The following is a 230,686-nucleotide window of genomic DNA, read 5'->3' on the forward strand; positions in this document are numbered from 1 at the left end:
TCACTGCCCACCCTGTGCCCGATCGGTGCTGCGTCCCATCGGACAGGCCCTAGGCCCGTTCCAGGACCGCCATGGCCGCGTTGTGGCCGGGGACCCCGCTGACCCCGCCGCCGCGGACCGCGCCCGCCCCGCACAGCAGCACGTTCGGGTGGGTCGTCTCCACTCCCCACCGGGACCCGTCCGCCCCGTCCCCGTACGGCCAGGACAGGTCCCGGTGGAAGATGTGGCCGCCGGGCAGCCGCAGTTCGCGCTCCAGGTCCAGCGGGGTCTTGGCCTCGATGCAGGGCCGGCCGTCGGCGTCGAGCGCGAGGCATTCGGTGATCGGCTCGGCGAGGTGCGCGTCGAGCTGCGCGAGCGTGCCGGTGAGCAGCACCTCGCGCACCCCCTGGTTGTCCTTCTCGAACAGCCGGGCCGGGGTGTGCAGGCCGAACAGCGTGAGCGTCTGGTAGCCCCGCTCCACCAGATCCGGCCCGAGGATCGACGGGTCGGTCAGCGAGTGGCAGTAGATCTCCGAGGGCGGTACGGAGGGCAGCTCGCCGGAGGCCGCCTCGGCGTGGGCCCGGCGCAGTTCCTCGTACCCCTCGGCGATGTGGAAGGTGCCGCCGAAGGCCTCGCGCGGGTCCACCGAGGTGTCCCGCAGCCGGGGCAGCCGCCGCAGCAGCATGTTGACCTTGAGCTGCGCGCCCTCGGCCGGGGTCGGGGCGCTCTCGCCGAGCAGTCCGGCCAGGGCCTGAGGCGAGGCGTTGACCAGTACGTTCCGTCCGACGACCCGGCCCTCCCCGGTAGCGGTGCGGAAGGTCACCTCGGCCGGAGCCGTCCCGTCCGTGTCGATCCGGAGCACCTCGTGCCCGGTGACGATCTCCGCTCCGGCGGCCCGCGCGGCCGTGGCCAGGGCGTCGGTGAGGGCGCCCATCCCGCCGACCGGGACGTCCCAGTCGCCGGTGCCGCCGCCGATGACGTGGTAGAGGAAGCAGCGGTTCTGCGCGAGCGAGGGGTCGTGGGCGTCCGCGAAGGTGCCGATCAGCCCGTCCGTGAGGACCACGCCGCGGACCAGGTCGTCGGTGAAGTTCCGCTCCACGGCCCGCCCGAGCGGTTCCTCGAAGAGCATCCGCCAGGCGGCCTCGTCGTCGACGCGGGCCCGCAGCTCCGCCCGGGTCGGCAGCGGTTCGGTCAGCGTCGGGAACACCTTCCGGGCGACCTGCCCGGTCGTCCCGTAGAAGGCGCGCCAGCTCTCGTACTCCCGGTCCGAACCGGTCAGCCGGGCGAAGGACTCCCTGGTGCGCGACTCGTCGCCGCCGACGAGCAGCCCGCCGGGCCGTCCGTCGCGCTCGGTGGGGGTGTACGAGGAGACCGAGCGCCGGCGTACCTCGAAGCGGAGTCCGAGCTCGCGGACGATCTTCGGCGGGAGCAGCGAGACCAGGTAGGAGTAGCGCGACAGCCGGGCGTCCAGGCCGGCGAACGGGCGGGTGGAGACCGCGGCCCCGCCGGTGTGACCGAGGCGTTCCAGGACCAGGACGGACTTCCCCGCCCGGGCCAGGTAGGCGGCGGCGACCAGGCCGTTGTGCCCGCCCCCCACGATCACCGCGTCGTATACGTCAGATCCGAACACGTCCGTCGTCATGGCTCTTGGTAACACACCTGGCCCAGTCGCTCCAGACAGTGTGCCTCGTCGGCGTGGGCCGCGACGGTCTCGGGATGTTCGTCGCCGAGGGATCGTTCGCGGATACCGGAGAGTTCCCGGTACACGGGGAGCGCCTCGTGCCAGCGGCCGAGCCGGCCGAGCCCGACGGCCAGTTCACGGCGGCTGACCAGGGTGTCCGGGTGCTCGGCGCCGAGCTCCGCCGCGCGCGCCGCGGCGACCTGGCGTGCCTCGGCCACCGCTTCCTCCCAGCGCTCCAGGCGGCCCAGGTTGACTCCGAGGACGTGCCGGGCGCGGAGCGTCTCGGGGTCGGTGGCGCCGTAGGCACGGGTGCGGTCGCGGACCAGGCCCCGGAACAGGTCGAGGGCCTCGGCGGCGCGGCCGGTGCGGCCGAGGGCGATGCCGATCTCGTAGCGGGCGGCGAGGGCGTCGGGGTGGTCCCGGCCGAGCACCCGCTCCCGTACGGCGGCCACCTCGCGGAACGCGGCCAGCGCCTCGTCCCAGCGGCCGAGCCGGCCCAGGGCGTAGGCCACCTCGTACCGGGTCAGCAGGGTGTCGGCGTGCTCGGGGCCCAGGACGGCGGCCCGGTCGCCGGCCACGTCGGCGGCGGTGCGCAGGGCGTCCTCGTACCGGCCGAGGGCGCCCATGGCGCAGGCCAGGTTGTGGCGGCAGCGCAGGGTGTCGGGGTGGCGCGGGCCCATGGTCCGGGCGCGGGCGGCCAGTACCGCGCCGTAGATCTCGTACGCCTCGCGGTGGCGGCCGAGCCGGCCCTGCTCGTACGCCTCCTCCTGGCGGGCGGCGAGGGTGTCCGGGTGGTCGGGGCCGAGCACGCGGGCGCGCCCGGCGGCCACCGTCGCGTAGAGGGCGAGGGCTTCCTCGGGGCGGCCGGCGCGGCTGAGGGTGAACGCGCGGGTGTGCCCGGCGGCGAGCGCGTCGGGGTGGTCGGGGTCGGCGGGGCCGGGGCCGACGGGCCGCGGCAGCCCGTAGGCGGCGGTCAGCCGCGGGTCCTCGGCGGCCGCGGGCCGCAGGATCCGCTGGGCACCGCTGACGCGCGGCGCGCCGTCGGCCGGGGCGGCGGCGGTGCGGGCGGCGGTCCAGGAGCCGGTGAGGACGGCCCATTCGCCGCTGGCGGGGCGGGCGTCGATGCCCGCCTTGCGGCCCGCGGTCATGCCCTGGGCCCACACGGGCAGCGGGGCGTGGTGGACGGTGTGCGGGCCGCCGGGCGGGCCGCCGGGGCCGAGGCGGGCCTCGACGAGCGTGCGGTGCAGGTGGCGGGCGTCGCCGGGGCGGTCCTCGGGGCGCTTGGCGAGCAGGTCGAGGACGGCCCGCTCGATGTACTCGGGCAGTTCGGGGCGGTGTTCGCGCAGCGGTACGGGGATGTTGTCGCGGTGCCCGACCAGCACGGACCAGGAGTCGCCGAGGTCGAAGGGCGGGGCGCCGGTGGCGATCTCGTACAGCACGCAGCCGAGGGAGTAGAGGTCGCTGCGGTGGTCGACCTCGCCGCCGGCGATCTGCTCGGGCGACATGTAGTGCGGGGTGCCCATGGCCATGCCGCCGCCGGTGAGCTTGGCGGTGAAGCCGATGTCGTGGGCGAGGCGGGCGATGCCGAAGTCGCAGATCTTCACGGTGCCGTCGGTGAGCCGCATGATGTTGGCGGGCTTCAGGTCGCGGTGGACGACGCCCTGGTCATGGGTGTAGCCGAGGGCGGCGGCCAGCTGCTCGGCGATGTCGACGACTACGTCCACGGGCAGCGGGCGCGCCTCGTTCTCCTCCATGAGCTGGCTGAGGTTGCGGCCTTCGAGGAGTTCCATGACGAGGTAGAGGGGGCCGCCCGCGGCACTGTCGTCGCCGAAGTCGTGGACGACGGTCACGCCCCGGTGCTGGAGGGACGCGGCGACGCGCGCCTCGCGGCGGAACCGCTCGCGCAGCACCTGGGTGAAGTGGGCGTCCTGCTCGGGCCCGATCGGCTTGAGGCACTTCACGGCGACCTGCCGGCCCAGCGATTCGTCCCGGGCCCGCCACACCTCGCCCATGCCGCCGCGCCCGATCAGATCGAGCGACCGGTACCGGCCCTGGATCAGTCTGGACTCCGCCATGTCTTGAAGCCGCCCCCGTTGTCTGCCGCGTCCTGTGCGCCCTGTGCGTCCTGTGCCCTCCCCGGCCGGTCCAGTATGGAGGCTGATGTACGCAGTGTGTACGGGGAGGGGCGACTGCCGGGGCCCATGCGGCGCATCGCCTTCAAGATGTGACCTGGAGGCAGCTGCCAGCGCAGACCTGCGGGAACGGAGCGCAGCAGGTGGCCCGTGAGGCGCAGGCGCCGGGTGATGGTGCGCGGGGGCGGCGCGGGTCTCCCGTACAGCTCGTGCGCCCAGCCGGGGAGGGATCCGTACGCGAGGCCGGCGAGCGGCCGCCACAGCAGGTTTCGGCCAGGGACGAGCAGCGGGTGGACGGGCGGGGCACTCAGGAAGTCGTCCACCTCGCGGGCGTCGGCGCCGGCGGCGAGCTCGGGCCGGACCTTCTCGAAGTAGGCGGCCAGCTGGGCGGTGTCGGCGGGGACCCCGTCCGGGTCGAGCCCGACGAGGCGGGCGTTGACCCGGTTCTCGTCGACGTAGCGGTCGGCCTGGGCGGGGGTGAGGGGCACGCCGGAGCGGCGCAGGACGTGGAGGAAGCTGTCGATCTGCGCGCAGTGCACCCAGAGCAGGAGCGCGGGATCGTCGACGGGGAAGCGCTCCTCGGTGACGGGGTCGGTGGCGGACAGCGTCCGGTGGATCCGCCGGACGCGGGCCCCGGCCCGCTCGGCGGCGTCGGTGGTGCCGTAGGTGAGCGTGCCGACGAAGTCGGCGGTCCGCAGCAGCCGCCCCCAGGCGTCCGCCCGGAAGTCGGAGTTCTCCATGACCCCCCGGACGGCGCGCGGATGCAGGGCCTGGAGGTACAGCGCCCGTACGCCGGCGATCCACATCACCGGATCCCCGTGGCACTGCCAGGTCACGGACCCCGGCCCGTACAGCCCGGGATCGCCCCCGGCCGCCGGTCGCACCGCAGCCGTGCTGTGCCGCATGACGCACCTCCCGCGACGAGGCATCGCCCCTCGCGACGCGATCGTTTCGCGGCCTCGGCCGGCTGTCGGTCGCCGCCCGTATCCTCACCGCCATGACGTCTCCTTCCCCGGACGCGGGTGATCCGATCCTCCGGTCCTTACGCCCGCTGCCACCTTCGACGTCCACGGCATGGTGTACGCGGCCTTCCTCGGCATCCGCCGACGCCCCGGCTGCACGAGGCGTTGGCGGGCCGCACCCCCCTGACCCGGAGCCGGGGCGCGCGGTCAGCGGCGGACGCGGGGCATGCCTAGGCCGATCCAGGAGATGATCTCGCGCTGGATCTCGTTGTTGCCGCCGCCGAAGGTGAAGATGACCGCGCTGCGGTAGCCGCGTTCGAGTTCGCCGTGCAGGACCGCGCCGGCGGAGCCGTCCTTGAGGGAGCCGGCCGCGCCGACCACTTCCATGAGCCAGGCGTACGCGTCGCGGCGGGCCTCCGAGCCGTAGACCTTGACCGCGGAGGCGTCCTGCGGGGTGAGGGAGCCGGCCTGGACGGCGCCCACCATCTGCCAGTTGAGGAGCTTCATCGCGTCGAGGCGGGCGTGGGTGCGGGCGAGGCGGCCGCGGACCCAGGAGAGGTCGATGACGCGGCGGCCGTCGGCGAGCTTGGTGTCGGCGGCCCAGCGCTGGACGTCGTGCAGGGCGCGGATGGCCATGGTGCCGTGGGCGGCGAGGGTGACGCGCTCGTGGTTGAGCTGGTTGGTGATCAGGCGCCAGCCCTTGTTCTCCTGGCCCACGCGGCGGTTCGCCGGGACGCGGATGTTCTCGTAGTAGCTGGCGGTGGTGTCGTGCGAGGCGAGGGTGTTGATGAGGGTGCAGGAGTATCCGGGGTCCGAGGTCGGGACCAGGAGCATGGTGATGCCCTTGTGGGCGGGGGCGTCCGGGTCGGTGCGGACGGCGAGCCAGACCCAGTCGGCGGTGTCGCCGTTGGTGGTCCAGATCTTCTGCCCGTTGACGACGTAGGTGCCGCTCTCCTCGTCGCCCTCGCGGACGGCCTTGCACTTGAGCGCGGCGAGGTCGGTGCCGGCGTCGGGCTCGCTGTAGCCGATGGCGAAGTCGATCTCGCCGGCGAGGATGCGCGGGAGGAAGTACGCCTTCTGCTCGTCGGTGCCGAACTGCATGATCGTCGGGCCGACGGTGTTCAGGGCCATCAGCGGCAGCGGGACGACCGCCTGCGCGGCCTCGTCGAAGAAGATGAACTGGTCCATGGGCGACATGCCGCGCCCGCCGTACTCCTCGGGCCAGCCGACCCCGAGCCAGCCGTCGGCGCCGAGGCGGCGGATGGTCTCGCGGTAGAAGCGTTTCTGGGCGGCCGGGTCCTCGTAGCGGGCGTAGACGTCCTCGGGCACCAGCTCGGCGAAGTAGGCGCGCAGCTCGGCGCGCAACCGCTGCTGCTCAGGCGTGTATTCGAGGTGCACGGCCCCTCCGGGAGTCTCGCGGTCCGTCGTCGCTGGCGGAGGGCAGAGTAGAACCTGTTACAAGAATCCGGAAGTCCTTCGTGTCGGATCGGGGATCGGGGGATCGGGGGATCGGCGCATCGGGAGGGGCGCGCCGCGTCCGGCTCGTGGACGCGGCGCGGCCGGCGGTCAGTTCAGGGCGCCGATCATCGCCTCGGCCGTCGCCGCCATGGCCGTGCGGGCCGCGGTCAGGTACGGGCGCGGGTCCGCCGGGGTGAGGTGCGCGCGGATGGCGCCGGTCATGGCCACGTTCAGGGCCGTGCCGATGTTGACCTTGCGGATGCCGCCCGCGACGGCCGCCGCGAGTTCCCCGTCCGGCAGCCCCGACGAGCCGTGCAGGACCAGCGGGACGTCCACGGCCTTGGCCAGCCGGGCCAGCAGGGCGTGGTCCAGCGAGGCCGTGCGGCTGGTCATGGCGTGGCTGCTGCCGACGGCCACGGCCAGCGCGTCCACGCCGGAGTCGGCGACGAACCGCCGCGCCTCGTCCGGATCGGTACGGGCGCCGGGCGCGTGCGGATCCAGCGGCGCGGCGCCGCCCTTGCCGCCGACCTCCCCCAACTCGGCTTCGATCCAGAGCCCGTTGGCGTGTGCCCAGTCGGCCGCGGAGCGGGTCGCCTCCAGGTTCTCGGCGTAGGGCAGCTGCGCGGCGTCGTACATCACCGAGCTGAATCCCGCGTCGACCGCCTGCCGGAGCAGTTCGGAGCTCTTGACGTGGTCCAGGTGCAGCCCGACCGGGACGGCGGCCGCCTCGGCGCAGGCGGCGGCCGCGCGGGAGATGGGCAGCAGCTGTCCGCCCCTGAACTTCACGGCGTTCTCGCTCAGTTGCAGGATGACGGGCAGCCCGGCGGCCTCCGCTCCCGCGACGACGGCCTCGGCGTGCTCCAGGGTGATGATGTTGAACGCGGCGACGGCGCGGCCCGCGGCGGCCGCCTCCAGGACGAGCGCTCCGGCGGGGGCGATGCTCATCGGACCGCCCCCTCGCCCGAGTTGAGGATCACCGACCGGGTCAGATGGCGCGGCGCGTCCGGGTCCAGCCCCTGGTGGGCGGCGACGGCCACGGCCAGCCGGTGCACCCGTACCAGCTCGGCGAGCGGGTCGAGCCGCCCGGCCACCCACCGGGCGCCGGTCGCGAGCACCTGCTCGGCGATCCCCTCGGGCGCCTCGCCGAGGGACCAGGTGACGGTGCCGGGCCCGGTGACGCTGACGGGCCCGTGCCGGTACTCCATCGCCGGGTAGGACTCGGCCCACGACAGCGAGGCCTCCCGCATCTTCAGCGCGGCCTCGTGCGCGAGCCCCACGCTCCAGCCGCGCCCCAGGAAGGTGAACTGCCCCCGGCTGACGAGCTCTTCGGACACCGGCTCCGCGAGGGCGGTCCGGGCGTCGGCGACCGCGCCCGGGGTGTGGCGGCCGACATGGGCGCGCAGCAGGGTCAGCGCGGTGGTGGCGAACCGGGTCTGGACGACGGACCGCTCGTCGGCGAAGTCCAGTACGACGAGCCCGTCCGCGAGCGTCATCACCGGGGTCGCCGGGTCGCCGGTGACGGCCGTGGTGGGCACGCCCGACTCCCGCAGCGCGGCCAGCAGGTCCAGCACCTCGGTGGTGGTCCCCGACCGGGTGAGCGCGACGACCCGGTCGTAGCGGCGGTGGCGCGGGAACTCGGAGGCGGGGAAGGCGTCGGTCTCGCCGTGACCGGCCTCCTCGCGCAGCGCGGCGGCCGCCTGGGCCATGTAGTAGGAGGTCCCGCATCCGACGATCGCGGTCCGCTCCCCCGGCCGCGGCAGCACCGCCCGGTGGGCCGGGGCCAGTTCGGCGGCCCGTTCCCAGCACTCGGGTTGCGTGCCCAACTCGTACGCGACGTGGCTCATGGCGGCTCCCTAGCGCGTTGGCTGCGATGGCTGCGTTTTCCTGCAAGGTATCGGCCTGTTTCGCGCAACTTCAAGCATTTGCCCCTTGAGCGCCTGGGTTAGTGTCGGCGGGTAGGCCGAGAGAGCACCCGGAGCAGCCGGGAAGACACCGAAGGGGGCGGGCCCGGATGACCCGCAAGGAGCGCTGGCAGACGCTGCTGGATCTGCTGGTGGAGCGGGGCGAGCTGGAGGTGGAGCCCGCCGCGGAGGCCCTCGGGGTGTCCGCCGCGACCGTGCGCCGCGACCTCGACCAGCTGGCCGAGCAGCAGCTGCTGGTCCGCACGCGCGGCGGGGCGGTGCCGCACGGGGTCTCGTACGAACTCCCCCTGCGCTACCGGACCTCGCGCCGGGCCGCCGAGAAGCGGCGGATCAGCGAGGCGGTGGCGGCGCTGATCGTGCCGGGCGAGGTGATCGGCCTGACGGGCGGCACCACCACGACGGAGGTCGCGCGCACCCTCGCCGGCCGGGCCGACCTGGCGGCCCCGGCCGGACCGGCCGCCGGCTCGCCCGCGCTGACGGTGGTCACCAATGCCCTCAACATCGCGGGCGAGCTCGTCATCAGACCGCAGTTCAAGATCGTGCTGACGGGTGGGGTGGCCCGCCCCCAGTCGTACGAGCTGACCGGCCCGCTGGCCCAGGGCGTCCTCGGGCAGCTCACCGTGGACACGGCGGTGGTCGGCGTCGACGCCTTCGACCCGGCCGACGGGGCGGCCACCCGCCACGAGGACGAGGCGGCGATGAACCGCCTACTCTGCGAGCGCGCCCGCCGCGTGATCATCGCGGCCGACTCCAGCAAGCTCGGCGTCCGCGCCTTCGCCCGGATCTGCGCGACCTCCGCGGTGGACGTCCTGGTCACGGACACGGGACTCTCGGACGCAGGCGCGGAGCCGTTCGAGTCGGCGGGCGTGGAGGTCGTACGGGTGTAGCCGCGGCCCGCCGTCGTACGGGTGTAGCCCGCGGCCCCCGTCGTACGGGTGTAGCCGCGGCCCGCCGTCAGTGCTCCGGCAGGCGTTCCGCCTCGCGGGACAGGGCGGCCAGGACCGGGGCGATCAGCGGGTGGGACTCGGCGCCCCGGCGGACCGCGGCGAAGACGCGGCGGGTGGCCGCCGGACCGGCGACGGGGCGCACCTGGACCTCCTTGAGGTCCATGCCGCGCAGCGCGGACCGCGGTACCAGGGCCACCCCGGCCCCCGCGCCCACCAGCGCCGTCACGGCCCGGAAGTCATCGGAGGAGTGCGCGAACCGGGGCTGGAACCCGGCGAGTTCGCACGCCAGCAGGGTCACGTCGTGGCACGGGTTCCCCGGGTACTGGCCCACCCAGTCGGAGTCCGACAGGTCCCCCAGCGCCACCGCCGGGAGGTCGGCGAGCGGGTGCCCCGAGGGCAGCACCGCGTCGAAGGGCTCCGCGTACAGCGGCAGGACGGACAGCCGGCCGTCGTCGGCGCCCGGTGCGCCCCGGTACTCGACCGCGAGCGCGACGTCGGCCTCGCCGTCCAGCAGCAGCGGCAGGCTCTGGTCGCCCTCCGCGTCGCGCACGCGCAGCCGGATCCCCGGGTGCTCCCGGCCGAGCCGGGAGATGGCCGGGGCGAGCACCTCGGCGATACCGGTCGCGAAGGCGGCCACCGTCACCTCGCCCGCCGAGCCGCCCGCGTACGCCGCGAGTTCCGCCTCCGCGCGCTCCAGCTGGGCCAGCACCTCGTGGGCGTGCCCAAGCAGGATCTCGCCGGCGGCGGTGAGCCGCACCCCCCGCCCGCTGCGGGTCAGCAGCGCGTGCCCCGTCTCCTGCTCCAGCGCGGCGAGCTGCTGGGAGACGGCGGAGGGGGTGAGGTACAGGGCTGCGGCCGCGGCGGTCACCGTACGGTGATCCGCCACGGCCCGCAGGATGCGCAGCCGGCGGGGGTCGATCACACCGCCATTGTCTCAGGGCTCAGGGGTCTCCCCCGTCCCTCAGGCCCCAGCGGTCGCGAGCGCCGCGCGGGCGTCCACGAAGGCCGCCACGGCGCGCTCCACGTCGGCCGTGGAGTGGGCCGCCGAGAGCTGGACCCGGATCCGGGCCGCGCCCATCGGAACCACCGGGTACGAGAACCCGATCACGTACACGCCGCGCTCCAGCAGCAGCTCGGCCATCCGGGCCGCCTCGGCCGCGTCGCCGATCATCACCGGGGCGATGGCGTGGTCGCCGGGCAGGATCTCGAAGCCGGCCTCGGTCATCTTCGAGCGGAACAGCGCCGTGTTCGCGGCGAGCTGCTCGCGCAGGTCACCGGCGGACTCCAGCAGGTCGAGGACCTTCAGCGAGGCGGCCGCGATCACCGGGGCGAGCGAGTTCGAGAAGAGGTACGGGCGCGAGCGCTGGCGCAGCAGCGCCACGATCTCGGCACGGGCCGCGACGTAGCCGCCGGAGGCGCCGCCGAGCGCCTTGCCGAGGGTGCCGGTGATGATGTCGACGCGGTCCATGACCCCGTGCAGCTCCGGGGTGCCGCGGCCGCCGGGGCCGACGAAGCCGACGGCGTGGGAGTCGTCGACCATGACCATCGCGTCGTAGCGGTCGGCGAGGTCGCAGATCTCCTGGAGGGGGGCGACGTAGCCGTCCATGGAGAAGACGCCGTCGGTGACGATCAGCTTGCGGCGGGCGCCGCCGGCGGCCGCCTCCTTGAGCTGGTGCTCCAGGTCGGACATGTCGCGGTTGGCGTAGCGGAAGCGGCGGGCCTTGGAGAGGCGGATGCCGTCGATGATCGAGGCGTGGTTGAGGGCGTCGGAGATCACCGCGTCTTCGGCGCCGAGGAGGGTCTCGAAGACGCCGCCGTTGGCGTCGAAGCAGGAGGAGTAGAGGATCGTGTCCTCCTGGCCGAGGAAGGCCGAGAGCCGCGCCTCCAGCTCCTTGTGCACCTCCTGCGTGCCGCAGATGAAACGGACCGAGGCCATGCCGTAGCCCCAGCGGTCCAGGGCGTCCTTGGCGGCGGCGACCACCTCGGGGTGGTCGGCCAGGCCCAGGTAGTTGTTGGCGCAGAAGTTGAGGACCTCGCCGGGGGCACCGCCGGAGGTGACGGCGACGGAGGCGCTCTGCGGGGTGCCGATGACGCGCTCGGGCTTGTGCAGACCGGCGGAACGGATCTCGTCGAGGGTGGTACGGAGGTCCTCGCGGACGGTCTCGAACATGTGCGGTGCTCTCTTTCTCCTGTGTGCGGCGGCGGAGGGAGGGGGCCGGGCCCCGCCGGAGGGGGGAGGGTGGGCGGGGCCCGGCCGGAGGGAAATGGTCTGTGGGAGCTGCTGGTACGGAACCGGTGGGTACGGAACGGGGCGCCGGGAGCGCCACCGCCCGCGCGGGGCTGTGAACGACCAGGGACCCGCGAGCGGCGCCCCAGGGCCGTTGCCGGCTCGACGCTACCGGCAGCCGGGGCAGCCTCTACGGCCCCGGCCACCGACGGCGTGGGGCCGCTGCCGGCCTGACGCTGCCGACGGCCCGGGGCAGTCTCGGTGACCCCGGCCACCGGCTGCCCCGGCGCCACCGGCGGCCCGGCGCCTTTGCCGGCCCGGCGCCGTTGCCGGCCCGGCGGCCCGGCGCCGACGGGCTCGGGGCACTGCGCACGGGGCGTGAGTACCCCCGGCCCCATCGGCAGCCCGGGCGGTCCCGGGCCATCGGCCGTTGCCGACGGGCGGGCCCGGGCCCAGGGGCGCGGGGCGTCCTGCCCGGGTCACCGGCGGCCCGGTGCCTTCGGCGGCCTGCGGCCGTCGGCACCCGGCTCCGGGGCCGCCGTCTCGCCGGGCGGCGTGCCGCCCGGGGCGGACCGGGCTGCGCTGGCCGGGCCGTACGGCGCGGCCAGCGCGGCGGCGGTCCGGTTACGCGGTCCAGTCGAGGATGATCTTGCCGCTGCGGGCGGTCGACGCCTCGTCGAAGGCGGCCTCGAACTCCGTGTGCGCGTACCGGCCGGTGATGACGGGGCTGAGGTCCAGCCCGCCCTCCAGCAGCACCGTCATCGCGTACCAGGTCTCGAACATCTCGCGCCCGTAGATGCCCTTGATGGTGAGCATCGAGGTGACGACCTTGGCCCAGTCGACCGGGAAGTCCTGCGCGGGCAGGCCCAGCATCGCGATGCGGCCGCCGTGCGTCATGTTCGCGATCATGTCCTGCATCGCCTCGGCGCGGCCCGACATCTCCAGGCCGATGTCGAAGCCCTCGCGCAGCCCCAGCCGCGCCTGCGCGTCGGCGATCGTGGTGTTGCGGACGTCCACCGCGAGCGTGGCGCCCGCCTTGCGGGCGATCTCCAGCCGCTCGGGGCTGACGTCGGTGATGACGACGTTGCGCGCACCGGCGTGCTTGGCCACGGCCGCCGCCATGATCCCGATCGGGCCCGCGCCGGTGATCAGCACGTCCTCGCCGACCAGCGGGAACGACAGCGCGGTGTGCACGGCGTTGCCGAAGGGGTCGAAGATCGCCGCCACGTCCAGGTCCACGGCGGTCCGGTGCACCCACACGTTCTGCGCGGGCAGGACCACGTACTCGGCGAAGGCGCCGTCGCGCCCGACGCCGAGCCCGATCGTGCTGCGGCACAGGTGGCGGCGTCCGGCCAGGCAGTTGCGGCACTTGCCGCACACCAGGTGACCCTCGCCGCTGACCAGCGCGCCGATCTCGATGTCCTGGACGTCCGCGCCGAGCGCCGCGACCTCGCCGACGAACTCGTGGCCGAGGACGAGCGGGGTCTTGACCGCGCCCTGCGCCCAGCCGTCCCAGGCGCGGATGTGGAGGTCGGTTCCGCAGATGCCGGTGCGGAGCACCTTGATCAGCACGTCGCCGGGGCCGTACTCGGGCTCGGGGACGTCCATGAGCCACAGCCCGGGCTCGGCCTTGTGCTTGACGAGTGCCTTCATGGGGGTGGCTCCAGGCATGCGGAAGGGTGCACCGCGGGCGTCGTGCGCGAGCGGTACCGGTGACGGGCACCAATCTGCCGACCGGGCCCTTGATCAGTCCATCGAGACTTTCTTAAGCGGGTCGACAGCGCAGCTTCACGCCTATGCTCCTCAGGTGACGGGGCGGGGGTCCCGGCAGTGTCCGGGGCAGGGGAACGGGGAGGTGGGGGGCGTGCCGAGTCTGCGCGCAAGGGCGCTTTCGGCCGCGCTGAAGGCGGCGGGACGGCGAAGACGGTTCGCGAGCGCGGAGGCGGTCCGGGCCCGGGTGGCGCGGTCGGCGCGCCGGCCCGCTTCGCACCTGCCGCCGCGCTCGCTGGGCCGGGTCGCCGAGGTGTCGCGGACGTTCGTCGGGGCCTGGCCGGTGTACGACTTCTCCCCGCTCGGCGGCGAACCCGCCGCGCAGGTGCTGTACGTGCACGGCGGCGGGTACGTCAACGAGCTGGAGCGGCCGCACTGGGCGCTGGTCCGGACCCTGGTGACCCGGGCCCGGGCGCAGGTCGTCGTACCGGCGTACATCCTGGCCCCGCGCGGCAGCGCCGACCGGACGGTGCCGGTCGCCGCCGATCTGCTGAGCGGCATGATCGCGAGCGCCGGCGCGGGCGGGACGGTGCTCGTCGGGGACTGCGCCGGGGCCGGGCTGGCGCTGGCCGCCGCGCAGCGGCTGCGGGAGCGCACCGGGGCGCAGCCGTCCCGGATCGTGCTGATCTCGCCCTGGCTGGACGTGAGCATGAGCCACCCGGACCAGCCGGCGATCGAGGCGGCGGATCCGGTGCTGGCCCGGCCGGGACTGCTGGAGGCCGGCCGGCTGTACGCGGGCAACCTCGCCGCCGACGACCCCCGGGTGAGTCCGCTGCACGGGTCGTTCGCGGGTCTGGCGCCCCTGACCGTGTTCACGGGCAGCCGGGACGTGCTGAGCACCGACAGCCGGGAGCTGCTGCGCAGGGCCGGGGAGGCCGGCACCGAGGTGGAGTTCCACGAGGAGCCGGGGATGCCGCACGGCTACCCGCTGCTGCCGGTGCCGGAGGGGCGGGCGGCCCTCGACCGGATCGTGGAGCTGGTCAGGACGGCGGCCGGCCCGTGACGGCCCGCCCCGCGCCCCTCTCCGCCGGCGCACCGGCCCGCGCACCAGCCTGAACGCCCGCCCGGGCCCCGGCCCGTGGCCCCGCCGCGCTACGCCGTGCACGTCATCAGCGAGCTGACCGGCCAGGCGCGGTACGCCGTCCAGTACGCCTCGTCCCGCACCGCGTCGGCCGGCGGGGGCCGGCCCGGCTGCCAGCCGACGGTGGAGAAGCCCGCCTCCACGGCCGCTTCGGCGAAGTCGGAGTGCGTCCATTCCCGGTACTCGAAGTGCTGCGGCGGTTCGGTGAGGAACTGCGCCTTCAGCAGCGGTGCGTCCCCGTCCGCCACCCGGTCCAGGATCCGCACCCCGTACGGCGACCAGTCCACCTGCGGGAACGCCCCGGCGTTGGGGACGATGGCCAGCAGCCGGCCGCCGGCCCGCAGGTTGGCGCGGATCGAGCGGAACATGGCGTGCAGCGCCGTCCGGTCGGGCGCGTGGTTGAAGAGGTACACGGCGGTGGCCAGGTCGAAGGGGCCCAGCTGTGGCATGCCGACCGCGTCGGCGACGACGTACTCGACGGCGGATGACCCCTCGGGGTGCTCCGCCCGCGCCCGGCGGATGCGTTCGGGGCAGCTGTCGACGCCGACGGTGCGCCGGGCGCCGCCGCTCGCCAGCAGCCGGACGATGCCGCCGTGGCCGCAGGCAAGGTCGAGGGTGTCGAGGCCGTGGACCCCGCCGAGGGCGTCGAGCGCGGTGCACAGGGTGAAACCGTCCGCCACCGAGAAAGCCGTCGGGGTCGTTGACGTGTCATACGGCTGTTGCATGTCCGCAAGCCTCCCCGGGCCCGGCGAGGGGGACCGCCCCCGCACCGGGACCTCCCCCGGACGGGGGAGGCGTTCGGGTCAGTGCGTACGGCGTACGGGGCGCCGCGCGTCCCGAGTCAGCGCGCCGCCGGGCGCGCGCTGAGCAGCTCCCGGGCGCAGCCGCGCAGCCAGGCGTGCGCCGGGTCGGCGTCGTGGCGGGGGTGCCAGGCCATGCCGAAGGGCAGGGCCGGCAGGTCGAGCGGGATCCGGAAGGTCTCCAGTCCGAGGCCGGCGGCGAGCGGCGCGGCCTGGGTGGTGAGCAGCCCGACGAGGTCGCTCTCGCGCAGGACGAACAGGGAGGCGGGGAAGGTTCCGACGCTGCCGACCACCCGCCGGGTCAGGCCGAGTTCGGCGAGCGCGGTGTCGACGGGGCCTTCGAGGCGGCCGCGCCGGGAGGCGATCAGGTGGTCGGCGGCGGCGAACCGGCGGGCGGTGAGCCGCCCCTCCAGCAGCGGGTGCCCGGGGCGTACGACGCCCACCATGAGCTCGTCGGAGAGGTGCTCGACGCGCACCTCGGGGGAGCGGGTGTCGACGACGCCGAGTTCGAGGTCGGCCATGCCCTCGCGCAGGGCGGGCACGTCGACGTGGCTCTCCGACAGGAAGCGCAGCCGCACCCCGGGGGCCTCGCGCGCGATCCGGGTGAACAGGGTGGCCCCGGACACGGCGGTGAAGGCCTCGTTGGCCAGCACGGTGAAGGTGCGGGTCAAGGTGGCCAGGTCCACCTGTCCCCCGGTCAGGAAGAGCGCGCGGGCCCGCTCGACGACGGCCTTGACCTCGCACTGGACGGCGAGGGCGTGCGGGGTGGGGACCATGGTCCGGCCGGCGCGGACCAGCACGGGGTCACCGAGGGCCTTGCGGATGCGGCCGAGGGTGCGGCTCATGGCGGGCTCGGACAGGTGCAGGCGGGCCGCCGCCCTGGAGACGCTCGACTCCTCCAGGAGGACGTCCAGGGCGACCAGCAGGTTCAGGTCCATCCCGGATTGCGTCACGCGCATTCATCCCTTGCAGAACTTGCACTGGAAAGCAGGTCAGCCCAACCCTACGGTGAGCGGCGGGACATGAGTCCCCGCCCGAGCCCGATCCTGACTCCGAGGAGGAGCCTTGCTCCGCCATGCCGACATACAGGACCGGGCCGTGCCCGGGCCGGCTCCCACGCTGACCCGCGCCACCCTGCTCGTGCTGTGTGCCTGCGTCCTCGTCGCGCAGGCGATGGTGGCCGCCGTCAACCTGCTGATCCCGCAGCTCGCCGCCTCCACCCTGCACCCCACGCCCGGCCAGCTGCTCTGGGCCGTCGACGCGTACGTCATCGTCTTCGCCGCGCTGCTGATCCCGGCCGGGGCGCTCGGCGACCGCTACGGCCGCAAGGGCGCCCTTATGTCCGGGCTCGGCCTGTTCGCGGCGGGCGGCGCGGTCAGCGCGCTCGCCACCACCCCGGCCGTACTGATCGCCGGGCGCGGCCTGTGCGGGGCCGGGGCGGCGCTGATCATGCCGGCCACGATGTCGATCCTGGTCCACCTGAGCCCGCCCGAGCGGCGCGCCCAGGCCCTGGCCACCTGGACGCTGACCATCGGCCTCGGGGGCCTGACGGGCAACATCGGCGGCGGCCTGGCCGGCCAGTACCTGACCTGGCGGGCGCTGTTCTGGGCCGTCGTCCCGCTCGGCGGGCTGCTCGCGCTGATCGTGGCCCGCACGGTCCCCCGTACTCCCTCGCGGTCCGACGCGTCCGTCGACCCCGTGGGCGCGGCGCTGCTCGCGGGCGCGTTGCTCGCCGTGGTCTACGGGATCATCGAGGGCCCGGGCTTCGGCTGGGGTTCGGTGCGCGTGCTGAGCGCCTTCGGCGCCGGTGCGGCGCTGCTCGCCGCCTTCACCCTGTACGCGCTGCGCGCCGCGGCCCCGCTGCTGGACCCGCGGATCTTCCGGTCCCCGAAGCTGCGGGCCGGGACGCTCGGCATCGGTACGGGCTTCTTCGGGCTGTTCGCGCTGTTCTACGTGAACCCCCAGTACCTCCAGTACGCCAAGGGCTTCTCCCCCGCGATGGCCGGGCTGGCGATCATCCCGGTGACGACGGGCCTGGCCGTGATGCCCAAGCTGGGCGCCCGGCTGGCGCAGCGGACCGGGCCGAGGCTGCCGGTCGGCGCCGGGCTCGCCATGGTCGGCGCGGGGCTGCTGCTGCTGTCCACGGTCGACAAGGACACCCCGTACCTCGTGTACGCCGTCTACCTGCTGGTGATGTCCGCCGGGGCCGGGCTGAGCGCGCCCTCGCTGACCCTGACGGTGGTCGCCGAGCTGCCGGCCCACCAGGCGGGCCTGGGCTCCGGGCTGAACACCGCCGCCCGCGAGATCGGCGCCGCGCTGGGGGTGGCGGTGTTCGGCACGGTGCTGGCCTCCCGCTTCCACGGTGACCCGCGGGACCCTGCGCAGGTCACCGCGTTCACCGATGCCATGGGGGTGGCGCTGGGCACGGTGGGCGTAGTGGCCCTGCTGGCCGCGGCCACCGTGACGCTGGGCTACCGAGAGCGACCCGCCGCAAGCTGACCCCCGGGCCCGGGGCCTCGCAGGCGCCCGGGGCCTCGCAGAGGCACGGGGGCCTCGTAGGGGCTCCCACGGCCTTCCGCGGCCTTCCGGTGGCCGCGCCGCCGGCGCCCGGCGTGCGGGTGCGCCGCGCGGGCCCCAGGGCGCATCCTGGCTGTGTGACGGCGAGACCGGACAGCGGCGGCGGCCCCGCCCCCGACCCCACGGCCCAGGTGCTCGTACGGGCCGTGGTGGATGCGGTGGAAGCCGTCGGCGGGTACGCGGGCGGGTTGTACCTGCGCTCCGGCACCCAGGGGCTGCTGCGGATCGCCGTGATCGCGGGGCTGCCCGGGCGGCTGTTCCGGCCGTGGTGGCGGCTCCACGTGAACCGCCCGTACCCGGCCGGCGAGGCGTACCGGTCGGGCCAGTCGGTGCTGCTGCCCGACGCGGAGACGTCCATGCGGAGGTTCCCGCAGCTGGTGGCCGGGCTGCCGTTCCCGTTCGCCTCGCTGTACGAGCCGGTGAGCGCCGGGCCGGAGCGGCTGGGGGTGCTGTTCGTCCTGCGCGACGCGACCCCGGGCGTCGCCATCTCGGCCCACGACCGGGAGGCCTTGCGGGCCATCGCCGAGCGCCTGGCCGGGGAGCTTTCGGCGCTCGCCGGGGACGGGGCGCCGCCGGTGTGGGAAGGCGACCCGGTGTACGCCCCGTCGCCGCCCCGGGACAACGACGCCCGAGAGGCCGTGGACCGGCTCACGCAGGCGGTGCTGTCCCTGGACCGGCAGGGCAGGATCCGCTACGTCAGCGCCCCCGCGCACGAACTCCTCGGCCCCGACGGCGAGGGGCTGCACGGGCGGCTCGTGTGGGAGGCGCTCCCCTGGCTCGGCCACCCCGCCTACGAGGACCACTTCCGGGCCGTGTTCCTGGCCCACGCGCCCGTGCTCTTCCCGGCCCGGCGCGGCCGGCTGCCCTCCGGGGAGTGGCTCTCGATCGGCCTGTACCCCGGGCGGGACGGGGTGACCGTGACCATAGCGTCCACCGATCCGCCCGCCTACGCGCCCTCGTCGATGGTCCGGCCTGGCGCCGGGCTGGGTTCGCCGGCCGACCGGGCGTCCGCCATGTACCGCCCGGTGGCCCTCGCCATCGCGCTCACCGAGGCGGTGACGGCCCGTCAGGTCTCGGCGGTGGTCACGGAGGAGCTGCTGCCGGCCTTCGGCGGACGCCAGTTGGCGATCTACCTCCTCAACGAGCGCCATCTGTACCTGGCGTGGGAGACCGGGTTCCCGCAGGGCTTCCTCGACCGGTTCGACGGGGTGGCGCTCGACGTGCGGCTGCCGGGGGTGGAGACCCTCACCACCGGCCGGCCGATGTTCTTCGAGTCGATGCAGCACCTGGCCGCGGCCTATCCGGGGATCCCGCTGGACTCCCACGTCGGGGCGCGCGCCTTCCTTCCGCTGATCGCCTCGGGCCGGCCGGTCGGCTCGTGCATCCTCGGCTTCGACTCACCGCGCGGCTTCAGCCCCGAGGAACGTACGGTGCTGACCGCGCTGGCCGGCCTGATCGCACAGGCCCTGGAGCGGGCCCAGCGCTACGACACCGAGGCCGCGCTGGCCCGGGGGCTCCAGGCGGCGCTGCTGCCGAACCGGCTGCCGGTGTTCGAGGACGTGGTCACGGTGGGCCGGTACCTGCCCGGCACCGTCGGCATGGACGTGGGCGGCGACTGGTACGACGTCATCGAGACGGGCCCGGGCATGCTGGCCCTGGTCATCGGGGACGTCCAGGGGCACGGCGTCGCGGCCGCCGCGACCATGGGCCAACTGCGCAGCGCGGTACGGGCCTTCGCGCTCAGCGGCAACACCCCCGAGCAGATCGTGCGCGGCACCAACCGGCTGCTGATCGACCTGGACCCCGGCCAGTTCGCGAGCTGCTGCTACGTGTCGCTCGACCGGGAGTCGGGCCGCGCGTGCGCCGTCCGGGCCGGGCACCCCCAGCCGCTGCTGCGGCACCCCGACGGGCGGACGCAGGTACTGGACCTGCCGGGCGGGGTGGTGCTCGGCGTCGACGCGGATGCCGCGTACCCGGTGACGGAGCTGATGCTGGAGCCGGGTGCGGTGCTCGCCCTGTACACCGACGGGCTGGTGGAGATGCCGGGCACGGACATCGACGACGGGGTGGAGCGGCTGCGGGCCTCGCTGGCCGCGGCCGCTCCCGTCCCGCTCACGGAGACGGCCGACCGGCTGATCAGCGAGGTGGGAGACTCCGCCGACCGGCCGGACGACACCGCGCTGCTGCTGGCCGCCCGCATCCCCGATCCGCCGTAGGGACCGGCGGCGCGGGGGCTAACGCGGGGCCGTCAGCCGCGCGTCCAGGGACACGGGCAGCTCCTGCGGAGCGGCCTGGCGGCCGGTCGCCGGGGCGCTCGTACCGCACAGGGCCTGTTCGCGCAGGCGGTTCACGGCCGCGTCGATCGGGTGCGGCACCGGCGCGCCGTTCGCGTCGGCGCGCTGGTAGCCCGACAGGTTGAACCCGGCGGCGAACTGCCGCTTGCCGTCCGCGCTGGACATGGCCTGGGTGCTCGCGCCGAAGACACCGCCGTCATGGCCCCAGGCGGGTCCGCACGGCGTGTCCATGCTGTAGATGCCGAGGCCGTAGCGGATCACCACGGCTCCGTCCGGGCCCTTGACCGGCACCGTGGTGCGCATCTCGCGCAGCAGGTCGGCGGGCAGCAGGTCTCCCTGGAGCAGCGCCCGGTAGAAGGTGTTGAGGTCCTGGGTGGTCGCGACCAGGGCCCCGGCGGTGCCGGCCATGGTCATGTTGTATTCGCTGTAGTCGCGCGCCGGGTCGATCAGCCCGCCCAGGTTCTCGTACATCCGGGAGTGCGGTCCCCTGATGACCGGGTCCGACCCCGGGAAGTACGTGTGGCGCAGCCCCGCCGCGCGGATCACGTCGCGGGTGATGACGCGCTCGGGGTCCTCGCCGGTGACCTTCCGCAGCAGTTCGCCGAGCAGCAGGTAGTTGGTGTTGGAGTAGGACCAGTCCGTGCCGGGTTCGAAGAGCTGCGGCCGGTTCACCCCGTACCCGATCAGGGTGGCGGGCCGCAGGGTGCGGTGACGGAAGTCGTCCAGGCTCTTCGGGGAGTTCTCCTTCAGCGACGGGAACGCCTCGATGACGTAGTCGTCGATGCCGCTGGTGTGGTTCAGCAGCATCCGCACGGTGATCTTGCGGCCGCGCTCCCCCGGGACGAGGCCGGGCAGGTAGTCGCCGACCGGCCGGTCGAGCCCGATGCGGCCGCGGGCGCTCTGCTGGAGCACGGCCGTGGCGGTGAAGGTCTTGGTGATGCTGCCGACCCGGTGGCGCATGTCGGGGGTGGCGGGCCGCCGCGTGTCGACGTCGGCGAAGCCGGTGGCCCCGGTCCACTGGGCGCGGCCGTCGCGGACGCTGCCGTACGCCCCGTACATGCCGGCCTCGTGGACGGCGTCCAGCCGCCGCTGGAGGGCCTCGCGGTCCAGCCCCCTGGCCGTCGCGGACGGGGTGGCGGTCCCGGAGCCGGTGGCGGCGCTCGCGGCCGGGGCGGCCCCGGCCAGCAGGGCCAGTACGACGGCGGCCGCCGCCCCGGTGGTGCGTAAAGCGGGTCCTCGGCCTCGGCGCGTGGAGCGCATGGGTGTCTCCCCCTGGTCGACGCCCCGTGCGGGGCGCTCGGACGATCTTCGGTCGCCTCCGATTCTTGTCCCGGGCGGCCGCGCCCCCATCGGCCGCCGGGACGATCCCGGCGCGCGCCGCCTCAGCCCCGGGTAGCAGACGCGCCTCCCCCGTTCGGGTCTCTTGACACCATCGAGTCGGCAAAGCGGAAGGAAATTTACCCGCGGGCAGCTGCGGTTCCCGCACCCCGCATCGGTGCAGCGTTTACACGGCCTTAACACCGAAAACAGGGGTCTCGCGGCGGGCAGAGCGATGGAATCCGCACATGAACAGCTATTGACCTGCGGATCTCGCGGAGATTCCATGTCGGCCCGGGAGCCGCTCACACCCTTGCTCACCACCGCCTCGGAGGCGATACCGCTCCCGCGCTCATTCACCGCATCTGCCGATCGGAACCGCGTACCGATGTCTGACACGATCAGCGCACCACAGGCCCTCGCTCCCGCCACCGGGCCCACCCCGCAGAAGCTCAAGCGTTCCATCGGGGTCGTCGGCGGAACACTGCTCACGCTCTCGTGCGTGACGCCCGCCTCCACCCTCTTCGTCGTCGTGCCCGACCTGTTCGCCAGTCTCGGCACGTGGACCGCCCTCACCATCGCGATCGGCTCGCTGCTCTGCGTCGGCGTGGCGTTCTGCTACTCCGAGCTCGGGACGCTGATCCCCAGCGCGGGCGGCGAGTACGCGATCGTCTCCACCCTGGCGGGCCGGCTCGCCGGCTGGCTGGTGTTCGTGCTGTCCCTGCTGGTCGTGATGATCGTGCCGCCCGTGATCGCCATGGGTACGGCCGACTACCTGGCTCCGATCATCGAGATACCGGCTCCGGTCGCGGGCGGCGGCGTGATGCTGCTCGCCACCCTCGCCGGCCTGCTGGACCTGCGGGCCAACGCCTGGATCACCGGCATCTTCCTGGTGCTGGAAGTGGTCGCGGCGGCTCTCGTCGCCGTCCTCGGGTTCGCGCACAGCGAGCGCGGGGCCGATGCCCTCGTGCACGGCACGGTCGCGGCGGAGGGCGGGGGCACCTCCACCGTCACCGCGATGATGGTCGTCTCCGGCCTGGCGATCGCCCTGTTCATCACCCAGGGGTTCTCCACCGCCGTCTACCTCTCCGAGGAACTGGAGAACCCCCGGCGCAACGTGGCCCGGACGGTGCTCGCCACCCTCGCCATCTCCACCGCCGTCATCCTGGTCCCGGTCATCGCCATCACGGCGGGCGCCCCCGACCTGGACGCGCTGGCCGCGGGCGACCTCGGCGGGATGGTCACCGCCTGGTCCAACTCGGCCGTCGGCACCTTCGTCAGCCTCTGCGTCGCCCTCGCCATCGTCAACGCCGGCATCGTCATGGTGATCCAGAACTCGCGCGTGCTGTTCGCCTCCGCCCGCGACAAGGCCTGGCCCGAGCCCGTCAACAACGCTCTGTCGCGGCTCGGCCGGTTCGGCTCGCCGTGGGTGGCCACGCTGCTGGTCGGCGTGCCGGGCGCGGCGCTGTGCTTCGTCAACCTCGACACCCTGTACGGGGTCACCGGTGTCTCGGTGACCGGCATGTACCTGCTGGTCGCGGTGGCCGCGCTGTTCAGCCGGCGCGGGGCGCACCGCGAGGCGGCCGCCTGGCGGATGCCGCTGTGGCCGGCCGTGCCGGTGGTGCTGAGCGCCGTACTCGCCTACATCCTGACGCAGCAGGAGACCCAGTACCTGCTGTGGACGGGCGGGATCACCGCCGTGGCCACCCTGTACTGGGCCCTGTACCTGCGGCCGCGGCAGGACAGCCGCTGGCTGGTCAGCATCCCGGAGGACGGCCAGGACACCGCCTCGGCGTGAGCGACGGCACCGGCGGGGCCGGCGGGGGTCAGCTCCCGTCGGCCCCGCCGATGCCGATCACGACCTTCCCGAAGGCGCCGCCCGCCGCGTACTCCCGGTAGGCCCGGTGGGCCTCCTCGAAGGGGAGCACCCGGTCGATGACCGGGCGCAGTCCGTGGGCGGAGACCGCCCGGTTCATGTCCTCGAACCGGCTGCGGCTGCCGACGAAGACGCGGCGGATCGTGGCGAGGCTCGACGCGTACGCCGCGTGCGAGATCTCGATGCCGGGCCGCTCCGCGGTGCCGGTGGTCAGCAGGGCGATCTGGCCGTACAGGGCGCTCGCCCGGACCGACTGCTCGATGGTGTCGGGGCCGCCCGTCTCCACCACCAGGTCGGCGCCGAGGCCGTCGGTGAGTTCCCGTACGGAGCGGCTCCAGTGCGGGGTGCGCCGGTAGTTGACGACCGCGTCGGCCCCGAGCGCCTTCAGCCGGTCCTCCTTCCGCTCGTCGGAGGTGGTCGCCACGACCCGGCAGCCCAGCAGCTTGGCGAACTGCACGGCGAACAGGGCGACGGGCCCGGTGCCCAGGGTCAGTACGCTCTGCCCGGGCCCGACCGCCTCGCCACCGGTCAGCGCGTGCCAGGCGGTGACCCCGGCGCACGGCAGGGTGGCCGCCTCCTCCCAGGTCAGGTGGTCCGGAACGCGGACCGCCCACTCCTCGTCGAGCGAGGCGTACTCCGCGAGCATCCCGTCGAGCGTGCAGCCGGGCTGGTCCACCGCGTCGGGCGTGATCCGGCCGCCCCGCCAGCGCGGGAAGTACGTACAGGAGACGCGGTCGCCGACCGCGAACCGGGTCACGGCCTCCCCCACGGCGACCACCTCGCCCGCGCCGTCGCTGAGCGGCACCACGCCCGGCGCGGCGGGCAGCGGATAGCGCCGCTCCAGGATGAGCAGGTCCCGCTTGTTGAGGGAGGCGGCGCGCAGCGCGACGACGATGCCGGTGGGACCGGCCGGCTCCGGGCGCGGGCCGCCGCGGTCGCGCAGCACGATGCCTTCGACGGCGCCGAACGATTCCAGGTGGTACGAGCGCATGACGTCCTCCAGGGCTGTGACCGTTCGCCGCGGCGGCGGTGTGCGCGGCGGGCCGGCCGCTCCAGGGTCGGGGGCGGGGCGACGCGCGGCAATTCCCTCCGGGGAATCGCGCGGTGCGCCCGGAGGCGGTTAGAAAGGGGGACATGGCCCCCACCACAGCCGCCGCTGCCGCGCACCGGCCCTCCCCGTTCTCCCGCGAGGTCCGCCGGTGGCGGGCGCTGCGCCGGATGAGCCAGCTCGAACTGGCCGCGCTCGCCGGGACCACGCAGCGGCACCTCAGCTTCATCGAGAGCGGCCGCTCCGCGCCGGGGCGGGCGATGGTGGTGCGGCTGGCCGAGTCCCTCGCCCTGAGCCTGCGGGAGCGCAACGCGCTGCTGCTGACGGCGGGTTACGCGCCCGCCTACGAGGAGTCGCCGCGCGACGGCGCCGCGATCGAACCGGCGATGAACGCGCTGCGGTCCATCCTGACCGGGCACCTGCCGCACCCGGCGGTGGTGGCCGGTCCGCGCGGCGAACTGGTCCTGGCCAACGACGCGTTCGAGGTGCTCACCGAGGGCGCGGCCGCGCGGCTGCTGGAGCCGCCGGTGAACGTGCTGCGGCTCGCCCTGCACCCCGAGGGGATGGGCCCGCGCGTGGTGAACCTGGCGGCGTGGGGGCGGCACGTCACGGAGAGCCTGCGGGCCCGCGCCGCCGCCCATCCGGACGGCGGGCTCGACGCCCTGGCCGCGGAGCTCGCCGGGTACCTGCCGCCGGCCGGGGCGCCGCCGGGCCCCGACCACCTCGGCTTCGCGGTTCCGCTGCGGCTGCGCACCGCCGGGGGCGAGCTGCGGCTGCTGACGACGCTGACCTCCTTCGCCACGGCCGTGGACGTCACCCTGGCCGAACTGCACCTGGAGGCCTTCCTCCCCGCCGACCCCGAGACCGCGGAGCTGCTGCGCCGCCGCGCGGCGGCCCGGGGCGCGGCCCCCGCCGGCTGACGCTCCCGGGCAGCGGCGCGGGGGTCAGCCGGCGGCCGGGTGGCCGGGGACCTCGGCGCTCAGGGTGAGCGCCGTGTTCACCAGGCCGATGTGGCTGAACGCCTGCGGGAAGTTGCCCAGTTGGCGTCCGGCGACGGCGTCGTACTCCTCGGCGAGCAGCCCGAGGTCGTTGCGTACCGACAGGAGGCGCTCGAACAGTTCCCGCGCCTCCTTCTCGCGGCCGGTCAGATGCAGGGCGTCGGCCAGCCAGAACGAGCAGGCCAGGAAGGCCCCTTCGTCGCCGGGCAGTCCGTCCACGGACGGGCCCTCGGTGCTGTAGCGGCGGACCAGGCCGCTGCGGCCGAGTTCCAGGCGCACCGCGTCGACCGTGCCGATGACGCGCGGGTCGTCGGGCGGCAGGAACCCGACCCGCGGGATGAGCAGGGTGGCCGCGTCGAGCTCGCTGGAGCCGTAGTACTGGGTGAAGGTGTTGCGCTCGGCGTCGAAGCCCTTCTCGCAGACCTCGCGGTGCACCTCCTCCCGCATGGTCCGCCAGCGCTCCACGTCGCCCGGGAGCGTGGGGTCGGCCTCCAGGGTCCGCACCGCCCGGTCGGCGGCGACCCAGGCCATCACCTTGGAATGCACGAAGTGGCGGCGCGGGCCGCGCACTTCCCACAGTCCCTCGTCGGGCCGGCGCCAGTTGTCCCCGAGGAAGTCCAGGAGCGCGAGCTGGATCCGCCAGGCGTGCTTCTCCATCGGGATCCCGGCGCACCTGGCCAGGTACAGCGAGTCGAGGACCTCCCCGTACACGTCGAGCTGGAGCTGGTCCACGGCGGCGTTGCCGACCCGGACGGGCGCGGAGGAGGCGTACCCGCGCAGCCACGGCAGTTCGGCCTCGGGGATCCGCCGCTCGCCCGCGATCCCGTACATGATCTGCAGGTCGGCGGGGTCTCCGGCGATCGCCCGCAGCAGCCACCGGCGCCAGGCGCGGGCCTCGTCCTGGAAGCCGGTGGCGAGGAGCGATCCGAGGGTGAGGGTGGAGTCGCGCAGCCAGCAGTAGCGGTAGTCCCAGTTCCGGACGCCGCCGAGTTCCTCGGGCAGGGAGGTGGTCGCGGCCGCGGCGATCCCGCCGGTCGGGGCGTAGGTGAGTGCCTTGAGGGTGATCAGGGAGCGGGTCACGGCCTCCCGGTAGGGGCCCTCGTAGGTGCACTGGGCGCTCCACTCGCTCCAGTCGGAGACGGTCTGCTCCAGCGCGGCGTACGGGTCGACGGGCTCGGGGCGCGGCTCGTGCGAGGGGTGCCAGGTCAGGACGAAGGCGACCCGCTCCCCGGCGGTGACGGTGAACTCGGAGCGGGTGCTGTTGGCCTCGCCCCAGGTGCGCACGGGCGGCTGGCTGCGGAACCAGGCGGAGTCCGGGCCGGCGACGGCGACCCGGTCGTCGCCGGAGCGGCGGACCCAGGGGACGACGTGCCCGTAGTCGAAGCGCAGGCGCAGCACGCTCAGTACGGTGACCTCGCCGGAGATCCCCTCGACGATCCGCATCACATCGGGTGCGCTGTCGCGCTGCGGCATGAAGTCGATGACCTTGAACGCGCCGCCGTCCGGGGTCTCCCAGTACGACTCCAGGACCAGCGTGCCGTCCACGTAGGACCGCCGGGTGCAGCGCTCGCCCTCGGCGGCCCCGGCCGGGGCGATGCGCCAGTGGCCGTTCTCCTTGTCGCCGAGGAGCGCGGTGAAGCAGGCGGAGGAGTCGAAGCGCGGCAGGCACAGCCAGTCGATGGACCCGTCGCAGCCGACGAGTCCGCTGGTCATGAGGTCGCCGATGAGTGCGTAGTCTTCGATGGGTTGGGTCATCTGTGCGCTTTTCCCGCGAATGCCCGGGCCCAATCAGCGCGGGACCCGGGCACCTTCCGACGCGGAGGAACTAGCTCCGGACGAGGACCATGACGAAGCCGAGGACGATGCCGAGGGCGAGGGCGGCGGCTCCGTGGGTGAGACGGTGGCCGCGCAGTACGGGCAGGAAGCGGTCGACCGCGTACCGGCCGGGGCCGGTGAGGGTGAGGGCCGCGGCGCCGGTGGTGAGCAGCAGCTCGTACTCGATGCCCTCCGGCGCGAAGAACGAGCCGGTGCCGCGGACGGCGATGGCGTTGATCATGGTGCCGACGATCGCGGCGCCGGCGAGCGGGGTGAGCAGCCCCAGGGCGAGGCCGAGGCCGCCGAGGGTTTCGGTGAGCCCGGCGACGGCCGCCATGGCCTCGCCGGCGGGGTAGCCGGAGGCTTCGAAGAACTTGCCGGTGCCGCTGATGCCGCCGCCGCCGAACCAGCCGAAGAGCTTCTGACTGCCGTGGGCGGCCATGGTGAGGCCGAGGACGAGGCGGAGGAGGAGCAGGCCGACGTCGTGGCCGGGGGTGGAGAGGGTGGTCAGGGCGGATACGGCCGGTGCGTTGGCCTGCGACTTCGTCGGGGTGACGGAGGGGCTGGTCATGGTGGGGGCCTTCCGGACGGGGTGGGAGTTGTTCAAATTCAAACCGTTGGGGCGACCCTAACCAGTCGGGCCGAGTGATTCAAATTGGAACAACCCATGTAGTCTGGGTCCATGGCTGAGACGAGATGGCTGAACGAGCGCGAGATGCGCGCCTGGAGCGGATTCCTGGCCGCTTCCGCGCTGGTGAACCGCCGCCTCGACCAGCAGCTCAAGGATGACTCAGGACTCTCGCACCCGCAGTACGAGATCCTCGTCCGGCTGGCCGCCGCCCCGGAGCGCGAGCTGCGGATGACCGAGCTGGCCAACGGGCTGATCAACTCCAAGAGCGGGCTGACCTACCAGATCACCCAGATGGAGAAGGCGGGCCTGGTCCGCCGCCGCAGCTGCCCCTCCGACGTCCGCGGGGTGTTCGCCGTCCTCACCGAGGCCGGGCGCGCCCGCCTGGACGAGGCCGCGCCCGGGCACGTGGCGACGGTGCGGGAGATCCTCGTGGACGTGCTCACGCCGGAGCAGTTGGACGCGCTGGCGGACGGGCTGGGCGAGGTCGGCCGGCGCCTGCGGGAACAGGGCGCCTGAGGACGGACGGGTCGCCCGTGGGGGTAGCGGCCCCCGACGGGGTATAGGGACGTTATGGATGGCAAGGCCTGGTTCACCGTCGCCGTGATCGTCGCCCTCGGGCTGGCGATCGCGGCGGCCGTGCTGTTCGTACGGGTCCTCAAGACGCGCCGGCTGCTGGTGGACTCGGGGATCCCCCTGCGGGACAAGGCGCTGTTCTGGGTGGCGGTGATCTACACGGTCTCGCCCGCGGACCTGATCCCCGACCCGGTGTACCTCGATGACATCGGGGTCCTGCTGCTGGCCCTGCGCTCCCTCCAGGCCGCCGCGGCGGCGGCCCGGCCCGCGAAGGGGCCGGACGGGGTCTGACGCGCGGCTGCGGCGGCCGCGGGATCGGCCGCGGAACACCGGATCGGGGCCCTTGGGCCGATCAGGTGGCCGCGGCCGAACGGGGCCCGCCGCGAACGGGGCCCGCCGGGCGCCCTAGGGGCGGGGGGCGGGACACACCTGCCAGGCGAGGTGGTAGAGGGTGCTGACGCTGGCGTCCGTGGAGTCCATCGCCATGAAGCTCGTGACGGCCTGCGGGTTCGAGGTGCCGGCATTCACCCGCAGCTCGGTATTGATGTTGAAGTTTCGTTTCTCACCGCACGGCGCCCAGACCAGATCGGCGTATTCCGTCTTGTCGGAGGTCTGCCAGTTGTCGTTGAGCGGTCCGGTGAACTGGTGCGTCCGCTGCGAGGTCTGCGGCATTCCCTGGAAGTAGTAGTTCGCCCTTTCCTGGCCCCAGGCCCCCGGCTGGAGAAATGCGAATCCCCGGTAGTCCGCCTGGACGATCGCGTAGGTGAATCCCGAGGGGACGTGCACGCGGAGATTGAGCTGGCAGTTCTTGCGGAAGGCCGTGGGCGGGGCGCCGGGGCCGACCTGCGCGAGGTACTCGCTGTACGTGACGGTGAAGGCGGTGTTGTCCGGCGCGACGGCGACCTCGGCGGTGCCCTCACGGCAGCCGGAGCCGTTCACCGTGGCGAGTTCGATCACGATCTTGTCCGGCGGGACCGTGATGGGCGGCCGGTGGCCGGCGGCTCCGGCCGGCGCCGCGGCCGTGGCGGCCAGGACGGCCGCCGCCGCGGCGGCGAGGAGGGTGCGGGACAGGGAATGGGACATCGTTGTCGCTCCTGACCATGAGTCGGGGTCCGTGCGCTCGCACCGCGTCAGACCGCGGGGCATTCCTTCCACGCGAAGTGGTAGACCGTGCTGACGCTGCCGTCCGTCGAGTCCATGCTCATGAAGCTCAGGGCCTGCGGGTTCGAAGTCCCCGCGTAGACGCGGAGTTCGGTGTTGACGTTGAGGTTGCGCTCCTCGCCACAGGGGGCCCAGACCAGGTCCGCGTACTCCGTCTGGTCGCTCGCCTGCCAGTTGTCGGTGTACGGGCCGGTGAACTGGTGGCTGACGCGGGCCGACTGAGCCATCCCCTGGAAGTAGTAGTTGGCGCGCTCCTGGCCGAAGGCCCCGCGCTGGAGGTGCGCGAAGCCGCGGTAGTCGGCGCGGGCGATGGCGTACGTAAACCCCTGGGGCACGTGGACCTGGAGGGCGAGCTGGCAGTTCTTGCGGAACTCGGTGCCGCCGGAGCCGGCGCCCGCCTGGGCCAGGTAGTCGCTGTACGTGACGGTGAACGCGGTGTTGTCGGAGGCCGTGGCCACGCTCGCGGTCCCCTGCGGGCACCCCGATCCGTTGACCCCGACCACGTCGACGGTGATTCTTCCGGGCGGGTTGTAGGCCGTTTCGGCCTGGGCGGGCAGGGCGACGGCGGAAAGCACCGCGACCGCCGCGCCGATGGTGATCCTGCGCAGCAACATCGCTGTTTCTCCATTCATCCGGACCGGCCTGAATTTGGCGTGGTCATGCCACCACGGATGAAGTCCGGCCGGGAAGGGTCCGAAATGGACAACACCTTCCCGGCCGCCGCCGCTGGCCGAATTCCGCGAGGCTCCAAAAACCGCCGGGCCCGGCCGTTATCGGCCCGGGCCTCGGCGGCGAACCGACCCCCGGCCTCCGCCCGGCCCGCCGGCGGTCCGCGCCGGGGCCGGAGCGAAGGCGCGATCGCGCCGCCGCCCGCCCTCCGGCCGAGGCCGTCCCGCGGACCGTAGGGTGGGGTGAGACCGGCCAGGCGATGTGAGGCGAGGAGATCCGGTGCGTGACACAGACTTCTTCCGACGCTGGATGACGGCCACGGCGGCCGCCGTGGAACGGGAAGCGGACCGGCTGACCGAACTCGACTCCCCCATCGGCGACGCCGACCACGGGAGCAACCTGATGCGCGGGTTCACGGCGGTACGGGCGGCCCTGGAGGCGGAACCGCCGCAGACACCGGGCGCGGTGCTCCAGCTGGCGGGGCGGACCCTGATCTCCACGGTCGGCGGGGCGTCCGGACCGCTGTACGGGACGCTGCTGCGGCGCACCGGCAAGGAACTCGGCGAGGCCGCGGAGGTCTCCGACGAGGCGGTGCGGCAGGCGCTGTACGCGGGCGTGGGAGCGGTGGCCCAGCTGGGCGGCGCGGCGCCGGGCGACAAGACGATGCTGGACGCGCTGGTACCGGGGGTGGCGGCGCTCAGCACCTCGTACCGGGCCGCCGCGGACGCGGCGGAGAACGGCGCGCTGGCGACGGTGCCGATGCTGGCCCGCAAGGGCCGTGCCAGCTACCTGGGCGAACGGAGCATCGGCCACCAGGACCCGGGGGCGACCTCGTCGGCCCTGCTGCTGGGCGCGCTGGCGGAGGTGGCCGGATGACGGCGGCGGCAGCGGTGGTCGGGATCGTGCTGGTGTCGCACAGCGCGGCGGTGGCGGAGTCGGTGGCCGCGCTGGCCGCCGGCCTGGCGGCGGGGGGCGCGGTGGCCCCGATCGCGGCGGCGGGCGGCACCGCCGACGGCGGCCTCGGCACGAACGCGGACCGCGTCGTGGCGGCGGCGCGGGAGGTGGACCGGGGAGCCGGGGTCGTCCTGCTGGTGGACCTGGGCAGTTCGGTGCTGACGGTGAGGGCGCTGCTGGTGGAGGGCGAACTGCCGGAGGGCGCCCGCCTGGTGGACGCCCCGTTCCTGGAGGGCGCGGTGGCCGCGGTCGTCGCGGCCTCCACCGGCGCCCCCCTCGACGCGGTCGCCGCCGCAGCCACGGAAGCCTACGACTACCGCAAGTCCTGACCCCGCCCCGAGCACCCACAAAGCCGGGCCCGCCGCGCCCCGGCGCCCGCAAGGCCTGACCCGGCCCCGGGCGTCCGCAAAGCCCGGTACGCCGTGCCCCGGGCGCCCACGTAGCCCGGTACGCCGCGCCTGGGCGCCCGCGAAGCCCGGCCCGCCATGCCCGGGCGCCCGCTAAGCCGGGTCCGACCTCCGGGCGAGCCGCCCCGCGAGGGGCCGGGCTACGCCCCGGCGGGGTGAAGCCGGCCCGCCGCGCCCAGGACGCCCGCGAAGCCGGGCCCGCCGTGCCCCGGGCGTCCGCGAAGCGGGGTCCGGCCTCCGGGCGGGCCGGGCTTCGCTCTGGCGGGCGGCGGGGCGAAGGCCGCGCGCGGCCTTCGGCATCGAGACGTGGCCGGCCCCCAACCCAGCCCCGCTGGGGCCCGGCTAGCGGGCTCGCAGGGAGTCGATTTCGCGGCGTTCGCGCTTGGTCGGGCGCCCGGCCCCGCGGTCGCGCGTACCGACCACCGCGGCCTCGACGGGAGTCGGCGGCGGCGGGCTGTTGTCGATCAGGCATTCGGCCGCCACCGGCGGACCCACCCGCTTCGACACCGGCCGCTTCACGACCACGATCCGCTCGCGCCCCGCGTGGTACAGCCGGACCTCGTCCCCGGCCCGCACCGACTGCGCCGGCTTCGCGCGTTCCCCGTTGACCCTCACATGGCCCGCCCGGCAGGCGGTCGCCGCGATCGCGCGCGTCTTCGTCAGGCGCACCGACCAGATCCACGCGTCCACCCGCGCCGAACCGGATTCCGATCCCGTCCCTGTTGATTCGTCAGCCATGCCTCGACTTTAGCGAGCCGGACCCCCGGAACCGGAACGAGTTTTGGCAGATTCGACAATCCGCATCGCATCTGCCATGTGGATTATCCCAATCGAATTGCAAATGCGGCACACGTGCCCCTACCTTGTCGCACATGCAGTCCTACACCATCGGACAGGCGGCGCGCCTGCTGGGCGTCAGCCCGGACACCGCCCGCCGCTGGGCCGACGCCGGCCGGGTCGTGACCCATCGCGACGACGCCGGCCGGCGCTTGATCAACGGCCGCGACCTGGCCGCTTTCTCCGTCGAGGTGGGCCAGGGCGCCCACAACGACGACGGAGAGCCGTACACCTCGGCCCGCAACGCCTTCCCCGGCATCGTCACCGCCGTCAAGCTCGGTGACGTCGCCGCCCAGGTCGAGATCCAGGCCGGTCCCCACCGTCTGGTCTCCCTGCTCACCCGTGAGGCCGTCGAGGAGCTCGGGCTGGAGGTCGGCATGCGGGCCACCGCCCGCGTGAAGTCCACCAGCGTGCACATCGACCGCACCTGACCCGAAATCCGAATTCAGAATTCCGGATATCGGATCCGCGCCCGCGCTCCGCGGCCCGCGATACCGCTCGGCACCACCCCGCGTCTCCACCCGCTCCGCCCGTCACCGGCGCGGGTCACCACCGCGCGGCCCGGCATCCGGCCGGCCGCCGACCCCGACCGAGGAGCACCAGCCCATGTCCCCGACCCTGACCGGCCGCCGCGCCGCCGTCGCCGCCCTCTCCGCCGCCCTGCTCGTCCCCGTCCTCGCCGCGTGCGGCGGCGAGGACAAGAAGACCGACGCCGCCGCCTCCCCGAGCGCCGCCGCGTCCGCCTCCGGCGGGGCCAAGGCCGCGAACCTCACCGTCCTCGCCGCCTCCTCCCTCACCGACGTCTTCAAGACGGCGGGCGCCGCCTACGAGAAGGCCCACCCGGGCACCAAGGTCACCTTCTCCTTCGCCGGTTCGCAGGAGCTCGCCGCCCAGGTCAAGCAGGGCGCCCCCGCCGACGCGCTGGTCACCGCCGACACCAAGACGATGGACGGTCTGAAGACCGAGGTGAACGACCCGACGGTCATCGCCAAGAACCGCCTGGTCATCGCCACCGCCAAGGGCAACCCGTTCAAGGTCGACGAGCTGAAGGACCTGGCCGACAGCAAGATCAAGGTCGTGCTCGCCGCGCCCGAGGTGCCGGTCGGCCGCTACAGCAAGCAGATCCTCGACGCCCAGAAGATCGAGGTGAAGCCGGTCTCCCAGGAGCCCAACGTGCGCGCCGTGCTGAGCAAGGTCGAGCTCGGTGAGGCCGACGCCGGTCTCGTCTACAAGACCGACTCCGCCAAGTCCGGCGACAAGGTCGTCACGGTCGACATCCCGGACGCCCAGAACGCCGTGGCCTCCTACCCGGCCGCCACGCTCAAGCAGTCCAAGAACACCGAGGCCGCGGCCGCGTTCGTGGCGTGGCTGAGCACCCCGGAGGCGCAGAAGATCCTCGCCGACGCCGGTTTCCAGAAGCCGTAACCGCCACGACCGGCACCGCGATCCGGTAAGCGTGTGGAGGGGGGCCGCCCGGTCCGGGGGGACGGGCGGTCCCCCCGCGCGTGTACCGTCCGGCTGTCGCCGCAGGTTTCCCCGCCAGGAACGCACCCCCAGCCAGGAACCCCACATGAGCAGATTCCGTACCCGTACCCGGCCCCCCGTGGCCCTTGCGCTCCCCGCGCTGCTCGCCGTCGCGTTCCTGCTGCTGCCGCTGATCGGGATCCTGACCCGGACCCAGTGGAGCGAGCTCGGCGAGCACCTGACCAGCCCCGGTGTGGTCGAGGCGCTGCGGCTCTCGGCGGTCGTCTCGCTGTGGGCCCTCGGCCTCTCCCTCGTCCTCGGTGTGCCGCTCGCCTGGCTGCTGGCCCGTGTCCCGTTCAAGGGCAAGGCGCTCGTCCGCTCGCTCGTCCTGCTGCCGATGGTGCTGCCGCCGACCGTCGGCGGTGTGGCGCTGCTGCTCGGCTTCGGCCGGCGCGGGCTGCTCGGGCCCTGGCTGGAGGGCACGTTCGGGATCACACTGCCCTTCCACACGTCGGGCGCCGTCGTGGCGGCGACCTTCGTGGCAATGCCGTTCCTCGTCATCAGCCTGGAGGGCGCACTCGGCGGTCTCAAGCAGAGCTACGAGGAGACCGCGGCCTCCCTCGGCGCCTCGCCGGTCCGCGTGTTCTTCACCGTGACGCTGCCGATGGTGGCCCCCGGCCTCATCGCCGGCGCGGCGCTCACCTGGGCCCGCGCGCTCGGGGAGTTCGGGGCGACCATCACCTTCGCCGGGAACCTGCCCGGCACCACCCAGACCCTCCCGCTCCAGGTCTACCTGCTGCTTCAGGACCAGCCCGAGGCAGCGACCTCCGTATCGCTGCTGCTGCTCGCGGTCGCGATGGGCGTACTGATCGCCCTGCGCGGCCGCTGGACCGGAACTCCCGCCGACCGCAAGGCCGCCGAGCTCCCGCCGGTGGCGGAGGAACCCGCGCCGACCGCCGCGGCCGAGCCCTCCGCGCCCGCCAAGCCCGCCGAGCCGGCCGAGCCCGCCGAGCCGACGGCCCCCGACGCGTCCGGGGCGGCGCCGCGTGACGGCGGCCGCTGGCCGCTGCACGCCACCGTCACCGGCTTCAACCGGCTCACCCTCGACGCCGAGCCGGGTACGACGATCGCCGTCGTCGGGGAGAACGGCGCCGGGAAGACCACCCTGCTGCGGGCCCTGCTCGGCCTCACCCCGCGCGCCCACGCCGAACTGCGGCTCGGTGACACCGACGTCACCGCGCTGCCCCCGCACAAGCGGCAGGTGGCCTGGGTCCCGCAGGACGGCGCCCTGTTCCCGCACCTGAGCGCGCTCGCCAACACCGCGTACGGGCTGCGCGCCCGCCGGGTCCCGCGCGCCGAGGCCCGCGCGCGGGCCCAGGCCTGGCTGGACCGGCTCGGCGTCGGCCACCTCGCCCACCGCAAGCCCGCCCAGCTCTCCGGAGGCCAGGCGCAGCGCGTCGCCCTGGCCCGCGCCCTCGCCGCCCGGCCCCGGCTGCTGCTCCTGGACGAGCCCCTCGCCGCCCTCGACCAGACCACCCGGGCCCGTGTGCGGCACACCCTGCGCACCCACCTCGCCGAGTTCGGCGGCGTCTGCCTCATCGTCACCCACGACCCCGTCGAGGCCGTTTCGCTCGCCGACCGGGTCCTCGTACTGGCCGACGGGCAGACCCTCCAGGACGCCCCGCCCGTCGAGGTCACCCGCCACCCGCGCTCCCCCTGGGTCGCCCGGATGCTCGGCCGCAACGCCTGGCAGGGCACCGCCTCGGAAGGCGGGCTCGCACTGGCCTCCGGGGGCCGTCTGGTGCTCGCCGAGGAACTGCCCGACGGGGTGCCGGCCCTCGCGATCATCGCGCCCGAGGCGGTCTCCGTACACCGCGAGCGCCCGGCGGGCAGCCCGCGCAACGTCTGGCCCGGCACCGTACGGGAGATCACGGCGCTCGGCAGCAGGCTGCGGGTGCTGATCGGCTCGGCCGAGGCGCCCGACCTGGTCGCGGAGATCACCCCGGACGCCGCCGCCGAACTGGGCCTGGCGGACGGGGTGCGCGTGTGGACCAGCGTGAAGGCGACCGAGATCACCCTCGTACGCCTCTAGGGCCTGTCGGGCCGGGGCGGCGCCGGTCAGCCGGGCCGTACGGAGAGCCAGTCGCCCGCGGCGAAGGCGTCGGCCCCGAAGAGGGTCCGGCCGCCGCGCCGGGCCGAGACCTCCAGCACTCCCTCGGAGCGGCCGGCCGTGAACCGGGGCGCGCCGACGGTGATGACGGCGGCCCGTTTCCCGGTGGTGCGCCGGAACTCCCCGAGGTACCGCGTCAGCAGGGCCGCTTCCTTGCGGTCCACGGCGCGCGGCGCGTACTGCCGTACGACGGCCAGCGCGCCCGTGCCCGGCTCCCGGGCGGCGGCCGCCAGGGCCGCGCGCAGGCTCCGCATCCGGCCGAGGCCACCGCCGTCCAGGGTGGCGCGGCCGGTGTCGAGCGGGAGGAACCGTACGCCCCGGTGCGTGAACGCCGGACGCTCCATGGCACCGGTGAACACGAAGTCGGCGTCCGGGTTCCGGGCGGACGCCGGGACGGCCGGGCCGACCGCGAACCTCCAGGGCCGGGCCCGCACCCCGGCGGCGCCGGCCACGACCGGGTCCGGGCGGGTCCGGTACGCGGGGGCCGGGCCGGTGGGCGGGGTCTCGGCGGCGACGGCGTCCAGCACCAGCCGGCCGCGCGCGCCGGAGGCCGAGAGCCCGGTCAGGGTCAACGGCCGCTCCGGCAGGGGCGGCAGCGGGAGGGTGATCCGGCGCCAGCCGGTCCAGTCCGCGGCGGGCCCGCGCAGGGTGAGGGCGGCTCCGCCGGCATCGGCCAGCCGTACGTCGGGCCGGGCGCCCGAGCCGTCCCCGGCCACCCAGAGCGAGACCGACCGGGCCAGTTCCGGCAGCGGAACCGGCCGGGGCGGCGCGGCGGAGGCGGCGGAGCCGGGAAGCGGGGCCGGGGCCGGGGCCGGGGCGGGTACGGAGAGGGCCAGTCCCCGGCCGGCACGGCCCTCCGCCGCGGCCGCGCCCGGGCCGGTCCACCGCTCGGCGTCCTCCAGGGCGGCCACCGGCAGCGCCTCCAGGCCGACCCCGAGGGCCAGTTCGGCGCTCGCGCCGGTGGCGTTGACGGTAGCGCGCAGCATCCCGGTGGCCCGTGCCGTTCGGGCGGAGACGGTGAAGCCGCCCCGGCCGTCGCCGGTGACGTTCCAGCGGGAGCGGTCGAACCGCAGGGTCACGTCGCGGGGTTCGACGGCCGCGGCCGCGCCCTGGGCGTCGTATCCGACGAGCCCGAACCCGGCGCTCTCGCCCCGCTCCGCGAGGCCGATCCGGTCGCGCGTCGGCCGCAGCCGGACCGGCGGGCCGAGTACATCGAGGGGGAGCGCGCCCTCCACTCCCGCGCGCCGGGCGTACGCCGTCGCGCTGCCAGGGCGCAGGGCGTGGAACACCCCGGCCGGGTCGACGCTTCCGCCGCCCGCCGCGGACCAGGAGGGCGCCCCCGGGGCCGGGCCGAGCGCGGCGTCGTGGCCGGTGGCGGTGAGGGTACGGGTGAGGCCGCGCAGCACCCGGCCGAAGTCCGGGCCGACGCCGCCCAGGGGCTCGACCCGGTAGCCCGCGAGCCGCCCCGATCCGGCCGGGGCGGTGAGGACCAGGCCGTTCGGCACCGGCCGGGGCGTCCCGTCCGACGGGGTGTTCTCCAGCGTCGGGGCCGTCGCCCCGGCGGCTCCGGCGAGCAGGGTCGTCGAGCCGCCGCCGTCCAGGTTGAGGGCCTCGTAGGCGCCGAGCCGGTGCATCATCCGGCCGAGCCCGGTCAGGGTGAGGCCGCCGCTGTCGCGCTGGCGGCCGTCCACGGCGACGAGCCGGACCTGCCGCCCGTCGCGGGAGAAGCCGACGGCGGTGCGGGGCGCGGCGGTGTCGTTCGGTTCGCCGTCGTGGTCCTGCGGGACCCCGGCCACGACGAGGGCCTCGCGCCCGCCGACGGCCGCCCACGGGACCGGCCCGGCCCCGGTGACCGGGCGGGCCGCGACGGCCACGGCGTCCCCGGGCCGCAGCGCGGCGAGTTCGGCGGTGGCGGTGGCGCCGCGCGCGAGCAGCAGGGTGGTGCCGGGCGCGGGGCGGGCGCGCCGCGCGGGTTCCCGTACCGGCGGGGCGGCGACCCGGCCGCCGCGCAGCTCGACGGCCGGGCCGCCCGGGGCCGGGAGCGCGGCGCCCGGCCAGTCCGCCGTGTACGCGGCGAAGCCCTCCGCGGGCGGCCGGGCGGCGTTGAACCCGGCCAGCGGGCGGACCCGGCCGCCGGGCAGGGTGACGCTCCCGGCGAGGCCGAGGCGCAGGATCCGGCCCCTGCCGTCGGGGCCGAAGCCGACGGCAGGGGCGGAGGCGCTCCCGGGGGCCGGGGAGTGCAGCAGCCGGCCGTCGCGCAGGCCGGGGCCGAGCGGGGCGCCGCTGCCCCGGATGTCGAAGAAGTCCCCGTTCACGGCGCCGAGCACGCGCCGCCCGGGCCCGGCGCGGTGGCGGGCGGCGGCCTCGGCGACGGTCTCGGGGCCGTCGCCGCCCAGGTATTCGACCCGTACGCCACCGGTGCCCCCGGCGGTGTCGACGACGAGTTCGTCGATGCGGAGCCAGCGGTCGCTCTCCAGCCGGTCGTACGACTCCAGGCGGACCCCGGGGGCGATCTGCCGGGCGGTGCGGGCGGTTTCGATGCCGGTGTCATCGGCGGCGGCCGCGGCCGCGGGGGACGAGAGGGCCAGGGCCCAGGCGAGCAGGACGGGCAGCAGCGGACGCGGAGTCGGCACCCCGGCAGGATCCCCCGGCCCGTGCGGCGCCCGGGCCGCGACCGGCCGGCGACCTGGGGGTTCAGCCATTCGCCCCCGCGCCACGGCGGGGGCGCGGATCTGTTTGGACGCCGGGTGACGGGCTGACATATGTTCAGCGGGACCCGCACGTCGGCGGGATCCGCTCGCATGTCACATGTTCCCGTGGGGGGTACCGTCATGTCCTTCAGCGCGCCCGGCTCACCGCCGCCCAACACCCCGGACCAGCCGCCGTCCGCCGTGCCGCCGATGCCTCCGGTACCGCCGCAGGCGCAGCCGTACCCCCAGCACGCGTACCCGGCGCAGCCGGCGTACCCTGGCCAGCCGCCGTACCCGGGCCAGCCGGCGTACCCGTACCCGCACCCGTATCCGTATCCGGCGCCGCCGTCCCCGGGCATCATGCTCCGCTCGCCGCACGGCCTGGCGACGGCCCTGACCGTACTGCTCTCGATAGCCGGCGTGGCCGCCCTGCTCCTGACCGGCATCCGGGTCTACCTGTGGTCGCTCATGGACGGCCTGGTCAAGGACCCGCTCAAGGTCAAGGACATCGCGCTCGCCCGCGTCGACAACGTCACCGCCGTCGCCGACGGCCTCCAGGGCATGCTCTGGATCGCCACGGCGATCGTCTTCGTCATGTGGTTCCACCGCGTCCGCCAGAACGGCCAGGTCTTCCGCCCCGACGCCTTCACCCTCGCCCCGGGCTGGGCCATCGGTGCCTGGTTCGTCCCGCTGGCCAACCTCGTGATGCCGTTCACGATCGCGCGGCAGACCTGGACCGCCAGCACCCAGCTCGCGCCTGACGGCTCGTTCCGCAAGGTCTCCTCGGCGCCCGTGACGGCCTGGTGGCTGGCGTTCGCCGGCTCGCAGCTCACCGACAGCGTCTTCAGCGTCCTGTACTCCGCGGCCGATACGCCGGAACAGCTGCGCGGCGCCGCCGTGGTGGGCGCCGTCAGCGGCCTGCTCACCGTAGCCGCCGCCGTGCTCGCCGTCCTCTTCGTCCGCAAGCTGACGGCCCTGCAGAGCGCCAAGGCCGCGCACGGCCCGTACGCCGCCGCCTGACGCGGCCGTGCGGCGGGGGTTCGGTCAGGCCGGGGGCGCGGGGACGGCGAACTCGCACCAGACGGACTTGCCGCCGCCGCGCGGCTCCACGCCCCAGGCGACCGCGAGCCGGTCCACGAGCAGCAGGCCTCGCCCCGAGACCGCCCAGTCCCCCGCCTCCCGGCGCTGCGGCAGCGCGCTGCTCCCGTCCTCGACCTCGATCCGGATCCGGCCGTCCGCGGTCAGCCGCAGGCTGATCTGGGCCCCTCCGTCGGTGTGCACGAGGGCGTTGGTCATCAGCTCGTCCGCCGCCAGCACCACCTCGTCCGCCTGTTCCCGCGCGCCCCACGCGGCCACCGCCGCCCGGATCAGGTGGCGGGCCATCGCGGGGCCGTCCGGATCCCCGGGGCTGAGCCGCACGCGCAGCGGGCCGCCGCCGCGCGGGGCGGGGGTGCCTCGGCGGCGCAGCAGGAGCAGGGCCATGTCGTCGCCGCCACCGGCGTCCCCGACCATGTCGCAGAGCAGGTCGGCGAGTTCCTCGACGTCGACCGGCCCGGTCCGCACCGACTCCATGAGCTCGCGCATGCCCGTCTCGGGGTCGCCGCCGGGGCGTTCGATGAGGCCGTCCGTGCAGAGCACCAGGGTGTCGCCGGGGTGCATTTCGAGGCTGGTGACGGGGTATCCGGAGCCGCCCACCGACTGCTCGCCCTGCGGCAGCCCGAGCGGCAGTCCGCCCGCCACCTGGATGCGGTGGCAGCTGCCGTCGCCACGGCGGACCACCGGGTCGAGATGACCGGCGCGGACGATGTGCAGCATGCCGGTGCCCAGGTCGATCTCCGCGTAGGTGCAGGTGGCGAACCGTTCCGTCTCCAGCTCGCGCAGGAAGCCGGCGGCCCGCGCCATGGCCGTCCCGGGGGTGTGGCCCTCGGCGACGTACGCGCGCAGGGCGATGCGGAGCTGGCCCATGACGGCGGTGGCGTCCGTGTCGTGGCCCTCCACGTCGCCGATCATCACCCCGACGCGGCCGTCGCCGAGCGGGATCACGTCGTACCAGTCGCCGCCGATGTCCCGCCCCATCCGGGCGGCCCGGTACCGGACGGCGATCAGCGCGCCCGGGATCTCCGGGATCCGGCGGGGCAGCATCGCCCGCTGGAGGCCCTCGGCGAGGTCGTGCTCCTGCTCGAACAGCATGGCCCGCTGGAGGCTCTGCGCGATGCCGCTGCCGAGCGCCACCAGCAGGTTCCGTTCCTCGGCGGTGAAGTCGCCCTCGCGGGCGTAGAGCAGCCCGAGCGCGCCGACGGGCCGGCCCTGGGCGATCAGGGGCAGGTAGACGCCGCTGCGTACGGAGAGCGGCTCGATGTACGGCCACAGCTGCGGGTAGCGCAGCTGGAACTCCTCGCGCGAGGCGAGGTAGACGGCCTGCATGGTCCGTACGGCCTCGCTCATCGGGAAGGCCGCGTCGATCCGGGTGTACTCGATCTCCGGGACGTACGAACCGAGCTGGCCCTCGGCGACCAGGTGGACCCGGGCGCCGTCGACGATGCCGAGCATGACGCTGATGGCACCGAGGTGGCCGAGTGCCCCGGGGTCCTTGAGGGTGTCGGTGACGTCGCTGACGGTGCGGGCGTGGGCGAGGATCGCGGCGGTCCGCTCGACGACCCCGGTCATCCGGCGCCGCCCCTCCGCCTCCTCGCCGCCGGCGCCGGGCTCGGCGGGGTCGTGGGCGGCGTCGCGGACGATCCCGATGATCCGGTACGGGCGGCCGTCCGGGCCCCGCAGGATGTGGCCCTGGATGTGGGTCCAGGTGGGGGTGCCGTCGCGGAGGCGGCTGCGGAAGTACGCCCCGTAGTGGCTGCGGCCGTCCTTGAGCGCCTGCGCGACGCGGGCGTCGAGCCGGGCCCCTTCGCCGGGCGCGATCCGGGGACCGAGGCCGGAGGCGGTCCCGGAGAACTCGTCCGGGCGCAGGTCGAGGACCTCGAGAGCGGTGTCGTCCAGATGCATCTGCCCGCTGTCGAGGTCCCAGTCGAAGGTGCCGAGGCGGTTGAGCGCGAGGCTCGTATCGGGCCTCGCGGGCCAGTCGACCTCGGGGGTTTCTCCCCAGTCGGCCATGCAGCAAGGGTCTCACCGAACCCCCACCCCCGGCACGCCGATCGCCTCGGGCCGGGCACGGGCTCCTGGCCACGGCGGGGCCGCGGCCCCGCCCGGCCCCCCGGGCAACGAGGGCGTACGCGTTCGTCCGTACGGGGCACCTAGTCGGTCGGGTCGGCCTCCGGAAGGGACGGAGGTTCCTCCTGCGCGGCCGCGCTCTTCGGAGGGGTCTGCGGCTGCGAGGCCGCCGGACTCACCGGGCTCACGGGGCTCACCGGGCTCACCGGGGCGGACGCGCTGCTCGGCGGAGGCGGCGGCGGAGCCGCGGGCGAGGACGGCGGCGGGGCCGAGGACGGCGGCGGAGGCGAAGAGGGCGGCGAGGACGGCGGCGGGGGCGGCTCGGAGCGGGGCCCGCCGTCCGGCGAGCGGCTCGGCGTTCCCTCGGAGGAGGTCTTCCCCGACGGCGGTTCCCCGGTGCGTGGAGCCTTCGTCGGCGGGCTCGTCCGCGGCTGCGGCGGGGGCGGCTGCGAGGTCTTGTCCCCCGGGTTCCAGGTACGGGTCGGCGTACCGGGCGGCCACGGCGGCTTCGGCACCACCCGCGGCGGTGGCACGGGCTTGTCGTGCTGGGCGTTCTCGCGGAAGCCCCGGCCGCGCTCGTACCACTGCTTCGAGCGGTGGTCGTAGATCACGAACTTGTCCACGGTCTTCGCGGCCGGCGCGATGGCGACCGCCTTCGCCGGCTGGTACGAGCTCCACGGCCGGCCGTGCCGCTCCGGGTTCGCCGTCAGCGGCACCGGCGGCCCGAGCGGGTTCCCGCACGCGCAGCGCACCCGCGGCACGCCCCGGTCGTCCACCATGACGGCGGTGCCGGCCTGGAGGACGGCCTGGTACTCGGTGCCCTTGCCGCTGCGGTAGCCGTGGTTCGTGACCCGGGTGTCGAGCGCCAGCTGGACCGGGGTGAGGGAGCGCAGGTAGCCCGGTACGGTCTCCGGCCGGATGCCGAGGGCCTGCGCGAAGGCGCCGTTCTTGGAGGGCTGGGCGGACAGCACGGTGATCTGCTTCTCCACGTCGCAGCTGGCTATGTCCCTGGTGCCCCCGAACACCCCGGCCGCGTCCCCGCTGACGCTGCGGGTGACCGTCGCCCCGGTCTCGCGCGCGGCCGTCGGCGTGCCCAAGCCCTCGGGCGGCGGGGTCTGCGGTGGCGGTGCGACGCCCTTGGCCGCCGTGGACTCGGTGAACGGGTCGGGGCCGGTCGCGGCGGCGGGCTGGAGGAACACCTCGCCGCGCGCGGTGTCGCCGCCGTCGCCCTTGCCGCTCGGCCGGGTCAGGACCACGACGAGGGCCACGACGGCGGCCAGCGCGACGAGCACGGTCGCGAGCCGGGGTCCGGACCGCCACCAGGGCCTGCCGCCCGGCTCCTCCGGAGTTCCGGACGGTCCCGGAGAACCGGGCGGCCCCCCTGGAGGCGCGGGCGGCGGAGGCGGAGGCGGGACTCCCTGACCGGCGCTCTGACCGGCTCCCTGGCCACCCGAGAGCGGACCGGAGGGAGGGCCCGTGGGAGCCGTGGTGGGCCGTTCGGACCGCGGCTGCGACGAGTGCGACGGCGATGTCCGCCGTGGCGGCTCTTGGCCGGAGGGTTCCATGGTCACGGGCCCTTCTTCCCGACCCGATGGGCGGGAACATCCGTATTCCTGACACTCCTGCGGACCATTGTGTGCGTCGTTCCGGTGGTGGCCGCAAGCCGGGGGTGCCTACGGTGGCGGGGTGAGCACGGCACGGTCCGGGCGGCGCCCGGAGACTTCCGGGGGCTCCGCGAGGGCTTGGCGGGACGCCCTCGTCGCGGTCGTCGCGGGCTTCGTGGTGATGATCGCCCTCGCCTCGGCGGGGCTGGCGTACGCGGGTGCGGCCGGGCTCCCCGACGGCGCGTTCCCCCGGGTGGTGGCGGCCGTCGTGGTGATGGCGGCGGGCGGCTCGATGGAGGTGTCCGGCGGGGCCGGGTTCCTGGCCGGGGCCGACGCGAGCCTGTCCGTACTGCCGCTGTCGGTGAGCCTGGGCGGCGCGCTCACGGCCGGGTCCCTCTTCCTGCGGCCGCTGCACAACCGGGCGGTGGCCGGGCCGCGCGAACTGCTGGCCCGGGCCGGGCCGCTGGTGCTGCTGTGGCTGCTCGCGCTGACCGGGGCCGCGCTCTTCGCCCGCAAGACGTTCGGCGTGTCGACCGGCGACTCCCCGCTCGGCCGGATCGGCGAACTCCTCGATGCGGGCCCGACGGTGGGTTTCCGGGCCGCGCTGCCCGCCACGGTGTTCTTCGGACTGCTGTGGATCCTGGGGCTGCTGGTGATCTCCCTGCTGGTCTCCCGCCGCGCGCCGCTGCCGGCGCGTCTGGTCCGCTTCCACGCGGCGGTACGGCCGGTCGCGCACGCCACCGTCGTCCTGCTCCTCGCGTACGTGGTCCTCGGCGTCGCGGTCGGCCTGGTGGTGGCCGCGACCCAGGGGCATACGGCGCGGACGCTGGCGGTGATCCTGCTCGGCCTGCCGAACCTGGCCTGGCTCGCGTTCACGCTGGGCTTCGGCGGGGCGTGGCAGGGCAAGGTCGAGGGGCCGTTCGGGCTGCCGATGCCGCAGCTGCTGGACGAGGTGCTGCGGGGCCCGGAGCTGTCCACGGTGGACGTGGGCTCCCTCGCCGAGCAGGACGCCCGGGCGTGGTGGCTGGTGGTGATCGCGGCCGTCCTGCTGCTGGGCACCGGCTTCCTGGCGGCCGCCCGGTCCCCCGCCTCCGTCCGCCCGTGGCAGCACGCCGTCCACTTGGGCGCGGCACTGGCCGTGGCGACCCTGACCGTGTGCCTGCTGGGGCGGGTCCAGGCCCAGTTCGGACTGTCCGTGCTGGGCCTGGGCGACGTGACCGGCCTGGGCGGCGAGGTCCGGCTGACGGCGGTGCTCTGGCGCACGGTGGGCCTGGCCCTGCTCTGGGGCGCCCTCGCGGGCTTCCTCGGCGCGCTCCTGGCTCGCCCGGTCCACCGCCGGGGCCGCGTGGGCTGACCCGCCGGCGGACCGGGCGGTCAGTGGAGTCGGTGGCGGGCCCGCCAGGCCGTCAGGGACCGGGCGATCAGGGCGGGCTGGTCCTCCGGGGTGTGGTGGCCGGCGGGTACGGGGTGGTGGTCGATCTCCAGGGCGGCCATGTTCCCCGCGCACCAGTCGACCAGTTCCGGGCCCATCATCACGCCGGGGCCGGGGGCGAAGGTCAGCAGCAGCTTCGGCACGTCGGCGCTCGCCGCCAGCCAGGCGCCGTACGCCTCGACGCGGGCCACCACCTCGGCGGGTTCCCCGCCCAGCGGCATGGAGCGGGCCCACCGCAGCAGCGGGCGGCGGCTGTCCCGGGTCGGGTACGGGGCGCGGTAGGCGGACAGGTCCGCCGGGGCGAGGGGGGTGGCGACGGTCCCGGGGAGCGCCTCCTCGATGAAGGCGTTCCCGTCGAGGACCATCGCCTCGCCCACCCCCTCCGCCTTGAGGGCCCGGAACAGCTCCTGTCCGCCGGGCGGGAACTCCTCCCATTCCATGGGCTTGACGATGGTCTCGGTGAAGGCGATGCCCCGCACCCGCCCGGGGTGGCGCGCGGCCCAGTCGAAGGCGAGGGCGCCGCCCCAGTCGTGCCCGACCAGGACCACCTCGTCGAGGCCGGCCGCCTCGAACCAGGCGTCCAGATAGCGGGCTTGGTCGGCGAAGGTGTAGTCGATGTCCGGCTTGCCCGAGCGGCCCATGCCGATCAGGTCGGGGGCCAGCCGGCGGCCCCCGCCGCCCACCGCAGGGAGGACGTCGCGCCACAGGTGCGAGGAGGTCGGGTTGCCGTGCAGGAACACCATCGGCGTGCCGGCCCCGGAGCCGAGGTCGAGGTGGTGCATCGTCGAGTCGAGGACGGGGTGGACGGGCACGGTGGCGCCTTTCCGTTCGGGGAGGGTCGGGGAGGAACGTCGGGGTCAGGTCAGGTCAGCGGAACGCGACGGCCGCACCCGCGGCCCACTCGGCGAAGGTGCGGGGCGCCCGGCCCAGGACGTACTCGACGTCGGGGCTGACCCTCCGCTCGGCGGGCAGCGGCGCGCCGAGGATGCCGAGGGTGCCCTCCACCACGGGTTCGGGCATGAACCGCAGCATCCGCTCCCGGGCCTGTGCGCGCGTCAGCTCCGTGAACCGCACCGGGGTCCCGATCGCCGCGCCGATCGCCTCGGCCTGCTCCCTCGGGGTCACCGGGGCGGGGCCGGTGAGTTCGTACGTACGGCCCGTGTGGCCGCCCCCCGTCAGCACCGCCGCCGCCACGGCCGCGACGTCCGCCGGGTCGACGACCGGCAGCCCGACATCGCCGAACGGCGCCTGCGCCTCGCCCCCCGTACGGACCGACTCGGCCCAGGCGTAGGCGTTGGAGTCCAGGCCCCCGGACCGCAGGATGGTCCAGTCGAGGCCGGACGCCCGGACGGCCTCCTCGAAGGCCACCGGGTGGCCGTAGACGTCCGGTCGGGTCCCGGCGCCCTGGGAAGAGAGCAGGACCACGCGCCGGACCCCGCCGGCCGCCGCGTGGGCGAGGACGGCCCCCGGGTCCTCGCCCGCCACCAGCAGGAACAGCGCGTCGGCCCCGTCGAGGGCGGTGCGCAGGGTCTGCGGCTCGGCGAGGTCGGCCCGTACGTGCCGCACCCCGTGGGGCAGCTCGCCCGGCTGCCGGGAGACGGCCGTCACCGACTCCCCCGCGGCGACCAGCAGGCGTACGAGTTCCCGGCCGACGTTCCCGGTCGCACCCGTCACAACGATCATGAGAAATCCCCCGATAAGAAATTAGTCAGTCGGCTGACTGACTTGCTCGTGACATGAACATAGCCCCCGACGCCCCGCGCGTCTATAGTTAGTCAGGTGACTCACTCAAAAACTTCCGGGAAGGCCGCGAGCAAGCGCGAGCGGCTCGCGAACGCCGCGGCCCAGGTGCTCCACGAACAGGGCGTCGCCACGACCACGCTCGCCGACATCGCCCGCGCGGCCGACGTCCCGGTGGGCAACGTGTACTACTACTTCAAGACCAAGGACCAGCTGGTCGAGGCCGCGATCGACGCCCACGCGCAGCACCTCCGGCAGCTGATCAGCGTCCTCGACGCGCTCCCGACCCCCCAGGACCGGCTCAAGGCCCTCCTCGGCGGCTGGGTCGAGCAGCGCGAGGTCACGGCCCGGTACGGCTGCCCCACCGGCACCCTCGCCTCCGAGCTGGACAAGCGCGCCGACGGCCTCGACGCGAACATCGCCGAGGTGATGCGGGTGCTCCTCGACTGGGCCGAGGCGCAGTTCCGGGCCATGGGCCGCGCGGACGCCCGGGAACTCGCGGTCGCCCTGATCGCCGCCTACCAGGGGATCTCCCTGCTCACCAACACCTTCCGCGACCCCGGGCTGATGGCCTCCGAGGGGCGTCGTCTGGAGCGCTGGATCGACTCCCTGGGCTCCGCGGCCTCCCCCGCCTGAGGCGGCGGCGCTACGGCTCCCGGAACACCGGCGCCGCCCAGCGCGGCGGCGGGGGCGGGGGCCCCGGGTCGGCGGCCGGCTCCGGCCCGGGCCGCGGCGCGAGGGGCGGCCGCGCCTCCGCCGCCCCGCCGGGCGGCCCCGCTGCCGGCCCCGGCCCTGACTCCGGCCCCGACCCCGCCCGGCGCAGCGCCGAGGTGAACTCCAGGCAGCTCCCCCACCGGTCGTCCGGTGACTTGGCCAGCGCCTTCGCCAGCACCTCGTCCACCGCCGCCGGCACCTCCGGCCGCCGCGAGCTCAGCGGGGGCGCCGGGTCGTACTGGTGCGCCCACAGCAGGGCCATGTCGTCCTCGCGCTCGAAGGGCGGCCCGCCGGCCAGCATCTCGTAGACGACGCACCCGAGGCTGTAGACGTCGCACCGCCCGTCCACCGGCTTCCCGGCGATCTGCTCCGGCGCGACGTAGTCGAGCGTCCCGACGAACTGCCCGACGCTCGTGAACCCGGTCAGTGACAGGGACTTCTTCGTCAGCCCGAAGTCCGTCAGGTACACGTGCTCGGGGTGCTCGCTGTCGGTCCCCCGCGCGACCAGGATGTTGCCCGGCTTCACGTCGCGGTGCACGAGGTCGTGGTCGTGGGCCGCGTCCAGCGCCGAGGCCACCTGCCCGGCGATCCGCACCGCCGCCTCGACCGGCATCGGCCCCGTCCGGTCCAGCAGCGCCCGCAGGTCCTGCCCGGGCACGTACCGCATCGCGATGTACAGCAGCCCCTCCGCCTCCCCGGCCTCGAACACCGGGACGATGTGCGGGTGGTCGATGGCGGCCGCGACCCTCGACTCGAACGCGAAGCGCTTTCGGAAGGTGTCGTTGCGCGCCAGCTCGGGCGCCAGCAGCTTCAGCGCCACCGTCCGGTCCAGGTTCAGGTCCCGCGCCCGGTAGACGACCGCCATCCCGCCGCGCCCGATCTCGCTCTCCACCTGGTAACCGGCGATCCGCTTCCCCCGCAGGTCGCCGGGGCCGCCGCCCGCTGACTCGTACGGCCCGGAAGCCCCGGTGGCCCCGTCGGACGTCACGGCTGCCCCTCCCCGGCCGGCGCCTGCGCCACCGCGTACGTCGTCAGGCGGATCCCGTCGCCGAACAGCCAGCCCCCGGAGGCCTCGTCGTACAGCCAGACCGCCTCCCCGTCGAGCACCATCCCGGCCCGCACCCCCCGCGTCGCGCTCCGGAAGCCCTCCGCGTCCAGCTGCCCGGAGCCGAGGGCCTCGGCGGCCCTCCGGTAGCGGTCCAGGGCCTCCGCCGTGCGGGAGAGCAGCGGTCGCGGGTCCTCGGTGCGCGCGAGCGGCCGTCCGCCGGTGGGCGGCGGCTGCGGTACGGCGACCAGGAGCCGGCCGTCCACCCAGGCGGACCACCCGTTGGCGCACAGGATCTCGGCCCATTCCCCGCGCCGGGAGCGCAGTTGTACGGGCAGGAACGCGTCGAGCGGGGTGGTCGGGCGGGAGGTGTCGGGCTCCTCCCAGGCGGGCAGCCCCTCCTGGGGGACGACGTGCGTGGGCCGGAAGTCCGCGAACTCGCCGGGGTTCGTCATCTGGCCTACTTCCGCATGACCGCGGGCTCGTGCCGCCGCAGCAGCCGGGCGACCAGCACCCCGAACAGGACGGACAGGGCCACCAGCATTCCCATGTTCAGCAGCCACACCCCGCCCTGGTGGGCGAACAGCGGGTCGTCGGTGAGGGTCCCGGGCACGATCGCGCCGAGGTCGATGGTGCCCGCCATCGCCCCGAGCGCCCAGCGCGAGGGCACCAGCCAGGCCAGCTGCTCGATCACCGGGACCCCGTCGAGCTGGAGGAGCGCCCCGCAGAACACCACTTGCACGATGGCGAGGAGGACCAGCAGCGGCATGGTGACCTCCTCCTTCTTGACCAGGGCGGATACCAGCAGGCCCAGCATCATCGCGGTGAACGACAGCAGGGCGACGGCGAGGGTGATCTCGACGAGCGGCGGGAGGAACACCCCCTCGCCGTCCGGGGCGTTCAGCTGTACGCCGAGCAGCGCGACCAGGGTGAGGACGACCGCCTGGGCGACGGTGACGGCGCCGAGCACCACCACCTTCGACATCAGGTAGGCCGATCTCGACAGTCCGACCGCTCGTTCGCGCTGGTAGATGACGCGCTCCTTGACCAGCTCGCGCACCGCGTTGGCGGCGCCGGTCAGCACGCCTCCGACGCACAGGATGAGCAGGGCGTTGATCGCCGTCTCCTGGGTCAGGCCACTGCCGGCGAGGGCGCGCGCCATGGCGCCCATCACGAACGGCAGCGCGATCATGATGGCGAGGAAGGTGCGGTCGGCGCCGAGCGCGGCCGCGTACCGCCGGATCAGGGTGCCCAGCTGGGAGCCCCAGCTCTGGGCGGTGGGCGGCGGCGCCACGGCGGCCTGCCCGGCGGGCCGGCCGGGGGCACCGCCGCCGAGGCGGGGCTGGTGGGCGGTGATGTCCACGTACTTGCGGTGCGGCGGCGAGCTCCGGTACTCGGCGGCCCAGTCCCGGCCCCGGTCGTTCTCGAAGGCCTCGAAGGCCTCGGGCCACTGCGCGTAGCCGAAGAACCCGAGGGTCTCCTCGGGCGGCCCGTAGTACGCGACGCGCCCGCCCGGCGCGAGGACGAGCAGCCGGTCGCAGACGTCGAGGCTGAGGACGCTGTGGGTGACCACGATGACGGTGCGGCCGTCGTCGGCGAGGCCGCGCAGCATGTGCATCACCGAGCGGTCCATGCCGGGGTCGAGCCCGGAGGTGGGCTCGTCGAGGAAGAGCAGGGAGGGCTTGGTCAGCAGTTCCAGGGCGACGGAGACGCGTTTGCGCTGGCCGCCGGAGAGGCTGTGGATGGGCTGGCCGGCCCGCTGCTCCAGGCCGAGTTCTCCGATCACCTCGTCCACCCGGGCCCGGCGTTCCGCCTTGGCGGTGTCCTGCGGGAAGCGGAGTTCGGCGGCGTATCCGAGGGCGCGGCGGACGGTGAGCTGGGCGTGCAGGATGTCGTCCTGCGGGACCAGGCCGATGCGGCTGCGGAGTTCGGCGTAGTCGCGGTAGAGATCGCGGCCGTCGTAGAGGACGGTGCCCTGGTCGGCGGGGCGCAGCCCGGTCAGCGCGCCGAGGAGGGTGGACTTGCCGGCTCCGCTGGGGCCGACGACGGCGAGCAGGCATTTCGCGCCGACGGGGAAGGAGACGTGGTCGAGGAGGGTCTTGCGGTCCCGGCCGCGGCCCACGGCGACCGAGAGGTCCTGTACGTCGAGGGACACCTCGCCCGTGTCCACGTACTCCTGGAGCTGGTCGCCGGCGAGGCAGAAGGCCGAGTGGCCGATGCCGATGATGTCGCCCTCGGTGATGCGGGCGGCCCCTTCGACGGGGGCGCCGCCCAGGTAGGTGCCGTTGTGGCTGCCGAGGTCGGCGATCTCGTACGTGCCGTCGTCGAGGGCGCGCAGTTCGGCGTGTCGGCGGGAAACGGCGAGGTCGTCGATGACGAGGTCGTTGTCGAGGGCGCGGCCGATGCGGACGGTGGTGCGGGCGGCGGTCCGGTCGGGCAGCGGGCGGACGCCGCTGGGCTGGCGGAAGGTGTGGCTCAGGGCGGGCCGCGCGACCGATGAGGGCCGGTCGCGGGCGGGCGCGCGGGCCGGTTCGGGGCCGAGGAGCAGGACGCGGGGGGCGTCGCGCTCGCCGCCGCCGAAGCGGAGTTCGCTGCCGGCGCCGACGGCCCACTCGTGGACGCGGTGGCCGTCGGCCCAGGTGCCGTTGGTGCTGTCCTCGTCCTCGACGGTCCAGTGGTCGCCGTCGGGGCGCAGGAGCGCGTGGTGCCAGGAGACACGGGCGTCGTCGAGGCAGATCTCGCACAGGGGGTCCCGGCCGACGTGGTACGTCCGGCCCGGGCTCATCGGCGTGGAGCCCGTGTCGGTTCGCAGGACGAGCTCGGGCGCGGTCGGCACACCGGGGCGCTGGACCATGAGCAGATTTTCCCACGATCCGACCGGCGCGGCATAACCGCAGGTCAGAGGCCTCTTATGGGTAATGACAACGGTCCCCGTTGCAGCCTTTGCCCAACGCGTCGCAGTGCGCTTCACTTCACGCGTCGGAACCGATTCAACGGGGGATCCCATGACTGGGCACGACCACGCGCACGATCGTCACGAGGGCCAGGGTGGCCACGACGGCCACGGCCACGACGGCCACGACGGCCACGGGCACGGCCACGGCGGGCCCGGCGGCCACAGCCACGGCGTCGACCCGAACGCCGACCGCCGCTGGCTGGCGATCGCGCTCGGCCTGATCGGCACGTTCATGGCGGTCGAGGTGACCATCGGCGTCATGGCCCACTCCCTGGCCCTGATCTCGGACGCGGCGCACATGCTGACCGACGCCGTCTCGATCGTCCTCGCGCTGATCGCGATGCGGCTCGCGGCCCGCCCGGCGCGCGGCGGGTTCACGTACGGCCTCAAGCGCGCGGAGATACTCTCCGCCCAGGCCAACGGGCTCACCCTGCTGCTGCTCGCGGTCTGGCTCGCGTACGAGGCGGTGCGCCGGCTGCTCGATCCGCCGCCGGTGGCGGGTGGGCTGGTCCTGGTGACGGCGCTCGCGGGCATCGTCGTCAATGTCGCGGCGGCCTGGTGCATCTCCCGGGCGAACCGTTCCTCCCTGGCCGTCGAGGGCGCCTACCAGCACATCCTGAACGACCTGTTCGCCTTCATCGGGACCGCGGTGGCCGGTCTGATCGTGCTCACCACCGGCTTCGTGCAGGCCGACGCCATCGCCACGCTCGTGGTGGTGGTGCTGATGGTCAGGGCGGGCTACGGGCTGGTCCGCGAGTCCGGCCGGATCTTCCTGGAGGCCGCCCCGGCCCACATGGACCCCGACGCGGTCGGCGACCGGCTGGTGGGGCATCCGCCGGTCACCGAGGTGCACGACCTGCACATCTGGACCATCACCTCCGGGCAGGCGGCGCTGTCGGCGCACGTGCTGGTGGAGCCGGAGGGCGACTGCCACGCCGTGCGGCGCGACCTGGAGCGGCTGCTCGCCAAGGAGTACGGCGTCACCCACACCACGCTCCAGGTGGACCACGTCCAGGAAGAGCTGCTCTCGGTCGGCCGCGCGGGCGACCCCCCGGCGGACCCGCACTGCGCCGACGCCCACGGCCCGGTGCACCGCGAGGGCCCGCACGCCCACTGAGGCCGCCGGTGCCAGACTGACTGTGTGTACCAAGGGCGCCGGGTCCTGGTGACCGTCGCGGCGTGCTGCGCGCTCGCCGCCGGTGGCGGCCCGGCCCTGGCCGCGGCCGGCGGGGGCGCGGGAGCGGGCGCGGGGGGCGCGAGCGGTGGACCGACCCCCGATCCCACCGGTTCCGCCGGGCGCGTGGTGGACGTCGGTGAGGGCCGCGGCATCCGCCTGGAGTGCCGGGGCTCCGGCTCCCCGACGGTGGTCCTCGTGTCCGGTACGGGCGGAGCCGCCGACGAGTGGACCTCGCTCGCGGACCCCGCCCGTCCCACGATCGCGCCGAGGCCCGGCGCCGGGGCGGTGCTGCCGGCGGTCGCCTCCTTCACCCGGGTCTGCGCCTACGACCGCCCCGGCACCACCCGCTTCGACGGCGGGCCCGCCTCCTCGACCCCGGTCGCGCAGCCCACGACGGCGGCGGCCGGTGTCCGGGACCTGCGGGCGGCGCTCGCGGCGGGCGGCGAGCGGCCCCCGTACGTCCTGGTCGGCGCCTCCTGGGGCGCGATGATCGCCGAGCTGTTCGCCCGTACGGACTTCTCCCGGGTGGCCGGTCTGGTCACGGTCGACGGCGCCTCCCCCTACCTGCGGGACACCCTCACCGCGGCCCAGTGGTCGGACTGGATGAAGAAGATCGCGGCGACGGACACCGGGAAGGGCGCGGAAGTGCCCGACTACGAGACCTCCGTAGCGGAGATCCGGCGCGCGCCCGCGCTGCCGCGCCCGCTGCCCGCCGTCGTCCTCACCTCCGACCGGCCGTGGGACCTGGGGGTCGGGAACAGCGGATCGACCTGGCCGGCGTGGCTGGCCGCGCAGGACCGGCTGGCCCGTGAACTGCGCGCCCGGCACGTCACGGAGACCGGCAGCGGGCACGGCATCGCGGTCGAGCGGCCCCGGCTGGTCGTGGACGCCGTGCGCGAGGTCGTCGAACGGGCGCGCGACGGTGGCTGACCGGCGCCGGGGCGGGGCAAGGATGGATCCATGACGAAGAAGGTGAAGAAGCGGAGTGCCGGGCTGCTCCTGTTCCGCGGGGCGGGCGACGGGAACGGGGCCGACCAGGGCGTCGAGGTGCTGCTCGGTCACATGGGCGGCCCGCTGTGGGAGCGCCGCGACGAGGGCGGGTGGGCGATCCCCAAGGGCGAGTACGGCCCGGAGGAGGCCCCGATGGCCGCGGCCCGCCGGGAGTTCACCGAGGAGATCGGGCTGCCGCCGCCGGAGGGCCCGTACCTTCCGCTCGGCGACGTCCTTCTTTCGAGTGGAAAGCTGGTGACGATCTGGGCGGTACGGGCGGATCTGGACCCTGCGTTGATGGTGCCCGGGACCTTCACGATGGAGTGGCCGCCGGGCTCGGGCCGGGTCGGGGAGTTCCCGGAACTGGACCGGGTGGCCTGGTTCACTCCAGAGGTGGCCGGAACCAAGCTGGCGAAGGGTCAAATCCCGTTTCTGGAGCGGCTGTTGGGGCTGCTGGAGGGTTGACCGCACCTTGACTTGCCAGCCGGCCGCATCTGCATTGACATTACACATATGACGAGCGTCGTGCTGTTGGGAACCCTGGACACCAAGGGTGTGGAATACGGCTGGTTACGCGAGCGGCTGCTGCGTGCCGGCGTCGAGGTGGTCCTGGTCGACACGGGGATCATGGACGAGCCCCGGGTACCCGCGGACATACCGCGCGAAGCGGTCGCCCGGGCCGCCGGAGCGGAACTGTCGGAGCTGCGGGCGGCCGCCGACCGGGGCGCGGCCGTCACCACGATGGCGCGGGGGGCCGAGGCGACCCTGATGCGACTGCACGCCGAGGGCCGACTGGACGGGGTCCTCGCCATAGGCGGCAGCGGCGGAACCTCCATCGCCAGCCGGGCGATGCGCGCACTCCCGCTGGGCGTTCCGAAGCTGATGGTCTCGTCCATGGCGTCCGGGAACGTGGCCCCGTACGTCGGATCCTCGGACATCACGATGATGTACAGCGTGGTGGACATCGCGGGCATCAACAGCGTGTCGGCGCCGGTCCTGACGAACGCGGTGGCGGCGATCGCGGGGATGGCGAAGGCCTTCGCCCGCTCCTCGTCGGCGCACGGCCCGGCCCGGCTGGGCGCGGGCGGCCGGCCGCTGATCGCCGCGAGCATGGCGGGGGTGACCACGGTCGGCGTGGACGCCGCCCGCGAGCGGCTGACCGAACTCGGCTACGAGGTGCTGGTGTTCCACGTCAGCGGCACGGGCGGCCGGACCCTGGAGACCCTGGCCGGTCAGGGGATCTTCGCGGGGGTCCTGGACCTCACCCTCAGCGAGCTCGCCGACGATCTGTGCGGGGGCGTCCTCAGCGCCGGTCCCGACCGGCTCAGCGCGGCCGGACGGGCCGGGATACCGCAGGTGGTGAGCCTGGGGGCGCTGGACATGGTGAAGTTCGGCCCGCTGGAGACCCTGCCCGAACACGCCCGCTACCGGCGGGTCCGCGTCCACAACCCCTCGATCACGGTCATCCGTACGACCGAGTCCGAATGCGCCGAACTCGGCCGCCGGGTCGCCGCCAAACTCCGGGCGGCGACCGGGCCGACGGCGGTCTGCCTCCCGCTGCGCGGACTGTCCACGCTCGGCGCGCCGGGCGGCCCGTATCACGACCGGCGCGCGGACCAGGCCCTGTTCTCGGCGCTCCGCGAAGGCCTGCGGGGCAGCGCCGCCCGGCTCTACGACTACGACACCCACATCAACGACCCCGCCTTCGGGCGGGCGGCGGCGGACCGGCTGCACGACATGATCGGGGCGCTGCGCGCCGCCGCCTGATCACGGTCCCACCACGGCCCGGCCACGGTTCGGGACACCCGGCGTGGTCGGGAACCGGCCGTGGCGTATTCCGTGTCCCAGGGGGTGGCCGGTCGGATCGGGACCGGTACCTTGGGCGCGGCGTCGCCACGGCGGGGGGCAGATCGATGAGCAGCACCTGGGCGGTGCCCGGATACACCGAGGTCCGGGATCTCGGTTCGGGCGGGAGCGGTCGCGTCGTGCTCGCCGTCCACGACGGCACGGGCACGGCGGTCGCGGTCAAGTACCTCAGCGACCGGCTCCGGGAGGACCCGGCGTTCGTCCGGGAGTTCCGGGCGGAGGCCCGGCTGCTGGGCGGGCTCCGGTCGCCGTACGTGGTGGGGCTCTACGAGTACGTGGAGTCGCCGTCCGGCGCCGCCATCGTGATGGAGCTGGTGGACGGCATCTCGCTGCGCGCGCTGCTGAAGCGGTCCGGGCGGGCCGACGCCGAGGCCGCGCTGGTGGTGCTGAAGGGCTCCCTGCTGGGGCTGGCGGCGGCGCACCGGGCGGGTGTGGTGCACCGGGACTACAAGCCGGAGAACGTACTGGTCGCGGCGGACGGCTCGTCGAAGCTGGTGGACTTCGGGATCGCGGCGGGCCGCGGCACCACCCCGGGGGTGGCGGGCACGCCCGCCTACATGGCTCCCGAGCAGTGGCAGGGGCAGCCGGCCTCGCCCGCCGCGGACGTGTACGCGGCGACGGCCACGTTCTTCGAGTGCCTGACGGGGCGCAAGCCGTTCGACGGGGAGAACTTCGCGGAGCTCGCGGTCCAGCACATCGAGGCCCCGGTGCCGGAGACGGAGGCGCCGGAGCCGGTGCGTCCGCTGATCCGGCGCGGGCTGGCCAAGCGGCCGGAGCAGCGGCCGGAGAACGCCGAGGCGTTCGTGGCGGAGCTGGAGGGCGTGGCCCTGGCGGCGTACGGGCCGCAGTGGGAGGAGCGCGGACAGCGCAAGCTGGCGGCGCTGGCCGCGTTGCTGCCGCTGCTGTTCCCCTCGGCGGGCGGCTCGGCCTCGGGGACGACGGCGGTGGCCACGACGGTGCTGAAACCGCCGCCGCCGAGCTGGGCGCCGGGGCGGCGCGGGCTGGCCGCCGCCGGGGTGGCGCTGGTGGTGGGGGCCGTCCTGGTGTTCACGTACGACGCGGCCGGCGGTGAGCCGGGGGGCGCGGCGGCGCTGAGCGCCTTCGCGACGACGAGCCCGTCCGCCGGGAGCGGCGGCCCGGGCTCCGGCGCCGGGGCGGGCCCGGGCGCGAGCGGGAGCCCGTCCGGGACGCCGGGCGCGAGCCCGAGTACGGGCGCGAGCCCGAGCGCGAGCCCCTCCGCGTCCACTTCGGCGTCCGGGACTCCGACGGCGAGCCCGTCGCCGACGCCCACGGTGACACCCACCGCGACGGTGACCAAGCCGACCCCGACACCGACACCGACTCCGACGCCGACTCCGACGCCGACCCCCACCCCGACGACGGTGGTGGGCGGCGTGAAGGTCTCCCTGCTGACCAGCCCCAGCGCCGGGCAGGCGACGGTGTCGCTCGACGTCAAGGGCGGCCCGGCGACGGTGCTGCTCGAATGGTTCCTCGGCGACAGCCCGAACGACCTGCGCTACGCCGACGGTTCGGACTCCGCGCAGGTCCGGTCCGGCTCCTCCACGCTGGGGCCCGTCAGGCACGGCGTGACGCGCCGCGGCGGCTGCTACCTGAGCGTGCGCGTCACCACCAAGCCGGCCGCGAAGGCGCCCGCGATCGCCTCGCGGCTCATCCCCCGGTGCGAGACGCCGGAGGTTCCGCGATGACCGATTCCCGCGCCCCGGAGGACGACGACTACAGCGCCACCGTGCTCGGCAGCCACTGGATCAGCGGCCCGCCGGAGCAGCCCGCGCAGACGAAACGGTTCGACACGCCCCAGGACGCGTCCGGGGCGGTGCCCGACCGGGTCGAGGGGTCGCTGCTGCGGTTCGGGCCCGGGGTGACGGCGCGGCCGCCGGGCACGCCGTTCCCGGTGGCCGTCGCGCCCGCCCCGCGCCGGCGGCGGGGTGCGGCGCTGCGCCGGTACGCCCTGGCGGCCGTGGTGCTGGCGGCGGTCCTCGCGTACCTGGGCTGGCAGCGCCTCGGCCCGGCGCTGGCGGTCACCGCGGTGTCGGTGAGCACCGATCCGAAGGGTCCCGCCTGCGATTCCGCGGCCGACGTGGTGGCCCTCGTACGGACGAACGGGCGCCCGGGGACCCTCCGGTACCGGTGGGTGCGCAGTGACGGCACGCGCTCGGATCCGCTCACGGAGCGGGTGCCGAGCGGGCGGAAGGAGGCCACGCTGCACCTGCTGTGGACCTTCCAGGGCAAGGGCACCTATCCCGCCGAGGCCGAGCTCGAACTGATCTCGCCCGTGCACCGCACGGCGGCGGTGGGGTTCACGTACGGCTGCCGCGCCTAGACTCCCGCCGCCGTCCGTGGCCGACGGTCAGGAGCGGGCGTGCGCCGTGATGTCCGCCTCGAACTCCCCCGTCATCGCCGGGGTCACCGTCGGCCGGCACTGCGCCACCGCCGCCAGGTAGTCCGCGGTGTTCGCGCCCGGCGGTGCGGCCGCCGCGCCCCGGGCGCCGACCGCCTCCAGGTCCCGTTCGAACGACACCTGCGCCGCGATCCGCGCCGCGTGCTCGATGTCGGCCGGGGTGAACAGCTCGCTCGCCGCCACCAGCGCCGCCACGTCGACATCGGCGCGCCCGGCCGTGTAGCGGCCCCAGATCGCGGCGCGGGCCCCGGCGTCCGGGGTGCCGATCGGGATCAGGTAGTCGAAGCGCCCGGGCCGCAGGAAGGCCGGGTCCAGCGAGCGGATGGAGTTGGTGGCGCAGACCAGCAGCCGCTCGCCGCCCTCCCGGAAGCCGGGTATCAGCTTGAGCAGCTCGTTGGTGACGCCGTGGATCCCGCCGGGCTGCGCGGGCTCGGTGCGTACGGGCGCGATCTCCTCGACCTCGTCGATGAAGACGAGCACCCGCTCCAGCTCGGCGATCCGGGCGAACGCGGTGCGCAGCGCGGCGGCCAGGTTGCCCTCGTCGGCGAGCCGGGACGGCAGCAGTTCCACGAAGGGCCAGCCCAGCCGGGAGGCGATGGCGCGGGCGAAGGTGGTCTTCCCGGTGCCGGGCGGTCCGAAGAGGGTGATGGCGCGCGGCGGCCGCACACCGTGCGCGGCGGCCCGTTCGGGCTCGGCGAGCGGCAGCACCACGCGCCGCTCGATGAGGTCCTTCTCGGTCTCCATGCCGGCGACCTTGGTCCAGAGGTCGTTCGCGAGGAAACGTCCGCCGAGGTCGTCGAGGAGTCCGGCGGCCGGCCCGTGGAGGGGTTCGGTCTTCTCGAAGTAGGCGACGGCGGGCTGCCGGGTGTACCCGGCGTTGAGGAGGCCCTCGCCGAGCAGGTCCTCCTCGGGCAGCACGTACGCGATCCGCCCGACGCGGGCGGCGATCAGCCGTCGCTCCAGCTCGACGAGCAGGGCGCTGGCGAGGCCGCGGCCGCGCCAGCCGGCGGCGATCGCGATGCGCATCACCCAGGCCCGTTCGCCGGTGACGCAGGCGAGCGCGGCGCCGATCGGGACGCCCTGGTGGACGGCGACCACACAGGGCTGCCGACCGGTCAGCGCGCTGATGCACTCGGCCAGCGAGAACACGGATTCCTGGCCGAGTTCGGCCGTGGTGTCTATCAGGTGGACCACCGCGGCGAGATCGCTCTCGCGGTAGTCGTGGATGAGCCAGTTCACCGGGTACCGCCCCTCGTTCGTGCTCCTGCGGCGAGGCTAGGGCGGGCGGGCCGGGCGCTCACGCGCCGCGGCGCACAACACCTGTGCGATCAACCTTCCGCGGCGTCCATAGACCGCTCCCGGGCAGGGTCCACGAAACGCCACTAGACTTTCGATTTCGTAAGACTTCCGGCTTTTTCAGACCTTTCCAGTCAGCGGCGAAACGGTTCCCAGGATTCACAGCGGATTCATATGGAATATCGTGCTCCGGACACAGATTCGGGGGGAAGGCTCGGGTGCATGATCCAGCACCTGCTCCCCCGTGCCTGTGACTTCGCCCGCGCCCGCTCGCGGCGGGCGCTGCGGATCCTGCCCGCGCTCGTGGCGGTGTCCACGCTGCTCAGCGTGCCCGACGCGGCCGCGGCGTCGGGCTTCGGCGTGACCTCGCGGGCCGTGCCCGACGCGGTCGCCGCCCGGGTGGGCCCGCTGTTCGAGGGGAGTCTCGACGACGGTCACTTCTGCACCGCCTCCGTGGTGCGCAGCGACTACGGCGATGTGATCGCGACGGCCGCGCACTGCCTGGACGGCCTCGACGGCGAGGACGCGGTCTTCGCCCCGGGCTACCGGGACGGCGTGGCCCCGTACGGGCTGTGGCGACTCACCGGCAGCTACATCGCCCCGGAGTGGACCGACTCCGAGGACCCGGACGACGACATCGCCTTCGCCACGGTCGCCCCGCTGGGCGGCGCCGAGGGCCAGAACGTCCAGGACGTGGTGGGCGGCTTCCGCGTCGCCGTCGCCCGCCCGGACCGCCCCACCGTCACGGTGCTCGGCTACCCGAGCAACCGGGAGGCCCCGCTGCGCTGCGCCAACGTCACGACCCTGCTGTCCGGCACGCAGCGCCGGATCGACTGCCCGGACCTCAGCGGCGGCACCAGCGGCAGCCCGTGGCTGGTGGACGGCGCGCTGGCCGGGGTGCTCGGCGGCTACGAGGCGGGCGGCACGGACCCGGACGTCTCGTACAGCGCGGTGCTGGGCGAGCAGGCCCTGAAGCTCTACCGCGAGGCAGCCGTCTCCACGGAGTGACCCCCGCCGGGCCTGCCGGGGCCCTACTCCGCGCTCTCGGCCGGCGCCTCGAACCAGGTCGGTTCGTCGCGCAGGGCCCGGTGGATGCGGTCCAGGGCGAACGGTTCCAGCGCCGGCAGGGCGTCCGGCTCGAACCAGCCCACCTCCAGCGACTCGTGGTCGTTGACCCGGGCCTCGCCGCCCGTGGCCCGGCAGCGGAAGGTGATGTCCTGGAACTGGCAGAGGTCCCCGTTGGCATAGGTGACCGGCTGGAGCATCTGTACGAGGACCACCCGCTCGGGGACGCAGCGCACCGCCGTCTCCTCGTACACCTCGCGCACCGCGGTCTGCGCGGGCTGCTCCCCCGGCTCGGCGATGCCGCCGACCACCGACCAGCGCCCGGTGTCGGAGCGCCGCCCGAGCAGCACCCGGCCCCGGTCGTCGAAGACGACGGCGGTGACGCCGGGCAGCAGGAGCAGCCGGTGCCCGGCGGAGGCCCGGATCGCGCGGATGTACTCGGGTGTGCTCATGCCCCGAACCCTACGAGGCCTCCGGCGTCCCCGCGCCGGCCGCCCGCCGGGCCCGGATCCGCCGGGTCAGGACCCAGCCGAAGCCACCGGCGGCGACCGCGAGCAGGACGTACTCGGGCAGCGGTCCGAAGCGGGTGGCCGGGGTCTCGGTGGAGCGCAGCGGGATCTCGGCGACCAGGGCGTCCGCGGTGAACATCCGCGTCTGCTGGACGATCGTGCCGTCCGGGCGGATGACGGCGCTGACCCCGCTGGTGACGGGGACGAGGACGGACCGGCTGTGCTCGACGGCCCGGATCCGGTCCATGGCGAGCTGCTGGTAGGTCATCTGGGACCGGCCGAAGGTGGCGTTGTTGCTGGGGACGGCGATGACCTGGGCGCCCGCCCGGACGGTGGAGCGGACGGCGTCGTCGAAGGCGGCCTCGTAGCAGGTGACCATGCCGACGCCGCTGCCGGCCATGTCGAAGACGCCGGGCTCCTTGCCGGGGCCGAAGTCGCGGCGCACCCGGTCCACGTCGGCGCTGAAGATCCGGACGAAGGAGCGCATCGGCATGCGCTCCCCGAAGGGCTGGATCTTGCGCTTGTCGTAGGTGTCCGTGGGGCCCTTGACCGGGTCCCACAGGATCATCGTGTTGCGCAGCGGGCCGCTCTCCGGGACGAGGACGGAGCCGATCGCGACGGGCACGCCGATCGCCTTGACCGCCTTGTCGATGACGTCGTAGGCGTCGGGCTGGGTGAACGGGTCGATGTCGGAGGAGTTCTCCGGCCAGACCACGAAGTCGGGCTTGGGGACGCGGCCGGCCTTCACGTCCTCGGCGAGCTGGACCGTGCGCTTGGCGTGGTTGTCGAGCACCGCGCGGCGCTGGGCGTTGAAGTCGAATCCGGCGCGCGGGACGTTGCCCTGGATGACGGCGGCCACAGCGGTGCCGTCCTCGGCTGCGTCCGACACCAGCGGCCGGGCGGCGAGGGCCGCGCCGATGGGGGCCGCGACGGTGAGGGCGGCGAGGGCGGCGGCCGTCCGGCGGGGGTGGGCGCGGGCGACGCGCAAGGCCTCGTACAGCCCGAAGCCGCACAGGGCGACGGCGAAGGAAAGCAGCGGGGTGCCGCCGAGGGCGGCGAGCGGCAGGAAGAGGCCGTCGGCCTGGCCGAAGGCGAGCTTGCCCCAGGGGAAGCCGCCGAAGGGCGCGCGGGCGCGCAGGGCCTCGCCCGCGACCCAGACGGCGGCGGCCCACAGCGGCCAGGCGGGGAGCCGGCTGACGAGGGCGATGCCGAGGCCGGTGAGGCCGATCAGGAGCGCTTCGAGGGTGGCGAGGGCCAGCCACGGGACGGGGCCGACGCCCTCGCTGGTCCAGACGAGCAGCGGCAGCAGGTAGCCGAGGCCGAAGAGGAAGCCGAGCCCGAATCCGGCGCGGGCGCGGCGGCCGTGGAGGCAGCCGGCGAGCAGGGCGAGGGCGAAGGGGGCCAGCCACCACAGCGGGCGGGGCGGGAAGCTGGCGTACAGCAGCGCGCCGGCGAGAACGGCGAGGACGGGCCGCGCGAACCGGGCGGCGCCGCGGCGCAGGGGGCTCGCGGGGGCTCCGTCGGCTCCGGCCTCGGCCGGGGTTCCGGCGGCCGGGGTTCCGGACCCGGCCCCGGCGCTGGTCACGGCCCCGGTCCCGGGCGCGTTGCCGGGCGCCTGGCCGGTGCCGGTCGCGGCGGTCCCTTCGCTGGTCACGGCCCCGTTCGCGGCTTCGGTACTGGCTGCCGCGGAGGGCTGCGGGGGCTCGTTCCCGGCCGCGCGGGTGACACTGCTGCTCATCTGGCGGAGTGTACGTCCCCGCGCGCCGGAGACCGGTAAACGCCTCAGCGGGCGAGGGCGCGCAGATGGGTACGGATGACGCGGACCCCGTTCTCCGCGTCGTCGACGGTGACCGTGAACAGCTTTCCGTCGCCGAGCCGCAGCTCCAGCCCCTCGCCGCGTCGGACGATGACGGCTGTGCCCTTCTCGGGGCGCCAGCGGTAGCCCCAGCCGCCCCACTGCTGGGGGGTGATCCGGGGCAGGAACTCGGCGGAGGTCACCTCGGTCAGCGAGATCCGGCGGCGCGGCAGCCCCATGTGGCCGCAGCGCACCACCATGGCCTCCGCGTCGACGGTGACGGCCACGTGGACGAAGGCGAGGGTCCCGTAGAGGATCAGCAGTCCCGCGGCGAGGCAGCCGATCACGGACATCAGCAGCGGGACGACGCCCGAGGTCCACGGGGCGTCGACGGCCAGCTCGATGCCGAGCGCCAGACAGGCGGCGCCGGCTGCGGCGAGCAGCCACTGCGCGCGGTTGGAGGCCCGGCCCGTCCACAGCGGACCCGGGGGGTGCACCGTCATGTGTAGCAGCGTACCCACGTTCCCCAGGGGCGCCACCGCCTCTGCGCCAGTCGGATCAGCGCGTGTTCCGGGCCGGGTCCGCCACCCTTGACCTCAAGGAAGCTTGAGGTCCTACGGTCGCGGACATGACCACTCACGAGGCAGTGCATATGACCTTCCCCGAGCGCTACCGCACCTCCGTGGTGCCGCACATCATGGTGTCCGACGCGGCCGCCGCGATCTCCTTCTACACCGAGGCCTTCGGCGCGGTCGAGGAATTCCGGCTCAGCCACCCGGCGGGCGGCGTCATGCACGCCGAGATCCGGATCGGCGGGGCCGTCATGATGCTCGGCGACGTCTCCGAGGGACCGTTCACCGCGCCCCCGTCGCTGGGCGGGACCTCGGTGGCCCTGCACGTGTTCGTCCCCGACGTGGACGCGCTCACCCGCACCGCCGCGGCCGCGGGCGCCGAGGTGGTGCGCGAGCCGGAGGACCAGTTCCACGGCGACCGCAACGTCATCCTCCGCGACCCGTTCGGGCACCTGTGGGTGTTCCTGACCCACCTGGAGGACGTCTCCGCCGAGGAACTGGCGCGCCGGCTCGCCGAGGCGTAGCCCGCGCCCACCGGGGCACACTGACCAGGGCGGACCGGACGGCCCCGGCGAAGCGGCGAACGGCGACTCCGTACGGTGGGTACCGGCCGCCGTACGCCCGCAACCGCCCCCGGAGGCACCGTGATTCCCCGACTCGACCGCGCCGTGGGCGCCGTACTGGGCTCGGCCGTCGGTGACGCGCTGGGCGCGCCCTACGAGTTCGGTCCGGCCGGGGAGTTGACGGCGCGCGGCGCCGAGATGCGCGGGGGCGGCGGCTGGGATCCGGGCGAGGCCACGGACGATACGCAGATGGCGGTGCTGCTCGGCGAGTCCCTGCTGGAGTGCGGCGACCTCGAACTCCCGGACGTCTTCGAGCGGTTCCGGCGCTGGGCGGCCGGTGCGCCCAAGGACATCGGGCTCCAGACCGAGGACGTGCTGACCAGCGGGCAGCCCTGGGACCTCGCGGCCGCACTGCACTTCCAGGTCAACGCCCGGGCGGCGGGCAACGGTTCGCTGATGCGGGCCTCCACCTCGGCGGTGTACTTCGCCGCCGCCGGGCGCGAGGAGTCGATGGACGCCGCCCGGCGGATCGCGGCGCTGACCCACGGCGACCGGGCCGCCTGGGAAGGGACCGCGATCCTGCACGAGCTGGTACGGGTCTGCCTGGACGGAGCCGATCCGCTGGCCGCCCTCCCCGCGACGCTCGCCGAGGTCCACCCGGACCACCGCGAGCGGTACGGCCACGTGCTCGGCCCCGACTGGCACCCGGGCCTGGCCACCGAGTTCAACGGGGCGGTGTGGCCCTGCCTCGGCTCGGCGGTGTGGGCGCTGCGTACCACCTCCGGGTTCGCGGAGGCGGTCCGGGCCGCCGTGGACCTGGGCGGGGACACCGACACGGTGGCGGCGGTCACCGGCACCCTGGCCGGCGCCCTGTACGGCCAGGACGCGGTCCCGGCGCGGTGGACGGACCCGCTGCACGTACCGCTGCCGGGGTTCGGGGACCGCGTGCTGGACGCGGCGGCGCTGCGGGACCTGGCTCGGCGCCTGGCGACCGCCGGCGTGCCGGCCGCGGGCTGACGAGCGGGCTCCGGCCGCGGGCCGTTTCGTCCCGTCAGCGCGTACGGATCACGCGACGGGCGTGTTCTCCCCGACGAGCATCCGGCCCTCGGCGTATCCGAGGGCGGTGGCGGGGAGCTGCGAGGGGCGCCCGCTGAGCAGCACGGTCAGGCCGCCGGTCCGCGGCAGGCCGGGCTCCGGCCGGGCGCCGATGCGGCGCAGCGCCTGGACGGCGACGGGTTCGGCGGAACCGTGGAAGACCGGCTCGGCGCCGCCGGTCCGCTCGGCCAGGGCGGCCCGGATGACCTCGTCGACCAGCTCGTAGTGCGTGCAGCCGAGCACCACGTCCGTGACGTCCGGCGGGGTCAGCGCTGCGGCCGCGGCGACGGCCCGTACGACCTCTTCCTCGTTCCCGTGCTCGACGGCGTCCGCGAGACCGGGGCACGGCACCTCGGTCACCCGGACCCCGGCGGCGAAGTCCCGGATCAGCCCGCGCTGGTAGGGGCTGCCGGTGGTGGCGGGGGTGGCCCAGATGGCCACCCGGCCGCCGGCGGCCGCGGCGGGCTTGATCGCCGGCACGGTCCCGATGACGGGGATCGCGGGCTCCAGCTCGGCGCGCAGGTTCGGCAGGCTGTGCACGGAAGCGGTGTTGCAGGCCACGATCAGCGCGTCGGGGCGGTGCGCGGCGGCGGCCCGGGCGACGGCGACGGCCCGCTCGGTGAGGTCGGCGGGGGTACGGGGCCCCCACGGCATGCCGTCGGGGTCGGAGGAGATGACCAGATCGGCGTCCGGCCGCAGCCGCCGCATTGCGGCGGCCGCCGCGAGGAGGCCGATCCCGGAGTCCATGAGCGCGATCTTCACCTGGTCACCTTAATCGACCGCACCCGAATCCCCGCCTTTCCGCGCCCCCGGGCACCCCGTCCGCGAGGCACGGCGGGGATTCGCCGCAGGGACACCCCCGAGGAGCGAGACACGCGCCCCGCGCTTCGGCACACTGCCGCAATGGGCCTCCTCACCGCCGCCGCCTACGCCTCCCTCGCCGCCTGGCTCTGGCTCACCCTCGCCCAGGGCATGTTCTGGCGCACCGACGTCCGTCTCCCCCCTCGCACCGCCCCCGCCCGCTGGCCCTCCGTCGCCATCGTCGTCCCGGCCAGGGACGAGGCCGGGGTGCTGGCCCGCAGCCTGCCGTCGCTCCTCGTCCAGGACTATCCCGGCGCCGCCGAGGTCATCCTGGTCGACGACGGCAGTACGGACGGCACCGCCGGCCTCGCCCTGCGCCTCGCCGCCGCGCACCCCGGCCTCCCCCTCACCGTCGTGTCCCCCGGCGACCCCGGACCCGGCTGGACCGGCAAGCTGTGGGCCCTGCGGCACGGCATCGCCCACGCCCGGGACACCGGCGCCGCGGGGACCGCCGCCGGGACCGGCCCCGAGTTCCTCCTCCTCACCGACGCCGACATCGCCCACGAACCCGACAGCCTCCGCGAGCTCGTCGCCGCCGCGACGTCCGCCGGCCTCGACCTCGTCTCGCAGATGGCCCGGCTGCGCGTCGTGACGTTCTGGGAGCGCCTCGTCGTCCCCGCCTTCGTCTACTTCTTCGCCCAGCTCTACCCCTTCCGCCGGATCAACCGCCCCACTGGCCGCACCGCCGCGGCCGCGGGCGGCTGCGTCCTGCTGCGCACCGAGGCCGCCGTCCGGGCCGGCGTCCCCGACTCCATCCGGCAGGCCGTCATCGACGACGTCTCCCTCGCCCGCGCGGTCCGCCGCTCCGGCGGGCGGATCTGGCTGGGGCTCGCGGAGCGGGTGGACAGCGTGCGCCCGTACCCCGCCCTGGGGGACCTGTGGCGGATGGTCTCGCGCAGCGCCTACGCGCAGCTGCGGCACCACCCGCTGCTGCTGGCCGCGACGGTGGCCGGCCTGGTCCTGGTCTACCTCGTCCCGCCGGCCGCCCTGCTCGCCGGGCTGGCGACCGGCCGGCCGGCGGCCGCCTGGGCCGGGGGCCTGGCGTGGCTGCTGATGTCCGGGACGTATCTGCCGATGCTGCGCTACTACCGCCAGCCCGCCGCGCTCGCGCCGCTGCTGCCGTTCACCGCGCTGCTCTACCTGCTGATGACCCTCGACTCCGCTTCGCTCCACTACCGCGGACGTGGGGCCGCCTGGAAGGGGCGCACCTATGCCCGGCCCAGCGATGCCTGAAACCGTGTCACAGCCCCTGAAACACCGTCATTCGGGGCCGCCGGATCGTGACGTTCCGTCAACAGCAAGTCGGTGCAACACACAACCGGTGAGCACGAGAAGTATCAAGACGGGACGCACGTGACGAATCGTGCACGTGAACGTGAAGTGAAAGCTGAGGCCCTGACCTGCGAATATGCAGGTCAGGGCGGTGTTGACGAACCCTCGCTATGGACCCCGTGAAGTCGTGGGCTTAACTTAGGTCCCATGACCTCCCCCCGCTCCACTTATGGCGGCGGTTACTACTCCGCGCCCTCCTTCACGGACACCCCCATCTACGACTCCCTCGTCGCCGAACGCGGCACGCCGCAGATCGCCCCGATCCGCGTCCCCGCCGCCTACGACTCCCCGAGCGCCGGATATTCGAGCGGTGGTTATCTGCCGGCCCTCGCCTCCGCCCTGCCGGCCCTGCCCCCGGCAGCGCCCCAGCAGCAGGCTCCCGCCTACGGCTACCCCCAGTACCAGCAGCAGGCCGCGCCGCAGCCGATGCCGCTGCAGAGCGCGCCGGCCCCGTACATCCCGCAGCAGCAGCCGGTGGCGGCCCGCGCGGGCTACGCCCAGCAGCCGCAGCAGCCCCGGCCGGTCGCGACCGGCACCGGGTACGAGGCCATGCGCCCGGCCGCGGCGGCCCCGCGCCCGATGCAGCAGGCACCGGTCCAGGGCTCGTACGAGGATCCGTACGGCCGCCCGTACCAGGGGCGCGGCTACTGACGGGCGGGGCAATACTCCCTCGGCCCGCACGGCGGTCGCCTGGCAAGATGCCCTCATGGCGAACTTGTATGTCCAGGCCCTCCACGTCCACCCCGTCAAGTCGGTAGCGGGGACTGCTCCCGACGAGGTGGCCGTGGAGCCCTGGGGGCTGTCCGGGGACCGCCGCTGGGCGGTGGTCGACAGCGAGGGTGCGGTGATCACCCAACGCCAGCAGGCGCGGCTGGCCTTGGCCTCGGCCCGTCCGCTGGAGGGCGGCCGGGTCGCGCTGTCCGGTCCGGGGATGGCGGAGCTGGTCGTGGAGGTGCCGGAGCCCGGGCCGCTGGAGCCCGTGATGCTGTTCGGCAAGAAGGTCGAGACCGTCGTGGCGGCGACCACCGCCGCCGACTGGTTCTCCGCGTTCCTCGGGCTACCGGCGCGGCTGGTGCACATGGACGAACCCGCCGTCCGCCGGCCCGTGGACCCGGACTACGCCCTGCCCGGCGAGACCGTGAGCCTGGCCGACGGCTACCCGCTGCTCCTCACCACCCTCGCCTCGCTGGACGCGCTCAACGGCCTGATCGCCGAGGGGGACCATCCCGAGGAGGGCCCGCTTCCGATGAACCGTTTCCGCCCGAACGTGGTGGTCTCGGGCGCCGAGGCGTGGGCCGAGGACGACTGGCGGCGAATCGCGATCGGCGACGCCGTCTTCCGCGGCGTGCGCGAGTGCGGGCGGTGCATCGTCACCACCACCGACCAAACGACGGCGGAGCGCGGCAAGGAGCCGCTGAAGACGCTGGCGCGGCACCGGCGCATCGGGAAGTCCCTGGCCTTCGGGCGGATGCTGGTCCCGGTCCGGCTGGGCACCGTACGCGTGGGCGACGAGGTCCGCGTGCTGGAATAACACCTTCGAGGGGCTCCGCACGCCTTCCGGAACCAACGTGCCCGACCACGCCGTTGGAGCTTTCAGGACGTGTGGACACCCGCGTGGAATCTCACGCGAGCCGGTGCGGGGGAACGTGCACCGGATCGGGTGACACATGTCCCGCGCGTCCCGGAATGCGCGTCCGCCGGGCGTGCGGGAGGCTGGGACGCGCAGGCAGGCGGAGACTGGCGGAGTAGGGGGAGCCGGACCGTGCGAACAGCAATGGGTGTCTGGCGTTGGCGGCGCAATCCGCTGCGCCGGCCGACCGATCTCTTCGAGGCGTGGGTGGCGTTCGCCGCGCTGGTGTGCTTCCTGGTGGTGGCTCCGGCCATCGGCTGGGCAGCGGGCCTGCAGGTGGACGGGACCCTTCAGCGGGCCGCGCGCGAACAGCGGCAGGAGCGGTACCTCGTCCCGGCGGTGGTGGTCCGGCCGGGCCCGGCGCCGCTCGCCGAGGCGTCCGCCGAACCGGCGGCGCCGCGGCAGAACCCGCAGCGGACCCGGATCGTGGCCGCGTGGACCGCGCCCGACGGCAGCAGCCACCAGGGCACCGTGCCGGCCGCGGAGGAGCCGCCGCAGACGGGCGACCGGTTCCGGATATGGACCGATACGCGGGGCGAGGTGGTGGGGCGGCCGCTCGACCCGTCCTCCGCCTCGTTCCACGCGGGCACGGCCGGCCTGGCCGCCGCCCTCGCGGCGGCCGCACTGGCGGAGACGGTCCGTCGGATCGTCGTACGAAGGCTCATGCATCGGCGGTACATACGGCTGGACCGCGCCTGGGCCGCGACCGGGCCGGACTGGGGCCGGGCGGGTGCGGGCAGCTGACCTGGCAACTCCCGGGCCCGACGCGCGCTACGGTGGAGAGCCAGTTCGGTCGCTTCAGTCGCTTCGGCAGCTTTGAGCTGCTTCCGACGCTTCGGCAGCGCGAGTACGAGGGCGGGGGCACGACAGCACCATGGCTCAGGGCACGGTCCAGGTGACGCACGGCGGGGCTTCTCGGTGGCGGCGCCGCTCCGGTGAGTATCCGACTCTGGCGGCCGCGCTCGCCGTCGCGGGCGACGGGGACGTCCTGTCGATCGCCCCCGGCACCTACCGGGAGAACCTGGTGCTGGAGCACGCCGTCACCCTGCGCGGGCCCGAGGGCTCGGTGGGCTCGGTGCGGATCGCCCCGCTGGACGGGGTCGCGCTGACGCTGCGCGCCTCGGCCGTGGTCCAGGACCTGCACGTGGAGGGCCAGGACCGGGCGGCGCCCGCCGTGCTCGTGGAGGACGGCACCCCCGAGCTCACGGACCTGCGGGTGAGCACCCGGTCGGCGGCCGGCATCGAGGTCCGCGGCGGCGCCCGGCCCCTGGTGCGGCGGTGCACCGTCGAGAACCCGACGGGCGTCGGGATCTCCGTCCTGGACGGCGGCGGCGGGGTGTTCGAGGAGTGCGAGGTCGTGGCCGCCGGGCAGACCGGGGTCTCGGTGCGCGGCGGCGGCCATCCGCGGCTGGAGCGCTGCCGCATCCACCACGCGACCGGCGCGGGCATCGGCGTGACCGGCGAGGGCTCCGGCCTGGAGGCGCTGGGCTGCGAGGTGTACGAGATCAAGGGCGCCGGGGTGCAGATCGCCGCGCGCGCCGCCGCCCGGCTCACGGACTGCTCGGTGCACCGCACCTCCGCCGACGGGGTCACCCTCGACACGGACGCGGTGCTCACGCTCGCGGGGTGCGACATCCACGACATCCCGGAGAACGCGGTGGACCTGCGCTCCCGTTCGGTGCTCACGCTCAGCCGCACCACCGTCCGCCGGTTCGGCCGCAACGGGCTGTCCGTGTGGGACCCGGGCACCCGGGTGGATGCCGAGTCCTGCGAGATCCACGACAGCACGGGCGACTATCCGGCGGTGTGGATCAGCGACGGGGCCACCGCCTCGCTGGACTCCTGCCGGGTGCACGACGTGCCGGACGCGGTGTTCGTGCTCGACCGGGGCTCGCGGATCGACGTCGTGGACAGCGACCTGTCCCAGGTGCGGAACACGGCCGTCTCCGTGACCGACGGGGCCACCGCCCGGCTGGAGGACTGCCGGATCCGGGAGGCCGCGACCGGCGCGTGGTTCCGCGACCACGGCAGCGGCGGCACCCTCGCCGACTGCACCATCGACGCGGTGCAGACGGGCGTGATCGTCACCAAGGGCGCCGATCCGGTCCTGGAGCGGTGCACGGTCGGCTCCCCCGCCGAGGCCGGTTTCTACGTCTCGGCGCGCGGCCGGGGCACCTTCACCGCCTGCCGGGTGACGGGCAGCTCGGGCTTCGGTTTCCACGTCCTCGACGGCTGCCGCACCACGCTGACCGGCTGCCACACCGAGCGCTGCGCGCGCGGGGGTTACGAGTTCGCCGAGGACGGGCCCGTCGCCGAGCAGTGCACCAGCGACGAGTCCGGGCCGAGGATCACCGCCCAGTCGGCGCTTCCCGGCGGGCCCGCCGGGGAGCGCGCGGGCATCCGTACGGCCACGGCGGCGCCGGGCGGCGGCGGACCCGCGGCGGAGGTCCCCGCGCCGCGCCCCACCCTCCGCGCGGACCCCTCTGCGGCCGCCGCCGGGGCGGCAGCCGCCGCGCGGGACTCCGGGGCCGCCCTGGGGCAGCTGGACGGGCTCGTCGGGCTGGACAGCGTCAAGCGGGAGGTCCGCGCCCTCACGGACATGATCGAGGTGGGCCGGCGGCGGCAGCAGGCGGGCCTCAAGGCGGCCTCGGTGCGCCGGCACCTGGTCTTCACCGGCTCCCCCGGCACCGGCAAGACCACGGTGGCCCGGCTGTACGGGGAGATCCTCGCCTCCCTCGGGGTGCTGGAGCACGGCCACCTGGTCGAGGTGTCCCGGGTGGACCTGGTCGGCGAGCACATCGGCTCCACCGCGATCCGTACGCAGGAGGCCTTCGACCGGGCGCGCGGCGGGGTGCTGTTCATCGACGAGGCGTACGCGCTGGCCCCGGAGGACTCGGGCCGGGACTTCGGGCGCGAGGCGATCGACACCCTGGTGAAGCTGATGGAGGACCACCGGGACGCGGTGGTGGTGATCGTCGCCGGGTACACGGCGGAGATGGACCGGTTCCTGACCGTCAACCCGGGGGTGGCCTCGCGGTTCTCCCGGACCATCACCTTCGGCGACTACGGGCCGCAGGACCTGCTGCGGATCGTGGAGCAGCAGGCGGAGGAGCACGAGTACCGGCTGGGCGAGGGCACCTCCGCGGCGCTGCTGGCGTACTTCACGGAGCTGCCCAAGGGGCCGGCCTTCGGCAACGGCCGCACCGCGCGCCAGACCTTCGAGTCGATGGTCGAGCGGCACGCGGGGCGGGTGGCGCAGCTGTCGGAGCCGACCACGGACGAGCTCACCCTGCTGTTCCCGGCGGACCTTCCGGTGCCGGCGGCCGGGGTGCACTGACGCCGGGGCGCGGACGCTGCGCCGCGCGCTCCGCGGCGTGCTCCGCGGCGCCGGGTGGGCCCCCGCGCTGGTGCGGTACGTCGGCCCGCGCGGCGGCGGCGAGCCGTACGAGCAGCCGGTCGCGTTCGACGGCGAAGGCCGGGTCCGCCTGGTAGGCGGAGTGGCCCAGGATCGGCGCGGGCAGCGGGTGGCGGGCGCTGCGCCCGTAGGCGACGGGATCGGCGAGCGGCCCCCGGTCCACTTCCCCGGCGCCGCCGGAAGCGGTGCCCGTGGCCGGGGCGAGCCGTACCGGGCCGCCGATCGGGTCGGTGGCCCGCCAGAGGTTGCGCCAGCAGTCGACCTCGCCGTGCAGCGCGGTCAGCGGGCCGCGCCCGAAGTACGCCGGGAACCAGCGCCCGTAGAGCCGGCCGAGCGGCGAGCCGTACGTCAGCAGCGCGACGCGGCGGCGGGCCCCCGGCGGCAGCTGCCAGACGGCGGCGGCCGCGAGCACGCTGCCCTGCGAGTGGCCGGAGATCACCAGGCGGCCGCCGGTGCGCCCGGTCCAGCCGGTCATCCGCCAGGTCAGGTCGGGGACGGCCCGCTCGGCGTAGCAGGGCGGGGCGAACGGGTGGGCGGCGCGCGGCCAGAAGGTGCCGACGTCCCACAGGATGCCGATGGTGCGGCGGGCGGCCGGGTCCCGGTAGGCGCGGCGGCCCCAGGCGACGAAGAGGAGGAAGCCGAACCCTATGAGCCAGGACCCGGTGTCCTGCGCGGCGCGGGCGGCGCTCTCCAGCAGCGGGTGGGTGCCCCGGGCGGCCTCGCCCGGGACCTGCCCGCTGAACCAGGCTCCGGCGAGCGCGCCCGCGCCGAGCAGCAGGGTGACCCCGGAGACGGCGCCCACGAACCAGGGCGCGGAGTCGGTCAGCGCGGCGGCGGCCCGGGCCCCGGCGATCTGCCGGCTGCGCGCGCGGTCCGGCGGCTCGCCGGGGTACTCGGCGGCGACGGTCGCGGCGAGCCGGCGCCGCTCACGGGCCCCGCGGATGGCGAACCAGGCGGCGAGCAGGGCCAGTACGAGGAGCAGCGGGGGCAGTACGGCGGCCTGCCAGGACAGCAGCACGGGCGGCCCGGGCAGCGGGGCGTCGGCCATCCCGGGGGTGGCCCCGCCGTCGAGCCAGTCGGCCACGCTCCGCGCGACGCCGCCGGACATCACCCCGCCGAGCGCGCAGCCCAGCATGGCGACGGCCGGCCCGCCGAGGCCGCGCAGGGCGGCGTCCGGGTCGGGCGCCGCGCGGTGGAGGCGGCGGGCGACGACGGCCAGGGCCAGTACGCCGCAGCCCTGGGCAAGCATGAGCGCGCCGAAGGCGAAGTCACCCGGGAGCCCCCCGGTGGACTGCCAGCCGGGCCGCGACCAGCAGGCGTAGCCGAGGACGGCGACGAGCAGGGCGAGGGCGCCGCCCGGCAGCAGGGTGATCGCGGCCCGGTCGAGGCGGTGGTCGGGCCGGGCCTCGGTGCGGCCGCGCCGGCAGACGACCCAGGCCACCGTGACGGCCCCGGCGACGAGCAGCGCTTCGACGGCCCAGCCGAACGCCGCCGGCCCGGGGGCGCCGGCGCGGCGGTCGTGGCGGGCGACGGGTGCGGCGACGGCCGCCGCGACGGTGAGCAGCCCGGCGGCGGTGTGCGCCGCGCGCAGCCGGGCCACGAGGCGGCGTCCGTACCAGAACCCGGGCCGGCCGAGGGCGGGCGCGGTGTCGTCCAGGGCGTCCGGGTCGCCGGTTCCGGCGGGCGGCGACTGGGATTCGTAGGCGCTCCAGGTGCGGTTCGACAGGTACCAGAGCAGCCCCGTCAGGGCGGCGGGGACCAGTGCGCACAGGGCGAGCCGGCGTCCGGGCTGGCCCCACCAGCCGCCGTCGGCGGCGAGGAACGCGAGCCGGGAGCGGGAGCCGGTGCAGGTGGCGGTGCCGGCGCACTGCCAGGCGAGGAGATCGAGCGCGACCTCGCAGGCGGCGGCGATCAGCAGGACGGTGAGGCTGAGCGCGAGTATCCGCACGAGCAGGCCGTACGTGCTGACCGTGCGCGGGGATTTCGTGGTGGCGGGCGCGGCCGGGCGGGCCCAGTGGGCGAGGTTGGCCACCATGAACGGCAGGAGCAGCAGCCACAGGGCGCGGGTGCCGTTGCCGGAGGTCAGGCGGGACCAGCAGTAGGCCTCGGGCACGGGCCGGCCCGCGTAGCGCTCGGGGTGTTCCTCGGCGTCGGCGTCCTCGGTGCGGCGGAAGACGGCGGCGGTGGAGTCTCCGGTGATCCGGACGGTACGGGGATCGCCGAGCAACTCGTCGGGCGCGGCTCCGGCGACCCCGTGGACGAGGAGCTCCAGGGCGAGCGGAGCCGCCCCCGGGGGCGCGGGGGCATCGGCTGAGGGGGTATCGGGTGAGGAGACCTCAGATGAAGGGTTCTCAGGTGAAGGGGCCTCAGGTGAGGGTGCATCGGGTGAGGGGATGTCGGGCGTGGGGGTGTCCGGCATTGCGGCCTCCGCTCGCGGGGCGTTGTCCAGCATCCCGCCCGCCGGCCGGCCGAGGAGCCGGAGTCTTCTCCAGGGCTCTGGCCGGTACGGACTTCTGACGGGAGCTCGGCTATGGTGCCCGCACACCCGGCGCGCCACACTCGGCACACCGCACCCGGCGCGCCACACTCGGCGTGTCACACCCGCCGCGTCACACCTCAGGGGGAATCTCCATGGCTCGCCGACTCCGCCCCGTGGGGCTCGACTTCGCCGAGGTCGCCCCCGTCCGGCACGTCTTCACGGCCGAGGTCGCCGCCGCGCCGGACGCGGTGTACCGGGCCCTGGCGGAGCAGGTAGAGGGCTGGCCTCGGTGGTTCAAGGCGATCACCCTGGCCCGGCCGACCGACGGGGGCGCGGGCCGCGAGATCAGGCTGGCGGGCGGGGTCCGCTTCCACGAGACCGTCATGGCCAAGGACCCGGGGCAGCGCTACGCCTACCGGGTCGACGAGACCAACGCCCCCGGGATGCGGGCCCTGCTGGAGGAGTGGCTGCTCACCCCGTCGGGCACCGGAACGCGGGTCCGCTGGACCTTCGCGACGGACGGCCCGGCCCCCTTCCGCCTCGCCCTGGCCGCCGCCCGCCCCGCCCTCGGCCGCTCGTTCCGCTCGGCGGTCCGCGCCCTCGACGCCCGCCTCGCCACCGACCGCCCGGCGGGCAACTGCTAGGGCGGGGCCGGCCGGCCCGGCGGGATCAGGCGGTCGGCTCGCGCCAGACGCCCGTGGTCATGAGGGTGTCGAGCGTCTTCGCGTACGGGGCGATGTCGAGGCCCTGTGCCGCCAGCCAGTCGTCGGAGTAGTACTTGTCGAGGTAGCGGTCGCCCGGGTCGCACAGCAGGGTGACCACACTGCCGGTGCGGCCCTCCGCCACCATCTCCGAGATGATCTTCAGGGCGCTCCACAGTCCGGTGCCGGTCGAGCCGCCCGCCTTGCGGCCTATGGCGTGTTCCAGCGCGCGGCACGCGGCCACGCTCGCCGCGTCCGGCACCTTCATCATCCGGTCGATGGCGCCCGGCACGAAGCTCGGCTCCATGCGCGGCCGGCCGATGCCCTCGATGCGCGAGCCGCAGTCGCTGCTCGCGTGCGGGTCGCCCAGCGTCCAGCCGTCGAAGAAGCAGGAGTTCTCCGGGTCCGGGACGCAGATGCGGGTGTCGTGCTGCATGTAGTGCACGTACCGCGCGATGGTCGCGGAGGTGCCGCCGGTGCCGGCCGTCGCCACGATCCAGGCGGGTTCGGGGTACCGCTCCAGGCGCAGTTGCTGGTACATGGATTCCGCGATGTTGTTGTTCCCGCGCCAGTCCGTCGCGCGCTCCGCGTAGGTGAACTGGTCCATGTAGTGGCCGCCGGTCCGGGCCGCGAGTTCCGCCGACGCCTCGTACATCTTCATCGGGTCGTCGACGAAGTGGCATTCGCCGCCGTGGAATTCGATGAGGCGGCACTTCTCCGGGCTGGTCGTCCTCGGCATGACCGCGATGAACGGCACGCCGATCAGCTTGGCGAAGTACGCCTCGGAGACGGCGGTCGAGCCGCTGGACGCCTCGATGACGGGGCGGCCGGGGCGGACCCAGCCGTTGCAGAGGGCGTAGAGGAAGAGCGACCGGGCGAGGCGGTGCTTGAGGGAGCCCGTGGGGTGCGTGGACTCGTCCTTGAGGTAGAGGTCGATGCCCCAGGCCTCGGGGAGCGGGAAGCGCAGCAGGTGGGTGTCGGCGGAGCGGTTGGCGTCGGCCTGGACCTTGCGGACGGCTTCCTTCAGCCAGGCGCGGTAGTCCGCGTCGCTGCGGTCGACGTCGACGGTGGTGACCGTCGCGCCGGTTCTGCCGGTGTTGCCGGTGGTGCTCATTCGCCGTGCTCCTTCGTGCGTGCGTTCGCCCCCTGCTTTCGCAATGTACCCCCCTCACCTGCACAAACGGTCACTTTGGGTATCTATGCGAATTGCTTTAGGGCTTCGCGAACGCGGTTGTCTCGCGCGTTCGGTTGCACACCGGGGCACCGTGGGTGACCCTGGTGGAGCATTACTGAGGGTGCAGCACCCGTAACACTCATGTCGGGGAGTCGCAGCCGTGATCAGTCATTCCCGCAGGCACTGCGTCGTCGAACTGCAAGCCCTGCCGTCGCGGATCGGTCAGATCCGAAGAATCGTTTCTGCGCAGTTGCGCCACTGGCAGCTCGATCCACTCATAGACCGGGCTGCGCTCGGCGTGACGGAGCTGCTCAGCAACGTCCACCGCCACGCGCAGCCGAACAAGGTGTGCACCGTCGAGATCGAGTTCCGGCTGGGCCGCCTCACGGTGTCGGTGTACGACAGCGATCCGCGGCTGCCGGTCCTGCGCGAGACACGGGCGGACGCCCTGGACGCGCCGGACGCCCTCGGTGCGCTGGAGACCTGCGGGCGCGGCCTCGCGCTCGTCGAGGCGGTCAGCGAGGCCTGGGGGGCGCGGCCGCACGGCGACGGTCCGGGCAAGATCGTGTGGTTCTCGCTCCGCGCCACCCCGGCCCACGTCGCGCCGAAGGGCACGGTCATCATCGACACGGCCATGCCCGTACGAGAGCCCGCCCCGGCGGCGTTCGTGGCCGTGGACGCGGAGGCCGTCGCCGTCAGCGTGCCGGTGACGGTGTCGGTCGGCACTCGGCCCGGGTAGCTCGGGGCCGGCCGGCCCCGCAGGACCGGCCGGACCGGTTCAGGCCGCCGCCCCCAGGGCCCCCAGCGGGTCGTCCAGCACCGGCTGCCACGCCAGCTCCGCCGCGCCGACCAGGCTGTTGTGGTCCAGGGTGCACGGCAGGATCGGCACTCCCCCGCTGCGCCCCCACAGGCTCCGGTCCGCGACGACCGCGCGCAGCCGCTCCGGGTCCGCGTGCAGCAGCTCCCGGTGCAGCCCGCCCAGGATGATCCGGTCCGGGTTGAGGATGTTCACCAGGCCCGCGAGGCCGAGGCCCAGCCGGTCGATGAGCTCCTGCGCCGCCGCCCGTACGGCGGGCTCGGCGTACTCCTCGCGCAGCAGGTCCCGGGCCTGCTGGAGCAGCGACACCTCCGGGCCGGGGGTGCGGCCCGCCGCCGTCAGGAAGGCCAGCGGGTCCGCCTCGACGTCGAGGCAGCCCCGGCTGCCGCAGTGGCAGGGGCGCCCCTCCGGGTTCACGGTGAGGTGGCCGACCTCCAGGGCCAGCCCGGAACTCCCGCTGTGCAGCCGCCCGTCGAGCACCAGCGCGCCGCCGACCCCGCGGTGGCCGGTGGCCACGCAGAGCAGGTGCTGCGCGCTGCGCCCCGCTCCGTGGCGGTGCTCGGCGAGCGCGGCCAGGTTGACGTCGTTGCCGGTCAGGGCGGGGCCGTCGATCCCGGCGGCCTTCACGCACTGGGCGAAGATGGCCCGTACGGGGGCGCCGGCCGGCCAGGCCAGGTGCAGCGGGTTCAGCGCCGTGCCCTCCGGCTCGGCGACGGCCGACGGGACGGCGAGGCCCGCGCCGACGCAGCGGCGGCCGCTGCGCGCGAGCAGCTCGGCGCCCGCCGAGACCACCGCGCCGAGCACCTGCGCCGGGTCCGCGGAGACGGTGACCTTGCCGGGGGAGGTCGCCACGATCCGGCCGCCGAGGCCGACGAGCGCGGCCCTGAACCCGTCCGGGTGCACCTGCGCGGCGAGCGCGACGGGGCCGTTCTCGTCCACGGAGAGCCGGTGCGAGGGCCGGCCCTGGGCGCCGCCGGCGCCGCCGGGGCGGGAGTCGACGCGGATCAGGCCGAGGGCCTCCAGCTCGGCGGCGACGGCTCCCGCGGTGGCCCGGGTGACACCGAGCTCGGCCGTCAGCACCGCCCGGGTCGGGGCCCGGCCGGTGTGGACGAGTTCCAGCGCCGGACCGAGCGCGCCGCGGCCCCGCTCCAGCTTGGTCCTCGCGGATGCCGTGGACACCGTGGTCGCGTCCCCCACCCCCGGCGGGGCCCCGTTGCCGTTCATGACAGCGATCCTCGCATGATCGGCGCCCCTCCCGCTCCGCCGGTCACGGCACTAGTGCCCGTCGGGCGTTGCCGGGGCGGGCGGCTGCCCGAGGCCGCCGACGCGGAGGGTGATGTTCAGCCGGCCGGTGAGGCCCAGCGTCGGCGGTGCGGTGCCGGGCAGCACCCTCGGCACCCCGTGATAGGCCCGCCGGCTCGGGCCGCCGAAGACGAACAGGTCCCCGCTGCGCAGCTCGACGTCCCGGTACGGGTGGCCGCGCGAGGCGGTGTTGCCGAACCGGAAGACGCAGGCGTCGCCGAGGCTGAGGGAGACCACCGGCGCCGCGGACCTCTCCTCGGCGTCGCGGTGCATGCCCATGCGGGCGTCGCCGTCGTAGAAGTTGATCAGCGCGATGTCGTAGGCCTCGCAGGGGCCCGCGGGCACCCCTGCGTCCCCCGTACCAGCGTCCCCCGTACCGGCGTACGCGGCGGCCACGGCGTCCCGGCCCAGCTCCGCGAGCCATCCCGGCATCGGTTTCACCGGCGCCCCGTCGCCGTCCACGGCGGTGCGGGCGTAGGCGTACGGATACCAGTGCAGCCCCAGGCACACCTGGCGGGCGGTCATCGTCCCGCCCCCGGGGGTGCTCACGGTGCGCAGTCCGGCGGGCGGGCGGGCCCACTCCCGGCAGGCGGCGAGCAGCTCCCGCTGCCGTTGCGGTCCGAGCCAGTCGGGGACGTGCACGGCGCCGGGCGCGATCAGGGTCCGCTCGCGCGGGAAGAGTTCCCCGTCCATGTGTCCATTGTCGGCGGTGGGCTGCGAGACTCCCGCCATGACCATCAAGACGGATGAGTTCGTGGAGATCCTGGTACGGGAGGGCGAGCTGCTCGCCGAGGCGGCCGAGCGGGCGGGCACCGAGGCTCCGGTGCCCACCTGCCCGCAATGGCGGGTCGCGGATCTGCTGCGGCACACGGGGGCGGTGCACCGCTGGGCGGGCGGTTTCGTCGCCGAGGCGGTCGTGGATCCGGTGCCGTTCCCGGACGCTCCCGAACTGGTCGGCCCGGAGCTGCTGGCCTGGTTCCGCGAGGGGCTCGCGGACCTGGTCCGCACCTTGACCGAGGCGCCGGCCGATGTGCAGTGCTGGACCTTCCTGCCGACGGCCGCGCCCTCGCCGCTGGCCTTCTGGGCCCGGCGCCAGGCGCACGAGACGGCCATCCACCGGCTGGACGCCGAGGCGGCGCTCGGCGTCGAGTTCGGCGCGCTGGCGCCGGAGTTCGCGGAGGACGGGGTGGAGGAGCTGCTCACCGGCTTCCACGCCCGCCCGCGCAGCCGGGTGCGGACCCCGGAGCCCCGCGTGCTGCGGGTCCGGGCGGCCGACACCGGCGCGGTGTGGACCGTACACCTGTCGCCGGAGCCGCCGCGCACGGTGGTGGGCGATCTGGGCGAGCCGGTGGACTGCGAGGTGACGGGGACGGCGGCATGGCTGTACGCGGCCCTGTGGAACCGCCTCCCGCTGGCCGGTCCGGGGGTGTCGGGCGACGAGGAGCTGGCCCGCCTGTGGATCGATACGGGCCGCATCTGACCGAAGGCGGCCTTGTGACAGAGCGCCGCGCACTGTGACACTGCGTATATGGGGCAACGTACGCAGGCGGACCGGGACGCGATCACCATCGAGATCGGCTACGCCGTGTTCAGCGGGTGTTTCGCGGCCGCCCTCGTCTTCGGGGCGGTCTACGGGCCGGCACTGGCCTTCACCTTTCCCGGCTCGGCGCGCATGGCCCTGGAGCTGACGGGCGCGGTCCTGGCGGCTACGGTCTTCCTGCTCCGCACCGCGCACGTCCTGTGGCGCTTCGCCCGCCGCCCGGAGCACGACGGCCGCTAGGGCGTCCGGGCCCCGGCGCCGGAGGATCGCCCCTCCGGCGCTGCGGGCCGTCACTTCATCCCGTGGACCCGTGTCATACGGAGGGCAGCCCGACGGCGTGCCCCAGCTGCCCGGCGGCGTGCGCGAAGAAGGCGTCGCGATCCTCGACCACCCGGTTGAACTGGCCGAAGACCTCGCAGGAGACGAGCCCGACCAGCTGGCCCCAGGCCGCGACCAGGGCGGCGGTCACCTCCGGGGGCAGGCCCTCGGCGAAGTCCGCCGTCATCCGCTCGGCCTCGGCGCGCAGGGCGGCGGGCAGCGGCGGCAGCGCGATCCCGCGGCCCTGGTGGGCGGCGCGGACGATGCCGATCAGCGCGTTCGCGGCGCGGGCGGCGGGGCCGACGGTGTCGAGCGGGGCGCTGTAGCCGGGGACCGGGGAGCCGTAGATGAGCGAGTACTCGTGCGGGTGCGCCAGGGCCCAGGCGCGGAAGGCCCCGCAGACCTCGGCCCAGCGGGCGCGGGGCGGGGCTCCGGCGGCGCGGGCGCGGGCGTCGGCCTCCTCGGCGGCGGCGCCGACGCTGTCATAGGCGTCGACGATGAGCGCGGTGAGCAGCTCGTCGCGGCTGGGGAAGTAGCGGTACAGGGCCGAGGAGACCATGCCGAGCTCGCGGGCGACGGCGCGCAGCGAGAGCTTGGCGGCGCCTTCGGCCGCGAGCATGCGGCGCGCCTCGTCCTTGATGGCGGCGGTGACCTCGATGCGGGCCCGTTCCCTGGCCCCTCGCACGGTGCTCATACGGGTCAGTCTGCCATGCGGGTGGAGCACTGCCCATAAATGAGAGCACGGACCCAAATAGAGAGCAGTGCTCTTGTTTTGGTGCGCCGCTCCGGGCACACTGAGCAGTGCACCGAGACGAGAGCACCGCTCTCCTCGCCCGTGACCCCGGAGGCCACCATGAACGCGCCCACCCCGCACTACGTCCAGGCCGGCCCGTTCGCCGTCCGCCTCAACGCGTTCCTCGGCAAGCTCGCCCGCCACGGGATCAGCCTGGCCGGCACCGCCGAACTGTCGGTGCGCGGCCGCACCTCGGGCCGGATGCAGCGGATCCCGGTCAACCCGCACACCCACGAGGGCGAGCAGTACCTGGTGTCGGCCCGCGGGCATTCACAGTGGGTGCGCAACATGCGCGTCGCCGGGGGCGGGGAGCTGCGCGTGGGGCGCAAGGTGCGCGTCTTCACGGTCACCGAGGTCACCGACCCCGTGGCGCGGGCGGCGGTGCTGCGCACGTACCTGGAGAAGTGGGGCTGGGAGGTCAACCGCTTCTTCAACGGCGTCACCGCCCGCTCCCCCGAGGCCGAACTCCAAGCCGCAGCCGCCGACCACCCGGTCTTCCGCCTCACCATCACCCCCTGACCCACCAACACCCCAACCCCAAGCCACCACAACCTCCGAACCCCGAACCCCGAGCCCCGAGCCCTGAGCCCGGCCCACCCTCGACCACACGGGCCACCCCTGGCACCGACACCTGCCGCCCCCGACACCAACCGGCGCCCACCCGGACCCTTCCTCGACCACACCGGCCGCCCCGGCGTAAACCCACCCTCAACCGCACCGACCAGCACCAGCACCGGCCGCACCGGCCACCCCCGGCACCGACCCGCCGCCGACCACACCGGCCACCCCGGCCCCGGTCCCGGCTCTGCCCCTGGCCCCAACTCTGACCCTGACCCCGGCCCTGGCTCACCCTCGACCGCCGGCCGCCCTGGCCTCGGCCTCGGTTCGGGGCCCCCGGCCCACCCTCGACCACACCGGCCGCCCGGCCGCACCGACATCAGCCGCCGGCCGGAACGGGGGGCTTCGACCGCGCCGGGCCGGGAGGGCGAGCGGCTCCGCCTGGCCGGTCGGACCTGCGTGGCGGGCCGGCCGCTCCCGCTTCGACCGTGCGGGCGATCCGCGGTGGGCCGGCCGTACGGGCGGGCCATCCCTGACGCTCCGTCATGTTTGGCTGGACCTTCGCCCCGCCTGGCTCCGCGCCCGGTCGAGAAGGAGAGTCCCGTGCCCCGAATGGTCCGTCTGACGCGTGTCGCCGGTGCCGGCGCCGTAGCCGTCGCGCTCGCCGTGCTCGCGTCCGCCCCCACCGCCGGCGCGACGGCCCTCGCCGAGCCACCGCCACCGCCACCGCCGTCGACGCTGCCGGCCCCGGCCCCCGCCGCGCCGCTGTCACTGGTGGACCCGCACATCGTGAGGCACTTCGACCTCGCCGGGGGCCAGACCCCCGAGAACATCGCGCTGGAGCCCGACGGCTCCGCCGACCTGACCTTCTCCTTCGCCCGCCAGGTCGCCCACGTCGACAAGCGCGGACACGTCCGGACCATCGCCACGCTGCCCGCCGTGGCGGACCCGCAGACCCCCGAGATCGGCGCCGCCGTCACGACCGGCCTCGCCCGGGCCCACGACGGGACCCTCTACGTCGGCTACGCCACCGGCACCGACGCCGCCGGCGTCTGGCGGATCACCCCGAACGGCGAGGTCAGCCGGTTCACCGACGAGGACCTGCCGGCTCACTCCTTCATCAACGGCCTCGCGCTCGACGAGCGCCACGGGGTGCTCTACGCCGCCGACTCCGACCCCGGCAAGGTGTGGCGGATCTCCCTGGACGACGGCTCGGCGACCGCCTGGGCCACCGGCCCCGATCTCGAACGCGTCGGATTCTTCGGGGCGAACGGCATCAAGGTGCGCGAGGGTTCGGTCTGGGTCTCCAACTTCGACCGGGGCACGCTGCTGCGCATCCCGATCGAAGCGGACGGCTCCGCCGGCCCCGTCGAAACCCGCGCCACCGGCCTGGACGGCATCGACGACTTCGCCTTCGCCGGGAAGGGCGAGACGGTCCTCGCCGCCCTCAACACCACCAGCGAGGTCGCCGTGGTCCGGCGCGACGGCTCGCACACCGTCCTGCTGACGGCGGCCGACAGGCTCTCCAACCCGACCTCCGTCGCCGTGAACCGGCAGAAGGTCTACGTCCCGAGCGCCGCCTACAACACCCAGAACGACCCGAACCTGCTGCTCGCCCGCCTGGAGAAGCACCGCCCGAAGCCCTGAGGCACCCGGGACCGGCGCCGGGACGGCCCCCGGACCGACCCCCGAACCGCCCCCGGGACCGGCGGGACCCGTCAGTACACCGGGCCCCGCCGCGCCCCGTCAGTCGCGGGCGCTCCGCGCCTGCCGCTCGTCGAGGGCGTGCAGCCCCTTGCGGACCAGCGGGTACGTCCGTACCAGATCGGCCAGCGTCGTCGAGCCGCGCACGATCCGGGCGAAGGACGTCCACGCCGGCCGGAAGCCGGTGATGGCGGCGTGCAGCAGCCCCGGCCGGGCCTCGAACAGAGTCAGCATCCGCTTGCCGACGCCCATCTCCACACCCAGCCCCGCCTTCACCGCGAAGGAGTAGTTCAGGGCCTGGCGCCGCGCGTCCACCGCGTCCTGCGCCTCGGAGATCTTCACGGCCCACTCCCCCGCGAGCCGCCCCGACCGCAGCGCGAAGGAGATGCCCTCCCGCGTCCACGGCTCCAGCAGCCCGGCCGCGTCGCCCGCGACCAGCACCCGGCCGCGCGAGAGCGGCGATTCGGGCTTGCGGCAGCGCGTCAGGTGCCCGGAGGAGACGGCCGGCTCGAAACCGGCGAGGCCCAGGCGGGCGATGAAGTCGTCCAGGTACCGCTTGGTCGCGGCGCCTTCGCCCTTCGCCGAGATGACCCCGACGGTGAGGGTGTCGCCCTTGGGGAAGACCCATCCGTAACTGCCGGGCAGCGGACCCCAGTCGATGAGCACCCGCCCCTTCCAGTCCTCGGCCACGGTCTGCGGGACCGGGATCTCCGCCTCCAAGCCGAGGTCGACGGTGTCCATCTCGACGCCGACGTGCGCGCCGATCCGGCTCGCGCTGCCGTCCGCGCCGACCACCGCCCGGGCCAGGACGGTCTCGCCGTCGGCGAGGACGACGGCCACGGTGCGCCGGTCGGGCACCGCCGCGCCGTGCTGCTCGACCCGCGCCACCGCCGTGCCCGTACGGACCGTCGCGCCCGCCTTCTCCGCGACGGCGACCAGGCCCGCGTCGAACTCCGGCCGGTTGATGAGCCCGAACAGCATCTGCTTCGAGCGGCGGGTCCGCGTCAGCCTGCCGTTGTGGGAGAAGGTGACCGCGTGGATGCGGTCCTTGAGGGGCAGGACGAAGCCCGGCGGAAGGGCGTCGCGCGAAGGGCCGATGATGCCGCCGCCGCAGGTCTTGTAGCGGGGCAGCTCGGCCTTCTCCAACAGCAGGACCCTGCGCCCCGCCGTCGCCGCCGCGTGCGCGGCCGAGGCTCCGGCCGGGCCGGCCCCGACCACGACCACGTCCCACACCTCCCCGGTCGCCCCGGAGCCCTCCTGGCCGCCCGTCCCCCGAGCGGCCTGCCCCGCGCCCCCGCCGTGTACGTCGTCTGCGCCGTGTACGTCGTCGTCGCTGCTCACGATGTGCTGCTGCTCCTGATCACGCTGTTGCTCGGATGCCGGGGAAATCCTACGGCGAGAGATCGCCCCGCCCGGCTGTGCGAGGATCGGAGCTGACTTTCGCCGTGCCGCATACGCCCACCCCGCGGATGCGGGCGGCGTACACCGAGTACAACGTCGCACCCAAAAGGAGCGTGCCCATGACCCGGAATCCGATCGCCGAGACCATCGCCTCACTGATGCCCCGCGCCAAGCGGGAGCTGACCGAGCTGGTGGCCTTCCAGTCGGTGGCGGACTGGGCGCAGTTCCCCAAGAGCGAGAGCGAGGCCGCCGCCAACTGGGTGGCCGACGCCCTGCGCGTCGAGGGTTTCCAGGACGTGGCGCTGCTCGACACCCCTGACGGCACCCAGTCGGTGTACGGCTTCCTGCCGGGCCCCGAGGGCGCCCCGACGGTCCTGCTGTACGCGCACTACGACGTGCAGCCGCCGCTCGACGACGCCGCCTGGGTCTCCCCCGCCTTCGAGCTGACCGAGCGCGACGGCCGCTGGTACGGGCGCGGCACGGCGGACTGCAAGGGCGGGTTCATCATGCACCTGCTGGCGCTGCGCGCGCTGAAGGCCAACGGCGGTGTGCCGGTGAGCGTGAAGGTCATCGTCGAGGGCTCGGAGGAGCAGGGCACGGGCGGCCTCCAGCAGTACGCGGAGGCGCACCCTGAGCTGCTCGCCGCCGACACGATCCTCATCGGCGACGCGGGCAACTTCCGCCTCGGCCTGCCGACGGTGACGGCCACGCTGCGCGGGATGACCCTCGTCAAGGTCAAGATCGACACGCTGGGCGGCAACCTGCACTCCGGCATGTTCGGCGGGGTCGCCCCCGACGCGCTGGCGGCGCTGATCCAGCTGCTGGCCTCGCTGCGGGCTCCCGACGGTTCGACCACCGTGGACGGGCTGGCCTCGGACGCGGTGTGGGAGGGGCTGCAGTACCCGGAGGCGGACTTCCGCTCGGACGCGAAGGTACTGGACGGGGTCTCCCTGATCGGCGAGGGCACCATCGCGGACCGCCTGTGGGCGCGGCCCGCGGTCACCGTCCTCGGCATCGACTGCCCGCCGGTCGTCGGCGCCACCCCGTCGGTGCACGCCGGCGCCGGCGCGCTGATCAGCCTGCGCGTGCCGCCGGGCGTGGACACCGCGGACGCCATCAAGCGGCTGGAGGCGCACCTGGTGGCGCACACGCCGTGGCAGGCGCGGCTGGAGCTGGAAGTGGTCGGCCAGGGCCAGCCGTTCCAGGCCGACACGACCAGCCCGGCGTACGCGTCGATGGCCGCCGCCATGGAGGTGGCGTACCCGGGCCAGGAGATGCAGATCGCGGGCATGGGCGGTTCGATCCCGCTGTGCAACACGCTGACGTCGCTGTACCCGGAGGCGGAGATGCTGCTGATCGGGCTGAGCGAGCCGGAGGCGCAGATCCACGCGGTGAACGAGAGCGTGTCCCCGGAGGAGCTGGAGCGGCTGTCGGTCGCCGAGGCCCACTTCCTGCTGAACTACGCGGAATCCAAGCGCGGCTGACGCCTCGCGGGCGAGGGCGCGGGCACCTGAGCCCGCGCCCTCGCCTGCGCCCTCGCCTGTACCCGCGCCCTGCGGCTGCGGCTGCGGCTGCGCCACGAGCGAACTCCGCCCCCGGCGAAAGGAACCCCGGGGGCGCGGTCGTCGCGCGTACGGTCGGCCCATGAATCCGGATCTTGTCGAAGTACTCCCCGGGCGCCTGTACATGCTCCGCTTCGCCATCGGCCAGGCCTACTTGTGGTGCGACGGGGACGCGCTGACCCTGATCGACGCCGGGCACGCGGGGGCGGCGGACGCGATCGAGGGCGCGATCCGCTCGCTCGGGCTGCGCCCGGAGCGGCTGGAGCAGATCGTGCTGACCCACTGCCACCGCGACCACATCGGCGCCGCCGGTGAACTCGCGGGCCGCTGGGGCGCGCAGGTGCTCGCGCACGCCTTGGACGCCCCGGTGATCCGGGGGGAGCGGCCCGTACCCGAGCCGGTGCTGCTGGACTGGGAAGTCCCCCTGTACGCACACGGCCTGACGGTGCCCGAGGCCCCGCCGGTACGGGTGGACCGCGAGCTGGCGGACGGCGAGAGCCTCCCCTTCGGCGACGGGGCGGTCGTGGTCCACGCCCCGGGTCACACGCCGGGCAGCATCGGCGTCCATCTGCCGCGGCACGGCGTGCTGTTCACCGGCGACTGCGTGGCAGGGGTGGGCCAGGTGATGCTGGGCGTGTTCAACGTGGACCGCGCCCGGGCCGAAGCCTCCTTCCGCCTCCTGGCCGCCCTCGCCCCCTCCGTGGCCTGCTTCGGCCACGGCGACCCCCTGACCACCGACACCGCCGCGACCCTCCGCGCGGCCGCCCACCCCGCCCCCCACCTCCCGGCGACCCCCTAGGGCCTGTCGTCAAAGTGGCGCCGGTCAGGCCCGCGGCGGCCGGTCACGGGGCGGGGTGGCCCGCCTCCAGGTAGTGGGGGTGGCCGCGGTCGCGGGCGCGCAGGGCCCAGCGCAGGCGTTCGTAGCGCTGTGGCGGCAGCAGGTCCGCCGCCTCCGCCTCCGTGACGAACCGCCACTGCCGCAGCTCCGGCCCGGGCAGCCGGAGGGCGGCGATGTCGGACTCCCCGAGGCGGCCCCCGTCGAACAGCAGCCGCAGCCCTCCGAACGCGGGGTGCCGCGGCGGTTCCCAGTCGACGACCAGCAGCCCCGGCACCCGGTCGAGGGTGAGGCCGAGCTCCTCCTCCACCTCCCGGATCCCGGCGCGGGCCGGCGCCTCGCCCGGTTCGACGACCCCGCCCGGGAACTCCCAGCCCGCCTTGTACGTCGGGTCCACCAGCAGCACCCGGTCCCGCTCGTCGAACAACAGCACCCCGGCCGCCACGGTCTCCCGCGTCGGCTCCGGGGTCTGCACGATGTCGCAGACCCGCGCCGCGTCGGACCGTACGGCCTTCGCGATCCGCTCCGCGGTCTCCCGCGGGCTGATCGCGCCGTTGTCGATGACGTGCGCGTCTGCGGTGAGCCAGCCCAGTGCCTGCCGGTACGTGGGGAGGTGCTCGTACGCCCATTCCCCGTCCCGCGGATCGGCCGGCTGCTGCTGCCGCCCCGCTATCCGCTCCCGAAGGATCGTTTCCTCCGGGGCCAGCAGCACGTGCCGTACCGGAATCCGGCGCGCCGCCAGGCCGCCGAAGATCTCGTCCCGGTACCCCTGCCGCAGCAGCGTCATCGGCACCACCAGCACCCCGCCCAGCTCCCCGAGCATCGCCGCCGCCGTCTCCACGACGAGCCGCCGCCAGCTCGGCAGGTCCTGGTAGTCGGTGACCTCGTCGATCCGCTTGCGCGGCAGCAGCACCCGCAGCGCGTCGCCGATGAACTCCGGGTCGAACAGGGTGCTGTCCGGAAGGAGTCCGACCAGTTCGCGGGCCGTGCTGGTCTTCCCGGCACCGAACGTGCCGTTGATCCAGACGATCACGTGTACCCCTCTCGCGATGGCTCGCCTCCGCGGCCCCCAGTGGGCTTGCCCGCACCACCCTGCCACGGAAACCCGGTAATCAGCCGAGTGCTTATCCTCAAGGTCAGAGCCGTGCCCCCAGACCTGCGGAGGTATCCCCGTCGTGCCCCACACCCGCCGCCCGTCCGCGTCCCGTTACGGCAACCGGCCGACGATGAAGGACGTGGCGGCCCGCGCGGGCGTGGGTCTGAAGACGGTGTCCCGGGTGGTGGGCGGCGAGCCGGGGGTCACGCCCGACACCGAACGGCGCGTCCGGGAGGCCATCGACGCGCTCGGCTTCCGCCGCAACGACAGCGCCCGCGTGCTCCGCAAGGGCCGTACCGCCAGCGTGGGCCTGGTGCTTGAGGACCTCGCCGACCCGTTCTACGGTCCGCTCAACCGCGCGGTCGAGGAGGTCGCCCGCGCGCACGGGGCCCTGCTCATCATCGGCTCCAGCGCCGAGAACCCGGACCGGGAGCGGGAGTTGGCGCTCGCGCTGTGCGCGCGCCGGGTGGACGGGCTGATCGTGATCCCGGCCGGGGACGACCACCGCTACCTGGAGCCGGAGATCCGGGCGGGCGTGGCCACGGTGTTCGTGGACCGCCCGGCCGGCCGGATCGAGGCGGACGTGGTGCTCTCCGACAGCTTCGGCGGCGCCCGGGACGGCGTGGCCCACCTGATCGCCGGCGGCCACCGCCGGATCGGGTTCATCGGCGACCACGCGCACATCCACACCGCCACCGAGCGCCTGCGCGGCTACCGCGCCGCGATGGCGGACGCGGGCCTTCCGGTGGCTGGATCCTGGGTGTCGCTCGGCTCCACCGAACCGGAGCGGGTGCGCGCCGCCGCCCGCTCGCTGCTGACGGGCCCCGACCCGGTGACGGCCGTCTTCGCCGGCAACAACCGCGTGACGGTGACGGTGGTACGGGTGCTGGCCGAGCGGACGCCGCCGGTGGCCCTGGTCGGCTTCGACGACTTCGAACTCGCCGACCTGCTGCGCCCCGGTGTGACGGTGGTCGCCCAGGATCCGGCCACCCTCGGCCGGGTCGCCGCCGACCGCCTCTTCCACCGCCTCGCCGGCGCCGCCCTCCCCCCGGCCCGCACGGAACTCCCGACCCGCCTGATCCCCCGGGGCTCGGGGGAGATCGCCCCGCCGGCCGTCTGATCCTCACCGGATCAGCGTCCGCAGTACGGGTACGGCCGCCCCGGCGGCGGCCAGCCCGGCGAGCACGGCCAGGGCGGTGGGGGTGCCCCCCAGCCGGGCCAGCACGCCGACGACCAGGCCGATGAGCACGGAGATGACGAGCACGACGGCGGCGTGCAGGGACAGGAACGGCGGATCGGTGTCCGGCGGTGGTGTGGTCATGCCTCGATTCCACTCCCCGTCAGGCCGTCGGCCGGCACGGACGGAACGAGTCCGGCCACAGCGGAGCACCGCCGAACCCATCCGGAAGTGCGGGGCAGTTCGGCGGAACACCCCACCCGTTCCTCCGCCGTCCCCGCCGACACCCCTTGCCCTTCAGAGGCGTTCGAGGAAATTCCGCGGAGTTCCGCGGAGTTCGGCCCCGTTCCGTGAAGTTCACCTCCGGACCCCCGTCGGCGTTCTACCGTGTTCGCCATGACGCCGCAGTCCACCGGCACGTTCGACGAAGAACTGGCCGCCCTCGCCGCCGATCTGCGCCGCCTGCGGATCGTGCGCGGCAAGCCCTCGTACCGCGAGCTCGTCGCCCGCGCGGAGGGGTCCCGCGCCGGGATCCAGCTGTCGATGGCCACTCTCAGCGACGCGTTCAACGGCAAGCGCCTCGTCAGGATCGACACCCTGATGGCCCTGGTCCGGATCCTGCGCTCCTACGACGAGTTCGGCGGCGAGGTCCCCGTCCCCGGGCACAACGCCCCGGAACTCGCCCCCTGGCGCCGCCGGTGGCAGGCGATCGCCGCCCTCCAGTCCGGGCCCCCGGCCGGGGAACGGCCGGCGTCCGTCGCCACACCGGCACCCGCCCCCGCCCCGGCCGTCTCCGCGTACGCGCTGCGCTTCCGGCTGGTCGGACACCCGGGCCCGGTCCGGCACCTGGCCTTTCCCGCCGACGGAAGGCAGCTGGCGGCCGCCGCGGACGGGGACGCGGTGCTGCTCTGGAACACCGCCACCGGGCTGCCGTACAAGTACCGGGGCCGGATCGATGACTTGGGACCGGTGGCGTTCGCCCCCGATGACTCCCTGATGACGGTGAACAACGCGAACACGCGCAGCGTCTCGCTGTGGGATCCGGTGCTGAGGACGCGCCGCAAGACGGCCCTGGAGAGGAGCCACCACGAGGGCATCGCCCGGCTGGCGCACTCACCGGACGGGCGCCTCCTGGTGAGCGTGGACACCGCGGGATCGGCCCGCGTCTGGTACGCGGCCGGGCACGTCCGCGTGCCGTCCGCCTTCGACGACCTCCCCGGCCGTGTCACCGCCGTCGGCTTCACCTCCGACGGCCAGGTGCTCGCCCTCGTGGACGACGGCGGCGGGGTCCGCCTGTGGGAGGTGTTCGGCGCGCAGCCGCTGAGCGCGCCGCTCGCCGGGCAGCCGGTCGACCCGGACACGGCCGCCTTCTCCGCGGACGGCCGGGTGCTCGCCACCGCCGGGCGCGACGGTTCGCTGCTGCTGCGGGACACCGCCACCGGCCTGCCGCTGGCCCCGCGGCCGGCCCCGCGCAGCGGAAGGATCGGCGCCCTCGCCTTCTCCCCCGACGGGCTGCTGCTCGCCGTCGCCGCCGACGACGGGGCCGTGCACCTCGTGGACACCGCCGACGGCCGTCCCGCCGGGCCCGCGCTGACCGGGCACCGGCAGCCCGTCCACGCCGTGGCCTTCTCCCCGGACGGCGCCCTGCTGGCGACGGGCTCCCACGACACCACGGTGCTGCTGTACGAGCGCCGGGCGGCGCCGGTCCCGGCTCCCGCGGTCGACTCCGCCCCCGGCTCCGGCTCCGGCACCGGCGCCGTCGCGGCGCGGGCCCTGGCGGTGCTGGCCGGGGCCGGGCGGCCCGTGGCCCTGCCCCCGCTGACCTCGGACGGGCCCCTGGTCCGGGTCGCCTTCTCCCCCGACGGCGGGACCCTGGCGGTGACCACCCGCTCCCAGCAGGTGCTGTTCCGGGACACGCTGACGGGGCGCCCTGCCTGCGAGCCGATCACCGGCCCGCCGGTCCTGCCCTTCGGGCTGTTCTACGCCCCCGACGGGCGGCTGTTCGTCACCCCGGCCGCGGGCTCGGCGGTGATCCCCTGGGACCCCGGCACGGCCCGGCCCGCGGGCGAGCCGCTGACGGGCCACAGCGGCCCGGTGATGGGTCTGGCGCTCTCCGCCGACGCGCGGCTGCTGGCCACCGCCGGCGCGGACGGCACTCTGCGGCTGTGGGAGACGGCCAACGGAAAGCCCGACGGCCGGTTCCCGGGGCACGCGGTGGACGCCTCGGGTGTCGCTTTCTCCCCGGACGGCCACCGTCTCGTCGGCGCGTACCGGGACGGGACGGTGCGCGTGTGGGATCTCTCCGGCCCCAGGGACCTGACGCACAGCCAGGTCCTGCACGGACACGGGGGCCCGGTGTGGTCGGTGGCCTTCTCGCCCGACGGCAGGGTGCTGGCCACCGCCTGCCAGGACGGCGCCGTACGGCTGTGGGACCCGCGGACGAACAAGCCGTTCGGGGACCCGCTGACCGGGCACGGCGAGTCGGTCAACGATCTGGTGTTCACCCCGGACGGCGGCTTCCTGGCCACCGTCGGGGCGGACGGCGCGCTGCGGCTCTGGGACCCGGCCTCCGGGCGGCCCGTGGGCGAGCCGGTGACCGGTCACTCGGGCTCCGTGTCCGGGGTCGCCTGCTCCCCCGACGGCAGCCTGCTCGCCACGGTGGGCGAGGACGGCACCCTGAGGCGCTGGGTCATCGGCCCCCGGTAGCGCGCCGGGGCCCGGCCGGGATCCCCCCGGCCGGGCCCCGGCGGTCAGGCGGTCAGACCTTCGCCGTCAGCGTCGCCGAGCGGCGCGGGATGGCGAACGCGTCCAGTTCGGCGCGGGTCAGGCCGGTGAGGGCGGTGACCTCCTCGGCGCCGACCGCGCCGCAGTCGAGGCCGCGGACCAGGTAGCCGGCCAGGGCCTTCGCCGTGGCGGGCTCGTCCATCACGTCGCCCTCGATCTTGGCCACGTACGCCTTCAGGCGGGCCGCCGCGGTCTCCAGGCCCTCGCGGTAGAAGGTGAACACGGCCGCGTAGCGGGTCGGCAGGTGCGCCGGGTGCATGTCCCAGCCCTGGTAGTAGGCGCGGGCCAGGGCCCGGCGGGTGAGGCCGTAGTGCAGCTTCCAGGCCTCGTGGACGTGCTCGGTGGTGCCGATGGGCAGCACGTTCGTCGAGCCGTCGGAGACCCGTACGCCGGTGCCGGCGGCCGCGACCTGCATGATCGCCTTGGCGTGGTCGGCGGCGGGGTGGTCGCTCGACTGGTAGGCGGCGGAGACGCCGACGCAGGCGCTGTAGTCGAAGGTGCCGTAGTGCAGGCCCGTGGCACGGCCCTTGGACGCCTCGATCATGCGGGCGACGGTCGCGGTGCCGTCGGAGGCCACGATCGACTGGCTGGTCTCGATCTGGATCTCGAAGCCGATCCGGCCCGGGGGCAGCCCGCGGGTGGTCTCGAAGGCCTCCAGCAGCTCGACGAAGGCGCTGACCTGCTCGGCGTACGTGACCTTCGGGAGGGTGAGGACCAGCCCGTCGGGGAGGTCGCCGTGCTCCAGCAGGCCGGAGAGGAAGATGTCGGTGGTGCGGATGCCGCGGTCGCGGACGTTGGACTCCATGCACTTCATCCGGATGCCCATGTACGGGGCGTTGGTGCCGCTCGCGAAGGCCTCCGAGACGAGGCGGGCGGCGCGGGCCGCGGCCTGGTCCTCCTCCTCGTCGGAGCGGACGCCGAAGCCGTCCTCGAAGTCGACGCGGAGGTCCTCGACGGGCTCGGCGGCCAGCTTGGCGCGTACCCGGTCGTAGACGGGTGCGGCCAGCTCGTCGCCGATGCCGAGGACCCGGGCGAAGGTGGCGGCGTCCGGGGCGTGTTCGTCGAGGGCCGCGAGGGCCTGGTCGCCCCAGGAGCGGATGGTGCCGGCGGTGAAGACGTCACCGGGGACGTAGACGGTGTGGATGGGCTGGCGGGTGCCGGGGTCGCCCGGGTAGTGGCGCGCGAGTTCCGCGTCCACCGGCGCGAGGGAGGCGCTGATGCCCTCGCTGACCGCGCCGGCGAGGCTCGTCGCCACCTTCTCCTGCTGACCCATCGTGCACTCTCCTCTTTTTCCGCTTCACGGAAGGCTAGATCCGCATAGCAGAATTTAATGATGAGTACATTGTCTAGTCAATGGTTGCAGGAAACACCTCGGGGCCGCGTGGTGAGTGTCACCACGCGGCCCCGAGTCACAGCATCGACGCAGGTCAGCCCTTGCGGGCCTTGATCTCGCCGGTCAGCTGGGGGACGACCTCGAAGAGGTCGCCGACCACGCCGTAGTCGACCAGGTCGAAGATCGGGGCCTCGGCGTCCTTGTTGATGGCCACGATGGTCTTCGAGGTCTGCATGCCGGCCCGGTGCTGGATCGCGCCCGAGATGCCGGAGGCGATGTACAGCTGCGGGGAGACCGACTTGCCGGTCTGGCCGACCTGGTTGGTGTGCGGGTACCAGCCGGCGTCCACGGCGGCGCGGGAGGCGCCGACCGCCGCACCGAGGGAGTCCGCGAGCTCCTCGATGAGGTGGAAGTTCTCGGCACCGTTGACGCCGCGGCCACCGGAGACCACGATCGCGGCCTCGGTCAGCTCGGGGCGGCCGGTCGACTCGCGCGGGGTGCGGGAGACGACCTTGGTGCCGGTGGCCAGCGCGCCGAAGGTGACGGCGAGCGCCTCGACGGTGCCGGCGGCCGCGGCGGCCTCGACCGGAGCCGAGTTCGGCTTGACGGTGATGACCGGGGTGCCCTTGGAGACACGGGACTTGGTGGTGAAGGAAGCGGCGAACGCGGCCTGCGTCGCGACCGGGCCCTCGTCACCCGCCTCCAGGTCGACGGCGTCGGTGATGATGCCGGAACCGATGCGGACCGCCAGGCGCGCGGCGATCTCCTTGCCCTCGGCGGAGGACGGGACGAGCACGGCGGCCAGGGAGCCCGCGGCGGACACGGAGTCGTAGGCGGCCTGCAGCGCGTCCACCTTCGGTACGACGAGGTACTCGGCGAACTCGGGGGCGTCGGCGGTGAGGACCTTGACGGCGCCGTGCTCGGCGAGCACGGCGGCGGTGTCGGCCGCGCCGGCGCCCAGGGCGACGGCGACGGGCTCGCCGATGCGGCGGGCCAGCGTCAGCAGTTCGAGGGTGGGCTTGCGGACGGCGCCGTCCACGTGGTCGACGTAGACGAGAACTTCAGCCATGGGGATGCTCCTGCGAATGCGAAGTAGTCAGGGGGCGGTCGAGTCGGCGACCGAAGCTCTTAGATGAACTTCTGGCCTGCAAGGAACTCGGCCAGCTGCTTGCCGCCCTCGCCCTCGTCCTTGACGATCGTGCCGGCGGTGCGGGCCGGGCGCTGCGCCGCGGAGTCGACCGCGGTCCAGGAGCCTTCGAGACCGACCTCGTCGGCCTCGATCTCCAGCTCCTCCAGGTCCCAGGACTCCACCGGCTTCTTCTTGGCGGCCATGATGCCCTTGAAGGACGGGTAGCGGGCCTCGCCCGACTGGTCGGTCACGGAGACGACCGCGGGGAGGGAGGCCACGAGCTGCTCGCTCGCCGAGTCGCCGTCGCGGCGGCCGGTGACGGTGCCGTCCTCGACCTTGACCTCGGACAGCAGGGTGACCTGCGGGACGCCCAGGCGCTCGGCCAGGATCGCCGGGAGGACACCCATGGTGCCGTCGGTCGACGCCATGCCGGTGATGACCAGGTCGTAGCCGGCCTTGTCGAGCGCCTTGGCGAGCACCAGCGAGGTGGCCATGACGTCGGAGCCGTGCAGGTCGTCGTCCTCGACGTGGATGGCCTTGTCGGCGCCCATCGAGAGCGCCTTGCGCAGCGCGTCCTTGGCGTCCTCGGGGCCCACCGTCAGGACGGTGATCTCGGCGTCGTCCGCCTCGTCGGCGATCTGCAGCGCCTGCTCGACGGCGTACTCGTCGAGCTCCGACAGCAGGCCGTCGACGTCTTCGCGGTCTACGGTCAGGTCATCGGCGAAGTGCCGGTCGCCGGTGGCGTCGGGCACGTACTTCACACAGACAACGATCCTCAGGCTCACGCCGGCTCTCCTACCGCATCGTCTTTTACAGATACCGCCTTGTGCAGGCAGCATAAGCGCCTTCTCGGGCGGATCCCGGTCGGGGCGGCCCGCGCTCCGATCGGAATGTTACTCGTCAGTACACCGTGGGTCCCGCCCGGTGGCAAGGCCACCGAACTGTGATCTGGCCAACGCCGCCCGAACCCGCCCCAGCAGGGACGATTCAGTCGCGCAGAGCGTTGAAGCGCCCCTGGTGGTACAGCAGCGGCCGGCCCTCTCCGGCCGGGTCCCCCTCGATGGCCTCCGCGATGACCACGCGGTGCGCTCCGGCGGGCACCAGGGCCACCACCCGGCACACCAGCCACGCCAGCACGCCGTCCAGCAGCGGGACCCCGTGCGGACCCGGGACCCAGGCGGTGGCGGGACCGAAACGGTCGGCGCCGCTGCGCGCGAAGAGACCGGCCAGCTCGCTCTGGTGCTCGGCGAGTATGTGGACGCCGATGTGGCCGGAGTCGCGTATCGCGGGCCAGCTGGAGGAGCCGGTGCCGATCGTGAAGGACAGCAGCGGCGGGTCCGCGGACACCGAGTTGAGCGAGGTCGCGGTGAATCCCACCGGCCCGTCACCGTGCGCGGCGGTGATCACCGCGACCCCGGCGGCGTGCTGCCGGAAGACGGAGCGCAGGAGGTCGGGCGAACCGGGCAGGCCGAAGCGGTCGCCGTCGTCACGCGCGGTCGGGGCCGTCATGGCCGTCGTGGCCGTCATGAGGGGTCTCCCTCGTGGATCCGCCCGTAAAGCAGGAGTTCATACCGCATATGACCAGCCTGTCGATCTCTCATGTACACAGTCAAGCGGCAACGGCCAGATGTCAGGCGCGTCACGCTGTGTGCGGGCGCGCGTACCGGCGCGAGCCGCCCCGTCCCGTTCCGCGTCCCCCCGCGCCCCCCGAGTCTCATCCGGCGTCCACCGCCGCCCCCAGGGCGGCGATCACGTCCGCCTTGCGCGGCATCCCGACGCCCCGGCGGACGATCCGGCCCGCGCCGTCGAGCACGAGCACCGTGGGCGTCTTCTCGATGCCCAGGGCCCGTACCAGGGCGAGGTTGCGCTCGGCGTCGACCTCGATGTGCGCGACCCCGTCCACCAGCTCCGCCACCTCGGCCAGGATCCGCCGGGTGGCCCGGCAGGGCTGGCAGAAGGCGCTGGAGAACTGCACCAGGCTGGCCCGCTCCCCCGGCTCGGCGCCCAGCTGGGCGCTGCCGAGCCGCTCGTGTTCCTCGTGGCCACCGCTTTCCCGCCCGCGCACGCGCACTCCCGTCCTCGTCCGCGTACTCATGGGTACGCTCGGTCGCCTGATGGTCCGTACCCTGGTCCGAGCGCCCCGCGGGGGCGCCACATTCCCGGCGTGACGAGAATCTCGCCGGGTGCGGCCCTCTGGACTGGCCAGCAGGCGGCATTTGGGGCACGATCCCCATGGTCGCGTACCTACGCTTCCGTAACTTCCGGCCGGGAGCACCTCCCCAGGCAGAAAGCGGGGTCTCCCCTCCATGGCTGAGCTCGTCTACCCCCCGGTGATCGGCGCCGCGCACACGCTGTTCCGCGCGCTGGACATCCGCATCGACATGAAGGGCACCGAGAACATCCCCCGCAAGGGCGGAGCGGTCCTGGTGTCCAACCACATCGGCTACCTCGACTTCATCTTCGCCGGACTGACGGCGCGGCCGCAGAAGCGCCTGGTCCGCTTCATGGCGAAGGAGTCGGTGTTCCGGCACAAGGTGTCCGGCCCGCTGATGCGCGCGATGAAGCACATCCCGGTCGACCGCAAGCAGGGCGAGGCCGCCTACCAGCACGCGCTGGACGCGCTGCGCTCCGGCGAGATCATCGGGGTGTTCCCGGAGGCGACGATCTCCCAGTCCTTCACCCTCAAGAGCTTCAAGTCGGGTGCGGCGCGGATGGCCCAGGAGGCCGGGGTCCCGCTGATCCCGGTGGCGCTGTGGGGCACGCAGCGGCTGTGGACCAAGGGCCGCCCGAAGGACCTCAAGCGCAGCCACATCCCCGTGACGATGCGCGTGGGCGAGCCGATGGACGCCCCGGCCGACCAGTACGCCGGCGCCATCACGCGCCGGGTGCGCGAGCGGGTGCAGGAGCTGCTGGAGGCCGCGCAGCGCGCGTATCCGGCCAAGCCTGCTGGGCCCCAGGACTCCTGGTGGCTGCCGGCCCATCTGGGCGGCACCGCGCCGACGGCGGCCGAGGTCAAGGACCTCGGCTGAGGATCCGGCCCCGACCGGGCCCTCCCGGCCCTCGGCCCGGCCCCGGCCCGGCTCCCGGTCACGCCCGGCCACGCCCGGCCACCGAGCGCGGCTCCGCCTTCCCGGCGGGGCCGCGCTCCGGCGTTCCGGCGGGGGCCGGTGGGTAACGTCTCCTCCGGTTCATCGCGCGACACACCAGGGGGAGGGGTCCGGGCATGAACGGGTTCGGGCGGTATCTGGCGGCGGCGGTCTCCGCGCGGTTCGCCTCCGAGGGCATGGGCATGGCCGTGGTGCTGCTCGCCCTGGAGCGGACCGGGAGCGCGGCGTACGGGGCGTACGTACTGACGGCCTGGCTGGCCCCGCACGTGCTGGCGGCCCCGCTCGCGGGCGCGGCGGCGGCCCGGGCGCGCCGGCCCCGGCTGTTCCACGTGGCCGCGCTGGGCGGGTTCACCGCGGCGGTGGCCGCGCTCGCCGTGCTGCTGGGCCGGGCCCCGGCGGTGGTGGTCCTCGCGGTGGCGGTGCTCGGCGGCTCCTGCGGGCCGATGGTGACGGGCGGGCTCTCCAGCCTGGTCGCGGGCCTGGTCCCGGCGGGTGCCCGGCGGGACCGGGCGTACGGCTGGGACGCGTCCACCTACAACGCCGCCTCGGTCACCGCCCCGGCGGTGGTCGGGCTGGTCGCGGCGCTGGCCTCGGCGGCGCCCGCGATGGCGGTGCTCGCGGCGTCCGGGGTGCTGGCGGCGGCGCTGGCCGCGAGCCTCCCGTACGGGGAACCGGGCCCGGCCCCGGCGCCCGGCGTGCCCCGCGCCGGGCTGGGGGCGGGGCTGGCCGCCCTGTGGCGGGTGCGGGAGCTGCGGGCGATCACCTCGGCGACGACGCTGGCCTTCGTCGGCATCGGCTCGCTGACCACCACCTCGGTGCTGCTGGCCGGCGGGCTCGGCAGTCCGGGCGCGGGCGGCGTCTTGATGACGGCCTTCGCGCTGGGCGCCCTGGGCGGTTCGCTGACCCTGGGGCGGATGACGGCCGTGGAGCCGGGGCGGCTGGCCCGGTGGGCCCTGGCCGGCACCGGGGTGGCGCTGGCGGCCGCCGCGCTGTCCCCGTCGCTCGCGGTCACGGCGGCGCTGTTCGCGGTGGCCGGGGTGTGTGACGGCCCGCTGCTCACGGCCACCCTGCGGATCCGCTCGGAGTGCGCGCCGGAGGCGGTGCGGACCCAGGTGTTCACCCTGGGCGCGGGGCTGAAGCTGACGGCCGCCTCGGCCGGCGCGGCCCTGGTGGGGCTCACGGCCGACGCGCCGGCGCAGGCCCTGCTGGGCGGGATCGCCGCGCTCCAGCTGGCCGCGGCCCTGCTGCACGGCGCGCTGGCCGCGCGCGGGCCCGTACCCGCCGCGCCCGGCTCCGCGGCCGGGGCGGCTACAGACCCGTCGGCAGGTTCCGCCACAGCTCCGGCCGGTCGGCGGAGCCCCGGAGCGCCGTGAGCACGGCCGGGTGCGGGGCGGCGTACAGCCCGGGGTAGTCGAGCTCGCCGAGCTCGGGGCGTACGGGGAAGGCCAGTCGCTCCCGGTCCAGGGTGAACTGGGCGTCCACGCCGGGCTTGTTGCCGCGCGGGTCGAGGCGGGCCCAGCCGGCGGCGCCGGGCCGGCGCAGCGCGATCAGGCCGTGGAGGACGGCGTTCGAGCCGTCGTCGTCGGCGAGGAGCTGGTAGCAGAAGGCCGTGGGGAGGCCCCGGGCGCGCAGCAGGGCGGCGAGGGCGTGGGCCTTGGCGTGGCAGATGCCGGTGCGGGTGCGGAGCACGTCGGAGGCGCGCCAGGTGATGCGGGGGTCGCCGGAGTCGGCGGAGTGCGCGACGGTGTCGCGGACGAACTCGAAGGCGGCCTTCGCGTAGGCGTACGGGTCGCCGCCCGCGGTGGCCCACAGGGCGTCGGCGGTATCGCGTACGAGGGGGTGGCCGTGGTCGACCACGTCGTCGGCCGCCAGGTAGGCGGCATCAGGATGCTCCTGGATCATTTCCACGATCCAGGAGCATACCTATGCGCGATAACGCATGCCTATCGAGTTATGCGGAGGGCCGGATCAGCGGGCCAGCTCTTCCTTCAGGGCCTGGAGGAAGCCGTCCACGTCCTCTTCCTGGGTGTCGTAGCTGCACATCCAGCGGACGTCCCCGGCCGCCTCGTCCCAGAAGTAGAAGCGGTAGCGCTCCTGGAGCCGGCGCGTCACCTCGTGCGGAAGCCGCGCGAAGACGGCGTTCGCCTGCACCGGGTAGAGGATCTCCACCCCGTCGGTCTCGCGCACGCCCGCGGCCAGCCGCTGCGCCATCGCGTTGGCGTGCCGGGCGTTGCGCAGCCACAGGTCCTTGGCGAGCAGGGCCTCCAGCTGCACCGACACGAAGCGCATCTTCGACGCGAGCTGCATCGACATCTTGCGGATGTGCTTCATCTGCCGGACGGCGTCCGGGTTCAGCACGACCACGGCCTCGCCGAACATCATGCCGTTCTTGGTGCCGCCGTAGGACAGCACGTCGATGCCGGCGGTGTTCGTGAACGCGCGCATCGGCACGTCGAGCGAGGCCGCGGCGTTGGCTATCCGGGCACCGTCGAGGTGGACCTTCATGCCCTTGGCGTGCGCGTGCTCGGTGATGGCCTTGATCTCGTCGACCGTGTACACGGTGCCGAGCTCGGTGTTCTGGGTGATCGAGACGACCTGCGGCATCGCGCGGTGCTCGTCCTCCCAGCCCCAGGCCTGCCGGTCGATGAGCTCGGGGGTGAGCTTGCCGTCCGGCGTGGGCACGGTGAGCAGCTTGAGGCCCGCCATCCGCTCGGGCGCGCCGCCCTCGTCGACGTTGATGTGGGCCGACTCGGCGCAGATCACCGCGCCCCAGCGGTCGGTGAGGGCCTGGAGGGCCGTCACGTTCGCACCGGTGCCGTTGAAGACCGGGTAGGCCTGCGCGTACGGACCGAAGTGGCTGCGGAAGATCTTCTGCAGGTACTCGGTGTACTCGTCGTCGCCGTAGGAGACCTGGTGGCCCCCGTTGGCGAGCGCGATGGCCTCCAGGATCTCCGGGTGCACCCCCGCGTAGTTGTCGCTCGCGAAACCGCGTACCGCCGGGTCGTGGTGGCGGTGCGCATCGGTCCTCACGGTTGCGGAGTGAGCCACAGACGCTGTCCGTTCACATCGGTGGCGGGCTGCTCCCAGACGCCGGCGATGGCCTCGGCCAGCTCCTTGACGTCGGTGAAGCCCGCGAACTTCGCACTGGGGCGCTCAGCGCGCATCGCGTCGTGCACCAGTGCCTTGATGACCAGGATCGCAGCCGCGGCGCCGGGGCCCTCCTCGCCCCCCGCCTTGCGGAAGGAGTCGGCGAGCGCCAGCGTCCACGCCTCGGCGGCCGCCTTGCCGGCGTTGTACGCGGCGTTGTTGGCGACCGGCTTGTGCGCGCCGGACTGGCTGATCAGGACGTAACGGCCGCGGTCACTGCGCAGCAGGGCGTCGTGGAAGGCGAGCGAGGTGGTCTGGACGGTGCGGATGAGGAGCTTCTCCAGGAAGGTCCAGTCCGCGAGGTCCGTCTCCGTGAAGGAGCTGCTGCCGCGCCAGCCGCCGACGAGGTGGACGAGCCCGTCGACGCGCCCGAACTCCTTCTCGGTGTGCTCGGCCCACGCCTTGGTGGCGGCCAGGTCGAGCAGGTCGACGGTCTCGCCGACGACGGTGGCGCCGCCGTGGGCGTAGCGGGCCGCGTCCACGGCCTCCGCGAGGCGCGCCGGATCGGCGTCGGAGGCCACCACGGTGGCACCCGCCTCCGCGAGGCGGAGCAGGGCGGCGCGGCCGGCGGGCCCGCCGGCCCCGGCCACCGCCACCACGGCGCCATGAAGCTTCCCGTTGCCGTTCCCGGACCCGTTCATCTGTGCGGCCTCCTGTGGGCGAGAGCTCACGCGGCGGCTCGCTCTGCCTTGTCGACGTTCTCGGTGTTCCCTGCGTTCGGAGCGGTGATGCCCTTCGTGGAGGCGATCACGCCCTTGAGCTTCTTGGCAAGGGCCTCATAGAACATGCTCAGCGGAAACTCGTCCGGAAGCACGTCGTCGACGAGCTTGCGCGGCGGCTGGTTCAGGTCGAGGGCGTCGGGACCCTTGGCCCACTTGGAGCCCGGGTGCGGGGCGAGGTACTCGGAGACCAGTTCGTACGCCTTGAACCAGTGGACCAGCTTCGGGCGGTCGATGCCGGCCCGGTAGAGGTCCTCGATCTCGGCGCACAGCTGGTTGGTGACCTGCGGGGCGCGCATCCAGTCGATCTTCAGCGTGTTGTCCGTCCAGCGCACGACGTCGTGCTTGTGGAGGTACGCGAAGAGCAGCTGGCCGCCGAGGCCGTCGTAGTTGCGGTTGCGGTCGCCGGACACCGGGAAGCGGAACATCCGGTCGAAGAGGACCGCGTACTGCACGTCACGGCCGTGCTCGTTGCCCTCGGACTCCAGCTTCACGGCCTCCTTGAAGGCGGTGAGGTCGCAGCGCAGCTCCTCCAGGCCGTACATCCAGAACGGCTGGCGCTGCTTGATCATGAAGGGGTCGAACGGCAGGTCGCCGTGGCTGTGGGTGCGGTCGTGGACCATGTCCCACAGGACGAAGGCCTTCTCGCAGCGCTCCTGGTCCTCGACCATGCGCGCGATGTCCTCGGGCAGCTCGATGCCCAGGATGTCGACGGCGGCCGCGGTGACCTTGCGGTAGCGGGCGGCTTCGCGGTCGCAGAAGATGCCGCCCCAGGTGAAGCGCTCGGGGGCCTCGCGGACCGCGATGGTCTCCGGGAAGAGCACGGCGGAGTGGGTGTCGTAACCCGGGGTGAAGTCCTCGAAGGTGATGCCGAGGAAGAGCGGGTTGTCGTACCGGGTGCGCTCCAGCTCGGAGAGCCACTCGGGCCACACCATCTTCAGGACGACGGCCTCGAAGTTGCGGTCCGGGTTGCCGTTCTGGGTGTACATCGGGAAGACCACGAGGTGCTGGAGCCCGTCTGCGCGCCCGGCGGCCGGGTGGAAGGCCAGCAGGGAGTCGAGGAAGTCCGGCACCTTGTAGTCGCCCGCGACCCACTTGCGCAGGTCGGCGACGAGGGCCGCGTGGTACTCGGTCGCGTGCGGCAGCAGCGGGGAAAGCGCCTCGACGCCGCCGATGACCCGCTCCACGGCGGCCTCGACGTCGATGCGGGCGGGCGCGCCCTCGGCCTCGAAGTCGATCGAGCCGTCCTTGGCCTGCCAGGGGCGGATCTCCTCCACGGCGGCCTTGAGCTGGGGCCACGCCGGGTGGTCGACCACCCGAGCGGCGGCGGTTATCACGGCACCGCCGGAACCCGGCACAAGAGTTTCCGTCATGTCACTTCCTCCACAGGAGAACCTCACGTCATCACAGCGTATGCAGAGGGGGCTCTTCCGCTCAAGAGGTAACTCGGGAAATTATCCTGTGGTACCCCCCACTCCGCCGGAAGTCTTCCCGTGGTTTGCTGTGGAACTGATCACTCCGCCTAGTCGCCGCACGGCTTGGCGGGCCTGGGGCAGTACGTCGGCCAGCGCGAGGAAACCGTGGAACATCCCGGGTTGGTGGTCGAGCTCCGCCGCCGTACCCGCCGCGCGCAGGGCCCGGACGTACGCGGCCCCCTCGTCCCGCAGCGGATCGCACCCGGCGGTGAGCACGTGGGCGGGCGGGAGCCCGGCCGGGTCGGCGGCCGCCGGCGAGGCCAGCGGATCCGCCGGGTCGCCGCCCGGCCCGAGGTACTGCTCCCAGAACCAGCGCAGGTGGGCGGCGGTCAGGAAGCCCTCCCCGGCCCCCTCGGCGGCGGTCCGGTACGAGGCGGTGTCCTGGGCGGCGTCCAGGCACGGGTAGATCAGCACCTGGAGGGCGAGCGCCGGTCCGCCGCGGTCGCGGGCCAGCAGCGCCGAACCCGCAGCGAGGTTGCCGCCGGCGCTGTCCCCGGCGACGACGAGCGCGGCGGGGTCGCCGCCCAGCTCCGCCACCCGCCCGGCGGCCCAGCGCAGCGCGGCGTACGCGTCGAGGACGGCGGCGGGGAACCGGGACTCCGGGGCGCGCCGGTAGCCGACGGACACGATCACGGCCCCGGAGGCCCGGCACAGCGCCCGCACCGTGCGGTCGTGACTGTCGAGGTCGCACAGCACCCAGCCGCCGCCGTGGCAGAACACGACGGTCGGCCGGGGCCCCGGCCACCGCCCGGGGTCCGGGCGGTAGACGCGGACCGGGACCGGGGGCGCCCCGTCGGGGCCGGGAACCTCGCGGTCCTCGACGGAGCCGACGGCGGGGGGCGGGGCGGCGGACCCCGGCGCGGCCGCGAGGATCCGGCGGGCCTCGGCGGCGTCGGTGACGGCGCCGCCGAGGTCGGGGAAGGCGGCGGCGAGCGCGTCCACGTAGGGCCGGGCGGCGGGATCGAGCCGGGCGGGACCGGGGGCGGGCGTGGCCGGTTCAGGGGCGGCCGGTTCGGGGGCGGGCGCGTCCGTCATCGCGGCGCGGCCTCAGGCGTTCCGGAAGTGCGGGATGACCTTCTCGCCCCACTGCCGCAGGGTCTCCAGACAGGCCTCCTGCGGCACCGTGCCCATCTGGATCAGGCACATGATCTCGTCGGCTCCGGCCGCCGCGAGGCGTTCCACGTAGGCGATGGCCTCGTCCGCGCTCCCGTAGGCGTGGTCGGCGTTGAACGTCGCCGTCGAGGTGGGCCGGACCGGGATGTCCAGCTCGTGCAGCCGGGCCACCACCTGCTCGGCCGCCGCCCGCATCCGCGCCGGCTCGTCCGCCCCGGCGACCACCGCCTCGTCCGGGATGCCGGCGCCGCCGTACCAGTGGCCGATGGACTGGGCGAAGAACCGCTGACCCCGGACGCCGATCCGGCGGGCCTCCCGCGCGTCGTCGAGCACGATGGTCGGGCAGAGCACCGAGAAGTGGTCGTTGACCACGGTGGACACGAACCGGGCGCCGTCCCGCCCGGCGATCGCCGCGTCGTAGACGCCCCGCAACCGCGCGATCGACTCCGGCCCGGCGAACCCCATGACCAGCGCCCCGACGCCCAGTTCGGCGGCCTGCGCCAGCGTCTCGTCCCGGCTGCACGCGAGGAACAGCGGCGGGTGCGGGGTCTGCGCGGGCCTCGGCAGGATCGGGTGCGGGGCGATGTCGATGAGCTCCCCGCGGTACTCCAGCTCCTCCTCCTGCCAGGCCTTCCCGATGATCCGCAGCGCCTCCTCGACCTCGGCGGTGGTGCGGTCCCGGTCCACCCCGCACAGCGAGGTCTCCTGCTCGGTGCCGCCCCGGCCCGCGCCCAGGTCGAGCCGCCCTCCCGAGAGCAGGTCGAGCATCGCGGCCCGCTCGGCGACCCGGACCGGATGGTTGAAGTTGAAGGGCATGCACACCACGCCATGGCCGATGCGTATGGTGTCCGTCCTGGCCGCGACCCAGGTCAGGAAGATCTCCGGAGCGCTCATGTGCGCGTACCACTTCAGCGAGTGGTGCTCGACGGCCCAGATCCGGTCGAATCCCATCTGCTCGGCGAGCACCGCCTGTTCGACGCAGTCGCGGATGACCTGGTGCTCCCGTTCCACCGTCGGGTCGGCCAGCTGCGCTTCGAAGATCACGGAGAACTTCACGATGCCTCCAGGGTTGCGTCCCGTGCCCGGCCTTACTTCGAATAGGAATATGACTAGTAGTCATAAGTCGAAGAAGCAAGACCTGCCACCGACCGCGTGGGCCGTCCTCGGCCTGCTGTCCTTCCCCGGGGAGCGCACCGGGTACGAGCTGAAGAAGTGGGCGGACTCCTCGCTGCGCTTCTTCTACTGGTCACCGGCCGTCAGCCAGATCTACGCCGAGCTGCGCCGCCTGGAGGAACTCGGCTACGCGGCCTCCGCCCGCCCGGGCCCGGAGGAGGCGCGGTCCAAGCGCCGCTACGCCATCACCGCCGCCGGGCGCGAGGCGCTGGCGGGCTGGGCCGCGGACTCGGCGGAGGCCGGGCCGCCGGTCCTCAAGCACGGGCTGCTGCTGCGGATCTGGCTGGGCCACCTGGCCGAGCCGGAGCGGCTGCGCGCGAGGGTGGACGAGCACCTGGAGCACACGCGGGGCGAGCTGGCCGCCGTACGGGAGGCCATGGAGCATGCGCGGGAAGTGCCGCAATGGGCCTTCCCGGCGCTCGCGCTGCGCTGGAGCGAGCGACAGCACCTGGCCGAACTGGAGCTGGCCGAAGCCCTGTTGGCCGACCTGGACGGCCTGGCCACGCCGGCCGCGCCGGACGCGCCACACAGCCCGGGCGCGCCGCTCGGACCGGACGGCCCGGACGGCCCGGACGGCCCGGACGGCCTGTAGGAGCGGGCCGCCCCGGACGCGCGCTGACCGGCGCGGACTCCCCTCGGGACCCTCCGCGGAGCCCCGCTCCGGCGGCGGGCTCGGGCGCTCCGCGCGGCCGCGTCAAGCCGGCGGGGACGCGCCCACGCCCGGGTGACGCGGCCGGGCCGGCGACGCCGTGCCCGCCCCCGCGCGGCCCTGGCGGGAAAGGGCCACCGGCCCGTTCCGGGTCGCCGCACGGGCGGTCTCATCGCGGGCGCGGCGCACTAGCATGCGTCCTCACCGCGCGCGGCCGGTCGGGACACCGCGACCGCGGCGGGGAGCCGCCGTCGACGGAAGCGAGAGAACCTTGACTTTCCTCACCATCGGTCACCGCGGGGTCATGGGTGTCGAACCGGAGAACACCCTCCGGTCGTTCGTCCGCGCGGAACGCTCCGGCATGGACGTCATCGCGCTGGACGTACGGCTCAGCAAGGACGGCGCCCTCGTCGTCCTGCACGACGCCGCCGTGGACCGGACCACCGACGGCGTGGGCGCCGTCGCCGATCTGACCCTGGCCGAGCTGCGCGAGCTGGACGCCGGACTCGGCGAACGCGTGCCGGTCCTCGAAGAGGCCCTGGACGCCGTCCGGTCCCCGCTCCAGGTGACGGTGCGGGACCAGGCGGCCGCCGCCGCGCTCGCGGCGCTGGTGCTGCGCCTCGACCTGACCGCCCGGGTGGAGGTGGCCTCCTTCCACGAGGCGGTGCTCTCCGAGACGGCCCGCCTGGTGCCGGGCGTACGGACCGCCCTGTACGCGGAGCAGAGCGGCGCCGACGCCCCCGAGATCGTCGACCGGGCGCGGGCCGCGCGGGCCGGGACGGTCTCCCTGGACATCGGGCGGCTCACGCTGGAGACCGTCGGGGCGGCGCACGCGGCCGGGCTGCGGGTGACCGGCTGGACGGTGAACACCCTGGAGCAGCTGCGCGTGGCGCGGGCGCTCGAACTCGACGGTGTGACCACGGACTTCCCGGAGATCCGCAGCACGGGCCGGTTCATGGCCTAGGGCAGGCGCCCGGACCGGGCTGCGGACGGGCAGGGCAGCACATCACCCCCGGGGCGTGTCGGTGCCCGCGATGTGGGCACACGGGACGTCATGACTCTGCTGCTGCTCTTCCTGCTGCCGCTCGGCCTGGCCCTCGTCCTCCTCGCGACCGCCGAACCGACCCACCACGGCCGGCACCGCCAGCGCCGGTGACTCCCGTCCCCCGTGATCGGCCGGTCCGGCAACCCCGTTTCCGCTACAGCGGCTTGACCAGCAGCTCGAAGGCCAGGTCGTCGCGGAGCGGGATGCCGAAGCGCGCGTCACCGTAGGGGAAGGGGCTCAGCTCGCCGGTGCGCCGGTAGCCGCGGCGCACGTAGTAGGCGATGAGCTCCTCCCGTACGTTCACCACCGTCATCCGCATCTCCGTGGCCTGCCAGGTCTCGCGGGCGCGCCGCTCCGCCTCGGCCAGGATCTCCTTGCCGAGGCCGGCGCCCTGGAGCCCGGGACGGACGGCGAACATCCCGAAGTAGGCGTGGTCGCCGCGGTGTTCGAGCTGGCAGCAGGCGACGAGTTCGCCCGCGCGCTCGACGACGAGCAGGACGCCGTCGGGGGCGCTGATGACCTGGCGGACCCCGTTCTCGTCGGTGCGCTGCCCGTCCAGGTAGTCCGCCTCGGTGGTCCAGCCGCCGCGGCTGGCCTCGCCCCGGTAGGCGGACTCCACGAGCTTCACCAGCTCGGGCACGTCCGCCTCCACGGCGCTGCGGAAGTTCAGGGCGGCGGGATTGGCGGTGGACATCGGGGGCTCCGATCTGCGCGGTGACATACGCGGCGCGTATGAGTGGCATATGACATGCCCGGTACGGCAAGGAGAGCCTAACCCGGGCCGGCGTGCGGGCCGCCGGACAAGGGCATCTCTTCCGGTGACGCCGACGAACCGGGGGGTTCCGCCGTGCACGGTCCCGCGATGTCCCTGCCCACTTCCGTCTCTTCCTGGCTGCTCGTGCTGCTGTGCGCGGTCAGCGGGGCGTACTGCCTCGGGCGGGTGCGCAGATCGGGCGGCGCGGCGGCCCGGGAGGCCGGCCCCGAGGCCCTGATGGGGTTCGGGATGGCGGTGATGGCCGTCCCCGGCGGGTTCGGCGAGGGCTGGCGGGCGCCCGTGCTCGGGGCGGTCTTCTGCGGCGCCGCGCTGCACGCCGGCTGGCTGCTGCGGGGCGGGATCCACCACGCGCACCATCTGGTGGGCTCGCTGTCCATGGTCTACATGGCGTTCATGCCGGGTTCGGGGCACGGGGCCGGGCTGCCCCTGGTCACCGGCGCCCTCCTCCTCTATTACGCCGGGTACGTGGTGCTGGGCGGGTCCCGGCTGGTCACGGCGGGCGCCGCCGGGGCGGCCGGCGCTCCGTACCCCCTCGCGGGCGACGTTCAAGACGGCCAAGGCGGCCAGGACGCCCAGGACGGCCACGACGGAGGTCCCGCCGAGGTGATCCGGGCCTGCCGACTCGCCATGGGGACAGGGATGTTGGCGATGCTGCTGGCCATGTGACCGCCCGCCGGGAGGCAAACGTGTGCTGCGTCACCAAACCCCGCAAGCGATACCCGTGCGCGGGCACCCCCTCATAGGCTGACCGCCATGATGGTCTCCGCCGCTCTCCTGATGCTCGGCGCACTGACCGCGGTGCTCGCCCCCCGCCTCCTGGCCCGGGCCGAGTGGCCCGAGCGCGAACCCGTGGTCGCGCTGTGGGCGTGGCAGTGCGTGGTGGGCGCGGTGCTCCTGTGCTTCGCGCTGTCGATGCTGCTGAGCGCCGCGGCGGCCTGGTTCGCGGTGCGGGGCCCGCTCTTCGCCGCCGCCCCGCACGGGGTGGTGCACGCGTACGGGCTGGGCGGTCCGCAGGAGGGCGGTCCGTGGGCCGCGGTCACCGCGCTCGCGCTGGCGGGCGGCGCACTGTGGACCGGGGCGATGCTGACCCGCGAGGTGATCCGGGCCCGGGCGCGGACGCGCGCCCAGGGAGCCGAACTGCGGTTCCGGGCGCCGCTGCTGCCCGGGGAGGAACCGGACGGCGCGCGGCTCGTCGTACTGGAGGGGCCGCGGCCGGACGCGTGGTGGCAGCCGGGTGCGAGGCCGCAGCTGGTGGTCACGACGGCGGCCCTGGACCGGCTCAAGGGCAGCCAGCTGGACGCCGTACTGGCGCACGAGCAGGGGCACGTCGCGGCGCGGCACGACTGGCTGCTGCACTGCTCGCGGGCGCTGGCGGGCGGCTTCCCGCAGGTGCCGGTGTTCGCGGCGTTCGAGGCGGAGATGTACCGGCTGGTCGAACTGGCCGCCGACGACGTGGCCTCGCGGCGCTTCGGCCGGCTGACGACCGCGCTGGCGCTGGTCGGGCTGAACGAGGACCGGGGCGTCTTCGGGACCTCCCCCGCTCCGCAGGCGCACGTGTCGCAGCGGGTGCGCCGGCTGCTGTCGGCCGCGCCCCGGCTGTCGGCGGGTCGGCGGCTGCGGCTGACGGCGCTGGCCACGCTGGTCCCGGCGGTACCGCTGATGGTGGCGTTCGTGCCCGGCCTGAGCGCGCTGGCGTAGGGCCGGCGGGCCGGCGCTGCGAGGATCCCCGGATGCGGAGCGATCGCCTGCGGTGGACCGGGGTCGGCTGCGCGCTGCTCGCGGCGGCCCTGACCCTCCTGGTGGCGGCCCGCTGGGGCCCGGTCGTCTCGTACGACGAGCAGCTCGCGCGGTGTCTGCACGCGAGCGCCGTTTCCCGCCCCGGGGTCACTGCCGCGACGCGGGCGCTCAGCGACTGGGCCTGGGATCCCTGGACCATGCGCGGCCTCGCCGCCCTGGCCTGCTGCCTGCTGTGGCGGCGGGGCGAGCGCGGGCGGGCCCTGCGGATCGGGGTCGCCACCGCCGTGGCCGCGGCGGTGCAGCGGGGGCTGAAGGAGCTGGTGGGCCGGGAGCGTCCGGTGTGGCCGGATCCGGTGGACTCGGCGCAGTACGCCGCCTACCCCTCCGGCCACGCGATGACGGCGACGGTGGTGTGCGGGCTGCTGCTGTGGCTGCTGCCCCGCTCCGCACCCGGGACGGCCGGGAACCGGCTTGCGCGGACGGCGTGGGCGCTCGCGGCGGTCTCGGTGGCGGGGGTCGGATTCACCCGGCTGTACCTGGGTGTCCACTGGCTTTCGGATGTCGTCGGCGGCTGGCTCCTGGGCGTGGCCCTGGTCGCGCTCGTGATCCGTTTCCCCGGTCCCGGACGCCCGGCGCGCTCGGCGAGCGGATGCGTCCCGGTCGGCGCCGACCGACGCTGAGGGCATGCGCCACACGCCGATCGTCGTACACCGGATCTCCGCCTCGGGCGGCCGCCAGGTCACGTTTCGCCAGGTCGGGCGGGATGTGGTGCTGGGCGTGGCGCACAACGACGCGGATGTGATCGAGTTCCTGCGCCGGGCGGAGGTCCCGGACCCCGACGAGGTCGTGCTGGGCGAGGAGTCGGACCTGATCGCGTGGGAGGGCGACGAGCCGCACGCGTACGAGCCGACGCCCCCCGATCTCGACGTCCCCTGAGGCCTCGAACACGACCGCTCGCGAGCCGGCGTGCACCTGCCGTGGGGCGATCCCCCGCGTCGCCCCACAGCAGGCAAATCCGTGCGCTGAGTATATTGGCCGAGAGCCAGTCAACGCAGGAGTAAGCATGTCCCCGCGCAGCGCATCGGTCAATGAAGAATTGCGGAGACGTTCAAGGGAGCGGCTGCTCCACGCCACGGTCGAGCTCGTGGGCGAACGCGGCTACGAGGCGACCACGCTCGGCGACATCGCCGACCGGGCGGGCACGGCCCGCGGCCTGATTTCGTACTACTTTCCGGGCAAACGGCACCTGCTCCAGTCCGCCGTGCACCGGCTGATGCACCTCACCCTGGAAGCGGCGCTGGAGCGGGAGCCGCGTACGGAGGACGGCCGCGAGCGGCTCGCCCGTGCCGTCGACGCGATACTCGGTCTGGCCCGGGACCGGCCGCGGCTGATGCGGACCCACATGGCGGGCATCCTCCAGGCCGAGGGGTTCGTACGGTGCTCGGAGCAGCAGCGCCTGGCGGAACTGCTGCGGGAGACGGTGGTGCGCTACGGCTCGCCGGACCCGGACACCGACTACCCGCTGCTGCGCGCGCTGCTGATGGGCGCGGTGGTGGCGGTGCTGCTGCCGGGGGCGCCGATGCCGATGGCGCGGCTGCGGGCCGAGCTGTTCCAGCGGTACGGGCTGGACTGGGAGCTGGGAGTCCCGCCGGACGGGGGGCCGCCCGGCGGAACCTTTCCCTCACCGCGTCAGTGATGCCTCGCTGACGCGGTCACGGCGACCGCGTCAGCGGTAGTCGCGGTAGTCGGGCTGGCTCTGCACGTTGAGCCGGTCCATCCACACCCGCTTGGCGCTCTCGGTGCGCCAGTCGTCGAGCCTCAGCACGTCGAGGCCCTTGACGATGTCGTTCGAGTAGATGTGCCCGTTGTAGTAGTAGGCCGACCAGGAACCGCCGAGTCCGAGGACGTCGGTGGTCAGCGGGCCGCGCTCGAAGTAGCCGATCTCCTTCGGCTTGTCGGAGTCGGTGAAGTCCCAGACCGAGACGCCGCCCTGGTACCAGGCCTGGACCATGATGTCGCGGCCGCCGCCGACGGGGATCAGCGAGCCGTTGTGGGCCACGCAGTTCTCGGTGTCGGCCTGGTGGCGCGGGATCTTGAAGTAGCTGCGGAAGACGAGCTTGCGGTGGTCGCCGCGGCCGGTGATGTCGTAGATGCCGTCGGCGCCCCGGTTCGGTCCGGTGGCCTCGTTGCAGGTGGCACCGCCACCGCCGCCGAGCTCGTCGGTGAAGACGACCTTGTTCGCGCGCTCGTTGAAGGTGGCCGAGTGCCAGAACGAGAAGTTCACGTTGTCCTGGACCCGGTCGATGACCCTCGGCTGCTCGGGCTCGCTGATGTCGAAGAGGATGCCGTCGCCCATGCAGGCGCCGGCGGCCAGGTCCTTGGACGGCAGCACGGTGATGTCGTGGCAGCCGGTGGTCTTGGAGACGCCCGGGTTGACCGGCCCGCCCGGGTTGCCGCCGTCGGGGAAGAGGACCGGGAAGGCGACGACCGCGGCCTGCGTCGGGGCCTTCTTCGGGACCTTCACGACCGAGATGCCGTCGTGCGGGGGCTGGCAGTCGGGGAAGGCCTCGCTCGGGGAGTACGAGGAGACGTAGAGGTAGATGTCGCGGTTGCCCGGCACCAGCGTGTGGGTGTGGGAACCGCAGGCGGTCTCGACGGACTTGATGTACTTGGGGTTCTTCTTGTCCTTGATGTCGAAGATCTTGATGCCCTCCCACGAGGACTTCTCCGTGGCGGGCTGCGAGACGCTGTTGCAGGAGTCGTCGCTGCGGGAGGAGTCGGTGGAGAGGAAGAGCAGGTCCCCGGAGACGGAGATGTCGTTCTGGCCGCCGGGGCAGAGCACCCGGCTCACCGTCTTCGGTGCCTTCGGGTCGTCTATGTCGTAGATCGTGAAGCCGTCGTAGCTGCCCGCGTAGGCGTACCGGCCCTGGAAGGCCAGGTCGGAGTTGATGCCGTCGGGGTTGGCGCTGGGGATGTTGGCCAGGGGCTTGATGTTCCGGCTGTGGACGATCTCGTCCTTGCCGGGGATCTCGCCGGGACCGATGTCCCGGCCCTGGGCGATGCCGGAGCCGAGTCCCGGCGGGGAGCCGGCTCCGGGGGTTAAGTCGCCCGGGTCGGGGGTGGCGGCCGCGGGTCCTGCCGCCAGGAGCGTGGCGAGGAGTCCGGCCGCCGCGACGGCCACCCCCAGACTCCTGTTCCGCACTCTGGTGGTGTGCAACGAGGTCACTGTGCCCTCCCATGGGAGTCCGATCGGTTCCGTTCTTGGTGGGACCGGAACCAGGACCCCGGCAGTATCTTCCTTTCCATGGACATGGCAAAAGGGTTACTTCGCGGATTAGCCGGAGCGGCCGTGGTCTCGGCGACCCTGCTCGCGCTCGCCGGATGCCAGGACGACGACGGGAAGACCGGGGCGAACGGGGCCAAAGACGGCCGGAATCCGGTGATCGCACCCGGCAAGCCGGGCGAGCGGGCCCGTACGCTCTCGCCCGAACAAGCCGCGCGGGAACGGCCCGATGACACCCCCAACGCGGCCGACCAGACCTACGTACGGGGCATGATCGAGCACCACCGCCAGGCCCTCACCATGAGCGCGCTCGCGCCGGACCGGGCGTCGGCGGAGGCCGTCAAGGGGCTCGCGGAGCGGATCGCGGCCGCGCAGAAGCCCGAGATCGGGGCGATGGAGAGATGGCTGGCGCGCTACCCGGCGCCGGGCGGGGCGGGCGGGTCCGGCAGTACCGGGGGCTCCGGCGGTACCGGGGGCACGGGCGGGCACGACCACGGCGCGATGCCGGGCATGGCCACCGAGCAGCAGCTCAAGGAGCTCGCCGATGCCAGGGGGACCGACTTCGACCGGCTCTTCCTCAAGCTGATGACCGCCCACCACGAGGGCGCCCTGAAGATGGCCGGCCAGGCCCTGGCCGGCGGGAACAACGTGGCGGTCGAGGAGATGGCGACCGAGGTGGTGGCCACCCAGACCGCGGAGATCCACCGGATGCGCGCGCTGGGCTGACGCCCCCGGGCGCCGGTGGCATGCTGGGAGCACCTGCGGGAGGAGCTCCGCCGTGCTTCGTGTCGCCGTCGTCGGTTCGGGCCCCAGCGGGGTCTATGCCGCGCAGACCCTGACGCAGCAGCGCGAGGTGCCGGGGGTGCGGGTCGACGTACTGGACCGGCTGCCGGCACCGTACGGGCTCGTGCGGTACGGGGTGGCCCCCGACCACGAGAAGATCAAGTCGCTCCAGGGCAGCCTGCGCACGGTCCTGGAGGACGAGCGGATCCGCTTCCTCGGCAACGTCGAGGTCGGCGGGGAACTCCTGCCCACCGCGCGGCTGCTGGAGCTCTACCACGCGGTGGTGTACTGCGTCGGGGCGGCGCGGGACCGGCTGCTCGGGATCCCCGGCGAGGACCGGGCCGGGGTCCACTCCGCGACGGCGTTCGTGTCCTGGTACAGCGGCCACCCGGACACGGACCCCGGCGCCTTCGACCTGACCGGGGTGCGTTCGGCGGTCGTGATCGGGGCGGGGAACGTCGCGGTGGACGTGACGCGGATGCTCGCGCGGGGCGCGGCGGAACTCGCCCCCACCGACATGCCGCAGGCGGCGCTGGGGGCGCTGGGCGCCAGCGGGGTGCGCGAGCTGCACATGGTGGCGCGCAGGGGGCCCTCCCAGGGCAAGTTCACCACCAAGGAGCTGCGCGAGCTGGGCACGCTGCCGGGCGTCGGCATCCGCGTGGAGGAGACGGAACTGGCCCTGGACCCGGCGTACGCGGACCCGGGCGCGGCCCTGCCCGCCGTGAACCGGCGCAATGTGGAGGCCCTGCGGGGCTGGGCCGCGAGCCCGCCGGCCGAGGCCGACCGGCGCATCCGTCTGCGGTTCTTCCTGCGCCCGGTGGAGGTGCTGGGCGGCCCGGACGGCGGGGTCAGCGGGGTGCGCTTCGAGCGGACGGCTCCGGACGAGCGGGGCGCGGTGACGGGCACGGGCGGGTACGAGGACATCCCGGCGGAGCTGGTGCTGCGCTCGGTGGGCTACCAGGGCGTGCCGCTGCCCGGCCTGCCGTTCGACCCGGTGACGGCGACGGTCCCGCACGCGGCGGGCCGGGTGCTGCGCGAGGGCCGCGCCTCGGTCGGCGAGTACGTGGCGGGCTGGATCAAACGCGGCCCGACCGGGGTGATCGGCACCAACCGCCCGTGCGCGAAGGAGACGGCGTCCTCGCTGCTCCAGGACGCGGGCGTACTGGCCCGCCGCGACCTGCCCGAGGACCCGCTGCCCGCCCTGCGCGCGGCGGGCCTGCACCCGGTGGAATGGCCGGGCTGGCTGGCGATCGAGTCGGCCGAGGCCGCCCTGGGCCGCTCCCTGGGCCGCCGCTCGGTCAAGATCCCCGACTGGCCGGGCCTCCTCACCGCCGCCCACCCCACCCCGCCCTGACCGCCGTCACGCGCGTTGGGCAGTCGGTGGGTGGCTTGCCAGTTGGGGTCGTTACCGGGTCAGCCACATGGGCCGCCACACCGCTCTCATGAGCCGAAGCACATCCCTCAGTGGAATGCCGAGAGGCCGGGCTCAGGGAGAGCGCGGCCTCTCGGGTGGTGACGTGGCGCCTACCAGTAGGTACGCGTGATCTTGTCAGGCAGTCGCCCCTGCCGCTCCCCTTCCTGGAAGATCGCTGATGCCGCGATCAGGAAAGCACGGCGGAGTTTCGGGTCCGGGTCGGGATTTTCCACATTCCCGACGTTTTTATCGAGGAGCATGTCGCCGATGGCGATTCCCTCCAGCGTGCAGGGGCGAGCGATCGACCCCTCAGGGTCGATCATGATGTTCCCGGTGACACCTTCTGCGGTTTCCCAGGCGTAGACGGATCCCGCTCCGAGAGAAAGGACCTTCCTACACGTCAGTGATGCTGTCACAGGGATTTCCACCAGTTCGCTCGCGCCAGGGATTTGATCACCGGAATCCTATACCGTCCGCCGCGGGCGCATGCTCGTCCCAGGTGTGGCCGGCGTCCAGGGTCGCCTGATGGGCGCGGCGATAGTTCTGGTCGCCGTGCTGACGCATCCAGTTCGACTCGTACAGTTCATGCGCGAGCAGATCGAAATCACTGGGATGCGGATTTCCGTTCTGGAGGCGTTCCCAGGCCCTGGCGATACGCGGATTGGCGTCGAATCGCAGCATTCCCGCGTCGAGCTGATGCGATTCGATGTACAGGTGGTTGTAGATCTGATTGATGTCGGCCGCGGAATAGCCGTGCGACGCCGCGGTCTGCGCCACCCGGTCGAGCTGGGCGTCCGCGCGGATCGCGTCATAGGCGTGGTCCGCCCATTCCAGCTCGAAGTCCATCTCGCTGCGCGGCCGCCGGAAGGATGAACCGCCGGACTGCAGCTCCCGCTCCGTGGCCATCGCGGTCCGCCGCCACCCGGTCAGCCCGCCGACTCCGGTGAGAACCAACTGCTGGGCCAGTTCGTCGGCGGTCTCCGCGTACAGATCGGCGAGCGCGTCGCAGCCCTGCTGCCGGAGCATGTACTCGGCACGGTAGAGCCGGTAGGCGGGGCGGACGGGGAGGTACTTGTCGACGAACGCGCCCGCGCCGCCGTTCTCACCGGTGAACGCGTCCTCCAAGTCCCCGAGGAACACGAAGGGTGACTTGGCGACGTCGACGAAGGCGTCGCCGAAGATACCGAGGGCTTCGCCGAGGCTGTCGACCCGGTCGTTGTTCGGGTCGTCGGGGGTCAGACCGCTGGGGTCGGTGAGCACGCTGGGCACGTTGTCGGCGTAGGCGTATGCGGAGACGTGCGGCGTCGACAGGTCCCGGGCGGCCGGATCGGACCGCGTGAAGCGACCGGTGGCGGTGTCGTACTGGCGGGCGTGCAGGTCGAGATGGCCGGTGGTGGTCTCGTAGCGGGCGCCGGTGTACGACGGAGTGCTCGCGGGCGCGCCGCTGGTGGTGGTGTTCAGGACGCGGGTGCCGAACGAGTCGTAGGCCCAGCGCTGGTGGAGGGTGCCGGTGCTGCCCGTGACGTCGACCGGGGAGCCCTGGGTGTCGTGGTGGTAGTAGAAAAGCGCCCCGGCGCCGGTCTTGGTGGCGGTGGGCTGGCCGAGCGGGTCGTAGCGGTAGGACTGCTTCACCGCCCAGGCGCTGTCGTACTCGGTGGCCAGGATCGGTAGCGGCGCGTTGGGGTCCCACTGGGTGCGGTTGGTGACCGCGCCGTCCTTGAGGGTAGTGACCTGGTTGCCGCTGGCGTCGTGGTCGTAGCTGTAGTTGCTGCCGCCGACGGTGGCTGCGGAGATCTGTCCGGCCAGGTCGTAGGTGTAGGTGTCGGCGCCGGCCTCGGTCCGGTTGCCCTCGGCGTCGTGGGCGTAGGCGGTGGTCGTGGTGCCGGTGGTGGTCGAGGTGAGCTGGTCGGCCGCGTCGTAGGCGTAGCTGGTCGAGGCGGTGCCCAGGGTGGAGGTCAGCCGGTTGCCGACCTTGTCGTAGGTGTAGGACGTGGTGCGGCCGGCGGCGCAGCCGGTGACCCAGGGCTGCGGCGCGCAGCCGGAGGTGAGCCGGTTGGCCGCGTCATAGGTGAGGTCGTAGCCGCCGGTGCCGACGCCGGCCCGGGTGACGTCGACGCGCGAGGGCAGACCCGCCGCGGACAGTGTCAGCGCCGTCTTCGTGACCGTAGCGCCCGCCTTGGTGGCGGTCACCGCGGTGACCCGGCCCGCCCGGTCGTATGTGCGTTCCTCGGTCTCGGTGTTGGGTAGGGCCGACGTGCGCAGGTTGCCCGCCGGGTCCCAGGTGTACGTGGTGGTCTTGCCGTCGGCCGCCATCGTCCCGGTGCGGCCGTCGGCGTCGTACGTGTACGTGATCGTGTTGCCGTCGGAGTACTTGCGGGTGAGCATCTGCCCGGCGGCGTCATAGGTGTAGGCGAAGCCACGCGTCTTGGTGAGATTGCCGACCGCGTCGTAGACGAAGTCCTCGGAGATCTTGGAGTTCGCGCGGGCCGTCAACTGCCCGGCGTCGTCGTAGCCGAAGGTCGCGTCGGGGGTGGCGTCCGAGTAGTCGATCTTGGTGAGCAGACCGCGCGGGTCGTACGTGTGCGTGGTGGTGCCACGGGGCGTGGCTTTCCCGGTGACGTTGCCCTCGGCGTCGTACGCGTAGGTCGTCTTCCGTCCCAGCGGGTCCGTGACCGAAGTGAGGCGGTGTACCGCGTCGTAGCCGTATGCGGTGACGTGGCCGTTGGCGTCGGTGCGCTCGGTGAGGTTGCCGAGCTTGTCGTGACGGTAGGCGGTGACCGCGCCGTCGGGGGCGGTGACCTTGGTCAGCTGGTCCAGGTCGTCGTAGCCGTAGGAGGTGGTGCGCCCATCAGCGTCCTTGCGTCCGACGACCTTGCCGAGGGCGTCGTAGGCGGTGGTGGTCACGCCGCCGAGCGGGTCGGTGACCTTGGTGGGGTTGCCCGCCGGGTCGTAGCCATACGTTGTCGTGTACTGGGCGGGGTCGGCGCCGGTGCCGTTGCCGCGCGGATCGACCGCGGTGGCTCGGCGGCCGTCGCCGTCGTAGGTCCAGCTCGACTTGTGACCGAGCGGGGAGGTACGGCTGAGCAGGTTGCCGTCGGTGTCGTAGGCGTAGGTCGTGGTCTTGCTCAGTTGGTCGGTGCTGCTGCTGAGGCGGCTGTTCTTGTCGTAGACGGCGGTGGTCGTCTTGCCCGCGGCGTCGGTGGTCTTGGTGACGTTGTTGTTGGCGTCGTAGGTGTAGCCGGTGGAGTGGCCCAGCGGGTCGGTGGCCACGAGCGGCCGGTTGATCGCGTCGTAGGTCGTCTTCGTTTTCGCGCCGGTGGGACCGGTGGTCTCGGTGAGGTTGCCGGCCGCGTCGTACACGTAGGACGTGGTGTAGGCGGCCGGGTTGGCGCCTGAGACGTTACCGCGCGGCGAGACGCTGCTGAGCAGCCGTCCGACCTTGTCGTACATGTAGGTGGTTCGGCCGTCGGCCGCATCGGTCTCGGAAGCGAGCCGTCCGCTCGCGTCGTATGTGCGGGTGAGGGACTTGCCCGCCTGGTCGGTGGTCCGGGTCAGGTTCCCCGCGTCGTCGTAGCCGAGCGTGGCGGTGTCGCCCGCAGGATTGCGCACCGATGTCAGCTGCTCGGCGCCGTTGTACTCGTAGGTCGTCGTACGGCCCAGGGCGTCCGTGGCCGAGCTCAGCAGACCACGGCCGTCGTAGGTGTACTTCGTGGTGTACGCGGCCGGGTCGGCACCGGAGACGTTCCCGCGCGGGTCCGTCCTGGTCAGGACGCGGCCCGCCTTGTCGTACGTGAACGTCGCCTTCTCGCCCAGCGGCGTGGTGACCGACGTCCGGTTGCCAGCGGCGTCGTACCCGTATGTGGTGACCTTGCCGCGCGGGCTCGTCATGGTCTCCAGCGAGCCGAGCGCGGTGTACGTGTAGACGGTCTTGCCACCCGTCGGGTCCGTCGCCGACGTCAGCCGGTTCGCGGTGTACGCGTACGTCGTCTTGTTGCCGCGGCCGTCGGTGTGGCTGGTGAGGTTGCCCGCGGTGTCATAGCCCCAGCTCTCCTTGTAGCCGAGCGCGGCCGGTGCGGTGCGGGTGAGCATCCGGCCCGCGGTGTCGTACGTCATGGCCGTGGTGTTGCCGCGCTGGTCGGTGATGGCGGCGGGGCGCAGTTGACGGTCGTAGTCGTAGGTGATGCTCTTGCCATACGGGTCGATCGTCTTCATCAGGACGTTGCTGGCGTAGACGTCGGTCCATACGCCGCCGTCGGGCGCGGTGGTGTGCGACTCGCTCTTGCCGTCCCAGGTGAACGTGGTGGTCTTGCCGTTCTGGTCGGTCTGGGACTTGATGCGACCCGTGCTGTCGTAGGCGTTGCTGACCTTGCCGGCCGCCGGGTCGGTGTAGGACGACAGCCGCTTGTTCGTGTCGTACGTATACGAGGACGTCCTGCCGGCCGGGTCGGCGACCGAGGTCAGCAGACCGTCGGTGTAGCCGTACGAGACCGACGTGCCGTCCGGCAGGCTCACCTTGGACAGGAGTCCGTCGGCACCGGGTGTGACGGAAGTGGTGCGGCCGGCGGCGTCCTTGACGGAGGCGAGCTTGCCGGACGCGTACGTCAGGCTCAGGCCCTTGCCCGCGGCGCCGACCACAGAGGTCAGCAGACCTGCGCTGTCGAAGGTCCGCACGGTGTGGTCCGGCGTGGTGACCGTGTACGTATTCGTCCCCTTGACCAGCTTGGCCGTCGTGCCCGCCGGGGCGGTGTATGTGCCGTCGCTCGCCTGCGTGAACACGAACGACGCCCCGTCTCCCGTCCGGTACGTCGCCTTCCCCGTCGCAAGGGTCAGCCGCGCGTCGAACGGCGTCGCCCAGCCGCGCCCCAGCAGACCGGTGGCGGTCGAGTCCGACCGATAGGTGCGCTCCAGGGTCAGCGGTACACCGGGGCCCGTCAGAGCGGCGTCGGTGAGTTGCTCGTAGAACATGCCGGTCGCCGTGTTGACCGGGTCGGCGCGGTGGGCCTGGGCGTAGCAGGTGCAGATGCCTGCCGCCGCGCCGGGGATGCCGGGCGTGTAGAACGCCTCCACCAGCGGCGAGGTGGTGCCACCCGGGCTTGAGCCGTCGGCGTTGTTCAGGAAGACCCAGGCGTGGTACTTCTTGCCGTCCGCCAGGATTCCGCCCAGTTCACTGCCAGCCCACCAGAAGCACTGGTCGGTGGGGTATGAATTGCTCGACCACCAGTCGTAGCACCAGGCACCGGTGTCCGGGGTGTCCCCGCTGGGGTCGTCGGTGGACTTCTTGATCTCCTGCTGGACGACGGGGGAGCCCGCCTCGTCCATGACGTACAGCCACATCCCGGTGTACATCGATCCCCGCTGCGGCAGCTTCACCTGTCCGCCGATGGACAGCATGCCGGGGTACGCGGTCGCCCAGGCCGACACCGAAACCGGGTTCCCCGGCGCGGCGGCGAGGCGCTGCGCGGCCGCGCCCGTCTCGACGGCGGGGCCACGCTTGATGCGCTCCGTGTCCGGCCGACCGTGAGGCGTGCCCTTGGCTTTCAGCTCCGGCGCGTTCATGTAGCCCCGCATGGGCGACAGTTCGTGCCGGTCCTTCGCGACCTGTTTGCGGCGCTCGGCCAGCGTCATCGCCCTGGGTGGATCGGGCAGGTCCTTGGCCGTGCGGGCCTTGACCTGGGCGACGCCCGCTGCGGCGCCGCCCGGCCGGTCCCGGGGAGCAGCCCAGGACGGGGCGGCAGCCGGTATCGCAAGGAGCATGAAGGCCAGGAAGGCCGTGCCGAGTCTTCGCGCTTGTGTGCGCATGATGGATCACCTGTGAGGCAGCAGTGAGTAGAGACCCGGTGATGTTGATCCGCAAAGCGTCCGTGGTAAAGCGCTGTACGGAATGCGGCTGGATTGCTGCGGCAAGGCTGAAGTGATGAGAGGGGAAGCGCCTGGTCACGAGGGTGGGCGGGGGCAGTCAGGTGATCAAAGTTGGCGTGGACGCGACCATGCGAGCGGACCGGTGCACGTGAACGCACCATTGCCGGTGGAGGACTGGGCAGAGGCAGCCTGGGTCGCGAGGCCGCCCCTGTGGGCCCGCTCCGTGGACTTCATGGGCGGCGCGGGGTCCCCGGAGCCGACGCCCTGAACCAGCGCGCTGCCGAGCTGCTGCGGGCCCGAGCGTGAACGGCGACCGTAACGCCGCGGCGGCCCGTGCGATGGCGCACGGTGAGGCGCATGACCCGGCTGGGCCGGCCGCCGGTGATCTGGCACGCCGAGTCGGCCGGAGGATACGGCGGCGCCTCGGACACCGTCGGCCGGGGCGCGGGCTATTCGGACAGGCGGGTGGCTTCGGCTTCGGCGGCGGTCAGGATGCTGGTCAGGAGGCCCGGGAAGAGGGCTTCCAGGTCTTGGCGGCGCAGGGTGTTCATTTTGGCCGTGCCCCGGTAGGTCTGGCGCAGGACGCCGCTCTCGCGCAGGACGCGGAAGTGGTGCGTGGTGGTCGACTTCGTCACGGGGAGCACGAAGTGCGAGCACGCCAGCTCCGCCTCCGAGGCCGCCAGGTCCCGGACGATGGACAGCCGCATCGGGTCGGAGAGGGCGTGCAGCACTGCGTCCAGCCGGATCCGGGCGAGCTCCGGGTGGGGAAGGGTGCGGGCCGTGTCACGTTCCGTCATGTCCCTGCTCCACTCGTTCGCTTCACCGGCTCCCATCGTACGAGAGCCCTGGCTACCAGGACCGGTGGTACGGGCTCGGCTGCCGGACCTCCCCGCCCAGCTCGGCGGCCGCCCGCCGAGCCCAGTACGGGTCGCGGAGCAGCTCGCGGCCCAGCAGGACCGCGTCCGCCTCGCCGTCGGCCAGGATCTTCTCGGCCTGCTCCGGGTCGGTGATCAGGCCGACGGCGGCCACCGGCAGGCCGGTCTCCGCCTTGACGCGGGCCGCGAAGGGCACCTGATAGCCGGGGCCGACGGGGATCCGCACGCCCGGGGCGAGGCCGCCGGTGGAGACGTCGAGCAGGTCCACGCCGTGTTCCAGGAGCAGCCCGGCGAGCCGGACGGTCTCGTCGGCGGTCCAGCCGGCCTCTTCCAGCCAGTCGGTGGCGGAGATCCGGAAGAACAGCGGGAGTTCCTGCGGCCACACCGCCCGTACGGCGTCGACGACTTCGAGGGCGAAGCGGGTGCGGTTCTCGAAGGAGCCGCCGTACGCGTCGGTGCGCTTGTTGCTGTGCGGGGAGAGGAACTCCCCGATGAGGTAGCCGTGGGCGCCGTGGATCTCCACGACCTCGTAGCCGGCGTCCAGCGCCCGGCGCGCGGCTTCCGCGAACTGCCCGGTCACCTCGTGAATCTGATCGATCGTCAGCTCGTGCGGAACCGGGTCGCCCTCCGCGAAGGGGAGCGGGCTCGGCGCGCTCGGGAGCCAGCCGTGCGCCTCGGGGCCGACGACGCCACCGCCCTTCCAGGTCCGGTCGGTGGATCCCTTGCGGCCGGAGTGTCCGAGCTGGATCCCCGCGACGGCGCCCTGCGCCTTGACGAAGGAGGTGATCCGGCGCAGCGCCTCGACCTGGGTGTCGTTCCAGATGCCGAGGTCGTACGGGGAGATCCGGCCCTCCGGGGAGACGGCGGTGGCCTCCTGGATGATCAGCCCGGTGCCACCGACGGCGCGGGCGGCGTAGTGCGCGAAGTGCCACTCGTGGGCGACGCCCGCGTTCGGGCCGAAGGCCTCGGCGCTGTACTGGCACATCGGGGCCATCCAGACCCGGTTCGGGATGGTCACCGAACGCAGGGCGTACGGGGCGAACAGGGCGGCGGAGGCAGCGGGGGCGGCGGGAGCCGCGGGGGCCACGGCGGCCGCGGGGGCTACGGGGGCAGCACTCATCAGGGGTCTCCAGATGTCACCGGACGCGCGCCGGGAATCGGCGGCTCAGTACGAGAGCCACCGTACTACGAGTTTCCTCGTACTACGAGACCTCTCGTACAAACGCGTCCAGCTCGGCCCGCAGCGCCCCGGCCAGCGCGGCCAGGTCCGGCACGGCGGCCGCGTCCGCGACCAGCCCGTAGTGGACGGTGCCCTTGTACGTGGAGACCGCGATGGCCAGGGACTGCCCCCGGGCCAGCGGCGCGAGCGGGTAGACCTCGCGCACCGTGCTGCCGCCGAGGGTGAAGGTCAGGCCGGGCAGCGGGACGCTGGTGACGAGGATGTCGTAGAGCAGCCGGGCGGCCTGCGCGACGAGCGGACCGCCGAGGCGGTGCCCGAGCGGATGGACGTGGTCGGCGAGCAGGGCGACGGCCCCGGCGCCGCGGGCGGGCCCGGCCTCCTTGTTGCGGTCCATGCCGGCCCGTACGGCGTACAGCCGGCGCAGCGGGTCGCCCTCGGCGAGCGGGAGCCGGAGCAGGTAGCCGGAGAGCCGGTTGCCGGCGCCGGGGGCGGCTCCGGGTCTGCGGCGGGAGACCGGTATCAGCGCGCGCGGCCCCGCACCGCGGGGCAGGGGGTCGCCGCGCTCGGCGAGCCAGCGCCGCAGGGCGCCCGCGACCAGGGCGATCAGGACGTCGTTGACGGTGCCGCCGGCGGCCTTGCGGATCAGGTTGACCTCGTCGAGGTCGAGGGCGAGGCCCGCGACGCTACGGCTGCCCGCGCCGGCCCCGGGCCCGGGCTCGGCGGCGACGAGCGCGTCCGGGACCCCGAGGGGCAGCCCGGCGCGGGCCACGGCGGCGCCGATCTCCAGGGCCTGGCCGAGGTCGTGGACGCGGGAGGCGAACACCCCGGGCAGCCGGCGCAGGGCGGCGCCGGGGCCGCGGGGGGCGGGCACCGGGCGCGCGGGGCCCCGTACGGCGGGGCCCGGCGCGAAGGGGGGCTGCCGGTCGAAGAGGCCGGCGGCGAGGGCCAGGGCGCCGAGGCCGTCGGCGAGGGCGTGGTGGAACTTGAACAGCACCGCGAAGGAGTCCGGGCCGGGACCGGCCAGCACGTGCGCCTCCCAGGGCGGCCGGGTCCGGTCCAGCGGCCGCGCCATCAGCGGCCCGGCTGCCGCCCGCGGATCGACCGCACCCGCGCCCGCGGCTCCGGCGCCGGTCCCGGCGGCGCCGCCCCCGGTATGCGCGCCCGCGGCAGCGGCGTCGGTCAGGAAGACGTGCCGGGCCGGGTCGAAGTCCGGGTCGGGGGACCAGGCGGCCGCGCCGACGGGGAGCAGGACGTCGTGGATGCGGCGCCGCAGGCCCGGCAGGCCGGCGCAGCGCTCGGCGAGCAGCGCGGCGGCCCGGGCGGCCGCGTCCGGTCCGTCGGCGCTGAGGACGGCGAGGGCGCCGAGGTGCATGGGGTGCGCGGCGGATTCGATCCGCCAGAAGGCGAGGTCGAGCGGGGACAGGTGCTCGGGGGACACGGAGTGCCTCTCGCGTGCGGCGGCAGAGGCCGGAAGTCAATCCTTTTCGGCCTCCTACGAGCAAGTAACCCGGGCGGAGTCGACACGTGGTCGACCCTTTCGGACCTCCCACGATCGTTCCTCGCCCACGCAGCGGGCGGCTTCCGGGCCGCTGTCGGCGGGGCGGTGCAGACTGGCTGAAAGCTGCCGTGAAGGACAACGCCGTCCGGAGGTGCCGGTCATGACCGAGGTGCTCCTGCTCGCGGGAACCCGCAAAGGGCTTTTCATCGGCCGCCGCGAGGGCGGCGGTCCGTGGAAGTTCGACGGGCCCCATTTCAACGCCCAGGCCGTCTCCGCGGTCGCGATCGACACCCGGGGGCCGGCGCCCCGGCTCCTGGTCGGCGGGGACAGCGCCCACTGGGGGCCCTCCGTCTTCAGCTCGGACGACCTCGGGGCGACCTGGCGGGAGCCCGCCGCGCCGGCCGTGCGGTTCCCGAAGGACACCGGGGCCTCGCTGGAGCGGGTCTGGCAGCTGCACCCGGCCGGCCCGGAGGCCCCGGACGTGGTCTACGCGGGGACGGAGCCGGCCGCGCTGTTCCGCTCGACGGACCGGGGCGAGTCCTTCGAGCTGGTCCGGCCGCTGTGGGAGCACCCGACCCGTGGGGGCTGGGTGCCGGGCGGTGGCGGTGAGGGCCTGCACACCGTGATCACCCAGCCCGGCGACCCCGACGCGGTGACGGTGGCGGTGTCCACCGCCGGGGTGTTCCGGACCCGGGACGGCGGGGCAAGCTGGGCTCCGTCCAACCACGGGGTCTCGGCGGTGTTCCTGCCGGATCCGGATCCCGAGTTCGGCCAGTGCGTGCACAAGATCGCCCAGGACGCCGGGGACGGCGGGCGGCTGTACCTCCAGAACCACTGGGGCGTCTACCGCAGCGACGACGCGGGCGGCGAGTGGACCGACATCGGTGCCGGCCTGCCCTCCGACTTCGGCTTCGCCGTGGCCGCGCACCCGCACCGGCCGGACACCGCGTACGTGTTCCCGCTCAACGCAGACTCCGACCGGGTCCCGGCCGGGCACCGCTGCCGGGTCTTCCGCACCCGGGACGCGGGTGCCAGCTGGGAGCCGCTGTCGCGGGGCCTGCCGGCCGGGGACCACTACGGCACGGTGCTGCGGGACGCCCTGTGCACGGACGACGCGGACCCGGCGGGGATCTACTTCGGCAACCGCAACGGCGAGCTGTACGCGAGCGAGGACGACGGGGACAGCTGGCGGCTGCTGGCGGAGCACCTGCCGGACGTGCTGTGCGTCCGGGCCGCGGTACTGCCCGCGGGGATCGGCCAGTAGAGTGACTCACCGTGGCAGCACGACCGTTGAACGAGATCGTCGAGCCGGGCTGGGCCCGTGCTCTTGAGCCGGTGGCGGGGCAGATCGCCGCCATGGGCGACTTCCTGCGCGCCGAGATCGCGGCGGGGAGAACCTACGTACCGGCCGGGGCGAACGTCCTGCGCGCCTTCCAGCAGCCCTTCGACGAGGTGCGGGTGCTGATCGTCGGGCAGGACCCGTACCCCACACCGGGGCACGCGATGGGCCTGTCCTTCTCGGTGGCGCCCGAGGTCAGTCCGTGGCCGCCGAGCCTGGACAACATCTTCCGCGAGCTGCACGCCGATCTCGGCACGGGCCGCCCGGCGAACGGCGACCTGACCCCGTGGACCCGGCAGGGCGTGCTCCTGCTGAACCGCTCGCTCACCACGGCCCCGCGCAAGCCCAACGCCCATCGCGGCAAGGGCTGGGAGGCCGTCACCGAGCAGGCGATCCGGGCGCTGGCCGCGCGCGGGAAACCGCTGGTGTCGGTGCTGTGGGGCCGGGAGGCCCGCAATCTGCGGCCATTGCTGGGCGAGTTGCCCGCGGTGGAGTCCGTCCACCCCTCCCCCATGTCCGCGGACAACGGCTTCTTCGGGTCGCGGCCCTTCAGCAAGGTCAATGACCTGCTGGTACGTCAGGGAGCTCAGCCGGTCGACTGGCGTCTGCCGAACACCCTCTGAACGATCAAGTTGAACCGTGTACGACATTCTTCGGATAAATACGGACAGATGCCGCCGGAGGTGGCCCTGCCCGAACACCCGGTTCCGATAAACCAGTAGCATGCGGCGCCATGAGCTCCCCCACTGGGCCCGCAAATGGCCTGCCCGTACGAATGCCGCGACCCCGCCAGACCGGACGGCACCGCCGGCCCGAGCCCGCGGTGGCGCCCGAGGGCGCGCCCGCGCTGGTGCTCGCCGTGCCCGGTGCCCCCTCGGCCGCCTCGCGTGGGCTGGCGGAAGAGATCATCAGCATCGGCCGCTCCGAGCTGCCCGGCCTGGACGCCCGCCTCGGCTTCCTGGAGGGTGCCGAGGGGTCCGAGTTCCCGTCGCTGTCCGGTGTCCTTGACGCCGTCGCGCGCGAGCGCGCCGAGCGCGCGGAGTACGCCCGCGCCGCCGGGCACGAGGTGCCCGCGCCGACCGGCCCCGACGCCGTCGTCGTCCCGCTGCTCGCCGGCCCGGACGCCGATCTGCTGCGCCGCTTCCGCCAGGCGCTGATGGACTCCTCGGCCGCCGCCGAGCTGGCCGACGTCCTCGGCCCGCACCCGCTGCTCGCCGAGGGCCTGCACGTGCGGCTGTCCGAGGCCGGCCAGGCCCGCGCCGACCGCGCGCGCCTCTTCTCCGTGACCACCGCCGCCGACGGCATCATCGTCGCCACCACCGGTGGCGAGGAGGCCGTGCAGGCCGCCGCCGTCACCGGCATGCTGCTGGCCGCCCGCCTCGCGGTGCCGGTGAAGGCGGCCGCGCTGGACCAGGAGGGCTCGGTGGCCGCGGTCGCCGAGCAGCTGCGCCTGGAGGGCTCCACGCAGCTCGCGCTGGCCCCGCACCTGATCGGCCCGGAGGCCGCCGAGGGGCTGCTGGACACCGCCTGCAAGGAGGGCGACTGCGTCGCCGCCGAGGTGCTGGGCGCGTACCCGGCGCTCGGCAAGCTGGCCGTCGCCCAGTACTCCGCGGCCCTCGGCCTCAGCCAGGGCGCCGCCGCGCACTGACCGCTCACCACCGCGTCCGTACGAGGGCCCGTGCTCCGGAGATCCGGAGCGCGGGCCCTCGTACGTACGGGGTGGCCGGGTCAGCCGAAGACCACGCAGGTGGCGGCGGGCACGGCCACCGAGCCGGCCCGGCGCGGCCGCCCGGTCAGCGGGTCGACCTCGAACCAGGTGACGTCCCCGGAGTGCTCGTTGGCCGCGTACAGCCGACGCCCCGAAGGGTCGGCGGCGAGATCGCGCGGCCACCGGCCGCCGCAGGGCACCGTGCCGGTGAGCTGCGGCTTCTCGGCTCCGTCGGCGAGGGAGAGGGTGAGGATGACGTCGGCGCCGCGGACGGCGGCCCAGACGAAGCGCCCGTCGGGCGAGGCGACCACCGCCGAGGGGTAGGCCCGCGCCGCCCCCTGGGCGCCCGCTGGGGCCACCGGGACCTCCGAGACCGGTTCCAGCTGCCCGTCCGCCGGATCCCAGCGGCAGACGGTCAGCTGCGGCTCCAGCTCGTGCAGTACGTAGACCACCCGGCCGCCGGGGTGGAAGGCGAGGTGCCGGGGGCCGGTCCCGGCGCGCAGCGCGGTCTCGGCGTGGACCCGGAGCGGGCCGCCCTCGGGGTCGGGCGCGCAGATCCGTACCGAGTCGGTGCCGAGGTCCACGCTGAGCACCCAGCGGCCGCCGGGGGCGGGCAGGACCTGGTGCGCGTGCGGGCCCGCCTGCCGGTCGGCGTCGAGGCCGGAGCCGCGGTGGCCGAGGACCGAGGCGGGCCCGCCGACGGAGCCGTCGGCGGCGAGCGGGAGGACGCTGACGCTGCCCGAGGTGTAGTTGGCGGTGAACAGCCGGCGCCCGGCCAGGCTGAGGTGGGTGGGGCCGGAGCCGCCGACGCGGACGGCGGAGCCGAGGGCGGCGAGGCCGTCCCGGGTGGCGCGGAAGGCACCGACGGCGCCCTCCTCGGTCTCGCTGACGGCGTAGAGCACCCCGGCGGCGTGATCGAGGGCGAGGTACGAGGGGTCCGGGAGGGCGCTGGTGGCGGTGAGCGGGGTCAGTGCCCCGGTGGCCGGATCCACGGCCGCGGTGGTGATCCCGCGGCCGCCGCCCGAGGTGAAGGAGCCGATGTAGGCCCGGCGTTCGCCGCCCCGGGCCGCGTCGGCCGCACCGCCGACCGCACCGCCCGAGCCACGGCCCGCGCCGCCCGAACCGCCCGAGCCACGGCCCGCGCCGCCCGAACCGCCTGAGCCACCGGCCGCGCCGCCCGAACCGCCAGCCGCACCGCCCGAGCCGCCGCCCGCGCCGGCCGCGTCGCCGCGCGTACCCTCCGCCGCCCTGTCCGCGTCGTCCACGGAAGCCCCTCCCAGCCGTTCCGGATCCGTCCGGGGCCGACGGTAACAGAAGGTCTAGACCAAGTCCCGTCCCTGGGCCCGGTCCTGCGCGCCGGGGTGGTGCACGTACGCCGGGGAGACCTGCCGGTCCTCGTAGGTGCGGTGGAAGACCGGGGTGGCGGAGCCGGAGATCGGCGGCACGATCCACGACCAGTCCGCGCCCACGTCACGCCCCCGGCGCTCCTCGCGCTCCAGGTGGGTCAGGAACCGCCGGGACTCGGTGTGGTGGTCGGCGATGGTGACCTCGGCCCGGTCGAAGGAGTGCAGCACGGCGCGGTTGAGCTCGACCAGCGCCCGGTCCTTCCACAGCGAGCGGTCGCTGGAGGTGTCCAGGCCGAGACGGCGGCCGACGGCCGGGAGGAGGTTGTACCGGTCGGCGTCGGCGAGGTTGCGGGCCCCTATCTCGGTGCCCATGTACCAGCCGTTGAAGGGGGCGGCCGGATAGTGGATGCCGCCGATCTCCAGGCACATGTTGGAGATGGCGGGCACGGCGTGCCAGCGCAGCCCCCAGTCGGCCCAGCCGTCGCCGCCGCCGTCCCCGTCGGGGTGCCTGATCGGCACCTCCAGGACCGCGTCGGCGGGGGTGTCGAACCAGCGGGGCTTGTCGTCGACGCCCTGGACCACCAGCGGGAGCAGGTCGAAGGGGGTGCCCGCGCCGCCGGACCAGCCGAGCCGGAGGAGGGCCTCGGTGAGGGGCGCGTTGCGGGCGTCGCCCACGGTGACGGAGTGGTGGTCGCCGTAGCCCGCGTAGCGGACCAGCTGCTCGCTCCAGATCAGCGGGCCGGGGCTCTGCGGGGTGTCCGGGGCGAAGACGGTGATCGTGGGGCGGACCCGGCCGCCGTTGGTCGCCTCGCGCAGGTGCTCGAAGCACTCGGCGGCGATCGCGTCGGAATCGGTGAGGCCGCGCCGGTCGCGCACGCGCAGCGAGTTCCAGTAGAGCCGGCCTATGCAGCGGTTGCTGTTGCGCCATGCCACCCGGGCACCGTGGACCAGCTCCTGCGGAGTGTGCCGATAGGTTCCCGACTCCGCGAGCTCGGCCCGTACGGCGGCGAGCCGGGTACGCGGGTCGCCGGCTCCCGGAGTTTCCCGATGGAAGAGCCGGATGAACTCCTCGGCCGCTCCCCACACCTGAGCGGTGGTGGAACGCCGTTGCAGAATTTCCATTCCGGGCCGTTACCCCCTGTCCTGCCAGATCCACCCTGTACGCGCCGGACGAATGTGCTGCGAACAATGCCCCGTTGTACAGGCGGCAGGTCAGCGGCGTGAGGGGGCGCGGGAGGGAACAACACCTCCGGGCGGTCTTCGTGCATCGGCCTGCGGAAGAGAGCTGACGCGGCGTAGCATCCGTCGCAGTTCACGTACGCATATGCCCGTAGGCATATCCGATATACCAAAGGCAGTGCATTCCCCGGCGGGAACACGGCCCGCACCGCTAGCGTGACGCACCTCACTGCCGTCGGGGGGCAGGCGGTCGTTCGCGGCCGCCGGGGCGTGGTTCCTCCTTGCCGCGATCGGCCTCCCGGCGGTGTTGTCCCAGGGACGCCGGACCTCGCATCGGCCGCCGTGACGCGCAGAGGAGCAGCGTGCACATGCCGCTTCCACAGAAGATCCACCATCTCATCGACTGCTTCGACACGTTCGCGGGGAACCGGGGCAAGAAGCGCCGGTTACCCGTCATGCTGCTGAAGCGGGATCCCGCGCCGGACGGCACCGTCCGGGAATCGACGGCACGGACCGTCATCCTGGACTACGAGAAGCGCCTGTACCTCGCGGGGCGCGACCCGAAGGTCCGGCTGGTCCCGCACGCGCTGCTGGAGGAGGGCGAGTTCACGCCGCAGGACGCGGCGCACGGCGGGCCGGCCCGCGCGGTGGTCGAGCCGCACGTCGCCGTGCTGGACGCGATCGCCGGGCAACTCGTCTCGATGCCTCCCGGCGCGGGCCGGATCCGGCTGCCGCGCTACGACACCTGCCGCGCCGCGCTGAACGCGACCGTCGACGTCGTCGCGCCCGACGCCGGGGTGCGGCAGCTGCGCGACGAGCTCTACCGCACGCTCCTCCTGCGGCGGGGCGGGCTGGACGCGCTCGCGCAGCTGGCCGGCAACGCCCCGGACGCTCCGGTCGCCAGCCTGTGGGCCGGGGTCATCCAGTTCCTGGGCGTCCGGGTGCCCCGCTCGCTCTACGGCCTGTGGCTCAGGAGACGCCGCACCCTGCGCTGGGTCGGCAGCCGGCACCCCGACGGCGCGAACTTCCTCCGCATGGCGCTGTCCATCACCACCTGGGGGAACTCCCGGCACAGCCCCGACCTGATCCAGCGCATGCTGTTCATGGCGCTGCTGGGCGACCTGTCCAAAGCCGTGACGCCGTCGCGCTTCTGGGTCTACCGGGCCCGCCGCCGCTGGTCCTTCGTCCTGCTCCTGCCGGACATCGGCGAGGAGGGCACACCGATCCGCCGGCTGCTCGACACCTACGCGGACATCGCCCGCAACGAGCCTCCCGCCCCGCTCATGGTCCTGGGGGGCGTGTCCGGTCAGCCGCCCTCCTACGCGCAGCCGCTCGCCCCGGACCCCGGCGACCCGAACGGCACCGCCAATCAGGTGCGCGCGCTGTACGCCCGGCCCGCCGCGTCCGCCGTCTACCTCGTCGACCTGTCCCCGAACGACGACGACGGTCCGGCCAGGAGCTGGGTGCAGACCAAGCCCAAGGTCACCGTGCGGACCAGCGGCCGCGGGGCCTACGTGCGGGCCGTGGCGACCCCCCTCCTGGTGCTCGCGCTGGTCGCCACCGGGATCTCCCTCTGGCGCCAGGAACCCGAGCTGCCGCCGTCCTGCCACAAGGTCGGTTCGGGCGAGACCGTCGGCGTCACCGACGGCCGGGAGTGCCACCTCGCCATCGCGGGCCGGGACGACGAACTGCTCGCCCTGGAAGCGGTCGCCGCGAAGCAGAACGACGACGCCATGGGCAGCGGCCGGCCGTACCGGACGGTGGTCTTCTTCGCCCCCCTCACCGCGGATCCCGGCGATTCCACCCCCGTCAGCCTGCAGTCGCTGCGGGGCGCCCTGGCCGCCCAGAAACAGATCAACGGCCGCGAGGGGGACGTCGTCCAGATCCGGCTGCTGCTCGCCAACCCGGGGAAGTACTTCGCGTACGGATCGCAGAACGCCCAGGGGCCCGATGTGGCGGCGGAGATCATCCGGCGGAAGGACAGCGAGAAGATAGCCGCGGTCATCGGCATCACCCAGAGCCGGCCCGCTTCCTTCGCGGCGGTGGCGGAGATCTCGGCGGCGAGCATTCCCGTGATCGGCAATTCCGTGTCGGGGAGCAAGATGGTGGACGAGCGGTCGTCCTCCTATTACTTCCAGGTGTCCCCCTCGAACGACCGCGTCGCCCAGGTGATGGCCGAGTTCACCGCGCACTCGGGGGAGATCGGCGAGCTGACGACGGCCAAGGAGGGCGAGAGGACCGCCGTGGTGGTCTACGACCCGGACGACGAGTTCTTCAGCTCCGACCTGGCGGAGAAGTACACCAAGCACTACAAGGGCGGACCGGTGGTCACCGTGCCCTATTACGAGAACCGCAGCGGACAGATCACCTCGTCCGTGGCGCGGGACATCTGCGCCGAAGTCGCGCGGTCGAACGGATTCATCCTCTACGCCGGCCGCTCGGGCGAGATGCCCGAGCTCTTCGACGCCCTCCAGGCGGCTTCCGAGTGCCGCAGGCAGGACGGGCGGAAGGTGGCCGTCCTCTCCGAGAGCACCGCGGCCAAATACCTCCAGGATCCCGAGGACATGCTGCGCAGGCATTCCCTGCTGAGGCCGTTCTACGTGATGTACAACAATTCCAACGGAAAGGAGACGGCGGACAGTCCGTACTCGGAATTCACCGCCCGGTTCCGGGACGTCTTCAAGGACGGTTCGGTGCCCGAGGGCAACGCGGCGGGGGCCTACGACGCGCTGCAGGTGGCCTCGGAGGCGATCAACGCGGTCTACGCCCAGTACCGGACGGGGACGAACAGCAGCGCGCCGTTCCAGGCGACGGACGTGTACGCGCGGCTCTCGAACCCCGGCATCCAGAACCTCTCGGGTGCCTCCGGGCTGCTGACCCTGAACAGCCGCAACAAGTACCCGCCGAGCGCCGCCGTCTACATCCTGGAGTCGCACCTCGACAAGAGCGTGACGACCTGGATGGCCTGCGGCAACCTGCCCGACCAGCCGCCGAACTCGGCGATGGGCAAGTCGTGGGGGCAGCCCGGCAGGACCCGGGCCTGCCCGTAGCGGCGGTCCCCGCCGGTCAGGCGGCGGGGATCAGCGGAGCCCTCGGGTGGGTGCGCAGCGGGGTCGCGAGGGCCACCAGGGCGTGTTCCAGCCCGTGCAGGTGCGCGAGGGCGGACTCGGCGGCGGCCGCCGGGCGGGGCGCGGCCGGGGCGGTGAGTTCGGCGGCGCCGTGCGGGGCGGTGAGCGCCTCGACGGCCGCCTGCACGCGCCAGCAGGCGGCGGCGAGGCGGGCGTCGTGCGAGGCCTGGGGGTCGGCGGCGACGGCCACCAGGCCGCGTACCTCGCGGGCGCAGTCGTCGAGCAGGGCCAGCACCTGGCGGGCCCGGGCCTTGCGGGCGCGCAGCGGGCTCAGCGGGTGGACGAGGGGGGCGAGGGCCATGCGCACGCGGCCCAGCAGCAGTTCGAGCTCGGCGGCGTGCGGGGCCGGATCGGCGTCCGGGTCGCCGGCGAGGCGGTCGAGGGTGGCGGCGGTGGAGGCCCGTACGCAGTGCAGCGCGCGCTGGATCCAGGCGTCGTTGGCGGCGTGGGTGGTCACCGGGAGCACGATCACGACGGCGAGCGCGGCGCCGAGCGCGCCGATCGCGGTCTCCTGGAAGCGCAGGAGAAGCAGGCCGGGGTGCAGGACGCCGAGGAGTCCGTAGAGCAGTCCGGCCATGACAGTGACGAAGAACATCATCCAGGAGTACGAGGGCGCGGCGGTGTAGAAGATGCCGAAGACGCATACGGCGACCAGCGCTGCGGTGGGTGCGGGGGCGCCGTGCAGCGGTACGGCGATCAGCAGGCCGGCGGCGATGCCGATGACGGTGCCGAGGACCCGGCGGAAGCCGCGCACCAGGGTCTCGCCCCGGGAGGTGGTGTTGACGAAGATCCACCAGGCGGTGCCGACGGCCCAGTACCAGCGGTCGTCGGAGAGGGCCTGGCCGATGGTGAGGGCGAAGCCGCAGGCGGCGGTGGCCTGGAAGGCCTGCCGGGTGGTGGGCCGGGCCAGGCCGGTGCCGGGCAGGCCGGGCGGGGCGGCGGGCGGCGGGGTGCGGCGCTCGATGGGCCACAGGACGAACCGGGCGGCGCCGGCCGAGAGGAGGGCGAGGCCGACGGCGGCGTACAGCTCGGGCAGCTGGCCGGTGCGGGCGTGGAGGAACTGGGTGACGAAGAACATCATGAAGCCGAAGATCCCGAGCGCGTGTCCGCGCGGCCCCCAGCGGCGGGCGTAGACCCCGGCGAAGACGACGGCGAGGAACGCGGCGTCACGGACGAGCGGCAGGTCGTGCAGGGCGGTGGCCAGCGCGAGGACGGGGAACCCGGCGGCGGGCAGCAGGGCGGTGGTCAGGCGCTGGGCGCGCACGGTGGAGTCGAGCACGGTGAAGAGGGCGAGCAGGGCCGCCAGGCCTCCGGTGATGGAGGCGGTGAGGGAGAGCCCGCAGAGCTCGGCCACGACGACGGCGAGAGCGACGCCGATCACCGCCCGGCTGGAGTTCCTCAGTCGCATCAGCCCCGGATCCGGAGCCACGAACATTCTCTTCACGGCGGTGTGCCGCCCCCCTTGCAGTGGTGCGCGCCGGCCCGGCGACCGCCCGGGGGTGGTGGGCGGCGAACGGGCACGGCGAAGGCGCCGCGCTCCGGTCCGGCCTCGTTGCCGCCCGGCGCTGCGCGGCGCCGTAAGTACATGGATACGCCACAGATAAACATGTACGGCCCACTGGCTCAACCGTGCGGCGCTGGACTGTGCCATTGGTACAGCTCGGGAGGGCGAGCTTCGGCCGGTCGCGGCCAACGGACCAGCCCGGGGGCGCGGGATCGGGCCTATGCGTGGATTGCAGGGCACAGGGGGGCAACCTAGACTGAAAATGATCAATCTCCCAGCCCCGTCCCCTTACCGGATCTCCGCGCGAGCGGGGTGAGGCCCATGGCCGAGCGCGTACGACAGTCGCAGGTCCGCGGCGGCGCCCACCGCGGCGGGCGGGCCCCTCGGACGCCGTCGAAGGCGCAGCCCCGGTCGAGGGGGCGCGCGTGGGAGCGGGACCGGGGGCGGGGGCGGGAACCCGGACCGGGATCCGAACCGGAACGCGAACCGGGAGCCGTCGGGGCTCCGCCCGGGCTGGCCCGGCTGATGGCGTCCGGCGCGGGCAACCGCGCCGTGGGCGCGTATCTGCGCGAGGAGGCCCGGAGCGCCGGGGGGCAGGAGCTCGCCCCTCCCCTGCGGGCGGAAATGGAATCCCGTCTGGGCGCCGATCTGTCCGCGGTGCGGCTCCACACCTCCACCGCCGCGGCGGAGTCGGCGAACGCGCTGCGGGCCAGGGCCTTCACGGTGGACCAGGACGTCGTCTTCGCGGCGGGCGAGTACCGCCCCGGCGACCCGGGCGGCCGCGCCCTGATCGCCCACGAGCTGGCGCACACGGTCCAGCAGGCGCGCGGCGGACCGGCGCCCGCGGGGACGGACCGTACGGAGCGGGCGGCCGCCGCCGCGAGCGCCGCCGGGGCGCGCGGCACGGCCCCCGCGCCGGTCCTGGAGGGGTCCGCGGTCGGCGTGGCCCGGGTGGCGGCCGGGGAGCAGACCCAGGAGCGGACGGCGCCGGAGAAGCAGGATTCCCTCGGCTTCTGGGGCGACCTGCTGGTCGACGAGCTCGCGGGGGTGGCGGTCGGTTCCGGCTTGCAGCAGCAGATGCTGAAGGCGGCCGTGATCGGTTTCTTCGCGGAGCTGGACCGCCAGATCCAGGATCCGAAGTCGAGGGCCGACATCCACGCCGGCGCCATGGACCTGGCCAAGAGCGGCAACCAGGAGAAGATGATCGCCGCGTACTACGCCGGCGCGGCAGCGGGCCTCGTGAGCCCGCTCACCGACCTCCTGGGCATCGGCGTCCTGCTCGAACAGCTCCAGGCGTTCGGCGGGAAGCTCGCGACCGGTGTCCTGAAGGGCGAGATCGACCTGATCGACGAGGTCACTGGGCTGGTCGGGGCGTACGAGGACTTCAAGTACCACCTGGCCGCATCGCTGATCGAGACCATCAAGGAGCACCCGGAGGACCTCTTCTTCTTCGGCGGCCTCCAGGACGTGGCGGTGCGCAAGGCGGGAGAGGCCGGCCGCACCGGAGCCCGGCGCGTCGTCGCGGCGATCTCCGAGAAGGACGGGGACAAGCCGGCCGCGCCCGAGACGGCGAAGCAGATCCTGACGCAGCACACCGAGGCCGAGAAGGCCGGTGTGGCCAGCGCCGTCACCTCCAAGGCGACCCGGGCGCGGCAGGCCGTCTTCCACACGCACCCGGAGCGCTTGGGGTACGACGTGGGGGAGGCGGTCGGCTCCGCCGTCGGCAACCTGCTCATCGCCGTGTTCACGGAGGGCGTCGGCAATGCCGTCACCAGGATCGCGGGCGAGATCGGGCGCGTCTGCCCGGTCCTCGCCCGGGGGGCGGAGGCGCTCGCCGAGATCGGCAAGGCCATCACGGCCGTGGAGAACGCGATCGGCGCCCTCGTCGAAGGGGCGCTCAGCACGCTGAAGGGCCTGGGCAGGATCCTCGGGCCGTTCCGCGCGCTGATGACGCGGCTGCGGAACTTCTTGGGCAAGGTCGTCGGCAGGGCGACCCGGCTGGAGGCGGCGGCGCTCCGCGCGGCGGAGTCGACGGCGCCGAAGCTCGCCCCGAAGGCGGTGCCCGGGCTCCCGGGTCCGGGCAAGGCGGGCACGCCGCACGCGAAGCCGTCGGCGGCGCCGAAGCGCGGGCGGTCCAGGCCCGGGGGCGGCGCGGTGAACGACAACGACGTTCCGCTGCGCAAGGGCGAGACGGTGAAGGAGCCCTCCCCCAAGGCCGCCGATCCCACCGCGCGGCCGCAGGCCCCGGAGCCGCATCCGCAGAGCGGGGTCCAGCCGGCGGCCCGGGCCACCGAGGAGCATGCCGAGGAACAGGCCGCACAGCAGGTCGAGCAGCAGGTCGAGCAGAAGATCGCGGTCAACGCCCCGCCTCCCGCGCACACCCCGACCACGGCCGCCAAGACGCCGCCGCCCAAGAAGCCCGCGACGCTCAAGGTGGTCCCCCCGCCGAAGGGCGCCCCGGCGCCCGTGAAGCCGGTCTCCCCGAAGGGGACCACGGGGCCGGGCAAGAAGCCGGTCTCGGCCGCGACGAAGGCGGAGCTCGCCGCGAAGAGGGCAGAGGCGCGAGCCGTCAGGTTCAAGCGCGCTGCCCCCGCCGCCCCCTTTACCGACCCGCTGACCCTCGCGGAACGGTCCATGATCGTGGAACACCTCTTCGAGCAGCAGCCGCTGACCGGCGCGATGAAGGACAGGCTGCGCACGGATGCGAGGGCCTGGTGGAAACGCGCCACTCGGGGGAACGGACACCAGCCCGGAGGGACGTACCAGGTCCATCACATCGTCCCTCTGGAATTCGCACACCAGATACCCGGGAGATATCCCAACGACCTCAGCAATCTGGTGCTGATGGAAAACGTCACCCACAACCAATGGCATTCCGTCGTCAGCAAGCACCAGCGCACACTGGGCCGCCGCCTCACCCTTGAGGAGATATTGAAACTTGAGCAGAACACCGTGCCCTACAACAAGGGAAAGGTCTTCGTCATCCGGAACGGCCAGGTCGTTCCGGCGCTCTGAGGCCCGCCCGGAGGGGCGCGGCGGGCCCGGCGGGCCCGGTCCGGGTCACGCGGTGGCGTAGCGGGCCAGGAAGAGGTCCACGCCGGAGGTGATGACCCGGGAGAGCTCGGCCTCGTCGACCTCGGTGTCGGTCGAGAAGGTGTGCACCAGCTGGAGCACCCCGAGGGTGGCCGCGACGAGCTGCTGCACGGCGAGCGCGGGGTCGGGGACCTCCAGCGTCCCGCGCGCGTCGAGTTCCGTGAACGCCTCGGTGAGCGGGCCGTTGTTCATGTCGTACGTGACCCGGTACCAGAGCTGGCCGAGCTGGGGGAAGCGGTCGATCTCGCCGATGACCAGGCGGCGCAGCGACATGATGTCGGGGCGCAGCACCAGCCTGGTCCAGTCGGTGGTGAAGCTGATCAGCGCGGCCCGCAGGTCCGGGGCCTGGGCGATGGTGGAGCCGCAGCACTGGAGGCCCGCGTACGTCTGGGGCAGGACGCCCCCGACGACGGCGAGGAAGAGCCGTTCCTTGTTGCCGAAGTGCTTGTAGATCGTCGCCTTCGAGACCCCCGAGCGCTGGGTGATGGCGTCCATCGAGGCCGCCGAGTAGCCCTCGGTGAGGAATTCCGCGAGGGCCGCGTCGATGATGGCCTGCCGCTTGCGCTGGGCGGAGTCGGAGGGCCCCGGGATGATCGGGATGCCGTACTCGTCCGTGGCGTTCATCGTCTCGGCGTCCATGCGGGGGCGGTGTCCTTCGGATCTGCTGCGCTGGCGGGGGGGGTCTCTCAGTATATGAACTGAACCGTTCGGTCACACCTCGATGCGGCCCATCAGACCCCGCTGGTAGTCGAGCTGCGCCTGGTGCAGCTCCGCGTCGGTGTTCATGACGAACGGCCCGCTGCGGGCGACGGGTTCGCCGATCGGTTCACCGGCCAGGACCAGGACCTCGGCGGCCGCCTCCGGGGCGGACACGGCGAACCGGTCGCCGTCCTGGCCGAGGATGGCGAGGTGGCCGTTCGGGAGCGCGCCGTCGGGGGTGGCGGCGGTGCCGGACAGGACGTACAGCATGGCGTTGTGACCGGCCGGGACGGTGAACTCGGCGCGGCCGCCGGCCGCGAGGCGGGCGTGCACGACGAGCACGGGGGTGTGGGTGGCGAAGGGGCCGGTCACCCCGTGGGTGGAGCCGGTGATCACGGTGAGCTCGGCGCCCTCGCCGGTGGCGACCGTGGGGATGTCGGCGGGCGAGCCGTACTGGACCCGCGGCGGCGTGCCCTTGAGGCGGGCGGGGAGGTTCACCCAGATCTGGAGGAGGTGCTGCGGCCCGCCCTGCGTGAGCAGTTCGGGGGTGGGGCGGGCGAGGTGGACGAGCCCCGAGCCCGCGGTGAGCCACTGGACCTCGCCGGGGTTCATGACCCGCTTGTGGCCCTCGGAGTCGATGTCCTCCATGGCGCCCTCGATGACGTACTGGATCGTCTCGAAACCGCGGTGGGGGTGCGGCGGAGCGCCCTTGGCCTCGCCGGGTCCGAGGACGTGCGGGCCGACCTGGTCGACCATCAGGAACGGGTCGACGAAGGGGAGTTCGGCCTGCGGGAAGGGGCGGCGGACCGGGAAGCCCTCGCCCTCCAGGGTGTGGAAGGGGGCGACGACGCGGGCGGTGGAACGCAGGGCGGCGTCCGGGGCGGTGACTGCGGTGGTGTCCATGTCCCCACTGAACTATACCGATCAGTTCACTGTCAAGACTGAACGGTTCAGTTGGATGAACGCCCTCGGCGTGTCGGCCAGTTGTCCGGATTTCAGGTCATACGCGCGGAGGATCGAGAGCAGCTCTCGGGGATGATTCGCCGACGCGGCGGGTGCAACAGGGTGGGCTGCGACCATCCCTCAGCCGAAAGGACCGGTCTTCGTGCGCATGAAGCGATTCGCACCGTTGCTCGCCGCCGCCGGACTCGTCGCCACCACCGTTCCCCTGCTGTCCGCCACCCAGGCCACCGCCGCGCCCGGGCCCGACTACGGTGCGCGGAAGCCCGCCTGGCACCGTTGCGGCGCCGACACGCCGGCCTCGTACGAGTGCGCGACCATCAAGGTCCCGCTCGACTACAGCCGTCCGCAGGGCCGCAAGCTCGACCTCGCGATATCCCGCATCAAGAGCGAGAACCCGGCCAAGCGGCACGGCGTCCTGCTCCTCAACCCGGGCGGCCCCGGCGGAACCGGGCTCGACCTGCCGCTGATGACGGCCGAGGCGATGCCCAAGGAGGTACGGGACCAGTTCGACCTCGTCGGCTTCGACCCGCGCGGAGTCGGCCAGAGCAGCCCCATCAGCTGCGGGCTGACCGACGCCGAGCAGAACATGGACCGGCCGTACCGGAAGGCCACGTTCGGGGCGGATGTGGCGTGGGCGCGCACGGTCGCCGACAAGTGCCGCGAGAAGGCGGGCGCGGTGCTCCCGCACATCACCACCCGCAACACCGCGCGCGACCTGGACGCGATCCGCGCCGCGCTCGGCGAGCGGAAGATCTCCTACCTGGGCTACTCGTACGGGACCTACCTCGGCGCGGTGTACACGCAGATGTTCCCGAACCGGACGGACCGCTTCGTGCTCGACAGCGGGGTCGACCCGCAGCGGATCTGGCGCGGGATGATCCAGGTGTGGGCGACCGAGGCCGAGCCGGCGTTCAAGCGGTGGACCGAGTGGACCGCCGAGCGCTCGGGCGAGTTCGGGCTCGGCGACAGCCCGAAGGCGGTGTCACAGACGTTCTGGGCGCTGGTGGCGCGCGCCGACAAGGACCCGATCGTCGTCGACGACATGAAGATCACGGGTGACGACATCCGGGCCTCTCGGGGGGTGTTCTTCTACCCGGCGCAGGCCGCCCCCTTCGTCAAGTCGCTGAAGGACGCGGCCGACGGCAAGGCCCCGTCCGGAGCCGCCGCCACCGCCACCGAGCTGAAGCGCACCCTCCGGACGGCCGAGCCCGCCACGGACAACGGCACCGCCGTCTTCTGGAGCGTGGTGTGCGGGGACACCGGCGCCTGGCCGCGCGATCCGGAGCAGTACCGGCGCGACGCGGTCAGGGACAAGGCCGCGTACCCGCTGTACGGGGACTTCGCCTCGAACATCAAGCCGTGCGCCTTCTGGCAGCGGCCGGTCGAGGCGGCCACGCCGATAAAGACCCGGGCGAACGTGATGACCGTGCAGAACGAGTGGGACTCACAGACCCCGCTGACCAGCGGCCAGGGCCTGCACCGCGCGCTGCGGGGCTCGAAGATGGTGCTGGTCAAGGGCGGTGAGGGCCACGGCGTGTACCTCGCCGACCCCAACTCCTGCGCGAACGCGCCGGTCAGCGCCTACCTGACGACGGGCAAGCTGCCGGCCAAGGACGTGACCTGCCAGACGCCGCCGGCCGCCGCCGAGCGGCGCGCCTCGCAGGCCCCGCAGAAGCCCCTCCCGCTGCCTTCCACCCCCGGGCGGTTCTGACCCGTCCCCGACCGGAACGACAGCGCGGGCGCCCTGCCCGCCGGGCGCCGCTCACCCCGTGGTGGGCGGTGCCCTTCGCGTGGCGCCGGCGGTGGCTCATGCAGGGACGGAGGCCTCCACCGCCGCCTTGATCCGGCGGCCGAAGTCGGGGGCGTCCCGGCGGGCGGCCGAGAGCGCCAGCCCGACCAGCAGCTTGCCGAAGCCGTGTCCTTCAAGGGTGTTGAAGATGCGCACCCTGGTGCGCCCGCCCGGCAGCGCGTCGAGGTCGTAGCCGCCCTCGGCGGTGACCAGGTTCTTGCTCTGCTCGCGCCAGCGGATCCGGCTCGGCGGGTCGTAGCCGACGATCCGGAACTCCCGGCCGCTCTTCATCCCGGCGTCCTTGACGGTGCTGCGGAAGATGGTGCCGACCGCCGTCGGGCCGTCCGGCGTCTTGGTGATCTCCTGGACGCGCGGGCTGAACTCGGGGTCGTGACGGCCGTCGGCCAGGTAGGCGAAGACCTGCTCGACGGGGCGGTCGATCTCGACGATCGACTCGAACTCTCCGGACATCAACGCTCCTCGCTGGGCTCCCCCACGGCCCACGATCCCAGACGCGCCCGCTCCGCGCGCGCCAGCAGCCCGGACAGCAGCACCTCCAGCGTCTCGCGCAGGGTGTCCTCGAAGTCGAGGCGGAACACCGCGAGCGCGGGGTCCTCCTCGTAGACGGTGAGCATCGCCGCGCAGGGCTGAGCGTGCGCCCAGACGGATCCGGTGACCATGACGGTGGCCGCGACGAACCGGAAGGCGTCCTCCTGCCCCAGTTCCGGCAGATGGGTGGCGACGAGCCCGGCGAGGGCGGTCGCGTTGGCGATGGCGGCGCGTTTGAACTGGGCGGCGACCTGCGGGGAGACGTTGCGCTCCAGGACGGCGGCCTGGGCGCTGATCAGGTCGCACAGCACCGGACGGTCCGCGAGCGCCCGCGCGACGCGGGCCGCCAGCCGGTCGGCCCGCCCGGCCGGCTCGGCCGGGCCCGCGGCCTCGGCGAGCGCGGTCTCCAGATGGCCGACGAGTTCCCGGGTGGCGGAGCCGAGCAGCTCCAGCAGGACGTCCTCGCGGGATTCGAAGTACCGCAGCACGTTCGATTTGGCGAGGCCCACGCGGCGGCTGAGCTCGTTCAGGCTGACCTGCGCCACGGGCATCTCCGCGAGCATGTCGGCCGCGGTGTCGAGGATCGCCTCACGGCGGGCGGCGCGCTGCTCCTCGCTGCGGGCGCGCTGGAACTTCTGGGGCAAGGTCACCACGCCAGCTTACAGACCTGCGGTCTATTGTTATCAGACCGGCGGTCTGCTAGCTTCGGAGGGCAGGTAACGGACCGCCGGTCTATTAACTGCCCCGCCCCCGTCCCGAGGAGCCCCCATGTACGCCGTCCCCGATCAGTCCGGACAGTTCGTCGTCGTCACCGGCGCCAACAGCGGTACGGGCAAGGAGGCCGCGCGCCGCCTCGCGGAGGCGGGGGCCCGCGTGGTGCTGGCCGTCCGGACGCCCGCCAAGGGGGAACAGGCCCGCGCCGAGATCCTGGCCCGCCACCCCCGGGCGCGCCTGGAGGTACGCCGGATCGACCTGGCCGACCTGTCCTCGGTCGCCGCCTTCGCCGACGAGATCCTCGCCGACGGCACCCCGCTCGACCTGCTGGTCAACAACGCCGGGGTGATGGCCCCGCCGACCCGGATGACCACGGCCGACGCCTTCGAGCTCCAGTTCGGCAGCAACTTCCTCGGCCCGCTGGCCCTGACGGTACGACTGCTGCCCGCGCTGCTCGCCGCGCCCGCGCCGCGGGTGACGACCATGAGCAGCCGCACCGCCGACTTCGGCCGGATCGACTTCGGGGACCTCCAGTGGCAGCGCCGGCGGTACGTCCCGATGCTGTCCTACGCGCAGTCGAAGCTGGCCGACCTGATGATGGCCCGACACCTGGCCGAACTCGCCGCCGAGCGGAACTGGCCGCTGCGCAGCACGGCCGCGCACCCCGGATACACGAAGACCAACCTCCAGACCGCCGGGGCCAGCCTCGGCCGGGACGAGCCCTCGCGGCTGCACCGCGTGATGAGCGCGCTGGACTTCCTCCCGAAGCAGGAGGTCGGCCCGGGCGCCGAGCCGCTGCTGTACGCGGCCACCAGCCCGGACGCGGTGGCCGGCGGCTACTACGGCCCCGGCGGCCTCTTCGGCCTGGTGGGACCGACGGCGGAAGCCCGGATCACCCGCCGCGCCCTGGACCGTACGGCCAACGCCCGCCTGTGGTCCGAGGCGGAACGCCTCACGGGCGTCAGCGTCGCGGCCGCCCACTGACCTCGGGGCCGCTGGCCTCGGGGCCGCTGGCCTCGGGGCCGCTGGCCTCGTGGCCGCTGGCCTCGTGGCCGCTGGCCTCGTGGCCGCCGGAGCGGGGTCAGCCCAGCAGGGCGTAGACCGTGGCGGCCTTGGCGGCCGGCTCCTCGGAGCCCTCGGGGGTCATGGTGATGTCGGCGAAGGCCATCCGCTTGCCGAGCTTGGTGATGCGGACGTCGATCAGGACGTCCGCGCCGGTCACCGGGCGCTGGAAGCTGGTGGACTGCTGGACCGTGGTCATCGGGCCGTACCCGCCGCGCGCGGCGGAGATCGCGATGACCGTGGCGGTGTCCGCGGCGGCCATCAGGGCCTGCCCCGAGAGCCCGCCGCCGTCCCGGGCCAGCGCCTCGGACCAGGGCAGCCGCAGCACGGCGTGCCGCTCGCCCGTCTCCGCGACGGTGAGGCCGAGGGCGAGCACCCAGGGCGCGAAGTTGTCGGCGAGGATCTTGTCCGCGTCTGCCGGTGTCAGCGTCACCGGACGATTGTGGCGGCCCGGGCCGGGCCGCCACAACTCCCCGTACGGGTCAGAGCGTTGCGGCCAGCTCCGTACCCTGGCGGATCGCGCGCTTGGCGTCGAGCTCCGCGGCCACGTCCGCGCCGCCGATCAGGTGCGCGGCCACGCCGGCGGCGCGCAGCGCCTCGTACAGGTCACGGCGCGGCTCCTGGCCGGTGCACAGGACCACGGTGTCGGCCGGGACGAGCCGCTGCTCGCCCTCGACGGTGATGTGCAGGCCCTCGTCGTCGATGCGGTCGTACGAGGCGCCCGCGACGGAGACGACCCCGCGGTGCTTGAGCTCGGCGCGGTGGATCCAGCCGGTGGTGGTGCCGAGGCCGGCGCCGACCTTGGTGCTCTTGCGCTGGAGCAGCACGACCTGGCGCGGCGGCGCGGGCCGCTCGGGCGCGGCGAGCCCGCCGGGGCCGGTGTACGCGGTGTCGACGCCCCAGTGCCGGAAGTAGACCTCGGGGTCCTGGGAGGCGCCCTCGCCGCTGTCGGTGAGGAACTCGGCGACGTCGAAGCCGATGCCGCCGGCGCCGACGACGGCGACGCGCTCGCCGACGGGGGCTCCGTCGCGCAGGACGTCGAGGTAGCTGACGACGTTGGCGTGGTCCACGCCCTCGATGTCGGGGGTGCGCGGGGTGACTCCGGTGGCGACGACGACCTCGTCGTAGCCCTGGAGGGTGGCCACCTCGGCGCGGGTGTTCAGCCGTACGTCGACGGCGCGCTCGGCGAGCTGGGTGCCGAAGTAGCGGATCGTCTCCTCGAACTCCTCCTTGCCGGGGATCCGGCGGGCGACGTCGAGCTGTCCGCCGATGTGACCGGAGGCCTCGAAGAGGGTGACGGCGTGGCCGCGTTCGGCGGCGGAGACGGCGCAGGCGAGGCCGGCCGGGCCGGCGCCGACGACGGCGACGGTCTTCTTCAACCGCGTCGGGAAGAGCACGAGTTCGGTCTCGTGGCAGGCGCGCGGGTTGACCAGGCAGCTGGTGATCTTGCCGCTGAAGGTGTGGTCAAGGCAGGCCTGGTTGCAGCCGATGCAGGTGTTGATGGTCTCGGAGCGGCCGGCGGCGGCCTTGGCCACGAAGTCGGCGTCGGCGAGGAAGGGGCGGGCCAGCGAGACCAGGTCGGCGCGGCCGTCGGCGAGCAGTTCCTCGGCGATCTCCGGGGTGTTGATGCGGTTGCTGGTGACGAGCGGTACGGAGACCGCGCCCATCAGCCGCTTGGTGACCCAGGTGTAGGCGCCGCGCGGGACGGAGGTGGCGATGGTGGGGATGCGCGCCTCGTGCCAGCCGATGCCGGTGTTGATGATGGTGGCGCCGGCGGCCTCGATCTCCTTGGCGAGGTGGACGACCTCGTCGAGGGTGGAGCCGCCGGGGATCAGGTCGAGCATCGAGAGGCGGTAGATGAGGATGAAGTCCTCGCCGACGGCCGCGCGGGTGCGCCGGACGATCTCCAGCGGGAACCGCACCCGGTTCTCGTAGGCGCCGCCCCAGCGGTCGGTGCGCTTGTTGGTGGCGGCGGCGATGAACTCGTTGACGAGGTAGCCCTCGGAGCCCATGATCTCGACGCCGTCGTACCCGGCCAGTTTGGCGAGGCGGGCCGCGCGGACGAAGTCCTCGACGGTGCGCTCGACCTCGGCGTCGGTGAGCTCGTTCGGGACGAACGGGCTGATGGGGGCCTGGAGGGCGGTGGGGGCGACGAGGTCCTTGTGGTAGGCGTAGCGGCCGAAGTGGAGGATCTGCATCGCGATCTTCCCGCCCTCGGCGTGCACCGCCTCGGTGATCACCCGGTGCTCGGCGGCCTCCTCCTCGGTGGTGAGGCGGGAGCCGCCCTCGAAGGGGCGGCCGGCGTCGTTCGGGGCGATGCCGCCGGTGACGATCAGGCCGGCGCCGCCGCGGGCGCGCTCGGCGTAGAAGGCGGCGAGGCGTTCGAACCCGCCCGCGTGCTCCTCCAGGCCGGTGTGCATCGAGCCCATGATCACGCGGTTCGGCAGGGTGGTGAACCCGAGGTCCAGGGGGCTCAGCAGGTGCGGGTACCCGCTCCGGGTGCTCTGCGTGCTCATCGGGGTGTGCCTCCTCGCGCGGGGGTGAATGAACCTGTTCTAGCGAGGAGCCGAGGGTTTTGCAACTAGGTGCATAACCGGGAGGGGGCGGTCCTGCGCCGCTGCCCCGGCCCCACGGGCCGCCGCCGGCGGAGCCTGTGGCGCAGTTCACGCCGGACGCCGCCGCCGAGCCACGGCGAGCCCCGGCGGGCCCCCACCCCGGCCCGGTAGCGTCGGCGCCATGACGGAGCGGTGCGCGGTGACGGCGAACGGGATACGGCTGGCGTACGAGGTGTCCGGCCCGGCCGGCGGCCCGCCCCTGGTCCTGCTGCACGCGCTCGGCCAGAGCGCCGGGCACTGGGCCCCCGTCCGGGACGCGCTCGCCCCCGGCCGCCGGGTGTACGCCCTCGACCTGCGCGGGCACGGCCGCAGCGAGTGGCCTGGGCGGTACTCGCTGGAGCTGATGCGGGACGACGTACTCGGCTTCCTGGACGCCCTCGGGCTGGACCGGGTGGAGCTGGTCGGGCATTCGCTGGGCGGGGTGGTGGCCTACCTGCTCGCGGCGCAGCGGCCGCACCGGGTGACCCGGCTCGTCCTGGAGGACGCCCCCGCGCCGCTCCCCCGCGAACCGGTCGCCCCCGTACGGCCCGAGGGCGACCTGGACTTCGACTGGGCGATGGTGCTCGCGGTCAGGCAGGAGCTCGACCGGCCCCCGGCGGACCGGCTCGCCGCCCTGGAGCGGATCTCCGCCCCCACCCTGGTCCTCTACGGCGGCCCCGCCAGCCACCTCCCGGCCGCCTCCTTCGACGAGGTGACCCGCCGCGTCCCCGACGCCCGGATGGTCACCCTCCCGTACGGCCACCTGATCCACGCGGCCGCGCCGCGGGAGTTCGCCGAAGCGGTGACGGCCTTCCTCACCGCCCCGGCCCCGGCCGGCCGCTAGGCACGCGGCCGGTCAGGCGCCGCCCGGTCAGGCCCGGCGGAGGCGGCGCGGCCGGTCAGGCCCGGCGGAGGCGGACCGTCACGATCTGGAACGGGCGCAGGGTGAGGGGCACCGCCCCGTCGGCGGACCGCGGGCCCACCGTCGAGCCCTCCAGCGGGCGTTCCAGCAGGTCGCTCTCCACCGCCCCGGCGACCGGGAACCCCGCCGCCAGCGTCGCCTTCGCCCGCCCGCCGCGCGATTCGTAGAGGCGGACGATCACGTCGCCGCCGCCGTCCTCGGCCAGTTTGACCGCCTCCACCACCACCGCGTCGTTGTCCACCGCCAGCAGCGGGGCGACCGGGCCCGCGCCCGTCAGGGTCCGCTCGGGCAGGTTGAGCCCGTGCCCCTCCCGCACCGCGTCCCCGATCGTCGCGCCCGGCGCCAGCGAGAAGCACAGGGTGTGCCCGCCCTGGTCGGTCTCGGGATCCGGGTAGCGCGGCGCCCGCAGCAGCGAGAGCCGCACCGTGGTGGTCTGGCCGCCGTCGGCGCGCACGTCCCGCGTCACGTCGTGGCCGTACGTGGAGTCGTTGAGGACCGCGACTCCCCAGCCCGGCTCCTCCGCGTGGATCCACCGGTGGGCGCAGATCTCGAACTTGGCCGCCTCCCATGAGGTGTTGGTGTGCGTGGCCCGGTACACGTGCCCGAACTGCGTCTCGGAAGCGGTCCGTTCGGCCTTCACGTCCAGCGGGAAGGCCGCCTTCAGGAACTTCTCCGTCTCGTGCCAGTCCACCTCCGTGACGATGTCCACCGTCTTCGCCCCGGCCCGCAGGGTGATCGACTGGACCACCCGGGAGGCCCCGAAGGAGCGGCTCACCCGCACCGTCGCCGCGTCCGGACCCGACTCCGCGATCTCCAGCGCGTCCAGCGCGACCAGGTCGGTGACCTTGTTGCGGTAGAACGCGTCAATGTCCCACGCGTCCCACATGTTCGGGAAGTCCGGGTGGATCTGGAGCAGGTTCGCGGCCCCGCCGGGAGCCACCGCCTCGCGGCCCGCCTCCAGGTCGTACGCCGAGACGAGCAGCCCCCGGCCGTCGATCTCCACCAGCAGCCGCCCGTTGGCGAGGATCTGCCCGCCGCCGTGCCGCTCCTCCAGGGTCACCGGCTGCCCCGCGGCCACCGGCCGCCCCGCGCCGCCGGCCGGGACGCCGCGCCGGGTGTGCGGGGCGCAGTTGAAGACGAGTTCCTCCACCCCCTCCCCCGCGAGCGCGCGCTGCGCGGCGAGGGTGATCGCGTTCAGCTCCTCCCGCACCCGCGCGTACGTCTCGCGGGCCTCGCGGTGCACCCAGGCGATGGAGGACCCCGGCAGGATGTCGTGGAACTGGTGCAGCAACACCGTCTTCCAGATCCGCTCCAGGTCCCCGTACGGGTAGTCGTACCCCTCCACCCGCACCGCGGCCGTGGTCGCCCACAGTTCGGCCTCGCGCAGCAGCGATTCGCTGCGCCGGTTGCCCTGCTTGGTCTTGGCCTGGGAGGTGTACGTACCGCGGTGCAGCTCCAGGTAGAGCTCGCCGGCCCACACGGGCGCGTCCGGGTATTCGGCGCGGGCCTTGTCGAAGAACGCGTCCGGGCGCTCGATCTCGACGCGCGGGGAGCCTTCGAGGCTGTGCTGGCGGCGGGCCCGGGCGAGCTGCTCGCGCGTCGGGCCGCCGCCGCCGTCGCCCCAGCCGAAGGGGGCGAGCGAGCGCGAACCGCGCCCCTTCTCCTGGTAGTTGCGGGCGGCGTGCGCCAACTGGGCGCCGCCCAGGTCGCAGTTGTAGGTGTCCACGGGCGGGAAGTGGGTGAAGACCCGGGTGCCGTCGATGCCTTCCCACCAGAAGGTGTGGTGCGGGAACTTGTTGACCTGCGACCAGGAGATCTTCTGGGTCAGGAACCAGCTGGCGCCGGCGAGCCTGACGATCTGCGGCATCGCCGCGGTGTACCCGAAGGAGTCGGGCAGCCAGACGCCCCGCGGCTCGACGCCGAACTCGTCCCTCAGGAACTTCTTGCCGTAGAGGAACTGGCGGGCCATGGCCTCGCCGGCGACCATGTTGGTGTCGGACTCCACCCACATCCCGCCGACGGGCACGAACTGCCCGTCCGCGACCTTCTTCTTGATCCGCTCGAAGAGCTCGGGGCGGTACGTCTTGATCCAGTCGAGCTGCTGCGCCTGCGACATGGCGAAGAGGAACTCGGGGTGCTCGTCCATCAGGGTGACCATGTTGGAGGCCGTACGGGACACCTTGCGCACGGTCTCGCGCAGCGGCCACAGCCAGGCGGAGTCGATGTGGGCGTGGCCGACCGCGCTGATCCGGTGCGCGGAGGCGCGGGCGGGGGCCGCGAGCACCCCGGCGAGCCGCGCGCGGGCCGCGGCCGCCGAGCCGGGGACGTCGTCGAGGTCCACCGCGTCGAGCGCGGCGTCGAGGGCGCGCAGGATCTCGTACCGCCGGGCGTCGTGCCGTTCGAGCTCGGTCATCAGGTCGTAGAGGACTTCGAGGTCCTGTACGAGTTCCCAGACCTCGGTCTCGAAGACGGCGAGGTCCATCCGGGCGAGCCGGTAGAGGGGCTGGTCCCCGCTGGTCTGCCGGTCGCCCTCGTAGGTGGCCGAGTGGTCCACCAGGACCGGGTTGGAGGCGGCCTCGACGTACCACTCGACCCGCTCGCCGCCCGCGGCGCGGTCCGCGACGCGCACCCAGTCGTTGTACGGGTTGAGGGCCTTGACCTCGCCGCCGTCGGCGCGGTGGACCAGGCCCTCGCACTGGAAGCCGGGCATCATCCGGTCGAAGCCGAGGTCGAGGACGGCCTCGACGGTGCGGCCGGCCCACTCGGCCGGGACGGTGCCGGTGACCTTGAACCAGGTCGTGCCCCAGGCCGGGCCCCACGGGTCGCCGACCGCGCAGGGCTCGTAGGCCGCGGCCAGCCCCTCGGCGACCGGGACCGGCTCGCCGGGCGCCTCCCAGCGCGCGAGGGTCAGCGGGACCGGGCGGGAGTGGACGGCGGGCTTGATCCGCTGGGCGAGGACGCGGCGGAGGCGGTGTTCGGTGATGCTGCGGTCGTCATGCATGACGGCTGCTCCAGGGGTGGTCGTCTGACGTACGGAGCGGAGCGGGAGCGGGCGGTGCGGGGGCGGCGGGTCAGGTCTTGACCGCTCCCTCGCCCACGCCCTTGAAGAAGTAACGCTGGAGGGCGAAGAAGAGGAGCATCATCGGCAGGAGCGCGGCCATCGCCCCGGCGGCGATCAGCCGCTGGTCGTTGACGGTGGTGGCGCCGGCCAGGGTCTTCAGGCCGAGCTGCAGCGTGTAGTGGTCGCTGTCGGTGAGGACCAGCAGGGGCCAGAGGAAGTCGTCCCAGGCGCCCATGAAGCTGGTGATGCAGACGACGGCCAGGGCGCCCTTGACGGCGGGCAGGAAGACCCGGGTGAAGCGGGTCCACTCGTTGGCCCCGTCCAGGACGGCGGCCTCCTCGACCTCCCTGGGCACGGCGAGGAAGGCCGCCCGCATGACCATGATGTTGAGGACGGAGACCGCTCCCGGCAGCCAGACGCCGATGAGGGTGTCGACCAGACCCATCCCGCGGACGGTCAGGAACATCGAGATCATCACGGACTCGAAGGGGAACATCAGGGTCGCCACCAGCACGGTGAAGACGGTCTTGCGGCCCTTCCAGCCGGCCCGCGAGAGCGCGTACCCGCCCATGGCCGCGAACAGCAGGTTCGAGGTGACGGCCAGGGCCGCCACGATCAGGGTGTTGCCGACGTACTGGAGGAGCGGGAAGGACTCGGCGACCCGGACGTAGTTGTCGAGGGTGGGGTGGGAGGGCAGCAGCCCGTCGTAGACGTTCTCGGTGCGGCCGCGGATCGAGGTCAGGAACTGCCAGACGATCGGCCCCAGCATGACCACCAGCATCAAGACGAGCGTGGCGTAGCGGGCCGCCAGGACGAGCCGCCGACGGGGGGCGGGACGCGGCGCGGTGCTCAACTCTCGTCCCCCTTCGACAGGCGGCGGCCCAGCAGGCTGAAGACCAGGGTCAGCAGGAACAGCAGGATGGAGACGGCGGAGGCGTAGCCGGTCTCGCCGGCGAAGCCGAGGCCGACCTGCCGGATGAGGAACGGCAGGGTACGGGCGCCGCCGCCGGGGCCGCCGCTCTCCCCGCCGAGGATGTAGATCTCGGTGAACACCCGGAGCGCGGAGATCGCGGACAGCGTGCCGACGAGCAGCATCATCGGCTTCACCTGCGGGATGGTGATGCTGAAGAACCGGCGCAGGGCGCCGGCGCCGTCGATGGCGGCCGCCTCGTGGAGGGAGACGGAGACGTTCCCGAGGGCGGCCAGGTAGAAGACCATGTAGTAGCCGAGGCCCTTCCACACGGTCACGATCATCGCGGAGACCAGCAGCATGGTGCTGTCGGTCAGGAACGGGACCGGCTCGGAGACGATCCGCAGCTTCTGGAAGACGGTGTTGACGAGCCCGTCGCTGCGCAGCACCCACTGCCAGATCAGGCCGACGACCACGGCGGAGGCGATCACCGGGGTGTAGAAGGCGGAGCGGAAGAACCCGATGCCGGGGATCTTGGCCTGGACGAGGACGGCGAGGGCCAGCGGCAGCAGGACCAGGCAGGGGACGACGACCACCAGGTAGAGCACGCTGTTGCCGGTGGCGACCCAGAAGTCGGGGTCGGCGAAGGCGCGGGTGTAGTTGTCGAGGCCGACGAAGCCGCCGCCGCGCAGGATCTGGGCGTCCGTCAGGGAGAGGACGACGGTGTTGACGAAGGGCCAGAGGCTGAACAGCGCCACCATCACCAGGCCGGGGGCGAGGAAGAGGTAGGGGGTCCACCAGTTCCGGTGGACCAGCCCCGTCTCGGTCTCCGTGGCCCGCCGGGCGGCCTTCCTCGCCGGCCCGGCCGGTGCGGGCGTCACCGCCGCGCCGTCTTGGCGAGCAGCTTGTTGGCCTCCTCCTGTGCCTTCCTCACCGCCGTCGCCGGGTCCTGCTCCCCCTTGATGGCCTTCTGCATCTCGCGTACGACCGCGTCGCCGACCTGGTTGGTCCACTGGACGGGCGTGTTGGCGTCGAGCGCGGCCGTCTTCAACTGCCCGGCGCCGACCGCGCGCGCCACGGTCTCGGCGTCCTTGCCGTCGCCCCGGTCGGAGAAGTAGGGGTCGGCGAGGCCGTTGGCGTTGGAGGGGTAGATGGTGGCCTTCTTGGAGAACTCCACCTGGTTGGGGCCGTTGGTGACCCACTTGGCGAACTCGGTCGCCGCGTCCAGGTGCTTGGTGTCCTTCTTGATGCCGAGCGACTGGGCGTAGATCCCGATGTGGCCGAGCTTCCCGGTGACGGCGCCCGCTACCTGGGTGTTGGCGTAGACCTCGGGCGCGTTCTGCTTGATGTCCTTGACGAAGCCCGGGGAGCCGGGGCCGAAGACGAGCTTGCCGCCGCCGTAGAGCTGGTTGATGTCGTCGGACTTGAGCAGGGATTCCTTGGGCATCGCGCCCTTGGCGTACAGGTCCTTCATCCGTTCGACCCACTTCACCGCGTTGTCGGTGTCGAAGGTGAAGGCGTCCCCCTGGCCGTTCAGGATCGGGATGCCCATCTTCTGCCAGTCGCCGGGCAGCCGGCCCTTGGGGTCGGCCATGAACGCGGCGTACTGGCCGTCGGACCCGGCGGCTATCCGCTCGGCGTAGTCGAAGAACTCCTCGACGCTGGTGGGCGGCTTGGCCGGGTCGAGGCCGGCCTTCGCGAAGAGCACCTTGTTGTAGGTGAGGATCTCGGGCGTCACGTACCAGGGGTAGGCGTAGACGCCTTCGCCCTTGCCGGGGAGCCTGAACTGCTCCCAGGCGCCGGGGACGTAGTCCCGGGCGACCTGCCCGTCGAGCTTGGCGACGTCGGCGAGCATGCCGCGGTCGCCGAGGAGCTGGAAGGAGTCGGTGGACAGGTTGACGACGTCGGGGAGGGCGCCGGCCTGGGCGTCGGCGACGAGCTTCTCGTTGTAGCCGTCGCCCGGCACGTCCTCCCATCTCACCTCGACGTCCGGGTATTTCCGCTCGAAGGCGTCGATGACGCCCTGGACGTACGTGGTGAAGACGGGTTTCAGCTGGAGGGTGCGGAAGGTGATCTCGCCGGCCACCTTGCCGGTCCTCTCGGCCTCCTTCACCTCCCCGCCGCCCCCGCCGACACCACAGGCGGTGGCCGACAGGAGGGCGCCGGCCGCGAGCGCGGAGAGGGCCACACGGGTCAGGTACGAACGGGTCATCGTCGCCGCCTTCAGGGGGAGTTCCGGCCTCGCCGCCGGAGCGCGGAGCCCACGCTGGCCCGAAAGGGACGGTCCGTCAATGCGGTCAAAGTCCCGGTGGCCGGGTACCCGTACGCGCCGAATGCGGCCGAGGGGGCGGCACGCAGACGGGCGGCCTCTCGTCAACACGGCATTGAACTGGACTGATGCGCTTTAGTTGTTAACCCCGAAGCGATGATATCGATTCGATAACGACCCTGTTTCTCCTTCAGGGTTTGACTTCTTATGGGCGGTCCACCAAAGCGCCCACTAATGCGCTTTACCAGCCGCCATCGCGGAAACCCGCTACTTCATCTTGTAGTCGGCCTTCTCCGCGAGCCTGCCGTCCTTGAAGCAGAAGCGGAACACGGTGGAGCCGACGCCGTCGCCATCGCCGTTGTCGCCGCTGGAGAGGTACCAGGAGCAGGTGCTGCCCTCGGGTTCGGCCGGACCGCCCTCCTTGAGGGTGTTCTTGACGAAGCTCTCCCCCGAGGGGAGCTTCTTGCGGACGGCGTCCTCGGGGTCGCCGGTCTTGACCGACGTGTACACGTCCGGGTCGACGAGGGTCTTGTCGGCGACGTCGACTATCTTGCCGATTCCGAAGAGGAGCAGCACCACGGCCCCGATCCCCAGGACCAGCGCCACGCCGCAGCCGATCAGACAACCCTTGCGCTGTGCCACGCCCGTTCCTCCATGCGATCACCGTGTCCGGCGTCGTTCGCCGTGACATCTGCGACCTTCGCAGGAGGAGCGGGCGCCGTACTGTCCTCCAAAGTCTTCGGCTCCCGCAACGATCGTCGTTCGAGGTCGGAGCCGGTCCCGTCGGTCCGTCAGATTCCGGGGGCCGTCAGGTCACCGGGGTCGGTGTTCGCCCCGCACAGGACCACGGCGACCCGCTCGCCCAGCGGTTGCGGCGCCGTCCGCAGCGCGGCCAGGGCGGTGGCAGCGCCCGCCTCGACCACGATCCGGTGCTCCTCCCACAGCGCCCGCCGGGCGGCGGTGATCGCCTGGTCGGGGACGAGCACCGACCGGACGCCCTCGTACCGCGCGGCCGCCAGCGCGTCCGCCGACACCCGGGTGGCTCCGAGCGAGTCGCCGGCCACCGAGTCCACGGCCACGTCCACGACGCGGCCCGCCTCCAGGGCGGCGTTCAGCGCCCGGGAGTTCTCCGGCTCGGCCGCGACCACCCGTACGCCGTGCTCGCGCGCGGCGGTGGCGATCCCGGCGAACAGCCCGCCGCCGCCGACCGCGACGACCACGGTGTCGAGGCCGGGCAGTGCGGCCCGGATCTCGTCCAGCAGGGTTCCGGCCCCGGCGGCGATCAGCGGGTGGTCGTAGGCGTGGCTGGCGAGCGCCCCGCTCGCGGCGGCGAACTCCTCGCACGCGGCGAGCGCGTCGGCGTACCGGTCGCCGACCAGCCGGACCTCCGCCCCGTAGCCCCGCAGCCGCTCCACCTTCACGCGGGGCGCGTTGGCCGGCAGGAACACCGTGGCGGGTACCCCCTGGGCCCGGGCCGCCCAGGCGCAGGCGAGGCCCGCGTTGCCGCCGGAGGCGATGGTGACGCCCGCCTCCGGGAGGGTGCCGGCGCGGTGGTGGGCGGCGAGGAAGTTGCGGGCGCCGCGGGCCTTGAAGGAACCGGTGTGCTGGAGGTACTCCAGCGCGTACCAGACCCCTTCGGCGGCGGGCACCACGGCGGCCGGGCGTATCGCCCCCGCGATCCGGCCGGCGGCGGCGCGTACGGCGGCGTAGTCGAGCTGCTGTTCCATGACGGGATCTCCTCGGGGCGGGGGGAAAACAGGAGGGGGCGGCGGGCGGCGGGCGGCGGGCGGCGGGCGGCGGGCGGTTTCAGGCTGCGGGCCGGTTGGCCTCGATCAGCTGGCGCAGGGCGCCGTAGTACACCTCGTGGTCGGTCAGCGGCGGCAGTACGTCGGCCAGCCCGCCCGAGAGCACCGGGAACCGCTCCGGGTCGAGCGCGGCGAGCGCCGCCCGCGAGGCGGCGGTGGCCCCGGCCGGGTCCCGGTGGTCGACGAAGGCCGCGCTGCCCAGGGTGAGCAGGTACATCCGGCGGTACGCGGTCATCGCCTCGGCGGGCGTCATCCCGGCGGCCACGCTGTCGGCCAGCGCCGGTTCGACGAGCCGGGCCAGCAGCTGCCGCCCGAGCCAGGGGCGGCCGCCGCGCAGCACCAGCAGCCCGGGGTGCGCGGTGAGGAGCCGGTACAGCGCGGTGAAGCGGAGTTCGGTGGCCTCGGCCCAGCCGGTTCCGGCGGGGACGTCGGGCAGTTGCGCGGCGAGGTGCTCGGTGCACAGGTCCAGCAGTCCGGCGAGGTCGGCGCAGCGGCGCTGGACGGTCGCGTGGGAGACGTCGAGCCGTTCGGCGAGGGCGCGGAAGCTGAGCGCGCCCGGGCCCTCCTCGTCGAGGATCCGCAGGGCGGCGACGGCGATCGCGCCGGGTGTCGCGCGGTCCAGGGCGGCTGATCTTCTGGGCATGCGATACACCGTATCAGACAGCGTCACAGCCACCGTATCGCAATCGGTTGCACACGCCCCGCCCCAGCGGGACTCCCCGATCGTGTGACCCCGACTACGGCCATATTGCTGGTCATTGGCCGATATGCGTCGACCGTCGTTGACAGAGGGTAACCACGGCGCTGCACTGGGCGACACGCCCACCCGTCCCCGGTACCGCTCGCCCCCCACGTCTAGGAGACCCCGTGCCGCCTCGCCTGCGTGCGTCGCTCCCCTGTCTGACCGCGGTCGCCCTGTTCGCCCTCTCCCTCGCCCCCGCCCCGGCGGCCGCCGAGCCCACCGCCAGCTCCGACACCCCGCTCGCGCTCACCCCGCCCATGGGCTGGAACAACTGGGCGCACTACATGTGCGACATCGACGAGGCGAAGGTCGTCGCGAACGCGGACGCGCTCGTGCGCACGGGGCTCGCCGCCAAGGGCTACGACACGGTGACCGTGGACGACTGCTGGATGCTCAAGAGCCGCGACGCCGGGGGCGGCCTCGTCACCGACACCGCCAGGTTCCCGCACGGCATGGCCTGGCTCGGCCGGTACCTGCACGCCAAGGGCCTCAAGTTCGGCATCTACGAGGACGCCGGCTCCCTGACCTGTGAGAAGTACCCCGGAAGCGGATCCCCGGCCGGCGGCGGCGCGGACCACTACGACCAGGACGCCCGGCTGTTCGCGTCCTGGAAGGTGGACTACGTCAAGATGGACGGCTGCAACCTGTGGGTGCCGCCCGGCAAGACCAAGGAGCAGGCCTACCGCGACGCGTACGGCTCCGTGGCCCGGGCGCTGCGCGCCAGCGGCCGGGACATGGTGCTCTCCGCCTCCGCGCCCGCCTACTTCCAGCAGGGCGAATGGGGCGGCTCCGACTGGCACAAGGTGCTGGGCTGGGTCGGCGAGACCGGACAGCTGTGGCGCGAGGGCAAGGACATCAAGGTCTACCAGCCGGCCGCGCCGGGGGCCTCCCGCTGGAGCTCGGTGATGGGCAACTACGGCTACAACCGCTGGCTCGGCCGGTACGCCGGGCCCGGCAACTGGAACGACCCGGACTTCCTGATCGCGGGCGCCCCCGGGCTCACCGCAGCCGAGAGCCGCAGCCAGGTCGGCCTGTGGGCGATGATGGCCGCCCCCTTCATCCTGTCCTCCGACGTCTCCCGGCTGACGCCGGCCGGGGTCGCGGCGCTCGGCAACGCCGATCTGATCGCGCTCGACCAGGACCCGATGGGCCGTCAGGGCGCGGTGGTCTCCTCGAACGCCACCTTCGAGGTCCTGGTCAGGCCGCTGGCGAACGGGGACCGCGCCGTCGCCGTCCTCAACCGGTCCGGCAACGCCCGGGACATCTCCGTACCGCTGGCCGACATCGGGCTGGACTCCTGCACGGTCAACGCCAAGGACCTGTGGAGCGGGGCCCGCACCGACGTCTCCGCATCGCTGACCGGGAAGCTGGCCGCGCACGACACGGCCGTGTGGCGGCTCACCCCGCGCGGCTGCGCCGAGGCCGTCCCGACCGGGCAGATCAACGGGGCGGGCGCGAGGTGCGCCGACGGGGCCAACACCACCGGTGTCGGCGCGGTCGTGATGGCGGCCTGCACCGCGGGCGCCGACCAGCGCTGGACGGTGGGGCGCGGCGACGCGAGCCTGCGGCTGGCCGGCGAATGCCTGTCGGCGGGCGAGGACGGCGCGGTGGAGCTCGCGGACTGCGCGCCCGGCGAGCCGGGGCAGAGCTGGACGCACCGGCGGGACGGAGCACTGGTCGAGGCCGTGAGCGGGCTGTGCCTGACCGCTCCGGCGGCGGCCGCGACCCCGGACGCCCCGGCCAAGCGGCTGCGGCTGACCGCGTGCGGCGACCACCGGGTCGACCAGGCCTGGTCCCTGCCGGTCTGAGGGGCAGATGATGACGCACTCACAGACGAACCCGGTGAACCCGGCGAGCCCCCCGCCACGGCGACCGCGGGCGCGGCGGGCCGCCCTCGCGGTGCTGCCCGCCGCGCTGCTGACCCTGCTCTGCTCGGGGGCCGCGCCCGGAGCCACCGCTCCGGGCGGCCGCCCGCCCGCGCGGGCCGCCGTACCGGACCCGGCGCCGGAGGCCGTGCGCACGGGCGTACGGGAGGACGCGCGACCGGCGGCCCCCCGGCCGCGATCCTTCGACGTCGCCCCCGCGCGGGCCGCCCTGAAGCGGCTGCTGCCCCGGCACGCCGGGCAGTTCACCCTGGTCCCCGACACGGCCGCCGGGGCCGACACCTTCACGGTGTCGGGCTCGGCGGGCGCCCTCACCGTCCGCGGCTCCACCGGGGCCACCCTGCTCACCGGCGTCGGCTGGTACCTCCAGCACGTCGCGGGCGCCGACATCGGCTGGCCCGGCGACAGCCTCGGGATGCTGCCCGCGAGGCTGCCGGCGGTGCCGGCGCCGGTCACCCGCAAGGCCCTGGTCCCCCACCGGTACGCGCTCAACGACACGGACGACGGCTACTCGGGCCCGTACCGCTCGTTCGAGCAGCACCAGCGGCAGATCGACCTGCTCGCCCTGCACGGCATCAACGAGGTGTTCGTACAGGTCGGCGCCGAGTATCCCTACTACCGGGCGCTCCAGGGCTTCGGCTACTCGGCCGCGGAGCTGCGGGAGTGGATCCCCGGCCCCGGGCACCAGAGCTGGTGGCTGCTGCAGAACCTGAGCGGGTTCGGCGGCCCGGTCACCGAGCGGCTGATGCGCGAGCGCGCCGCACTGGGCGGGCGGATCGCCGAGCAGCTGCGCGGGCTCGGCATGACCCCGGTGCTGCCGGGCTACTTCGGCACCGTGCCGCCGGAGTTCGCCGCCCGCAACCCGGGCGCCGCCACGGTGGCGCAGGGGGACTGGGCCGGATTCGACCGGCCCGACTGGCTGGACCCGGCCTCGCAGGTGTTCCGGCGGCTCGCGGCCTCCTACTACGCCGAGCAGCGCGCGGTGTTCGGGGACAGCGCCATGTACCGGATGAGCCCGCTGCACGAGGGCGGCCGGACGGGCACGGTGGACGTGAAATCGGCCGCCGGGGCGATCCAGCGGGCCCTGCACGCGGCGCATCCGGGCGCCCTGTGGGCGGTGCTGGGCTGGCAGGACGATCCGGCCGCGGAGCTGCTCGCGGGGGTGGACACCTCGAAGCTGCTGATCCTGGACGGGCTGTCCGACCGGTACAACCGCCTCGACCGCGAGACCCGCTGGGGCGGCGCCCCGTACGCGATCGGCACGATCTACAACTTCGGCGGGCACACCACGGTCGGCGCCAACACCTCGGTGTGGATCGACCGGTTCGGCGCCTGGCGGGCGAAGCCCCACAGCGCGCTGAAGGGGATCGCGTACCTGCCGGAGGCCACCGGGACCAACCCGGCCGCCTTCGACCTGTACACGGACCTGGCCTGGGAGCCGGGGCCCGTCGACCAGAAGAAGTGGTTCGCGGCGTTCGCGGCCCGCCGGTACGGGCGGCCCGACGCGGAGGCCGCGGCGGCCTGGGAGGAGCTGCGCAAGGGCCCGTACAGCACCTCCTCGGGGCTGTGGTCGGAATCCCAGGACAGCCTGTTCACCGCCCGGCCGGACCTGACCGCCGTGGGGGCCGCGTACTGGAGCCCCAAGTCCATGCGGTACCCGGCGGATTCGGTGCTCAAGGCCCTGGACCACCTGCTGAAGGTGAAGCCGGGGCTGCGCGGGTCCAGCGCCTACCGCTTCGACCTCGTGGACACCGCCCGGCAGGCGCTCGCGAACCGATCGCGGGTGCTGCTCCCGAAGATCAAGGCGGCGTACGGGGCCAAGGACCTGGCCGCCTTCCGGAAACTGACGGCCCAGTGGCGGGACGGCGAGCGGGAGCTGGACGCGCTGGTCGGCTCCGATCCGAACTTCCTGCTGGGCAACTGGCTGGGAGCGGCCCGCTCCTGGGGCACGGACGAGGCCGAGCGGGACCGGTACGAATACGACGCGCGCTCGATCCTGAGCGTGTGGGGCCGGCGCGGCACCAGCGAGGGCGGCTTCCTGCACGACTACGCGAACCGTGAATGGAGCGGCCTGATCGGCGAGTTGTACGCGCGCAGGTGGGAGGCCTACTTCGGCTCGCTGGAGGACGCCCTGGTGACGGGGACCGCGCCCCGGGCGATCGACTGGCACGCCTTCGAGGAGGACTGGGCGCGGCGCACCACCCGGCACCCGAGCGAGCCGAGCGGGGACCCGTACGCGCTGGCGGCCGGGGTCGCGCGCACCCTCGCCGCTCCCGCCGCCGCGGCGGTGAAGGGCGCCGGCTGAACCACCCCGCCGGGGGCGGTGACGAGCGCCTTCCGGGGCGGTCTCACCCTCCCGTGGGAATCTCGCTACCCGTCCGGGGGAGAAGGCCCCGGGCCGCTCGCGGCCCGGGGCGAGCACTCGGTTCACTGGCACGAATCGATCGGGGGCGGCCGCCGGAGCTTGTCCGAACTCACCGGCGGCCGCCCCTTCCAACGCCGTCAGGAGTGCACCGGGCATGTCCGAGACCGAACCGGAGCGACCGGAGCGGCCCTCAGCGACGCTGGAGCTGCTGACGCTCCTCGCCGCCGGGGCCGCCGACCTGGCGCTCGACCAGTTACGCCAGTCCGCGGACCGGGCGCAAGAGGCACTGCGCCGCTCCGACCTGCGGGAGCTGCTCACGGACGGGGTCGTGGAGCTCCGCAAGCGCGGGGAACTGGCCACCCGCCGGGCGGGCGCGGCGGCCGAGCACGAGAACTACCTGGAGATCATGGCCCGCCGCGCCGCCGAGCGGGCCGGCCACCCGCGTGCATGACCACACCGGCTTCAAGGAGCGCGTGGACGGGGTACTGGTCCGGCTGGCCGACGAGGAGGAGGAGACCCTCCTCGCCCTGCACACCGAACTCTTCCCTCTGGCCGAGCAGTTGCGCCGGTCGCTGGCGCGCGGCAAGCGGATCCGCGCGGCGTTCCTGTACTGGGGCTGGCGGGCCGCCGGGCAGCCCGACTGCGAGGCGGTGATCCGGGCCGCGGCCGCGATGGAACTCGTCCACGCGGCGGCCTGCACCCACGACGACATCATCGACGGCAGCCGGATGCGGCACGGCCAGCTCACCGCGCACGCCGCCTTCGACGCCGCCGGACAGCGCTCCACTGCCCTCGCGATGATCCTCGGCGATCTGCTGATGGGCTACGCGGGCCACCTGTTCACCTCCTGCGGGCTGCCCGGGGCCTACCTGGCGCGGACCGTGCCGCTCTGGACCACCCTGCTGCGCGAGACGATGGCCGGGGAGTTCCTGGAGGTGCTGCGCACCTCCGCCGCGCCGGCCCGGGAACCGCGGGTGGCGGAGTCGCTGGAGGTGGCCCGCTACAAGACCGCCAAGTACACGGTGGAGCGGCCGCTGCAGCTCGGCTCCACCCTCGGCGGCGGCCCCGGCGCCCTGTCCGAGGCGTTCTCCGCGTACGGGCTGCCGCTGGGCGAGGCCTTCCAGCTGCGCGACGACCTGCTCGGCACCTTCGGGGACCCGGCCCGGACGGGCAAGTCGAACCTGGACGACCTGCGCGGCGGGAAGCCCACCACGCTGCTCGCCCTGACCCTGGAGGCGGCCGGGGAGGACGACCGGCGGCTCCTCGCCAAGCTGGTGGGCAACCCGGAGCTGGTCCCGGAAGAGGCGGCGTCCGTACGGGAGCTGATGGACCGCTGCGGGGCCCGGCAGCGGGTCGAGGACATGATCCGGGACCGGATCGGCCGGGCCGCCGGCGCGCTGGAGACCGTACCGATGCCGGCGGAGGCACGGTCCGCGCTGCGCGAGCTGGCGGGCACGGCCGCCGACCGCTCTCTCTAGCCGCGCCACCGTCACGAGAAGCCCTGGACATCACGAGCCATGACAAGAGGGACGACCGTAGTGAACGCCACCCAGACCACCCCGCCGCGCCCGGCCCGCTACGACGAGGCCGCCCTCGACGTCCTGGCCACCCGGGGGGACCCGCTGGCCGACGCGACCGTCGCCACGCTGATCGAGCGCGGCGAGGTGGGCGACCTCAACACCCTGATGCGGTTCTTCTCCACCTCCGGGGACAAGCTGCCCGAGCGGCTCCCGGCTGCCGCGGCCGGGTACTTCGAGGCCACGGCCATGCCGCCGGACTGGGTGGACTGGGAGGTCATGGAGCGGGCCCGGCTGTTCTTCACGGACAACGCGGCCCACATCAACACCGGGCTGGCCTTCGCCGCGATGCCCGTGACCTACGCGGTCCCCCGGCTCGCTCGGCTGCTCTCCTCGACGCACTCCCTCGCGTACCCCTCGCGGCGGATGGCGGGCACCGGGCAGTTCGTCACGTACCTGATGCGGAGCGACTCCTTCGAGGAGGGCGGCAAGTTCATCCCGGCCGCCCAGAAGGTCCGGCTGCTGCACGCCGCGGTCCGCCACCACCTGCGCGGGGGCGGCCACTGGGACGTGGCGCGGGACGGGACGCCGATCTGCCAGGAGGACATGATCGGCGGGTTCGGCATGTTCTCGCTGCTGGTCCTGGACGCGATGCACCGGCTGGGCGTGCACATGACCGAGGAGGGCGCGGAGGCGTACTTCTACGCCTGGCGGGTCGTGGCCGCCATGCTGGGCTGCGACATGTCGGCCGTGCCCGGGACCCTGCCCGAGTGCCGCGCCTACCTCGACCTCTACCTGCGGCGCGGCCTCGGCCCCTCGCCCGAGGGGGTCGAGCTCACCACCCGGCTGACCCGGCTGTACGAGGACGTGGTGCCCGGCACCCTCTTCGACCCGATGGTCCCGGCGACCATCCGCTACCTGGTCGGCGACACCATCTCCGGCTGGCTGGAGGTCCCCCGCAGCCCCTGGGACGCGGCGGCCCGGGCCGTGCCCGTCTTCCTCGGGCTGCTGGAGACCATCGAGGACAGCGGCCCGCTCGCGGAGTGGGCGCTCGACAAGGCGGGCTCGGCGCTGGCGGGCTTCGAGCTGTCCTCGCTGACCCGGGGCCGGGTGATGCACCACGCGATCCCGGAGGAACTGAGGCCCGAGTACGGGATGAAGGCCTCGCGCACCGGACGGTGGATCCCGCCCGCGCCGGTGCACTGAGCGCGGGCAGCGCGGGGAGCGCGTCGCGGCGGTGCCGTCCGGGGGCCGGGGAGGATAATTCGTAGCGTTCCCGGCGGATGGTGGGTGCGCATGACCTCTGAGAAGACGGCCCCGGGGCAGCCGCACCGCCGCCTGTTCGGCGTCGTCAGCGGGCTGGCCGCGGCGTGCGCCGGGCTGGCGCTGGCGCAGCTGGCCGCCGCCGTCGTGCGGCCCGAGGCCGCGCCGCTCACCGCGGTCGGCGGGGCCGCGGTCGACCGTACGCCCGCCGCCCTCAAGGAATGGGCGATCCGCCAGTTCGGTACCGGGGACAAGCTGGTCCTGACCCTCGGGATCGTCGCCGTCCTCGCCGCGGTGGCGGCCCTGGCCGGGCTGCTCGCCGTACGGCACCTGCCCGCCGGGATCGCCCTCGCCGGGTGCTTCGGGGTGATCGGGGCGGTGGCCGCGCTCAGCCGTCCCGAGGCCTCGTGGAAGGACGCCCTGCCCTCGCTGGTGGGCGGGCTGACCGCGGCCGGGGTGCTGTACCTGCTGGTCACGGCCGCGACCCGGCCCCGGCCGGTGGGCGCGCCGGCCGGCGGGACCGGGGCGATGGACCGGCGCGGCTTCGGGCGGCTGCTCTTCGCCGTGCTGGCGGTCTCGGCGGGCGCCGGGTACGCCGGGCGCCGCCTCGGCGCCTACGGAGCGGCGGGAGCGACGGCCTCGCGCGCCGACTTCGTCCTGCCCCGGCCGGCGGTGCCCGCGCCGCCCGTACCGGCGGGAGCGCAGCTGCGGGTACCGGGGATCTCGCCGTTCCTCACCCCGAACCGGGACTTCTACCGCGTGGACACCGCCCTCGTCGTCCCGCGCGTCGACGCGGACACCTGGCGGCTGACCCTCCACGGCGAGGGGGTCGCCCGGCCCCTCACCCTCAGCCTGCGGGAGCTGCTCGCCCGCCCGCTCGTCGAGCACGACATCACCTTGACCTGCGTGTCCAACGAGGTCGGCGGACCGTACGCGGGCAACGCGCGCTGGCTCGGCGTCCGCCTCGCCGACCTGCTTCGCGAGGCGGGGGTCGAGCCCCCGTCCCGGGGTGGCCCGGCGGACCAGCTGGTGGCGCGCTCCGTGGACGGCATGACCCTCGGCACGCCCGTGGAGGCGGTCATGGACGGCAGGGAGGCGCTGCTGGCCGTCGGGATGAACGGCGAGCCGCTGCCCTTCGCCCACGGCTTTCCCGTCCGCATGGTCGTACCGGGCCTGTACGGGTACGTCTCCGCCTGCAAGTGGCTGAGCGAGCTGCGGCTGACCACCTTCGCGGCGTACGACGCGTACTGGGTGCGCCGGTCCTGGGCGGCCCGGGGCCCGGTCAAGACGCAGTCGCGGATCGACACCCCGCGCCCCTTCGCCGAACCGACCGAGGGCCGGGTGGCGGTGGCGGGGGTGGCGTGGGCGCAGCACCGGGGCATCGCCGCGGTGCAGGTGCGGGTGGACGGGGGCCCGTGGCGGGAGGCCCGGCTGGCGGAGGCGGACGGGGTCGACACCTGGCGGCAGTGGGTGTGGCAGTGGGAGGCCACCCCCGGCTCGCACACCCTGGAGGTGCGGGCCACGGACGGCACCGGCGCCGTCCAGACGGGCGAGCGCGCCGGGACCGTCCCGGACGGCGCGACGGGCTGGCACTCGGTGGTGGTGCGGGTCCGCTCCCGGACGGGGATCACGGGCGCGGGCGCGGGGCGAGGATCAGGTCGGTCTTGAAGGCCTCCCGCTCCAGCAGCCAGCCCTGCGGGCGGAGCGCGGCGATCAGGTGGGACCTGAGGTCCACCGCCTCGCGCAGGGTGGCCGCCTTGGCGGTGATCTCGGCGAACCAGGCCGGCTCCCCCGGTCCGGTGCGCAGCGGGGTCACCTGCATCTCCAGGGCGCGGCCGAGGAGCCGGCCGCCGTGGTTGGTCTGGCGCACGGGGCCGTACACCAGGGAGTTCGCGGCCACGGACTCGGCCCAGCCGGGGGGCTTGGGCGACCACTTGCGGAGCTTGCCGGGCATCCGGTCGCGGGCGAGGGCGCGGGAGGCCTCGGGGCCGGGGAGTTCGCCGGGGGCGAGGTGCGGGGCGGGCTCGCGCTTCTTGTTGCAGAAGTCCAGGGTGGCCCGGGCGTAGCCGAGGTTCACCTGCGGGACGTAATTGGTGTCGTTCGCGCCGAAGTTGACGGTGCCGGCGATGTCGAGCGCGCGCTGGACGGCCGCCGGGTCGGCGCCGTCGCCCTCGATGGCGAAGCGGGTCTTGTAGGTGAGGCGGATGCGGTCCTCGTCTCCGTCGCGGCGCATCCGGATGATCCAGCGCTGGGCGGCCAGGCTCAGCCGCTCGTCGTCCACGTACTGGGCGGATTCGAAGCCGACGGCTCCGGCGAGGCGGAGGGCGGCGGCGGGTCCGGCGAGGGGGTGGCCGTCCGCGTCCAGCACGGTGGCGGGATCGAGTAACAGCTTGACCTGGTAGGTCGGTTCGGCGCATCCGGCCACCGCGTCCCGCAGGCCGCGAAAGCGGTGACACGGGGCACTCTCCGCGAATCCGTTGATCACAGTGCATACAACGCCGTCGTGGCGCGGGAGGTACGCCCGGGCGGGCCGTGTCGGCCAGCCGTTCGAAGGCCCCCTCATGCGGCTCGACACGGCGCGCACCGGCCCCCTCGCGAGCGGGGCGCACCGTACATTGGCAGCACGACCCAGGACACGTCAGGAGCCCGGACCGTGGAGCTGACCAGTACGTCGTTCCTCGTCACGCTCATCGTCGTCACCGTCCTCGCGATGCTCGCCCTGCTGCTCCTGTGGAACCGGATCCCTGGACCGGGGTGGCTGCGCTGGCCGGCGCGGGTGCTGATGATCGGGCTCTGCCAGCTCACCGCGATCTGTGTCGTCGCCGCCTCGATCAACGGCGGCTACGGGCTGTACGCGTCCTGGGACGACCTGCTGGGCACCGACACCGGGCCCGCCTCGGCGATGACCGGGCCGCCGCCGGGGCGGGCCCGGTTCACCCAGGGCGGGGACGGCACCCAGAGCGTCTACTTCCGGGGCTCCCGTTCGAAGCTGGCCGGGCAGGTGACCGTCTGGACTCCCCCGGAGTACGGGGCCCCGGGCGCGGAGCGGACCCGGTTCCCGGTGCTGGTGCTGCTGCACGGGTACCCGGGCTCGCCCCGGACCTGGATCGACCTGGGCGACATGCCGGGCTCGCTGGACCGGCTGGTGCGGGCGGGCGCGTCCCACCCGTTCATCGTGGTGATCCCGGAGCTCTATCCGGGCGGGATGAACACCGACTGCGCCAACATCGGGCCGCACCGGGTGGCCGACTGGCTGGGCCAGGACGTCCCGGACCTGGTCGCCCGGAACTTCCGTACGCTGCGCCGGCCCGAGGGCTGGGGGCTGCTGGGCGTGTCCACCGGCGGGTTCTGCGCGGCCAAGCTGCCGTTGCAGTTCCCCAAGGCGTTCCGCGCGGGCGCGGCCCTGGACCCCGATCCGCTGGCCGGGGATCCGGCGGTGCTCTCCGACCCGGCGGTGCGCGAGCGCAACAGCCCGATGTGGCTGCTGGCGCGTACGAAACACGCCGACACAGGGCTGTTCCTGGCCACGTCCGCGCAGGACAAGGACAGCCCGCCGGCCCAGCTGCGGGTGTTCGCCCGGGCCGCCAAGGGCACCGGAGTGCGGGTCAGGACCCTCGTCCGGCCCCACGGCGGCCACAACTTCCAGACCTGGAGGGGCATGTACCCCGAGGCGCTGGGCTGGCTGAGTACGGAGATCCCCCCGCCGGGCTCCGGCCGCCCGGGCACCGCGGCGGACGCGGAGGACCGGGAGTGATCCGCCGCTCCCGGCGGGTCAGGACCGGTCCAGGCGGACGGGCAGCGCCTCGACGCTGTTGCCGATGAAGCTGCGCTGGTGCGGGAGTTCGGGCTCGGGGACGGCCAGGTCGAGGTCCGGGAAGCGGGTGAACAGCCGCTCCAGGGCGATGGTGGCCTCCAGCCGGGCGAGCGGGGCGCCGACGCAGTAGTGCGCGCCGTGGCCGAAGGAGAGGTGGCGGGCGGCGGTGGGGCGGGTGACGTCGAAGCGGTCGGCGTCGGGGCCGTGGAAGGCCTCGTCGCGGCCGGCGGCCGTGTACCCGGCGAGGACCGGGGTGCCGCGCGGGATCAGTGTCCCGTCGACGGTCAGGTCGCGGGTGGGGTAGCGGAACGGGAACCAGCTGACGGGGCCGTCGAAGCGCAGGGTCTCGTCGACCACGTCCGACCAGGTGGCCCTGCCCTCCCGGACGAGCTCCAGCTGGTCGCGGTGGGTGCACAGCGCGCGGACGGCATTGCTGATGAGGTTGAGGGTGGTCTCGTGGCCGGCGACCAGCATGAGCCGCATGGTGCCGATGAGTTCGGCCTCGCTGAGCCGGTCCCCGTCGCCCTCGCGGGCGGCGATGAGGGCGCTGGTGAGGTCCTCGCCGGGCCGTGCGCGGCGGGCGGCGGCGATGGTGCCCATCAGCTCGACGAGTTCCCGTACGGCGGCCATGGCCTCGGCCGGGGTGGTGTCGGTGGCGATGATCACGGTGTTGGAGAGGTGGTGCAGCCGGCCCCGGTGCTCCGGGTCCACTCCGAGGAGTTCGCAGATCACGCTCATCGGGAGCGGGAGCGCGAAGTGGGTGCGCAGGTCGGCGACGCCACCCGGGGCTTCGGCGGCGGCCCCGGCGAGGTCGTCGAGCAGCCCGGCGGTGAGTTCCTCGATGCGCGGGCGCAGCCGTTCCACCTGGCGGGCGGTGAAGGCGTTGCCGACGAGGGAGCGGAGCCTGCGGTGGTCGGCGGCGTCGGCGGTGTGCATGCCCTGGGCGTTGGCGAAGACGCGCAGCGGCCAGTCGGGGGCGATGGTGCCGTCGTGCAGGGCCGGGAAGTGCCGGGCGTCCTTGGCCACGTCGGGGTGGCCGAGGAACTCCCGCAGCGCCTCGTGACCGAGGACCACCGCCCCGGGGACCCCGCCGGGAAGCACGACCTCGGACACGGAGCCCCCGGCGCGCAGCCGGGCGTTGAGCGCGTGCGGGCAGCCGCCCGCGGGGTCGATGACGTGGGCGGGGGCGGGGGCGTGCGCGGGGGTGGGGATGGCGGGGTCTGCGGGGTTCAAGCCAAGTCTCCTGACCGGGGTGGGGGGCGAAACTCGGTCAACAGTGCGTCCCGGGAGCGGTGTTGTACAAGCCCGACACCACCTCGTCTCAGAACCGGGCGCCGGCGGCGGGCGTCATCGGGCGGGCTCCCGTACCGGCGCCTTGCGCCGGGCCTCCGCGATGAACGCCCGGGCGGCGCGGCTCAGCGGGCGCCGCGGGTGCGCGATGCCCACCGGGCGCAGCAGGGGCGGGTCGAAGGAGCGGATCTCGGCGCGGTGCCCGAAGGCGCGCAGCGCCACGTCCCGGTACCAGATGAGCGAGCCGCGCCCGTCGGTCACGCCCGTCACCCAGGCGAGCCGCTCGTCTGCCTCCAGCGAGGGCGCGGGCCGGACGCCGAGGCAGCTGAACATGGCCTCCAGCTCGGTGCGGCGCCCGGCGCCCGGGGTCGGCAGGACCATGGGCAGCCCGTCGAGCAGCCGGAAGGGCACCGGGTCGGGCAGCCGGGAGCCGACCGGCGAGATCAGCACCACCTCGCGCTCCTGGATGTGGTGCGTGGAGAGCTCCTTGTCGACCGGCAGGTCCACCAGGGCCAGTTCCGCGCGCCCGTCCATGAGCTCCCGGACCAGGTGCTCCCTGCTGTCGCGCTGCCGGATCCGCACGTCCACCCCGGGGTGCCGCTCGGTGAAGCCCGGTATCAGGCGGGCGGCCAGATCGAGGGCCAGCGTCGGCGTGGTGACGAGCGTGAGCGGGACCCGGGAGCCCTTGCCGTGCGCCGTTCCGATGTCGTCGATCGCCTCGACCGCGTCGAGCACGGTCCGGGCCAGCCGGACCACCCGGGAGCCTTCGGGGGTGAGGTCGACCCCTCTGCCCCGGCGGGCCAGGAGGTCGACCCCGAGGTCCCGTTCCATGGCCTGGACGGCCCGGGACAGGGCGGACTGGGCGACGAAGACCGAGGCGGCCGCTCCGGTGATGGAACGGCAGTCCGCGACGGCGACGAGATAACGAAGCTGCGCGAGTGTGGGGGTCATGACCGGACGGTAACCGCGCCCCGCTGTACCTGTAAGGGCCATGCGGTGAACAAACGTCCGACCGGCGCCCCGAGTTCATACCCGGAGACCGGCGAGGCATGCCGGTCCGGCATGACCCCGCGCCCGTACGGTACGCCGGCCCGTCCACCGGGGCCGGCCCGCGCGGGCACCATCGCCGCAGGCCACCGCCCCGGCGGGGGGTGCGCGCGGTCCGGCGGGAAGACGCCTTGCGCGAAATGCCTTCCTCCGCATGGCCGTTGACACTGCGGGAAGGTCACCGCACGATGCATCCCGGCGCCGGGGAAGTTGACCACCGTTCCACCGGCCGCGTCCACGGCAGGCCGGACGCGAGCGGGTCCCGCCCGGACGCCGCGCAGCCCGAGCACCGCGCAGCCGCAGGCACGGCAGGCACGGCAGGCACCGCACCGCAGGCACCGCACCGCACCGCTGGCACGGCACAGCCGCAGGCACCGCAGGCACCGCACCGCACGGCCGAAGCAGCGCAGGCACCGCAGGCACGGCAGGCACCGCACCGCTGGCACCGCACCGCACGGCAGGCACCGCACAGCCGCAGGCACCCGTACCGCGGGTACGCGGGGGCTCCCGCCCCGCGCACTCTCCGCAGTCCTCGTACGGCCCCGGTCCGCCCGGGGCGTGTCGTCCGCCGCGACATGTCACACAGCACCTACTCAGAGGAGCGCCCGTGACCCCCCAGCCCCCGCGATCCGCCCCCGCCCGCGACCTCGTCGTCGCGGTCAGCCCGTTCGAGGAGCCGCAGCCACGGATCGTGACCGCCGCCGAACGGGCGGGCGCCCTCGGGCTGCTCGACCTGGGCCGGGATCCCGCCGCCGCCCGGGCCGCCTTCGCCGAACTCGCCCGGCGGCTCGGCGCGGGCCGCCGGTACGGGGTGCGGGTGCCGTGGGGCTGCCCGCTCGGGCCGGGCGACCTGCCGGCCGAGGTGGACACCGTGCTGCTGGCCCACCCGGGCGAGCACACCCCCGAGCGGGTCGCCGCCTGGGCGGACGCCGCCGGGCGGCCCCGGGTCTGGGCCGAGGCCACCGCCCTCGCGGAGGCCCTCGCGGCGCGGGCCGCCGGGGCCGGGGCGGTCGTCGCCAAGGGGTACGAGGCCGGGGGCCGGGTGGGCGGGGCCACCACCTTCGTCCTCCTCCAGCAGCTCCTCGCCGCCCCGGACCTGCGGATCCCCGTACTGGCCTGCGGCGGCATCGGTCCGCACACGGCGGCCGCGGCCGTCGCGGGCGGCGCGGCCGGGGTGCTGCTCGACGTACAACTGGCCCTGACCGCCGAGGGGGAGGCGGGCCTGCCGGCCGAGGTGGCGGCGGCGTTACGGGTGATGGACGGGTCCGAGACCCGGCTCGTCGAGGGCCACCGGGTGTACGCCCGGCCCGACCTGACCCCGCCGCAGGGCCCCGCCGCGGCCCTGCTCGGCGCCCGGGACCTGCGGGCCCAGCTGCTGCCCGTCGGGCAGGACGGGGCCTCGGCGGCCCGGCTGGCCGACCGCCACCGCACGGCGGGCGGGGTGCTCCAGGCCGTACGGGACGCCATCGCCGGGCACCTGGAGGCGGCGGCCCGGGCCCGCCCGCTGACCCGTCCGCTCCCCGTCGCCCAGGGGCCGATGACCCGCGTCAGCGACCAGGCCGCCTTCGCCGAGGCCGTCGCCGCCGCGGGCGGGGTCCCGTACCTGGCGCTCGCGGTGATGACCGGGCCGGAGGTCCGAAGACTGCTGGCCGAGACGGCGGAGCGGCTCGGGGAGCGTCCCTGGGGCGTGGGGCTGCTCGGCTTCGCCCCGCCCGAGCTGCGCCGCGAGCAGCTCGCGGCGGTGGCCGAGGTGCGGCCGCCGTACGCGATCATCGCCGGCGGCACCCCGGCGCAGGCGGCGCCGCTGGAGGCGGCCGGGACCCTGACGCATCTGCACGTGCCCTCGCCGGGACTGCTGGAGCGCTACCTCGCCGAAGGGGCGCGGCGGTTCGTGTTCGAGGGGCTGGAGTGCGGCGGCCACGTGGGGCCGCGCGCCTCGTTCCCGCTGTGGGAGGAGCAGATCGAGCGGCTGCTGGCCTGCCCCGAACCGGCCGCGCTGGACGTGCTGTTCGCCGGTGGCATCCACGACGCGCGCTCGGCCGCGATGGCGGTGGCGGCCGCCGCCCCGCTGGCCGAACGGGGCGCCCGGATCGGCGTACTGATGGGAACGGCCTACCTGTTCACCCAGGAGGCGGTGGCGGCCGGCGCGGTCCTGCCCGGCTTCCAGCGGGCCGCGGTGGACTGCGCGGACACCGTCCTGCTGCACACCGCGCCGGGGCATGCCACCCGGTGCGCGGACACCCCGTACGCCACCACGTTCGAGGCCACCCGGGAGCGGCTCACGGCGAGCGGGACCGAGCCGCGCGAGATGTGGGAGGAGCTGGAGCGGCTCAACCTGGGGCGGCTGCGGATCGCCAGCAAGGGGCTGCGCAGGGGCGCGTCGGGTTCGCTGGATCCGGTGGACGCCGAACAGCAGTACGCCGACGGGCTGTTCATGCTCGGGCAGGCCGCCACCCTGCGGACGGGGACCACGACGATCGCGGCCCTGCACGCGGAGGTGACCGGGGGCGCCACGGAGCTGCTCGACCGGCGCGCCCGGGACTTCCCGCGCCCGGACCCCGCCGAGGACGCGGCGGCCGGCCCGTACGACATCGCGGTCGTCGGCATGGCCTGCGCCTACCCGGGCGCCCCCGACCTCGCCGCGTACTGGGCGCGGATCCTGGCCGGGACGGACGCGGTGACCGAGGTGCCGGCCGAGCGGTGGGACCCCGCGCTGTACTACGACCCCGACCCGGCGCGGGCCGGCGAGCGCACCCCCTCCCGGTGGGGCGGGTTCCTCGACCCGATGCCCTTCGACGCCCTCGCGCACGGCATCCCGCCCGCCTCCCTGGCCGGCATCGAGCCGGTGCAGCTGCTGGCCCTGGAGGTCTCGGCGCGGGCCCTCGCGGACGCCGGCTATGGCAAGGACCGGGCGTTCGACCGCACCCGTACGTCGGTGGTCTTCGGCGCGGAGGCCGGAACCGAGCTGGCCGGGGCGTACGGACTGCGGGCGCTGCACCCCGGCTATCTGGGCGACCTCCCGCGCGACCTGGACGAGCAGCTGCCGCGGCTCACCGAGGACTCCTTCCCCGGCGTCCTCGCCAATGTGATCGCGGGCCGGGTCGCCAACCGGCTGGACCTCGGCGGCGCGAACTGCACGGTCGACGCGGCCTGCGCCTCCTCGCTCGCGGCGCTGGACCTGGCCTGCCGCCAACTGCGCGACGGGGACAGCGACATGGTGCTGTGCGGGGGCGCCGACGTCCACAACGGGATCAACGACTACCTGATGTTCGCCTCGGTGCACGCCCTGTCGCCCACCGGCCGCTGCCGGCCCTTCGATGCCGAGGCCGACGGCATCGCGCTCGGCGAGGGCGTGGGCGCGCTGGTGCTGAAGCGGCTCGCGGACGCCGAGCGGGACGGCGACCGGGTGTACGCCGTGGTCAAGGCGGTCGGCGCGTCGAGCGACGGCCGGGCGCTGGGGCTGACGGCGCCCCGGCCGGAGGGGCAGCGGCGGGCGCTGGAACGGGCCTACGCGCGGGCCGGCGTCTCCCCCGCCGAGGTGGGACTGGTCGAGGCGCACGGCACCGGCACCGTCGTCGGCGACAGCACCGAACTGGCCGTGCTGAGCGAGCTGTTCACCGCTTCCGGGGCCTCGGTCGGCTCCTGCGCGCTGGGGTCGGTGAAATCGCAGCTCGGTCACACCAAGTGCGCCGCCGGGCTGGCCGGGCTGATCAAGGCGGCCCGGGCGGTGCACGCCGGGGTGCGGCCGCCGACCCTGCACATCGACACCCCGAACCCGGCCTGGCACGAGGACAGCAGCCCCTTCACCTTCGTCACCGAGGCCCGCCCCTGGACGGCTCCGGCAGCGCGGCGGATCGCGGGCGTGAGCGCCTTCGGCTTCGGCGGCACCAACTACCACGCCGTGCTGGTCGGTTACGGGGGCGCGGCGGAGCCCCGGCACGGCCGGGAGGAGTGGCCGGCCGAGCTGTTCTGCTTCCGGGGCGAGGACCGGCGGGCGGCGGGCCGGGCGATGGCGCGGCTGGCGGCCCGGCTGGAGCAGAACGACACGGCCGGGCGGCCGTGGGCGCTGCGGGACCTGGCGGCGGAGACGGCGGCCGCCGCCGGGACCGGGCCGGTACGGGTGGCGGTCGTGGCCGCCGGCCTGGACGAGCTGGCGGCCCGGCTGGAGCGGGCCCGGGCGTTCTCCGCGGGCGAGGGGGTCCACGTACGGGAGGAGACGGCGGACCCCGGCCGGGTGGCTTTCCTGTTCCCCGGGCAGGGCAGCCAACGGGTCGGCATGCTGGGCGAGTTGTTCACGGCGTTCCCCGCGCTGCGGGAGCTGCTGGACGAGGCGCCGGCGCCGGTGGTCTCGGCGGTGTTCCCGCCGGGGGCGTTCTCGGCCGGGGCGCGCGCCGCGCAACGGGCGGCGGTCACCGACACCCGCGTGGCCCAGCCGGCCCTCGGGCTGGCGGGGGCGGCCGCGCACCGGCTGCTGGAGCTGCTCGGGGTCCGCCCGGACTGCGTGGCGGGGCACTCGTACGGGGAGCTCACGGCGCTGTGGGCGGCCGGGGTCTACGGCACGCCGGACCTGCTGCGGCTGAGCGCCCGCCGGGCCGAGGCCATCGTGGCGGCGGCCGGGGCGGATCCGGGGTCGATGGCGGCGGTGTCGGCCGCGCCGGAGGAGGTCCGGGAGATCGCGGAGCGGGCCGGGTGCGTGGTGGCGAACCACAACGCGCCACGGCAGTGCGTGATCTCGGGGCCGACGGAGGCGGTGGCCGCGGCGGTGGCCGGTCTGCGGGCGGCCGGGATCTCCGCCGAACCCCTGCCGGTGGCCTGCGCGTTCCACAGCCCGGTGGTGGCGGGGGCGACGGCCGCGCTCGCCGAGGAGCTGGCCGGGACGGCGGTGGCCGGGGCCACGGTCCCGGTCTGGTCGAACACCACGGCCGAGCCGTATCCGGCCGGGGCCGATGCCGTACGGGAAACCCTTGCCGGGCAGCTCGCACGGCCGGTCCGGTTCGTGGATCAGGTGGAGGCGATGTACGCGGCCGGCGTCCGCACGTTCGTGGAAGCGGGGCCCGGGCGGGTGCTGTCGGGGCTCGTGTCCCGCGTCCTCGGCGACCGGCCGCACTCGGTGGTGCCGCTGGACGTGCCGGGCACGCACGGCCTGGTCCGGCTGGTCACCGCGCTGGCCGAACTCGTCGCGGCGGGCGTGCCGATCGCGCCGGAGGCCCTGTTCCGCGGCCGGACGGCCGCCCTGCCCGACCGCGCCCCGCGCCGCCCGGGCTGGCTGGTGGACGGCCACCTGGTCCGCGACGCGGCCGGCGCCCCGGTCCCGGGCGGTCTCCGGCCCGCCCGCCGGGTGTCCGCCCCGGCCCCTTCGACCCCCACCACCCGATCGGAGCCCCACGGGATGACGCCGCCCGGATCCTCTCCCCACGCGGAGGCCAACGGAATGCCGTACGGAGCCCTGCCCCAGCCCGCCCCGACCGCGCCGGGCGGCGATCGGCGGGAGGAGGCGGTGCTGGAGTACCTGCGGGGCTCGCGGGCGCTGGTGGAGGCCCAACGGGACGTGCTGCTGCGCTACCTGGGCGCGGCCCCGGCCGTGCCGGCCGCGCCGCACCACCCGGTGCCCCCGGCGCAGGTCAACGGCTGGAGCCCGAGCGCCCTGGTCCCCGCGGCGGTCGCGCCGGACACCGTACCCGCGCCCCTGGCCGTATCCGCACCAGGGCTCTGGGGCGAGGCCGCTCCCCCCTCGGACGACACGGAGCGGGCCGCCGCGGCGCCGGCCGGCCCGGCCGGGCCGGCGTCGGCCGAGGAGGTGATGGACGTGGTCCTGGAGATCGTCCACACCCGGACCGGCTACCCGCTGGACATGCTCGATCCCGAGCTGGACCTGGAGGCCGACCTGTCCATCGACTCCATCAAACGGGTCGAGATCATCGGCGCGCTCGCCGACCGGATCGGGCTCCCCCGGGACGCCACCGGATCGGCCGAGTCGGCCGTCGAGGAACTGTCCCGCATCAAAACCCTGCGAGGCATCGTCGACTGGGTCACCACCCACACCCCCGCCGCCAAGACCGGGGCCGGGACTGGGATCGGGATCGGCGCCGGAACCGGGGCCGGAACCGGGACCGAGGCCGGGGCCGGGATCGGCGCCGGGACCGGGGCTGGAGCCGGAGCCGGAACCGGGGCCGGAGCCGGGACCGAGGCCGGGGCCGGGATCGGCGCCGGGACCGGGGCTGGAGCCGGAGCCGGAACCGGGGCCGGAGCCGGAGCCGGGGCCGGGGCTGGGGCTGGAGCCGGAGCCGGAGCCGGAGCCGGGATCGGGGCTGGCGCTGGAGCCGGAGCCGGGATCGGGGCTGGTACTGGGGCTGGAGCCGGGACCGGGACCGGGACCGGGACCGGGATCGGGGCCGGGATCGGAGCCGGGATCGGAGCCGGGATTGGGGCCGGGATCGGGGCCGGGATCGGGATCGGGGCGGTTCGCGGCGCCCTGGAGTCGGCCGGCACGGCCTCCCGCGTACGCCGGTGGCGGGTGGAGACCATCGCCCTCGGCCCGGCCACCGGGGACCCCGAGCGCCTGCGCGGACTGCGGATCGGGGTCGTCGAAGACGGCCAGGGAGTCGCCCTCGCACTCGGCGGCGCCCTGCGCGAACACGGGGCCGAGGTGGTCCCGGTGGCCGGGGCCGCGCCCGGGCACGGGCACGGGGTCGGCGACACCGGCCCGCTCAACGGCAACGGCGGCGTCACCGGCCCGCTCGACGGGCTCGTCGACCTCTCCGCGCTCCGGGCCGGCCACGAGGCCGCCCTGCCCGCCGCGTTCCCCGGGCTGAAGCGCGCCCTCGTCGGCGGCGTACCCCGGCTGCTCCTCGTCTCCGCCCCCGGCGGCACCGGCCTGCACGGCTTCGCCCGCAGCGCCGCCCTGGAGTTCCCCGCCGCCCTCGTGCGCGCCGTGGACGTCGACCCCAAGGAGGACCCCCGGCAGACCGCACTGCGGCTGATCGCGGAGCTGGCCTCGGACGCCGGGGAAGGGCTCGCCTCCGTGGGGTACACGGCCGAGGGGACCCGGGTCACGCGCCGGCCGGTGCCCGCGCCCCTGCCGGACGGCCCCGGCGGACCGCCCCTCGGCCCCGGCTCCGTGGTCCTGCTCACCGGCGGCGCCCGCGGCATCACCGCCCGGGCGGCGCTCGCCCTGGCCCGGGCCACCGGCTGCCACGTCGAGCTGGTCGGCCGTACGCCCGAACCGGCCCCCGGCGAGGACGCGTTCGCGCAGGCGCGGGATCTGGTCGCGCTGCGCGCCGCGCTCATCGCGGCCGGGCTGCGCACCCCGGCCGAGATCGAGGCGGCCGCCCACCGGGTGCTCGCCGAGCGGGAGGTACGGGCCACCCTGGCGGCCCTCGCCGGCGCCGCCGCCTCCGTCCGCTACCACCGCGCCGACGTCACCGACGAGCGGGCCGTACGGGCCGTCGTGGCCGACGTACGGGCCCGGCACGGCCGGCTCGACGGCATCGTGCACGGTGCCGGGACCCTGCGCGACGCACTGCTGCGCGACAAGGAACCGGCCGCGTTCGCCGAGGTGTTCACCACCAAGGTGACCGGCGCCCGCCACCTCGCGGCGGCCGCCGCCGAGCACGGCGACACCCCCGCCCCCGCCTTCCTGGCCCTGTTCGGCAGTGTCGCCGGGGTCTACGGCAACCGGGGGCAGACCGACTACGCCGCCGCCAACGACGCCCTCGACGGCCTCGCCCTCGCCTGGGCGGATTCCTTCCCGGGCCGGGTGCTGTCCCTCGACTGGGGCCCCTGGGCGGCGGAGGCGGGCGGGATGGTCACCCCCGAACTGGAGCGGGAGTACGCCCGGCGCGGTGTCCCGCTGATCGAGCCGGGGGCCGGTACGGCCGCGTTCCTCGCGGAACTCGCGCAGGGGAGCGACGTACAGGTGGTCCTGATGGCGCAGGACGGCCCCGGCGATGAGTGAGCGGCGGCGCGGCCCCCGGCCGGGCGATGCCGCGATCGTCGGCATGGGCGCGGTGTTCCCCGGCGCCGCCGACCTGGCCGCGTACCGGCGCAACCTGCTCGCCGGGACCGACTGCATCGGCGAGGTGCCGCCCGGACGCTGGGATCCCGAGGTGTACTACGAGCCGGCCGGCGCCGGCGGGCCGGCGCGGGGCGACCGGTTCTACTGCCGACGCGGCGGCTTCGTCGACGGTCTGGCCACCTTCGACCCGACCCGGTTCGGCATCATGCCGGCGGCCGCGGAGGGCGCCGAGCCGGACCAGCTGCTGGCCCTGCACGCGACGGCCGAGGCGATCGCCGACGCGGGCGGCAAGGACCGGCTGCCGGCCGACCGCTCCCGGATCGGGGTGGTGCTGGGGCGCGGCGGGTTCATGGGCGTGGCCACCGCCCGACTGGACCAACGGGTGCGTACGGCACACCAGTTGGCGCAGACGCTGCGCGAGGTGGCGCCGGAGCTGGGCGAGCGGCGGATCGCCGAGGTGCGGTCCGCGTTCCAGGAGGCGCTGGGTCCGGAGCGGCCGGACGCCTCGATCGGGCTGGTGCCGAGCTTCACCGCCGCGCGGACGGCGAACCGGCTGGACTTCCGCGGCCCCGCCTACACCCTGGACGCGGCCTGCGCCTCCTCGCTGCTGGCCGTCGACCAGGCGGTGGGGCTGCTGGCGGCGGGGCGCTGCGACGCGGTGGTGGCGGGGGCCGTGCACCACTGCCACATCGCCACCCTGTGGAGCGTGTTCACACAGCTGCGGGCGCTGAGCCCGAGCGAGCGGATCCGGCCCTTCGACCGGCGGGCCGACGGGACCCTGCTCTCCGAGGGCACCGGGGTGGTGCTGCTGAAGCGGCTGGCCGACGCGGAACGCGACGGCGACCGGATCTACGCCGTGATCCGCGGCACCGGGGTGGCCGGGGACGGCCGGGCGGCGAGCCTGATGAGCCCGCTCGTCGCCGGCCAGGTGCAGGCGCTGGAGCGGGCCTGGCGGGAGGCCGGGCTGGATCCGCGCGCCCCCGGGGCGCTGGGCCTGCTGGAGGCGCACGGTACGGGCACCCCGGTGGGTGACGCGGCCGAACTGGACACCCTGGCCCAGGTGTTCGGCCCGCCCGAGCCCTCCGGGCGGCCGGGGATCGGCTTCGGCTCGGTGAAGTCGATGGTCGGCCACACCATGCAGGCCTCCGGCATGGCGGGGCTGATCAAGGCCGCGCTCGCGGTGTACGAGGGGGTGCTGCCGCCGACGCTGCACCTGGAGGAGCCGCACGCGGAGCTGGCCCGTACCCGGATGCGGCCGGTGACGGCGGCGGAGCCGTGGGAGCGGGGGCCCGGGCCGCGCCGGGCGGGGGTCAACGCGTTCGGCTTCGGCGGGATCAACGCGCACGCGGTGCTGGAGGAGGCGCCCGGCCGCGCCGCGCCGGCCGCCCCCTTCGTCCCGGCCGCGCCCGCCCCTCCGGTACGCCGCTTCCCGCCGCCGGAGCCGGGCGCGCCGGTGGTGGGGGCGGGCGCGCGGGAAGACGTACTGCTGCTCGCGGCCGACGGTCCGGCGGAGCTGGCGGCGCTGCTGGCCGCCGGCTCGCCGTCCACGGGCGACGGGCCGTGCCGGCTGGCGGTGGTCGGACCGACGCCGCGAAAGCTCGCGCTCGCGGCCAAGGCGGTGGCGCGGGGGCGGGCCTGGCACGGGCGCGGTGACGTGTGGTTCGTGCCGGAGCCGCTGGGCGGGCGCACGGCGTTCCTGTTCCCGGGTCTGGAGCCGGAGTTCGCGCCGGCCCTGGACGACGTGGCGGATCTGCTGGGGCGGGAGCGGGCCCGGCTCGGCCGCGGAACCGAGCTGATGGAACGGGCCCTCGACGCGATCGCCACGGGCCGCTTCTTCGCGGGGGTCCTGCCGGAACTGGGCATCGAGGCCGATGTGCTGGCCGGGCACAGCCTCGGCGAGTGGGCGGCGATGGTGGCCGGCGGGATGTACCCGCGGGACGCGGCGGACGCCTTCCTGGACTCGCTGCTCCCCGGTTCGCTGAAGGTCCCCGACCTCGTGTACGCGGCGCTGGGCTGCGGGGCGGAGCGGGCCCGGGCGGCGCTGCACGGGCTGGACGGGGTGGTGGTCAGCCACGACAACTGCCCGCACCAGTCGGTGGTGTGCGGGGACCCCGCCGGGGTCTCGGCCGTCCTGGAACGGCTGCGCTCGCACGGGGTCCTGGGGCAGGAGCTGCCGTTCCGGTCGGGGTTCCACACGCCGATGTGGGAGCCGTACCTGGGGCAGGTCCGGGCGGCCTTCGCACGGCTGCCGCCTCGGCCGGGCACCGTGCCGGTGTGGTCGGCGACGACCTGCGCGGAGTTCCCCTCCGCCCCGGAGGAGGTACGGGAGCTGGTGGTGCGGCACCTGCTGGAACCGGTCCGGTTCCGGGAGCTGACGCTGCGGCTGTACGAGGACGCGGGCGTGCGGAGTTTCGTGACGCTGGGGCCGGGGAGCCTGCCGGGGTTCGTGGAGGACACCCTGCGCGGCCGCCCGCACCTGACGGTGTCCACGTCCTCGCCGCGGCTGTCGGGCCTGGACGCCCTGCGCCGTGCCTGCGCGGCCCTCTGGTCCGAGGGCCACGCCCCGGACTGGAACCGCCTGCGCCCCCCGGCGACCCCGCCCCCCACCGGCCCCACTCCGTCGGCCCGCCCCACGCCCGGCGGCGCCCCGGCCGCGCCATCAGCGCCCGGCGGCTCCCAGCCCGTCGCCCCGGCTCCCGTCGGACCTTCCCCGGCCACCCGGCCCACTCCGGTCCCGCCCCCCACGCCCGGCGGCGCCCCGGCCGTCCCTTCGTCACCCGGCGGCGCCCCGGCCATACCGTCAGCGCCCGTCAGCGCCCGGGCCGTGCCCGCGACGCCCGGCGGCTCCCGGGCCGTGCCGCTGGATCTCGGGTCCCCTCTGGTCCGCCTCCCGGAGGCGGCGCGGGCCGCGCTGCGGCGGGGCCCGGGGCCCGGGCCGGCGCCGGGGCGGCCGGTCCTGCTGTCCGCCCTGGACGCGGTGCTGGCCGACACCCGCGCGGCCGCGGAGACCGTCACCGAAGCCTGGAGCACCGCTCCGCCCCCGGCCCCCCGCCCGTCACACGCCGAAGGGGCGGGGAGGGCCACGGGGATGCGGCATTCGCTGCGGCTGTCGCTCCGGACCCTGCCCTGCGTACGGGACCACCGGGTGTACGCGCAGCCCGACGGCTGGGCCGAGGAGTCGGACTGGTTCCCGGTCGTGCCCATGACGACCATGCTGGAGCTCGCCGCCGACGCCGCCCGCCGCCACACCGGCGCCGGCGGAGCCACCGTCACCGGGTACGAAGACGTCCGCGCCCTGCGCTGGCTCCCCGTCGAGCCGGCCGTCGACGTCGCCGTCGCCACCCGCGACGACGGCCCCGGCCGGGTCCGGGTCACGCTCGGGGAGTACGCCTCCGTGGTCGTGCTGCTCGGCGGCCCGTACGACGCCCCGCCCGTACCCGACCGCACGCCCCTGACCGCCCCCGGCCCGGCCCCCGTCAGCGCCGCCGCGCTCTACCGCGACCGGTGGATGTTCCACGGCCCCCGCTTCGCCGGGGTGCACGAGGTACGGACCGTCGCCGCGGACGGCATCGGGGGCGTCATCCGCGCACTCCCCGACCCCGGCGCGCTCCTCGACGCGGCCGGGCAGCTCTTCGGGCACTGGATGCAGCTGCGGCTGCCCGTCGACCGGCTGGTCTTCCCGGCCACCGTCGACCGGATCCGCTTCCACGGGCCCCCGCCCGCCCCGCACGCCCTGGTCTCCGTCACCGCCCGCGTCCGGGAGGTCCGCGACGTCACCGTGCGCGGCGATCTGGAGCTCTGCGACGCGGCCGGAAGGGTGTGGGCCCGGATCGACGGCTGGACGTACCGCCGCTTCGGCGCCGACGAGCGGGTCTGGCCGATGAAGTTCACCCCGGAGGTGTGCGGGATCGGCGAACCGCAGCCGGCCGGCTGGTGCCTGGCCCGGCGCCGGTGGACGGACCCCGCCTCGCAGGAGCTGGTGATGCGCCGCTACCTCGGCGCCGCCGAGCGCGCGGCGTACGAGCGGCTTTCGCCCCGCGCCCGCGCGCCCTGGCTACTCGGCCGGATCGCCGCCAAGGACGCGCTGCGGCAACTCCTGTGGGACGGCGGCGCGGGGCCGGTGTTCCCGGTGGAGGTGCAGATCGGCAACGATCCGGCCGGCCGGCCCGTCGTCGGGGGCGCGCAGGCCGCCGGGGTCCGGCTGTCGATCGCCCACAAGGACCGGCTCGCGGTCGCGATCGCCCACCCCGGCCGCCGCGTCGGGATCGACGTGGAGCCGGTCACCGCCGATCCCGGCGCCCTGATCCGCGTCGCGCTCACGCCCGACGAGCTCCGCCTCGCCGAAGAGCTGGCCGCCCGGGACGCCACGGGGCTGCCGGCCGCGCTCACCGCGCTGTGGTGCGCCAAGGAGGCCGCCGCGAAGGCGCACGGCACGGGACTCGGCGGGCGGCCCCGCGAGTGGCGGGTCACCGACGACCCGGGCTCGGGCCCCGGCGGCCTCCGGGTCGCGTCGCCGGACCGCCGCGGCGGGCCTTCGTACCCGGTCCGCACCGCGCCGCTGCACGAGGACCACGTCGTCGCCTGGACCGCTCACCCGGCGGCGCCCTCCCCCGTCCCCTCCCACCTCATGGAGACCAGCCATGACCACCACCGCTGACACGATCCTCACGGAGATCACCGGCATGCTCGTGGAGATCGTCGGAGACGAGTTCCTCCTCTCGGAGGAGGTCACGATGCGGACGACCTTCAACGAGGACCTCGCCCTGGAGAGCATCGAGTTCGTCGCGCTCGCCGAGCTGCTGCACCACCGCTACGGCTCCGACGTGGACCTGATGGGGTTCCTCGCGGAGAAGGACATGGACGCGATCCTCGCCATGTCGGTCGGCGAGCTCGTCACGCACATCGGCCGGGTCACGCACGCCTCCCTCGCCCGGGCCGCCTCGGCGAGCGCCCCGGCGATCCCCGCCGCCCCGTCCCCGTCCCCGACCCCGGCGGGCTGACGGCCATGGCGTTCGTCCTCGCCAACGCGCTGCGCTTCCACGTGCAGCGGCTCCCGGCCACCGCCGCGGCGGCCTCGGCGCCCGGCCGGCCCGTGGTGGTCTTCCTGCACGGCCTGGTCGTCGACAACCTGTCCTCCTTCTACTGCCCCCTCGCCCTGCCCACGGCCCGCGCCGGGCACGAGGTCGTCCTCTACGACCTCCGCGGCCACGGCCGCTCCGAACGCCCCGCCACCGGCTACGACAGCGCCGCCGCCGTGCGCGACCTCGTGTCCCTGCTCGACGCGCTCGGCCTGGGCCACCGCCGCGTCCACCTGGTCGGCAACAGCCACGGCGGCACCCTCGCCCTGCACACCGCCCTCGCCCGCCCGGACCTGGTCGCCGGGCTCACCCTGCTCGAACCGCCGCTGGGCGGCGCCTGGGTGGAGAACATGGTCGACACCCTCTCGGCGGCCGCGCTCAGCCTGGAGGACAGCCCGGTTCCGGCCGAGCTGCTCTCCCTGCGGCTGCGCAAGGCGGCGAACCTGACCGCGATCGCCGACGACCTGCTGAACCGGACCAGCCTGATCGACGACATGGCCGCGAGCCTCCCCTTCGGCCCGGCGGACTACGCCCGGCTCTCCTGCCCGGCGCTGATCGTGTGCGGCGAGCACTCCGAACTGGTGCCGGAGGCGAGGGAACTGGCCCGGCACGCCCCCTGCGCCACGATCGAGATCCTGCCGGGCCTGGGCCACGACGTCCTCAAGGAGAGCAGCGGCGTGCTGCGCAAATCCGTGCTCGCCCACCTCGAAGCGACGGCCGCCGCGGCGGCAACGGGGACGGGAACGGGGACTGGGACGGGGGCGCTGGTCCGATGAGGGTCCTGTTCACGGTCCCGCCGCTGGCGGGGCACGTCAATCCGACGGTGGCCGTGGGGGCCGAACTGGCCTCCCGGGGACACGAGGTGGCCTGGTGCGGGCCGGCCGGGGCGCTGGCGCGGCTGCTTCCCGCGCACGCCCGGATCCTGCCGGCCGGCGAGGAGGCGGGCGGCGCGTACGAGGCGCTGCACGCGCGCTGGCGCGATCTGCGCGGGGTCGGCGCGCTGCGGTTCCTGTGGGAGGAGGCGCTGGTGCCGCTGGCGCGGGCGATGACGCCCGGGGTGACGGACGCGGTCCGTGCCTTCGCGCCCGATCTCGTGGTCGCCGACCAGCAGGCCCTGGCCGGGCCGCTGGTCGCGCGGCGGCTCGGGATCCCCTGGGCCACCTCGGCCACCACCTCCGCCGAACTGACCCGGCCCTTCGCGGACTTCCCGAAGGTCGGCGAGTGGGTCGAGGGGCAGATCGCCGGGCTGCTCGCCGCGTACGGCGAGGACGCCTCGGGCTGGGACCCGCGGTTCTCGGAGCGGCTGGTGCTGGTCTTCTCCACGCCCGAACTCGTGGGCGCGGCGGACCGGTTCCCGGCGCACTACGCGTTCGTCGGCCCGGCCTTCGGGGCCCGCCCGGCGGCGCCGGTGTTCCCCTGGCACCGGCTGGATCCGGACCGGCGCCGGGTCCTGGTGTCCCTGGGCACCCTCAACCAGGAGGCCGGCGACCGGTTCTACGGCGCGGTGCTGGAGGCGGCCGGGCAACTGGGCCGGGACGTCCAGCTGGTGCTGGTGGCGCCCGCCGCGCTGATCGGGGCGGTGCCCGCGAACGTACTGGTCCGGGACGGCGTGCCGCAGCTGGAGCTGCTGCCGCACCTGGACGCGGTGGTCTGCCACGGCGGCCACAACACCGTGTGCGAGGCGCTCGCGCACGGGCTGCCGCTGGTGGTCGCCCCGATCCGGGACGACCAGCCGATCGTGGCGCGGCAGGTCGTCGAGGCGGGGGCCGGGGTCCGGGTGCGGTTCGGCCGGCCCCGGGCCGAGGAATTGCGTGACGCGCTCACGGCCGTGCTGGACGACCCCGGCCCCCGCCGGGCCGCCCGGCGGATCCAGGCCTCCTTCGCCGCGGCGGGCGGGACCGCCGCCGCGGCCGACCGGTTGGAGAAGCTGCTATGACACCTCCCGCTTTCCACGGGGTCCGGTGGACCTCCGCGCTGCTGCTGGCCGCGCTCGGCGCGGGTACGGTACGCGCCCGCCGCCGGGTGCGGGCGATCCCGGTGCTGCCGGCGACCCCGCCCGGTTCGGTCGGGCTGCCGCGCGCCGCCGGGTGGCGGCTGCTGACCGCGCGCGGGGTCGAGGCGGACGCGGCGACCTTCCTGGCCGCCTGCGCGCACGCCGAGCGGGAGGGCCTGCGGGTGCTGGACCTGCTGCCCGGGGACCTCGCGGCGGAGCGGCTGCTGGGGCTGCTGCGGCTGGTGGATCCGGCCGGGTACCGGGAGGACCGGCTGGGCGAGGGCCGCGGGGCCGGGTACGCGGTGCTCGTCGCCGAGGAGGTGCTGGCGCGCGCCGGGCTGGAGCAGGACGGGGCGGAGCCGGGCGGCGGGCCGCGGCCGGGCGGACCGCGGCCCGAGCCGGCGGAACTCATCGCCCTGGTGCGGCGTTTGAAGGAGTACGCGGCCGGCGCGACGGGCCTGGCCGTCGCCCCGGGGCTCAGCGCGGGCCGCCCCGCCGAGCCGACCGGGCAGGCGCGGGTCGCCGAGATGCGGGCGCAGGGGCTGCCGCCGGGGGCGCTGGCCGCCGCGCAGCTGGGCGGGCTCGCGCTGCTGGCCGGGGTCGCCGCCCGCCAGGGCCGGTGGGGCGCTGCCGCGGCCGGCCTGTACTGGCTGCAGCCGTATCTGGCGCTGGGCGGGCCGGGCAGTGCGCTGCGCCCGGCGGATCTGGCCGGGGCGACCGCCGCCCGGCCGGTGCGCTCCCTGCGCGCCGCCGCGGTGACGGCCGCCGCGAGCGCCCGTACGGCGGATCGCGCCGAGGGGGAGGACGCGGCGCGGGCCGGCGCCTACCGGGCCGAACTGGCCGCCGGGACGGACCGGTTCCTGGAACCGCGCCGCCAGGACTGCCCCTGGTGCGGTTCGACGCGGCTCACGGTCCGCCTCCGGGTGCCGGACCTGCTCCAGGGCAAGCCGGGCCGCTTCACCCTGGAGCGGTGCGGGGACTGCGGCCATGTCTTCCAGAACCCGCGGCTGACGCCGGAGGGGCTGGACTTCTACTACCGGGACTTCTACGACGGGCGCGGCGGCGAGGGCGCGGGGACCGTCTTCGGGCGGCTCGGCGCCGCCTACCGGGCCCGCGCCGAGATGCTGCGGCCGCACACGCGCGTCTCGGGCCCCGACTCCTGGCTGGACGTCGGCACCGGGCACGGCCACTTCTGCAACGCGGCGCGCGCCGTGTGGCCGCGGACCCGCTTCGACGGCCTGGACATGGGCGACGGGGTCCGCGCGGCCGAACGGCGCGGCTGGGTCGAGGCCGGCTTCCAGGGCCAGTTCCCGGAGTTCACGGACAAGCTGGCGGGCCGGTACGAGGTGGTCAGCATGTACCACTACCTGGAGCACACCCGGGATCCGCTGGCCGAGCTGGACACGGCCGCGGCGGTCCTGGCCCCCGGCGGCCTCCTGGTCATCGAGCTGCCCGACCCGGAGTCTCGGATGGCCCGGCTGCTGGGTCCGGCCTGGCTGCCCTGGTTCCAGCCGCAGCACCAGCACCTGATCCCGGCGGCGAACCTGCGCGAGGCGCTGGCCGACCGGGGGTTCACCGTGCTGGCCGAGGAGCACGGCCCGGCCCACCAGGGCAATGACTTCGTCGGCGCGGTCGCCCTGACCGCCACCCGGCTGGCCCCGGACCCGCACCGCCCGTGGGCTCCCCCGGCGACGGCCCGGCAGCGGGCGGCCGCGCAGGTGGTACGGGCGGCGGCGCTGCCGCTCTTCGCCGGTGCGGCGGCGCTGGACGCGCTGCGGACGGTCGCGGCCCGCCGCACCGACGGCGGGAACGCCTACCGGATGCTGGCCCGCCGCACCGGCGCCGGGGAGCGGCGATGACGGCCGTTCCCGTCGGGGCCGGCGCCCCGGGGCTCGCCCGCCGGGCCACCGCCGACCCGCTGTTCCGGCTCGTCGCCTACGCCCTGGAGAGCGCGCACGAGCGGCCTCCGGCGGCCGTCTGGAGCGCCCCGTACGCCTTCCACCTGGACTCCCCGGGGCTGGTCGCGGCGGCGGGCTGGCCGGTGGCGGCCGCCGCCGCGCCGCGCGGCGACGGCCTGGTGCGGCTGAGCTCGCTCGGTCACCCCGCCGACAGCTGCGACCTCCCGCTGAGCCCGGCCGGGCCGGCGCCCGCCGTCCCGGCCTGGGCCGTGCGGCCGTACGCCGTGCTGCGGGCCCTGGCCCGGGCCGGGTTCGGGTCCGGCGGGACCGACCTGCACCTCCAGGGCTCGCTCACGGCGGCCGCCGGGCTGGCCACGGCGGAGCCCGCCGACTGCGCGGTGGCGCTCGCGGTGGCCGACGTACACACCCGGCCGGACGAGGAGCCGGACCGCGAGCGGCTGGCCCGGCTCCTGGCGCGGGCGCTGCCGGACGGGGACGACGCGCTGCGCCGGGCGGCGCTGTTCGCCCGGCCCGGTGAGGCGCTGCTGACCACCCCCGGGGGCCGGCGGTACGTGCCCTTCGACCCGGCCGCGTCGCAGGAGCGGCTGGTGCTGCTCGCGGTCCGGGGCGATCCCGGGGAGCGGGCGGCGGAGCTGGCCCGGGCGGTGGCGTGCGCCCGCCGGGCCGGGGCGCTGAGCGCGTGGCCGCCCGGGCGGCGGCCGGGGCGGAGCGTGCTGGTGCTGCTGCCCGCGGCACGTCTGACGGCGGTGCGGGCCGCGGTCGCGGAGGAGTTCCGCGGCCGGGGGCGCCCCGTGCCGCGCTTCCTGAACATCGCCGTGGCCGGTGCGGCCCGGCGCGAGGAATGACCCGCCGATCCCCGGGAGGGACCGCTCATGGCAACACCTTCGGCCGTCGCGAGACGCAGGACCCGCCGGTCCGTGCTCGTGGCCGCACTCGGCGCGCTCGGCCTGCTGGGCGCCTTCACCATCGCCGACTCGCAGGCGGCGCAGGGCGGTCCGGCCGCCCCTCGGTCGGCGGCGGCCGCCGCCGGGCTGCCGTCGTACGACCACGTGGTGGTCGTCGTCTACGAGAACAAGCAGTACGGGGAGATCATCGGGAGCGCGAACGCCCCGTACGTCAACCAGCTGGCGAACGGCGGCGCGAGCCTGACCGGCATGAAGGCGCTGACCCATCCGAGCCAGCCGAACTACTTCAACCTGTTCTCGGGCGCCACCCAGGGCATCACCGGGGACGGCTGCTACACCCCGCAGTCGATGACGGCGCCGAACCTCGGGCAGGAGCTGATCGCGGCCGGGAAGACCTTCGCGACGTACAACGAGGACCTGCCGGCCGAGGGGTCCACGGCGTGTACGAACGGCCAGTACGCGCAGAAGCACAATCCCTGGTTCGCGTTCAAGAACGTACCGCTGAACACCGGGAAGACCTGGGCGCAGTTCCCCCGGAACGACTTCTCCGCGCTGGCGAACCTGTCGTTCGTGATCCCGAACCAGTGCAACGACATGCACTCCTGCTCGGTGGGCACGGGTGACACCTGGACGAGGAACAACCTCGACGCGTACGCGCAGTGGGCGAAGGCCAACAACAGCCTGCTGGTGCTGACCTGGGACGAGGACAACTACCTCGGCTCCAATCAGATCGCCACCGTGTTCTACGGCGCGAACGTGAAGACCGGCAGGTACGCGACCGCCTTCAACCACCACCATCTGCTGCGCACCTTCGAGGACCTGTTCGGCACCGGCCACGCGGGCAACGCGGCCGGAGTCCAGCCGATCAGCGAGGTGTTCACCGACGGAACCACACCGACACCCACACCCGGTGACCTGAAACTCGCCGACCCCGGCCCGCAGAGCTGCAAGTTCAACCAGTCCTGCGTCATCCAGCTCACCGCCACCGGGGGCAGGCCCGCCCTCCGCTACGCCGCCACCGGACTCCCCTGGGGCATGAGCATCGACGCCGCCACCGGCCGCATCACCGGCAGACCCTGGGCCACCGGAACCCTCCAGGTGACCGCCACCGCCACCGACTCCGCCGGGAGCACCGCCGGCGCCGCCTTCCCCCTCACCGTCAACTGGTTCTGATTCCCGCGCGCCCCACGGCCTCGGGCGACGTACCGTCGGGGCATGGCGGAACCACAGCGGACACTCGAAGGCAAGGTCGCCCTGGTGGCCGGGGCGACCCGGGGCGCCGGCCGCGGGATCGCGGTCCAGCTCGGCGCGCGGGGCGCGACCGTGTACGTATCGGGGCGCAGCACGCGCGGGCGCCGGTCGGAGTACGACCGCCCGGAGACGATCGAGGAGACGGCCGAGCTGGTCACGGCGGCCGGCGGGCAGGGGATCGCGGTGGTCGCCGACCACCTGGTGCCCGCCGAGGTGGAGGCGCTGGTGCGGCGCGTCGACGCGGAGCGCGGGCGGCTCGACGTCCTGGTGAACGACATCTGGGGCGGCGAGCTGCTCTTCGAGTGGGAGAGCACGGTCTGGGAGCACGATCTGGACAAGGGACTGCGGCTGATGCGGCTGGCGGTGGAGACCCATGCCATCACCAGCCATTTCGCGGTGCCGCTGCTGCTGCGGGAGCCGGGCGGGCTGGTCGTGGAGATGACGGACGGCACCGCGGAGTACAACGCGAGCCGCTACCGGGTGTCGTTCTTCTACGACATCGCCAAGTCGGCGGTCCTGCGGATGGCGTTCGCGCTCGGGCACGAGCTGGGTCCGCGCGGGGCGACGGCCGTGGCCCTGACGCCGGGCTGGCTGCGCTCGGAGATGATGCTCGACGCGTTCGGGGTGAGCGAGGCCAATTGGCGGGACGCGCTGGAGAAGGTCCCGCACTTCGGCATCTCCGAGACGCCCGCGTACGTGGGCCGGGCGGTCGCGGCGCTGGCCGCCGACCCGGACGTGTCGCGCTGGAACGGGCAGTCCCTCTCCAGCGGGCAGCTGGCCGGGGTCTACGGCTTCACGGACCTGGACGGCAGCCGGCCGGACGCGTGGCGCTACATGGTCGAGGTCCAGGACCCGGACCTGCCGGCGGATGCGACGGGCTACCGGTAGACCGGCAGTGATCCGGGTGGCGCCGGGCCGGCCGCGCGCCCGCGGGCAGGTCCGCGCTCGTCACAGGTCCAGTTCGCGGCCCTCCCCGAGCGGGGCGAAGAACCGGGCCACGTCGTCGCCGGTGACCTCGGGCAGGGTGGCGGGTGACCAGCGGGGCGCGCGGTCCTTGTCGATGACCTGGGCCCGGATCCCCTCCACCAGGTCCGGCGAGCGCAGCGCGTTGCAGGAGACCCGGTACTCCTGGACCAGTACCCGCTCCAGCGGCCCCAGTTCGCGGGCCCGGCGCACGGCGGCCAGGGTCACCTTCAGCGAGGTCGGGGACTTGGCGAGGATCGTCTCGGCGGCCTCCTTCGCCGCCGGGTCGCCCTCGCCGAACAGCCGATCCACGATCTCCTCCACGGTGTCGGCCCGGTAGCACCGGTCGATCCACCCCCGCCGCTCGGCCAGTTCACCGGGGGCGGGCCGGCCGGTGTGCCGCGCGAGCGCCTCCCGCAGCGGCGCTCCGGCGAGCAGCTCGGCGGTGAGTTCCGCCAGCCGTTCGGACGGGACGAAGTGGTCGGCGAGGTCGCAGAGCAGCGCGTCGGCGGCGCCCACGGCGGCTCCCGTCAGTGCCAGGTGGGTGCCGAGCTGCCCGGGGGCGCGTCCGAGCAGGTGGGTGCCGCCGACGTCGGGGACGAAGCCGATGCCCGTTTCCGGCATGGCCACGCGGGAGCGTTCGGTGACGATCCGCACGCTGCCGTGGGCCGAGACGCCGACCCCGCCGCCCATGACGATGCCGTCCATGAGGGCGACGTACGGCTTGGGGTAGCGGGCGATCAGCGCGTTGAGCCGGTACTCGTCGCGCCAGAAGTCCGCCGAGGCCGAGCCGGCGGCCTTCGCGTCGTCGTGTATGGCCCGGATGTCGCCGCCCGCGCACAGTCCGCGCTCACCGGCGCCCCGGATCAGCACCCGGGTGACGGCGGGGTCGCCCGCCCATGCCGTCAGGGCCTCGGAGATCCGCAGCACCATGGGGTGGGTGAGGGCGTTGAGGGCCTTGGGGCGGTTGAGCGTGATCACCGCCGTGGGGCCGTCGGCAGCGAACAGGACCGTGTCGTTCACGGGATCGTCGGTCTTCACACCGGCAAGTATGTAGCGTGGGCGGGCATGGGAAAGATCATCCTGATGATGTCGGTGTCCCTCGACGGCTTCATCCAGGGACCTGAGCGGCAGATCGACTGGCACCGCGTCGACGACGAGCTGCACCAGCACTTCAACGACCAGCTCCGCGCCATGAGCGGTTTCCTCCACGGCCGCGTGGTGTACGAGCTGATGGCGGAGTTCTGGCCGACCGCCGACGCCGACCCCTCGGTCATCGGGCCGACGGCCGAGTTCGCGGGCATCTGGCGGGACATGCCGAAGTACGTGTACTCGCGGACCCTGCGCCAGTCCGACGTCGGCTGGAACAGCACCGTCGTACGGGACGTCGTCCCCTCCGAGGTCGCCGCGCTGAAGGCGGCCGCGGGCGGTGACCTGGCGCTGGGCGGGGCCGACCTCGCCGCCTCGTTCCTCCGGCAGGACCTGGTCGACGCGTACCTGATCACCGTGCACCCGGTGCGGATCGGCCGGGGCACCCCGCTGTTCCCGCCGTCCGACGGGGTGGTGCCGCTCCGCCTCGAAGGCACCCGTACGTTCGACAGCGGCGTGGTACAGCTCGAATACACCCGCGCCTAGGGGGTGTCCGGGCGGCGCGGGTGCGCGCCGGGGTGGGCGCCCGGGGTGTGTCCGAACGCCCGCCGGAAGACGTCGATGAACGCGCTCGCGGACGACCATCCGCAGCGGTGCGCCACCGCCGTCACCGGGGTGCCCACCGCCAGCAGCCGCAGCGCCTGGTGCAGCCGCAGCTGGGTGCGCCACTGCGGGAACGTCATGCCGAGCTCGGCGCGGAACAGCCGGCTCAGGGTCCGCTCGCCGGCCCCCGCGCCCGCCTGCGCGGCAAGCTCCGCCAGCCCCCGCGGATCGGCCGGGTCCGCGTACAGCAGCGCGCACACCGCCACCAGCCGGGGGTCCGTGGGCGCGGGCAGGTGCAGGGGCTGGAGCGGCGAGGCCTTCAGCTGGTCGAGCAGCACCCCGAGCAGCCGGCGCCGCTGCGGGCTCTCGTCCTCGGGCTCCCGGGTGTAGGCGAGGATCAGCTCCCGCAGCAGCGGTCCGACGGCGAGCACCGCCGGCGCGTCCAGGGACAGCGGGTTGAGGTGGACGGGCAGGCCGACGGAGTGCAGGTCGGTGCGGCCGTACCCGCGGTGCTCGTGCACGGTCCCGGCGGGGATCCACAGCGCCCGGGTCGCGGGGGCCACCCAGGTGCCGGCGTCGGTGGTGATGGACAGCACCCCGGAACCGGCGTAGGCGATCTGGTGGTCGTCGTGCCGGTGCGGGTCGATCCCGACGCCGGTGTCGAGCTCGCGGACGCTGGTCGCGGCCCTCGGGGTGTGGCGGATTTTCTGCATCACCCGGCAATTTATCGGAAGCGCGACGCACTGCGCGCGGGTGATCCTCGACCGGTGAACCCACAGAACCCGGTGCCCGCACGGGCCCCTACAGATCCCCGGAATCCGCAGGATCCGCAGAACCCGCGGAATCCGGCGGACCCCGCCGCGCTGCGCCGGCGGACGGCCGCCCTGTCGGCGGGCCACGCCTGCGTGGACGTCTACCAGGGCGCCGTCGCCGCGCTCGTGCCCTTCCTCGTCTCCGAGCGCGCCTACGGCTATGCGGCCGCGTCCGGCATCGTGCTCGCCGCCTCGCTGCTGTCCTCCGTCGTCCAACCGCTGTTCGGGGTGCTGGCCGACCGCCGGCCGATGCCGTGGCTGATACCGCTGAGCACCGCCGCCGCCGGCGTGGGCGTCGCGCTGGTCGGGGCGGACGCCGGATATCCGGCCACGGTGGCCGCGGTGGCCCTGTCCGGGCTGGGGGTCGCCGCGTACCACCCGGCGGCCGCCCGGCTGGTGCGCACCGCGCTGGGCGGCGGCTCCGGGCACTCGGCCATGAGCTGGTTCGCGCTGGGCGGGAACATCGGCTTCGCCTGCGCTCCGCTGCTGGTCTTCGCCGCCCTGTCGGTGCCCGGGGCGGCGGGCTGGTGGCTGCTGGTCCTGCCGGCCGCGCTCGGCGCCTTCCTCAACCGGCCCCCGGCCGCCGCCCGTCGGCGCGGCGGCGCGGGCGCGCCGGGCGCCACGGCGCCGGAGGCGGCACCGGGCCCGGAGGACCGGCGGGCGTTCGCGCGGCTGTCGCTGGTCGTCATCGTCCGCTCGGTCGCCTTCACCGGGCTGAGCACCTTCATCGCCCTGTACGTGCGCGAGCGCGGCGGCGGTGAGACCGCCGCCGCCGTCGCCCTGTTCGCCCTCTTCGCTGGCAGTGCGGGCGGCACCCTGCTCGGCGGCCGTCTCGCCTCCCGCTGGGGCCGGGTCACCACCGTGCGCCGGGCCTACGCCGCCGCCGTGCCCGCCGTCGCCGGGATCCTGTTCCTCCCACTGCCCCTGGTCTACGGGTGCGCGGCGCTGGCCGCCGCCGCGCTGTACGTGCCGCTCTCCCTCCAGGTCACCCTCGGCCAGGACTACCTGCCGACCCGGATGGGCACGGCGAGCGGGGTGACCCTCGGGCTGACGGTCAGCGTCGGCGGCGTGGCGAGCCCCCTCATCGGCGCCGCCGCGGACGCGACCTCCCTGCGGACGGCCCTGCTCCCCCTGGCCCTCCTGCCCCTGCTGGCCTGCGCCCTGGCCCGCCGCCTCCCGGACCCCGACCCGGGCGCCCCGGGAGGCGGCGGCTTGCGAGGGCTGCCCGTAGATCCTTAAGGTCGCCCGAGACCGGCACTCCGCCCGCGTGATCACCGGCGGGAGCGGAGCGCCGGCCCGGGCGGAAGCGGAACGCCCCCACGTACCGAGGAGCTCCCATGACCGACACGCTGACGCTCGACTCCAGCACCGCGCTCGTCCTCATCGACCTCCAGAACGGCATCCTGAGCCTGCCGACCGCCAAGCCCTCCTCGGAGATCCTTCGCAACGGGATCGCGCTCGCCGAGGCCTTCCGCGCCCGGAGGCTGCCGGTGGTCCTGGTCAAGGTCGCCTGGTCCCCCGACGGCGGCGATCTGCCGACCACCGATGTGGACCGCCCGGGGCCCGCCACCGCGCCGCCCGCCGCGTTCTCCGAGATCCCGGCCGAGCTCGCCGCCCTCGGTGACGTGGTCGTCACCAAGCGCCACTGGGGCGCCTTCACCGGTACGGAGCTCGACCTCCAGCTGCGCCGGCGCGGGATCCACCGCATCGTGCTGGGCGGCATCTCCACGAGCGTCGGAGTCGAGTCCACCGCCCGTACGGCCTGGGAGCACAGCTACAGCCTGGTCTTCGCCGAGGACGCCACCGCCGACACGGACGCCGCGTCGCACGCGCACAGCTTCGGGAAGATCTTCCCCCGCATCGGCCGGGTCAGCACCACCGCCGAGATCATCGCGGCCCTGAGCGCCTGAGCGCCTGAGGGCCTGACCGGCTCAGCCACCCGCACGCCCGGGCGCCGGTGCGCCCGCGCGGCCGGCCGGTCTGGGCTGAGGGCCCGCCCGGGCGCCCGGGCGCCCGGCGGTCACCAGGCCGGGAGCCGCCGTCGCACCGGGGGCGGGCAGGCCACCTCCGCCCACACGCACTTGCCGCCCGCTCCCGGCTGGGAACCCCAGCTCCGGGCCAGCCGTTCCACGATCAGCAGCCCGTACCCCCCGGGCCGGCCCCGGCCCTCGGGGCGGCGGGCCAGCGGCGCCGGCGGCGCGGGGTTCCCGTCCGTCACCTCGATCCGCAGCCGCTCCGGGGTGCAGTCCAGGACCAGGGCGGTCGGTCCGCCCCCGTGCAGGCAGGCGTTGGCGACCACCTCCGACACCAGCAGCAGTACGTCTTCGGCCGCCTCGCGGTCCTCGTCCGTCCCCGGCGGCAGCCACCGCCAGGCGGTCAGCGCCCGCCGGGTGAAGTCACGGCTGCGGGTGACGACGTCGCTGGTCCCGTCCAGCACCAGGCGCCGGATCCGGCCGGCGGGTTCGGGGTCGCGTTCGCGTTCCTCCACGGGGCTCAGCCCCCGCTTGCCGGCGCCCGGGCCGGGTCGTGGCCGAACTCCGCGGCGAGCGCGCCGACAACGGTCCCGTCAACGGCCTCCACCGCCACGGCGAAGCGTTCCCGGTCCACTGGCGTCACCATCCGGCATCACCCCTCACACCGCTCCCCCGGCCCCTGCCCGGATCCCGCCGGGATACGCCTGACCGCGGGAGTGGCCGCGGTCAGGTGGAACGGCGGCCTGCGGATCATCCGGGACACCCGGAGCAGCGCCCGCTGGTCGAGCGCCGGCAGCGCGGTCGCGGTGCCGTCGTCGAGGAGCGGGGGCTCGGCGTCCCCCGACGCCGCCTTGGCGGCCATGGCGTCGACCAGGACGGCGGCCTCCACGGCGGCCGCCACCTTGGCCGGGGCCAGCCGAAGCGCCGAGGCCCGCGCCGCGGCCGCCCGCGCGACGTCCGGGTTCCGGTAGGGACGCAGGGCGAGGCGGCCGTCCTGGACCTCGGCGACCCGCCGGGTGGCCTTGAGCTCGACGTCCCACCACGGCACCGGGAGCGCGGCCGCGACGGCGGGCGTGGCCTCGCGCAGGGCCCGCCACAGCGGACCCAGCCGCAGGAAGACCCGCTTCGCCCACAGGGTGCGCTCCACGCTGCCCCCGACCATCGGCAGTACGAAGCCGATCCCGGTGAAGAGGGTGCAGGCGAAGGCGAACCCCCGGGACACCTCGGAGTCCAGCCAGTCCCAGCGGGTGCCCCCGCACCAGCGGGCGGCGATGGCGAGCAGTTTCGACCCGTCGAGCCCGATGTTGAGGGCGAAGCCGAGGATGAGCACCCGCAGGCCGCGGCGCAGCCACTTCGGCCCGGTGACGCCCGCCGCCCAGCGCACGCACAGTACGGTCGCCATGACTCCGGCGACGGTGTGGGCGGCGAGGTACAGCAGGATCATTTCCCTGATGAACGGGGTCCTGGCGTAGTACGGGTCGAAGTCCACCCGGCGTTCCACGGGCGCGTCGCCGAGCGCGAAGAGGGCGACGATGCCGATGACGGCGAGTCCGTAGGCCACCATCAGCCAGCGCACCCAGCGGCCGGCCTTCTCGGGGCTCCAGTCGCGCCAGTAGATGATCAGGGTGAGGACGAGCGCGCTCTCGACGGTGAGCATCGCGTACACCAGCGGCGCGCTGACGTTGGGGATGCCGGTCGCGGCGTTCACCACGCCGATCACATCGGGGTTGGCGCAGGCGAAGCAGGTGCCGCCGAGGAGCAGGACGCCGCAGACGAGGACGTACAGCGGGTCGCGGTTGTGGCGCAGGCCGGGCGCCTTGCCGAGGAACGCGAGCCACATCAGGCCGGAGACGACCCAGAAGCCGCTGTTCTCGCTCACCAAGCGCCGCCGCCCGCCGGTCCCAGGGAGACGTTGAGCTTGTGCCCGAAGGCGCTGGAGGACTGAGGGACGTGGGCGCCGTTGCCGAGCCAGTGCTTGCTGCGCATGGCGAGCAGGGAGCCGAACAGCTCGCAGGCGCGCTCGCCGTCCTCCCCGCAGTCGGTGCGGGCGGAGGAGCGGGCGGCGATCCGCTCGACGGTACTGGCGCTCAGGTCGGGGGCGAAGAGGTCCGCGCAGTCCGACTCGCCGAGGATCTGGGCGTGGCCGGAGTCCTCCTCCATGTGCCACAGCTCGTGGCCGAGGATGCCCAGCTGGTGCTCCGGGTCGGTGTTGGCCTCGATGAGGACGAGGTTGCGGGTCCGCGTCCACACGAGCAGGCCGCTGACGGTGCTGACCGGGAAGGACACCAGGTGAGGTTCGACGGGCCGGCCGTGCCGCCTGGCCATCGCCTCGCAGAGCGCGCTGAAGACGACGGCGGGTTCGACGGGGGCGTGCAGCTCGATGCCGCGGATGAGGTCGTCCCGGGTGCGGCGCATTCTCTTGATGTCCATGTCGTCCTTTGACCTGAGGAAGTCGTCGTGCTCCGCGCTACTGGCCGCGCGTCGCGGGGCGCAGCACGCTTTCCGCCAGGCCGAGCGGGGTGGCGGCGCCGCCGGTGGGGCACGGGGGCGCGGCGGGTGGGACGAAGTGGTCGACGCCGTCGGGGCCGAGGAACTCCGCCAGGCTCAGCGCCCGGTCGAGCCCGGGCCCGGGGGGGATCATGATTCGGAATCGTAGGTGCCGGGCGCGGCCCTTCGGAAGAGACCAATCCACAATTGTTGACCCGACCCGCACTATCGGCCATATCCGGGGAAATGATCGCGCCACTACCCCTTCTGACGTTCACTCAATCCCCATCCGCCACTCCTGATGTAACGTCAATTGACCGAAAATGTGGCCGTTTCAAGTGTGGCTATGCTCATGTCCCGAGCGATCACGCATCTTTATCGATCGCTTACGGGCAGAGCGGGGCGTCCGACAACACCCCCACGACCGCAGGACCGGAGAACCGATGGACAGCAACCTCGCCATCCAGCCCCCCACTGGCGGCCAGGCGTTCGACGAGAGCCAAGTGCCGCTCTACTACAGCCGCAAGACGGCCGACATCCTCCACAAATACGGCCCCGGACCGAGAGTCCACTTCCACATGGGGCTCTTCGCCCCCGGCGCCACCCCCAACACGACGGTCTCCCAGCGCGTGCTCAAGCGCCGCATCGTCGAATCGCAGGAGGCGATCGTCGAGCACGCGGCCCGCAGCTGGGGCGCGTACGCCACCCCGCCCGCCCGCGTCCTCGACATCGGCTGCGGGGTCGGCGGCGGTTCCCTCTACTGGGCCCAGGAGCACGGCGCTTCGGTCACGGGCCTCACGGTCGCGGCCGATCACGTCCCCGTCATCGAGGACTTCGCCCGCCAGGCGGGCGTCGGCGACCGGGTGACCCCGCTCCTCGCCGACATCCACGGCTTCAGCACCCGGAAGAAGTACGACGCCGCGTACGCGAACGAGAGCTCCGGCTACATGGACCGCGAGCGGCTCTTCCAGGTGGTGGCGGGGGCGCTGAAGCCGGGCGGCTGGTTCGGCATCCAGGAACACTTCATATGCCGCCCCGAGTGGACCGAGTTCATCGACGGCTACTACAAGACCCGGCTCGGCACCCTCACCGAGTACATCACCGCCGCCGAGGCCGCCGGCTTCGAGCTGGAGCAGGACGAGGACGTCACCGACCGGGTCGCCGAGTTCTGGGTGCAGTCCATGGCGTGGAACACCGCCGAGCTCGACGGCGTCGAGCGCTCCGGGATCCAGTCGGCCTGGAGCCGCGAACGGCTCCAGGAGTCGACCATCACCCACGGCAAGCTGTTCCGGATCTGGCGGGACCACGCGCTGGAGACCCGGCTGCTGCTGTTCCGTCTGGGCGGGGGAAGCTGACCGATGCCGCCCGTGTACGACGCCGACGCGCACCCGTCCCGCATCGGCTGGCGACTCCCGCCGTTCTACTGCCCGTTCGAGCGCGAGCTCATCCACCCCAAGGCGGCGGAGCTCGAAGAGCGGGCCGTCGCGTGGATCGACTCGTTCGGCCTCTACCCGAACGCCACCGAGCGCGCCTGGGGACTGGCCACCCGCAGCGCCGAGTTCACCAGCCGGATCATCCCGTACGGCGACGTGGAGCCGATGCTCCTGTTCACCCAGTGGAACTACTGGGCGTTCGCCACGGACGACTGGCAGGACTCCGACCACTCGCTCGCGGCCCGGACCGCGGCCGTCGCCGACCACGGCGCGCGGCTGGTCCGCACCGTCGAGACCCCCGGCGCCGGTCTGCTGCCCCCCGGTCCGCACACCGACGCGCTGGAGGACCTGGTGGCCCGGACCCGGGCCGTGCTGACCCCCTTCCAGCTCCGCCGCTTCACCGAGGGCATCCGGGACTGGGTCTTCGGCGCGGCCTGCCAGACGGCCAACGCGGAGCGGGGCGGAATGCCCGGCCTCAACGACTTCGCGGCGATGCGGATGGCGGCGAACGGCACCCGGTTCACCCTCACCTGGTGCGATGTGGCGAACGGCATCGACGTGCCGGCCGACGTGCTGTACTCGGCGCCCGTCCAGGCGCTCACCGACGCGGCCGGGTTCATCGTCAGCTGTGACAACGACCTGTTCTCGTACAACAAGGACGACCACCAGGAGCCGTGGGAGCAGAACCTCCTCAACGTCCTTGCCTCGCGCGACGGTTGTACGCCCGCCGAGGCGCTGCCCGCCGCGTTCGCGCTGCGGGACCGGGCGATGACCCTGTTCGTCCGGCTGCGCGAGCAGCTCGGCCGGGGCGCCGGCGAGCAGCTGGGACGCTACCTCGTCCAGCTGGAGCAGTGGATCGCGGGCGACACGGAGTACCACAACCGGGCCCCGCGCTACGCCAGTCCGCGCAACCGCAACGCGCTGCCCGCCGCGGAGGCCTCGTTCGACATCGTCTGGAGCGACACGCCCAGCGACCCGAGCGTCGAGCCGCTGCCGGTACCGGCTCTCGCCTGGTGGTGGCAGCAGCTCGACGGCTCGTCGCGCTGAGTCAGCTACGGCCCAGCAGGCGCGTCCACAAGGACGTACGTCCCGTCGGCCGGCCACCGGCCGGCGGGACGGAGGAGGGGCCGGACGGCGCGGTGGCCGGCCGGGCCTCGGTCCGGGGCCGGGGGACGGCGACGGGGACGGGCGTGGACCCGGTGACCGTGCTGCCGCGCGGGGTGAACCGCACCGGGAGCGCCACCAGATGACGGGACATCAGCGAGGAGTTCCACTCCAGCTCGCCCTCGGGTACGGCCAGTTCCAGGTCGGGCAGCCGGGTCAGCAGCGTGTCGATGCCGGTGTCCGCGATGGCCCGGCCGATGTCCTGCCCGGGGCACTCGTGGGGGCCGCTGCTGAAGGCCAGGTGGGACCGGTTGCCGTGGACGGGCAGCGTCGCGTCGGGACGGATCTCGGGGTCGAGGTTGCCCGCACCGAGGCCCAGCAGCAGCATGTCCCCGGCCTCGATGCGCACGCCGCCGATCTCGGTGTCACCGGTGGCCCAGCGCCCGAGGACCGTCATGAGCGGCGGCTCGTCCCACAGGACCTGCTCCAGCGCGTCCGGCAGCGTCATGTGGCCGCCGGAGAGGTTCGCGCGGAAACGGCTGTCGGTGAGCACCATGCGCAGGGTGTTGGCGATCAGGTTGGCCGTCGTCTCGAAGGCGGCGATCAGCACCAGGCGCAGGTGCTCCACGATCTCCTCGTCACCGAGCGCCGTGGGGTGCTCCAGCAGCCAGGTGGTGAAGTCCCGTCCGGGCACCTCCCGCTTGCGCGCGACGAGTTCGCGCAGGGTGACCGTGACGTACTCGCTGCTGACGAGGGCCGTCTCGGTGCCCCGGATCATGTCGCGGGCGGCCTCGACCAGGCGCGGGCCGTAGGACTCCGGCGCGCCGACGAGCTGGGTCATCACCAGCATCGGCAGCGGCTCGGCGAAGGCGGCGACCAGGTCGACGCGCCCGGACTGGACGAAGGCGTCGATCAGCTGGTCGGCGAAGCGCTTGACGTACCGGCGCACGCCGCGCCGGTCGAAGCGCTCCAGCGACTCGGTGATCGCCCCGCGCAGCCGGTCGTGCTCCACGCCGTCGACGAAGTGGCACACGGGCTGCCAGGCCGTCATCGGGGTCAGCGGGTGGTCCGCCGGGACGTTGCCCTCCTGCATGTCCCGCCAGCGGCGGGGGTCGCGGGAGAACCGGGACGGGGTGCGCGCCACGTCCAGGTTCTCGCGGTGGCCGAGGACGAGCCAGGCCGGGAGGTCGCCGTGGACCAGGACGGGGGCCACGGCGCCGTGCTCGGCGCGCAGCTTCTCGTACAGCCCCATCGGGTCGGCCTCGGCCTCGGGCCCGTAGAGCCGGTGGGCCGGGCAGCCCGGCGGCGGGGTCTGGTCTGCGTACGGGCTGCTCACGATGCCTCCGGGGTCACGGCGAGGGAGTGCAGGTAGCGCATGAGCGCCATCAGGACGTCACGGCTGGAGTCGCGGCGCCGGGCGTCGCAGACGACCAGCGGCACGGACTCGGGCAGGTCGAGGGCGGCGCGCAGCTCGTCCAGGGGGTGCTGGGGCGCCTCGGGGAAGGAGTTGACGGCGACGACGAACGGTACGCCGCGCTCCTCCAGCCGGCCGATCACGTCGAAGCTGACCTCCAGCCTGCGGGTGTCCACGAGGACGACGGCGCCCAGGGCGCCCTCGAACAGGCCGTGCCAGAGGAACCAGAAGCGTTGCTGGCCGGGGGTGCCGAACAGGTACAGCACCAGTTCCTCGTTGATGCTGATGCGGCCGAAGTCCATGGCCACGGTGGTGGAGCTCTTACGCTCCACACCCTGGATGTCGTCGACGCCGACCCCGGCCTGGGTCATCGTCTCTTCCGTGGTCAGGGGCCGGATCTCGCTCACCGAGCCGACCAGGGTCGTCTTGCCGACCCCGAACCCGCCGACGATGACGACCTTGACCGCGGCGGCGGCCGTGGCCGGCAGCGCGTCCTCGCGCCGCGGGCCCGCGGGCTTCTCAGAGCTTTCGAAGTCCATCGATGACTGCCTCAATCAGTGCCAGGTCCGGGAGTTGGGCGGGTGCGACGGGTGGGCGGGACAGCACCTGGTTCTCGGCGAGCAGGTCACCGAGCAGTACGGTGACCACGCTCACCGGCAGGCCGAGGTACGCGGAGACCTCGGCCACCGAGAGCGGCGACTGACACAGCCGCATGATCGCCGCGTGTTCGGGCTGCATACCGGGCCTGGGCCCCGACCTGGCGATGATCAGCGTCACCAGGTCGAGGGAGGTGGACTGTAAAGGTCCGCTGCGACCGCCGGTTATGACGTAGAGCCGCTCGGGGGTGCCGTCTTCCCAGCCCCGGCCCGGGTTGCTCACGCGGGCTGCCCCTCGCGGCGGGGCGGGCTGCTCAGATGTTCTCCGATCCGGGCGACCAGATCGCGCATCCGCTGGCCCATCAGGCCCGCGTCGACGCCTTCGTTCGCGAGTACGGCGAGGTAGGCGCCGGCCCCGGCCGCCATCAGGTAGAAGAAGCCGCCGTCCATCTCGATGACGACGAGCCGCATCCGCCCGCTGCTGTTGGGGAGTTCGGAGGCGACCGCGCCGGCCAGGCTCTGCAGTCCGGCGCAGGCGGCGGCGAGCCGGTCCGCGGTGTCGGTCTCCGCGCCGTACTGCGCCATGCGCAGGCCGTCGGCGGAGAGCACGATGACGTGGCGGGTCTGCGGAACGCTCTCGGCCAGGTCCTTGAGCATCCAGTCCATGTTGGTCTGCTGACTCACGGCTGTCCCCCCTTGCTCGCCGAGTCCGGCGAGGCGTCTGTGTTCTGGCTTGCTCCGCCGGTCCGGCTCGTGGCGGTCTGACTGTCCCCGGACAGGCCGCCCTGGAAGGCGGCCAGCCACATTCCGGGCTGCACCTGGGGCTCGGGCTCGGTCGTGGCCCGGGCCGCGTCGGGTGCGGGTGCGGTGGCGCGGTCGTGGACGCCGGGCAGGGCCGGCGCCGGGGTGTGGGCCTTGCGGCGGCGCTGCGGAAGGCCGTTCGCGGTCCGCTCGGTGACCACGGGGATCTCCTCGTCGTCCGCCGGAAGCCGCGGTCCGGTGGCCGGGCGCGCGGGCTCGGGCCGGGAGTGCTCGGACCGCGCGTGCTCGGGCCGTGCGTGCCTGGGGCGCGCCGGCTCGGGCCGTGCGGCCTCGGTGCGGGCCGGCTGGGTGCGTGCCGGCTCCGGGCGGGCGGGCTCGGTGCGGGCGGGCGGGATCGCGGCCTGCGCCGCGGCCGGCCGGGCCGCCGCGGGCAGGGCCGCCCGGGGCCCGGAGGCGGTACCGATGCCGTGGGCGACACCGGTGGCGGCCTCGGCGGTGGTGATCAGGGCCTGGGGGATGACCAGGACGGCGCGCACCCCGCCGTACGCGGAGGAACGCAGCGAGACCTGGAAGTCGTACGCCTGCGCGAGGCGGCCGACGACGGCGAGGCCGAGGCGCGGCGTCTCGCCGAGGTCGTTGAGGTCGATGCCCTGCTGCGCCTGGCGCAGCATGCGCTCGGCCCGCTTGCGGGCCTCCTCGCTCATGCTCACGCCGCCGTCCTCGATCTCGACGGCGATGCCCGAGTTCACGTCGACCGCGGTCAGGTGGACCTTGGTCCGCGGCGGGGAGTAGCGGGTCGCGTTGTCCAGGAGCTCGGCGAGCGCGTGGATCAGCGGTTCGACGGCGGGGCCGACGACGGCGACCTGCGAGACGGAGTGCAGCTCCACGCGCTGGTAGTCGATGATCCGCGACATGGCGCCGCGCATCACGCTGTACAGCGGGACGGCCTTGCTCCACTGGCGGCCGGGCCGGGCGCCACCGAGGACGGCGATGGAGTCGGCGAGCCGGCCGATCAGGGCCGTGCCGTGGTCGAGCCGCAGCAGGTCTCCGAAGACCTCGGGGCTGTGGCCGTGCCGGTCCTCCATCTCCCGCAGTTCCTGGGCCTGTTGGTGCACGATGGCCTGGACGCGACGGGCGATGTTCACGAACGCGCGCTGCGCGGAGTCGCGCAGGTCCTCCTCGGCGACGACGGCGTCGAGCACCGAGCGCAGCACCGCCTGGTGGGCGGCCCGGAACGCGGGCGTCAGGCCCGGCTCGTAGGCGTCCGGGTCCTCCAGGGAGGCGAGCACCTCATCGGGGAACTCCCCCTTGCGCAGCCGCTCCACGACGTCGGGCAGGAGGTCCTGCGCGAGGCGTACGGTCTCGGCCTCCTGGCGCGACAGGGAAGCCTCCTGGCCGGCGACCGTGGCCCGCAGGGCCGCGATCGCCCTGCCCCGCCGGGCGGCCTCGGCGCAGGAGAGCGCCACGGCGACGAAGGCCACCGCACCGACCCAGGCGACGGGGGTGCGGGCAGGCGCCGAAACGATGACGACGGCGGCCACCGCGGCGGCGGCGGTCACCAGGGCGGGCAGCGCCCACACGACGGGTGAGGTGGGCCCTGGACTTCCGGGCGACGATCCCACTCGAACCATCAGAACCCTCAAACGATCGAAAGCGAATGATCATATGACAATGGCCCGGAAGCTTAGCGGGTTGTGCGCGTTGGTCTTGACAGCAGGTCATGATCTGGGCTCTGTAAGCCCGTTGGGCATACCAGATGTGGCCGAAACCCGCATGTTCCATCAAGCGGTCGCACGCCATCCGCTTCCGCTTCCGGTCAGCGCGGGACCCGTCGCGATGCGGTTCCGGGCCCCTTCCGGCGGCTTCCGGAAGACTCTCGGACGGCCCTCGCGGATCGGCCGGTTCCCGCTGCGACACGCCCGGCCGAGCGCCGCCAAGTACGCCTGAATTGCCGGGTTCCGCCCGCCACCGCATCCCGATGATCAAGAGGAATCCCAGGTCAGGGACAATCGTTCGGGGCAGGACACAATCCTCGCCCCGCCGATCCACCGACTGAACAGGAGCTGGCGCGTTGAACCAGGAGAGGCGCGAACAAGCCCAGGGATTCCTGCATCCGGACGAGCGGCTGATAGCCGCGTGTCCCTACGAACTGGGACCCGGCGTACCGCTTCCGCCGGAGGACCTGCTGGCCGCTCCGGAGCCCCCGGACCTCGGCCGGCGCATCGAGGCGAGACTCCCCCGCTCACTGCGGCAGTTGGTCACCCGCGGACACGACCGCGCGCCGGACCCGGTGGAGGACCCCGGCGCGGCGCTCGCGCACGGCACGAGCATGGAGGGCGGCTGGCAGAGCGCGGCCGGCCACTTCCTGGTGAGCCGCGCCAATGTGCGGGGCTCGGCCACCGGCGTCCTCGCCGTCACCGACCGGCGCTGGTTCGGGCTGAGCGACGTCTCGCCGCTGTGGCAGGCGACGCCCGTGATGAAGCAGTACTGGGAGGCCCCGAGGTCGGCCATCGCCGCGCTGCGCGCAGGCACCGGCATGACGCAGCGGGGCCGGATGGAGATCCGGTTCACCGACGGGTCGTGGGTGGCTGTCCTGGCGACCGTCCCGGCGCAGGCGGCGCCCTTCGCCGCGGCCGCCGCCCGCCTGCACTGACGCGCGGCGGGCGGGGGCGGACGGGCTGACCGGTCAGGTCAGGCGCGGGCGTGTCCGGCGGGGAGGGCGGCCGACGCCTGGGACGGCGCGGGGGTCGCCGGCGCCGTGGGCGTCGGCGCGGCGGGCGCAGCCGGCGCGGCCGGGCCCTCGGCGTCGCAGGTGACCTCGTCGCGCGGGGTGTAGTGCGTCCGGAAGGTCTCCTTCTTGACCTCCTGGCCGCCCTTGACGAAGACGCGGCCGACGGACACGTCGAACCCCTCCAGCGGGGTCTGCACCTCGCACGTCGGGCCGGCGCCCGTGCGCTTGCCCGGCGGGACGGGGTTGGTCCGCGGCCCGTGGGTCGCGCGTATCTCGTCGTACTTCTTCGTACCGAGGAAGCTGATGGTCACCGAGGTGTCGGTGGACCGCGCCCGGATGTAGATCGCGTGACCGGAGTCGTTCTTCCAGCGCAGGTCCAGGGTGCCCCAGGCCACGGTGGCCTCCCGGCCCTCGGGGTAGCGCTCGATGTAGAACGAGTGCGCCCCGTGCTCCAGCGGCTTGACGCCCGCGAAGAAGAGGGCGTTGTACATGGTCGTCGCGACCGCCGAGACACCGCCGCCGGGCGACTTCGTGAACTGGCCGTCGTTGATCATGATGCCGTCGACGAACCCGTTCTCCTTGGTCCGCTCGCCGACCGTCTTGTTGAAGCTCCACGTATCGCCCGGCATGACGAGCGAGCCGTTGATCAGGTCGACGGCGCGCCCGATGTTGGTGGTGCGGTACGGGGCGGCCGGGAAGTTGACGGTGAAGGACGAGACCTGCTCCTTGATGCCCAGGCGCTCGGCCTCGGCGCCCGTCAGGCGCGGCTGGACGGCCGGTGCGGCGAGCTCGGCGCTGCGGGCGGCTCCCGAGCGCGTCAGCAGCGGCATGACCGCGTCCCCGAGGGCCTTGGCCGTGACCTTGAGCCCGGGGCGCCCGGCGTCGGCGACGACCACCCGGTTCGCGGCGTCGGTGCGCAGCGTCGCGTTGCGCGGGGCGGGGGCGGCCTCGGCCACCTGGCGGGCGACCGCGGGGTCGTCCAGCAGCCCCTGCGCGTCGAGGTGGGGGACGAGGCGGCCGTGGCCGTCGTCCTTGACCGTGAGGTGCTTGCCGAGCACGGCGGGCGTGATGGTGACGGGCTTCCCCGCCAGGGTGAGGGTGACCGGGCCGGACATCGCGGGCTCGGCGAACTCCTTCATGGCCCGGGCGGTCTCCTCGGGCCCGACGGCCGGGGCCGTCCGCTTCACCGGGAGCGCGACGGGGCCGGAGCCCGGACGCAGATAGGCGGCGCGGACGGCGTCCGCCGCCTGACCCGCGTGCACGGTGACACCGGTGACGGGGGCGGTGACCTTGGCGGCGCCGTCCTCGAAGGTGATGGCGCCGCTGCGGGCCTCCTGGCGGCGGGCGGCGGCGAGCCGGTCGGCCGCGGCCGTCCCGGCCGGGGCGTCCACCCGGATCACGGGCTCGACCTCGCGGTCCCGCTCGGGCGCGAAGAGGCGGCCGATGACGGTGACGGGGTCGGATCCGGTGTCGGTGGCGCGCGCGGCGGTGGCGGCGGTGTCCACGGACAGGCCGAAGGCGGCGGGGGCGGCCTTCTCGACGCGGTCGCCGATCTTCAGCTGCATCGGCGCCGCGGCGACGGGGCCGAGCCGGTGGTCGAGGGCGGTCTTGGCCTCCGTACGGCTCATGCCGCCTATGTCGACTCCGCGCACGGTGGTGCCGTCGGCCACGGCGTCGCCGGTCATGATCAGGCCGGTGACGTAGAGGCCGCCGAAGCCGAGGACCGCGGCGCCCGCCGCGATGGGCAGGGCTGTCCGCAGAGTGGCTTTCCGGCCGTGTTCGCGTCGCATCTCTCTCCCGGTGGCGCTTGACTTCGATGGCGCCTGGCACCCCACCCGCGAATCGCAAATCCAGCCAGACCGGACACAATCATTCACCAATTCGGACTAAACGGGTCATAAATGTGCCCGTTCTCACGCCGGAGGGGCGAGCCGGGAGAGCGGCCCGCCGAAGTGGGCGATCACGGGCATCGAAGTAAGGCCACTTGGGTCGGATTGGCCCTGTCCGGGCCGTGGGCACATGCCACACCGTGAGATCCGTCGATCTTTGGCCCCAGGAAAGGCTCCACCGGTGTCCTCCACCCCTCCGCGACCCGCCGCCCGCGCGCGCCGCCTCCCCCGCCGGCTGTCGCAGCTCTACGTGGGCCTCGCCCTGTACGGGGCGAGCTCGGCGTTCCTGGTCCGCGCGGGCCTGGGCCTGGACCCGTGGGACGTCTTCCACCAGGGCCTGGCCGAGCGGCTCGGGTGGAGCATCGGCACCGTGTCGGTGGCCGTGGGTGCGCTGGTCCTGCTGCTGTGGGTGCCGCTGCGGCAGCGGCCGGGGCTGGGCACGGTGTCCAACGTCTTCGCGGTGGGCCTGTCCATGGACGCGACCCTCGCCGTCCTGCCGGACGCGCACGGCCTCGTCCCGCAGGCTGCCCTGCTCACGGCGGGCATCGTCCTCAACGGGGTCGCGACCGGCCTCTACATCTGCGCCGCCTTCGGGCCGGGGCCGCGCGACGGCCTGATGACCGGGCTGCACCGGCGGACGGGCCGCTCGGTGCGGCTGGTGCGGACCGGCATCGAGCTGACCGTGCTCGCGGCCGGATTCCTGCTCGGCGGCACCGTGGGCGTCGGCACGATCGCGTACGCGCTCGCCATCGGACCGCTGTCGCAGCTCTTCCTGAAGCTGTTCGCCCTGCCCGACCCGGTCGAGCCCACGCCCGAGCCCGAGCCTGCACCTGGGCCGACGCAGGCGCAGGCGCAGGCGCGGCCGGCCGAGGCGGAGGCCGCCCTGCCGCGCGTCGCGGCCTCCTGAACGCCGCCGCGTCCGGGCCGCGGCCGGACGCCGCCGGGAAACCGGGTGCGGCCGGGTAAGAGGCGCTGACAGCATGCGGGCATGACCTCAACTGCCGCCGCCCGCGACTCCCTCGAAGGCCTGGCCCTCGGCGACGCCTTCGGGGAGCGCTGGTTCCCCCTCTTCTGGCCGGGCCAGGACCCGTACGAACTGATCCGGGCGCGCCGGACGCCCGAGGACCCGGCCTGGCGCTGGACGGACGACACCGCGATGGCGCTCGCGGTCTACCGGGTCCTGGCGCTGCACGGCGCCGCGCACCAGGACCGGCTGGCCGAGGCCTTCGCCGAGGCCTACCTCGACGACGCGTACCGCGGTTACGGGTACGGGATGCACCAGCTGCTGCCCAAGCTCGCCCAGGACCCGTCGAGTTGGCGGACCGAGAGCAGGAACCTGTTCGACGGCACGGGCAGCCTCGGCAACGGGGCCGCGATGCGGGTGGCGCCGCTGGGCGCCTGGTTCCACGAGGACCTCGACGAGGTGGCGGAACAGGCCGCGCTCTCCGCCGAGGTCACGCACGCCCACCCGGAGGCGGTCGCGGGCGCGGTGGCCGTGGCCCTGGCGGCCGCGCTGGCCGCCCGCAGCCGGAACCGGCCCGCGCCGCAGGCCGCGGCGTTCCTGGCGGAGGTGGCCGACCGTACGCCCTCCGGGCCGGTCGGGGACGGACTGCGCGAGGCGGCCGCGCTCCCCGCCAGCACCGGCGCGCGCCGGGCCGCCGCCGTCCTCGGCAACGGCGCGAGGATCCGCGCGAGCGACACGGTGCCGTTCGCCCTGTGGTCGGCCGCCCGGAACCTGGACAGCCTGGTCGACGCGCTCTGGGCCACGGCGGAGGGGCTCGGTGACGTCGACACCACCTGCGCCATCACCGGCGGCACGGTCGCCGCCCGTACCGGCACCTCCGCCGTCCCCGGGTCCTGGCTGGCGCGCCGCGAACCCCTTCCCGGCTGGCTCGCCGACGCCTGAGCCCGCCCGGGTGCGACGCCGGGTTTCACTGCCCGCCGGACGGCGTCCCCGGCACTAGGCTCGGGCCGTGGGACAGCCCGAGCAGCACGCCGAAGGCGCAGGACCGTTCACCACCCGGCTCACCTGGCAGCGCGCCGAAGGGGAAACGGTGGTCTGGGAGTCGCGGCTCGCGCGCCGGCGCGGGGTGCTGTCGGTCCGCGGTCCGGGGGAGGCGGCCGGCCGGCCCTCGGCCGCCGGCCCGCGGGCGCTGCGCCGGCTGCGCAGGCTCAACGCCATCGCTTCCGGTGCCTTCGTGACCGGCGGGGCGCTCTTCGCCGCCGGCGCCGCGATCTCCCAGTTCGGCTCGGGCGATCCGCTGCTGAGCGCCTCGGTCTACTTCGCGGGCGGCCTGTTCTTCAACACCGGTGGCTACGTGTCGCTCCTCCAGGTGCTGAACGCGCCCCGGCACGCCCCCGGCGGCGGCGCGCTGGTCACGGCCGGCTGGCGGTGGTGGGGGTACGAGCCGATGCGGCTGGACTGGCTGAGCACGTTCGTGCTGTTCGTCGGAACCCTCGTGTTCGGCGTCAACCTGCTGGACTCGTTCCTGCGGGGCCTGAGCGTCCAGCAGGTCAACCGGCTCGTCTGGACCCCCGACATGATCGGGTGCGTGCTGTTCCTGGTCTCGGGCCACCTCGCGTTCGCCGAGATCTGCCACCGGTCCCTGCCCTGCCTGCGCTCGCGCAGCCTCGGCTGGTGGGTCGTGGCCGTGAACCAGTTCGGCTCGCTCCTCTTCATGGTCTCCGCCCTGGCCGCCTTCACCCGGCCCTCCACGGGAAGCCTGCTCAACACGGGCATCGCCAACTGGGGGACGCTGACGGGGGCGGTGTGCTTCTCGGTCGGCGGCGTGCTCCAGCTCTTCGAACGCCCGTAGGCCGGTGTCCGGGCAGTGTCCGGCCGGTGCCGCGCGGGTACGGCCCGCTGCCGGACCGTCAGATCCCCGGACGCCCCTCCCCCGGGCCGGCGCGGCCGATCCCGGACTCCGGAGGCCCTGACGGGCGGGTGAATACGCCCGAACTGTCCGTAATGCTGCCATCATCGGACCGAAGGCCGGCCCCGCTCCGCCCGCCGGGGCCCGCGACACTCCCCCTCCAGGCCGTCGCAGCGGCACCCATCGACCAGGACGGCATCGAGGAGCCACTTTGACGTCACCCACTCCGCCGGAACGGCACGGGCCGCCCCAGGGCGGCGGGTTCGCCACCCTCCGCACCGACCCCTTCGGCCCACTGCGCACCAGGGGCTACCTCAAGCTCCTCTTCCTCGCCGCCGTCCTGGGTGTCGTGCTGTCGGCCGGCGCGTACGGGTTCCTCCAGGCGGTCGACCAGATCCAGCACGCCCTGTTCGACGACCTGCCCCGGGGCCTCGGATTCGCCCGGCCCCCCGTGTGGTGGCCGCTGCCCCTCCTCGCGCTCTCCGGCCTGCTGGTCGCGCTGGCGATCCGGTACCTGCCGGGCAACGGCGGCCACGAGCCGGCCGAGGGCCTCAACACCAAGGGGGCGCCCCCCGCGGCCGAACTCGCCGGCATCCTGCTCGCGGCACTGGCCTCGCTGGGCTTCGGCGCGGTGATCGGACCCGAGGCGCCGCTGATCGCGCTCGGCGGCGGCATCGCCCTGTACGCGATCCGGCGCGTCCAGCCGACGGCCGACGCCACCACCCAGGCCGTCGTGGCGGCCTCCGGCAGCTTCGCGGCGATCAGCGCGCTGCTGGGCTCGCCCCTGCTCGGCGCCTTCCTGCTCATGGAGACCTCCGGAATCGGCGGGCCCGCACTCGGCCTCACCCTGCTCCCCGGACTGCTGGCCTCGGGCATCGGCTCGCTGATCTTCACCGGGCTCGGGTCCTGGACCGGCGTCGGCGGCGGGCAGCTCGTCATCCCGAGCCTGCCGGCCACCGAACGCCCGGACCTCGCGCAGTTCTGCTGGGCCCTCGTGATCGGCATCGCGGCCGCCGCGGCGGGCACCACCATCCAACGCCTCGCGCGGCGGCTGCAAAAGGACGTGAAACGCCGCCGCCTGCTGTGGACCCCGCTCCTGGGCCTCGTCGTCGCCGGCCTGGCCATCGCCTACGCCGAAGCCACCGGCAACGACTCCTCGGAGGTGCTCTTCTCCGGCCAGAGCGCGCTCCCCCAGGTCCTGCTCCACGCCGGCGAGTACACCGGGGCCGCGCTCACCCTGCTGATCGTCTGCAAGGGCATCGGCTACTGCCTCTGCCTGTCGGCGTTCCGCGGCGGCCCGATCTTCCCGGCCCTGTTCATCGGCGCGGCCGGCGGCATCGCCCTCTCGCACCTCCCCGGCCTGCCGTACGTCTCGGCCGCCGCGATGGGCATGGGAGCGATGGCGGTCGCCCTGCTCAAGCTGCCGATGACGTCCGTACTGCTCGCGACGCTCCTGCTGGGCTCGGACGGCGTGACCGTCATGCCGCTCGTGATCGTGGCCGTGGTGGTCTCCCACGTAACGGCCTCCCGGCTCACCCCGGCCCCGCCCCCCGAACCGGCCGTCACCCCACCCCCGGTCCCGGCCTGACACCCCCGCCCCCGCACAGGGCCCCGGAAACAACCGAGGGCCCTGTGCGGCAGCGGCTCCTCTTGGTGACGGCCGTGAGCCGCGGACGAAGGTGGCACTGCCAGTGACAGTCTCCGCAGGAGTGCTGTCAGAGGGGATCTGGCTGGGGCGGGGCGGGCGGCCGAGGCTGGGGGCATGACAACCGCTGACACCTCCACGACCGCCGCATCCGCGCCGCCGACCGGTGCCCGCATGACCGGACGCCAAGTCGCCGCCCTGATGGTGCTCCTGGCTTCGCAGTTCATGATGGCCGCAGACTTCTCCGTGCTCAACGTCGCGCTGCCCGAGGTCGGTGTGTCCCTCGGGTTCTCGACGGGGAGCCTGCAGTGGATCACCACGACGTTCGCCTTGTGTGCCGCCGGATGCACCCTCGTCTTCGGCCGCGTCGGCGACTACGTGGGGCGCCGGCGCATCTTCACGGCGGGAATGGTCGTCCTGGCCGTTTCCTCTCTCGTCGGAGGCATCGCCGACTCAGCCGCGATGCTGCTGGTCGCCCGTACGCTCCAGGGTCTGGCCACTGCGGCCGTCACGCCCGCGGCGCTCGCCCTGCTCACCACGGCCTTCGCCGAGCCCTCTCTGCGGACCCGCTCGCTCGGCCTCAACAGCGTGATGATGAGCTCCGGTTTCAGCGTCGGCGCGATCCTCGGCGGTGTCCTCACGGATGCGCTCTCCTGGCGCTGGGCCTTCTTCATCAACATCCCCGTGGCCATCGCGGCGATCGCCGTCGTGCCGCTCGTCGTCGACGAGAGCCGGGCCGGGCAGCGCAGCCGCATCGACCTGCCGGGCGCGCTGCTGATCACCCTGGGCCTGTTCTCCGGGATCTACGGCGTCACCCGCGTCGGCGAGCAGGGCTTGGACCTGACGGCCGGCGTCGCGCTGATCGCCGCCGCCGTCCTGCTGAGCGTCTTCTGGACCGTGGAGAGCCGTACCGTCGATGCCCTGGTGCCGGTGAAGGTCCTGAGGAAGCCCGACATCGCCTTCGGCAACGTGGCCGCCCTGTTCATCTTCGGCGGCGAGACGGCACTGATCTTCTTCACCGGTCTGTACGTCCAGAACGTGCTCGGCCTGTCGTCCCTGGTTGCCGGCCTGGTGCTGCTCGGGATCGGAACGGGCCAGATCATCGCCGGCGTCGTCGGCCCGCGTCTCCTCCAGCGCGTCTCGCCGCGCACGATGCTCGGCGTCTCCCTTGCGCTCCAGGGCGCCTTCATGCTGCCCGCGCTGTGGGCGACCGCGGACTCACGCTGGCTGATCCCGCTGATCATCACCCAATTCGTGAACGCGTTCTTCTCCATGATGGCGGCCCTGTGCTTCATGGTCATCGCCACCTCGTCCGTCGATGCCGACGAACAGGGCATGGCGACCGGGATGGCAACACAGAGCCAGCAGGTCGGCATCGCGATCGGCATTCCCCTGGTGAGCGCGGCGTTCGCCACTGTCGTCGGGCAGGGCACCGCGACCGCCGCCAAGGAGCTCACTGGCATCCATGTGGCGATCGGCGTGGCCGGTGTCTCTCAGCTCGCCGTCGGCCTGCTCCTGTGGCTGGTGCTGCGCAGCAAGTTCAGCAGTCCGCAGTGACCGCGGAGAGCCGATGTGGCGGCCGTTGTGGCGTTAGGACACCGCGGTCCAACGCGATGTCGCCGATGCCGTTCGGCACTTCATAATGAAAAGGGTGGAACAGATCATGAACACGGACCTCGGCAGCTATCTGCGCCAGATGCGCGAGCGTGTCCGACCGGAGCAGATGGGGCTGCGCACCAGCAACTCCCGGCGCGTTCCTGGACTGCGCCGTGAAGAAGTGGCCGCGCTGGCGGGTGTGAGCCAGACCTATTACACCCGGCTTGAGCAGTCACGGACCGCCCAGGCGTCCCCGCAGGTCCTGCTCTCCATCGCCCGCGCACTGGATCTCAGCAGCGACGAGCAGGACTACCTGCTCAAGATCGGCACAGCGGTGCAGAACCCTCAACGGCAAACGCCCGATGACGACCAACTCAGCTACAGCACCAGGATGCTGATGTCATCACTGGGCAGTGTGGCGGCAGCCGTGCTGAACTACCGGTGCGACATCCTGGCCTGGAACCCCCTGTACCACCAACTGTTCGCGCCCCACCTCGAATTCGGCGTCCCGCAGGATGCCGAACGGCGCCCCAACGTCATCAAGATGAACTTCCTCGACGAGAACGTCCGGGCTCTGTACGCGGACTGGGCCGTCGAATCGGAGTCGAACGTGACGTATCTGCGATTCATCTCGGGAAATCACCGGCACGATCCGCGGCTTGCCGAGCTGATCGGCGAGCTGACCATCCAGGACGAGGAGTTCGCGGCGCTCTGGTGCCGCCAGCGAGTGGCCAACTGCATGGAGGGCACCAAGCTCTTCGACCATCCGGTGGTGGGCGAGCTGGAGTTGATGTATCAGTCCGCCGGCCTCCAGGACGGCAACATCCTGAAGCTCTACCACGCGGAGCCCGACTCCCCGCACGAGGCGGCCCTGCAGCTTCTGACGCTGGACCTGAACTCCGTTCACCGGCGCTGAAGTACCTTCTCCGGCATCCGGGTCGTGCTGCCCAGCCGGTAGACGGTGTCCCGGGCGAGGGTCTGATGCCGGGCCGAGTACAGCCCGATCCGGGCCGGACGGGTGGAGAGGCCGGCGACCGCGTCGCCACCATGCCGGCCGGCTTCCATCCCAGGACGTACCGGTGCTGCTGGAGCCGGCACTGGACCCCGTCCGGATGCTGCACACCGTCGACGAATGTGGTGTCGTAGTCGATCGTGCTGCCGAAAGCGTGGTCAGGCCCGTTCTCGCCTCCCGGAGGCGATCCCCATGCACCAGCGTCGGTCGAGGCCGGAGCTACCGCCGCTGCGGTTGCAGAGACCCCCAGCACCACCAGCTCGGCACCACTGCTCCCACCTGACCACAGACAGCGAGCACGGCACCTGGGACGTCGCCGTCGACGTCCCCACCCCCCGGCCGCCGCCGCACCACCGTGCGCCGCGGAGGATTTCTCACCCAGGACACTGTCGAGCAGCCCCTCTGCCGACTCCGCTCCGCCGCGCCGGCGGCCTTCAGCACCACGGCCAGCCCGCCACAGGCCGGACGTGCGACCACATGGCTACCACCATGGCCCCGGACACACGAAAGGCCGCCCTCTCACAGATGAGAGAACGGCCTTCGACCAGCGTTTCCGCATGGTCGGGACGACAGGATTTGAACCTGCGACCCCTTGACCCCCAGATGGCTGCGCCAGGCCCATAATTGGGACATATGGAGCTATTTGAGGGCGGGGAACGTGTGTCAATGCGCGTGCCGTGCAGCCGCGTGCAGCAGCACTGGTCCCCAACTGGTCCCCAACCAGTCGTCACCCCAAGGTGCCACTCGGGAGGTTCGGACGGATTGGGCGGGTCGCGCACACCCTGGGCTTTCAGCCCACTCCCCGAGCCGAGCCGGACGCCCACTCGTCTCAATTGTGACGCCTCTCATTCCCGCGGGCGACCTGACCCCGTGATGCGACGGGTGGCCCGGGCCGGGCTAGTCATCGTGGTGGAGTCGTCGCGTCACTCGATGGCGGTAGACCACCGCAGGCGCGGGCACCCGGGTCGGGCCCGCGTGCAGTAGTCGCCGAGCCGCTCCCTGCCGGTAATCGCCGACACCGATCAACTGACCACCCCCTAGAAGAGACGCGCTCTAGCAGTTGGGTCTGACAATCAGCAGGGGGAGCCGAAGAGTTTCCGCCGCGTTCAAGCCCATGGTGGAGAGGGGCTCACACGCTGGTCACCGGATGCGCTCGCCCCAACGCGGGCAACGGCCCGGGCGGGGACACCTCGGGGAGGCGGCCGGAGGTTGGCGGAATCCCGAAGGTTGTTGATCGGAGAGGCCACGCCACGCCTGAGGATTGTCGCCTGTCATACGGCACAGAGGGGGGAGACGAGCGTGGACCATGAGGCGCTCACGTCGGCGGTGCGGAGGCTTTTGGACGATCCGCGCGTGGATCCGGAGCTGGAGGTGTCCGGTACCGAGGAGGCAGCACGCGCAGTTCGCCTCCTCGACCAGGGGCTGCGCGAAGGACCGGGGGTCTTCCGCAGAATGGCCGAGGGCGCTCAGCGGGGCGCCGAGACGCTATCGTCAGACCCGCTCCAGGTGCTCTCCGAGTTCGTACAGAACGCCAACGATGCGAGGGCCAGCCAGCTGCGTTTCCTGTGGCGTCCAGACGCGCTGCTGATCGCCCACGACGGCGTCAGCGTGCGCATGGGCGATGTCCTACTCCTCGGTATGCCTTGGCTCAGTGGCAAGACCGCCGATGCTCAGAGCACGGGGCGTTTCGGCATCGGGCTGTCAACGCTCAGGGCACTCGCAACGACCTGGGAAGTCCACTGCCATCCCTTCCACGTGCGGTTCGCCGATCTCGCCCTGGAACCAGTCTCTCCGCCGGAGCTGCCAGAAGAGATCTCCGGACCCCAATGGACGGTCTTCCGTATCCCTCTGGAGTCGGACGCGTTGCCCGCCTCCGATCTCTTCGAATGGTTCGAGAGCTGGAGCGATGCCTCGCTGCTCTTCCTGCGGCACCTCAAACGGATCGAAGTCTCGGACGGCGAGCGCACCACTGTACTGGCCCTGTCCTGGGAGGACGCGGCACGTGACCGGGTCCCGGTCGGCGGCGCGGACACTGACGTGCGGGTGCGACACGCCACTGCGAGTGACGGAGTGGTCTGGCGGGTGTACGAAGCGCAGGTCCCGCCGCGCCCCGGCTGGGAGCGCCACCACAAGGCCGTTGGGACTACGATGCCGGTCGCCGTGGCGCTCCCCTTGCAGCCCCAGGGGCACGGCAGCGTCCACGCCGGCCTGCCTGTCGCGCCGCTGGACGCGGCTGCCCGCGTCCACGCCCAGTTCGACCCGGTCGCCAGCCGCGAGGGATTCGCCGACAGTCGCTTCAACCACCAGCTCGTCACCCTGGTCGCCGACCTATGGGAGGCCGCTGTCCGCGACGTACTCGGACGGGTGGACCCGGCTGCCTGGCACCTCATCCCCCTACCCTCCACAGCCGGGGCCACCTCACCAGACCGGCTGCAGGACACGATGCGGGCGGCGCTCCATTCACGCGCCCGGCAGTCGCTCGCCTCGGAGCTCACCTTGCCGGTCGCGGACGGCGGGCCCGCAGCACCCCTGGCCGAGTTCGCTGCGGAAGAGGCCGCCTTGTCGGGAGTACTCGACGATGCGGACATCACCCGGCTGTCCGGCGCCCCGTACGCCTTTCCCTCTACCTCCCGCGACCGGGCCGGCCGCTGGCGTCGGGTGCTCGCGGACTGGCGCTCGGCGGGGGCGGCGGACCTGCGCCCAGAGGTCCGTGTCACTGATGCGCTCGGCCTCTTCGACGAGGCAGACCGTGATGTCACACCGATCATCCGGCTCGCCGCGGTCGCTCTGGAAGCCGGCCATGCCTACGCGTTGGCGCGCAAGCCGTGCGTGGTCACGGCCGACGGACGTCCGCTGCGCCCATCAGCCGACCAGCACGCGTTCGCGGAGGGAAGTGGAGAGACCACGGGGGTGCTGGACCACCTGGGTGTCGTGCTCGATCTGCACTCTGCTTACTGGGAGGAGGACCAGTGGTCGAAGAGAGTGGTCGACTGGCTGCGGAGGCAGGGATGGCTGGTCCGGCGGGACGACACGGCTGCCGTGCTGAGGCTCGTCGCTCGGCTCGGTGAGTCAGGCGGACTCCTGCCCGATGCCGAAGAGACTGAGGAGATCGCCCGCCTTACGTCTCTGCAGCGGGCACTTGGTGAGGTACCGAAGAAGCTACGGGACCAACTCGGGCCGGCCATCGGGCGGGCCATCCGGCTGAACGGCTTCATGTTCGATGACCATGGCGACGAAAGTCCCGCCAGAGTGCAGCCCCGCGCCGCCTACCTCTCCTCGGCGCTGGAGAGTACCGACGGAGATCGGTTCGCAGTGGCGGCCCGCAAGACACCCGGGCTCGTCTGGGTGCACCGCTCCTATGCGCGATCTTTGCTCTCCGCCGCGCAGAGCAACGGCCTCAGCAGGACGGCCTTCCTCAGACTGCTCGGCGTGGCGGACACGCCCCGGCTCACACAGGTACCACGCAGCCAATACCACCACTCCTACTTCAAGCGGTACTCGGCGGACTCTCGCCTCGGCCTGGCACGTGACTGTATGTGGAGGAGCCCGGATCGCTGGCGCGCGATGAGCGATAGGGGCGCCAACTTCACCCTGGATGACCTGATCAGCGCCGATCTCGTCGCCGTCGTGGCGAATATCGTGGCCGAGCGAAACGTGGAGGAGCGGCGCCGACGCACGGCCGCGCTCTTGCGTACGCTTGCCGGCCCGGTCACCAGTCACGACCAGGCGCGGGTTGCGATGGCATGGGCAGACCGCAAGTGGGTCGTGAAGGGCGACACGTCAGCCATGTGGGTGTGGCGGCTGCGGGACACTGCCTGGCTGGAGGACGCCGACGGGGACCTGCGCACCCCGGCCGAACTCCAGCTCCGCACCCCGGACGCCGAAGCCCTCTACGGGCACGACAACCCCGGCTACCTCCACTTCGCCATCCATCAAGCCCTGGCGACCCGCGCCGACGTCCTCACGGCCCTCGGCGTCTCGGGCGATCCGGACGTTCCCCGACTCATGGAGCGGCTTCGCGAGCTCCGTGAACGCACTCCAGGGAACGTCGAGGTCGGCGACGGCCTGAGGGCCGAAGCGTTGCTCGTGTACCGGGCTCTGGCTAGACGCCTGACGGAACGCTCGGTCGACACCCCGCGCGCGGAGGTCGAGAAGCAGATCCGCTACGGGTTCATGGGGGAAGAACTCGTACTTACCGACCAAGGCTGGATGATGTCGGGCGCGTGCTTCCGGGGTACCGCTGTCTTGCGCGGGTTCCGCCCCTTCGCGCTCACCGGGTCGGATCTTGACCCGCTGTGGAGGGTGCTTGGTATCAGAGAGCCGGGCGCCGAGGACCTTGCCGACGTGCTGAAGGAGATCGCGCAGGCCGGCAGCGCGCCTGATGTCCGGCAGCAGCAGGTGATGCTCAATGCCCTACGTCGCCTGCGGGACCGCGTCGCGTCCGATGACGGACAGGTCCAGCTCGGGCTGCGGAACAAGTTGCGCCCGCTGCCGCTGTGGACCACGGCCGGGTGGACCAAGACCAGGCCGGTCTTCGCTGTGGACCACTCCGGCCTCGAACGCGCCCTCGCGGAACGGCTGCCTCTTTGGAAACCTGGAGGGGACGTCCAGCAGTTCGCCTCGCTGCTCGGCCTGCTACGGGTCACTCCGCTGGACGTCGTCGGCGCGCAAGTCGTCGGCGGACAGGACCTGTCGCCGGACGGCACTCTCACTGAGGACTTCCGCCGAGCCGTCGTCGCCCTCCAGGACCTCCTTGTCCGCGACGAGCCCGAGGTGGCGGAGAATTTCACCGGCTGGACTTGGCTGGCCGGCCTGGAGGTACGGCTCCATCCCGGGCTGCGGATCCGGCTCGAACCAGGCGGCGGGCACGAGCCGATCGAGCTCCCCATCGACGCGCAGATCGACCGCGAACAAGCCACCATCTTCATCCGGTCCGTCGAGGCACTGAGCGCCAAGGGCGGTGCGGGAGCGGCGATCGCTTCCCATTTCGCTACGGAGCGGACACGCGTTGGGCACCGATGGCGAGATGTATGGGAGGAGGGCCTGGTGGAGACCGTCCGCGAGGACGCCCTCAGCTCGACCGAGCAGCAGGACCAAGAAGACCGTCAGCGGCTGGACGAGCAGCTGCGCCGACGGGAGCAGGAGAAACCGCCCTCACGTCCGATGCCGCCCGCCCCCGCATCACGCCCCGCGCCGCTACGACCCGCGAACGGCGTACCGGCGCCGCGCCCCGCTCCCGACGCTCCGCCCGCACCCCTGCCGAGCGCACCGCCGCCACCTCCGAGGCCGGAACAGTTGGCACCCGTGCGCCGCCTCGTGGGTGCGGCCGAGTTCGACAAGCGGCCCCGTAAGGTCACCCGGACCGGTACTCCGTCACTGCATCCGGGTACGTCGTCCCGATCGAGCTCCGCACGACCCGGCGGAAGCAAACGGCGGCCGTCCTCACTCCCCCAGCCCCGGCCCGGCGGCGCCTTGCCACGAGAGCAGTCCGCACCGCTCGGCTACCGGGACTCGGACAAGGAGCGGCTCGTGATCCGAGCCCTACGCCAGATCCTGCGGGAGCAGGGCATCGAACTGGAGGACCAGCGCGGCGTTTCGGGACTTGGGGCGGATGCCTTTGACTCGGCCGGGCGCTACTACGAGATCAAGGCCCACGGCGGCGCCGTCCCGCCAGAACTGACCCTTACTCGTGCCGAATTCGTGCGGGCACTATCCGAAGGGGAAAACTACACCCTGGTCATCGCCTCGCATCTGGAGGAGGGCACCGGCACCCCCACCCTCCGCCTCGTGACCGACCCTGTGAACCGCTTCGAAGTCGAGCCTCCGACGGACGTCAGACTCAAGGGCATCCGGGACACGGATGTGGACTCCACACTGTACGAGTGGCCCACTGAGGAGTGAGCAAACCTCACCCCGCCCGCAGTCAGCTTGCCTGCGGGCGGGGTACACGGATCGAGATGGCAGCTCCCGATGTTGCCGTAGCCCCCAGAGGTTGTACGCAATCGGCCTCCCACCGACATGGGCAGCCGGCCCCAAAACCCTTCGGTGACCACCTTTTGGAATGGCTATGCCGGGCCCTCCAACCTGGCATACGATCCGAATCGAAACACCTGTGACGTGGGGCTGGTTACAGGTCGTATTCGCCGGGGAGACACATCAAATGTCGTTGGAGTCTGTTGACGAGGCCAGTACCGAGGAGCTTCGCCAGATTGAGCGGGAGAAGCGCCGACAGCGACAGCTCGCCCGGGAGAGAGGCGAGATACCTGCTCTTCGGGCTCGTCGCAGAGCCGTCAATCCCGGCGATCTCGGCGTGGCAGGTGCTACACCGGATGCCCCGCCTGCACCGCTGGTGCTGCCCGCGCGCCTCGTCACCATCCTGGATCGTGTTGGCGGAGAGGCCGGGGGCGCGGACATGTTCCACGACGTACTCATGCGAGCCGGCGGCTTGAGCGATCCGATGGAGTACGTCGCCAACGCCGTACGGGAAAGCATCTCCGCCGCATTCCCGCCCCTCAGCGCCCTCGCCCATCTTGCCGATCTCACAACGGCAGGGATGCCTGTCTTCAGCAACGACGAATCGCTGCGGGCCGAAGCAATTCTCACCGGCCGCCTTCCCGCTCCCCCGGTGGATCCCTCCGAGCTGGACTCATGGCAGCTGCTCCTAGAGGCTCACGAGGCGGGTACCCGTGCCGTCCTCTCCAAAGGTGCGTGGCGCCGCGTCGTGCATACGCTCCCACTGGCCGTTGTAGACGACCTCATCGACTCCGGGAGGCTCGATGTACGGGCCGACTTGGCCAGCTGGCCGGACCGAGACGACCGCTCCCGCTATGTAACGGCCCGCGTGTCGCCGGGCGCACTCGGCGCCTCCGACGTCAAGGCCCTCGCATGGACGAGTGAGCTGCGACGGCTCGCCGTGATGGAGGGGGCCGAGGTCCTTCCGGTCGATGGGCGGCACGACGAGTGGAGTCTGCGTGCGGCGCTGCTCACCGGTGACGTCAATGCGCTCGACCAGGTAGGGCCACTCGGCGACACGCATTTCCCACCGGATCTGTCCCGGCTGGTCCGCTCACTTCAGGCCGTACGCCGCGGAGCTGCCGTGGGACCAGAGCTGGGACATGAACCGGGACTGTTCTTCCTACTGGAGGACTGTCTCCCGCATGATCGCCTGGTGTCCGGCTCGTCCAAGTTCCACTACTGGGCCGGCACGCGGCGCCTGTACCGGCTACTCGACGAGGCTCATTGGGCCATGGCAGCTGAACCCGACATTGCACCGGACGTCCTGCGCAGCGTGGTGGAGCAGGCGATCGCTCTACGCAACGAGAAAGAGGGAGCAGGAGCCGGCAAAGCGGACCGGGAAGCACGCGCGGTGTTGGCGTATGTCTACTTCCTGACTGCTCGTCCGGGAGATCGGGACAAACTGGACCGGGCTGTCGGGCTCCTGGAAGAGGTACTCATGCGCGGTACTCGGCGTCGCGGAGGCGTGGACCCTCAGGCTCGCCGACGCATGATCCTACTCAGCGATCTGCTGCAGGCCCTGCGTCAGAAGTCGAGACCTCACGACGTCCTCAACCCGTATCTGGCCCTCTCCGTCGAGCACGGTTCGTCCGAGTGGCGCCACGGCTGGCGAAATCTGCGCGGTCAAGTCCCCGCCGAGCAGTTGGAGTACATCAACAACGCCAAGGACCGAGTCCAGCGACGCGAGATGGCCGGGCGAATGGGCAGGGAGGCTGAGATTCTGTACGAGCTTCCCCTGGACGAACAGTTCCTGCGGATCCCGCGCGTCCACTCACCTGTTCTCCAACCGCGGATACGCCCCTTGGAACGCCGCACGGACCCAAGTACGTCCGAAGAACGGAACTGGACCGCGTCCGAAGCGGCTCGGGACATCGTCAGCCGCAGCAGAATCATGAGGGAAGACCACTGATGGGCAGCAGAAACAAGAGGCAACCCCTCAACGCCATCCCCGAGTTCCAGGGGGTGCGCTCCCGTTCCAGGCCCGGTGTCGCCCGGGACCAGCCGAAGGCGCAGGGTCAACAGCCCCGGTCGTCGGGCCGACAAGCCGGATCCGACGCCAGGACGGACACGGCCACGCAGCAGACCGTCAGGAATCGGGACCTTGACGTTGCGGAGGAACACGACGGACGCACTCCCGTGGTGGGCGACGCGCTCGCCGACCCCGGCGCGCTCTTCGAGAAGTTGACCGTGAAGTTGGCCTCTCAGGTGGACAAGGCAGCCTCCAAGGCCGGACTGAAAGCATCACAGGAGCTGTCCCGCAAGCTCACCGAAGAGCTCGACGACGCCATCCGCGTGGCCATGTCCACCGCCGACAAGGTGGGCACGCTGGTGCGTCAAGCGGTCCAGGCAGCAGTGGACGACACCCTAAGGACCGCTGTACTCGACGCCACTCGCGTCCGCGACCAGCAGCTCGCGCAACTCGCGCTCATCGATCGCACCGCATGGGGCACAGACGACATCGAAGCTGTGCGCCTGCGCGTCGACGCCGAGATGAAGCGGGCGGGACTCACTCGTCTGACGACGCCAACCAACCTGACGCCGTTCGACGTCGTGGACTCGGAGGAGCACAACCACGCGGTCAGCTACGAGGTTCTGTCGCCGGCGTACGTCGAGACGGTGACCGGCCGCGTCGTTCAGCGTGGCGCAGTACGGCGGCTGCCGGCAGATGGCACTGGCGAGTCGAAAGGCAGAGGATGACGTTCGGGATCGACTTCGGCACCAGCAACTCGGTCGTCGCACGCTGGACGGGGCACGGCACTGAGGTGATCCGGGTGGACAGCGGGGGCCTGCCCGCCGAGTGGAACCGCCCTGGCTTCGACGAGCTGTTCCCCTCAGTGGTCTCCATTCGCGACGTGCAGCGAACGCTGTGCTTCGGATGGGCCGCGAAGTGCAGTACGACTACACCACAGGACGCGGTCAAGCGCATGCTCGCTTCCAGGCCGAGGGCCTCCTCCGAAGAAGACGAGAGCGCGCGCCTGTCAGTGCCGGAGGAACACAACGTCTGGCTGGGCGACGAGCCCTATCGGAGTACGACGGTAGCGGCTTCCCTGTTCGACCAGATGCGGGCCGGGGTCCGCCGTAATCTTCGGGAGATGGACGAGGCCGTCGTCACTGTCCCCGCCAATGCGACCGGCGCGGCCCGCTACCGAACCCGGGCCGCGGCCCGCCTGGCCGGCATCAAGGTGAAGGCTCTCATCAACGAGCCCACCGCGGCGGCCATCAGCTACGCCCACGACTACCCCGGCGAGGGATGCTTCCTCGTCTTCGACTGGGGCGGCGGCACCATCGACATCACGGTTCTCGAGCACTACGACGGCATTTTCGACGAGATCGCCTCACGAGGGATCACGGCCCTCGGCGGACTCGAATTCGACGAGGCGCTGGTGAGGCTCGTGCTGCCCAAGCTCGGTACGAGGCCTGAGCACCTCACGCGCGCCGAAGCCCTTCGCTGGCGCCGTCATGTAGAGCTCACCAAGATCGCACTGTCCCAGCCAGGGACCACGGAGGTCCTGTCCGAGCCGCCCGGCGGCGGCCGAGCGGTGGTCATCCACCGCGAGGAGTTCGAGCAGGCCGTCGAACCTCTAGTACGGCGAGCTCTGGTGCCGCTGGAGGAGTGCCTCAACGACGTGGGGCTCTCCCCCGGCGCGCTCGACGCCGTGCTGATGATCGGTGGAACTTCGCAGATCCCGATGGTCCGGCGCGAGGTCGAGGCGGCACTGGTCCGGGATGTCGTCGACGCGCGTCTATGCAACCCCATGACGGCAGTCGCCCGCGGAGCCGCGATCACAGCAGCCGAGATCGACGGTCTGGTCCCGGGGACCACCATCTCGGTGGCCGCCAGCCATGATCTGGGGCTCGCCTTCCAGGCTGGCGGCCGTCGCGGGTTCGCCACGTTGATCCCGCGCTACTCCACCCTGCCCGCACGCGGCAGCCGCAGTGCAATGCCCGCCGTTCGCGGTGCATCAAGAGTCGTCCTTGAAATCGTCGAGGGCGACAGCGCCCGTGCCGCCGATGACGAGCGCACGTTCCCGCTCGCCCGGCTCGAGCTGCCCGTACCCCAGCCCGCGGCCGATCCCTCAGCCAATCTCTTCGACGTCGACTACCGGTACGACCGCGATGGAATCCTCAAGGTCCGAGCCGTTCTGCGGCATGGGGGCCGCGAGATCCTCAACGAGGAACTCGACTGCTTCGGACCCGACGGAACGCCCATCGAGCAGGGCCTCGACCGTGAGTTGGAACGACTGCTCCGACGGATTACCGAGCCGGCTCCCGACAGCAACGCGAGGAAGACCGGTAGTTCCCGGGCGGACGCCGAATCGCAGGTGGAAGAACCCAGGCCGACTGCTGCGGCTCTCGTCGTCGACGGCAGAGGAGTCATGACGGCAGGGCGCACCCCGGCATCACGGCGACCGCCAAGCTATAGGCTGCTCACCTCCGCACTCGCAGCGATCGGGCAGCGCTTCCCGGACCGGCGCATTGTCACGGTCATCGGCACGGATGTGTCCGAGGCGGTCGAGCACCATGAACGGGACCTACTGGACCAGGCCATCGCCCAAGGGAACGTAATCGCCGTTTCCTCGACGTCCTCGCACGCGGTACTTAACGTCGCGGGGCAACTCAACGCACCGGTGGTATCGATGGAGAACCTAACGCGGTTCCGCACCCCCTACCCCTGGCTGGCGGAGAAGGGGCGCTTCATCCAGATCGCCTGGGTGGACAGGCTCTGGTTGTTCCCCTGACCGTCTGGCGGGGCTGGCGGGGCACCGGGTGGCTACCACCAACGAGCTGCAAGCGCGCTCCAGGCCGTTCAGAAGTGACGCGCCGGCCCTTGGCGCGCTGACAAGGGAAACGCGCTGTTCACGGCACCTCCAGTGGGCGTGGTGGTCGCCTGTGGCCGCAGGCTGGAAGGATCCACTCCCCTCCGCTATCGGGAGGCGATCCCCATGCTCACCAGCGTCGGCCGCGGTCGGATCTACCGCCGCTGCGGCTGCAGGGACACCCACCGGCACCAGCTCGGTGCTCGCTGTCCTCACCTGGTCACCGACAGCGAGCACGGAAGCTGGGCCTTCGCCGTCGACATCCCCACCCCAGACCGTCGTCGGACGACGGTCTGGGGTGGTTTCGTCAGCCAGGACTCAGCCGAAGAAGCATTGCGGCGGTTCCTCGAGGGCGAGGCCGGCGGGTACAACGCGGACCCGAACCAGACCGTCGCCGCCTACCTGAACGCGTGGCTGGAGACGAAGGCCCTCGTACTGAAGCCCACCACTATGGCCCGCTACCGCGACTACGTCCGCAACGACCTCGTCCCCGCGTTCGGCACCCTCAAACTCGACCAGCTCGCCCACCGGCACATCTCGGCCTACGTCACCTGCCAGCTCGCCGCCGGCCGAGGCGAGACCACCCTCTACCGCTGCCTGGCCACCCTCTCCAGCGCCCTCGGCGACGCAGTCCGCCAACACCGCCTCCCCCACGACCCGGCCAGTCCCGCCGTCCTACGGCGACCGCCTGCGCGGGAGCGACGCATCTGGACGGCGGAGGAGGCTGCCCGCTTCCTCGCGTACTGCCACCGGGCCGACCCCGAGCTGGCTGACCTGTTCGAGTTCCTCATCGGCACCGGCGTGCGCAAGGGCGAAGCCCTCGGCCTCCACTGGAACGACGTCCACCTGGCGGAAGGCGTCCTCTACGTGCGCTGCACTCTCTCCGCCATCGACAACAATCGCCTCGTCATCACCACACCGAAGACCCGGTCGAGCCGCGGCTGGGTCGCCATCTCACCCCGCGTCGCCACCGCCCTCCGGCACCACGCAGGAACAACGCCCCGCACACACGCTGATCCTGGCGACCCGTTCACCGGTCTCGTCTTCTGCCGACCCGATGGCCGACCGCTCGGACCACACCAGGTTCTCGACCGGCTCCATCAGCTCTCAACCGACGCGGGCGTCCCGCGGATCACTGTCCACGACCTGCGCCACCTGGCAGCCACCATCACCATCACCGCCGGCGTGCCCCTGACCGTCGTCTCCAAGACCCTGCGGCACTCCACCCTGTCGACCACCGCCAACATCTACAGCCACCTCACCCAGCAGGCAGCCCTCGAAGCAGTCGACACCATCGACCACACGCTCACCGGAGCCGAGAAGGCCAATCACCAAACAGACCGTGCCGCGTGGCTGCGACCATCACGCGACCACATCCACCCGCTCAGTGAGCTTGTCCGCCGACTCCGCTCCCCCGCGACGCCGACCTTCAGCGCCACGGCCAACCGGCCACAGACTGGACGTGCGACCACACTGCGACCACCATGGCTCCGGACGCGCGAAAGGCCGTCCTCTCGTTAGCGAGAGAACGGCCTCCGACCTGCGTAAACGCTGGTCGGGACGACAGGATTTGAACCTGCGACCCCTTGACCCCCAGTCAAGTGCGCTACCAAGCTGCGCCACGTCCCGTTGTGCTTCCGACTGGGCTTCCCACTTGGGGTTTCCCGCCCGGCGGCACATGCAGAACATTACCCCACGCCGAGGGGTGTGCATGCACCGGTAATCGGCGGGAGGGAGGATGAGGGGGTGAACGCACGGGATCGGGACGCCGAGGGGCGGGCGCGGAGCGCTCGGCCGCGGGACGGGTTGGGGCGGCCGCTGGCCTACGGGGCGCCCGGGGTGGAGCGGCAGCCCGAGGGGGTGGCGCGGTCCCCGGAGGAGACGGTGCGGGAGGCGCAGCGGCTGCTGGACGCGGGGATGCCCTTCCACGCGCACGAGGTGTTCGAGGACGCCTGGAAGACCGGGCCGCCGGGCGAGGCCCCGCTGTGGAAGGCGCTGGCGCAGCTGGCGGTCGGGCTGACGCACTCCGCGCGCGGGAACACGGTCGGCGGGGCGCGCCTGTTGCGGCGCGGAGCCGACGCGCTGGCCGGGTGGGAGGCGGGGCGGGCCCACGGGATCGACGTGGCCGGGCTGGTCCGGTGGGCCGGGGAGCTGGCCCACCGGGTGGCGGCCGGGGAGCGCGTCGACGCCGCGGCCGAGGCGCCCCGGCTCCGCTGAGCCGGGCTACGCGGCCTTCGGCTGGAGCAGGTCCCAGCGGTTGCCGTAGAGGTCCTCGAAGACGGCGACGGAGCCGTACGGCTCGTGGCGCGGCTCCTCCAGGAAGCGGACGCCCTCGGCGGTCATCCGGGCGTGGTCGCCCGCGAAGTCGTCGGTGTAGAGGAAGAAGCCGACGCGGCCGCCCGTCTGGTCGCCGACGCGGGAGCGCTGGGCGTCGTCCTTGGCGCGGGCCAGCAGGAGGGCCGATTCGCTGGCGCCGCGCGGGCGGACCACGACCCAGCGCGAGCCGTCCGGCCGGGCGGTGTCCTCGACGAGGTCGAAGCCGACGGCCCGGGTGTAGAAGTCGATGGCCTCGTCGTAGTCGTGGACGACGAGGGCGGTGAGGGCGATGTGTGCGGACATGATGCCTATTGTGCGCCGAGGAGTACGACCTCCAGGGTGCGGGGGCCGTGTACGCCCTCCACCCGGTCGAGCTCGATGTCGCTGGTCGCCGAGGGGCCGGAGATCCAGGTCAGCGGGCGGGCGGGGTCCAGCAGCGGCAGGGCCAGCGGGACGGAGTCCACCACCTGGTCCGGTACCCGCACCACGCAGACGTGGTGGTCCGGGACCAGGGTGATGCGCCGCCGGCCCTGCCCGGGGCCGCCGTCGAGGACGATCGTGCCGGTCTCGGCGATCGCGAGGGCGCAGCCGGTCACCACGCTGTCCACCGCGTCCAGTTCGTACGGGGTGGACTCCGCCCGGTCCTGCACCCGCGTCGCGGCCGCCGCCGCGAGCCAGCTCGGCGGCAGCCCGGCCGGTACGAGGACGCTCCCCGCGCCCCGCGCGGCGAGGAGCCGCGCCAGCAGCGGCGCGAGGCCGTCCTCGTCGGTACGGTGCACCTTCGCCCGGTATTCGGCGAGGTTCGCGGCGAGGAGGTCCGCCGTCCCGGCCGGGGTGCGGGCGCCGTGGACCCGGAGGTAGTCCCGGGGGACGGCGGGGGCGGGGGCGGCGGTCTCCGTCGCGCGGCGGATGCGGCCCAGGATCCGGTCCCTGCTGCTCATGCCCGCCCTCCCCGGTCCGGCTCTCCCCGGTCCGGCCGCTCCCGATCCGGCTCTCCCCGATCCTGCTGCGCCCGGTCCGGCCGCTCCCGCTCTCCCCGCTCCCGCGCCCACCAGTCCCGGAACGGCTCCGCCGGGAGCTCCGGCAGCGCGCGGCTGTCCGTCCACGCCCGCCCGGGCCCCGGCAGCCGGCGCGGCCGCAGCCTGCGGGCGCGGGCCAGCAGCCGCTCCCCCGCGCGCAGCGCCCCCGGGTGGTCCAGGAGCCGCCGGGCGGCCCGCATCGCGGCCCGTTCGGCGGCGTGACCCCGGGCCGGGCGGATCCGTACGCGGATGCCCTCGCGGGTCACCGGGCCGCCCTGGACCACCCGTTCACGCAGGTGGACCAGGACCTCGGGGATGTCGATGGCGACCGGGCAGACCTCGTAGCAGGCCCCGCAGAGGGTGGAGGCGTAGGGCAGCGAGGCGTCGATCTCGCTGCCGGTGCCGCGGAGTTGGGGGCTGAGGATGGCGCCGATCGGACCGGGGTAGACCGAGCCGTAGGCGTGGCCGCCGGCGCGCTCGTAGACCGGGCAGACGTTGAGGCAGGCGGAGCAGCGGATGCAGCGCAGCGCCTGGCGGCCGACCTCGTCGGCGAGGGTGTCGGTGCGGCCGTTGTCGAGGAGGACGAGGTGGAAGTCGGAGGGGCCGTCGCCGTCCGCCCCTTTCGAGGGACCCAGCCCGGTCCACATGCTCGTGTACGGGTTCATCCGCTCGGCCGTGGAGGAGCGCGGCAGGGTCTGGAGGAAGATCTCCAGGTCACGGAAGGTCGGCACCACCTTCTCGATGCCGACGACCGAGATCAGGGTGTCGGGCAGGGTCAGGCACATCCGGCCGTTGCCCTCGGACTCGAAGACGACCAGGGTGCCCGTCTCCGCGACCATGAAGTTGGCGCCGGACACGGCGACCTTGGCCCGCAGGAACTTCTCCCGCAGGTGCAGGCGCGCCGCCTCGGCGAGTTCGCGCGGGTCGTCGCCCAGTCCCTCGGGCGCCGGCCGGCCCCAGGCGCCCATCTCCGCCGCGAAGACGTCCCGGATCTCGGCGCGGTTGCGGTGGATGGCCGGGACCAGGATGTGCGAGGGCCGGTCGTGGCCGAGCTGGACGATGAGCTCGGCGAGGTCCGTCTCGTACGCGGCGATCCCGGCGGCCTCCAGGGCCTCGTTGAGGCCGATCTCCTGCGTGGCCATGGACTTGACCTTGACGACCTCGCGCTCTCCGGTGGCGAGCACCAGCCCCGTCACGATCCGGTTGGCCTCCTCGGCGTCGGCCGCCCAGTGGACGACCCCGCCGGCCGCGGTGACGGCCTCCTCCAACTCCAGCAGGTACCGGTCGAGATGGCGGAGCGTGTGGTCCTTGACGGCCTTCCCGGCGGCGCGCAGCCGGTCCCAGTCGGCGAGTTCGGCGACGGCGCGGGCGCGTTTGTCGCGGATGGTGTGCGTGGCGCGGCGGAGGTTGGCGCGCAGCACCTCGTTCCCCACGGCTTCCTTGGCCGCGGCGGGGAAGGCCGGCATCCCGATGAACGTGCCCGTCATGCCGGGGGTTCCTCCTCGGTCGCGGCCAGGATCTCGGCCAGGTGCAGGGTGCGCAGCGGGGCTCCGCGCCGGCGCAGGATGCCGTCGAGGTGGGCGAGGCAGGAGTTGTCGGCGCCGCACAGGAAGTCCGCGCCGGTGGCTGCCGCGCTGCCCGCCTTGTCGCCGCCCATGGCGGCCGAGAGGTCCGGGTTCTTGACGGAGAAGGTGCCGCCGAACCCGCAGCACTCCTCGGCGCCGGGCAGCTCCACCAGCTCCAGCCCCTTGACCGCGGCGAGCAGCCGGCGCGGGCGGTCCCCGAGCCCGAGGCCCCGCAGGCCGTGGCAGGAGGGGTGGTAGGTGACGGTGTGCGGGAAGTAAGCGCCCACATCGGTCACGCCGAGCACGTCGACCAGGAACTCGGTCAGCTCGTAGACCCTCGGGCCCAGCGAGGCCGCGGCCTCGGCGAGTTCCCCGCCCCGCCCCTCGGCGGCCGCCTTCCGCCCGATCCGGGGGTAGTGCTCGCGGATCATCGCCGCGCAGGACCCGGAGGGGGTGACCACGTAGGCGTACCCCTCGAAGGCCGCGGCGGTACGTCGTACCAGCGGTTCGGTCTCGTACCGGTACCCGGTGTTGTACTGCGGCTGACCGCAGCAGCTCTGGGCCGCGGGGAAGTCGACCTCGACCCCGAGCCGCTCCAGCAGACGTACGACGGCGATGCCGGTCCGCGGGTACAACGCGTCATTGACGCAGGTGACGAACAGGGCGACACGCATGACGGGCAGAATAGCGGGGTGAAGAAGTTCTCAGTGATCGGCATCGGCGCGGGCGACCCGGACCACCTGACCCTCCAGGCGGTCAAGGCGATCGGAGCCACGGACGCATTCCTCATCCTGGAGAAGGGCGAGGAGAAGGCGGATCTGACCGGGCTGCGGCGCGCGATGCTCGACGCGCACGCCCGCCCCGGCCACCGGCTGGTGGAGGGCCGCGACCCGGACCGCGACCGGACCCCGGCCGAGTACGCCCCGACTGTGGACGGCTGGCGCAGCGCGCGGGCCGAGATCTTCGAGCGCTTCGTCGCCGAGGATCTGGCGGAGGGCGAGACGGGCGCGTTCCTGGTGTGGGGCGACCCCTCTCTGTACGACTCCACCCTCGCCATCCTGGACGAGGTGCTGGAGCGGGGCCGGGTGTCCTTCGAGCACGAGGTCGTGCCCGGCATCAGCAGCATCTCCTCCCTGCTGGCCCGGCACCGGACCAATCTGAACCGGGTCGGCCGCCCGGTCCAGATCACCACGGGCCGGCGCCTCGCGGAGGGCTGGCCGCAAGACGTGGACGACGTGGTGGTGATGCTGGACGCGCGGCACGCCTTCACCGCGCACCTGGACAAGGACCTCTACATCTACTGGGGTGCCTACGTGGGCACCCCGGACGAGATCCTGGTGCAGGGCCGGCTCGCGGAGGTCTCGGACCGGATCGAGGAGCTGCGGACCGAGGCCCGCGCCCGCAAGGGCTGGATCATGGACACGTACCTGCTCCGGCGCGGCTGACGGCTCATCCCAGGAAGGCCGGGAGCGCGGCGGCCAGGCGTTCGTACTCCTCGGGCCGGTTGTAGATCTGGCCGCAGACCCGGATGCCGCCGCCGCCCGGCCAGGGCCAGATCAGGACCCGGACGCGCAGCCGCGCCGCCAGCTCCTCCCGCAGCGCGCGGGCGCCCTCCGGGGTCTCGGCGATCCCCGGCGGCAGCCGCAGCGCGCGCATCGCGAGGCCGTCGGTGTACGGGAGCGGGGCGAGGCCGGGGATCCGGGCGAGCAGGGCCGCTCCGTGGGCGGCGAGGGCGGTGTTGTGGGCCCGCACCCGGGCGGCGTCGAGGCGGTCGAGCAGGTCCAGCCCCTCGGGGGCGGCGAGCCAGCCGGTGTAGTCGGCGGTGGCCCGGTACTCGACGGAGCGCGGGAATCCGTGCCCGTCCTCCCAGGAGGGCACCAGGGGCCGGATCCGGGCGCGGTGCGCGGGGGCGACGGCGAGCACCGCGGTGCCGGGCGGCGCGTAGCCCCATTTGTGGAGGTTCCCGAACCAGAAGTCGGCGCCGCCCGCGAGCGGGTCCGCGACCATGCCGGGGGCGTGGGCGCCGTCGACGACGGTGGTG

General features: G+C 73.9%; 189 protein-coding genes and 1 tRNA gene (1 of these 190 cut by a window edge). 94 read left to right on the forward strand and 96 right to left on the reverse strand.

The genetic code is table 11. The features are described 5' to 3' along the window. Positions 1-49 precede the first annotated feature (49 nt). The 6 genes from IE248_RS27935 to IE248_RS27960 all read right to left on the reverse strand — a co-directional run bounded on the left by IE248_RS27935 (position 50) and on the right by IE248_RS27960 (position 8,056). On the reverse strand, positions 50-1,621 hold the full coding sequence (locus IE248_RS27935; protein WP_190032045.1) for a phytoene desaturase family protein: 1,572 nt from the start codon (positions 1,619-1,621) through the stop codon (positions 50-52). Continuing rightward, complete coding sequence (locus IE248_RS27940) at positions 1,618-3,735, reverse strand: serine/threonine-protein kinase (RefSeq protein ID WP_073797581.1); 2,118 nt, start codon at positions 3,733-3,735, stop codon at positions 1,618-1,620. Before IE248_RS27940 ends, IE248_RS27935 begins: the two co-directional genes overlap by 4 nt. After that, positions 3,717-4,697 carry an oxygenase MpaB family protein gene (locus IE248_RS27945; protein ID WP_124289879.1) on the reverse strand — a complete coding sequence of 327 codons (981 nt, stop codon included), beginning with the start codon at positions 4,695-4,697 and terminating at the stop codon, positions 3,717-3,719. Before IE248_RS27945 ends, IE248_RS27940 begins: the two co-directional genes overlap by 19 nt. Positions 4,698-4,961: 264 nt before the next feature. Further along, positions 4,962-6,152, reverse strand: a complete 1,191-nt coding sequence (locus tag IE248_RS27950) for an acyl-CoA dehydrogenase family protein (RefSeq protein WP_008742295.1) — start codon at positions 6,150-6,152, stop codon at positions 4,962-4,964. 168 nt (positions 6,153-6,320) lie between these two features. Next, complete coding sequence (locus tag IE248_RS27955; RefSeq protein ID WP_073797578.1) at positions 6,321-7,157, reverse strand: class II fructose-bisphosphate aldolase; 837 nt, start codon at positions 7,155-7,157, stop codon at positions 6,321-6,323. Further along, on the reverse strand, positions 7,154-8,056 hold the full coding sequence (locus IE248_RS27960) for an SIS domain-containing protein (protein ID WP_190032046.1): 903 nt from the start codon (positions 8,054-8,056) through the stop codon (positions 7,154-7,156). Before IE248_RS27960 ends, IE248_RS27955 begins: the two co-directional genes overlap by 4 nt. Positions 8,057-8,223: 167 nt before the next feature. On the opposite strand from IE248_RS27960, the gene IE248_RS27965 reads away from it, so the two are divergent. Beyond that, positions 8,224-9,021, forward strand: coding sequence for a DeoR/GlpR family DNA-binding transcription regulator (locus IE248_RS27965; protein WP_008742292.1), 798 nt, complete (start codon positions 8,224-8,226; stop codon positions 9,019-9,021). A gap of 67 nt (positions 9,022-9,088) precedes the next feature. Here IE248_RS27965 and IE248_RS27970 read toward each other — a convergent pair whose 3' ends face one another. The 3 genes from IE248_RS27970 to tdh all read right to left on the reverse strand — a co-directional run bounded on the left by IE248_RS27970 (position 9,089) and on the right by tdh (position 12,961). Beyond that, entirely contained in the window at positions 9,089-10,003 is a 915-nt protein-coding gene (locus IE248_RS27970; RefSeq protein ID WP_008742291.1) for a LysR family transcriptional regulator, read from the reverse strand. A gap of 39 nt (positions 10,004-10,042) precedes the next feature. Then, positions 10,043-11,251: a glycine C-acetyltransferase gene (locus IE248_RS27975; protein ID WP_008742290.1), complete on the reverse strand. Its 1,209-nt coding sequence runs from the start codon at positions 11,249-11,251 to the stop codon at positions 10,043-10,045. Positions 11,252-11,932: 681 nt separating this feature from the next. Next, a complete protein-coding gene (gene tdh / locus IE248_RS27980) occupies positions 11,933-12,961 on the reverse strand; it encodes an L-threonine 3-dehydrogenase (RefSeq protein WP_008742289.1) in 1,029 nt (342 codons plus the stop codon). 211 nt (positions 12,962-13,172) lie between these two features. Between tdh and IE248_RS27985 the strand changes: the two genes are divergently transcribed. Continuing rightward, positions 13,173-14,081, forward strand: a complete 909-nt coding sequence (locus IE248_RS27985; protein ID WP_229895571.1) for an alpha/beta hydrolase fold domain-containing protein — start codon at positions 13,173-13,175, stop codon at positions 14,079-14,081. A gap of 89 nt (positions 14,082-14,170) precedes the next feature. Here IE248_RS27985 and IE248_RS27990 read toward each other — a convergent pair whose 3' ends face one another. Both IE248_RS27990 and IE248_RS27995 read right to left on the reverse strand, forming a co-directional pair. After that, positions 14,171-14,884, reverse strand: a complete 714-nt coding sequence (locus tag IE248_RS27990) for a class I SAM-dependent methyltransferase (RefSeq protein ID WP_073797575.1) — start codon at positions 14,882-14,884, stop codon at positions 14,171-14,173. 116 nt (positions 14,885-15,000) lie between these two features. Further along, positions 15,001-15,918, reverse strand: coding sequence for a LysR family transcriptional regulator (locus tag IE248_RS27995; RefSeq protein ID WP_073797574.1), 918 nt, complete (start codon positions 15,916-15,918; stop codon positions 15,001-15,003). 106 nt (positions 15,919-16,024) lie between these two features. On the opposite strand from IE248_RS27995, the gene IE248_RS28000 reads away from it, so the two are divergent. Next, entirely contained in the window at positions 16,025-17,458 is a 1,434-nt protein-coding gene (locus tag IE248_RS28000; protein ID WP_373301639.1) for an MFS transporter, read from the forward strand. Positions 17,459-17,667: 209 nt separating this feature from the next. Further along, positions 17,668-19,752 (forward strand): SpoIIE family protein phosphatase, encoded by a 2,085-nt coding sequence (locus IE248_RS28005; RefSeq protein ID WP_417810763.1) that lies wholly within the window; start codon positions 17,668-17,670, stop codon positions 19,750-19,752. A gap of 18 nt (positions 19,753-19,770) precedes the next feature. On the opposite strand, the gene IE248_RS28010 is transcribed toward IE248_RS28005, so the two are convergent. Further along, positions 19,771-21,090 (reverse strand): serine hydrolase domain-containing protein, encoded by a 1,320-nt coding sequence (locus tag IE248_RS28010; protein WP_229895572.1) that lies wholly within the window; start codon positions 21,088-21,090, stop codon positions 19,771-19,773. A 445-nt stretch (positions 21,091-21,535) separates the two neighbouring features. Here IE248_RS28010 and IE248_RS28015 point away from each other — a divergent pair, with 445 nt between their 5' ends. Next, a complete protein-coding gene (locus tag IE248_RS28015) occupies positions 21,536-22,945 on the forward strand; it encodes an APC family permease (protein ID WP_190032049.1) in 1,410 nt (469 codons plus the stop codon). A 28-nt stretch (positions 22,946-22,973) separates the two neighbouring features. On the opposite strand, the gene IE248_RS28020 is transcribed toward IE248_RS28015, so the two are convergent. Beyond that, entirely contained in the window at positions 22,974-24,014 is a 1,041-nt protein-coding gene (locus IE248_RS28020; protein ID WP_190032050.1) for a zinc-dependent alcohol dehydrogenase family protein, read from the reverse strand. A gap of 143 nt (positions 24,015-24,157) precedes the next feature. Between IE248_RS28020 and IE248_RS28025 the strand changes: the two genes are divergently transcribed. Continuing rightward, on the forward strand, positions 24,158-24,991 hold the full coding sequence (locus IE248_RS28025; protein ID WP_190032051.1) for a helix-turn-helix domain-containing protein: 834 nt from the start codon (positions 24,158-24,160) through the stop codon (positions 24,989-24,991). A 24-nt stretch (positions 24,992-25,015) separates the two neighbouring features. Here IE248_RS28025 and IE248_RS28030 read toward each other — a convergent pair whose 3' ends face one another. Continuing rightward, positions 25,016-26,824 carry a glycoside hydrolase family 15 protein gene (locus IE248_RS28030; RefSeq protein WP_100584027.1) on the reverse strand — a complete coding sequence of 603 codons (1,809 nt, stop codon included), beginning with the start codon at positions 26,822-26,824 and terminating at the stop codon, positions 25,016-25,018. Between the two features lie 70 nt (positions 26,825-26,894). Further along, positions 26,895-27,455: a DoxX family protein gene (locus IE248_RS28035; protein WP_073797569.1), complete on the reverse strand. Its 561-nt coding sequence runs from the start codon at positions 27,453-27,455 to the stop codon at positions 26,895-26,897. Positions 27,456-27,566: 111 nt separating this feature from the next. Here IE248_RS28035 and IE248_RS28040 point away from each other — a divergent pair, with 111 nt between their 5' ends. Together IE248_RS28040 and IE248_RS28045 are read left to right on the forward strand one after the other, a co-directional pair. Next, a complete protein-coding gene (locus IE248_RS28040; protein WP_008742277.1) occupies positions 27,567-28,031 on the forward strand; it encodes a MarR family winged helix-turn-helix transcriptional regulator in 465 nt (154 codons plus the stop codon). Between the two features lie 54 nt (positions 28,032-28,085). Further along, on the forward strand, positions 28,086-28,379 hold the full coding sequence (locus IE248_RS28045; protein ID WP_190032052.1) for a DUF1232 domain-containing protein: 294 nt from the start codon (positions 28,086-28,088) through the stop codon (positions 28,377-28,379). Between the two features lie 114 nt (positions 28,380-28,493). Here the strand turns inward: IE248_RS28045 and IE248_RS28050 are convergent, their stop codons facing one another. Beyond that, positions 28,494-29,171, reverse strand: a complete 678-nt coding sequence (locus IE248_RS28050; RefSeq protein ID WP_100584030.1) for a DUF4360 domain-containing protein — start codon at positions 29,169-29,171, stop codon at positions 28,494-28,496. A gap of 47 nt (positions 29,172-29,218) precedes the next feature. Next, positions 29,219-29,863 carry a DUF4360 domain-containing protein gene (locus tag IE248_RS28055; RefSeq protein ID WP_008742274.1) on the reverse strand — a complete coding sequence of 215 codons (645 nt, stop codon included), beginning with the start codon at positions 29,861-29,863 and terminating at the stop codon, positions 29,219-29,221. A gap of 334 nt (positions 29,864-30,197) precedes the next feature. Here IE248_RS28055 and dhaL point away from each other — a divergent pair, with 334 nt between their 5' ends. Both dhaL and IE248_RS28065 read left to right on the forward strand, forming a co-directional pair. Continuing rightward, a complete protein-coding gene (dhaL, locus tag IE248_RS28060; RefSeq protein ID WP_190032053.1) occupies positions 30,198-30,794 on the forward strand; it encodes a dihydroxyacetone kinase subunit DhaL in 597 nt (198 codons plus the stop codon). After that, the gene (locus IE248_RS28065; RefSeq protein WP_190032054.1) at positions 30,791-31,201 is read left to right on the forward strand and encodes a PTS sugar transporter subunit IIA domain-containing protein; all 411 of its coding nucleotides are present in this window, start codon (positions 30,791-30,793) and stop codon (positions 31,199-31,201) included. The genes dhaL and IE248_RS28065 overlap by 4 nt, the downstream gene beginning before the upstream one ends. A 420-nt stretch (positions 31,202-31,621) precedes the next feature. Here IE248_RS28065 and IE248_RS28070 read toward each other — a convergent pair whose 3' ends face one another. Further along, positions 31,622-32,017 carry an RNA-binding S4 domain-containing protein gene (locus IE248_RS28070; RefSeq protein WP_008742270.1) on the reverse strand — a complete coding sequence of 132 codons (396 nt, stop codon included), beginning with the start codon at positions 32,015-32,017 and terminating at the stop codon, positions 31,622-31,624. A gap of 134 nt (positions 32,018-32,151) precedes the next feature. On the opposite strand from IE248_RS28070, the gene IE248_RS28075 reads away from it, so the two are divergent. From IE248_RS28075 to IE248_RS28085, 3 genes are all read left to right on the forward strand, one after another. Further along, complete coding sequence (locus IE248_RS28075) at positions 32,152-32,547, forward strand: TOBE domain-containing protein (protein ID WP_008742269.1); 396 nt, start codon at positions 32,152-32,154, stop codon at positions 32,545-32,547. Between the two features lie 175 nt (positions 32,548-32,722). Further along, entirely contained in the window at positions 32,723-33,541 is an 819-nt protein-coding gene (gene modA / locus IE248_RS28080) for a molybdate ABC transporter substrate-binding protein (RefSeq protein ID WP_073797565.1), read from the forward strand. A gap of 145 nt (positions 33,542-33,686) precedes the next feature. Next, a complete protein-coding gene (locus tag IE248_RS28085) occupies positions 33,687-35,672 on the forward strand; it encodes an ABC transporter permease (protein ID WP_190032055.1) in 1,986 nt (661 codons plus the stop codon). Positions 35,673-35,698: 26 nt separating this feature from the next. Here IE248_RS28085 and IE248_RS28090 read toward each other — a convergent pair whose 3' ends face one another. Continuing rightward, positions 35,699-38,383, reverse strand: a complete 2,685-nt coding sequence (locus IE248_RS28090) for a phosphodiester glycosidase family protein (RefSeq protein ID WP_190032056.1) — start codon at positions 38,381-38,383, stop codon at positions 35,699-35,701. A gap of 198 nt (positions 38,384-38,581) precedes the next feature. Between IE248_RS28090 and IE248_RS28095 the strand changes: the two genes are divergently transcribed. Then, a complete protein-coding gene (locus IE248_RS28095; protein WP_190032057.1) occupies positions 38,582-39,460 on the forward strand; it encodes a DUF4328 domain-containing protein in 879 nt (292 codons plus the stop codon). A 24-nt stretch (positions 39,461-39,484) separates the two neighbouring features. Here the strand turns inward: IE248_RS28095 and IE248_RS28100 are convergent, their stop codons facing one another. Further along, positions 39,485-41,548, reverse strand: a complete 2,064-nt coding sequence (locus tag IE248_RS28100) for a SpoIIE family protein phosphatase (protein ID WP_073797562.1) — start codon at positions 41,546-41,548, stop codon at positions 39,485-39,487. A gap of 140 nt (positions 41,549-41,688) precedes the next feature. Next, on the reverse strand, positions 41,689-43,170 hold the full coding sequence (locus tag IE248_RS28105; protein ID WP_373301648.1) for a DUF6777 domain-containing protein: 1,482 nt from the start codon (positions 43,168-43,170) through the stop codon (positions 41,689-41,691). A gap of 121 nt (positions 43,171-43,291) precedes the next feature. On the opposite strand from IE248_RS28105, the gene IE248_RS28110 reads away from it, so the two are divergent. Further along, positions 43,292-44,563, forward strand: a complete 1,272-nt coding sequence (locus IE248_RS28110; protein WP_073797560.1) for a streptophobe family protein — start codon at positions 43,292-43,294, stop codon at positions 44,561-44,563. 20 nt (positions 44,564-44,583) lie between these two features. Here IE248_RS28110 and IE248_RS28115 read toward each other — a convergent pair whose 3' ends face one another. Both IE248_RS28115 and IE248_RS28120 read right to left on the reverse strand, forming a co-directional pair. Continuing rightward, positions 44,584-45,453 carry a haloalkane dehalogenase gene (locus IE248_RS28115; protein WP_190032059.1) on the reverse strand — a complete coding sequence of 290 codons (870 nt, stop codon included), beginning with the start codon at positions 45,451-45,453 and terminating at the stop codon, positions 44,584-44,586. Positions 45,454-45,508: 55 nt separating this feature from the next. Then, positions 45,509-46,324 (reverse strand): SDR family oxidoreductase, encoded by an 816-nt coding sequence (locus IE248_RS28120; RefSeq protein ID WP_190032060.1) that lies wholly within the window; start codon positions 46,322-46,324, stop codon positions 45,509-45,511. 96 nt (positions 46,325-46,420) lie between these two features. Between IE248_RS28120 and IE248_RS28125 the strand changes: the two genes are divergently transcribed. Continuing rightward, positions 46,421-47,017 (forward strand): TetR/AcrR family transcriptional regulator, encoded by a 597-nt coding sequence (locus IE248_RS28125; protein WP_229895573.1) that lies wholly within the window; start codon positions 46,421-46,423, stop codon positions 47,015-47,017. Positions 47,018-47,027: 10 nt separating this feature from the next. Here IE248_RS28125 and IE248_RS28130 read toward each other — a convergent pair whose 3' ends face one another. From IE248_RS28130 to IE248_RS28140, 3 genes are read right to left on the reverse strand one after another with little or no spacing between them, the layout of a single operon-like run. Continuing rightward, positions 47,028-48,083 (reverse strand): serine/threonine-protein kinase, encoded by a 1,056-nt coding sequence (locus IE248_RS28130; protein ID WP_373301641.1) that lies wholly within the window; start codon positions 48,081-48,083, stop codon positions 47,028-47,030. After that, positions 48,080-48,595, reverse strand: coding sequence for a hypothetical protein (locus IE248_RS28135; protein WP_047960472.1), 516 nt, complete (start codon positions 48,593-48,595; stop codon positions 48,080-48,082). The genes IE248_RS28130 and IE248_RS28135 overlap by 4 nt, the downstream gene beginning before the upstream one ends. Positions 48,596-48,600: 5 nt before the next feature. Beyond that, a complete protein-coding gene (locus IE248_RS28140; RefSeq protein WP_190032061.1) occupies positions 48,601-50,994 on the reverse strand; it encodes an FHA domain-containing protein in 2,394 nt (797 codons plus the stop codon). Positions 50,995-51,145: 151 nt separating this feature from the next. On the opposite strand from IE248_RS28140, the gene IE248_RS28145 reads away from it, so the two are divergent. From IE248_RS28145 to IE248_RS28170, 6 genes are all read left to right on the forward strand, one after another. Continuing rightward, the gene (locus tag IE248_RS28145) at positions 51,146-52,213 is read left to right on the forward strand and encodes a cation diffusion facilitator family transporter (RefSeq protein WP_190032062.1); all 1,068 of its coding nucleotides are present in this window, start codon (positions 51,146-51,148) and stop codon (positions 52,211-52,213) included. Between the two features lie 24 nt (positions 52,214-52,237). Further along, entirely contained in the window at positions 52,238-53,203 is a 966-nt protein-coding gene (locus IE248_RS28150) for an alpha/beta fold hydrolase (protein WP_190032063.1), read from the forward strand. Between the two features lie 30 nt (positions 53,204-53,233). Further along, on the forward strand, positions 53,234-53,728 hold the full coding sequence (locus IE248_RS28155) for an NUDIX hydrolase (RefSeq protein ID WP_190032064.1): 495 nt from the start codon (positions 53,234-53,236) through the stop codon (positions 53,726-53,728). Positions 53,729-53,776: 48 nt separating this feature from the next. After that, positions 53,777-55,030, forward strand: a complete 1,254-nt coding sequence (locus IE248_RS28160; protein WP_190032065.1) for a Tm-1-like ATP-binding domain-containing protein — start codon at positions 53,777-53,779, stop codon at positions 55,028-55,030. A 146-nt stretch (positions 55,031-55,176) separates the two neighbouring features. Continuing rightward, positions 55,177-56,835 (forward strand): serine/threonine-protein kinase, encoded by a 1,659-nt coding sequence (locus tag IE248_RS28165; protein ID WP_190032066.1) that lies wholly within the window; start codon positions 55,177-55,179, stop codon positions 56,833-56,835. Continuing rightward, on the forward strand, positions 56,832-57,470 hold the full coding sequence (locus IE248_RS28170) for a hypothetical protein (RefSeq protein WP_190032067.1): 639 nt from the start codon (positions 56,832-56,834) through the stop codon (positions 57,468-57,470). The genes IE248_RS28165 and IE248_RS28170 overlap by 4 nt, the downstream gene beginning before the upstream one ends. A 27-nt stretch (positions 57,471-57,497) precedes the next feature. Here the strand turns inward: IE248_RS28170 and IE248_RS28175 are convergent, their stop codons facing one another. Further along, the gene (locus IE248_RS28175) at positions 57,498-58,787 is read right to left on the reverse strand and encodes an ATP-binding protein (RefSeq protein ID WP_190032068.1); all 1,290 of its coding nucleotides are present in this window, start codon (positions 58,785-58,787) and stop codon (positions 57,498-57,500) included. 279 nt (positions 58,788-59,066) lie between these two features. On the opposite strand from IE248_RS28175, the gene IE248_RS28180 reads away from it, so the two are divergent. Then, entirely contained in the window at positions 59,067-59,852 is a 786-nt protein-coding gene (locus IE248_RS28180; RefSeq protein WP_073797542.1) for a trypsin-like serine peptidase, read from the forward strand. 23 nt (positions 59,853-59,875) lie between these two features. Here the strand turns inward: IE248_RS28180 and IE248_RS28185 are convergent, their stop codons facing one another. From IE248_RS28185 to IE248_RS28195, 3 genes are read right to left on the reverse strand one after another with little or no spacing between them, the layout of a single operon-like run. After that, positions 59,876-60,361 (reverse strand): NUDIX hydrolase, encoded by a 486-nt coding sequence (locus IE248_RS28185; protein ID WP_037797074.1) that lies wholly within the window; start codon positions 60,359-60,361, stop codon positions 59,876-59,878. Between the two features lie 10 nt (positions 60,362-60,371). After that, positions 60,372-62,156 (reverse strand): apolipoprotein N-acyltransferase, encoded by a 1,785-nt coding sequence (gene lnt, locus IE248_RS28190; protein ID WP_229895574.1) that lies wholly within the window; start codon positions 62,154-62,156, stop codon positions 60,372-60,374. Positions 62,157-62,200: 44 nt separating this feature from the next. After that, positions 62,201-62,716: a hypothetical protein gene (locus IE248_RS28195; protein ID WP_037797077.1), complete on the reverse strand. Its 516-nt coding sequence runs from the start codon at positions 62,714-62,716 to the stop codon at positions 62,201-62,203. A gap of 125 nt (positions 62,717-62,841) precedes the next feature. On the opposite strand from IE248_RS28195, the gene IE248_RS28200 reads away from it, so the two are divergent. Beyond that, entirely contained in the window at positions 62,842-63,309 is a 468-nt protein-coding gene (locus IE248_RS28200) for a VOC family protein (RefSeq protein ID WP_229895575.1), read from the forward strand. A 123-nt stretch (positions 63,310-63,432) separates the two neighbouring features. Beyond that, positions 63,433-64,365, forward strand: coding sequence for an ADP-ribosylglycohydrolase family protein (locus IE248_RS28205; RefSeq protein WP_073797583.1), 933 nt, complete (start codon positions 63,433-63,435; stop codon positions 64,363-64,365). 48 nt (positions 64,366-64,413) lie between these two features. Here IE248_RS28205 and IE248_RS28210 read toward each other — a convergent pair whose 3' ends face one another. Beyond that, a complete protein-coding gene (locus IE248_RS28210) occupies positions 64,414-65,205 on the reverse strand; it encodes a glutamate racemase (protein WP_073797540.1) in 792 nt (263 codons plus the stop codon). A 141-nt stretch (positions 65,206-65,346) separates the two neighbouring features. Between IE248_RS28210 and IE248_RS28215 the strand changes: the two genes are divergently transcribed. From IE248_RS28215 to IE248_RS28235, 5 genes are all read left to right on the forward strand, one after another. Next, on the forward strand, positions 65,347-66,537 hold the full coding sequence (locus IE248_RS28215; RefSeq protein WP_190032069.1) for a glycosyltransferase: 1,191 nt from the start codon (positions 65,347-65,349) through the stop codon (positions 66,535-66,537). Positions 66,538-66,783: 246 nt separating this feature from the next. Further along, entirely contained in the window at positions 66,784-67,287 is a 504-nt protein-coding gene (locus IE248_RS28220; protein WP_008742245.1) for a DUF6643 family protein, read from the forward strand. A 55-nt stretch (positions 67,288-67,342) separates the two neighbouring features. Next, entirely contained in the window at positions 67,343-68,167 is an 825-nt protein-coding gene (locus tag IE248_RS28225) for an MOSC domain-containing protein (RefSeq protein WP_073797538.1), read from the forward strand. A 243-nt stretch (positions 68,168-68,410) separates the two neighbouring features. Next, positions 68,411-69,010, forward strand: coding sequence for an Rv1733c family protein (locus tag IE248_RS28230; protein ID WP_063781008.1), 600 nt, complete (start codon positions 68,411-68,413; stop codon positions 69,008-69,010). Between the two features lie 130 nt (positions 69,011-69,140). Beyond that, positions 69,141-71,603 (forward strand): right-handed parallel beta-helix repeat-containing protein, encoded by a 2,463-nt coding sequence (locus IE248_RS28235; RefSeq protein ID WP_190032070.1) that lies wholly within the window; start codon positions 69,141-69,143, stop codon positions 71,601-71,603. On the opposite strand, the gene IE248_RS28240 is transcribed toward IE248_RS28235, so the two are convergent. Continuing rightward, positions 71,551-74,100 (reverse strand): hypothetical protein, encoded by a 2,550-nt coding sequence (locus IE248_RS28240; protein WP_229895576.1) that lies wholly within the window; start codon positions 74,098-74,100, stop codon positions 71,551-71,553. The genes IE248_RS28235 and IE248_RS28240 overlap by 53 nt on opposite strands. A 212-nt stretch (positions 74,101-74,312) precedes the next feature. On the opposite strand from IE248_RS28240, the gene IE248_RS28245 reads away from it, so the two are divergent. Further along, positions 74,313-74,804, forward strand: coding sequence for an SRPBCC family protein (locus IE248_RS28245; RefSeq protein WP_190032071.1), 492 nt, complete (start codon positions 74,313-74,315; stop codon positions 74,802-74,804). Between the two features lie 25 nt (positions 74,805-74,829). On the opposite strand, the gene IE248_RS28250 is transcribed toward IE248_RS28245, so the two are convergent. Beyond that, complete coding sequence (locus IE248_RS28250) at positions 74,830-75,975, reverse strand: PLP-dependent cysteine synthase family protein (protein ID WP_008742240.1); 1,146 nt, start codon at positions 75,973-75,975, stop codon at positions 74,830-74,832. Between the two features lie 220 nt (positions 75,976-76,195). Between IE248_RS28250 and IE248_RS28255 the strand changes: the two genes are divergently transcribed. Then, entirely contained in the window at positions 76,196-76,774 is a 579-nt protein-coding gene (locus IE248_RS28255) for an ATP-binding protein (RefSeq protein WP_008742239.1), read from the forward strand. Positions 76,775-76,813: 39 nt separating this feature from the next. Here IE248_RS28255 and IE248_RS28260 read toward each other — a convergent pair whose 3' ends face one another. Together IE248_RS28260 and IE248_RS28265 are read right to left on the reverse strand one after the other, a co-directional pair. Then, positions 76,814-78,076 carry an ROK family protein gene (locus IE248_RS28260; RefSeq protein ID WP_073780511.1) on the reverse strand — a complete coding sequence of 421 codons (1,263 nt, stop codon included), beginning with the start codon at positions 78,074-78,076 and terminating at the stop codon, positions 76,814-76,816. A gap of 51 nt (positions 78,077-78,127) precedes the next feature. Beyond that, positions 78,128-78,847, reverse strand: coding sequence for an alpha-ketoglutarate-dependent dioxygenase AlkB family protein (locus IE248_RS28265; protein ID WP_190032072.1), 720 nt, complete (start codon positions 78,845-78,847; stop codon positions 78,128-78,130). A gap of 43 nt (positions 78,848-78,890) precedes the next feature. On the opposite strand from IE248_RS28265, the gene IE248_RS28270 reads away from it, so the two are divergent. Then, on the forward strand, positions 78,891-79,634 hold the full coding sequence (locus IE248_RS28270) for a maleylpyruvate isomerase family mycothiol-dependent enzyme (RefSeq protein ID WP_190032137.1): 744 nt from the start codon (positions 78,891-78,893) through the stop codon (positions 79,632-79,634). A 48-nt stretch (positions 79,635-79,682) separates the two neighbouring features. Further along, positions 79,683-79,934: a DUF6332 family protein gene (locus tag IE248_RS28275; protein ID WP_037797085.1), complete on the forward strand. Its 252-nt coding sequence runs from the start codon at positions 79,683-79,685 to the stop codon at positions 79,932-79,934. Between the two features lie 73 nt (positions 79,935-80,007). Here IE248_RS28275 and IE248_RS28280 read toward each other — a convergent pair whose 3' ends face one another. Further along, entirely contained in the window at positions 80,008-80,706 is a 699-nt protein-coding gene (locus IE248_RS28280) for a TetR/AcrR family transcriptional regulator (protein WP_100583137.1), read from the reverse strand. Positions 80,707-80,865: 159 nt separating this feature from the next. On the opposite strand from IE248_RS28280, the gene IE248_RS28285 reads away from it, so the two are divergent. Beyond that, on the forward strand, positions 80,866-81,324 hold the full coding sequence (locus IE248_RS28285; protein WP_100583210.1) for a nitroreductase/quinone reductase family protein: 459 nt from the start codon (positions 80,866-80,868) through the stop codon (positions 81,322-81,324). A 651-nt stretch (positions 81,325-81,975) separates the two neighbouring features. Then, on the forward strand, positions 81,976-83,010 hold the full coding sequence (locus IE248_RS28290; protein WP_190032138.1) for a DUF6923 family protein: 1,035 nt from the start codon (positions 81,976-81,978) through the stop codon (positions 83,008-83,010). A 99-nt stretch (positions 83,011-83,109) separates the two neighbouring features. On the opposite strand, the gene IE248_RS28295 is transcribed toward IE248_RS28290, so the two are convergent. Next, on the reverse strand, positions 83,110-84,300 hold the full coding sequence (locus IE248_RS28295) for a geranylgeranyl reductase family protein (protein WP_037797091.1): 1,191 nt from the start codon (positions 84,298-84,300) through the stop codon (positions 83,110-83,112). Positions 84,301-84,587: 287 nt separating this feature from the next. Here IE248_RS28295 and IE248_RS28300 point away from each other — a divergent pair, with 287 nt between their 5' ends. Both IE248_RS28300 and IE248_RS28305 read left to right on the forward strand, forming a co-directional pair. Continuing rightward, complete coding sequence (locus IE248_RS28300; RefSeq protein WP_190032074.1) at positions 84,588-85,952, forward strand: dipeptidase; 1,365 nt, start codon at positions 84,588-84,590, stop codon at positions 85,950-85,952. 160 nt (positions 85,953-86,112) lie between these two features. Continuing rightward, a complete protein-coding gene (locus IE248_RS28305) occupies positions 86,113-86,829 on the forward strand; it encodes an MBL fold metallo-hydrolase (protein WP_190032075.1) in 717 nt (238 codons plus the stop codon). A gap of 43 nt (positions 86,830-86,872) precedes the next feature. Here the strand turns inward: IE248_RS28305 and IE248_RS28310 are convergent, their stop codons facing one another. Continuing rightward, the gene (locus IE248_RS28310; RefSeq protein WP_073796215.1) at positions 86,873-87,898 is read right to left on the reverse strand and encodes an NUDIX hydrolase; all 1,026 of its coding nucleotides are present in this window, start codon (positions 87,896-87,898) and stop codon (positions 86,873-86,875) included. Between the two features lie 193 nt (positions 87,899-88,091). Between IE248_RS28310 and IE248_RS28315 the strand changes: the two genes are divergently transcribed. Then, positions 88,092-89,081 (forward strand): LacI family DNA-binding transcriptional regulator, encoded by a 990-nt coding sequence (locus IE248_RS28315; protein ID WP_190032139.1) that lies wholly within the window; start codon positions 88,092-88,094, stop codon positions 89,079-89,081. A 3-nt stretch (positions 89,082-89,084) separates the two neighbouring features. On the opposite strand, the gene IE248_RS28320 is transcribed toward IE248_RS28315, so the two are convergent. Further along, a complete protein-coding gene (locus IE248_RS28320; RefSeq protein ID WP_037797096.1) occupies positions 89,085-89,282 on the reverse strand; it encodes a hypothetical protein in 198 nt (65 codons plus the stop codon). 252 nt (positions 89,283-89,534) lie between these two features. Here IE248_RS28320 and IE248_RS28325 point away from each other — a divergent pair, with 252 nt between their 5' ends. After that, a complete protein-coding gene (locus tag IE248_RS28325; protein WP_190032076.1) occupies positions 89,535-91,844 on the forward strand; it encodes a WD40 repeat domain-containing protein in 2,310 nt (769 codons plus the stop codon). 52 nt (positions 91,845-91,896) lie between these two features. Here IE248_RS28325 and IE248_RS28330 read toward each other — a convergent pair whose 3' ends face one another. The 5 genes from IE248_RS28330 to IE248_RS28350 all read right to left on the reverse strand — a co-directional run bounded on the left by IE248_RS28330 (position 91,897) and on the right by IE248_RS28350 (position 96,479). Further along, positions 91,897-93,195, reverse strand: coding sequence for a DUF6986 family protein (locus tag IE248_RS28330; RefSeq protein ID WP_190032077.1), 1,299 nt, complete (start codon positions 93,193-93,195; stop codon positions 91,897-91,899). A 154-nt stretch (positions 93,196-93,349) separates the two neighbouring features. Continuing rightward, entirely contained in the window at positions 93,350-94,324 is a 975-nt protein-coding gene (locus IE248_RS28335; protein ID WP_037797102.1) for an electron transfer flavoprotein subunit alpha/FixB family protein, read from the reverse strand. 59 nt (positions 94,325-94,383) lie between these two features. Continuing rightward, positions 94,384-95,169, reverse strand: a complete 786-nt coding sequence (locus tag IE248_RS28340; protein ID WP_047960479.1) for an electron transfer flavoprotein subunit beta/FixA family protein — start codon at positions 95,167-95,169, stop codon at positions 94,384-94,386. A 202-nt stretch (positions 95,170-95,371) separates the two neighbouring features. Beyond that, the gene (locus IE248_RS28345) at positions 95,372-95,893 is read right to left on the reverse strand and encodes a flavin reductase family protein (protein ID WP_047960947.1); all 522 of its coding nucleotides are present in this window, start codon (positions 95,891-95,893) and stop codon (positions 95,372-95,374) included. Positions 95,894-96,098: 205 nt separating this feature from the next. Then, positions 96,099-96,479 carry a thioredoxin family protein gene (locus tag IE248_RS28350; RefSeq protein WP_047960480.1) on the reverse strand — a complete coding sequence of 127 codons (381 nt, stop codon included), beginning with the start codon at positions 96,477-96,479 and terminating at the stop codon, positions 96,099-96,101. 211 nt (positions 96,480-96,690) lie between these two features. Between IE248_RS28350 and IE248_RS28355 the strand changes: the two genes are divergently transcribed. After that, entirely contained in the window at positions 96,691-97,413 is a 723-nt protein-coding gene (locus IE248_RS28355) for a lysophospholipid acyltransferase family protein (protein WP_037797106.1), read from the forward strand. Between the two features lie 194 nt (positions 97,414-97,607). Further along, positions 97,608-98,864, forward strand: a complete 1,257-nt coding sequence (locus IE248_RS28360; protein WP_073796219.1) for an MFS transporter — start codon at positions 97,608-97,610, stop codon at positions 98,862-98,864. On the opposite strand, the gene IE248_RS28365 is transcribed toward IE248_RS28360, so the two are convergent. The 6 genes from IE248_RS28365 to IE248_RS28390 form a co-directional block, all read right to left on the reverse strand. Then, positions 98,800-99,399 (reverse strand): transglutaminase domain-containing protein, encoded by a 600-nt coding sequence (locus IE248_RS28365; RefSeq protein ID WP_190032078.1) that lies wholly within the window; start codon positions 99,397-99,399, stop codon positions 98,800-98,802. The two genes, IE248_RS28360 and IE248_RS28365, sit on opposite strands and share 65 nt — an antisense overlap. Positions 99,400-99,459: 60 nt before the next feature. After that, complete coding sequence (locus tag IE248_RS28370) at positions 99,460-100,521, reverse strand: threonine aldolase family protein (RefSeq protein ID WP_008743788.1); 1,062 nt, start codon at positions 100,519-100,521, stop codon at positions 99,460-99,462. Continuing rightward, positions 100,518-101,279: an SDR family NAD(P)-dependent oxidoreductase gene (locus IE248_RS28375; RefSeq protein WP_100583145.1), complete on the reverse strand. Its 762-nt coding sequence runs from the start codon at positions 101,277-101,279 to the stop codon at positions 100,518-100,520. The genes IE248_RS28370 and IE248_RS28375 overlap by 4 nt, the downstream gene beginning before the upstream one ends. Before the next feature lie 26 nt (positions 101,280-101,305). Continuing rightward, positions 101,306-102,730, reverse strand: a complete 1,425-nt coding sequence (locus IE248_RS28380; RefSeq protein WP_073796221.1) for a DUF6421 family protein — start codon at positions 102,728-102,730, stop codon at positions 101,306-101,308. A gap of 81 nt (positions 102,731-102,811) precedes the next feature. Continuing rightward, on the reverse strand, positions 102,812-103,867 hold the full coding sequence (locus IE248_RS28385) for an alpha/beta hydrolase (protein WP_190032079.1): 1,056 nt from the start codon (positions 103,865-103,867) through the stop codon (positions 102,812-102,814). Positions 103,868-103,879: 12 nt separating this feature from the next. Then, positions 103,880-105,001 carry an LLM class flavin-dependent oxidoreductase gene (locus IE248_RS28390; RefSeq protein ID WP_124289901.1) on the reverse strand — a complete coding sequence of 374 codons (1,122 nt, stop codon included), beginning with the start codon at positions 104,999-105,001 and terminating at the stop codon, positions 103,880-103,882. A 49-nt stretch (positions 105,002-105,050) separates the two neighbouring features. On the opposite strand from IE248_RS28390, the gene IE248_RS28395 reads away from it, so the two are divergent. Continuing rightward, on the forward strand, positions 105,051-105,710 hold the full coding sequence (locus IE248_RS28395; RefSeq protein WP_190032080.1) for a PadR family transcriptional regulator: 660 nt from the start codon (positions 105,051-105,053) through the stop codon (positions 105,708-105,710). Between the two features lie 328 nt (positions 105,711-106,038). Continuing rightward, positions 106,039-106,731 (forward strand): glycerophosphodiester phosphodiesterase, encoded by a 693-nt coding sequence (locus IE248_RS28400; protein WP_190032081.1) that lies wholly within the window; start codon positions 106,039-106,041, stop codon positions 106,729-106,731. Between the two features lie 235 nt (positions 106,732-106,966). Here IE248_RS28400 and IE248_RS28405 read toward each other — a convergent pair whose 3' ends face one another. Continuing rightward, positions 106,967-107,506 (reverse strand): GNAT family N-acetyltransferase, encoded by a 540-nt coding sequence (locus IE248_RS28405; RefSeq protein WP_008743781.1) that lies wholly within the window; start codon positions 107,504-107,506, stop codon positions 106,967-106,969. 168 nt (positions 107,507-107,674) lie between these two features. On the opposite strand from IE248_RS28405, the gene IE248_RS28410 reads away from it, so the two are divergent. The 5 genes from IE248_RS28410 (at position 107,675) to IE248_RS28430 (ending at position 111,020) form a co-directional block, all read left to right on the forward strand. Next, complete coding sequence (locus tag IE248_RS28410) at positions 107,675-108,253, forward strand: DUF5134 domain-containing protein (RefSeq protein ID WP_190032082.1); 579 nt, start codon at positions 107,675-107,677, stop codon at positions 108,251-108,253. An 87-nt stretch (positions 108,254-108,340) separates the two neighbouring features. After that, positions 108,341-109,285, forward strand: a complete 945-nt coding sequence (locus IE248_RS28415; protein WP_100583151.1) for a M56 family metallopeptidase — start codon at positions 108,341-108,343, stop codon at positions 109,283-109,285. A gap of 32 nt (positions 109,286-109,317) precedes the next feature. Beyond that, complete coding sequence (locus IE248_RS28420; RefSeq protein ID WP_229895577.1) at positions 109,318-110,004, forward strand: phosphatase PAP2 family protein; 687 nt, start codon at positions 109,318-109,320, stop codon at positions 110,002-110,004. Positions 110,005-110,008: 4 nt separating this feature from the next. Further along, a complete protein-coding gene (locus IE248_RS28425) occupies positions 110,009-110,260 on the forward strand; it encodes a hypothetical protein (protein WP_190032083.1) in 252 nt (83 codons plus the stop codon). A gap of 127 nt (positions 110,261-110,387) precedes the next feature. Beyond that, a complete protein-coding gene (locus IE248_RS28430; protein WP_008743776.1) occupies positions 110,388-111,020 on the forward strand; it encodes a TetR/AcrR family transcriptional regulator in 633 nt (210 codons plus the stop codon). Positions 111,021-111,050: 30 nt separating this feature from the next. Here IE248_RS28430 and IE248_RS28435 read toward each other — a convergent pair whose 3' ends face one another. Next, entirely contained in the window at positions 111,051-112,550 is a 1,500-nt protein-coding gene (locus IE248_RS28435; RefSeq protein ID WP_008743775.1) for an LVIVD repeat-containing protein, read from the reverse strand. A gap of 123 nt (positions 112,551-112,673) precedes the next feature. On the opposite strand from IE248_RS28435, the gene IE248_RS28440 reads away from it, so the two are divergent. Together IE248_RS28440 and IE248_RS28445 are read left to right on the forward strand one after the other, a co-directional pair. Beyond that, positions 112,674-113,333, forward strand: coding sequence for a DUF305 domain-containing protein (locus tag IE248_RS28440; protein ID WP_229895578.1), 660 nt, complete (start codon positions 112,674-112,676; stop codon positions 113,331-113,333). Positions 113,334-113,385: 52 nt separating this feature from the next. Continuing rightward, positions 113,386-114,744 carry an FAD-dependent oxidoreductase gene (locus IE248_RS28445; protein ID WP_190032084.1) on the forward strand — a complete coding sequence of 453 codons (1,359 nt, stop codon included), beginning with the start codon at positions 113,386-113,388 and terminating at the stop codon, positions 114,742-114,744. Positions 114,745-114,914: 170 nt separating this feature from the next. On the opposite strand, the gene IE248_RS28450 is transcribed toward IE248_RS28445, so the two are convergent. The 5 genes from IE248_RS28450 to IE248_RS28470 all read right to left on the reverse strand — a co-directional run bounded on the left by IE248_RS28450 (position 114,915) and on the right by IE248_RS28470 (position 124,156). Continuing rightward, the gene (locus IE248_RS28450) at positions 114,915-115,127 is read right to left on the reverse strand and encodes a hypothetical protein (protein WP_100583154.1); all 213 of its coding nucleotides are present in this window, start codon (positions 115,125-115,127) and stop codon (positions 114,915-114,917) included. 130 nt (positions 115,128-115,257) lie between these two features. After that, positions 115,258-120,429, reverse strand: coding sequence for a DUF6531 domain-containing protein (locus tag IE248_RS28455; RefSeq protein ID WP_190032141.1), 5,172 nt, complete (start codon positions 120,427-120,429; stop codon positions 115,258-115,260). Between the two features lie 683 nt (positions 120,430-121,112). Next, entirely contained in the window at positions 121,113-121,460 is a 348-nt protein-coding gene (locus IE248_RS28460; protein WP_190032085.1) for an ArsR/SmtB family transcription factor, read from the reverse strand. 52 nt (positions 121,461-121,512) lie between these two features. Beyond that, positions 121,513-122,658: an NADH:flavin oxidoreductase/NADH oxidase gene (locus IE248_RS28465; protein ID WP_190032086.1), complete on the reverse strand. Its 1,146-nt coding sequence runs from the start codon at positions 122,656-122,658 to the stop codon at positions 121,513-121,515. A gap of 82 nt (positions 122,659-122,740) precedes the next feature. Next, positions 122,741-124,156 carry a wax ester/triacylglycerol synthase domain-containing protein gene (locus IE248_RS28470; RefSeq protein WP_190032087.1) on the reverse strand — a complete coding sequence of 472 codons (1,416 nt, stop codon included), beginning with the start codon at positions 124,154-124,156 and terminating at the stop codon, positions 122,741-122,743. Between the two features lie 220 nt (positions 124,157-124,376). On the opposite strand from IE248_RS28470, the gene IE248_RS28475 reads away from it, so the two are divergent. The 3 genes from IE248_RS28475 to IE248_RS28485 all read left to right on the forward strand — a co-directional run bounded on the left by IE248_RS28475 (position 124,377) and on the right by IE248_RS28485 (position 127,203). Further along, positions 124,377-125,480, forward strand: a complete 1,104-nt coding sequence (locus tag IE248_RS28475; RefSeq protein ID WP_190032088.1) for a WD40/YVTN/BNR-like repeat-containing protein — start codon at positions 124,377-124,379, stop codon at positions 125,478-125,480. 11 nt (positions 125,481-125,491) lie between these two features. After that, positions 125,492-126,178, forward strand: coding sequence for a uracil-DNA glycosylase (locus IE248_RS28480; RefSeq protein ID WP_073796233.1), 687 nt, complete (start codon positions 125,492-125,494; stop codon positions 126,176-126,178). 110 nt (positions 126,179-126,288) lie between these two features. Beyond that, positions 126,289-127,203: a sirohydrochlorin chelatase gene (locus IE248_RS28485; RefSeq protein WP_073780388.1), complete on the forward strand. Its 915-nt coding sequence runs from the start codon at positions 126,289-126,291 to the stop codon at positions 127,201-127,203. 80 nt (positions 127,204-127,283) lie between these two features. On the opposite strand, the gene IE248_RS28490 is transcribed toward IE248_RS28485, so the two are convergent. Together IE248_RS28490 and IE248_RS28495 are read right to left on the reverse strand one after the other, a co-directional pair. After that, positions 127,284-128,303 carry a lactonase family protein gene (locus IE248_RS28490; protein ID WP_190032142.1) on the reverse strand — a complete coding sequence of 340 codons (1,020 nt, stop codon included), beginning with the start codon at positions 128,301-128,303 and terminating at the stop codon, positions 127,284-127,286. A 279-nt stretch (positions 128,304-128,582) separates the two neighbouring features. Further along, a complete protein-coding gene (locus IE248_RS28495; RefSeq protein WP_008743432.1) occupies positions 128,583-129,731 on the reverse strand; it encodes a nitric oxide synthase oxygenase in 1,149 nt (382 codons plus the stop codon). A 425-nt stretch (positions 129,732-130,156) separates the two neighbouring features. On the opposite strand from IE248_RS28495, the gene IE248_RS28500 reads away from it, so the two are divergent. After that, positions 130,157-132,838: an ABC transporter substrate-binding protein gene (locus tag IE248_RS28500; RefSeq protein ID WP_073796234.1), complete on the forward strand. Its 2,682-nt coding sequence runs from the start codon at positions 130,157-130,159 to the stop codon at positions 132,836-132,838. A gap of 16 nt (positions 132,839-132,854) precedes the next feature. Here the strand turns inward: IE248_RS28500 and IE248_RS28505 are convergent, their stop codons facing one another. Further along, the gene (locus tag IE248_RS28505; RefSeq protein ID WP_037795016.1) at positions 132,855-134,351 is read right to left on the reverse strand and encodes an FUSC family protein; all 1,497 of its coding nucleotides are present in this window, start codon (positions 134,349-134,351) and stop codon (positions 132,855-132,857) included. 390 nt (positions 134,352-134,741) lie between these two features. Between IE248_RS28505 and IE248_RS37685 the strand changes: the two genes are divergently transcribed. Continuing rightward, complete coding sequence (locus IE248_RS37685; protein WP_229895579.1) at positions 134,742-137,435, forward strand: eCIS core domain-containing protein; 2,694 nt, start codon at positions 134,742-134,744, stop codon at positions 137,433-137,435. Positions 137,436-137,480: 45 nt separating this feature from the next. Here the strand turns inward: IE248_RS37685 and IE248_RS28515 are convergent, their stop codons facing one another. Both IE248_RS28515 and IE248_RS38280 read right to left on the reverse strand, forming a co-directional pair. Beyond that, positions 137,481-138,152, reverse strand: a complete 672-nt coding sequence (locus tag IE248_RS28515; RefSeq protein WP_106433427.1) for a TetR/AcrR family transcriptional regulator — start codon at positions 138,150-138,152, stop codon at positions 137,481-137,483. A 72-nt stretch (positions 138,153-138,224) separates the two neighbouring features. Next, positions 138,225-139,115 (reverse strand): pirin family protein, encoded by an 891-nt coding sequence (locus tag IE248_RS38280; RefSeq protein ID WP_079196037.1) that lies wholly within the window; start codon positions 139,113-139,115, stop codon positions 138,225-138,227. A 208-nt stretch (positions 139,116-139,323) separates the two neighbouring features. Between IE248_RS38280 and IE248_RS28525 the strand changes: the two genes are divergently transcribed. After that, a complete protein-coding gene (locus IE248_RS28525) occupies positions 139,324-140,886 on the forward strand; it encodes an alpha/beta hydrolase (protein WP_229895580.1) in 1,563 nt (520 codons plus the stop codon). A 96-nt stretch (positions 140,887-140,982) separates the two neighbouring features. Here IE248_RS28525 and IE248_RS28530 read toward each other — a convergent pair whose 3' ends face one another. Both IE248_RS28530 and IE248_RS28535 read right to left on the reverse strand, forming a co-directional pair. After that, positions 140,983-141,435 carry an SRPBCC family protein gene (locus IE248_RS28530; RefSeq protein ID WP_100583161.1) on the reverse strand — a complete coding sequence of 151 codons (453 nt, stop codon included), beginning with the start codon at positions 141,433-141,435 and terminating at the stop codon, positions 140,983-140,985. Continuing rightward, positions 141,435-142,157, reverse strand: coding sequence for a TetR/AcrR family transcriptional regulator (locus IE248_RS28535; protein ID WP_073796304.1), 723 nt, complete (start codon positions 142,155-142,157; stop codon positions 141,435-141,437). Before IE248_RS28535 ends, IE248_RS28530 begins: the two co-directional genes overlap by 1 nt. 124 nt (positions 142,158-142,281) lie before the next feature. On the opposite strand from IE248_RS28535, the gene IE248_RS28540 reads away from it, so the two are divergent. After that, positions 142,282-143,211 carry an SDR family oxidoreductase gene (locus tag IE248_RS28540; RefSeq protein WP_190032090.1) on the forward strand — a complete coding sequence of 310 codons (930 nt, stop codon included), beginning with the start codon at positions 142,282-142,284 and terminating at the stop codon, positions 143,209-143,211. A 97-nt stretch (positions 143,212-143,308) separates the two neighbouring features. On the opposite strand, the gene IE248_RS28545 is transcribed toward IE248_RS28540, so the two are convergent. Next, complete coding sequence (locus IE248_RS28545; RefSeq protein WP_100583217.1) at positions 143,309-143,722, reverse strand: PaaI family thioesterase; 414 nt, start codon at positions 143,720-143,722, stop codon at positions 143,309-143,311. A gap of 49 nt (positions 143,723-143,771) precedes the next feature. Beyond that, positions 143,772-145,805 (reverse strand): oxidoreductase, encoded by a 2,034-nt coding sequence (locus IE248_RS28550; protein ID WP_100583163.1) that lies wholly within the window; start codon positions 145,803-145,805, stop codon positions 143,772-143,774. A 220-nt stretch (positions 145,806-146,025) separates the two neighbouring features. On the opposite strand from IE248_RS28550, the gene IE248_RS28555 reads away from it, so the two are divergent. Beyond that, positions 146,026-146,727, forward strand: coding sequence for an alpha/beta fold hydrolase (locus IE248_RS28555; protein WP_190032091.1), 702 nt, complete (start codon positions 146,026-146,028; stop codon positions 146,725-146,727). 55 nt (positions 146,728-146,782) lie between these two features. Here the strand turns inward: IE248_RS28555 and IE248_RS28560 are convergent, their stop codons facing one another. The 7 genes from IE248_RS28560 to IE248_RS28590 form a co-directional block, all read right to left on the reverse strand. After that, positions 146,783-149,806: an alpha-mannosidase gene (locus tag IE248_RS28560; protein WP_190032092.1), complete on the reverse strand. Its 3,024-nt coding sequence runs from the start codon at positions 149,804-149,806 to the stop codon at positions 146,783-146,785. 70 nt (positions 149,807-149,876) lie between these two features. After that, positions 149,877-150,719, reverse strand: a complete 843-nt coding sequence (locus IE248_RS28565) for a carbohydrate ABC transporter permease (RefSeq protein ID WP_073796243.1) — start codon at positions 150,717-150,719, stop codon at positions 149,877-149,879. Further along, positions 150,716-151,591 carry a carbohydrate ABC transporter permease gene (locus IE248_RS28570; protein ID WP_190032144.1) on the reverse strand — a complete coding sequence of 292 codons (876 nt, stop codon included), beginning with the start codon at positions 151,589-151,591 and terminating at the stop codon, positions 150,716-150,718. The genes IE248_RS28565 and IE248_RS28570 overlap by 4 nt, the downstream gene beginning before the upstream one ends. Before the next feature lie 62 nt (positions 151,592-151,653). Then, on the reverse strand, positions 151,654-152,988 hold the full coding sequence (locus IE248_RS28575) for an ABC transporter substrate-binding protein (RefSeq protein ID WP_229895581.1): 1,335 nt from the start codon (positions 152,986-152,988) through the stop codon (positions 151,654-151,656). 324 nt (positions 152,989-153,312) lie between these two features. Next, positions 153,313-153,687 carry a hypothetical protein gene (locus IE248_RS28580; RefSeq protein WP_100583167.1) on the reverse strand — a complete coding sequence of 125 codons (375 nt, stop codon included), beginning with the start codon at positions 153,685-153,687 and terminating at the stop codon, positions 153,313-153,315. Positions 153,688-153,836: 149 nt separating this feature from the next. After that, positions 153,837-154,772 (reverse strand): serine/threonine dehydratase, encoded by a 936-nt coding sequence (locus tag IE248_RS28585; RefSeq protein ID WP_073796246.1) that lies wholly within the window; start codon positions 154,770-154,772, stop codon positions 153,837-153,839. A 79-nt stretch (positions 154,773-154,851) separates the two neighbouring features. Next, complete coding sequence (locus IE248_RS28590; RefSeq protein ID WP_073796247.1) at positions 154,852-155,493, reverse strand: TetR/AcrR family transcriptional regulator; 642 nt, start codon at positions 155,491-155,493, stop codon at positions 154,852-154,854. Positions 155,494-155,717: 224 nt separating this feature from the next. On the opposite strand from IE248_RS28590, the gene IE248_RS28595 reads away from it, so the two are divergent. From IE248_RS28595 to IE248_RS28620, 6 genes are all read left to right on the forward strand, one after another. After that, positions 155,718-157,400, forward strand: a complete 1,683-nt coding sequence (locus tag IE248_RS28595) for an alpha-galactosidase (protein WP_229895582.1) — start codon at positions 155,718-155,720, stop codon at positions 157,398-157,400. A gap of 10 nt (positions 157,401-157,410) precedes the next feature. Continuing rightward, on the forward strand, positions 157,411-159,780 hold the full coding sequence (locus IE248_RS28600; protein ID WP_190032093.1) for an alpha-N-acetylglucosaminidase: 2,370 nt from the start codon (positions 157,411-157,413) through the stop codon (positions 159,778-159,780). Between the two features lie 214 nt (positions 159,781-159,994). Next, positions 159,995-160,291, forward strand: a complete 297-nt coding sequence (locus tag IE248_RS28605) for a hypothetical protein (protein WP_037797119.1) — start codon at positions 159,995-159,997, stop codon at positions 160,289-160,291. Positions 160,292-160,313: 22 nt separating this feature from the next. Beyond that, a complete protein-coding gene (locus IE248_RS28610; protein WP_229895583.1) occupies positions 160,314-161,318 on the forward strand; it encodes a polyprenyl synthetase family protein in 1,005 nt (334 codons plus the stop codon). Positions 161,319-161,357: 39 nt separating this feature from the next. After that, entirely contained in the window at positions 161,358-162,563 is a 1,206-nt protein-coding gene (locus IE248_RS28615) for an oxygenase MpaB family protein (RefSeq protein WP_190032094.1), read from the forward strand. 90 nt (positions 162,564-162,653) lie between these two features. Further along, on the forward strand, positions 162,654-164,288 hold the full coding sequence (locus IE248_RS28620) for a molybdopterin-dependent oxidoreductase (protein WP_190032095.1): 1,635 nt from the start codon (positions 162,654-162,656) through the stop codon (positions 164,286-164,288). Here IE248_RS28620 and IE248_RS28625 read toward each other — a convergent pair. Further along, positions 164,248-165,045 (reverse strand): hypothetical protein, encoded by a 798-nt coding sequence (locus IE248_RS28625; RefSeq protein WP_073796250.1) that lies wholly within the window; start codon positions 165,043-165,045, stop codon positions 164,248-164,250. The genes IE248_RS28620 and IE248_RS28625 overlap by 41 nt on opposite strands. 228 nt (positions 165,046-165,273) lie before the next feature. Here IE248_RS28625 and IE248_RS28630 point away from each other — a divergent pair, with 228 nt between their 5' ends. Continuing rightward, positions 165,274-166,374, forward strand: coding sequence for an alpha/beta hydrolase (locus tag IE248_RS28630; RefSeq protein WP_073796251.1), 1,101 nt, complete (start codon positions 165,274-165,276; stop codon positions 166,372-166,374). 18 nt (positions 166,375-166,392) lie between these two features. On the opposite strand, the gene IE248_RS28635 is transcribed toward IE248_RS28630, so the two are convergent. Together IE248_RS28635 and IE248_RS28640 are read right to left on the reverse strand one after the other, a co-directional pair. After that, positions 166,393-167,667, reverse strand: a complete 1,275-nt coding sequence (locus tag IE248_RS28635; protein WP_229895585.1) for a cytochrome P450 family protein — start codon at positions 167,665-167,667, stop codon at positions 166,393-166,395. A gap of 114 nt (positions 167,668-167,781) precedes the next feature. Continuing rightward, the gene (locus IE248_RS28640; protein ID WP_159032108.1) at positions 167,782-168,675 is read right to left on the reverse strand and encodes a LysR family transcriptional regulator; all 894 of its coding nucleotides are present in this window, start codon (positions 168,673-168,675) and stop codon (positions 167,782-167,784) included. A gap of 703 nt (positions 168,676-169,378) precedes the next feature. Between IE248_RS28640 and IE248_RS28645 the strand changes: the two genes are divergently transcribed. From IE248_RS28645 to IE248_RS28685, 9 genes are read left to right on the forward strand one after another with little or no spacing between them, the layout of a single operon-like run. Next, positions 169,379-176,725, forward strand: a complete 7,347-nt coding sequence (locus IE248_RS28645; protein WP_190032096.1) for a type I polyketide synthase — start codon at positions 169,379-169,381, stop codon at positions 176,723-176,725. After that, positions 176,718-181,442 (forward strand): type I polyketide synthase, encoded by a 4,725-nt coding sequence (locus tag IE248_RS28650; protein WP_190032097.1) that lies wholly within the window; start codon positions 176,718-176,720, stop codon positions 181,440-181,442. Before IE248_RS28645 ends, IE248_RS28650 begins: the two co-directional genes overlap by 8 nt. Then, positions 181,426-181,785: a hypothetical protein gene (locus IE248_RS28655; RefSeq protein WP_100583177.1), complete on the forward strand. Its 360-nt coding sequence runs from the start codon at positions 181,426-181,428 to the stop codon at positions 181,783-181,785. The genes IE248_RS28650 and IE248_RS28655 overlap by 17 nt, the downstream gene beginning before the upstream one ends. A gap of 5 nt (positions 181,786-181,790) precedes the next feature. After that, entirely contained in the window at positions 181,791-182,639 is an 849-nt protein-coding gene (locus tag IE248_RS28660; protein WP_190032098.1) for an alpha/beta fold hydrolase, read from the forward strand. Further along, positions 182,636-183,799, forward strand: coding sequence for a glycosyltransferase (locus tag IE248_RS28665; RefSeq protein ID WP_073796257.1), 1,164 nt, complete (start codon positions 182,636-182,638; stop codon positions 183,797-183,799). Before IE248_RS28660 ends, IE248_RS28665 begins: the two co-directional genes overlap by 4 nt. Further along, positions 183,796-185,715, forward strand: a complete 1,920-nt coding sequence (locus IE248_RS28670; RefSeq protein WP_190032099.1) for a class I SAM-dependent methyltransferase — start codon at positions 183,796-183,798, stop codon at positions 185,713-185,715. The genes IE248_RS28665 and IE248_RS28670 overlap by 4 nt, the downstream gene beginning before the upstream one ends. Further along, entirely contained in the window at positions 185,712-186,620 is a 909-nt protein-coding gene (locus IE248_RS28675; protein WP_190032100.1) for a galactokinase, read from the forward strand. Before IE248_RS28670 ends, IE248_RS28675 begins: the two co-directional genes overlap by 4 nt. 27 nt (positions 186,621-186,647) lie before the next feature. Next, the gene (locus IE248_RS28680; RefSeq protein WP_190032101.1) at positions 186,648-187,853 is read left to right on the forward strand and encodes an alkaline phosphatase family protein; all 1,206 of its coding nucleotides are present in this window, start codon (positions 186,648-186,650) and stop codon (positions 187,851-187,853) included. Positions 187,854-187,895: 42 nt separating this feature from the next. Further along, positions 187,896-188,819: an SDR family oxidoreductase gene (locus IE248_RS28685; RefSeq protein ID WP_037797130.1), complete on the forward strand. Its 924-nt coding sequence runs from the start codon at positions 187,896-187,898 to the stop codon at positions 188,817-188,819. Positions 188,820-188,879: 60 nt separating this feature from the next. Here the strand turns inward: IE248_RS28685 and IE248_RS28690 are convergent, their stop codons facing one another. Further along, positions 188,880-189,917, reverse strand: a complete 1,038-nt coding sequence (locus IE248_RS28690; RefSeq protein WP_190032147.1) for an enoyl-CoA hydratase/isomerase family protein — start codon at positions 189,915-189,917, stop codon at positions 188,880-188,882. Positions 189,918-189,962: 45 nt separating this feature from the next. Between IE248_RS28690 and IE248_RS28695 the strand changes: the two genes are divergently transcribed. Beyond that, the gene (locus IE248_RS28695) at positions 189,963-190,529 is read left to right on the forward strand and encodes a dihydrofolate reductase family protein (RefSeq protein WP_073796261.1); all 567 of its coding nucleotides are present in this window, start codon (positions 189,963-189,965) and stop codon (positions 190,527-190,529) included. Here the strand turns inward: IE248_RS28695 and IE248_RS28700 are convergent. Next, positions 190,526-191,299 (reverse strand): AraC family transcriptional regulator, encoded by a 774-nt coding sequence (locus IE248_RS28700; RefSeq protein ID WP_190032102.1) that lies wholly within the window; start codon positions 191,297-191,299, stop codon positions 190,526-190,528. The two genes, IE248_RS28695 and IE248_RS28700, sit on opposite strands and share 4 nt — an antisense overlap. A 150-nt stretch (positions 191,300-191,449) precedes the next feature. Between IE248_RS28700 and IE248_RS28705 the strand changes: the two genes are divergently transcribed. Then, positions 191,450-192,637: an MFS transporter gene (locus tag IE248_RS28705; protein WP_373301650.1), complete on the forward strand. Its 1,188-nt coding sequence runs from the start codon at positions 191,450-191,452 to the stop codon at positions 192,635-192,637. A gap of 98 nt (positions 192,638-192,735) precedes the next feature. Then, the gene (locus tag IE248_RS28710; RefSeq protein ID WP_190032103.1) at positions 192,736-193,308 is read left to right on the forward strand and encodes a hydrolase; all 573 of its coding nucleotides are present in this window, start codon (positions 192,736-192,738) and stop codon (positions 193,306-193,308) included. Between the two features lie 110 nt (positions 193,309-193,418). Here the strand turns inward: IE248_RS28710 and IE248_RS28715 are convergent, their stop codons facing one another. Genes IE248_RS28715 through IE248_RS28730 form a run of 5 tightly spaced genes read right to left on the reverse strand, consistent with a single transcriptional unit; the run spans position 193,419 to position 196,012 of the window. Further along, positions 193,419-193,886 (reverse strand): ATP-binding protein, encoded by a 468-nt coding sequence (locus tag IE248_RS28715; RefSeq protein ID WP_037797135.1) that lies wholly within the window; start codon positions 193,884-193,886, stop codon positions 193,419-193,421. A gap of 5 nt (positions 193,887-193,891) precedes the next feature. Next, the gene (locus tag IE248_RS38285) at positions 193,892-194,017 is read right to left on the reverse strand and encodes a hypothetical protein (RefSeq protein WP_268254108.1); all 126 of its coding nucleotides are present in this window, start codon (positions 194,015-194,017) and stop codon (positions 193,892-193,894) included. Between the two features lie 6 nt (positions 194,018-194,023). Further along, on the reverse strand, positions 194,024-195,250 hold the full coding sequence (locus IE248_RS28720) for an MAB_1171c family putative transporter (RefSeq protein WP_073796264.1): 1,227 nt from the start codon (positions 195,248-195,250) through the stop codon (positions 194,024-194,026). Further along, positions 195,247-195,801: a hypothetical protein gene (locus IE248_RS28725; RefSeq protein WP_229895587.1), complete on the reverse strand. Its 555-nt coding sequence runs from the start codon at positions 195,799-195,801 to the stop codon at positions 195,247-195,249. The genes IE248_RS28720 and IE248_RS28725 overlap by 4 nt, the downstream gene beginning before the upstream one ends. A gap of 37 nt (positions 195,802-195,838) precedes the next feature. Beyond that, a complete protein-coding gene (locus IE248_RS28730; protein ID WP_158074301.1) occupies positions 195,839-196,012 on the reverse strand; it encodes a hypothetical protein in 174 nt (57 codons plus the stop codon). Positions 196,013-196,301: 289 nt separating this feature from the next. Between IE248_RS28730 and IE248_RS28735 the strand changes: the two genes are divergently transcribed. Further along, positions 196,302-197,213, forward strand: coding sequence for a methyltransferase domain-containing protein (locus IE248_RS28735; RefSeq protein ID WP_073796265.1), 912 nt, complete (start codon positions 196,302-196,304; stop codon positions 197,211-197,213). Positions 197,214-197,216: 3 nt separating this feature from the next. Beyond that, entirely contained in the window at positions 197,217-198,338 is a 1,122-nt protein-coding gene (locus IE248_RS28740; protein WP_073796266.1) for a terpene synthase family protein, read from the forward strand. 1 nt (position 198,339) lies between these two features. Here the strand turns inward: IE248_RS28740 and IE248_RS28745 are convergent, their stop codons facing one another. From IE248_RS28745 to IE248_RS28765, 5 genes are read right to left on the reverse strand one after another with little or no spacing between them, the layout of a single operon-like run. Then, positions 198,340-199,731 (reverse strand): cytochrome P450, encoded by a 1,392-nt coding sequence (locus IE248_RS28745; RefSeq protein WP_190032104.1) that lies wholly within the window; start codon positions 199,729-199,731, stop codon positions 198,340-198,342. Beyond that, positions 199,728-200,348, reverse strand: a complete 621-nt coding sequence (locus IE248_RS28750) for a GTP-binding protein (RefSeq protein ID WP_008744113.1) — start codon at positions 200,346-200,348, stop codon at positions 199,728-199,730. Before IE248_RS28750 ends, IE248_RS28745 begins: the two co-directional genes overlap by 4 nt. After that, on the reverse strand, positions 200,329-200,688 hold the full coding sequence (locus IE248_RS28755; protein ID WP_008744112.1) for a DUF742 domain-containing protein: 360 nt from the start codon (positions 200,686-200,688) through the stop codon (positions 200,329-200,331). Before IE248_RS28755 ends, IE248_RS28750 begins: the two co-directional genes overlap by 20 nt. After that, positions 200,685-201,071, reverse strand: coding sequence for a roadblock/LC7 domain-containing protein (locus tag IE248_RS28760; protein ID WP_037795596.1), 387 nt, complete (start codon positions 201,069-201,071; stop codon positions 200,685-200,687). The genes IE248_RS28755 and IE248_RS28760 overlap by 4 nt, the downstream gene beginning before the upstream one ends. A 14-nt stretch (positions 201,072-201,085) precedes the next feature. Further along, positions 201,086-202,798: a sensor histidine kinase gene (locus IE248_RS28765; protein ID WP_100583187.1), complete on the reverse strand. Its 1,713-nt coding sequence runs from the start codon at positions 202,796-202,798 to the stop codon at positions 201,086-201,088. A gap of 440 nt (positions 202,799-203,238) precedes the next feature. On the opposite strand from IE248_RS28765, the gene IE248_RS28770 reads away from it, so the two are divergent. Beyond that, positions 203,239-203,820 carry a hypothetical protein gene (locus tag IE248_RS28770; protein WP_037797141.1) on the forward strand — a complete coding sequence of 194 codons (582 nt, stop codon included), beginning with the start codon at positions 203,239-203,241 and terminating at the stop codon, positions 203,818-203,820. A 38-nt stretch (positions 203,821-203,858) separates the two neighbouring features. On the opposite strand, the gene IE248_RS28775 is transcribed toward IE248_RS28770, so the two are convergent. Further along, positions 203,859-205,688: a VanW family protein gene (locus IE248_RS28775; RefSeq protein WP_190032105.1), complete on the reverse strand. Its 1,830-nt coding sequence runs from the start codon at positions 205,686-205,688 to the stop codon at positions 203,859-203,861. A 229-nt stretch (positions 205,689-205,917) separates the two neighbouring features. Here IE248_RS28775 and yczE point away from each other — a divergent pair, with 229 nt between their 5' ends. From yczE to IE248_RS28805, 6 genes are all read left to right on the forward strand, one after another. After that, positions 205,918-206,694: a membrane protein YczE gene (gene yczE / locus IE248_RS28780; protein ID WP_373301647.1), complete on the forward strand. Its 777-nt coding sequence runs from the start codon at positions 205,918-205,920 to the stop codon at positions 206,692-206,694. A gap of 81 nt (positions 206,695-206,775) precedes the next feature. Beyond that, the gene (locus IE248_RS28785; RefSeq protein WP_190032106.1) at positions 206,776-207,693 is read left to right on the forward strand and encodes an ADP-ribosylglycohydrolase family protein; all 918 of its coding nucleotides are present in this window, start codon (positions 206,776-206,778) and stop codon (positions 207,691-207,693) included. Between the two features lie 67 nt (positions 207,694-207,760). Beyond that, a complete protein-coding gene (locus IE248_RS28790; RefSeq protein ID WP_073796272.1) occupies positions 207,761-208,603 on the forward strand; it encodes a hypothetical protein in 843 nt (280 codons plus the stop codon). 268 nt (positions 208,604-208,871) lie between these two features. Further along, a complete protein-coding gene (locus IE248_RS28795) occupies positions 208,872-210,248 on the forward strand; it encodes a chloride channel protein (protein ID WP_079196041.1) in 1,377 nt (458 codons plus the stop codon). A 174-nt stretch (positions 210,249-210,422) separates the two neighbouring features. Next, positions 210,423-211,862, forward strand: a complete 1,440-nt coding sequence (locus IE248_RS28800; RefSeq protein WP_190032107.1) for an MFS transporter — start codon at positions 210,423-210,425, stop codon at positions 211,860-211,862. A gap of 85 nt (positions 211,863-211,947) precedes the next feature. Then, positions 211,948-212,817 (forward strand): helix-turn-helix transcriptional regulator, encoded by an 870-nt coding sequence (locus IE248_RS28805; RefSeq protein WP_229895589.1) that lies wholly within the window; start codon positions 211,948-211,950, stop codon positions 212,815-212,817. Here IE248_RS28805 and IE248_RS28810 read toward each other — a convergent pair. Then, positions 212,805-212,966, reverse strand: coding sequence for a hypothetical protein (locus IE248_RS28810; RefSeq protein WP_158074302.1), 162 nt, complete (start codon positions 212,964-212,966; stop codon positions 212,805-212,807). The genes IE248_RS28805 and IE248_RS28810 overlap by 13 nt on opposite strands. Positions 212,967-214,212: 1,246 nt before the next feature. On the opposite strand from IE248_RS28810, the gene IE248_RS28815 reads away from it, so the two are divergent. From IE248_RS28815 to IE248_RS28835, 5 genes are all read left to right on the forward strand, one after another. Continuing rightward, on the forward strand, positions 214,213-218,814 hold the full coding sequence (locus IE248_RS28815; RefSeq protein WP_190032109.1) for a sacsin N-terminal ATP-binding-like domain-containing protein: 4,602 nt from the start codon (positions 214,213-214,215) through the stop codon (positions 218,812-218,814). 259 nt (positions 218,815-219,073) lie between these two features. Further along, positions 219,074-220,837: a hypothetical protein gene (locus IE248_RS28820; protein ID WP_190032110.1), complete on the forward strand. Its 1,764-nt coding sequence runs from the start codon at positions 219,074-219,076 to the stop codon at positions 220,835-220,837. Beyond that, complete coding sequence (locus IE248_RS28825; protein ID WP_190032111.1) at positions 220,837-221,625, forward strand: hypothetical protein; 789 nt, start codon at positions 220,837-220,839, stop codon at positions 221,623-221,625. The genes IE248_RS28820 and IE248_RS28825 overlap by 1 nt, the downstream gene beginning before the upstream one ends. Beyond that, the gene (locus tag IE248_RS28830; protein WP_190032112.1) at positions 221,622-223,667 is read left to right on the forward strand and encodes an Hsp70 family protein; all 2,046 of its coding nucleotides are present in this window, start codon (positions 221,622-221,624) and stop codon (positions 223,665-223,667) included. The genes IE248_RS28825 and IE248_RS28830 overlap by 4 nt, the downstream gene beginning before the upstream one ends. A gap of 204 nt (positions 223,668-223,871) precedes the next feature. Then, positions 223,872-225,266 (forward strand): tyrosine-type recombinase/integrase, encoded by a 1,395-nt coding sequence (locus IE248_RS28835; protein ID WP_229895590.1) that lies wholly within the window; start codon positions 223,872-223,874, stop codon positions 225,264-225,266. Between the two features lie 31 nt (positions 225,267-225,297). On the opposite strand, the gene IE248_RS28840 is transcribed toward IE248_RS28835, so the two are convergent. Then, positions 225,298-225,374: transfer RNA gene (locus IE248_RS28840), tRNA-Pro, on the reverse strand. A gap of 117 nt (positions 225,375-225,491) precedes the next feature. On the opposite strand from IE248_RS28840, the gene IE248_RS28845 reads away from it, so the two are divergent. Next, positions 225,492-225,962: a DUF309 domain-containing protein gene (locus IE248_RS28845; protein ID WP_100583193.1), complete on the forward strand. Its 471-nt coding sequence runs from the start codon at positions 225,492-225,494 to the stop codon at positions 225,960-225,962. Between the two features lie 6 nt (positions 225,963-225,968). On the opposite strand, the gene IE248_RS28850 is transcribed toward IE248_RS28845, so the two are convergent. The 4 genes from IE248_RS28850 to IE248_RS28865 are packed head-to-tail and all read right to left on the reverse strand — an operon-like array spanning position 225,969 to position 229,319. Beyond that, positions 225,969-226,364 carry a VOC family protein gene (locus IE248_RS28850; protein ID WP_190032113.1) on the reverse strand — a complete coding sequence of 132 codons (396 nt, stop codon included), beginning with the start codon at positions 226,362-226,364 and terminating at the stop codon, positions 225,969-225,971. Between the two features lie 5 nt (positions 226,365-226,369). Further along, positions 226,370-227,002: a LutC/YkgG family protein gene (locus IE248_RS28855; RefSeq protein ID WP_190032114.1), complete on the reverse strand. Its 633-nt coding sequence runs from the start codon at positions 227,000-227,002 to the stop codon at positions 226,370-226,372. After that, positions 226,999-228,567, reverse strand: coding sequence for a lactate utilization protein B (locus tag IE248_RS28860; protein WP_190032115.1), 1,569 nt, complete (start codon positions 228,565-228,567; stop codon positions 226,999-227,001). Before IE248_RS28860 ends, IE248_RS28855 begins: the two co-directional genes overlap by 4 nt. Next, positions 228,564-229,319: a (Fe-S)-binding protein gene (locus IE248_RS28865; RefSeq protein ID WP_037797155.1), complete on the reverse strand. Its 756-nt coding sequence runs from the start codon at positions 229,317-229,319 to the stop codon at positions 228,564-228,566. The genes IE248_RS28860 and IE248_RS28865 overlap by 4 nt, the downstream gene beginning before the upstream one ends. A gap of 18 nt (positions 229,320-229,337) precedes the next feature. Between IE248_RS28865 and cobF the strand changes: the two genes are divergently transcribed. Next, complete coding sequence (cobF, locus tag IE248_RS28870) at positions 229,338-230,090, forward strand: precorrin-6A synthase (deacetylating) (RefSeq protein ID WP_037797156.1); 753 nt, start codon at positions 229,338-229,340, stop codon at positions 230,088-230,090. Positions 230,091-230,094: 4 nt separating this feature from the next. On the opposite strand, the gene IE248_RS28875 is transcribed toward cobF, so the two are convergent. After that, positions 230,095-230,686, reverse strand: the 3' portion of a protein-coding gene (locus IE248_RS28875) for an aminotransferase class V-fold PLP-dependent enzyme (RefSeq protein ID WP_229895591.1). It continues 539 nt past the right edge of the window; only the last 592 of its 1,131 coding nucleotides appear in the window; its start codon lies off the right edge, out of view; the stop codon is at positions 230,095-230,097.

The sequence above is a fragment of the Streptomyces goshikiensis genome, from assembly GCF_014650555.1.
Classification (GTDB): domain Bacteria; phylum Actinomycetota; class Actinomycetes; order Streptomycetales; family Streptomycetaceae; genus Streptomyces; species Streptomyces goshikiensis.

Coding starts and splice junctions, on each gene's coding strand:
- IE248_RS28495 (WP_008743432.1), bottom strand. CDS start 129,731: ATGGAAATTCTGCAACGGCGTTCCACCACCGCTCAGGTGTGGGGAGCG.
- IE248_RS28105 (WP_373301648.1), bottom strand. CDS start 43,170: ATGGAACCCTCCGGCCAAGAGCCGCCACGGCGGACATCGCCGTCGCAC.
- IE248_RS28220 (WP_008742245.1), top strand. CDS start 66,784: ATGACCTCCCCCCGCTCCACTTATGGCGGCGGTTACTACTCCGCGCCC.
- IE248_RS28215 (WP_190032069.1), top strand. CDS start 65,347: ATGGGCCTCCTCACCGCCGCCGCCTACGCCTCCCTCGCCGCCTGGCTC.
- IE248_RS28335 (WP_037797102.1), bottom strand. CDS start 94,324: ATGGCTGAAGTTCTCGTCTACGTCGACCACGTGGACGGCGCCGTCCGC.
- IE248_RS28820 (WP_190032110.1), top strand. CDS start 219,074: ATGTCGTTGGAGTCTGTTGACGAGGCCAGTACCGAGGAGCTTCGCCAG.
- tdh (WP_008742289.1), bottom strand. CDS start 12,961: ATGAAGGCACTCGTCAAGCACAAGGCCGAGCCCGGGCTGTGGCTCATG.
- IE248_RS27935 (WP_190032045.1), bottom strand. CDS start 1,621: ATGACGACGGACGTGTTCGGATCTGACGTATACGACGCGGTGATCGTG.
- IE248_RS28055 (WP_008742274.1), bottom strand. CDS start 29,863: ATGTTGCTGCGCAGGATCACCATCGGCGCGGCGGTCGCGGTGCTTTCC.
- IE248_RS28195 (WP_037797077.1), bottom strand. CDS start 62,716: ATGACGGTGCACCCCCCGGGTCCGCTGTGGACGGGCCGGGCCTCCAAC.
- IE248_RS28725 (WP_229895587.1), bottom strand. CDS start 195,801: ATGGACATCAAGAGAATGCGCCGCACCCGGGACGACCTCATCCGCGGC.
- IE248_RS28455 (WP_190032141.1), bottom strand. CDS start 120,429: ATGACGCTGGCCGAGCGCCGCAAACAGGTCGCGAAGGACCGGCACGAA.
- IE248_RS28585 (WP_073796246.1), bottom strand. CDS start 154,772: ATGGAACAGCAGCTCGACTACGCCGCCGTACGCGCCGCCGCCGGCCGG.
- IE248_RS28640 (WP_159032108.1), bottom strand. CDS start 168,675: ATGACCCCCACACTCGCGCAGCTTCGTTATCTCGTCGCCGTCGCGGAC.
- IE248_RS28675 (WP_190032100.1), top strand. CDS start 185,712: ATGACGGCCGTTCCCGTCGGGGCCGGCGCCCCGGGGCTCGCCCGCCGG.
- IE248_RS28085 (WP_190032055.1), top strand. CDS start 33,687: ATGAGCAGATTCCGTACCCGTACCCGGCCCCCCGTGGCCCTTGCGCTC.
- IE248_RS28680 (WP_190032101.1), top strand. CDS start 186,648: ATGGCAACACCTTCGGCCGTCGCGAGACGCAGGACCCGCCGGTCCGTG.
- IE248_RS27955 (WP_073797578.1), bottom strand. CDS start 7,157: ATGAGCATCGCCCCCGCCGGAGCGCTCGTCCTGGAGGCGGCCGCCGCG.
- IE248_RS28360 (WP_073796219.1), top strand. CDS start 97,608: ATGAACGGGTTCGGGCGGTATCTGGCGGCGGCGGTCTCCGCGCGGTTC.
- IE248_RS28460 (WP_190032085.1), bottom strand. CDS start 121,460: ATGACGGAACGTGACACGGCCCGCACCCTTCCCCACCCGGAGCTCGCC.
- IE248_RS28275 (WP_037797085.1), top strand. CDS start 79,683: ATGGGGCAACGTACGCAGGCGGACCGGGACGCGATCACCATCGAGATC.
- IE248_RS28850 (WP_190032113.1), bottom strand. CDS start 226,364: ATGTCCGCACACATCGCCCTCACCGCCCTCGTCGTCCACGACTACGAC.
- IE248_RS28145 (WP_190032062.1), top strand. CDS start 51,146: ATGACTGGGCACGACCACGCGCACGATCGTCACGAGGGCCAGGGTGGC.
- IE248_RS28350 (WP_047960480.1), bottom strand. CDS start 96,479: ATGAGTACGCGGACGAGGACGGGAGTGCGCGTGCGCGGGCGGGAAAGC.
- IE248_RS28650 (WP_190032097.1), top strand. CDS start 176,718: ATGAGTGAGCGGCGGCGCGGCCCCCGGCCGGGCGATGCCGCGATCGTC.
- IE248_RS28410 (WP_190032082.1), top strand. CDS start 107,675: ATGTCCCTGCCCACTTCCGTCTCTTCCTGGCTGCTCGTGCTGCTGTGC.
- IE248_RS28655 (WP_100583177.1), top strand. CDS start 181,426: ATGACCACCACCGCTGACACGATCCTCACGGAGATCACCGGCATGCTC.
- IE248_RS27960 (WP_190032046.1), bottom strand. CDS start 8,056: ATGAGCCACGTCGCGTACGAGTTGGGCACGCAACCCGAGTGCTGGGAA.
- IE248_RS28665 (WP_073796257.1), top strand. CDS start 182,636: ATGAGGGTCCTGTTCACGGTCCCGCCGCTGGCGGGGCACGTCAATCCG.
- IE248_RS28555 (WP_190032091.1), top strand. CDS start 146,026: ATGACGGAGCGGTGCGCGGTGACGGCGAACGGGATACGGCTGGCGTAC.
- IE248_RS28280 (WP_100583137.1), bottom strand. CDS start 80,706: ATGAGCACCGTGCGAGGGGCCAGGGAACGGGCCCGCATCGAGGTCACC.
- IE248_RS28200 (WP_229895575.1), top strand. CDS start 62,842: ATGACCACTCACGAGGCAGTGCATATGACCTTCCCCGAGCGCTACCGC.
- IE248_RS28700 (WP_190032102.1), bottom strand. CDS start 191,299: ATGCAGAAAATCCGCCACACCCCGAGGGCCGCGACCAGCGTCCGCGAG.
- IE248_RS28575 (WP_229895581.1), bottom strand. CDS start 152,988: ATGACCCGTTCGTACCTGACCCGTGTGGCCCTCTCCGCGCTCGCGGCC.
- IE248_RS28120 (WP_190032060.1), bottom strand. CDS start 46,324: ATGATCGTTGTGACGGGTGCGACCGGGAACGTCGGCCGGGAACTCGTA.
- IE248_RS28050 (WP_100584030.1), bottom strand. CDS start 29,171: ATGTCCCATTCCCTGTCCCGCACCCTCCTCGCCGCCGCGGCGGCGGCC.
- IE248_RS28165 (WP_190032066.1), top strand. CDS start 55,177: ATGAGCAGCACCTGGGCGGTGCCCGGATACACCGAGGTCCGGGATCTC.
- IE248_RS28315 (WP_190032139.1), top strand. CDS start 88,092: ATGAAGGACGTGGCGGCCCGCGCGGGCGTGGGTCTGAAGACGGTGTCC.
- IE248_RS28070 (WP_008742270.1), bottom strand. CDS start 32,017: ATGGCTGACGAATCAACAGGGACGGGATCGGAATCCGGTTCGGCGCGG.
- IE248_RS28750 (WP_008744113.1), bottom strand. CDS start 200,348: ATGGACTTCGAAAGCTCTGAGAAGCCCGCGGGCCCGCGGCGCGAGGAC.
- IE248_RS28030 (WP_100584027.1), bottom strand. CDS start 26,824: ATGACCCAACCCATCGAAGACTACGCACTCATCGGCGACCTCATGACC.
- IE248_RS28685 (WP_037797130.1), top strand. CDS start 187,896: ATGGCGGAACCACAGCGGACACTCGAAGGCAAGGTCGCCCTGGTGGCC.
- IE248_RS28010 (WP_229895572.1), bottom strand. CDS start 21,090: ATGCGCTCCACGCGCCGAGGCCGAGGACCCGCTTTACGCACCACCGGG.
- IE248_RS28430 (WP_008743776.1), top strand. CDS start 110,388: ATGTCCCCGCGCAGCGCATCGGTCAATGAAGAATTGCGGAGACGTTCA.
- IE248_RS28290 (WP_190032138.1), top strand. CDS start 81,976: ATGGTCCGTCTGACGCGTGTCGCCGGTGCCGGCGCCGTAGCCGTCGCG.
- IE248_RS28265 (WP_190032072.1), bottom strand. CDS start 78,847: ATGGACGGGGAACTCTTCCCGCGCGAGCGGACCCTGATCGCGCCCGGC.
- IE248_RS28540 (WP_190032090.1), top strand. CDS start 142,282: ATGTACGCCGTCCCCGATCAGTCCGGACAGTTCGTCGTCGTCACCGGC.
- IE248_RS37685 (WP_229895579.1), top strand. CDS start 134,742: ATGGCCGAGCGCGTACGACAGTCGCAGGTCCGCGGCGGCGCCCACCGC.
- IE248_RS28620 (WP_190032095.1), top strand. CDS start 162,654: ATGACCTCTGAGAAGACGGCCCCGGGGCAGCCGCACCGCCGCCTGTTC.
- IE248_RS28475 (WP_190032088.1), top strand. CDS start 124,377: ATGACCGAGGTGCTCCTGCTCGCGGGAACCCGCAAAGGGCTTTTCATC.
- IE248_RS28395 (WP_190032080.1), top strand. CDS start 105,051: ATGACTAGTAGTCATAAGTCGAAGAAGCAAGACCTGCCACCGACCGCG.
- IE248_RS28695 (WP_073796261.1), top strand. CDS start 189,963: ATGGGAAAGATCATCCTGATGATGTCGGTGTCCCTCGACGGCTTCATC.
- IE248_RS28415 (WP_100583151.1), top strand. CDS start 108,341: ATGATGGTCTCCGCCGCTCTCCTGATGCTCGGCGCACTGACCGCGGTG.
- IE248_RS28225 (WP_073797538.1), top strand. CDS start 67,343: ATGGCGAACTTGTATGTCCAGGCCCTCCACGTCCACCCCGTCAAGTCG.
- IE248_RS28670 (WP_190032099.1), top strand. CDS start 183,796: ATGACACCTCCCGCTTTCCACGGGGTCCGGTGGACCTCCGCGCTGCTG.
- IE248_RS28135 (WP_047960472.1), bottom strand. CDS start 48,595: ATGACGAACCCCGGCGAGTTCGCGGACTTCCGGCCCACGCACGTCGTC.
- IE248_RS28045 (WP_190032052.1), top strand. CDS start 28,086: ATGGATGGCAAGGCCTGGTTCACCGTCGCCGTGATCGTCGCCCTCGGG.
- IE248_RS28065 (WP_190032054.1), top strand. CDS start 30,791: ATGACGGCGGCGGCAGCGGTGGTCGGGATCGTGCTGGTGTCGCACAGC.
- IE248_RS28810 (WP_158074302.1), bottom strand. CDS start 212,966: ATGGAAGCCGGCCGGCATGGTGGCGACGCGGTCGCCGGCCTCTCCACC.
- IE248_RS28710 (WP_190032103.1), top strand. CDS start 192,736: ATGACCGACACGCTGACGCTCGACTCCAGCACCGCGCTCGTCCTCATC.
- IE248_RS28235 (WP_190032070.1), top strand. CDS start 69,141: ATGGCTCAGGGCACGGTCCAGGTGACGCACGGCGGGGCTTCTCGGTGG.
- IE248_RS27945 (WP_124289879.1), bottom strand. CDS start 4,697: ATGCGGCACAGCACGGCTGCGGTGCGACCGGCGGCCGGGGGCGATCCC.
- IE248_RS28040 (WP_008742277.1), top strand. CDS start 27,567: ATGGCTGAGACGAGATGGCTGAACGAGCGCGAGATGCGCGCCTGGAGC.
- IE248_RS28500 (WP_073796234.1), top strand. CDS start 130,157: ATGCCGCTTCCACAGAAGATCCACCATCTCATCGACTGCTTCGACACG.
- IE248_RS27975 (WP_008742290.1), bottom strand. CDS start 11,251: ATGTTCGAGACCGTCCGCGAGGACCTCCGTACCACCCTCGACGAGATC.
- lnt (WP_229895574.1), bottom strand. CDS start 62,156: ATGAGCAGCAGTGTCACCCGCGCGGCCGGGAACGAGCCCCCGCAGCCC.
- IE248_RS27940 (WP_073797581.1), bottom strand. CDS start 3,735: ATGGCGGAGTCCAGACTGATCCAGGGCCGGTACCGGTCGCTCGATCTG.
- IE248_RS28245 (WP_190032071.1), top strand. CDS start 74,313: ATGGCTCGCCGACTCCGCCCCGTGGGGCTCGACTTCGCCGAGGTCGCC.
- IE248_RS28800 (WP_190032107.1), top strand. CDS start 210,423: ATGACAACCGCTGACACCTCCACGACCGCCGCATCCGCGCCGCCGACC.
- IE248_RS28860 (WP_190032115.1), bottom strand. CDS start 228,567: ATGACGGGCACGTTCATCGGGATGCCGGCCTTCCCCGCCGCGGCCAAG.
- IE248_RS28605 (WP_037797119.1), top strand. CDS start 159,995: ATGTCCGAGACCGAACCGGAGCGACCGGAGCGGCCCTCAGCGACGCTG.
- IE248_RS28375 (WP_100583145.1), bottom strand. CDS start 101,279: ATGAACGGGTCCGGGAACGGCAACGGGAAGCTTCATGGCGCCGTGGTG.
- yczE (WP_373301647.1), top strand. CDS start 205,918: ATGCCACACCGTGAGATCCGTCGATCTTTGGCCCCAGGAAAGGCTCCA.
- IE248_RS28180 (WP_073797542.1), top strand. CDS start 59,067: ATGATCCAGCACCTGCTCCCCCGTGCCTGTGACTTCGCCCGCGCCCGC.
- IE248_RS28550 (WP_100583163.1), bottom strand. CDS start 145,805: ATGAGCACGCAGAGCACCCGGAGCGGGTACCCGCACCTGCTGAGCCCC.
- IE248_RS38285 (WP_268254108.1), bottom strand. CDS start 194,017: ATGGTGACGCCAGTGGACCGGGAACGCTTCGCCGTGGCGGTGGAGGCC.
- IE248_RS28250 (WP_008742240.1), bottom strand. CDS start 75,975: ATGAGCACCACCGGCAACACCGGCAGAACCGGCGCGACGGTCACCACC.
- IE248_RS28025 (WP_190032051.1), top strand. CDS start 24,158: ATGGCCCCCACCACAGCCGCCGCTGCCGCGCACCGGCCCTCCCCGTTC.
- IE248_RS28420 (WP_229895577.1), top strand. CDS start 109,318: ATGCGGAGCGATCGCCTGCGGTGGACCGGGGTCGGCTGCGCGCTGCTC.
- IE248_RS28095 (WP_190032057.1), top strand. CDS start 38,582: ATGTCCTTCAGCGCGCCCGGCTCACCGCCGCCCAACACCCCGGACCAG.
- IE248_RS28240 (WP_229895576.1), bottom strand. CDS start 74,100: ATGCCGGACACCCCCACGCCCGACATCCCCTCACCCGATGCACCCTCA.
- IE248_RS28020 (WP_190032050.1), bottom strand. CDS start 24,014: ATGCGCTCGTACCACCTGGAATCGTTCGGCGCCGTCGAAGGCATCGTG.
- IE248_RS28285 (WP_100583210.1), top strand. CDS start 80,866: ATGAACGCGCCCACCCCGCACTACGTCCAGGCCGGCCCGTTCGCCGTC.
- IE248_RS28345 (WP_047960947.1), bottom strand. CDS start 95,893: ATGACGGCCCCGACCGCGCGTGACGACGGCGACCGCTTCGGCCTGCCC.
- IE248_RS28170 (WP_190032067.1), top strand. CDS start 56,832: ATGACCGATTCCCGCGCCCCGGAGGACGACGACTACAGCGCCACCGTG.
- IE248_RS28075 (WP_008742269.1), top strand. CDS start 32,152: ATGCAGTCCTACACCATCGGACAGGCGGCGCGCCTGCTGGGCGTCAGC.
- IE248_RS28735 (WP_073796265.1), top strand. CDS start 196,302: ATGGACAGCAACCTCGCCATCCAGCCCCCCACTGGCGGCCAGGCGTTC.
- IE248_RS28865 (WP_037797155.1), bottom strand. CDS start 229,319: ATGCGTGTCGCCCTGTTCGTCACCTGCGTCAATGACGCGTTGTACCCG.
- IE248_RS38280 (WP_079196037.1), bottom strand. CDS start 139,115: ATGGACACCACCGCAGTCACCGCCCCGGACGCCGCCCTGCGTTCCACC.
- IE248_RS28450 (WP_100583154.1), bottom strand. CDS start 115,127: ATGATCGACCCTGAGGGGTCGATCGCTCGCCCCTGCACGCTGGAGGGA.
- IE248_RS28300 (WP_190032074.1), top strand. CDS start 84,588: ATGACCCGGAATCCGATCGCCGAGACCATCGCCTCACTGATGCCCCGC.
- IE248_RS28160 (WP_190032065.1), top strand. CDS start 53,777: ATGACGAGCGTCGTGCTGTTGGGAACCCTGGACACCAAGGGTGTGGAA.
- IE248_RS27990 (WP_073797575.1), bottom strand. CDS start 14,884: ATGCAACAGCCGTATGACACGTCAACGACCCCGACGGCTTTCTCGGTG.
- IE248_RS27965 (WP_008742292.1), top strand. CDS start 8,224: ATGACCCGCAAGGAGCGCTGGCAGACGCTGCTGGATCTGCTGGTGGAG.
- IE248_RS28660 (WP_190032098.1), top strand. CDS start 181,791: ATGGCGTTCGTCCTCGCCAACGCGCTGCGCTTCCACGTGCAGCGGCTC.
- IE248_RS28325 (WP_190032076.1), top strand. CDS start 89,535: ATGACGCCGCAGTCCACCGGCACGTTCGACGAAGAACTGGCCGCCCTC.
- IE248_RS28600 (WP_190032093.1), top strand. CDS start 157,411: ATGACGCACTCACAGACGAACCCGGTGAACCCGGCGAGCCCCCCGCCA.
- IE248_RS28230 (WP_063781008.1), top strand. CDS start 68,411: ATGGGTGTCTGGCGTTGGCGGCGCAATCCGCTGCGCCGGCCGACCGAT.
- IE248_RS28775 (WP_190032105.1), bottom strand. CDS start 205,688: ATGCGACGCGAACACGGCCGGAAAGCCACTCTGCGGACAGCCCTGCCC.
- modA (WP_073797565.1), top strand. CDS start 32,723: ATGTCCCCGACCCTGACCGGCCGCCGCGCCGCCGTCGCCGCCCTCTCC.
- IE248_RS28330 (WP_190032077.1), bottom strand. CDS start 93,195: ATGGGTCAGCAGGAGAAGGTGGCGACGAGCCTCGCCGGCGCGGTCAGC.
- IE248_RS28035 (WP_073797569.1), bottom strand. CDS start 27,455: ATGACCAGCCCCTCCGTCACCCCGACGAAGTCGCAGGCCAACGCACCG.
- IE248_RS28525 (WP_229895580.1), top strand. CDS start 139,324: ATGAAGCGATTCGCACCGTTGCTCGCCGCCGCCGGACTCGTCGCCACC.
- IE248_RS27995 (WP_073797574.1), bottom strand. CDS start 15,918: ATGCGCGTGACGCAATCCGGGATGGACCTGAACCTGCTGGTCGCCCTG.
- IE248_RS28835 (WP_229895590.1), top strand. CDS start 223,872: ATGCTCACCAGCGTCGGCCGCGGTCGGATCTACCGCCGCTGCGGCTGC.
- IE248_RS28785 (WP_190032106.1), top strand. CDS start 206,776: ATGACCTCAACTGCCGCCGCCCGCGACTCCCTCGAAGGCCTGGCCCTC.
- IE248_RS28155 (WP_190032064.1), top strand. CDS start 53,234: ATGACGAAGAAGGTGAAGAAGCGGAGTGCCGGGCTGCTCCTGTTCCGC.
- IE248_RS28015 (WP_190032049.1), top strand. CDS start 21,536: ATGTCTGACACGATCAGCGCACCACAGGCCCTCGCTCCCGCCACCGGG.
- IE248_RS28805 (WP_229895589.1), top strand. CDS start 211,948: ATGAAAAGGGTGGAACAGATCATGAACACGGACCTCGGCAGCTATCTG.
- IE248_RS28515 (WP_106433427.1), bottom strand. CDS start 138,152: ATGGACGCCGAGACGATGAACGCCACGGACGAGTACGGCATCCCGATC.
- IE248_RS28355 (WP_037797106.1), top strand. CDS start 96,691: ATGGCTGAGCTCGTCTACCCCCCGGTGATCGGCGCCGCGCACACGCTG.
- IE248_RS28185 (WP_037797074.1), bottom strand. CDS start 60,361: ATGAGCACACCCGAGTACATCCGCGCGATCCGGGCCTCCGCCGGGCAC.
- IE248_RS28730 (WP_158074301.1), bottom strand. CDS start 196,012: ATGATCCCCCCCGGGCCCGGGCTCGACCGGGCGCTGAGCCTGGCGGAG.
- IE248_RS28560 (WP_190032092.1), bottom strand. CDS start 149,806: ATGCATGACGACCGCAGCATCACCGAACACCGCCTCCGCCGCGTCCTC.
- IE248_RS28425 (WP_190032083.1), top strand. CDS start 110,009: ATGCGCCACACGCCGATCGTCGTACACCGGATCTCCGCCTCGGGCGGC.
- IE248_RS28100 (WP_073797562.1), bottom strand. CDS start 41,548: ATGGCCGACTGGGGAGAAACCCCCGAGGTCGACTGGCCCGCGAGGCCC.
- IE248_RS28765 (WP_100583187.1), bottom strand. CDS start 202,798: ATGGTTCGAGTGGGATCGTCGCCCGGAAGTCCAGGGCCCACCTCACCC.
- IE248_RS28305 (WP_190032075.1), top strand. CDS start 86,113: ATGAATCCGGATCTTGTCGAAGTACTCCCCGGGCGCCTGTACATGCTC.
- IE248_RS28405 (WP_008743781.1), bottom strand. CDS start 107,506: ATGTCCACCGCCAATCCCGCCGCCCTGAACTTCCGCAGCGCCGTGGAG.
- IE248_RS28530 (WP_100583161.1), bottom strand. CDS start 141,435: ATGTCCGGAGAGTTCGAGTCGATCGTCGAGATCGACCGCCCCGTCGAG.
- IE248_RS28615 (WP_190032094.1), top strand. CDS start 161,358: ATGACAAGAGGGACGACCGTAGTGAACGCCACCCAGACCACCCCGCCG.
- IE248_RS28505 (WP_037795016.1), bottom strand. CDS start 134,351: ATGTTCGTGGCTCCGGATCCGGGGCTGATGCGACTGAGGAACTCCAGC.
- IE248_RS28485 (WP_073780388.1), top strand. CDS start 126,289: ATGAGCTCCCCCACTGGGCCCGCAAATGGCCTGCCCGTACGAATGCCG.
- IE248_RS28590 (WP_073796247.1), bottom strand. CDS start 155,493: ATGCCCAGAAGATCAGCCGCCCTGGACCGCGCGACACCCGGCGCGATC.
- IE248_RS28760 (WP_037795596.1), bottom strand. CDS start 201,071: ATGGACTGGATGCTCAAGGACCTGGCCGAGAGCGTTCCGCAGACCCGC.
- IE248_RS28465 (WP_190032086.1), bottom strand. CDS start 122,658: ATGAGTGCTGCCCCCGTAGCCCCCGCGGCCGCCGTGGCCCCCGCGGCT.
- IE248_RS28140 (WP_190032061.1), bottom strand. CDS start 50,994: ATGGTCCAGCGCCCCGGTGTGCCGACCGCGCCCGAGCTCGTCCTGCGA.
- IE248_RS28380 (WP_073796221.1), bottom strand. CDS start 102,730: ATGACGGAAACTCTTGTGCCGGGTTCCGGCGGTGCCGTGATAACCGCC.
- IE248_RS28825 (WP_190032111.1), top strand. CDS start 220,837: ATGGGCAGCAGAAACAAGAGGCAACCCCTCAACGCCATCCCCGAGTTC.
- IE248_RS28260 (WP_073780511.1), bottom strand. CDS start 78,076: ATGAACGGCAACGGGGCCCCGCCGGGGGTGGGGGACGCGACCACGGTG.
- IE248_RS28830 (WP_190032112.1), top strand. CDS start 221,622: ATGACGTTCGGGATCGACTTCGGCACCAGCAACTCGGTCGTCGCACGC.
- IE248_RS28855 (WP_190032114.1), bottom strand. CDS start 227,002: ATGAGCAGCAGGGACCGGATCCTGGGCCGCATCCGCCGCGCGACGGAG.
- IE248_RS28385 (WP_190032079.1), bottom strand. CDS start 103,867: ATGACGGACGCGCCCGCCCCCGAACCGGCCGCCCCTGAACCGGCCACG.
- IE248_RS28740 (WP_073796266.1), top strand. CDS start 197,217: ATGCCGCCCGTGTACGACGCCGACGCGCACCCGTCCCGCATCGGCTGG.
- IE248_RS28320 (WP_037797096.1), bottom strand. CDS start 89,282: ATGACCACACCACCGCCGGACACCGATCCGCCGTTCCTGTCCCTGCAC.